General features: G+C 72.8%; 196 protein-coding genes and 2 pseudogenes. 115 read left to right on the top strand and 83 right to left on the bottom strand.

Translation table 11 applies throughout. The annotated features are described in order from the left end of the window. The 6 genes and pseudogenes from ACF07V_RS04410 to ACF07V_RS04385 form a co-directional block, all read left to right on the top strand. Window positions 1-97 (top strand): annotated as a pseudogene (locus ACF07V_RS04410) (ABC transporter permease); the annotation flags it as partial. A gap of 185 nt (window positions 98-282) precedes the next feature. Continuing rightward, window positions 283-567 carry a hypothetical protein gene (locus ACF07V_RS04405; RefSeq protein WP_392151343.1) on the top strand — a complete coding sequence of 95 codons (285 nt, stop codon included), beginning with the start codon at window positions 283-285 and terminating at the stop codon, window positions 565-567. A 43-nt stretch (window positions 568-610) separates the two neighbouring features. Next, window positions 611-922 (top strand): DUF2087 domain-containing protein, encoded by a 312-nt coding sequence (locus ACF07V_RS04400; RefSeq protein WP_392151342.1) that lies wholly within the window; start codon window positions 611-613, stop codon window positions 920-922. Continuing rightward, a complete protein-coding gene (locus tag ACF07V_RS04395; protein ID WP_392151341.1) occupies window positions 919-1,548 on the top strand; it encodes a LysE/ArgO family amino acid transporter in 630 nt (209 codons plus the stop codon). Before ACF07V_RS04400 ends, ACF07V_RS04395 begins: the two co-directional genes overlap by 4 nt. A gap of 89 nt (window positions 1,549-1,637) precedes the next feature. Beyond that, window positions 1,638-2,045 carry a hypothetical protein gene (locus ACF07V_RS04390; RefSeq protein WP_392151340.1) on the top strand — a complete coding sequence of 136 codons (408 nt, stop codon included), beginning with the start codon at window positions 1,638-1,640 and terminating at the stop codon, window positions 2,043-2,045. Window positions 2,046-2,259: 214 nt separating this feature from the next. Further along, window positions 2,260-3,549, top strand: coding sequence for an amino acid permease (locus ACF07V_RS04385; protein ID WP_392151339.1), 1,290 nt, complete (start codon window positions 2,260-2,262; stop codon window positions 3,547-3,549). Here ACF07V_RS04385 and ACF07V_RS04380 read toward each other — a convergent pair. The 3 genes from ACF07V_RS04380 to ACF07V_RS04370 are packed head-to-tail and all read right to left on the bottom strand — an operon-like array spanning window position 3,503 to window position 6,191. Further along, window positions 3,503-4,168, bottom strand: a complete 666-nt coding sequence (locus ACF07V_RS04380; protein WP_392151338.1) for a TetR/AcrR family transcriptional regulator — start codon at window positions 4,166-4,168, stop codon at window positions 3,503-3,505. The genes ACF07V_RS04385 and ACF07V_RS04380 overlap by 47 nt on opposite strands. 44 nt (window positions 4,169-4,212) lie before the next feature. Then, on the bottom strand, window positions 4,213-5,316 hold the full coding sequence (locus tag ACF07V_RS04375) for an MFS transporter (RefSeq protein ID WP_392151337.1): 1,104 nt from the start codon (window positions 5,314-5,316) through the stop codon (window positions 4,213-4,215). After that, the gene (locus ACF07V_RS04370; RefSeq protein WP_392151336.1) at window positions 5,313-6,191 is read right to left on the bottom strand and encodes a pirin family protein; all 879 of its coding nucleotides are present in this window, start codon (window positions 6,189-6,191) and stop codon (window positions 5,313-5,315) included. Before ACF07V_RS04370 ends, ACF07V_RS04375 begins: the two co-directional genes overlap by 4 nt. An 81-nt stretch (window positions 6,192-6,272) precedes the next feature. Between ACF07V_RS04370 and ACF07V_RS04365 the strand changes: the two genes are divergently transcribed. The 5 genes from ACF07V_RS04365 to ACF07V_RS04345 are packed head-to-tail and all read left to right on the top strand — an operon-like array spanning window position 6,273 to window position 8,316. Beyond that, on the top strand, window positions 6,273-6,893 hold the full coding sequence (locus ACF07V_RS04365; protein ID WP_392151335.1) for an NADPH-dependent FMN reductase: 621 nt from the start codon (window positions 6,273-6,275) through the stop codon (window positions 6,891-6,893). Then, window positions 6,890-7,834 (top strand): MBL fold metallo-hydrolase, encoded by a 945-nt coding sequence (locus ACF07V_RS04360; protein WP_392151334.1) that lies wholly within the window; start codon window positions 6,890-6,892, stop codon window positions 7,832-7,834. The genes ACF07V_RS04365 and ACF07V_RS04360 overlap by 4 nt, the downstream gene beginning before the upstream one ends. 43 nt (window positions 7,835-7,877) lie before the next feature. Then, window positions 7,878-8,018, top strand: coding sequence for a hypothetical protein (locus ACF07V_RS04355; RefSeq protein ID WP_392151333.1), 141 nt, complete (start codon window positions 7,878-7,880; stop codon window positions 8,016-8,018). Between the two features lie 14 nt (window positions 8,019-8,032). Next, a complete protein-coding gene (locus ACF07V_RS04350; RefSeq protein ID WP_392151332.1) occupies window positions 8,033-8,167 on the top strand; it encodes a hypothetical protein in 135 nt (44 codons plus the stop codon). A 14-nt stretch (window positions 8,168-8,181) separates the two neighbouring features. Continuing rightward, window positions 8,182-8,316 (top strand): hypothetical protein, encoded by a 135-nt coding sequence (locus ACF07V_RS04345; protein WP_392151331.1) that lies wholly within the window; start codon window positions 8,182-8,184, stop codon window positions 8,314-8,316. Window positions 8,317-8,377: 61 nt separating this feature from the next. Here ACF07V_RS04345 and ACF07V_RS04340 read toward each other — a convergent pair whose 3' ends face one another. Beyond that, window positions 8,378-8,680, bottom strand: a complete 303-nt coding sequence (locus tag ACF07V_RS04340; RefSeq protein WP_392151330.1) for a hypothetical protein — start codon at window positions 8,678-8,680, stop codon at window positions 8,378-8,380. Between the two features lie 137 nt (window positions 8,681-8,817). Then, entirely contained in the window at window positions 8,818-9,264 is a 447-nt protein-coding gene (locus ACF07V_RS04335) for an anthrone oxygenase family protein (RefSeq protein ID WP_392151329.1), read from the bottom strand. A gap of 91 nt (window positions 9,265-9,355) precedes the next feature. Here ACF07V_RS04335 and ACF07V_RS04330 point away from each other — a divergent pair, with 91 nt between their 5' ends. Further along, on the top strand, window positions 9,356-9,934 hold the full coding sequence (locus ACF07V_RS04330) for a TetR/AcrR family transcriptional regulator (protein WP_392151328.1): 579 nt from the start codon (window positions 9,356-9,358) through the stop codon (window positions 9,932-9,934). 111 nt (window positions 9,935-10,045) lie between these two features. On the opposite strand, the gene ACF07V_RS04325 is transcribed toward ACF07V_RS04330, so the two are convergent. Next, a complete protein-coding gene (locus ACF07V_RS04325; protein ID WP_392151327.1) occupies window positions 10,046-10,618 on the bottom strand; it encodes a dihydrofolate reductase family protein in 573 nt (190 codons plus the stop codon). A gap of 112 nt (window positions 10,619-10,730) precedes the next feature. Between ACF07V_RS04325 and ACF07V_RS04320 the strand changes: the two genes are divergently transcribed. Next, window positions 10,731-12,107, top strand: a complete 1,377-nt coding sequence (locus tag ACF07V_RS04320) for a TerD family protein (RefSeq protein WP_392151326.1) — start codon at window positions 10,731-10,733, stop codon at window positions 12,105-12,107. Window positions 12,108-12,154: 47 nt separating this feature from the next. Here the strand turns inward: ACF07V_RS04320 and ACF07V_RS04315 are convergent, their stop codons facing one another. Next, window positions 12,155-12,328 carry a hypothetical protein gene (locus ACF07V_RS04315; protein ID WP_392151325.1) on the bottom strand — a complete coding sequence of 58 codons (174 nt, stop codon included), beginning with the start codon at window positions 12,326-12,328 and terminating at the stop codon, window positions 12,155-12,157. A gap of 275 nt (window positions 12,329-12,603) precedes the next feature. On the opposite strand from ACF07V_RS04315, the gene ACF07V_RS04310 reads away from it, so the two are divergent. Beyond that, window positions 12,604-14,127 carry a glycosyl hydrolase family 18 protein gene (locus ACF07V_RS04310; RefSeq protein WP_392151324.1) on the top strand — a complete coding sequence of 508 codons (1,524 nt, stop codon included), beginning with the start codon at window positions 12,604-12,606 and terminating at the stop codon, window positions 14,125-14,127. A gap of 60 nt (window positions 14,128-14,187) precedes the next feature. Here the strand turns inward: ACF07V_RS04310 and ACF07V_RS04305 are convergent, their stop codons facing one another. The 3 genes from ACF07V_RS04305 to ACF07V_RS04295 form a co-directional block, all read right to left on the bottom strand. Continuing rightward, window positions 14,188-14,556, bottom strand: coding sequence for a hypothetical protein (locus ACF07V_RS04305; RefSeq protein ID WP_392151323.1), 369 nt, complete (start codon window positions 14,554-14,556; stop codon window positions 14,188-14,190). Between the two features lie 141 nt (window positions 14,557-14,697). Next, window positions 14,698-15,786, bottom strand: coding sequence for a hypothetical protein (locus tag ACF07V_RS04300; protein ID WP_392151322.1), 1,089 nt, complete (start codon window positions 15,784-15,786; stop codon window positions 14,698-14,700). Window positions 15,787-15,877: 91 nt separating this feature from the next. Further along, entirely contained in the window at window positions 15,878-16,603 is a 726-nt protein-coding gene (locus ACF07V_RS04295) for a PIG-L deacetylase family protein (protein ID WP_086828730.1), read from the bottom strand. 146 nt (window positions 16,604-16,749) lie between these two features. Here ACF07V_RS04295 and asnB point away from each other — a divergent pair, with 146 nt between their 5' ends. From asnB to ACF07V_RS04265, 6 genes are all read left to right on the top strand, one after another. Beyond that, entirely contained in the window at window positions 16,750-18,549 is a 1,800-nt protein-coding gene (gene asnB, locus ACF07V_RS04290) for an asparagine synthase (glutamine-hydrolyzing) (RefSeq protein WP_392151321.1), read from the top strand. 358 nt (window positions 18,550-18,907) lie between these two features. Beyond that, window positions 18,908-19,663 (top strand): hypothetical protein, encoded by a 756-nt coding sequence (locus tag ACF07V_RS04285; protein ID WP_392151320.1) that lies wholly within the window; start codon window positions 18,908-18,910, stop codon window positions 19,661-19,663. Window positions 19,664-19,762: 99 nt separating this feature from the next. Then, window positions 19,763-20,509: an SDR family oxidoreductase gene (locus ACF07V_RS04280; RefSeq protein WP_086832434.1), complete on the top strand. Its 747-nt coding sequence runs from the start codon at window positions 19,763-19,765 to the stop codon at window positions 20,507-20,509. Window positions 20,510-20,553: 44 nt separating this feature from the next. After that, a complete protein-coding gene (locus tag ACF07V_RS04275) occupies window positions 20,554-22,119 on the top strand; it encodes a class I tRNA ligase family protein (RefSeq protein WP_392151319.1) in 1,566 nt (521 codons plus the stop codon). 126 nt (window positions 22,120-22,245) lie between these two features. Further along, window positions 22,246-23,544, top strand: a complete 1,299-nt coding sequence (mshA, locus tag ACF07V_RS04270) for a D-inositol-3-phosphate glycosyltransferase (protein WP_392151318.1) — start codon at window positions 22,246-22,248, stop codon at window positions 23,542-23,544. 216 nt (window positions 23,545-23,760) lie between these two features. Then, window positions 23,761-23,967, top strand: a complete 207-nt coding sequence (locus ACF07V_RS04265; RefSeq protein ID WP_392151317.1) for a hypothetical protein — start codon at window positions 23,761-23,763, stop codon at window positions 23,965-23,967. Window positions 23,968-24,102: 135 nt separating this feature from the next. Here the strand turns inward: ACF07V_RS04265 and ACF07V_RS04260 are convergent, their stop codons facing one another. The 7 genes and pseudogenes from ACF07V_RS04260 to ACF07V_RS04230 form a co-directional block, all read right to left on the bottom strand. After that, window positions 24,103-25,155, bottom strand: a complete 1,053-nt coding sequence (locus ACF07V_RS04260; protein WP_392151316.1) for a LuxR C-terminal-related transcriptional regulator — start codon at window positions 25,153-25,155, stop codon at window positions 24,103-24,105. A gap of 142 nt (window positions 25,156-25,297) precedes the next feature. Continuing rightward, window positions 25,298-26,326, bottom strand: a complete 1,029-nt coding sequence (locus tag ACF07V_RS04255) for a LuxR C-terminal-related transcriptional regulator (RefSeq protein ID WP_392151315.1) — start codon at window positions 26,324-26,326, stop codon at window positions 25,298-25,300. Window positions 26,327-26,424: 98 nt separating this feature from the next. Continuing rightward, window positions 26,425-26,865, bottom strand: a complete 441-nt coding sequence (locus ACF07V_RS04250; protein WP_392151314.1) for a Fur family transcriptional regulator — start codon at window positions 26,863-26,865, stop codon at window positions 26,425-26,427. 82 nt (window positions 26,866-26,947) lie between these two features. Then, a complete protein-coding gene (locus ACF07V_RS04245; protein WP_392151313.1) occupies window positions 26,948-27,841 on the bottom strand; it encodes an SAM-dependent methyltransferase in 894 nt (297 codons plus the stop codon). A 157-nt stretch (window positions 27,842-27,998) separates the two neighbouring features. Further along, a complete protein-coding gene (locus ACF07V_RS04240) occupies window positions 27,999-28,481 on the bottom strand; it encodes a GNAT family N-acetyltransferase (protein WP_392151312.1) in 483 nt (160 codons plus the stop codon). Window positions 28,482-28,603: 122 nt separating this feature from the next. Then, complete coding sequence (locus ACF07V_RS04235) at window positions 28,604-29,515, bottom strand: M56 family metallopeptidase (protein ID WP_392151311.1); 912 nt, start codon at window positions 29,513-29,515, stop codon at window positions 28,604-28,606. Window positions 29,516-29,826: 311 nt separating this feature from the next. Beyond that, window positions 29,827-30,174, bottom strand: a pseudogene (locus tag ACF07V_RS04230) (BlaI/MecI/CopY family transcriptional regulator); the annotation flags it as partial. Window positions 30,175-30,270: 96 nt separating this feature from the next. Between ACF07V_RS04230 and ACF07V_RS04225 the strand changes: the two are divergent. Beyond that, on the top strand, window positions 30,271-30,426 hold the full coding sequence (locus tag ACF07V_RS04225) for a hypothetical protein (protein ID WP_392151310.1): 156 nt from the start codon (window positions 30,271-30,273) through the stop codon (window positions 30,424-30,426). A gap of 28 nt (window positions 30,427-30,454) precedes the next feature. Here ACF07V_RS04225 and ACF07V_RS04220 read toward each other — a convergent pair whose 3' ends face one another. The 3 genes from ACF07V_RS04220 to ACF07V_RS04210 form a co-directional block, all read right to left on the bottom strand. Continuing rightward, window positions 30,455-30,736: a metal-sensitive transcriptional regulator gene (locus ACF07V_RS04220; protein WP_015035316.1), complete on the bottom strand. Its 282-nt coding sequence runs from the start codon at window positions 30,734-30,736 to the stop codon at window positions 30,455-30,457. A gap of 37 nt (window positions 30,737-30,773) precedes the next feature. After that, window positions 30,774-33,041 (bottom strand): heavy metal translocating P-type ATPase, encoded by a 2,268-nt coding sequence (locus ACF07V_RS04215; RefSeq protein ID WP_392151309.1) that lies wholly within the window; start codon window positions 33,039-33,041, stop codon window positions 30,774-30,776. A gap of 198 nt (window positions 33,042-33,239) precedes the next feature. Continuing rightward, window positions 33,240-33,521 (bottom strand): heavy-metal-associated domain-containing protein, encoded by a 282-nt coding sequence (locus ACF07V_RS04210; protein WP_351192540.1) that lies wholly within the window; start codon window positions 33,519-33,521, stop codon window positions 33,240-33,242. A 210-nt stretch (window positions 33,522-33,731) separates the two neighbouring features. Here ACF07V_RS04210 and ACF07V_RS04205 point away from each other — a divergent pair, with 210 nt between their 5' ends. Together ACF07V_RS04205 and ACF07V_RS04200 are read left to right on the top strand one after the other, a co-directional pair. Then, window positions 33,732-34,718: a hypothetical protein gene (locus tag ACF07V_RS04205; RefSeq protein ID WP_392151308.1), complete on the top strand. Its 987-nt coding sequence runs from the start codon at window positions 33,732-33,734 to the stop codon at window positions 34,716-34,718. 51 nt (window positions 34,719-34,769) lie between these two features. Further along, a complete protein-coding gene (locus ACF07V_RS04200) occupies window positions 34,770-35,462 on the top strand; it encodes a copper homeostasis protein CutC (RefSeq protein WP_392151307.1) in 693 nt (230 codons plus the stop codon). Between the two features lie 290 nt (window positions 35,463-35,752). On the opposite strand, the gene ACF07V_RS04195 is transcribed toward ACF07V_RS04200, so the two are convergent. Beyond that, complete coding sequence (locus ACF07V_RS04195) at window positions 35,753-36,343, bottom strand: DUF2867 domain-containing protein (RefSeq protein WP_392151306.1); 591 nt, start codon at window positions 36,341-36,343, stop codon at window positions 35,753-35,755. A gap of 116 nt (window positions 36,344-36,459) precedes the next feature. Here ACF07V_RS04195 and ACF07V_RS04190 point away from each other — a divergent pair, with 116 nt between their 5' ends. After that, on the top strand, window positions 36,460-37,041 hold the full coding sequence (locus ACF07V_RS04190) for a TetR/AcrR family transcriptional regulator (protein ID WP_392151305.1): 582 nt from the start codon (window positions 36,460-36,462) through the stop codon (window positions 37,039-37,041). 17 nt (window positions 37,042-37,058) lie between these two features. Next, the gene (locus ACF07V_RS04185; protein ID WP_392151304.1) at window positions 37,059-37,940 is read left to right on the top strand and encodes an aminoglycoside phosphotransferase family protein; all 882 of its coding nucleotides are present in this window, start codon (window positions 37,059-37,061) and stop codon (window positions 37,938-37,940) included. Here ACF07V_RS04185 and ACF07V_RS04180 read toward each other — a convergent pair. Then, window positions 37,937-38,662, bottom strand: coding sequence for a TetR/AcrR family transcriptional regulator (locus tag ACF07V_RS04180; protein WP_392151303.1), 726 nt, complete (start codon window positions 38,660-38,662; stop codon window positions 37,937-37,939). The genes ACF07V_RS04185 and ACF07V_RS04180 overlap by 4 nt on opposite strands. Window positions 38,663-38,769: 107 nt before the next feature. Here ACF07V_RS04180 and ACF07V_RS04175 point away from each other — a divergent pair, with 107 nt between their 5' ends. Both ACF07V_RS04175 and ACF07V_RS04170 read left to right on the top strand, forming a co-directional pair. Next, window positions 38,770-39,855, top strand: coding sequence for a nitrilase-related carbon-nitrogen hydrolase (locus ACF07V_RS04175; RefSeq protein ID WP_392151302.1), 1,086 nt, complete (start codon window positions 38,770-38,772; stop codon window positions 39,853-39,855). Next, on the top strand, window positions 39,852-41,177 hold the full coding sequence (locus tag ACF07V_RS04170) for an APC family permease (protein ID WP_392151301.1): 1,326 nt from the start codon (window positions 39,852-39,854) through the stop codon (window positions 41,175-41,177). Before ACF07V_RS04175 ends, ACF07V_RS04170 begins: the two co-directional genes overlap by 4 nt. Here ACF07V_RS04170 and ACF07V_RS04165 read toward each other — a convergent pair. Beyond that, window positions 41,174-41,575 carry a VOC family protein gene (locus ACF07V_RS04165; RefSeq protein WP_392151300.1) on the bottom strand — a complete coding sequence of 134 codons (402 nt, stop codon included), beginning with the start codon at window positions 41,573-41,575 and terminating at the stop codon, window positions 41,174-41,176. The two genes, ACF07V_RS04170 and ACF07V_RS04165, sit on opposite strands and share 4 nt — an antisense overlap. Continuing rightward, window positions 41,572-43,617, bottom strand: coding sequence for a HelD family protein (locus tag ACF07V_RS04160; RefSeq protein WP_392151299.1), 2,046 nt, complete (start codon window positions 43,615-43,617; stop codon window positions 41,572-41,574). The genes ACF07V_RS04165 and ACF07V_RS04160 overlap by 4 nt, the downstream gene beginning before the upstream one ends. Before the next feature lie 229 nt (window positions 43,618-43,846). Here ACF07V_RS04160 and ACF07V_RS04155 point away from each other — a divergent pair, with 229 nt between their 5' ends. Together ACF07V_RS04155 and ACF07V_RS04150 are read left to right on the top strand one after the other, a co-directional pair. After that, window positions 43,847-44,023: a hypothetical protein gene (locus ACF07V_RS04155; RefSeq protein WP_392151298.1), complete on the top strand. Its 177-nt coding sequence runs from the start codon at window positions 43,847-43,849 to the stop codon at window positions 44,021-44,023. Window positions 44,024-44,153: 130 nt separating this feature from the next. Then, on the top strand, window positions 44,154-45,488 hold the full coding sequence (locus tag ACF07V_RS04150; RefSeq protein WP_392151297.1) for a CARDB domain-containing protein: 1,335 nt from the start codon (window positions 44,154-44,156) through the stop codon (window positions 45,486-45,488). 42 nt (window positions 45,489-45,530) lie between these two features. Here the strand turns inward: ACF07V_RS04150 and ACF07V_RS04145 are convergent, their stop codons facing one another. Further along, complete coding sequence (locus tag ACF07V_RS04145; RefSeq protein ID WP_392151296.1) at window positions 45,531-47,165, bottom strand: DNA repair helicase XPB; 1,635 nt, start codon at window positions 47,163-47,165, stop codon at window positions 45,531-45,533. Between the two features lie 27 nt (window positions 47,166-47,192). Between ACF07V_RS04145 and ACF07V_RS04140 the strand changes: the two genes are divergently transcribed. Beyond that, window positions 47,193-48,833, top strand: coding sequence for a recombinase family protein (locus ACF07V_RS04140; RefSeq protein ID WP_392151295.1), 1,641 nt, complete (start codon window positions 47,193-47,195; stop codon window positions 48,831-48,833). Window positions 48,834-49,190: 357 nt separating this feature from the next. Here ACF07V_RS04140 and ACF07V_RS04135 read toward each other — a convergent pair whose 3' ends face one another. After that, window positions 49,191-49,679 carry a DUF4265 domain-containing protein gene (locus ACF07V_RS04135; protein ID WP_392151294.1) on the bottom strand — a complete coding sequence of 163 codons (489 nt, stop codon included), beginning with the start codon at window positions 49,677-49,679 and terminating at the stop codon, window positions 49,191-49,193. Window positions 49,680-49,729: 50 nt separating this feature from the next. Next, window positions 49,730-50,200 (bottom strand): NUDIX domain-containing protein, encoded by a 471-nt coding sequence (locus ACF07V_RS04130; protein WP_392151293.1) that lies wholly within the window; start codon window positions 50,198-50,200, stop codon window positions 49,730-49,732. Between the two features lie 134 nt (window positions 50,201-50,334). On the opposite strand from ACF07V_RS04130, the gene ACF07V_RS04125 reads away from it, so the two are divergent. Further along, complete coding sequence (locus ACF07V_RS04125) at window positions 50,335-50,583, top strand: hypothetical protein (RefSeq protein ID WP_392151292.1); 249 nt, start codon at window positions 50,335-50,337, stop codon at window positions 50,581-50,583. Here the strand turns inward: ACF07V_RS04125 and ACF07V_RS04120 are convergent. Then, the gene (locus ACF07V_RS04120) at window positions 50,580-53,207 is read right to left on the bottom strand and encodes a helicase-associated domain-containing protein (RefSeq protein WP_392151291.1); all 2,628 of its coding nucleotides are present in this window, start codon (window positions 53,205-53,207) and stop codon (window positions 50,580-50,582) included. The two genes, ACF07V_RS04125 and ACF07V_RS04120, sit on opposite strands and share 4 nt — an antisense overlap. A gap of 72 nt (window positions 53,208-53,279) precedes the next feature. On the opposite strand from ACF07V_RS04120, the gene ACF07V_RS04115 reads away from it, so the two are divergent. Continuing rightward, window positions 53,280-54,281, top strand: coding sequence for a hypothetical protein (locus ACF07V_RS04115; protein ID WP_392151290.1), 1,002 nt, complete (start codon window positions 53,280-53,282; stop codon window positions 54,279-54,281). A gap of 303 nt (window positions 54,282-54,584) precedes the next feature. Here the strand turns inward: ACF07V_RS04115 and ACF07V_RS04110 are convergent, their stop codons facing one another. The 3 genes from ACF07V_RS04110 to ACF07V_RS04100 are packed head-to-tail and all read right to left on the bottom strand — an operon-like array spanning window position 54,585 to window position 57,506. After that, window positions 54,585-55,391, bottom strand: coding sequence for an ABC transporter ATP-binding protein (locus tag ACF07V_RS04110; RefSeq protein WP_392151289.1), 807 nt, complete (start codon window positions 55,389-55,391; stop codon window positions 54,585-54,587). Continuing rightward, on the bottom strand, window positions 55,388-56,446 hold the full coding sequence (locus ACF07V_RS04105) for a FecCD family ABC transporter permease (RefSeq protein WP_392151288.1): 1,059 nt from the start codon (window positions 56,444-56,446) through the stop codon (window positions 55,388-55,390). Before ACF07V_RS04105 ends, ACF07V_RS04110 begins: the two co-directional genes overlap by 4 nt. A gap of 55 nt (window positions 56,447-56,501) precedes the next feature. Continuing rightward, window positions 56,502-57,506 (bottom strand): FecCD family ABC transporter permease, encoded by a 1,005-nt coding sequence (locus tag ACF07V_RS04100; RefSeq protein WP_392151287.1) that lies wholly within the window; start codon window positions 57,504-57,506, stop codon window positions 56,502-56,504. 101 nt (window positions 57,507-57,607) lie between these two features. On the opposite strand from ACF07V_RS04100, the gene ACF07V_RS04095 reads away from it, so the two are divergent. Next, on the top strand, window positions 57,608-58,234 hold the full coding sequence (locus ACF07V_RS04095; protein WP_392151286.1) for an HAD family hydrolase: 627 nt from the start codon (window positions 57,608-57,610) through the stop codon (window positions 58,232-58,234). Window positions 58,235-58,236: 2 nt separating this feature from the next. Here the strand turns inward: ACF07V_RS04095 and ACF07V_RS04090 are convergent, their stop codons facing one another. Then, window positions 58,237-58,500 carry a hypothetical protein gene (locus ACF07V_RS04090; RefSeq protein WP_392151285.1) on the bottom strand — a complete coding sequence of 88 codons (264 nt, stop codon included), beginning with the start codon at window positions 58,498-58,500 and terminating at the stop codon, window positions 58,237-58,239. 143 nt (window positions 58,501-58,643) lie between these two features. Here ACF07V_RS04090 and ACF07V_RS04085 point away from each other — a divergent pair, with 143 nt between their 5' ends. Continuing rightward, window positions 58,644-59,027, top strand: coding sequence for a cold-shock protein (locus ACF07V_RS04085; RefSeq protein WP_030694234.1), 384 nt, complete (start codon window positions 58,644-58,646; stop codon window positions 59,025-59,027). A gap of 66 nt (window positions 59,028-59,093) precedes the next feature. Here the strand turns inward: ACF07V_RS04085 and ACF07V_RS04080 are convergent, their stop codons facing one another. The 4 genes from ACF07V_RS04080 to ACF07V_RS04065 all read right to left on the bottom strand — a co-directional run bounded on the left by ACF07V_RS04080 (window position 59,094) and on the right by ACF07V_RS04065 (window position 62,738). Further along, window positions 59,094-59,945 carry a 1,4-dihydroxy-6-naphthoate synthase gene (locus tag ACF07V_RS04080; RefSeq protein WP_392151284.1) on the bottom strand — a complete coding sequence of 284 codons (852 nt, stop codon included), beginning with the start codon at window positions 59,943-59,945 and terminating at the stop codon, window positions 59,094-59,096. Next, complete coding sequence (locus tag ACF07V_RS04075; RefSeq protein ID WP_392151283.1) at window positions 59,942-60,679, bottom strand: futalosine hydrolase; 738 nt, start codon at window positions 60,677-60,679, stop codon at window positions 59,942-59,944. Before ACF07V_RS04075 ends, ACF07V_RS04080 begins: the two co-directional genes overlap by 4 nt. Before the next feature lie 7 nt (window positions 60,680-60,686). Continuing rightward, a complete protein-coding gene (locus ACF07V_RS04070) occupies window positions 60,687-61,169 on the bottom strand; it encodes a DUF2771 domain-containing protein (protein ID WP_392151282.1) in 483 nt (160 codons plus the stop codon). A 186-nt stretch (window positions 61,170-61,355) separates the two neighbouring features. After that, window positions 61,356-62,738: an MFS transporter gene (locus ACF07V_RS04065; RefSeq protein WP_392151281.1), complete on the bottom strand. Its 1,383-nt coding sequence runs from the start codon at window positions 62,736-62,738 to the stop codon at window positions 61,356-61,358. Window positions 62,739-63,186: 448 nt separating this feature from the next. On the opposite strand from ACF07V_RS04065, the gene ACF07V_RS04060 reads away from it, so the two are divergent. From ACF07V_RS04060 to ACF07V_RS04050, 3 genes are all read left to right on the top strand, one after another. After that, window positions 63,187-64,116 (top strand): DUF3027 domain-containing protein, encoded by a 930-nt coding sequence (locus ACF07V_RS04060; protein WP_392151280.1) that lies wholly within the window; start codon window positions 63,187-63,189, stop codon window positions 64,114-64,116. Window positions 64,117-64,880: 764 nt separating this feature from the next. Beyond that, a complete protein-coding gene (locus ACF07V_RS04055) occupies window positions 64,881-68,024 on the top strand; it encodes a sacsin N-terminal ATP-binding-like domain-containing protein (protein WP_392151279.1) in 3,144 nt (1,047 codons plus the stop codon). 112 nt (window positions 68,025-68,136) lie between these two features. Continuing rightward, window positions 68,137-68,961 (top strand): alpha/beta fold hydrolase, encoded by an 825-nt coding sequence (locus ACF07V_RS04050; RefSeq protein ID WP_392151278.1) that lies wholly within the window; start codon window positions 68,137-68,139, stop codon window positions 68,959-68,961. Between the two features lie 3 nt (window positions 68,962-68,964). Here the strand turns inward: ACF07V_RS04050 and ACF07V_RS04045 are convergent, their stop codons facing one another. Both ACF07V_RS04045 and ACF07V_RS04040 read right to left on the bottom strand, forming a co-directional pair. After that, complete coding sequence (locus ACF07V_RS04045; RefSeq protein WP_392151277.1) at window positions 68,965-71,373, bottom strand: cation-translocating P-type ATPase; 2,409 nt, start codon at window positions 71,371-71,373, stop codon at window positions 68,965-68,967. 88 nt (window positions 71,374-71,461) lie between these two features. Beyond that, window positions 71,462-71,797, bottom strand: a complete 336-nt coding sequence (locus ACF07V_RS04040; protein ID WP_392151276.1) for a DUF2530 domain-containing protein — start codon at window positions 71,795-71,797, stop codon at window positions 71,462-71,464. Window positions 71,798-71,950: 153 nt separating this feature from the next. On the opposite strand from ACF07V_RS04040, the gene ACF07V_RS04035 reads away from it, so the two are divergent. Then, window positions 71,951-73,402, top strand: coding sequence for an NCS2 family permease (locus ACF07V_RS04035; protein ID WP_392151275.1), 1,452 nt, complete (start codon window positions 71,951-71,953; stop codon window positions 73,400-73,402). Here the strand turns inward: ACF07V_RS04035 and ACF07V_RS04030 are convergent. After that, entirely contained in the window at window positions 73,372-73,596 is a 225-nt protein-coding gene (locus ACF07V_RS04030; RefSeq protein WP_369145751.1) for a hypothetical protein, read from the bottom strand. The genes ACF07V_RS04035 and ACF07V_RS04030 overlap by 31 nt on opposite strands. Before the next feature lie 200 nt (window positions 73,597-73,796). Between ACF07V_RS04030 and ACF07V_RS04025 the strand changes: the two genes are divergently transcribed. Next, window positions 73,797-74,240, top strand: coding sequence for a MarR family winged helix-turn-helix transcriptional regulator (locus ACF07V_RS04025; RefSeq protein ID WP_030693586.1), 444 nt, complete (start codon window positions 73,797-73,799; stop codon window positions 74,238-74,240). A gap of 26 nt (window positions 74,241-74,266) precedes the next feature. Next, window positions 74,267-75,604, top strand: a complete 1,338-nt coding sequence (locus tag ACF07V_RS04020) for an MFS transporter (RefSeq protein ID WP_392151274.1) — start codon at window positions 74,267-74,269, stop codon at window positions 75,602-75,604. Between the two features lie 178 nt (window positions 75,605-75,782). Here ACF07V_RS04020 and ACF07V_RS04015 read toward each other — a convergent pair whose 3' ends face one another. After that, the gene (locus ACF07V_RS04015) at window positions 75,783-76,283 is read right to left on the bottom strand and encodes a GNAT family N-acetyltransferase (protein WP_392151273.1); all 501 of its coding nucleotides are present in this window, start codon (window positions 76,281-76,283) and stop codon (window positions 75,783-75,785) included. A gap of 110 nt (window positions 76,284-76,393) precedes the next feature. Between ACF07V_RS04015 and ACF07V_RS04010 the strand changes: the two genes are divergently transcribed. From ACF07V_RS04010 to ACF07V_RS03995, 4 genes are all read left to right on the top strand, one after another. Continuing rightward, window positions 76,394-78,625: a hypothetical protein gene (locus ACF07V_RS04010; protein ID WP_392151272.1), complete on the top strand. Its 2,232-nt coding sequence runs from the start codon at window positions 76,394-76,396 to the stop codon at window positions 78,623-78,625. Window positions 78,626-78,708: 83 nt separating this feature from the next. Continuing rightward, the gene (locus ACF07V_RS04005) at window positions 78,709-80,949 is read left to right on the top strand and encodes an FG-GAP repeat domain-containing protein (RefSeq protein ID WP_392151271.1); all 2,241 of its coding nucleotides are present in this window, start codon (window positions 78,709-78,711) and stop codon (window positions 80,947-80,949) included. A gap of 68 nt (window positions 80,950-81,017) precedes the next feature. Further along, window positions 81,018-81,602: an RNA 2',3'-cyclic phosphodiesterase gene (thpR, locus tag ACF07V_RS04000; RefSeq protein ID WP_392151270.1), complete on the top strand. Its 585-nt coding sequence runs from the start codon at window positions 81,018-81,020 to the stop codon at window positions 81,600-81,602. Between the two features lie 177 nt (window positions 81,603-81,779). Continuing rightward, window positions 81,780-82,769: an aldo/keto reductase gene (locus ACF07V_RS03995; RefSeq protein WP_392151377.1), complete on the top strand. Its 990-nt coding sequence runs from the start codon at window positions 81,780-81,782 to the stop codon at window positions 82,767-82,769. 99 nt (window positions 82,770-82,868) lie between these two features. Here the strand turns inward: ACF07V_RS03995 and ACF07V_RS03990 are convergent, their stop codons facing one another. Further along, window positions 82,869-83,411, bottom strand: coding sequence for a MarR family winged helix-turn-helix transcriptional regulator (locus tag ACF07V_RS03990; protein WP_392151269.1), 543 nt, complete (start codon window positions 83,409-83,411; stop codon window positions 82,869-82,871). A 38-nt stretch (window positions 83,412-83,449) separates the two neighbouring features. Here ACF07V_RS03990 and ACF07V_RS03985 point away from each other — a divergent pair, with 38 nt between their 5' ends. Beyond that, a complete protein-coding gene (locus ACF07V_RS03985; protein WP_392151376.1) occupies window positions 83,450-83,854 on the top strand; it encodes a carboxymuconolactone decarboxylase family protein in 405 nt (134 codons plus the stop codon). 4 nt (window positions 83,855-83,858) lie between these two features. On the opposite strand, the gene ACF07V_RS03980 is transcribed toward ACF07V_RS03985, so the two are convergent. Together ACF07V_RS03980 and ACF07V_RS03975 are read right to left on the bottom strand one after the other, a co-directional pair. Next, entirely contained in the window at window positions 83,859-84,539 is a 681-nt protein-coding gene (locus tag ACF07V_RS03980) for a GDSL-type esterase/lipase family protein (protein ID WP_392151268.1), read from the bottom strand. A gap of 65 nt (window positions 84,540-84,604) precedes the next feature. Then, complete coding sequence (locus tag ACF07V_RS03975; RefSeq protein ID WP_392151267.1) at window positions 84,605-85,450, bottom strand: alpha/beta fold hydrolase; 846 nt, start codon at window positions 85,448-85,450, stop codon at window positions 84,605-84,607. Window positions 85,451-85,521: 71 nt separating this feature from the next. On the opposite strand from ACF07V_RS03975, the gene ACF07V_RS03970 reads away from it, so the two are divergent. After that, window positions 85,522-86,529, top strand: a complete 1,008-nt coding sequence (locus ACF07V_RS03970) for a WD40 repeat domain-containing protein (RefSeq protein ID WP_392151266.1) — start codon at window positions 85,522-85,524, stop codon at window positions 86,527-86,529. A 57-nt stretch (window positions 86,530-86,586) separates the two neighbouring features. On the opposite strand, the gene serC is transcribed toward ACF07V_RS03970, so the two are convergent. Beyond that, complete coding sequence (gene serC / locus ACF07V_RS03965) at window positions 86,587-87,705, bottom strand: phosphoserine transaminase (protein ID WP_392151265.1); 1,119 nt, start codon at window positions 87,703-87,705, stop codon at window positions 86,587-86,589. A 51-nt stretch (window positions 87,706-87,756) separates the two neighbouring features. Between serC and ACF07V_RS03960 the strand changes: the two genes are divergently transcribed. Further along, complete coding sequence (locus ACF07V_RS03960; RefSeq protein WP_392151264.1) at window positions 87,757-90,582, top strand: FAD-binding and (Fe-S)-binding domain-containing protein; 2,826 nt, start codon at window positions 87,757-87,759, stop codon at window positions 90,580-90,582. A gap of 43 nt (window positions 90,583-90,625) precedes the next feature. On the opposite strand, the gene ACF07V_RS03955 is transcribed toward ACF07V_RS03960, so the two are convergent. Beyond that, window positions 90,626-91,054, bottom strand: a complete 429-nt coding sequence (locus tag ACF07V_RS03955) for a hypothetical protein (protein WP_392151263.1) — start codon at window positions 91,052-91,054, stop codon at window positions 90,626-90,628. Window positions 91,055-91,206: 152 nt separating this feature from the next. Beyond that, window positions 91,207-92,064 carry a LysR family transcriptional regulator gene (locus tag ACF07V_RS03950; protein ID WP_392151262.1) on the bottom strand — a complete coding sequence of 286 codons (858 nt, stop codon included), beginning with the start codon at window positions 92,062-92,064 and terminating at the stop codon, window positions 91,207-91,209. Between the two features lie 193 nt (window positions 92,065-92,257). Here ACF07V_RS03950 and ACF07V_RS03945 point away from each other — a divergent pair, with 193 nt between their 5' ends. Then, window positions 92,258-93,187, top strand: a complete 930-nt coding sequence (locus ACF07V_RS03945) for a DMT family transporter (RefSeq protein WP_392151375.1) — start codon at window positions 92,258-92,260, stop codon at window positions 93,185-93,187. 53 nt (window positions 93,188-93,240) lie between these two features. Here ACF07V_RS03945 and ACF07V_RS03940 read toward each other — a convergent pair whose 3' ends face one another. Continuing rightward, window positions 93,241-93,522 (bottom strand): hypothetical protein, encoded by a 282-nt coding sequence (locus tag ACF07V_RS03940; RefSeq protein ID WP_392151261.1) that lies wholly within the window; start codon window positions 93,520-93,522, stop codon window positions 93,241-93,243. A gap of 364 nt (window positions 93,523-93,886) precedes the next feature. On the opposite strand from ACF07V_RS03940, the gene ACF07V_RS03935 reads away from it, so the two are divergent. The 5 genes from ACF07V_RS03935 (at window position 93,887) to ACF07V_RS03915 (ending at window position 99,242) form a co-directional block, all read left to right on the top strand. After that, the gene (locus ACF07V_RS03935) at window positions 93,887-94,264 is read left to right on the top strand and encodes a VOC family protein (RefSeq protein ID WP_392151260.1); all 378 of its coding nucleotides are present in this window, start codon (window positions 93,887-93,889) and stop codon (window positions 94,262-94,264) included. Window positions 94,265-94,401: 137 nt separating this feature from the next. After that, the gene (locus ACF07V_RS03930; protein ID WP_392151259.1) at window positions 94,402-94,584 is read left to right on the top strand and encodes a DUF1272 domain-containing protein; all 183 of its coding nucleotides are present in this window, start codon (window positions 94,402-94,404) and stop codon (window positions 94,582-94,584) included. Window positions 94,585-94,687: 103 nt separating this feature from the next. Next, entirely contained in the window at window positions 94,688-96,424 is a 1,737-nt protein-coding gene (locus ACF07V_RS03925; protein WP_392151258.1) for an arginine decarboxylase, read from the top strand. A gap of 46 nt (window positions 96,425-96,470) precedes the next feature. Next, window positions 96,471-98,069: a class I adenylate-forming enzyme family protein gene (locus ACF07V_RS03920; RefSeq protein ID WP_392151257.1), complete on the top strand. Its 1,599-nt coding sequence runs from the start codon at window positions 96,471-96,473 to the stop codon at window positions 98,067-98,069. A gap of 111 nt (window positions 98,070-98,180) precedes the next feature. Continuing rightward, on the top strand, window positions 98,181-99,242 hold the full coding sequence (locus ACF07V_RS03915) for a DMT family transporter (protein ID WP_392151256.1): 1,062 nt from the start codon (window positions 98,181-98,183) through the stop codon (window positions 99,240-99,242). Between the two features lie 94 nt (window positions 99,243-99,336). On the opposite strand, the gene ACF07V_RS03910 is transcribed toward ACF07V_RS03915, so the two are convergent. Continuing rightward, window positions 99,337-99,999 (bottom strand): ScbR family autoregulator-binding transcription factor, encoded by a 663-nt coding sequence (locus tag ACF07V_RS03910; protein ID WP_392151255.1) that lies wholly within the window; start codon window positions 99,997-99,999, stop codon window positions 99,337-99,339. A 121-nt stretch (window positions 100,000-100,120) separates the two neighbouring features. On the opposite strand from ACF07V_RS03910, the gene ACF07V_RS03905 reads away from it, so the two are divergent. Genes ACF07V_RS03905 through ACF07V_RS03895 form a run of 3 tightly spaced genes read left to right on the top strand, consistent with a single transcriptional unit; the run spans window position 100,121 to window position 102,281 of the window. After that, window positions 100,121-101,110, top strand: a complete 990-nt coding sequence (locus tag ACF07V_RS03905) for a ScbA/BarX family gamma-butyrolactone biosynthesis protein (RefSeq protein ID WP_392151254.1) — start codon at window positions 100,121-100,123, stop codon at window positions 101,108-101,110. Between the two features lie 53 nt (window positions 101,111-101,163). Then, window positions 101,164-101,532, top strand: a complete 369-nt coding sequence (locus ACF07V_RS03900) for a LysR family transcriptional regulator (RefSeq protein WP_392151253.1) — start codon at window positions 101,164-101,166, stop codon at window positions 101,530-101,532. Beyond that, window positions 101,529-102,281, top strand: a complete 753-nt coding sequence (locus tag ACF07V_RS03895) for an HAD family hydrolase (protein ID WP_392151252.1) — start codon at window positions 101,529-101,531, stop codon at window positions 102,279-102,281. The genes ACF07V_RS03900 and ACF07V_RS03895 overlap by 4 nt, the downstream gene beginning before the upstream one ends. Before the next feature lie 373 nt (window positions 102,282-102,654). On the opposite strand, the gene ACF07V_RS03890 is transcribed toward ACF07V_RS03895, so the two are convergent. Beyond that, entirely contained in the window at window positions 102,655-103,233 is a 579-nt protein-coding gene (locus ACF07V_RS03890; protein WP_392151251.1) for a TetR family transcriptional regulator, read from the bottom strand. 159 nt (window positions 103,234-103,392) lie between these two features. On the opposite strand from ACF07V_RS03890, the gene ACF07V_RS03885 reads away from it, so the two are divergent. Beyond that, window positions 103,393-104,670: an acyl-CoA dehydrogenase family protein gene (locus ACF07V_RS03885; RefSeq protein ID WP_392151250.1), complete on the top strand. Its 1,278-nt coding sequence runs from the start codon at window positions 103,393-103,395 to the stop codon at window positions 104,668-104,670. Here the strand turns inward: ACF07V_RS03885 and ACF07V_RS03880 are convergent. Continuing rightward, on the bottom strand, window positions 104,637-104,861 hold the full coding sequence (locus tag ACF07V_RS03880; protein ID WP_392151249.1) for a hypothetical protein: 225 nt from the start codon (window positions 104,859-104,861) through the stop codon (window positions 104,637-104,639). The two genes, ACF07V_RS03885 and ACF07V_RS03880, sit on opposite strands and share 34 nt — an antisense overlap. Window positions 104,862-104,989: 128 nt before the next feature. Here ACF07V_RS03880 and ACF07V_RS03875 point away from each other — a divergent pair, with 128 nt between their 5' ends. Further along, entirely contained in the window at window positions 104,990-106,306 is a 1,317-nt protein-coding gene (locus tag ACF07V_RS03875; RefSeq protein ID WP_392151248.1) for a hypothetical protein, read from the top strand. Between the two features lie 29 nt (window positions 106,307-106,335). Continuing rightward, window positions 106,336-106,494 carry a hypothetical protein gene (locus ACF07V_RS03870; protein WP_392151247.1) on the top strand — a complete coding sequence of 53 codons (159 nt, stop codon included), beginning with the start codon at window positions 106,336-106,338 and terminating at the stop codon, window positions 106,492-106,494. Here ACF07V_RS03870 and ACF07V_RS03865 read toward each other — a convergent pair. Further along, window positions 106,491-108,989, bottom strand: a complete 2,499-nt coding sequence (locus tag ACF07V_RS03865; RefSeq protein WP_392151246.1) for an FtsX-like permease family protein — start codon at window positions 108,987-108,989, stop codon at window positions 106,491-106,493. The two genes, ACF07V_RS03870 and ACF07V_RS03865, sit on opposite strands and share 4 nt — an antisense overlap. 234 nt (window positions 108,990-109,223) lie before the next feature. On the opposite strand from ACF07V_RS03865, the gene ACF07V_RS03860 reads away from it, so the two are divergent. From ACF07V_RS03860 to ACF07V_RS03825, 8 genes are all read left to right on the top strand, one after another. After that, window positions 109,224-110,015 carry a TIGR03084 family metal-binding protein gene (locus ACF07V_RS03860; protein ID WP_392151245.1) on the top strand — a complete coding sequence of 264 codons (792 nt, stop codon included), beginning with the start codon at window positions 109,224-109,226 and terminating at the stop codon, window positions 110,013-110,015. Further along, window positions 110,012-111,736 (top strand): acyclic terpene utilization AtuA family protein, encoded by a 1,725-nt coding sequence (locus ACF07V_RS03855; RefSeq protein ID WP_392151244.1) that lies wholly within the window; start codon window positions 110,012-110,014, stop codon window positions 111,734-111,736. Before ACF07V_RS03860 ends, ACF07V_RS03855 begins: the two co-directional genes overlap by 4 nt. Next, on the top strand, window positions 111,733-113,331 hold the full coding sequence (locus ACF07V_RS03850; protein ID WP_392151243.1) for an acyl-CoA carboxylase subunit beta: 1,599 nt from the start codon (window positions 111,733-111,735) through the stop codon (window positions 113,329-113,331). Before ACF07V_RS03855 ends, ACF07V_RS03850 begins: the two co-directional genes overlap by 4 nt. 7 nt (window positions 113,332-113,338) lie before the next feature. After that, window positions 113,339-115,258: a biotin carboxylase N-terminal domain-containing protein gene (locus ACF07V_RS03845; RefSeq protein ID WP_392151242.1), complete on the top strand. Its 1,920-nt coding sequence runs from the start codon at window positions 113,339-113,341 to the stop codon at window positions 115,256-115,258. After that, entirely contained in the window at window positions 115,255-116,388 is a 1,134-nt protein-coding gene (locus ACF07V_RS03840) for an acyl-CoA dehydrogenase family protein (RefSeq protein WP_392151241.1), read from the top strand. Before ACF07V_RS03845 ends, ACF07V_RS03840 begins: the two co-directional genes overlap by 4 nt. A 196-nt stretch (window positions 116,389-116,584) precedes the next feature. Further along, window positions 116,585-118,162, top strand: a complete 1,578-nt coding sequence (locus tag ACF07V_RS03835; protein ID WP_392151240.1) for an AMP-binding protein — start codon at window positions 116,585-116,587, stop codon at window positions 118,160-118,162. Then, window positions 118,159-118,893, top strand: coding sequence for an enoyl-CoA hydratase family protein (locus tag ACF07V_RS03830; RefSeq protein ID WP_392151239.1), 735 nt, complete (start codon window positions 118,159-118,161; stop codon window positions 118,891-118,893). The genes ACF07V_RS03835 and ACF07V_RS03830 overlap by 4 nt, the downstream gene beginning before the upstream one ends. Further along, entirely contained in the window at window positions 118,881-119,480 is a 600-nt protein-coding gene (locus ACF07V_RS03825; protein WP_392151238.1) for a TetR/AcrR family transcriptional regulator, read from the top strand. Before ACF07V_RS03830 ends, ACF07V_RS03825 begins: the two co-directional genes overlap by 13 nt. On the opposite strand, the gene ACF07V_RS03820 is transcribed toward ACF07V_RS03825, so the two are convergent. After that, the gene (locus ACF07V_RS03820; RefSeq protein WP_392151237.1) at window positions 119,477-120,514 is read right to left on the bottom strand and encodes a M4 family metallopeptidase; all 1,038 of its coding nucleotides are present in this window, start codon (window positions 120,512-120,514) and stop codon (window positions 119,477-119,479) included. The genes ACF07V_RS03825 and ACF07V_RS03820 overlap by 4 nt on opposite strands. A gap of 371 nt (window positions 120,515-120,885) precedes the next feature. Here ACF07V_RS03820 and ACF07V_RS03815 point away from each other — a divergent pair, with 371 nt between their 5' ends. Then, window positions 120,886-121,926: an isopenicillin N synthase family dioxygenase gene (locus ACF07V_RS03815; RefSeq protein ID WP_392151236.1), complete on the top strand. Its 1,041-nt coding sequence runs from the start codon at window positions 120,886-120,888 to the stop codon at window positions 121,924-121,926. Between the two features lie 5 nt (window positions 121,927-121,931). Here the strand turns inward: ACF07V_RS03815 and ACF07V_RS03810 are convergent, their stop codons facing one another. Next, window positions 121,932-123,032, bottom strand: a complete 1,101-nt coding sequence (locus tag ACF07V_RS03810) for a citrate synthase 2 (RefSeq protein ID WP_392151235.1) — start codon at window positions 123,030-123,032, stop codon at window positions 121,932-121,934. Window positions 123,033-123,266: 234 nt separating this feature from the next. On the opposite strand from ACF07V_RS03810, the gene pdxH reads away from it, so the two are divergent. After that, the gene (gene pdxH, locus ACF07V_RS03805; RefSeq protein ID WP_392151374.1) at window positions 123,267-123,896 is read left to right on the top strand and encodes a pyridoxamine 5'-phosphate oxidase; all 630 of its coding nucleotides are present in this window, start codon (window positions 123,267-123,269) and stop codon (window positions 123,894-123,896) included. A 340-nt stretch (window positions 123,897-124,236) separates the two neighbouring features. Next, window positions 124,237-125,565 (top strand): PAS domain-containing protein, encoded by a 1,329-nt coding sequence (locus ACF07V_RS03800; RefSeq protein ID WP_392151234.1) that lies wholly within the window; start codon window positions 124,237-124,239, stop codon window positions 125,563-125,565. 97 nt (window positions 125,566-125,662) lie between these two features. Here the strand turns inward: ACF07V_RS03800 and ACF07V_RS03795 are convergent, their stop codons facing one another. Beyond that, entirely contained in the window at window positions 125,663-126,013 is a 351-nt protein-coding gene (locus tag ACF07V_RS03795; RefSeq protein WP_392151233.1) for a winged helix-turn-helix transcriptional regulator, read from the bottom strand. A gap of 61 nt (window positions 126,014-126,074) precedes the next feature. Between ACF07V_RS03795 and ACF07V_RS03790 the strand changes: the two genes are divergently transcribed. Together ACF07V_RS03790 and ACF07V_RS03785 are read left to right on the top strand one after the other, a co-directional pair. Further along, window positions 126,075-126,986 carry an NAD(P)-dependent oxidoreductase gene (locus ACF07V_RS03790; protein WP_392151232.1) on the top strand — a complete coding sequence of 304 codons (912 nt, stop codon included), beginning with the start codon at window positions 126,075-126,077 and terminating at the stop codon, window positions 126,984-126,986. Window positions 126,987-127,115: 129 nt separating this feature from the next. Next, window positions 127,116-127,412: a hypothetical protein gene (locus ACF07V_RS03785; protein ID WP_392151231.1), complete on the top strand. Its 297-nt coding sequence runs from the start codon at window positions 127,116-127,118 to the stop codon at window positions 127,410-127,412. A 69-nt stretch (window positions 127,413-127,481) separates the two neighbouring features. On the opposite strand, the gene ACF07V_RS03780 is transcribed toward ACF07V_RS03785, so the two are convergent. Next, complete coding sequence (locus ACF07V_RS03780; RefSeq protein ID WP_392151230.1) at window positions 127,482-128,237, bottom strand: SIS domain-containing protein; 756 nt, start codon at window positions 128,235-128,237, stop codon at window positions 127,482-127,484. 152 nt (window positions 128,238-128,389) lie between these two features. Between ACF07V_RS03780 and ACF07V_RS03775 the strand changes: the two genes are divergently transcribed. The 5 genes from ACF07V_RS03775 to ACF07V_RS03755 all read left to right on the top strand — a co-directional run bounded on the left by ACF07V_RS03775 (window position 128,390) and on the right by ACF07V_RS03755 (window position 133,896). Then, window positions 128,390-129,079, top strand: a complete 690-nt coding sequence (locus ACF07V_RS03775) for a metal-dependent transcriptional regulator (RefSeq protein ID WP_053644941.1) — start codon at window positions 128,390-128,392, stop codon at window positions 129,077-129,079. A gap of 43 nt (window positions 129,080-129,122) precedes the next feature. Then, a complete protein-coding gene (locus ACF07V_RS03770; RefSeq protein ID WP_392151229.1) occupies window positions 129,123-129,809 on the top strand; it encodes a hypothetical protein in 687 nt (228 codons plus the stop codon). A 493-nt stretch (window positions 129,810-130,302) separates the two neighbouring features. Further along, window positions 130,303-131,253 (top strand): alpha/beta fold hydrolase, encoded by a 951-nt coding sequence (locus ACF07V_RS03765; RefSeq protein WP_392151228.1) that lies wholly within the window; start codon window positions 130,303-130,305, stop codon window positions 131,251-131,253. Between the two features lie 128 nt (window positions 131,254-131,381). Further along, the gene (locus ACF07V_RS03760; RefSeq protein WP_392151227.1) at window positions 131,382-132,605 is read left to right on the top strand and encodes an FG-GAP-like repeat-containing protein; all 1,224 of its coding nucleotides are present in this window, start codon (window positions 131,382-131,384) and stop codon (window positions 132,603-132,605) included. Between the two features lie 85 nt (window positions 132,606-132,690). Continuing rightward, window positions 132,691-133,896 carry an FG-GAP-like repeat-containing protein gene (locus ACF07V_RS03755; protein WP_392151226.1) on the top strand — a complete coding sequence of 402 codons (1,206 nt, stop codon included), beginning with the start codon at window positions 132,691-132,693 and terminating at the stop codon, window positions 133,894-133,896. 133 nt (window positions 133,897-134,029) lie between these two features. Here ACF07V_RS03755 and ACF07V_RS03750 read toward each other — a convergent pair whose 3' ends face one another. Together ACF07V_RS03750 and ACF07V_RS03745 are read right to left on the bottom strand one after the other, a co-directional pair. Continuing rightward, the gene (locus ACF07V_RS03750) at window positions 134,030-134,542 is read right to left on the bottom strand and encodes an SMI1/KNR4 family protein (RefSeq protein WP_392151225.1); all 513 of its coding nucleotides are present in this window, start codon (window positions 134,540-134,542) and stop codon (window positions 134,030-134,032) included. A gap of 23 nt (window positions 134,543-134,565) precedes the next feature. Beyond that, entirely contained in the window at window positions 134,566-135,111 is a 546-nt protein-coding gene (locus ACF07V_RS03745) for a GNAT family N-acetyltransferase (protein ID WP_392151224.1), read from the bottom strand. Between the two features lie 164 nt (window positions 135,112-135,275). On the opposite strand from ACF07V_RS03745, the gene ACF07V_RS03740 reads away from it, so the two are divergent. Further along, entirely contained in the window at window positions 135,276-136,298 is a 1,023-nt protein-coding gene (locus ACF07V_RS03740) for an aminoglycoside phosphotransferase family protein (protein ID WP_392151223.1), read from the top strand. Here ACF07V_RS03740 and ACF07V_RS03735 read toward each other — a convergent pair. The 3 genes from ACF07V_RS03735 to ACF07V_RS03725 all read right to left on the bottom strand — a co-directional run bounded on the left by ACF07V_RS03735 (window position 136,285) and on the right by ACF07V_RS03725 (window position 139,527). Then, window positions 136,285-137,922, bottom strand: coding sequence for a transporter (locus ACF07V_RS03735; RefSeq protein WP_392151222.1), 1,638 nt, complete (start codon window positions 137,920-137,922; stop codon window positions 136,285-136,287). The two genes, ACF07V_RS03740 and ACF07V_RS03735, sit on opposite strands and share 14 nt — an antisense overlap. Then, window positions 137,919-138,785 carry an ABC transporter ATP-binding protein gene (locus tag ACF07V_RS03730; RefSeq protein ID WP_392151221.1) on the bottom strand — a complete coding sequence of 289 codons (867 nt, stop codon included), beginning with the start codon at window positions 138,783-138,785 and terminating at the stop codon, window positions 137,919-137,921. Before ACF07V_RS03730 ends, ACF07V_RS03735 begins: the two co-directional genes overlap by 4 nt. A 76-nt stretch (window positions 138,786-138,861) precedes the next feature. Further along, window positions 138,862-139,527: a bifunctional DNA primase/polymerase gene (locus tag ACF07V_RS03725; protein WP_392151220.1), complete on the bottom strand. Its 666-nt coding sequence runs from the start codon at window positions 139,525-139,527 to the stop codon at window positions 138,862-138,864. A 292-nt stretch (window positions 139,528-139,819) separates the two neighbouring features. Between ACF07V_RS03725 and ACF07V_RS03720 the strand changes: the two genes are divergently transcribed. Both ACF07V_RS03720 and ACF07V_RS03715 read left to right on the top strand, forming a co-directional pair. Continuing rightward, the gene (locus ACF07V_RS03720) at window positions 139,820-141,202 is read left to right on the top strand and encodes a transcriptional regulator (protein WP_392151219.1); all 1,383 of its coding nucleotides are present in this window, start codon (window positions 139,820-139,822) and stop codon (window positions 141,200-141,202) included. 157 nt (window positions 141,203-141,359) lie between these two features. Further along, window positions 141,360-142,796, top strand: coding sequence for a hypothetical protein (locus ACF07V_RS03715; protein ID WP_392151218.1), 1,437 nt, complete (start codon window positions 141,360-141,362; stop codon window positions 142,794-142,796). 53 nt (window positions 142,797-142,849) lie between these two features. Here the strand turns inward: ACF07V_RS03715 and ACF07V_RS03710 are convergent, their stop codons facing one another. Further along, entirely contained in the window at window positions 142,850-144,118 is a 1,269-nt protein-coding gene (locus ACF07V_RS03710) for an ABC transporter substrate-binding protein (RefSeq protein WP_392151217.1), read from the bottom strand. Between the two features lie 215 nt (window positions 144,119-144,333). Here ACF07V_RS03710 and ACF07V_RS03705 point away from each other — a divergent pair, with 215 nt between their 5' ends. Next, window positions 144,334-144,777 carry a hypothetical protein gene (locus ACF07V_RS03705; protein ID WP_392151216.1) on the top strand — a complete coding sequence of 148 codons (444 nt, stop codon included), beginning with the start codon at window positions 144,334-144,336 and terminating at the stop codon, window positions 144,775-144,777. 59 nt (window positions 144,778-144,836) lie between these two features. Next, on the top strand, window positions 144,837-145,688 hold the full coding sequence (gene purU / locus ACF07V_RS03700) for a formyltetrahydrofolate deformylase (protein WP_392151215.1): 852 nt from the start codon (window positions 144,837-144,839) through the stop codon (window positions 145,686-145,688). A gap of 139 nt (window positions 145,689-145,827) precedes the next feature. Here the strand turns inward: purU and ACF07V_RS03695 are convergent, their stop codons facing one another. After that, the gene (locus ACF07V_RS03695; protein ID WP_392151214.1) at window positions 145,828-147,090 is read right to left on the bottom strand and encodes a maleylpyruvate isomerase N-terminal domain-containing protein; all 1,263 of its coding nucleotides are present in this window, start codon (window positions 147,088-147,090) and stop codon (window positions 145,828-145,830) included. Continuing rightward, window positions 147,087-147,668 carry a sigma-70 family RNA polymerase sigma factor gene (locus tag ACF07V_RS03690; protein WP_351185086.1) on the bottom strand — a complete coding sequence of 194 codons (582 nt, stop codon included), beginning with the start codon at window positions 147,666-147,668 and terminating at the stop codon, window positions 147,087-147,089. Before ACF07V_RS03690 ends, ACF07V_RS03695 begins: the two co-directional genes overlap by 4 nt. Window positions 147,669-147,827: 159 nt before the next feature. Here ACF07V_RS03690 and ACF07V_RS03685 point away from each other — a divergent pair, with 159 nt between their 5' ends. After that, the gene (locus ACF07V_RS03685) at window positions 147,828-148,226 is read left to right on the top strand and encodes an STAS domain-containing protein (protein WP_392151213.1); all 399 of its coding nucleotides are present in this window, start codon (window positions 147,828-147,830) and stop codon (window positions 148,224-148,226) included. Here the strand turns inward: ACF07V_RS03685 and ACF07V_RS03680 are convergent. After that, complete coding sequence (locus ACF07V_RS03680; RefSeq protein WP_392151212.1) at window positions 148,195-149,712, bottom strand: class I adenylate-forming enzyme family protein; 1,518 nt, start codon at window positions 149,710-149,712, stop codon at window positions 148,195-148,197. The two genes, ACF07V_RS03685 and ACF07V_RS03680, sit on opposite strands and share 32 nt — an antisense overlap. A gap of 174 nt (window positions 149,713-149,886) precedes the next feature. On the opposite strand from ACF07V_RS03680, the gene ACF07V_RS03675 reads away from it, so the two are divergent. From ACF07V_RS03675 to ACF07V_RS03660, 4 genes are all read left to right on the top strand, one after another. After that, window positions 149,887-151,089, top strand: coding sequence for an amidohydrolase family protein (locus tag ACF07V_RS03675; RefSeq protein ID WP_392151211.1), 1,203 nt, complete (start codon window positions 149,887-149,889; stop codon window positions 151,087-151,089). After that, window positions 151,089-152,225, top strand: a complete 1,137-nt coding sequence (locus tag ACF07V_RS03670; RefSeq protein ID WP_392151210.1) for an acyl-CoA dehydrogenase family protein — start codon at window positions 151,089-151,091, stop codon at window positions 152,223-152,225. Before ACF07V_RS03675 ends, ACF07V_RS03670 begins: the two co-directional genes overlap by 1 nt. Window positions 152,226-152,232: 7 nt before the next feature. Further along, window positions 152,233-153,096 carry an acyl-CoA dehydrogenase family protein gene (locus ACF07V_RS03665; RefSeq protein ID WP_392151209.1) on the top strand — a complete coding sequence of 288 codons (864 nt, stop codon included), beginning with the start codon at window positions 152,233-152,235 and terminating at the stop codon, window positions 153,094-153,096. Between the two features lie 352 nt (window positions 153,097-153,448). Next, entirely contained in the window at window positions 153,449-153,892 is a 444-nt protein-coding gene (locus ACF07V_RS03660; protein ID WP_392151208.1) for an ATP-binding protein, read from the top strand. Window positions 153,893-154,044: 152 nt separating this feature from the next. Here the strand turns inward: ACF07V_RS03660 and ACF07V_RS03655 are convergent, their stop codons facing one another. Beyond that, a complete protein-coding gene (locus ACF07V_RS03655; protein WP_392151207.1) occupies window positions 154,045-154,971 on the bottom strand; it encodes a cyclase family protein in 927 nt (308 codons plus the stop codon). A gap of 101 nt (window positions 154,972-155,072) precedes the next feature. Between ACF07V_RS03655 and ACF07V_RS03650 the strand changes: the two genes are divergently transcribed. Genes ACF07V_RS03650 through ACF07V_RS03640 form a run of 3 tightly spaced genes read left to right on the top strand, consistent with a single transcriptional unit; the run spans window position 155,073 to window position 158,318 of the window. Beyond that, entirely contained in the window at window positions 155,073-156,005 is a 933-nt protein-coding gene (locus ACF07V_RS03650) for an SDR family NAD(P)-dependent oxidoreductase (protein WP_392151206.1), read from the top strand. Next, complete coding sequence (locus ACF07V_RS03645; RefSeq protein WP_392151205.1) at window positions 156,002-157,051, top strand: Zn-dependent alcohol dehydrogenase; 1,050 nt, start codon at window positions 156,002-156,004, stop codon at window positions 157,049-157,051. The genes ACF07V_RS03650 and ACF07V_RS03645 overlap by 4 nt, the downstream gene beginning before the upstream one ends. A gap of 40 nt (window positions 157,052-157,091) precedes the next feature. Beyond that, complete coding sequence (locus ACF07V_RS03640) at window positions 157,092-158,318, top strand: MFS transporter (RefSeq protein WP_392151204.1); 1,227 nt, start codon at window positions 157,092-157,094, stop codon at window positions 158,316-158,318. Between the two features lie 9 nt (window positions 158,319-158,327). Here the strand turns inward: ACF07V_RS03640 and ACF07V_RS03635 are convergent, their stop codons facing one another. Next, window positions 158,328-159,314, bottom strand: a complete 987-nt coding sequence (locus ACF07V_RS03635) for a GlxA family transcriptional regulator (RefSeq protein WP_392151203.1) — start codon at window positions 159,312-159,314, stop codon at window positions 158,328-158,330. A 58-nt stretch (window positions 159,315-159,372) separates the two neighbouring features. On the opposite strand from ACF07V_RS03635, the gene ACF07V_RS03630 reads away from it, so the two are divergent. From ACF07V_RS03630 to ACF07V_RS03620, 3 genes are all read left to right on the top strand, one after another. Beyond that, window positions 159,373-160,626, top strand: coding sequence for an MFS transporter (locus ACF07V_RS03630; RefSeq protein ID WP_392151202.1), 1,254 nt, complete (start codon window positions 159,373-159,375; stop codon window positions 160,624-160,626). A 106-nt stretch (window positions 160,627-160,732) separates the two neighbouring features. Continuing rightward, window positions 160,733-162,049 (top strand): MFS transporter, encoded by a 1,317-nt coding sequence (locus ACF07V_RS03625; protein ID WP_392151201.1) that lies wholly within the window; start codon window positions 160,733-160,735, stop codon window positions 162,047-162,049. Between the two features lie 23 nt (window positions 162,050-162,072). After that, window positions 162,073-162,582: a hypothetical protein gene (locus ACF07V_RS03620; protein WP_392151200.1), complete on the top strand. Its 510-nt coding sequence runs from the start codon at window positions 162,073-162,075 to the stop codon at window positions 162,580-162,582. On the opposite strand, the gene ACF07V_RS03615 is transcribed toward ACF07V_RS03620, so the two are convergent. The 6 genes from ACF07V_RS03615 to ACF07V_RS03590 all read right to left on the bottom strand — a co-directional run bounded on the left by ACF07V_RS03615 (window position 162,569) and on the right by ACF07V_RS03590 (window position 170,235). Next, the gene (locus ACF07V_RS03615; RefSeq protein WP_392151373.1) at window positions 162,569-163,153 is read right to left on the bottom strand and encodes a flavin reductase family protein; all 585 of its coding nucleotides are present in this window, start codon (window positions 163,151-163,153) and stop codon (window positions 162,569-162,571) included. The genes ACF07V_RS03620 and ACF07V_RS03615 overlap by 14 nt on opposite strands. A 79-nt stretch (window positions 163,154-163,232) precedes the next feature. Then, complete coding sequence (locus ACF07V_RS03610; protein WP_392151199.1) at window positions 163,233-163,565, bottom strand: hypothetical protein; 333 nt, start codon at window positions 163,563-163,565, stop codon at window positions 163,233-163,235. Window positions 163,566-163,673: 108 nt separating this feature from the next. Next, entirely contained in the window at window positions 163,674-165,539 is a 1,866-nt protein-coding gene (locus tag ACF07V_RS03605; protein WP_392151198.1) for an RICIN domain-containing protein, read from the bottom strand. 355 nt (window positions 165,540-165,894) lie between these two features. Continuing rightward, window positions 165,895-166,737 carry an enoyl-CoA hydratase/isomerase family protein gene (locus ACF07V_RS03600; RefSeq protein ID WP_392151372.1) on the bottom strand — a complete coding sequence of 281 codons (843 nt, stop codon included), beginning with the start codon at window positions 166,735-166,737 and terminating at the stop codon, window positions 165,895-165,897. Next, window positions 166,728-168,950, bottom strand: coding sequence for an acetate--CoA ligase family protein (locus ACF07V_RS03595; protein ID WP_392151197.1), 2,223 nt, complete (start codon window positions 168,948-168,950; stop codon window positions 166,728-166,730). Before ACF07V_RS03595 ends, ACF07V_RS03600 begins: the two co-directional genes overlap by 10 nt. A gap of 109 nt (window positions 168,951-169,059) precedes the next feature. Continuing rightward, the gene (locus tag ACF07V_RS03590) at window positions 169,060-170,235 is read right to left on the bottom strand and encodes a flavin-containing monooxygenase (protein ID WP_392151196.1); all 1,176 of its coding nucleotides are present in this window, start codon (window positions 170,233-170,235) and stop codon (window positions 169,060-169,062) included. 473 nt (window positions 170,236-170,708) lie between these two features. Between ACF07V_RS03590 and ACF07V_RS03585 the strand changes: the two genes are divergently transcribed. The 17 genes from ACF07V_RS03585 (at window position 170,709) to ACF07V_RS03505 (ending at window position 188,589) form a co-directional block, all read left to right on the top strand. Beyond that, window positions 170,709-170,894: a hypothetical protein gene (locus tag ACF07V_RS03585; protein WP_392151195.1), complete on the top strand. Its 186-nt coding sequence runs from the start codon at window positions 170,709-170,711 to the stop codon at window positions 170,892-170,894. A 137-nt stretch (window positions 170,895-171,031) separates the two neighbouring features. Then, window positions 171,032-172,195, top strand: a complete 1,164-nt coding sequence (locus ACF07V_RS03580; protein ID WP_392151194.1) for an N-acetylneuraminate synthase family protein — start codon at window positions 171,032-171,034, stop codon at window positions 172,193-172,195. Further along, a complete protein-coding gene (locus tag ACF07V_RS03575) occupies window positions 172,185-172,988 on the top strand; it encodes an SDR family oxidoreductase (protein ID WP_392151193.1) in 804 nt (267 codons plus the stop codon). The genes ACF07V_RS03580 and ACF07V_RS03575 overlap by 11 nt, the downstream gene beginning before the upstream one ends. 46 nt (window positions 172,989-173,034) lie before the next feature. Continuing rightward, a complete protein-coding gene (locus ACF07V_RS03570) occupies window positions 173,035-174,993 on the top strand; it encodes a transketolase C-terminal domain-containing protein (RefSeq protein WP_392151192.1) in 1,959 nt (652 codons plus the stop codon). A 59-nt stretch (window positions 174,994-175,052) separates the two neighbouring features. Next, entirely contained in the window at window positions 175,053-175,727 is a 675-nt protein-coding gene (locus tag ACF07V_RS03565; RefSeq protein WP_392151191.1) for an RraA family protein, read from the top strand. Further along, window positions 175,727-176,629, top strand: a complete 903-nt coding sequence (gene rfbD / locus ACF07V_RS03560) for a dTDP-4-dehydrorhamnose reductase (RefSeq protein WP_392151371.1) — start codon at window positions 175,727-175,729, stop codon at window positions 176,627-176,629. The genes ACF07V_RS03565 and rfbD overlap by 1 nt, the downstream gene beginning before the upstream one ends. Further along, window positions 176,626-177,972 carry a D-arabinono-1,4-lactone oxidase gene (locus ACF07V_RS03555; RefSeq protein WP_392151190.1) on the top strand — a complete coding sequence of 449 codons (1,347 nt, stop codon included), beginning with the start codon at window positions 176,626-176,628 and terminating at the stop codon, window positions 177,970-177,972. The genes rfbD and ACF07V_RS03555 overlap by 4 nt, the downstream gene beginning before the upstream one ends. A 1-nt stretch (window position 177,973) precedes the next feature. After that, entirely contained in the window at window positions 177,974-178,636 is a 663-nt protein-coding gene (locus tag ACF07V_RS03550; protein WP_392151189.1) for an HAD family hydrolase, read from the top strand. Further along, a complete protein-coding gene (locus tag ACF07V_RS03545) occupies window positions 178,633-179,625 on the top strand; it encodes a branched-chain amino acid transaminase (protein ID WP_392151188.1) in 993 nt (330 codons plus the stop codon). The genes ACF07V_RS03550 and ACF07V_RS03545 overlap by 4 nt, the downstream gene beginning before the upstream one ends. Before the next feature lie 51 nt (window positions 179,626-179,676). Continuing rightward, window positions 179,677-180,639, top strand: a complete 963-nt coding sequence (locus ACF07V_RS03540; RefSeq protein ID WP_392151187.1) for a quinone oxidoreductase family protein — start codon at window positions 179,677-179,679, stop codon at window positions 180,637-180,639. Between the two features lie 28 nt (window positions 180,640-180,667). After that, window positions 180,668-181,522 (top strand): aldo/keto reductase, encoded by an 855-nt coding sequence (locus tag ACF07V_RS03535; RefSeq protein WP_392151186.1) that lies wholly within the window; start codon window positions 180,668-180,670, stop codon window positions 181,520-181,522. After that, on the top strand, window positions 181,519-182,778 hold the full coding sequence (locus ACF07V_RS03530; RefSeq protein WP_392151185.1) for an ATP-grasp domain-containing protein: 1,260 nt from the start codon (window positions 181,519-181,521) through the stop codon (window positions 182,776-182,778). The genes ACF07V_RS03535 and ACF07V_RS03530 overlap by 4 nt, the downstream gene beginning before the upstream one ends. Before the next feature lie 33 nt (window positions 182,779-182,811). After that, window positions 182,812-183,771 carry a TauD/TfdA family dioxygenase gene (locus tag ACF07V_RS03525; protein ID WP_392151184.1) on the top strand — a complete coding sequence of 320 codons (960 nt, stop codon included), beginning with the start codon at window positions 182,812-182,814 and terminating at the stop codon, window positions 183,769-183,771. 142 nt (window positions 183,772-183,913) lie between these two features. Further along, window positions 183,914-185,161: an ATP-grasp domain-containing protein gene (locus ACF07V_RS03520; RefSeq protein WP_392151183.1), complete on the top strand. Its 1,248-nt coding sequence runs from the start codon at window positions 183,914-183,916 to the stop codon at window positions 185,159-185,161. 32 nt (window positions 185,162-185,193) lie between these two features. Beyond that, on the top strand, window positions 185,194-186,468 hold the full coding sequence (locus tag ACF07V_RS03515) for an MFS transporter (protein ID WP_392151182.1): 1,275 nt from the start codon (window positions 185,194-185,196) through the stop codon (window positions 186,466-186,468). A 4-nt stretch (window positions 186,469-186,472) separates the two neighbouring features. Next, window positions 186,473-187,243 carry an SDR family oxidoreductase gene (locus ACF07V_RS03510; RefSeq protein ID WP_392151181.1) on the top strand — a complete coding sequence of 257 codons (771 nt, stop codon included), beginning with the start codon at window positions 186,473-186,475 and terminating at the stop codon, window positions 187,241-187,243. Next, on the top strand, window positions 187,240-188,589 hold the full coding sequence (locus tag ACF07V_RS03505; protein ID WP_392151180.1) for a hypothetical protein: 1,350 nt from the start codon (window positions 187,240-187,242) through the stop codon (window positions 188,587-188,589). The genes ACF07V_RS03510 and ACF07V_RS03505 overlap by 4 nt, the downstream gene beginning before the upstream one ends. Here ACF07V_RS03505 and ACF07V_RS03500 read toward each other — a convergent pair. After that, window positions 188,573-189,598, bottom strand: coding sequence for a hypothetical protein (locus ACF07V_RS03500; RefSeq protein ID WP_392151179.1), 1,026 nt, complete (start codon window positions 189,596-189,598; stop codon window positions 188,573-188,575). The genes ACF07V_RS03505 and ACF07V_RS03500 overlap by 17 nt on opposite strands. A 387-nt stretch (window positions 189,599-189,985) precedes the next feature. On the opposite strand from ACF07V_RS03500, the gene ACF07V_RS03495 reads away from it, so the two are divergent. Both ACF07V_RS03495 and ACF07V_RS03490 read left to right on the top strand, forming a co-directional pair. Next, complete coding sequence (locus ACF07V_RS03495) at window positions 189,986-190,435, top strand: DoxX family protein (RefSeq protein ID WP_392151178.1); 450 nt, start codon at window positions 189,986-189,988, stop codon at window positions 190,433-190,435. Beyond that, on the top strand, window positions 190,435-190,824 hold the full coding sequence (locus ACF07V_RS03490) for a Zn-ribbon domain-containing OB-fold protein (protein WP_392151177.1): 390 nt from the start codon (window positions 190,435-190,437) through the stop codon (window positions 190,822-190,824). The genes ACF07V_RS03495 and ACF07V_RS03490 overlap by 1 nt, the downstream gene beginning before the upstream one ends. Here ACF07V_RS03490 and ACF07V_RS03485 read toward each other — a convergent pair. Then, on the bottom strand, window positions 190,821-192,776 hold the full coding sequence (locus tag ACF07V_RS03485) for a protein kinase (RefSeq protein ID WP_392151176.1): 1,956 nt from the start codon (window positions 192,774-192,776) through the stop codon (window positions 190,821-190,823). The two genes, ACF07V_RS03490 and ACF07V_RS03485, sit on opposite strands and share 4 nt — an antisense overlap. A 243-nt stretch (window positions 192,777-193,019) precedes the next feature. Here ACF07V_RS03485 and ACF07V_RS03480 point away from each other — a divergent pair, with 243 nt between their 5' ends. Continuing rightward, on the top strand, window positions 193,020-193,793 hold the full coding sequence (locus tag ACF07V_RS03480) for an alpha/beta fold hydrolase (protein WP_392151175.1): 774 nt from the start codon (window positions 193,020-193,022) through the stop codon (window positions 193,791-193,793). Between the two features lie 69 nt (window positions 193,794-193,862). Here the strand turns inward: ACF07V_RS03480 and ACF07V_RS03475 are convergent, their stop codons facing one another. Together ACF07V_RS03475 and ACF07V_RS03470 are read right to left on the bottom strand one after the other, a co-directional pair. Then, entirely contained in the window at window positions 193,863-194,420 is a 558-nt protein-coding gene (locus ACF07V_RS03475) for a nitroreductase family protein (RefSeq protein WP_392151174.1), read from the bottom strand. A gap of 45 nt (window positions 194,421-194,465) precedes the next feature. Continuing rightward, window positions 194,466-195,524 (bottom strand): LUD domain-containing protein, encoded by a 1,059-nt coding sequence (locus ACF07V_RS03470; RefSeq protein ID WP_392151173.1) that lies wholly within the window; start codon window positions 195,522-195,524, stop codon window positions 194,466-194,468. Between the two features lie 160 nt (window positions 195,525-195,684). Here ACF07V_RS03470 and sigJ point away from each other — a divergent pair, with 160 nt between their 5' ends. Beyond that, a complete protein-coding gene (gene sigJ / locus ACF07V_RS03465; RefSeq protein ID WP_392151172.1) occupies window positions 195,685-196,569 on the top strand; it encodes an RNA polymerase sigma factor SigJ in 885 nt (294 codons plus the stop codon). Window positions 196,570-197,694: 1,125 nt separating this feature from the next. On the opposite strand, the gene ACF07V_RS03460 is transcribed toward sigJ, so the two are convergent. The 4 genes from ACF07V_RS03460 to ACF07V_RS03445 are packed head-to-tail and all read right to left on the bottom strand — an operon-like array spanning window position 197,695 to window position 199,952. Beyond that, the gene (locus tag ACF07V_RS03460) at window positions 197,695-198,180 is read right to left on the bottom strand and encodes a VOC family protein (protein ID WP_392151171.1); all 486 of its coding nucleotides are present in this window, start codon (window positions 198,178-198,180) and stop codon (window positions 197,695-197,697) included. A gap of 37 nt (window positions 198,181-198,217) precedes the next feature. Then, entirely contained in the window at window positions 198,218-198,850 is a 633-nt protein-coding gene (locus ACF07V_RS03455; RefSeq protein ID WP_392151170.1) for an HAD family hydrolase, read from the bottom strand. Next, window positions 198,847-199,092 carry a DUF397 domain-containing protein gene (locus ACF07V_RS03450; RefSeq protein WP_392151169.1) on the bottom strand — a complete coding sequence of 82 codons (246 nt, stop codon included), beginning with the start codon at window positions 199,090-199,092 and terminating at the stop codon, window positions 198,847-198,849. The genes ACF07V_RS03455 and ACF07V_RS03450 overlap by 4 nt, the downstream gene beginning before the upstream one ends. After that, window positions 199,089-199,952 carry a helix-turn-helix domain-containing protein gene (locus ACF07V_RS03445; protein WP_392151168.1) on the bottom strand — a complete coding sequence of 288 codons (864 nt, stop codon included), beginning with the start codon at window positions 199,950-199,952 and terminating at the stop codon, window positions 199,089-199,091. Before ACF07V_RS03445 ends, ACF07V_RS03450 begins: the two co-directional genes overlap by 4 nt. Window positions 199,953-200,043: 91 nt before the next feature. Between ACF07V_RS03445 and ACF07V_RS03440 the strand changes: the two genes are divergently transcribed. Continuing rightward, window positions 200,044-200,451, top strand: a complete 408-nt coding sequence (locus tag ACF07V_RS03440) for an ATP-binding protein (protein WP_392151167.1) — start codon at window positions 200,044-200,046, stop codon at window positions 200,449-200,451. A gap of 4 nt (window positions 200,452-200,455) precedes the next feature. On the opposite strand, the gene ACF07V_RS03435 is transcribed toward ACF07V_RS03440, so the two are convergent. The 3 genes from ACF07V_RS03435 to ACF07V_RS03425 all read right to left on the bottom strand — a co-directional run. Beyond that, the gene (locus ACF07V_RS03435; protein WP_392151166.1) at window positions 200,456-202,684 is read right to left on the bottom strand and encodes an FG-GAP repeat domain-containing protein; all 2,229 of its coding nucleotides are present in this window, start codon (window positions 202,682-202,684) and stop codon (window positions 200,456-200,458) included. A 94-nt stretch (window positions 202,685-202,778) separates the two neighbouring features. Next, window positions 202,779-205,061 (bottom strand): FG-GAP repeat domain-containing protein, encoded by a 2,283-nt coding sequence (locus ACF07V_RS03430; RefSeq protein WP_392151165.1) that lies wholly within the window; start codon window positions 205,059-205,061, stop codon window positions 202,779-202,781. 110 nt (window positions 205,062-205,171) lie between these two features. Further along, the coding region (locus ACF07V_RS03425; protein WP_392151164.1) for an FG-GAP repeat domain-containing protein at window positions 205,172-207,363 on the bottom strand (2,192 nt) is incomplete at its 5' end.

The following is a 207,363-nucleotide window of genomic DNA, read 5'->3' as shown; positions in this document are numbered from 1 at the left end:
CGGCCACAACGGCTGGCTCGCCCTCGCCTGGTGCCTCGCCCTCGCCACCCTCGGCTACTTCTGGTCCAAGGCGGTGTTCAACCGGGACCCCAAGTGACCGAGCGGATGAACGGCCCCCAGCAAGGCCCGTCGCGACGGCGACGGGCCTTCGCCGTGCGGTACGGGGACGGCGGAGCCATGCGGTCGCGGCCCTCGCTCGAACGGGTCCCGTCGTCGTGCGGGGCACGGGGCCGGCTGGTCTGCTGGGTGGGAACCCCTTCCCGTACGTACAGGAGCAGGACCATGCGCAAGGGCGTCGTCGTCACCGTCGAGATTCCCGGCGGGACCCAGGAGCAGTACGAGGAGACCACGAGGCTGATCCAGGCCGCCGAGTGGTTTCCGCCGGCCGGGTTCATCGCGCACGCGTCCGGGCCGGACGGGCAGGGCGGGTGGCGGATCACGGACTTCTTCGACTCGGAGGAGAACTTCCTCGCCTTCGTGGCGAAGGCGAAGCCGTTCTTCGAGCGGACCGGGATGCCGCCGGTCATGCCGAGCTTCCAGCAGGCCGTGAACATCATCAGCGGCTGAAAATGCTTTGCGGGGCGGGGCGTACGCCGCCAGGCTCTCGGGCATGACCAGTCACCCCGCCGTCCGCCCCGTCGCGGACCTGTTCTCCGCCGACGGACGCCTCAAGGCGATCCCGCGCAAGCCCGCCCGCCGTGAGGCGCTGCTCGCGCATCTCGCGGCGACCCTCTTCGAGGCGGACCGGACCTACGGTGAGCCCGAGGTCAACGAGGCCCTGCTCACCGTGCACGAGGACTTCTCGGCGCTCCGCCGGTATCTGGTGATCGGCGGGTTCCTCGCCCGTACGAAGGACGGCGCGGACTACCGCCGACAGCAGCAGCCCGGCTCCCCCGGAGGCGCGATCCCCGCCGTCGCGTGACCGCCGTGGTGGTGGCCGGCCTGCTCGCCGGCTACGGCATCGCGATCCCGGTCGGCGCGGTCGGCGCCTATCTGGTGGCCGTCACGGCCCGGGCCGGGTGGCGTACGGGCGTCGGTGCGGCCCTCGGCGTCGCCACGGCCGACGGGGTCTACGCCCTGATCGCGGTGGCGGGCGGTTCCGCGCTCGTGCCCGTCCTCGCCCCGGTGATGACCCCGCTGCGGTGGGCGTCCGCCGTGGTGCTCGCCGTGCTGGCCCTGAAGGCCGCGTGGGGCGCCCTGGCCGCGTACCGCGAGGGAGGCCTCGCGTCCCGGAACGACGGTACGGCCCTGACACCCGCCCGCGCGTACGTGACGTTCCTGGGCATCACGATCCTCAACCCCATGACGGTGATCTACTTCGCCGCCCTCATCCTCGCCACGGGCCCCTCGGCGCCCGAGACGCCGGCCGACCGCACGGCCTTCGTGCTGGCCGCCGTCCTCGCCTCGGCGAGCTGGCAGCTCCTCCTCGCCCTCGGCGGCACGCTCCTCGGCCGCACCCTGACAAGTGCCCGGGGGCGGCTCGGCACGGCACTCGCGTCGAGCACGCTGATCGTCGTCCTCGCGGTACGGCTCCTGGCGCAGGGTTGACGCGTGGCCGCGCTCGGGCGTAATCCGGAGCCGTGACACTTCCCGGGGGACAGCACAGATGGATCCAACTCGGAGGAACGGGAGTCGCGTTGGCGCTCTTCGTTCTCTTCGCTTCGGCCGCCTTCGGGCAGTTCCGCGCCGGAGCGCGGATCGACGCGGCACCTGTGCGGGTGGAGGGCGTGATCGCCCGCGTCATCCCGCAGCCCAAGGGCGGTGAGTCGTACGAGATCTCGTACGTGGTCGACGGCCGTACCTACCGCACGGAAGACCTCCGCCTCGACCCGGCCCTGCTGCGACAGGCCCGGGTCGGCCTCGCCGTACCGCTGGAGGTCGCCGCCGACGACCCGGCGACGGCGCGCGCCGCGGGCGCGGACCACCCGGACGACGACGTCACCCCCGCCTTCGTCCTGGCCGCCCTGGCCTCGGCGGTGGCGGCCGTCTTCTGCCTCTGGTTCGGCCGCCGACCCACGTCGGACTTGCCCTCCCGCGCCGGCTGAACGCCCGGACGGCGGCCGTCAGGCGTCGGGCAGGACCGGGACCATCTCCGGCGTCCCGTCGCCCTCTCCCGCGTCCCGGGACGTCTCAGCGGGCGGGATTCGGTTGCCGTCCGGCGGGGACAGGCGTCAGGCTCCTGCGCTGGTCGTCTGAATTTCGGGGGGAATCGTGACAGGGCGGGTACTCGGGGCCGGGCTGCGTCAGCGGCATCTGGCCATGATCGCGTTGGGTGGGGCCATCGGTGCCGGGCTGTTCGTCGGGTCCGGGGTCGGGATCGCGGCCGCCGGGCCCGGGATCCTCGTCTCGTACGGTCTCGCCGGTGTGCTGACCGTGCTCGTCATGCGGATGCTCGGGGAGATGTCCGCCGCCCGTCCCGTGACCGGTTCCTTCGCCGAGCACGCGCGGCGGGCGTTCGGGCCGTGGGCCGGGCTGCTCGCCGGGTGGATGTACTGGGCGCTGCTGGTCGTGAGCGTCGCCGCCGAGGCCGTCGCCGCGGCGCACATCGTCGGCGGCTGGCTGCCCGCCGTGCCCGGCTGGGTGTGGGTGGCCGTCTTCATGAGCGTGTTCACCGTGAGCAACCTCGCCGGCGTACGGAACTTCGGCGAGCTGGAGTTCTGGTTCGCCGGGCTGAAGATCGCCGCGATCGTCGGGTTCCTGCTGCTCGGCGCCGTCGTGGTCCTCGGGCTGATGCCCGGGGCCCCCTCGCCCGGGGCCGGGCATCTCCTCCACGACGGCGGCTTCCTGCCGCACGGCTGGTACGGCGTCGCCGTCGGCATCGTCGCGGCCGTCTTCGCCTTCGGCGGGCTCGAGACCGTCACCATCGCGGCCGCCGAGTGCGACGACCCGGTCCGGGCCGTGCGGGCGGGCGTCCGGGCCGTGATGTGGCGGGTCGCCGTCTGCTACCTCGGCTCGATGGCCGTCATCGTGACCCTCGTCCCGTGGGACGCTCCGGCCGTTGCCGACGGGCCGTACGCCGCCGTCATGGACCGGATCGGCGTCCCCGGTGCCGGCGACGTGATGAAGGCCGTCGTCCTCGTGGCCCTGCTCTCCGCCATGAACGCCAACATCTACGGCTCCTCCCGCATGCTGTACGCCCTCGTCGGGCGCGGCGACGCGCCCCGCGCCCTGGGCGGGCTCGGTGGACGGTCGGGCGTCCCGTACGCCGCCGTCCTCGCCTCCGCCGCGTTCGGGTTCGTCTCGGTCGTGCTCAGCATGGTGTGGCCGCGCACGGTCTTCCCGTTCCTGCTCAACTCCATCGGCGCCGCGATCCTGCTCGTCTGGGCGCTGATCGCCGCCTCCCACCTGCGGCTGCACGGGCCCTCCGTGCGCGCTGCCGTCGCACTCGCCTCCATCGGCGGGGTGCTTCTCTTCATGCTGGGCGACGCCGCCAGTCGTACCCAGCTCCTCACCACCGGTGGCTGGGCCCTCGCCCTGCTGGTCCTCGCGTGGGTCCGCGGCCTCAGGCGCGCGCGTACCGCGCCAGGAACAGATCCACTCCCGAGCTGATCACCCGCGTCAGCTCCGCGTCGTCGATCTCCGCGTCCGGGGAGAAGGTACGGACGAGCTGCGGCACTCCCACCGTCGCCGCCACCAGCTGCTGCACGGCGAGCGCCGGGTCGGGCGCGTCGAGGGTGCCCCGGGCGTTCAGCTCGGTGAAGGCCTCGATCAGCGGGCCGTTGTTCATGTCGTAGCTGACCCGGTACCAGAGCTGGCCGAGCTGCGGGAAGCGGTCGATCTCGCCGATGACCAGGCGCCGCAGCGACATGATGTCCGGGCGCAGCAGGATCCGGGCCCAGTCGGTGGTGAGCCGGACGAGCGCGGCCCGCAGGTCGGGGGCGTCGGCGATGGTCGAGTTGGAGGGCTCCAGATCGGCGTACGTCTTCGGCAGGACGCCGCCGATGACGGCGAGGAACAGCCGTTCCTTGCTGCCGAAGTGCTTGTAGATCGTCGCCTTCGAGACGCCGGATCCCCGGGTGATCGCGTCCATCGAGGCCGCCGAGTACCCCTCCGCGAGGAACTCCGCGAGCGCCGCGTCGATGATCGCCTGGCGCTTGCGCGAGGCGGCGTCGGCGGGGTCCGGGATGATCGGGATGCCGTACTCGTCGATCGCGTCGGCGGCGTCCATGGCGGTGGTCCTTACGGTCGGTGCGTTCGGTGGCGGCGGCCTCACTATATGAACTGAACGGTTTGGTCTGCAAAGGCCGCGAGGGCGGGGCCCACCGCGACGCCGATCAGGAAGGCCAGGTTGAACAGGCCGATCGCCGGTCCCTGCCGGGCCGCCGGCAGGCCCCCGGTCGCCGCGCCCGTGAGCAGCCCCTGACCGCCGGCCGTGACCAGCGCGCTGGTCCCCGAGCCGACGAGGACGGCCACCGGCCAGGGCGCGGCCACGGCGAGGACCAGGGCCGCGGCCGATCCGAGCGCGAGGACGGCCTTGAGCCGGGCGGGGCCCAGCGCCGGGGCCGCGCGGACCAGTTGCCAGGACAGCAGCGCCCCCGCGAGCGCGGCGACGGACGCGAAGGCCCCGGTCTCCACCGCGCCCCAGCCGGTGAGCGCGGCGACGCGGCGCGGAGCGGCGTACAACAGGGCGAAGTTGACGGTGGACAGCGCCAGCATCAGCGCGGAGGCGGCGAGGAAACGGCGGTCGCGGAGGATGTCGAGGGGGAGCGACGGGGTGGTACGGGGGGACTCTCCGGCCTCCGGTCGTTCCCCGTCCGCCAGGCGGAGGACCGGGCGCAGGGAGAGCAGGCTCAGGAGCGGGAGGACCAGGGCTCCGCGCCAGCCCAGCGCGCCGGCGACCGCCGCCCCCGCGAACAGGCCCACGGTCCCGCCGGTCGCGCTGCCGATCGCGACCAGTCCCGGGAGGCGGCCCGAACGGTCCCGCCCGGCGAGCTGGAAGGCGGCGACGTTCAGGCCCGCCGCGCCGGCCGCCTCCAGGGCGCGGCCCGCGATCGCCAGGGGCAGGTTCGGTGCGAGGAGCACGAGGAGCGCGCCGAGGGCGACGAGGACGGCGGCGGCCTCGATGATCCCGCGGGCACCGCGCCGCCCGCCGGCGGTGGCCGAGAGCAGCGGGGTGCCGACGGCCATGCCGAGCCCGAACGCCGTCATCAGCCAGGCGGCCGACGCCGGGGCGGCTCCCAGGGCCCGCGCGGCCTCGGGCAGCACGAGGCTGGGCCCGGACACCCCCATGGCGGCGGGGGCGGCGAGCGCGGCGAGGAGGAGTCCGGTCCGGGCGGGGGCCCGCCGGTCCGCCAGGGGGGTCGACAGTGCGGTCATACCGGCATCCGCCCCATCCTGCCCTGCCTGAAGTCCCTCTCCGCCTGGCGGAGTTCGGCTGCCGTGTTCATCACGAAGGGGCCGCTGCGGGCCACCGGTTCGCCGATCGGTTCGCCCGTCAGGACGAGGACCTCGGCGGCGGCGTCCGGTGCCGCCACGGTGAACCGTTCGCCGTCGCGGGCGAGGACCGCGAGGTGGCCGTCCGGGAGGTGCTCGCCGGACACCGTGGCCTCGCCCCGCATCACGTACACCATGGCGTTGTGGCCGGCCGGGGCGCTGAACCCGGCGCTGCTCCCCGGCGCGAGCCGCCCGTGGGCGACGAGCACCGGCGTACGGGTCTCGAAGGGGCCGGTCACGCCGTGGCTGGTCCCGGCGAGGACGGTCAGTTCGGCGCCCTCGGGGGTGACCGCCACGGGCAGGTCGCCGGCCTCCACGTTCTGGCTCCGCGGCGGGACGCCCTTGAGGTGGGCGGGGAGGTTCAGCCAGATCTGGAGCATGTGCTGCCGGCCGCCCGAGGCGAGGAACTCCGGTGTGGGCAGGGCCTCGTGGACGATGCCGGAACCGGCGGTGAGCCACTGGACGCCGCCCGCGCGGACGACGGCGCGGTGGCCGCGGGAGTCGGCGTTCGCGATGTCGCCGTCGAGGACGTACTGGATCGTCTCGAAGCCCCGGTGCGGGTGCGGGGGAGCGCCCTTCGCCTCGCCGGGTGCGAGCTCGGTCGGACCGACCTGATCGATCACCAGGAAGGGGTCCACGAAGGGGAGTTCTTCGGTGGGGAACGGGCGGCGTACGGGGAATCCGGCGCCCTCGTACGTGTGGAAGGGGCGGGCTGTGCGGGCGACGGCCCGCTCTGTGGTGCGTGCGTCAGCGGCCATGTCTCGAATGAACTACACCATTCAGTTCACTGTCAAGACTGAACTGTTTCGTTGACAGAATGAACCGATCGGTTTAGCTTCATGGTCGTCGAGCCCGGCACCCGCCGGCTCACCGACGAACGGGGGACCCCCATGACCGCGTCCACGATCCTCGCCATCTCCGGCTCGCTCCGCGCCACCTCGCACAACACGCAACTGCTGCGTGCGGCCCAGAAGTTCAACCCCGGCGGCCAGGAGATCGAGATCTACGAGGACCTGCGCGAGATCCCGCCCTACGACCTGGACCTCGACACCCCCGAGAAGCGCCCGGCCGTCGTCGAAGAGCTGCGCCGCCGGGTCGCGGAGGCCGACGGACTCCTCATCGCCACCCCCGAGTTCAACTACTCCATCCCGGGCGTCCTCAAGAACGCGCTCGACTGGCTCTCCACCGACTGGACCAAGACCGAGGGCCTCCCGCTGCACCGCAAGCCCATCGCGATCCTCGGCGCCGCGCCCACCAACTTCGGCACGGTCCGGGCGCAGCTCGCCCTCCGCCAGGTCTTCGTCTGGACCGACAGCGACGTCGTCGTGAAGCCCGAGGTGCACGTCTTCCGCTCGCACGAGCGCTTCGACGAGGACGGCAACCTCACGGACGAGGTGACGATCGAGCTGCTCCAGGGCCTGCTCGGCGCGCTCCAGGCCAAGATCGAGGCCCGGTCATGAGCGGCACCGCCACGGGTCCGGGCGCGGCGCAGGCCCGGCCGGGGGCCGTCACCGCCACGGGTCCGGGCGCGGCGCAGGCCCGGCCGGAGACCGTCACCGCCACGGGTCCGGGCGCGGCGCAGGCCCCGCCGGAGACCGTCACCGCCACGGGTCCGGGCGCGGCGCAGGCCCCGCCGGGGGCCGTCACCGCCACCTACCTCGGCACGGCGACCGTCCTCCTCCGCATCGGCGACCTCACCGTCCTCACCGACCCCGCCCTGGACCCGGCCCCCGCCGACTACCCGGGCGCCCGCCCGCTCCACCGCACCGCGGGCCCCGCGCTGACCGCCGCCGAACTCCCGCCCGTCGACCTGGTGTTGCTCTCGCACGACCAGCACGCCGACAACCTGGACCCGGCCGGCCGTGAGGTCCTGGCCGGTGCGGAGCTCATCCTGACCACCCCGGAGGGCGCCGAACGCCTGGGCGGCCGGGCGGAGGGGCTCGCCACGTGGGAGAGCCGGAAGGTCACGGCGGGGACGACGACCGTCACGGTCACGTCGACCCCGGCCCGCCACGGCCCGGAGGGTACGGAGCAGGTCACCGGCCCCGTCACGGGCTTCGTCGTCGCGTACGAGGGCGGCACGCTGTACGTCTCCGGCGACACCGTCCGCCACGACGCCCTGACGGAGATCGGTGACCGATTCCGTATCGACACGGCCTTCCTCCACCTCGGCGACGCGCACTTCCCGTCCACCGGCGACCGCGCCTTCTCGATGAGCGCGACGGAGGGCGCCGCCCTCGCCCGCACCCTCGGGGCCCGCACGGTGATCCCCCTCCACTACGACTCCTGGGACCACCTCGCCGAGGATCCGGCCCGCATCACGGAGGCCTTCGAGGCCGACCCGGAGCTGTCGGGACGGCTGCGGTGGCTGCGTCCGGGAGTGGCTGAAAATATGCGATGATCATGTCAACTGTCGGCAGGGGGCCGACATTTGGGGAGTTCACATGACCATCAAGAAGCGCCTCGCGGCGACCGTCGCCGTCGCCTTCGCGGCCACCGCCCTGGCGCTCGGTGCCGCGGCCGCCCTGGAGACTCAGGGCCCGAAGTACCTGGTCCTGGCCGGCAACGTCTCCAACTGCCCGTAATTCCAGGGGGATTCATGAGCATCAAGACCCGTGTTGTCGCGGCCGTCGCCGTGGCCTTCGCCGCGACGCTCCTGGCGGTCGGTTTCGGCACGTTCGGCGAGCAGGGCCCGCAGTCCGTCGTCGCCGGCACCGTCATCAACCGCCCGTAGGAAGAGGAGCCTCCATGACGATCAAGACCCGTATCGGCGCCCTGCTCGCCACGGCGGTCGCCGCGCTCGGCCTGACGCTGGGAGCGACGACGCTCCTGTCGAACGGCTCCACCGCCGTCCTCGCCGGCAACATCTCCAACTGCCCGTGAATCCGGGGGGATTCACGAGCATCGCCTAGCAGCCCCGCGCCGCCGCCTCCGGCCCCTTCCGTCAGCGTACGGAGGGGGCCGTTCGCGTCGCCCGTACGGCCACGGCGGTCGCCAGCACCGCGACGGCCCCGGCGGCCATCACGCCCCGGCCGGAGCGGTACGAGAGCACCGACCAGCACGACCGCGCCGACAGCAGCGAGCCGACGCTCGCCCACGACCCGACGGAGAGCGCGGAGGCGGCGGAGCCGATCGACCCGACCGAGAGGAAGGACCCGACCGAACCGATCGACAGGGTCGAGCCGACCGAACCGATGGACAGGAACGAGTCCCGGGACCAGAGCGAAAGACGCGAAGAATCGGCCATGTGTCGATCGTAGGCGCTCGTACGGGGGTCGGGCGGGCTGCGGGGCGGGCCGAGTCTTCGTTCGGGCGTCGGGCGTCGGGCGTCGGGCGTCGGGCGTCGGGCGTCGGGCGTCGGGCGTCGGACGTCGGGCGTCGGGCTCAGACGAGGGCGGTGACCAGCAGGGTGAAGGCGGCGATGATGACGGCGACGCGGACGTAGTGGTACCGGTCCCAGCGGTTCATCTGCTCCTTCCAGTCCTCGGGCCGGTTCTCGGGGGTCCAGGTCTTGCCCCGGTTGTTGATCGGGACCAGCAGCAGGACCGACATGATCACGCTCACGATCAGCAGCCCGGCGGCGACGACGACGAGGGCGGTGCCCTGGTCGTGCCGGCCGGCGACGGCCCAGACCGCGCTGAGGACCAGCGAGCCGATGTACCAGAACGGCATCAGCGCGCCGAGCATCCGGCCCCCGTGGGCGCGGGCGAGCTGGTCGCTGTCCTCGGGGAGCGCGTCGAAGATCCGGTTCATGACGAACGCGACGGAGAACTCCACCCCCACCATCAGGCCGACGACCACGGTGGTGAACACCTGGAGTGCGTTGAGCATGATGACCCCTCCTGGGATCTAGCAGTGCTAGCTGATGAGTCAACGCTAGTACTGCTGCCGCTCGATTGTCTAGCGGTGCTAGGATCGAATCATGTCGGTACAGGAACGCAAGCAGCGTGAACGGGCGGAACGCGAGCGCCTCATCGTGGCGACCGCCCGCGAACTCGCCGAGCAGCAGGGCTGGGACGCGGTCACCACCCGCCGGCTCGCCGAGCGCATCGAGTACAGCCAGCCCGTCCTCTACAGCCACTTCCGCGGCAAGCGCGAGATCATCGGCGCGGTCGCCCTCCAGGGCGCCGCCGAGATGGCAGCGGCGGTGCGGGACGCGACCGCCGCCGCGGACGGCCCGCGCGCCCGGGGCGCCGCCCTCGCCCGCGCCTACCTCGACTTCGCCGCGGGCAACCCGGCGGTCTACGACGCGATGTTCCAGCTCGACGGCGGCCTGGCGTTCGCGCGGGAGGACACCCCGGAGCCGCTGAAGGACGCCTTCGCCGCGCTGCTCGAGAGCCTGGGCGAGGTTGCCGGGGACGACGTCGACCCGGGAGTGTTCACCGAGACCTTCTGGGCGTCCCTGCACGGCCTCGCGACCCTGACCCGCGCGGGACGGCTGCCGCCGGAGTACGCCGAACGGAGAACGGAACTGCTGGTGGACCGGCTGACCGTACTCTGACGCGCCGCACGGCCGGCGCCTCGGCAACGAGGTGGTCGCGCTGCGGCGCGCTGGGCCCCTGGAGCAGGGGCCGTACGGCAGGACCGTCTGGTGCGGGCTGCGCGCCGGGCGTCAGCGGACGACGTCGAAGACCTGCTTCTGGACGCCGTTGGCGTACGCCTCGTACTCGACGAGCTTCAGCTGCTGCGTGTCCTTGTCCGTGGTGCTGAAGAGACGCTTGCCGGCGCCGAGCAGGAGGGGGAAGACGAGCAGGTGGTAGCGGTCGATCAGGCCCGCGTCGGAGAGGGCCTGGTTGAGGGAGGCGCTGCCGTGGACGATGATCGGGCCGCCCTCGGTCTCCTTCAGGGCCGCGACCTCGTCGAGGGAGCGGAGGATCGTGGTGTCGCCCCAGTTGTCGACGAGGTCGTCCTCGGTGAGCGTGGTGGAGACGACGTACTTCGGCATCACCTTGTAGTCGGCGAACTCCTCCATGTCCGGCCAGACGGGGCTGAAGGCCTCGTAGCTGGTCCGGCCCAGGAGCATCGCGGCGGCTTCCTTCTGCTCGCGGCCCTTGATCTCGAAGGCCTCGGGGAGGAACTCGACGTTCTTGAAGGTCCAGCCGGAGTTGCGGTAGCCGGGCTCGCCGCCGGGGGCCTCGACGACGCCGTCGAGCGAGACGAAGGCGGTGCTGATCAGGGTGCGCATCTGAAGGTCTCCCACGGGTCTCGTGCTTGCTGTCACCCACTATGACCGGGGGCCGTTCGAAAACTCATCGGTCGGCGGGACGAAAGATCCGTGGCGCTGCCAGGATGCGGGCATGACGCAGATCATCAAGGGGGGAAACCTTCCGCTCAGCGGCGAACCGATGCGGGTCGCCGTCGTCCGCCGGTCCGGCGGGGCGGAAGCGCCGAAGGTCGACGCGGCCGCGCTGCTCGTCGACGCGGACGGCAGGGTCAGGGACCGGGCGGACCTGGTCTTCTACAACCAGCCCGAGCACGCCGGGAGCGGTGTACGGCTCCTGGGGGAGGCCCAGGGCGAGGACGGGGTCGTCGCCGACTGGCTGGAGATCGACCCCGGCCGGGTCGAGGAGTCCGTGGAGCGGGTCGTGGTGGCGGCGTCCTGCGACGGCGGGACGTTCGGCGAGGTCGAGGGCCTGTACGTACGGGCGGTGAGCGCGACGACCGGGGCGCAGCTGGCGCTGTACGCGGTCGAGGACGCGACGACGGAGACCGCGATCCTGCTGGGTGAGTTCTACCGCAGGAACGGGGGGTGGAAGTTCCGCGTGGTGGGGCAGGGGTACGACTCGGGGCTGCCGGCCCTCGCGACGGACTTCGGCTTCTCGGCGTCGGAGGAGGAAGAGGGCGAGGACGAGCCGGTGGTGGAGGAGGTGCCCGCGCGGGTCGTCGCCGAGCCTGTGCCGGGCGCAATCGCAGCCGCATCGGCAGCCCCCGCACCCGCAGCTCCCGCCCCGGCGGCCCCCGCCCCCGCCCCCGCCCCCGTCGCCGTCGCCGTCGCCGCCGAGAAGAGCGGTGCTCCCGTTCCGTACTCCGGCGCTGCCCAGCAGCCTGCCGCGCCGGCCCGCCTCAACGCCCTCCCCGCCGAATTCGGCCCGGAGTTCCCGTACGTCGAATTCCAGGGGGAGGGGAAGGAGGACGTCGAGACCGGCCTCACCCTCCCCCGTGGCTTCGTCGCCGTCGACGTGCTGAAGAAGGGCGGCGGGTACCTGGACGTCGTCACGCTGACCATCCGCAGGCGCCGGTGGCGGCAGGTCATGCGGAGCAGCATGGACGACCTGCGCGGGGTGGGCGTCCTGCACCACGACGGTCAGTCCCCCCTCAGGCTGCGGGTGGACACGCGCGGCCGGTGGATGATCAGGCTCCGGCCGGTGTCGACGCTGCGTGCCTTCGACGGGCCGGTGGAGGGGTACGGGCCGGACGTCCTGGCGTACACCGGTGACGAGACGGGTGTCAGGTTCCGGTTCGAGGGCGACGAGGACAAGGAGGGCTACTTCGGCGTCGCGGCGCACCGGAAGGGCGGCCACTGGGAGTACCGGTTCAGCCGGCGCGACCGGGGCCGCGGGAAGGGCGACCTGACGCGGGGGCCGCGGCTCCTCGTCGTCGAGGCGGACGGGGCCTGGTCCATGGAGCCCCGCCCGGGCGGCGGCGGGGGCTTCTGGAGCCGGTCCCGACGCTAGGGCCATGAATCCGGGCGGGGAGCGCGGCACGCGTGCTCCCTCGCTCCCTAGCCCGCGCAGGCCGGCAGGAACTCCAGGCCCTCCGGTGTGCCGAAGCGGATCACCGCGAGGTAGGCCTCGGGGTAGTCGCAGCCGAGGTCCGTCCACTGGAGCGCGAGGACGGTCCAGACGACGAATGCGGCCAGGAGTAACCAGCGCCAGCCCTTTGACATGTACGCCACGTACCCGGCCGGTCCGCGGAGGAACCACTTCCGGGGCGCGAGGGGCGTCGGGCCTGGCTCCCTGGACCAATCCGGCCGCCCGCGCGCATCGCTCCAGCGTCCGCCCGCACTCGCTGGATGCACCACGCATCGAACCGCGCAATTGGTCTAGTCCAAGTTTGGTCCAGGCCATTGACGTGCTCATGGTTGCGGGGGTTATTTCGTATCCCAACAGTCGTGCGTCACAACGGCGTTGACGCACGCCCCGCACCCTCCCCCACAGACATGGGATCGCCATGAGACGACGCGTACGTTCGCTCCGTTCGGCCCTCACCGCCGCCGTGACCGCCGTGGCCGCCCTCGGCCTCGGCGCCGTCGCCACCACCCCCGCCCAGGCCGCGACCCCGCTCCCCGCCCGGGTCTTCGCCCCCTACTTCGAGTCCTGGACCGGCGAGAGCCCCGCCGCCCTCAGCGCCCAGTCGGGCGCCAAGCACCTCACGATGGCGTTCCTCCAGACCGCCACCAAGGGCTCCTGCACCGCGTACTGGAACGGTGACACCGGACTCCCCGTCGCCCAGTCCTCGTTCGGTGCCGACATCGCGACCATGCGGTCCCGCGGCGGCGACGTCATCCCCTCCTTCGGCGGCTACACGGCCGACACCACCGGCACCGAGATCGCCGACAGCTGCACCGACGTCAGCCAGATCGCCGCCGTGTACGAGAAGGTCATCACGACCTACGACGTCACCCGGCTCGACATGGACATCGAGGTCGACTCCCTCGACGACACCGCCGGCATCGACCGCCGCAACAAGGCCATCAAGCTCGTCCAGGACTGGGCCGCCGCCAACGGCCGCCAGATCCAGATCTCGTACACCCTCCCGACGACCACCCACGGCCTCGCCGCCAGTGGCCTCGCCGTGCTCAAGAACGCCGTCACCAACGGCGCCCGCGTCGACGTCGTCAACCTCATGACCTTCGACTACTACGACAACGCCGCCCACGACATGGCCGCGGACACCAAGACCGCCGCCCAGGGCCTGTACGACCAGCTCGCCAAGCTCTACCCGACGAAGACGGCAGCCCAGCTCTGGGGCATGGTCGGCATCATCGAGATGATCGGCGTCGACGACTTCGGCCCGGCCGAGACCTTCACCCTCGCCAACGCCCGTACGGTCTACGACTGGGCGGTCTCCAAGGGCATCAACACCCTGTCGTTCTGGGCGCTCCAGCGCGACAACGGCAGCTGCGCCGGCGGTGCCGCCGCCGACGGCTGCTCCGGGATCCAGCAGAACACCTGGGACTTCTCGCACGTCTTCGCGCCCTTCACCAGCGGGACGACGGCCCCGGCCGACGACTTCTCGGTGACCACCACCCCGGCCGCCGTCACCGTCACCGCCGGCGCGTCCGCCTCCGCCACGGTGAAGACCGCCGTCACCGCCGGCGCGGCGCAGACGGTGAACCTCACGGTCGGCGGCCTGCCCGCCGGGGTCACGGCCACGCTCAGCCCCGCCTCGGTGACGGCCGGGGGCTCGTCGACCCTCACCCTGAACACCACCGCGGGCACGGTCTCCGGCACGTACCAGATCGTGGTCAACGGAGCGGGCCCCTCGGCGGGTCACGCCGCGGTCCTCGCCCTGACCGTCACCGGCGGCGCCACCCAGTGCACGGCGACGCCGTGGGTCTCCTCCGCCGTCTACACGGGCGGCCAGCAGGTCTCCCACAAGGGCCACACCTGGAAGGCCAAGTGGTGGACGACCGGCGAGGAGCCCGGCACCACGGGTGAGTGGGGCGTCTGGCAGGACCTCGGAGCCTGCTGAGCCCTGCCCCCGTACGCGAACCGGGGCCCGCCGCGTGGAGGCGGGCCCCGGACGGTGCGATCAGGAGACGCGCTTGAGGGTCCAGGCGTTGTTGTTGAAGCCGGAGTTCGGCCACGCGACGCAGGAGCTGCTGTAGTAGGAGCTGGTCGCGGTCCAGCCGGCGGGGTAGTACGTGGACCCGCAGGCCTGGACGACGGTGCCTATGGGCAGGCCGGTGAGCTGCTTGATCTGCTTGATGTTCGGGTCGAAGTTCTGGGTGCCGCAGCTGGCGCTGTAACCCCAGCTCACATCGACGTAGCCGTACGGGGTGGCGGTGCTCGCGCACGTGGTCGTCACGTCACCGGGGGCCGCCTGGGCCGGCGCCGTGCTGAGGGCGAACATCGCGGCGGCGCCGGCGAGGGCCATGGTGGTGGTGCGGAAGCGGGTCATGGTGGGCTCCTTGGATCCGAAACGGCCGATGGCATATGGCAGCCCTTTTTCTACGGCGTGTGCGCGCGACGTAACAGCCTGTTTCGAGTCCTGTGGGATCAGGCCAGGCCGGCAGCCGGTCCGGACCCGAGCGCTCCCCGGCTAGCCCATCCAGCCGAACCGCTTCTTGTTGTCGTCGTCCGTCCGCTCCTGGTCCTCCCCGGCGGCGCGGACCGCCTCGCGCAGAGGGCCGTTCAGGTGATGGCCGAGGGCGCGGGCCGCGAGATCGAGATCGTCGAGGAGCGGGGCGAACCCGTCCCCGACCGAGGCGCCGAGCGAGCCGCTCCTCTGGAGCTCTTCGAGGTCGTACATGGCACGGGCGAGGGACGTCGTGGTCCTGCCGGCGATCTGGTCGGCGATCTCCGCGAGGCGGTTGGCCGCCCGCTTGTGCTCCCAGAAGTCGATGCGGAAGCTCTGCGGGGTGCCGACCATCGGGCCGCCGTGCTCCATGAGCCGGTCGGGAGGCAGGTCCGGGGCGTGCTGTCCGGCGCCGATCGCACCGGCGCCGCCGGCGATGCCTCCGCCGACGACGCGGGGACCGATGCCGGAACCCCCGCCGCCGGCCACTCCCGCGCCGCCCGCGATGCCCGGGGCCACGCCGCCGCCCGCGATGCCCGGGGCCACGCCGCCGACGGCGCCGCTGCCGGACAGGTCGGCCGCGATGTTCGGAAGGCCCGCGACACCGGGGTCGGTGCGCGCGGCGGTCAGCCGAAACCCGGTTTCCGTGAAGGCCGCCTGCTCGATGGACCCCAGTTCCGCGCGGGCGGCCTGGACGACGCCCTGCTGTGCCACGTCCAGGGGCGGCCGGATGCCTCCGGGCGTGACGACGGGGGCCGGAAGGCCGGGGGCGATCCGCTCGACAACCCCCAGGGCCATGTCCTTGTGCACGGCGATCTCGTCGCCGCAGTTCAGGATTTCGGCGGCGATCTTGCCGGCGGCCTCGGCCGTGACGGTGAAGTGGCTGTTGACGCGGGCCCAGTGCTCGGCGAGTGCGGTCATCGCCTCGCCGTGTCCGCTGGACAGCAGCCGCTGTACGGCCTTCGCCGCGTCCGCCCTGTCGTCGGAGAGGTTCTCCTGGAAGGTGCGCAGGCTGGCCTGCGTCCGGGAGGCGGCGCCCTCGTCCGCCTTCGGCCAGGCCAGGCCGTGCTCGTCCATCAGGGCCTTCTGCGTGCTCGTACGCTCGATCGTCATCGAGTGAACTCCCCCCGGAGTAAAGGCAGTCGAGGCGTCACACGGTCCCACTCGCCCCATGAGGCCACAAGGGGGAAGCCCCGTCGGCGCCTCAGTCGATGTGCACGATCTGGAAGGCCTCCGCCATGCGGCCCGGGGGCAGGCCGCCGGCCGTCGCGTGTTCGCCGAGCCAGGTGCGCAGGAGGCCCGCCAGGTCGTCGAAGTGGGCCGTCTGCGAGGTGTGGATGCGCAGGGCCTCCACCTTGCGGTCGAAGACGGAGGTGACGTCGACGTACTGGTTGGGGGTCGGCCCGGTCATCAGCCACAGCTCGTGGACGGTCCACGGCTCCAGGCCCTCCTCCTTGAGGAGTTCCGCGTGCGCGAAGGGGTTGCGGGCCTCGGGGTAGACCGCGCGCAGGCAGGCGTCGCCGACCGCGCGGTGGTCGGGGTGGAGGTCGGCGACGCGGGCCCAGTTGATCTCGGGCGACGGGATGATTGCGCGCTGCGGGCGTACTTCGCGGATGACCCGGCACAGGTCGCGGCGGAGCTCCACCGAGGGCTCCACGAAGCTGTCGGGGTAGCCGAGGAAACGCACGTCGGCCACGCCGCTGAGCTTGGCGGAGTGGACCTGTTCGGCGCGGCGCAGGTCCGCCATGGCCTGGCGGGGGAGCGCTTCGTCGTAACCGCCGGCGCCGCCGTCCGTGACGATGCAGTACGTGACGCGGGTGCCGCGCTCGATCCACTGCATGACGGTGCCGCTGACGCAGAACTCGATGTCGTCCGGGTGCGCGGCCACGACCAGCAGGGACTCGGGGGCCGTCCGGTTGAAGTCCTCCATGGGGCCAGCCTGTTGGGGTGGCGGGGGCGTCGCAAGGCCAACTCGTGGCGTGAACAGGACATGGCACTTACGCGCCATTCAAAAACTTGGTAGATTCAAATCATTGGGAGAAACGGGTTTCGTGACGTGCTTGGAGGGTGACCGCAATGTGCAGGATCCTCGGCTCCTTCGCCGCCGGGGCGGACCGCCCCGAGCCGGCCCAGCTCGCGGCGGTCTCCGCCCGCCAGCGCCACGGCGGCCCCGACGAGCACCAGGTGCTCAGCGGCCCCGGCTGGTCGCTCGGCTGCGACCGGCTCGCCGTCACCGACCCCCGCGGCGGACAGCAGCCCTACCGGCTGCCCCACCTGCCCGGCATCCTCGCCGTGCTCAACGGCGAGATCTACAACCACGCCGAGCTCCGCCGCACCCTCGCCGCCCGAGGCCACCGCTTCCCCGACCGCTGCGACGGCACCGTGCTCCCCGCGCTCTACGCCGAGTACGGGCCCGCCTTCGCCGAACACCTCGACGGCATGTTCGCCGTCGCCCTCCTCGACCTGCGGCCCGGCTCCACCCAACTCGTCCTCGCCGTCGACGACATGGGCATGAAGCCGCTCCACCTGCACCACGACCCCTACGACGGGTCCACCCGCTTCGCCTCCGAGATCCCCGCGCTCCTCGCCTTCGAAGGGGTACGGATCTCCCCGCGCGAGGACGCCCTCGACACCCTCCTCGCGACCCGCACCTCCTTCTCCACGCACACCGCCCTCGACGGCGTCGACGCCCTGCCGCCCGGTGCCACCGCCCTCGTACGGCCGGGCGCCGCACCCGTCGTCCGCCGCCGGGGCCCGTACCGCGCGAAGCCCGCCGGCGACACCCAGGACGTCCTGCGGCACGAGGTGCGCCGGCTCGCCCGGGCCGAGGTGCCCGTCTGCGCCGTCACCAGCGGCGGCCTCGACTCCGGGCTCGTCACCGCCCTCGCCGCCGAGCACGCCCGCGAGACCGACGCGCCGCCGCTGCACACCTTCCACCTCACCTACCGGGGCCGGTGGCCCGACTCCGAAGCCGCGTACGCCCGCGCCGTCGCCCGCCGCGCCCGGACCGTCCACCACGAGGTCGCCGTCGACCCCGACGAACTCGGCTCGCTCCTCACCCGCACCGTCCGCCACCTCGGCCAGCCCAACGCCGACCCGATCACCCTCTCCACGTACGCCCTCTTCCGCGCCGTCCGAGAGAACGGCTTCACCGTCGCGCTCGCCGGCGACGGCGCCGACGAGCTCTTCGGCGGATACGACCGGATGCGGGCGGCGCTGACGGCGGGACCCGAATGGGCCGCCGCCTACACGGACGCGCTGTCGGCCGCGCCGAGGCTCCTGCGCGAGCACCTCTACACCGCCAACTACCGCGCGTTCATCGCCGACCAGGGCTCCGCCGCCGACCGCATCGAGCAGGAGCTCCGCTCGGCGGAGGCCGTGGGCGCCGACCGGATCACCGCGATGACCGCCTTCGAGACGCGGTGGCGGCTGCCGGCGTACCACCTGCGGCGGCTGGACCACCTGTCCATGGCGTGGGCGGTGGAGGCGCGACTGCCGTTCTGTCAGCCGTCGGTCGTCACCCACGCCAGGTCCCTGCCGGTGGGGGCGCGGACGGGGAAGCGGGCGCTGTACGAGGCGGGGGCGGAGCTGCTGCCGGCGTCGGTGCTCCGGCGCCCCAAGCAGCCCTTCACGCTGCCCGTCGCGGCGATGCTCGCCCCCGGGGGGCCCTTGCTGGAACTGGTCCGCGAGATGCTCTCGCCGGCGCGGCTCGTCCTCGGCGGCAAGATCCGGGCGGACCGGGCCGCGAAGCTCCTGGCCCGGCACCTGGAGCACCCGACGCCGCAGGCGGCCCTGACGCTGTGGTCCCTCGCCGTCCACGAACTCTGGACGGAGGTCGTGCAGGGCATGCGAATCCCGGTGGGCTGTGCGGCCTGAACCCGCCCACCCCCGTGTGGGCAATCGTCCCGCTGGGGCGGGACGGGTGGGCACACGGGACGGCGCCCCTGGCGGCGCCTCCGCGTTCCGCGCCCCGGCCCGCACCACGTGTGCGCCGCCGCCAGGGGCGCGGGTTCCGGTGCGGGAGCCTCTGGCGCCGGCAAGGGCGCCGTCCGTTGTGCCCACCCTCCCCCAAGCTCTCGGCTCCGCTCGCGCAGGGGGGACCCCCATCGCCCCTTGCGGAACGCCTGCCCACAACGGGGTGGGCACTGTTGTGCGGGCTCTTGATGCGCCCGGGCCCACCCTTGTTCTGCGCCTCGACCAACTCCCCCCGGGCGCCCTGGCGGTGGGTGCCGAGTTGAGGCCTCTGCTCCGGGCTCTCGCCCGCACCCCCTACCCCCGCCTCCGCAAGATCGCTCTCTTCGACCCCCGTACCCTCCACTACCGCTTCGTCCAGGCCCTCCCCGACGGTTCCTTCGACTTCCGGGCCGGGTGCGGGCACTCGCTGCTCGCGTGCGTCGTCGCCGACGGGCGCCCCGGGCCCGTCACCGTCCGTTCCGTGACCACCGGCGACACCGTCCTGTGCGAGCGGGAACCCGACGGCGACGCCTACACGCTCAGCTTCCTCACCGCCCCCACCGCCTCCGGCGCCCTCCCCACCGGACGTCCCGTCGACGTCCTCGACGGCGGCGTGCCCGTCTCCCTCGTGCGGTACGGAAATCCGTACGTCTTCGTCGACGAACGGCACCTGCCGGAAGGGGACGCGTACGGCCGGCTCCTCGCGCTGCGCGCGCAGGCCGCCCGGCTCCTCGGCCACCCGCCCACCTCCGCCCTCCCCAAGATCGCCGCGTTCACGGAGACCCCCGCCGGGCTCTCCGTCCGGGCCCTCACCGTCGGCGGCTGGCATCCCCGGCTCGCGCTCACCGGTGCCGCCGCCCTCGCCGCCGCCGGCGCGATCGACGGGACCGTCGTGCCTCCCGCGTGCGGGCCCGTCCGCACCCCCACGGGCACCGTCACCGTCTCCGCCGCACCCGACCGCGTCCGCGTCCACCACAAGCGCGCCGTCGTGCTCGAAAGCCTTGAGCTGCCGTGGCGTATCCACGCAACGGCGTGAATGCGCACCCCTTTCACCAGGCCCGCACCCCCCTGCCTCTGCCACGCTGAAATGGACCGGCCATCGGTATCCGTGGGGACGTGGGGAGAGCAGACACACATGAAATTCGAGAATCTGCGTGTCGTCGTGACCGGGGCGTCCCGCTATTTCGGTCGCGCGCTCGCCGTCGGATTCGCGCATCTCGGCGCCGAGGTCTACGTGTCGGCGCGGACCGTCGAGGCCGCCGAGCGGACCCGTACGGAGGTGATGGGCTCGGCCCGTGACCGCATCCACGCCTTCGGCTGCGACCTGAGCCGGCCCGCCGAGATCCGCGAGTTCGCGGCCCGGGTCGGCGAACGCACCGACCGCGTCGACCTGTTGGTCAACAACGGCGCCCGCTGGCTCGACGGCATGGACCTGGAGGCGGCCAGCGACGCCGAGATCGTGGAGACGATCGAGTCGACGGCCGGCGGCACGGTCCTCATGGTGAAGCACTTCCTGCCGCTGCTGCGCGGCTCGCTGCGGCCCGACATCGTGAACATGGTCGCCGTCCGCGACGCCGAGGGCGCCTCCGCCGCGACCGCCGGCGCCGCCCACGAGGCCTTCTGGGCGGCGAAGAGCGCGCAGGCCGGTTTCGCCGACATCCTGTCGCGCCGGCTGCGGCCCTCCGGTGTCCGCGTCTTCTCCCTCTTCCCGCCCGATTTCTCCACCTCGGACCCGCGCTTCGCGGAATGGGACGGATCGAATCCCGACGGAATAGCGCCCGACGAGAAACTCACCACGCAGGCCCTTTTCGAGTGCATCGTCTACGCCGTCGAGCAGCCCCGTGACTGCTTCATCCGGTCCTTCCACTTCGAGCCCCGCTGACCGCCCCGCCGATCACCCGAGAACCACCGCGTCAAGGAGGTCCCATGAGCACCCCTGTCTGGATCACCGCGACCCCTCCCGCCACCCACGGCGAACTCCACATCGGCCACCTCGCGGGGCCGTACGTCGCCGCCGACGTCCTCACCCGCTATCTGCGCGCCGACGGAGAGGCGGTCCGGTTCACCACCGGCACCGCCGACCACGCCAGCTCCGTCGAGGTCCGGGCGCTGCGCCACCACCGCAAGCCCGAGGAGGTCGCGGAGGGCTACCGGGCCGCGATCACCGCCGACTGGCTGCGTTCGGGCGTGGAGTTCGACCACATCGTGCGCCCGCGCCGCGACAAGGGGTACGGCCGCTGGGTGCAGGACCTCTTCGCGAAGCTGTACGCGCAGGGCGTCATCGCTCCCCGGACCCGGCTGCTGCCGTACTGCGAGCCGTGCGACCGCTGGCTGCACGGGGCGCACGCCACCGGCACCTGCCCGCACTGCGGCGCGGCCAGCGACGGCGGGATGTGCCACGAGTGCGCCCGGCCGAACGACGGCGGCGACCTGATCTCGGCGCGCTGCGCGCTCTGCGACACCCCCGCGGTCGCCCGCCGCTGCCGTCGCCTGTACGTGCCCCTGGAGCCGTTCCGGGACACGCTCGCCGACTACTGGGCCACCGCCGGCCTGCCGCCGCGGCTCGCCGCGCTGTGCGAGTCGCTCGTCGAGGACGGGCTGCCGGACATCGCGGTCGGCCACCCCGCCGAGTGGGGTCTGGACGTGCCGGTGGAGGGCTTCCCCGAGCACCGGATCGACGGCTGCTTCGAGGCGGCCGCGATGCATCTCTTCGGCCATGACCCGAAGGGCCCGCTGCCCCGCCGCGCGATCCACTTCTGCGGTTTCGGGCACGCCTTCTGCCACGCCGTGCTGCTGCCGGTGCTGCTGCTCGCGCAGGACATCAAGCTGCCGCAGGACTTCAACGTCAACGAGTCGTACGTCATCGAGGAGGGCGTCCAGGAGGGCAACGTCTGGGCGCTCGACCTGCTCACCGAGTACGGCTCCGACACCCTGCGCCGCCATGTCCTCCAGGCCCGCCCGCTGGGCCGCCGCACGGTCTTCCAGCGGGAGCGGCTCGCGGCCGCCCGGCGTGAGCTGGACGAGAACTGGAACAGCTGGCTGTCCCGGCTCTTCTCGGCCGTGCGGGAGGAGTGCGGCGGCCTCGCCCCGCAGGCGCTGCCCGGCGGCACCGGCTGGGAGATCCTGGAGCGGCGGCTGCACCGGGGCGTGGACGACCTGCGCGAGGCGTACGGCCCCGACGCCTTCGACCCGCGCCGGGCGGTCGCCGTCCTCGACGAGATGGTCCGCTCGGTGGCCGACTTCGGTCACGTCAACGCCCACGAGCGGTGCCGCCCCAGCACCTCCTGCCGTCATCTCCCGGCCCTCGCCGCCCAGTTGGCGGTGGCCTCCGGCCTGGCGGCGTGGTCGCGGCCGGTGATGCCGGAGGGAGCCGACCGGCTCGCCTCGGCGCTGCGGGTGGAGCCGGGGCGCCCGGTCGACTGGCAGGCCCTGACGGGACCGCTGCCGGGGACCAGACTGGCGCCGCCCTCGGGTCCGGTCTTCGGATTCTGACCCGCGCGTTCCCGCCCCGTACTACTAAGCAACTAAGTACTTACGTAGGAATGCCCCTGCCGCGTGACCGCGCGCGCGACGCGCAGGGACACGTGGTCCCCCACCTCCCTCTCACAGGAGCCCCACGTGTCCCTGCGCGTCGCCATGCTCAGCGTCCACACCTCCCCGCTCCACCAGCCCGGGACGGGGGACGCCGGCGGCATGAACGTCTACATGGTCGAGCTCTCCCGCGCCCTCGCCGAACAGGGCGCCGAGGTCGACCTGTTCACCCGCTGCCGGGGCGAGGGCGCGCCCCCGCTCGTCGAGCTGGCCCCGGGCGTCCGGGTGCGTCATCTCCACGCCGGGCCGCGCCGGGCGCTGCCCAAGGAGGCCATGCCCGACCTGGTGGTGCCGTTCTCGCTGGCCCTGCTCAAGGAGGAGCGGCGCTACGACCTGGTCCACTCGCACTACTGGCTCTCCGGGCAGGCGGGCCGGATCGCCTCGGTGGGCTGGCGGATACCGCTCGTGCACACCGCGCACACCCTGGCCCGGGTGAAGAACGCCTCGCTCGCCGAGGGCGACACCCCCGAGCCGGAGCTCCGGGTCCGGGGCGAGCACCAGGTGGTGGGCAGCGCGGACCGGCTGATCGCGAACACGGCCGACGAGGCGGAGGCGCTGCGTTCGCTGTACGGGGCGGAGGGGGCGCGGACCGAGGTCGTACGGCCCGGGGTCGACCTGCGCACGTTTCGTCCGGGGGACGGGCGGGCGGCGGCGCGGGCCCGGCTCGGGCTTCCGGCGGACGCGTTCGTGCCGCTGTACGCCGGCCGCATCCAGCCCCTGAAGGGTCCGGACGTGCTCGTACGGGCGGTCGCGGAGCTGCTGCGGGAGGCGCCGGAGCTGCGCCGCCGGCTCCTGGTGCCGGTGGTGGGCGGTCACTCGGGGGCGACGGAGCGGGGTTCGGCCCGGCGGCTCGCGGAGGAGCTGGGGGTCACCGATGTGCTGCGGTCCTGCCCTCCCGTGCCGCAGGAGCGGCTCGCGGACTGGTACCGGGCGGCGGACGTCCTCGTGGTGCCTTCGCGCAGCGAGTCCTTCGGTCTGGTGGCGCTGGAGGCGCAGGCCTGCGGGACGCCGGTGCTCGCGGCGGCGGTCGGCGGGCTGCCGACGGCGGTGTGGGACGGTGTGACGGGGATGCTGGTGCGGGGTCACGACCCGGTGGAGTACGCGCGCCGGCTGCGTTGGCTCGCGGCGCATCCGGAGGCCGTGGAGACGATGGGGGCGGCGGCGGTGCGTCATGCGCGCGGGATGAGCTGGCGGGCGTCGGCCGGCCGGACCATCGAGGTGTACCGGGGGGCGCTCGAACGGGAGGTGGGGCAGGGGCGGCGGCACGCCCCTGCCCCGGCGGCCCCTCTCTCCTGGAGGAATGAGAAGGCCGTGGCACAAGTCTAGCATCTCTTTTGGTTCGACCAAAGGTATGGCGAGCTCCGGATGCGTCAATTCCGTTGTGCTGATGGCGCATTGACGCATCCACGCCATGGCGGGTCCACGCAGAGAGAATCCCTGGATTCGATTCGGGGGCCGGGACAGAATGGAGATGTCTTCAGGGAACGCCCGGCGGCACGGGCCCCGGAAGGCGGAATTGATATTCCAAGTCCTGGAGGAATCATGTCCGTTCAGCAGAACTCCGGTATCCGCAACGCCGTCCGCCAGTTCGTGGTCGCGCTGGTGGCCTGTACGGCGGTCGCCGCCGGCGCCGCCTTCGCCGTCGACTCCGGCAGCGACCCGGTCACCCCCCACACCTTCGCCGGTGTCGCGGAGGACAACGGCTGGCCGGTCCCCCCGACGGACCCGACCCCCAGCCCCACCAACTGAGCCGGATCACCGGGTAGTTCCCCCAGGAATTCCGGAAACGCTCCCCGCTGGGCCCCGCAATCGCTGCCACGATCGCGGGGCCCCGCTGCTTTCCCGAAACAGCGCTTCCCGGGAGATCCCGTTCCCGAAAAGGAATCAGTCCAGCCAGCCGAGCCGCACGGCCCGCGCACCCGCCTCGAAACGGCTCGTCGCCCCCAGCTCCTGCATCAGCTCCGAAATCATCCGGCTGACCGTCCGCAGCGACACCCCGAGCGTCCGCGCGATCCGCTCGTCCTTCATCCCCGAGGCCAGCATGTGCAGCGCGGCCCGCTGCTGCTCCGACAGCCCGTCGCCGCCCGCCTCCGCCACCGTCTCGTTCCCGTACGGCGTCGCCGTGTGCCAGCAGTGCTCGTACAGGCTCAGATACGGCCGTACGAGCGCGCTGCCCCGCGCCAGGATCGCGCCCTCGCCCGGCTCCTCGGGCCGGATCGGCACCAGGGCGAACTGCTGGTCGGCGATGATCAGGTTCATCGGCACCACCGGCGCGAGCCGGATCTCCACGCCCAGCTCGGCCCGCTGCCCGAGGAACTTCTCCATCTGCGGGTCCGTGGCCTCCTGCCGGCCGTAGATGGCGCGCACCCGCACCCCGTTGGCGAGCTGCCGCCGGTCCCGGTCGAGCATCAGCTCCGGGTTCTGCCGGCCCGGCGTCCCCGGGTGCAGCGAGGCCGAACTCTCCTGCATCACATCGGTGATGTCCTCGATGGCCTGCTGGATCCTGCGGTAGTCGGTCAGCGCCTCCACGTGCGCCTCCGCCCGGGTCAGCGCCTCGGCCCGCAGATAGGAGCCCGCGAGGATCTCCAGCGTGCTGTACGCCTCGTCCGCCTCGGCCAGGTGCTCCCGCAGCCGCTCCCGCTCCCGCTCCAGGAGCCGGAGCAGCGCGATCTCCGGATCGATCGCCGCCACCGTGTCGTTCTCGGACCGCCAGCTGCCGTCCTGCACGGCGGCGATGGTGGCGTGCACCTGCCCCGTGGGCACGATCAGGCCCAGGGCGAGCAGTTCGCGGCGACATCGCTCGTACTCCTCCGGAGCGAGCCCGAGTTCCCTGCGGACCTCCTCGAAGTCCGAGACGCCCCGGCGCCGTAACTCCTGGTACACGGCCGGCAGGACGCCGCTCGTGCCGTCCCCGATGCCGTCGCCCGCGGTGACCATGGCGAAGTGACCCCCCTCGTCTTCAGAGTCGCCCCGCCCTCACCCTGTCAACCGGCTCGGCGGGAGTCCGTCGTGTACTTCCTGCGGCCCGCGCCGCCCCCGTGGGCCGCGCGTGTCCTCCATGACATCCGAACTCCTCGTACTAGGCCACGGGTTCCGGCCCCTCGCCGTCGAGCAGCCCCAGCCGGGCCGCCTTGACGCCGGCCTCGAAGCGGCTGGCCGCCCCGAGCTCCTGCATGACCTCGGAGAGCAGCCGGCTGACGGTCCGCAGCGAGACCCCGAGGCTGCGGGCGATCTGCTCGTCCTTGATGCCGGAGGCGAGCATGTGCAGCGCGGCCCGCTGCTGGTCCGAGAGCCCGTCGCCGCCGGCCTCCGCGGGCTCCTCGCCGTACGGGGAGGCGGCCTGCCAGCAGTACTCGTACAGCGCGAGGTACGAGCGGACCAGGCCCGGGCCGCGGGCGAGGATGGTGGGCGAGTCCGGGTCGTGCGGGTCCGTAGGCAACAGGGCGAAGTTCTCGTCGGCCAGGACCATGTTCATCGGGACGACGGGGGAGAAGCGCAGCTCCACGCCGAGCGCCGCCCGGTCCTCCAGGTGCTGGGTCATCTCGGGCACGGTGCCGACCCGGCGGCTGTACATGGCGCGGACCCGCACCCCGCGGGCGGCCCGGGAGCGGTCCCGGTCCAGCTCGGCGGCCATGTCCTCGCGCCGTACGGAGCCGGTGTGCATGACGTGGACGGCGGTGCGGACGGTGTCCGTCAGGTCCGACAGCTCGCGCAGCACCCGCTGCGGGTCGGTGACGATCTCCACCTCGACCTCGGAGCGGGGCGCGGCCCCGGCGCGGAGGAACGGTCCGGCGAGGGCTTCGAGGGCGGTGTGCGCGCGGCTGGTCGCGGCGAGGCGGTCCTGGAGCCGGTCGCGCTCCCGGCGCAGCAGCCGCAGCAGGGCGACATCGGGGTCGACGACCGTGTGGACGCCGGGTTCCGAGGGATCACGGAGGGCGGTCAGACCCAGGGAGGCGAGTTCGCAGCGACATCGCTCCCGCTCGTCGGCGGAGAGCTCGAAGCGGTCCGCGACCTCGTCGAAGCCGGCCTCGGGGCGGGCGCGCAGTTCCTGGTAGACGGCGAGAGCCTGATCGCTACCCGCGCGGGTCACGGCGGCGTTTCTGGACACGGCGCAGCAGACTCCCCTCGGATCCACGCGGACCCTGTTGAATCGCCCCGCTAGACCCTGCCACAAAATCGAACGACACGCACGATGTTGACCGGGCCTCAGGAGGCGGCGGCGTCCGCCCGGCAGTCGGGGCACAGACCCTTGAAGACGACCTCCGCGTCGTCCACCCGCCACTGCGGCAGGGCGCCCCGGGGCGGTTCGGGGGCGGTCGCCGAGACGTTCTCCACCCGGCCGCAGGAGGTGCACAGGGCGTGCTGGTGGGCCGGTCCCGAGATCTCGAAGACCGCGGGCAGGCCCGGCCGGTCGAACTTGCTGACCAGTCCGGTCTCCTGGAAGTGCCGCAGCATCTCGTACACGGCCTGGCTGGTCAGCGTGCCGAGCCGCTCGCGGGCGGTGGTGGTGATCGCCTCGACGTCGAGATGGCCGCCGGCGGCGAGCACCGTGAGGACCTCCAGGCGCGGGCCCGTGACCCGCAGCCCGACATCGCGCAGGCGCTGGATCACCGCCTCGCGGCCCGTCAGCTCTTCCACGACTGCCATCTTCTCCGCCCGCCACCTGGTCGGCTCAAACTTTTGTGGGCATCGTACCTCTTGCTCGTCAACCTGGGCAGGTTCGTATCGGTCAGTCGTCCGTCCTGCAGACGAGGAGGACGGACTCGGTCCGCTCGTCGATCCGGTGGCGCCGCCGGCCCTCGATGTGCAGCCCCGCCGAGTGCAGCTCGGCCGCGAGCCGCTCCGGGTCGACGATCCACTTGTCGGTGGTCAGCACCACCCGCTCCGAGGAGAGCTTGCCGGTCCTGGCCGCGTAGTACGTGATCCGCTCGCTCATCGACGGCAGGTCGAAGACCTGCCGGGCCACCACCCACTCGTCGATCCCGTCGAAGCGCGGGACCTGGAAGGCCCAGGTCCGCCGCGGCTCCGCGATCAGCCCCGGCAGCTGGTGCGCGGTGTAGTCGAGGGCGAGCGCCCCGCCCGTCTCCAGATGGGCGGCCACCTCCCGGAGCAGCTCCGGACGGCTGTCCGGCGGCACGGCGGTGACCATGGCGCCGGCGAGCAGCGCGAGCCGGTAGCTGCCTTCGAGGCGGAGGTCGGTGAGCTCCGCGCGGTGGGTGACGACGAGTCCGGCCACCTGCGGACCGATCCTGCGGGCCCAGCCTTCGAGGCGCTCCAGTGCCGAGGCGTCCCGGTCCACGGCTTCCACGGCGAAGCCGTGGCGGGCGAACGGGACGGCGAGCCGCCCGGCGCCGGAGCCGAGGTCGAGGACGGGTCCGCCGGTGGAGCGGGCGAGGCTGAGATAGCGGACGATGTCCGCGCTGTGCGGGCCGAGCAGGGCGTCGTGCAGCCAGACCGAGTTCTCGTCGGCGGGGGAGACCGATTCGAGCCCCGGGAGGGTGTCGGCGGTGACCCGGATGCCGGCGCCGGGGCCGGGCTCCTGGTCGAGGCCGTATCGGGACGGCAGGACCGGAGCGAGCGCTGCGGGCACGACGGGCAGGGAAGTGCCGATCGGTGTGTGCATCGCTCCTCCAGGGGCTCGCTCGGTCCATGCCGTCCGGACGAGGAACCCGTGCCGCCGGGCCCGCGCCGCTGAACCCATCCTGACCTGGGGAACGAACCCCGATCCACCGGATCGGGCTGCGTGAACACGCGATGGCGTGGATCTGCCACGGTGTGCTTCAGGAGAGCGGTCTGCTCCACCGTCTCTCGGAGAGGGCCGCGAAGCCCAGGCGCGCGTAGAAGGGAAGCGCCGGATCGGCCGTCGCCGGGAGTTCCACCCGCTGCTCCCGGGCGCCGTAGCCGCGCATCCGCTCGGTCGCGGCGGCGAGCAGGGCCGTACCGACCCCGGCGCGGCGGGAGCCCGGCTCCACCGCGAGCGCGTACACCTCGCCCTCGCCCGGGACGGGCACACCGCCCGCCGCGACGCCGACGACCGTGCCCTCCGCGTCCGTCGCGACCAGCCAGCCGAGCCATCCGGGCGCGCCTCCCGGAATTTCAATTTCCGCGCGTATGCGGGGGAGTGCGCATTGCGCCGAGATCAGCCGCCGCATCGGGATTTCGTCCAGTATTCCGGCATAGCTGCTCCGGATGATGTCGGCAAGCAGTCTGGATATCGTCGTCGCGTCGCCGGCCGCTGCCGTACGAACGCCAGCGAGCTGCATTGGTTTTGCACCCTTCGACGTGCCGAGTCCGAGCCCCAACGTACCCACAATAGCGGCGTATTCCGTAGTCTGTGACCGATGCGAAATCTACGAATTCGCTTAGTAAATAAGGGTGTTCACGATTACTGGGGGAACGAGCAGCAGGCGACGATCAAGGGGGCCATCGCGAGGGCGGCCGCCGCGATCGTGAGGAGCCCGCGCAGCACCGGGTGTCCCGCGCTGTGCGGGGTGAGGATGCGCCGCATGCGCAGCGCCGCCGACGGCCCGCCCGCGGCGAACGCCGACCGCGGCGCCCGCCCCGAGGCCAGCGCGTACAGCGCCGTCGCGAGCGCGTCCCGCGTGCAGCGGCGCAAGGCCCTGTCGTCCGCGGCCATTTCGAGCAGCAGGGGTACGGCGGTCCCGCCGTGGCGCGCGAGCGGGAGGCGCGGGAAGACGGCGGCGAAGGCCTCCGCCGCCGCGACCAGGAGGTGGTGCCGTCCCGCGATGTGCGCCCGCTCGTGCGCGAGGGCCGCCGCCAGCTGGGCGGGGGTGAGGGTGTGCACCGCGCCGGAGGAGACGACGACCCGGCGGGAGCGGCCCGGCAGGCAGTAGACGGCGGGCCGGTCGTCGTCGAGGACGGTGGCCCGCAGCGCGGGGTCGTACCGGCCGACGAGCCGCAGCACCCCGGCGTGCCGCGTCCGCACCCGCCGGGCCCTGGCGAGGCGGCGGGCGAACGCGGCGGTGGGCAGCGAGAGGACGAGGAGCGCGAGGGAGAAGGCGAACCGCTCGCGCCCGTCGAGGTGCAGGAGCTGGTCGAGCGTGGGCGGCCGGAGCGTGAACAGCATGTCCGCGAGGCGGTGGCCGCTTTCGGCCGTCAGGACCAGCTGGGCGGGCAGCAGTGCGGCCGCGGCCGCGAAGCCGGCGCCGCAGGCGGCCCACACGGCGAGCGCGAGCCGCGGCACCTGCTGGGCCCACCGGGCCCGGACGAGCAGCAGGGGCACGAGGAAGCCGGTGAGCAGGGCGAGCCCGAGCGGCACGAGCAGATGGTGATTCACGCGCCGGCCCCGTTCCCGGGGCGGCCCTCGCACCCGGGGCGGCCCCCGCTCCCGGGATGCGCCCCGGCCTCGGGGTGGGTCGTGCTGCCGGGGTGAGGCCCGCTTCCGGCGTACGCGCCTGCCTCGGGGTGGGCCGTGCTGCCGGGGTGAGCCTCGCTTCCGGCGTACGCCCCGGCCGCGGGGTGGGCCGTGCTGCCGTGGTGAGGACCGCTTCCGGCGTACGCGCCGGCCGCGGGGTGGGCCGTGCTGCCGTGGTGAGGACCGCCCCCGGCGTACGCCCCGCCGCCCGTCTGTGGGCCCTGGTCCGCCCTCGTGGCGCGGAGGGCCGCGTCGAGGGCGGCCATGTCCTCGTCCGAGATGACCTCGACGAAGCGGAGGAGGGCGGCCGGACGGTCCTGGCTGTCGCCGAGGGCGTCCCGCATCAGGCCCGCCGTGTACTCCTCGCGGCTGCGGACCGGCTCGTACAGCCAGGCCCGCCCGGACTTCTCGCGGCGGAGCCAGCCCTTGCGGTGCAGGATGTCCGCGACGGTCATCACCGTCGTGTAGGCGACCCGCCGTCCCCGATTGATGTCGTCGACGATCTCGCGGACCGTGGCGGGCCGCTGCCAGGCCCACAGTCGGTCCATGATCTCGGCCTCCAGCTCTCCCAGCCGGCGCACGTGCATCCCCTCCCCCGTAGGGCCTGCCCTTCGGGCGGCTCATCGTACGGGCCGCTTCCCCCGGCCAGGTATACCCCCCAGGGGTACGATGGCAGGATGTCGACCCTCATGAAGAACCGCCCTTGCGCGAAGGTCTGCGACTCCGGTCTGCCCGGAACGGTGGAGCTGGTGCTCCTCCGCCAGCTGCTCGGCCTCTGTCTTCGGCTGAGTCTCACGCTGTCCGCCGACTGCCCTTCACGCAAGAGCGGTTGACACTGCAAGGTCCTGCTTCACTGCGTCGTCACGTCCGGATCAGCCGGGCGATCGCCTTCGACGCCTCGCCCACCTTCACCTTCGCCTGGTCCCCGCCCTGGGCGATGGCCTCCGTGACGCAGCAGCTGAGGTGCTCGTCCAGGAGGGCCACCGCGCAGGACTGGAGGGCCGCGTTGATGGCGGAGACCTGGGTGAGGACGTCGATGCAGTAGACGTCCTCGTCGACCATCCGCTGCACCCCCCTGACCTGGCCCTCGATGCGCCTCAGGCGTCTGATGATGTCTTCCTTGTGCTGTCCGTAACCGGCCACGGCGGGCTCCTCGGTGATAGGCGCGGAAGGGAGTTCGTCAGCGGTCGGCGGCCTGGAAGCCCCGCAGGCGGAGGCTGTTGCCGACCACGAAGACCGAGGAGAAGGCCATGGCCGCGCCCGCGATCATCGGGTTGAGCAGTCCGGCCGCCGCGAGGGGCAGGGCGGCCACGTTGTAGGCGAAGGCCCAGAAGAGGTTCGAGCGGATGGTGCCGAGGGTCTTGCGGGAGAGCCGGATCGCGTCGGCCGCGGCCCGCAGGTCGCCCCGTACGAGGGTCAGGTCGCCGGCCTCGATCGCGGCGTCCGTGCCGGTGCCCATCGCCAGACCCAGGTCGGCCTGGGCGAGCGCGGCGGCGTCGTTGACACCGTCGCCGACCATGGCGACCGAACGCCCCTCGCCCTGAAGGCGCTTGACGACGTCGACCTTGTCCTGCGGCATGACCTCGGCGATGACCTCGTCGATGCCGACCTCGGCGGCGACGGACTCGGCGACCGCCTTGTTGTCACCGGTGAGCAGGATCGGGGTGAGACCGAGCGCGCGGAGCCGCCTGATGGCCTCGGCGCTGGTCTCCTTGATGGCGTCGGCGACCTCCAGGACCGCGCGCGCCTTGCCGTCCCAGGCGACCGCGATGGCGGTCTTGCCGGCCTGCTCGGCCTCGTCCTTCGCGGACTTGAGCCCGGCCGGGAGGGCCATGGCCCACTCCTCCAGGAGCTTCTCGCGGCCGACGAGGACGGCGTGGCCCTCGACGATGCCCTGGACACCGAGGCCGGGGACGTTCACGAAGTCCTCGGGGGTGGGCAGGGTGCCGACCTTGGCGGCGGCGCCGGTGGCGACGGCCTGGGCGATGGGGTGCTCGGAGGAGTGCTCCAGGGCGCCGGCGAGGCGCAGGACGTCGGTCTCGTCGACGCCTTCGGCGGTGTGGACCTTGATGAGGGTCATCCGGCCGGTGGTGACGGTGCCGGTCTTGTCGAGGACGATCGTGTCGACCTTGCGGGTGGTCTCCAGGACCTCGGGGCCCTTGATGAGGATGCCGAGCTGGGCGCCGCGGCCGGTGCCGACCATGAGGGCGGTCGGGGTGGCCAGGCCGAGGGCGCAGGGGCAGGCGATGATCAGGACGGCGACGGCGGCGGTGAAGGCGGCGGTGAGGCCCTGTCCCGTGCCGAGCCAGAAGCCGAGGGTGCCGAGCGCGAGGGCGATGACGATCGGCACGAACACGGCCGAGATCTTGTCGGCGAGGCGCTGGGCGGCGGCCTTGCCGTTCTGGGCGTCCTCGACGAGCTTCGCCATGCGGGCGAGCTGGGTGTCGGAGCCGACGCGGGTGGCCTCGACGACGAGGCGGCCGCCGGCGTTCAGGGTGGCGCCGGTGACGGAGTCGCCGACGGAGACCTCGACGGGCACGGACTCGCCGGTCAGCATCGAGGCGTCGACGGCGGAGGAGCCCTCGACGACGGTGCCGTCGGTGGCGATCTTCTCGCCCGGGCGGACCAGGAAGCGGTCCCCGACCTGGAGTTCGGCGGTGGGTACGGTGACCTCGCGGCCGTCCTTGAGGACGGTCACCTCCTTCGCGCCCAGCTGCATCAGCGCCTTGAGCGCGGCGCCCGCCTTGCGCTTCGAGCGGGCCTCGAAGTACCGGCCGGCCAGGATGAAGGCGGTGACGCCGGCCGCGGCCTCCAGGTAGATGTTCCCGGCGCCGTCGGTGCGGGCGATCGTGAACTCGAAGGGGTGCGTCATGCCCGGCGTACCGGCGGTCCCGAAGAACAGAGCCCACAGCGACCAGAGGAACGCGGCGATCGTGCCGACCGAGATCAGGGTGTCCATGGTGGCCGCGCCGTGCCTGGCGTTGGTCCAGGCGGCCTTGTGGAAGGGCCAGGCGGCGTAGACGACGACCGGGGCGGCGAGCGTGAGGCTCAGCCACTGCCAGTACTCGATCTGCAGCGCCGGGACCATCGCCATCGCGATGACGGGCACGGCGAGCGAGACGGCGGTGATCAGCCGCTGCTTGAGGGGCCGCAGCTCCTCGTCGGCCTTCTCCTCGTCGGAGGGGCCCTCGGACCCGCCGTCGGCGGCCGGGCGCTCGGGCTGCGGCTCCTGGGCGGTGTAGCCGGTGGCCTCGACGGTGGCGATCAGGTCGGCGACGTCGATGTCGGCGTCGAAGGTGACCTTCGCCTTCTCGGTGGCGTAGTTGACGGTGGCCTCGACCCCGTCCATGCGGTTCAGCTTCTTCTCGATGCGGGCCGCGCACGAGGCGCAGGTCATGCCGCCGATGGCGAGCTCGACCTGGGCGGTGCCCGGAGTGGTCGTGGTCATTTCCTGCTCCTCGGTGTAGCGGGGTTCGGGGGCCGGGGCCCGGGCGTGGGTGTACCCCCTGCTCGAGCGAAGCCGAGAGCTTGGGGGAGGTCGGGCCCCGGCGGCCGGGGTGGTGCGGGCGGCCGTCCGCCTGCCGGGCGGACCGTCGGGTACCGGGACGGGGGACGCCGGTGGGGTGTCGGTCTGCCCGGCGGCGGATCAGGCCCGGCCGGTCAGCTCGTAGCCCGCGTCGTCGACGGCCGCGGTGATCGCGGCGTCGTCGGGCTCGCCGCCGGTGGTCACGGTCACCAGGCCGCCGTCGACGTCGACGTCGACGGAGATGACGCCGTCGAGGGCGCTGACGGACTTGGTGATCGCGGACTTGCAGTGGCCGCAGGTCATGCCGGAGACGGCGTAGACGGTGACGGTGCTGTCGGCGACCGCGACGGCGGTGGTCTCCGTGGTCGAGCAGCTGTTGTCGGGGGTGCAGCAGGAGCCCATGGCTTCCTCCTCGATCGGTTCTTGTGGCCGATACCCTCGGGGGGTATTCGGTTGTGAGTCATGTATACCCCCCGGTGGTATCCGGCGCAAGTGTGGGACCGACTTGACTTGATACCCCCCAGGGGTATGGTGAAGTGCATCGGGTGGCCGCAAGCGCCACCCACGGGCCACCCCCATGCCACCCACGCATCCACGTACGGGAGAGCAGTCATGAACACCGGAGTGAAGATCACTGCCTTTGCCGCCGCGCTCGCCGCGACCTTCGGGACCGCGTACGGGGTCGGCAAGGGGGTCGGCCCCGTCGAGGAGCCGGCGAAGGCGGGTCACGGCGAGCACGCGGCGCAGGAACCGCAGAAGAAGGAGGAGGGCGGCCACGCGGGCCACGCGGAGGGCGCGACGACGGCCGCCTCGGCCCTCCCCGGCGGCCTCCAGATCTCCCAGGACGGCTACACCCTGGCCATGGAGACGCCCACGCCCGCCGCCGGCCGGAGCACCCTGAAGTTCTCCATCAAGGACGCGGCCGGCAAGAAGGTCACCGCCTTCAGCACCGAGCACGGCAAGCAACTGCACTTCATCGTCGCCTCGCGCGACCTCAACACCTTCCGCCACCTGCACCCCGTGAAGGCCGCGGACGGCACCTGGTCGGTGGACGCGGACCTGCCGGCGGCCGGCGGCTACAAGGCCTTCGCCGACTTCAAGCCGGCCGCGCCCGGGGCCAAGGGCATCACGCTGGGCGCGGACCTGTCGGTCCCCGGCGCGTACGCCCCGAAGCCGCTGCCGGCCGCGGCCCCGACCGCGACGGTCGACGGCTACCAGGTCCGCCTGGGCGGAGTCCTGGACCCGGGCAAGGCGGGCGAGCTCCGCCTCACGGTCACCAAGGGCGGGAAGCCGGTCACCGACCTGGAGCCGTACCTCGGCGCGTACGGCCACCTCGTCGCCCTGCGCGACGGCGACCTCGCCTACCTCCACGTGCACCCGAACGAGGGCGGCCCCGGCCCGGACGTCTCCTTCACGGCGACGGCCCCCAGTGCGGGCACGTACCGCCTGTTCCTCGACTTCCAGCACGAGGGCAAGGTCAGGACGGCGTCCTTCACGGTGACGGCGGGCGCGAACGGGAAGGCGCCGGCTCCGGCCGCGACCGAGACGGGTGAGACGGGTGAGGCGGGGCACGATGCGGGAGGTCACGCGCACGGCTAGTCTGGTCATTGGACTAGACCTGTAGTCGTCATTCATGGAGGAATGGGCGAGATGAGCAACCGTGCTGTCCTTGAGGTGATCGCCCTCGACGAGGAAGACGCGGTCGCAGCCCAGACCGGTGGCGCCGACCGGCTCGAACTCGTCACCGACATGGCCGCCGACGGCCTCACGCCCTCCACGGCGTCCTTCACCGCGATCCGGGCCGCCGTCGACATCCCGCTGCGCGTGATGCTCCGCCTCACCGACGGCTTCGCGGCCGGCGACGTCGACGCCCTGGCCGGCCGGGCGGCGGAGCTCCGCTCGGCGGGCGCCGACGAGTTCGTCCTCGGCTTCCTCACCCCGGACGGCGAGCCGGACCTGGTGGCGGTGGAGCGCCTGATCGCCGTCCTGGACGGCTGCCGCTGGACCTTCCACCGGGCGATCGACCGCGCCGCCGACCGCGACGGCCTCCGCAAGCGCCTCGCGGACCTGCCGGGCCTCGACACCTATCTGACGGCGGGCGCCGCCACGGGCGTCGACGACGGCCTCGCCACCCTGAAGGCCGAAGCGGCCCGCACCGGCGAGCCGGGCTACGAGCCCCAGATCCTCGTGGGCGGCGGCCTCCGCCTCGACCACCTCCCGACCCTCCGCGCGGCAGGTCTCACCGCCTTCCACATCGGCGGCGCGGCCCGCCCCCAGGGCTGGACCGCCCCGGTCTCGGCGGCGGCGGTCCGCACGTGGCGCGAGGCGGTCGACACCCCGTAGGGCCTGTCTGGCAATTCCCGCCGGGACAGGCCCTACCTGCTACCGGGGCAGCCGGTCCCGGTCGCGGTCAGGCTCCATCCGCTACCGGGGCAGCCGGTCCCGGTCGAGGTCAGGCTCCATCCGCTACCGGGGCAGCCGGTCCCGGTCGCGGTCAGGCTCCATCCGCTACCGGGGCGGCCGGTCCGGTAGCGGACAGGCCCCATCCGCTACCGGGGCAGCCGCTCCCGCGCGCGGTCAGGCTCCATCCGCTACCGGGGCAGCCGCTCCCGCGCGCGGTCAGGCTCCATCCGCTACCGGAGCAGCCGGTCCCGGTCGCGCCAGGCCGCTTCCCACTGGCGGGTCATCGCCGGGTAGACGATCGCGTACCGGAAGGGCGCGATCAGGGCCATGTAGAGGCGGCCCATGGGGCCGTTGGGCTTGACCAGGACCGCCATGCGGAGCTCGTGGCCGCCGTCGGCGGTCTCCACCCAGCCCAGGTGCATGACCCCGTGGACGGTCTTGTTCGCCAGCTCCCGGGCGCACTCGTCGTGCAGCTCGTACAGGGAGGAGAACGGGCCGGGGCCCGGGGTCGGGTCCGCCGTCGCCGTCAGCTCCTCCGGCATGCGCTCGCGCAGGGACCGGACCCGGGGGCCGAGGCCCTCCTTCGGCTTGTCCCAGCCGAGCAGGGCGCCCAGCTTCCAGCGCACCGCGAACAGGAACGCGGTCGGCCCGGTCTGCTTCGAGAGGCCGGCGCCGGCCGTGATCGCGTCGATCGCCGGCCGGAAGTCGTCGGGCCCCGCGCCCGGCATGCGGTAGGACCAGACGTCCAGGGTCGTGAAGTCGGGGACGTACTCGTGGATCCGCCACGGCCGACCGGTGTGCTCGCTGACGGGAAGTCTCATGACCGCTGCCGCCTTTCCCCTGCGTTCTATACGCTTGCGTATAACGACGAGGTCAACGATGCCAGACCTGATGTACGGAAGCGTATATTCGGTCGCCGAGTGAGGGAGGACACACCGTGGGCGCCGCACGCACACCGCGCGAACGATGGGTGGAGGAGGGCCTGACCGTCCTCGCCGCCAGCGGCCCCGACGCCGTCCGCGTCGAGGCCCTCGCCAAACGCCTCGGCGTCACCAAAGGCGGCTTCTACGGCTACTTCGCCGACCGCGACGCCCTCCTCGCCGCCATGCTCGACACCTGGGAGCGGGAGGCCACCGACCAGGTCATCGACCGCGTCCGCCAGGACGAGGGCGGCGACCCGAGAGCCCTCATCACGCTCGCCGGCATGCTCACCTTCTCCGGCGACCGGCTGCGCCCCATCGACCTCGCCGTCCGCGACTGGGCCCGGCGCGACGAGGCCGTCGCCGCCCGCCTGCGCCGCGTCGACAACCGGCGCATGGAGCTGCTCCGCGAGATGATCGGCACCTTCTGCCCCGACCCCGACGAGGTCGAGGCCCGTTCCCTCCTCGCCTTCTGCGTGGCCATCGGGCACCACTTCCTCGCCGCCGACCACGACGGCCGCACCCGCACCGACGTCCTCGCCCGCGCCGGCGACCTGATCCTGGACAGACCGAAATCCCGTGGCCCGGAAGGCGCTTGATCGCTAGCCTCGCGCGCATGACCAGCCCCCGCATCGACACCGCCCTCGTCGAGCGGCTCATCGCCGCCCAGTTCCCCGAGTGGGCGGGGCTTCCCGTACGGGAGGTGAACTCCGCCGGCACCGACAACGCGATGTTCCGGCTCGGGGACGACCTCGCCGTACGGCTGCCGAAGGCCGACTGGGCCGCCGGGCACGCCGAGAAGGAGCAGCGCTGGCTGCCGCACCTCGCGCCCCACCTCACCCTCCCCGTCCCCGTGCCCGTCGGTCACGGTCGGCCCGGGGAGGGGTACGAGCGGGGCTGGTCGGTGTTCGCCTGGCTCGACGGCGACGACGCGTACAACGCGCCGGTCACCGATCTCGCCCACGCCGCCGTCGAGTTGGGCCGCTTCGGCGTCGCCCTGCGCGGTGTCGACGCGACCGGCGGACCCCACGCGTCCCGCGGCGGCCCGGTCACCGACTGGGAGGAGGGCGCCATGGCGCCCGCCGTCAACGCCCTCGGCGCGGACGGCACCCTCGACGCCGAGGCCGCCACCGCCGCCTGGGAATCGGTGCTCCGGCTCCCGGCCTGGCAGGGTGACCCCGTCTGGCAGCACGGCGACCTGCTCCCCGGCAACCTCCTCACCCGCGACGGCCGCCTCCACGCCGTCATCGACTTCGGCGCGCTCGGTACGGGGGACCCGGCCGTCGACCTCATGGCCGCCTGGTCCCTGCTCACCCCCGACACCCGGCCCCTCTTCCGCGAGGCCGCCGAGGTCGACGACGCCACCTGGGCCCGCGGCCGCGGCTGGGCCCTGTGCTGGGGCGTGGTGACCGAGCACTACTACCGCGGGAAGAACCACGTCCTCGCCACCGTCGCCCACCGCACGTGGACGCAGGCGCTGCCCGAGTTCGCGCTCTAGATCGCCGCCGCCTGCGCGGTCGCCACGAGGATCGCCTCCACGGCCGTGTCGTACACCGCCTTCTGCCCCACGGCCGTCAGCGCGTCCGCGTGGGCGCGGGTCTCCGGGTAGTCCGCCTCCGGGAGCCGTGCGTACACCCGGCTCCAGGTCGTGTCGTCCTTGGCGCGGATCTCGGGGTTCAGTGCGCTGAGCGCCGCGGCGTGCGCGCAGAGTCCGAGCGCGGTGTCGACGAAGGTCCGGTAGAACAGCGCGGCCCGCGCCGGGTCGAGCCCCGAGCGCGTGAACGCGGCGAGCAGCAGCTCCACCATCCGCCGCTCGGCCGGGCCCCCGGTCGTACGGGCGAAGGTCAGCGCCGTGATCCCCGGGAAGCGGGTCTGGACCTGCCAGGTCGCCTCGGCGATCCGGCGCACGGTGTCCTGCCAGGGCTCCGCGTCGGGGATCTCGCCGATCTCGTCCAGCGCGAGCTCGATGGTGCGCTCGCACAGGGCGAGCAGCAGCTCGTCCTTGTCGCGGAAGAGCCGGTAGAGCGCGGTCACGTCGAGGTCGAGGGCCTGGGCGAGCCGCCGCATGGTGAGGCCGGCGGCCCCCTCCTGCCCGGCCAGCCGGAACGCGGCGTCCACGGCGGCCCCCTGGCGCCGGTTCCTGAGCTCCCGGCGGGTGGGCTGCCGCCCGTCGGTCGCGGTCGACTCCGCCGGATCCGTCGCCGCCGTGTTCTTTGCCATGGGTCTCCTCGGTCGGCACCGACCCTACAACGGCCCCTCCCGACCCCTCCACCAAAACTGACAACATCGTTGACAACAGTGTTGTGCATCGGGTTCCGTGTCCCCCCATGAGCCGATACCTACGCCTGGCCCTCGTCCAGGCGCCCGCGGAGTCCTTCGACCGTTTCGCCGAGGGGCTGCGGCGGCGGATGAAGTCCCCGAACGCCGCCGACCTCGTCGTCTACCCCGAGCTCCACCTCTGCTCCGAGGGCGTGGACACCCTGGACAGCGTCGAGGAGTACTACGCCGCCCACGCCGAGCCGCTCGACGGCCCGCGCGGCAAGGCCCTCTCCGCGCTCGCCCGCGAGCTGGGAATCTGGCTCGTCCCCGGCACCGTCCTCGAACGCGCCGACGACGGCCGCGTCCACAACACCGCCGTCGTGTACGACCCGCGGGGCGAGCTCGTCGCGAGCTACCGCAAGATCTTCACCTGGCGCCCCTACGAACCGGTCACCCCCGGCCGCGAGTTCGTCGTCTTCGACATGCCCGGCACCGGCCGGATCGGCCTGTCCATCTGCTACGACAGCTGGTACCCCGAGGTCACCCGGCACCTCGCCTGGATGGGCGCCGAGCTCGTCCTCAACCTCGTGCAGACCCCGACCTCCGGCCGCGCGCAGGAGATACCGGTCAACCAGGCGAACGCCGTCGTCAACCAGATCTGGGTGGCCAGCGTGAACGGCGCGGGCCCGACCGCCCAGGGCCGGAGCCTCCTCGTCGACCCCGAGGGCCACATCCAGGTCGCCGCGGCCGGCACGGAGGACACCACGCTCCTCTCCGTCGTCGACCTCGACCGCGTCCCGGCGGCCAGGAAGTACGGCACGGGCGGCGACTCCTGGCCCTGGGACCACTTCACGCCCGGCGACACCCCGCTGGAGCTCCCGCTCTACAACGGCCGCATCGACCCGGCGACCTGGCGCCCGACGACACCCCCGGAGACCCCGGCCGCCCTGCACCCCGCCGTACCGGTCTCCGCCGTACCGGTCTCCGCCGTACCGGTCTCCGCCGTACCGGTCTCCGCCGTACCGGTCTCCGCCGGACCGGTCTCCGCCGTACCGGTCTCCGCCGGACCGGTCTCCGCCGGACCGGGCTCCGCCGTACCGGTCTCCGCCGGACCGGGCTCCGCCGCTCCTGCGACGGGAGGCGAGGCGCGATGACGGAGGACGCAACCCGGCTCAGCGGCCGCCTCTCGCTCACCTCCGTGGTCGCCTTCGGCATCTCCTACATGGCGCCCAGCCTGGTGATGGTCATCTTCGGCGTGGTCGCCGCCACCAGCGCCGGCACCGCGCCGACCGCCTTCCTCCTCGCCACCGGCGCGATGCTCCTCACCGCCCTCAGCTACGCCAAGATGGCCGGGTACCACCCCGCCGCCGGCTCCGCGTACTCGTACGCCCGCCGCTCCATCGGCGCGCCGGTCGGCTTCCTCGTCGGCTGGGTGGTGCTCCTCGACTACCTGTTCCTGCCGATGGTCGCCTGGCTCGTCCAGTCGGTCTACCTCAACGCCCAGTTCCCGGCCGTCCCCGTCTGGGCCTGGATGCTGATCAACGCCGGCCTGACCACCCTCGTCAACGTCGTCGGCCTCGCCCTCACCGACCGCGTCAACAAGCTCCTGACGGGCGTGGCTGTCTTCCTCGTCGTCCTCTTCGCCGCGTACTGCCTGGTCCACCTCGGCCACCACGCCCCGGCGTCCTACACCCGCCCGCTGTGGAACGCCGACAGCGGTCTCGCCGGAGTCTCCGCCGCCGCTGCGGTCGCCGCCTACTCCTACCTCGGCTTCGACGCCGTCACCACGCTCTCCGAAGAGACCCGCGACGCCCGCAGGACGATCCCCCGCGCCGTCGTCCTGGTGATCGCCGTCGGCGGGCTGCTCTTCGCCGCAGTGGCGTACGTCATGCAACTCGTCCACCCGGGAGGGGTGTTCGACGCCCCCGAGATCGTCGGCTACACGATGTCCGTGCAGGTCGGCGGCCAGACCTTCGCGGACTGGACCAACCTGGCCGGCATCGTGGCCGGCTTCGGCTCCGGCCTCGCCGTCCAGCTCAGCACCAGCCGTCTGCTCTACACGATGGGCCGCGACGGCGTCCTGCCGAAGCGGGTCTTCGGCACCCTGAACAAGCGCACCGGGACCCCCGTGCTCTGCGTCCTCGCCACCGGGGCCATGTGCCTGCTCGGGCTCGACCTCTCGCTGGAGACGGCGACCTCGTTCATCAACTTCGGCGCGTTCCTGGCCTTCACCGCCGTCAACGTCTGCGTCATCGTCCACTTCGTCCGCAACCGCCGCACCCTCACCGGTGCCCGCAAGGTCCTCGGCCACGCCGTCGTCCCGGCACTCGGCGCCTGCGTCACGCTCTACCTGATGTCACAGCTCTCCCCGACCGCCCTCACGATCGGATGCTGCTGGCTCGCCGCGGGCCTCGGGTACCTCGTCCACCTCACCCGAGGCTTCCGCCGCCCCACCCCGGAAATGGCCGCCTCCTAGGAAGCGACCAGCTCCACCTCGAACCCGTCCTCGTTCTCCAGGTACGCCGCGTAGTGGCCCTCGCCGCCCGCGTACGGATGCCGGTCGGCGAACAGCAGCCGCCAGCCGTGCGTGGGTGCGTCGGCGGCGAGCCGGTCGACGGCGGACCGGTCGCCCGCGTGGAAGGCCAGGTGGTTGAGGCCCGGCCGGAGGCGGTCGTGCCGGTCCGGCGTGCGGGCCGGGGACTGCTCGACCACCAGGTAGCAGGAGCCGAGCGCCCAGCTGCGGCCGCCCTCCCAGGACTGGAAGGGCGTGTAGCCGAGCGCCCCGAGCAGCCAGCCGAGGCTCCGCTCGGCCCGCTGCAGGTCGTCCACCCACAGCTCGACGTGGTGCAGCGCTCCGACGCGCGGGGTGGTCACAGCGCGCCCAGCTGCTCGGGGAGCGGCGCCGAGTGAACGACCGTCAGGCCCGACACGGCACGGGTCAGCGCCACGTACAGCCGCCGCAGGCCGGTCCGCTCGTCCGGTTCGCCGTCGACGACGGCCGCCGGCTCGTCCAGGACCACGTAGTCGTACTCCAGACCCTTCGCGAGCGAGGCCGGGACGAGGGTGAGGCGCGACTCGGCCGTCGTCTCCTCGCCGGGGGAGAGATACGCCAGACCCGCCGCCGTCAGCGCCTCCGCGAGCGGCGCGATCCGCGCGTCGGCGGCGATCAGGCCGATCGAGCCCTCGTGCGTCAGCGCCTCCACACAGGCGGCGACGACGTCCTCGTCGAGCGCCTCGCCGGCGAGTACGGAGAGCGACCCCGGGTTCTCCCGGACCGACTCCACCGCCGCGAGCCCCGGCGACATGTGCGGAAGGAGCCGCGAGGCGTACGCGATCACCTCGCGCGGCACGCGGAAACCGGCGGTCAGCTCCTCCACCACCGCCTCCGGCTTCCCCAGGTGCCCGAGCGCCTGCGCCCAGCTCTCCGTCGCCCACGGCGTCGTGCCCTGCGCCAGGTCGCCCAGGACCGTCGCCGAACCGGTCGTGCAGCGCCGGCCCACCGCCCGGTACTGCATGGGGGACAGGTCCTGCGCCTCGTCGAGGACGACGTGGCCGAGCGAGTGCGTCCGCTCCACCAGGTCCCGCGCCTCGTCGATGAGGACGGCGTCCGCCGCCGACCACTTCGCCGTCTTCACGCTCCGCGCGGGCTTCGCCCACAGCAGCAGCTTCTGCTCGTCCTCGGTGAGCAGCCCCTCCGCGTGCTCGGCGAGGAAGTCGGCGTCACCGAGGAGCCGCAGCACCAGCTTCGCGGGCTCGACGAGCGGCCAGCACTCCTTCACGACGGCCTTCACCGCCGTGTTCCGCGCGACGGCGTTCTGCACCCGGTCGTCGGGGGCCTCGCCGGCCTCCTCCATCCGGACCAGGACGGCGTGCGCGATGCGCTGCGGGAGGGCCTCGCGGGCGGCGCCGTACCGGATGTCGCGGTCGAGCAACTCCCGTACCATCTCCTCCAGTTCGTACGCCGGGACCCGCCAGCGCCGGGAGCCGCGCACCACCATCAGGGACTCCGTCGGCAGCGTCACGTGCGAGCGGACCGCCCGCCGCAGCACCTCCGCCATCCGGGCGTCGCCCTTCACGACCGCCGTCGCCGCCTCGTCCGTGCCCCGCACCTCGACGTGCGCGACGAGGTCGTCGACCGTCGCCTGCTGCACCTCCAGCTCGCCGAGCGCGGGCAGGACCTGCTCGATGTAGTGGAGGAAGGAACGGTTCGGCCCGATGACCAGGGTGCCGGTGCGGGCGAGCCGCTCCCGGTGCGCGTACAGCAGATAGGCGACACGGTGCAGACCGACGGCCGTCTTTCCGGTCCCCGGGCCTCCCTGCACGCACACCGTCCCCGACAGGTCGGAGCGGACGATCCCGTCCTGCTCCGGCTGGATGGTGGCGACGATGTCCCGCATGGGGCCGACGCGGGGGCGCTCGATCTCCGCCTGGAGCAGCTTCGAGGTCTGTTCGTGCTCCGCCGGGTCGGAGAGGTGCTCGTCCTCGTACGCGGTGAGGTCACCGCCCGTGTACCCGAAGCGGCGCCGCAGCCCGACGTCCTGCGGGTCCTTCTTCGAGGCCTGGTAGTACGGCTGCGAGACCGGCGCACGCCAGTCGATGACCATGGGGTCGCCGTCGGCGTCGTGGACGTGCCGCCGCCCGATGTAGAAGCGCTGCCCCTCCTGCGTGGTGTGCAGGTAGTCGAGCCGCCCGAAGAACAGCGGGGTGTCCGCGAGGTCGGCGAGCGCCTTGATCCGGTCCTCGATCTGCCGCCCCAGCACCAGGGAGTTGACCCAGTTCGCGGTGACGTCCTTGATGTCGAGCGCCTCGACGTCCTCGCGCATCGCGCGCAGCGCGGCGCGGGAGGAGGTCAGATGGGCGCGCTCGCGCGCGAGCGGATCGGATTCGGACACGGACACGGACACGGACACGGACACGGTGCAGCCTCCGGGCAGGTGGATACGCGGACACGACAAGGTGGCCGCCGGTTTCCGACCGGGCGGCGGCGCTCCACGAACGGGAGGCGGGGAAGCCGACGAGTTTAACTCCGGGCGGTCGGCAGGGGCGAATCACTTTCCCCCTAAGGGGTGGGATCCGACGCGAGGGGGACCCGGGTTCCACCCCCAGGCCGATGTATCCGCAATGTCCGAATTCCATCATGGAGACATGACCGCGACGACCTTCACCCTCGTGACCACCGTCCGCCGCCCGCACCGCCTCACCACCGCCCTGCGCGCGATACGCGCCTTCGGCGGCGCCGTGGCCTCGGTCGCCCTCCTGGGCGACCACGGCCCGGCCGAGGCGGGCGTCCGGGACCCCCACCCGACGTACCGGAGCCACTGAATCCGTTCCGGCGTGCAACTGTTCGCCGCCCTCGACGGTCTCCTCATCGCATCGCTCCGTCCCCGAAGCGCATCGCTCCGTCCCGAAGCGCATCGCTTCGCCCCCGAAGCAGTGAGGAACACAGGAGATCATGAGGAAGTCCTCCTTCGGCCGTCTCGCGCGGCTCGCCGCGTGCGCCACCGCGGCCGGCCTGGTCACCGTCGGCGTGACCGCCGCACCGGCCGCGGCCGACAGCGACCAGCTGTGGATCGTGTCTCCCTGGGAGCTCGCGCTGCCCAAGGGCACCGACGGCGGCGAGGCCCCGACCGTCACGCTCGGCCTGGGGCTGTACCACGACAACCCCGACGTCCGCGTGACCGACGGCGAGCTCACCGTCGACGCCTCCGGACTGACCGGCGTCGCCGACCTCACCTGGCCGGACACCTGCGCCCCCGCAGGGATCACCTACGTCTGCTCCTTCCCCGAGGTGCCGCTGACCGGCGAAGCCCCCGTGGAGGTGAAGCTGCGCGCCGCCGCCGGCACCGAGGCGGGCGTCACCGGCCAGATCACGTACGCGGCCACGGCCCACACCGACACCGGCGCGATCACCGCGTTCGGAGGCTCCACCACCGTCCGCGTGGCGTCCGGCCCCGACCTCGTCGTCACCCAGGCCGCGCCCGTGACCGGCGTCGCCCCGGGCAGCACCGTCCCCGTACCGGTCTCCGTGGTGAACAGGGGCAACGAGGCGGCGAACGGCGTCCAGGTCACCCTCTACGTCACCCGCGGCCTCGACCTCGGCACGGTCGCCCCGCAGTGCACCGCCGAGCCGCTCGGCGAAGGCACGATCAAGGCACTCACCAAGATCGACTGCGCCTTCGACGACGTCGTGGCCCCGGGCGGCTCCTTCGCCCTGCCGACGGCGCTGCAGGCGACCACCGCCCCGTACGCGCTGTCCGAGCGCATCGACATCGGCGTGAACGCCCGCGGCGGCGCCGAGGACCTCGACCCGGGGAACAACGGCACGGTCGCGTCGATCGGCGTCACCAACACCGCGGACTTCGCCGTGCGCGGCGCGCGGCTCACCGCCGCCGCCGGCGAGACCGTCCGCGCGGACGTGACCTTCCGCAACCGGGGCCCGGCCTGGATCGCCAACCTCGGCTCCGGCGACCCGGTCGGCTCCGTCGACGTCACGGTCCCGCAGGGCGCGACCGCCACCACGGTGCCGGACGCCTGCGAGCCGCGCACCGCGGACGGCGGCTGGTGGGAGAGCGAGGTGCGCACCGGCGCGCCGCGCTACGTGTGCCGGCTGCCGATCTGGGTGGCCGAGAAGCAGACCGTGACGTTCCCCTTCGACCTGCGCGTCGACACGGTCGTCACCGGCGCGAAGGGCGCGATCACCCTGAAGCCGCCGTACGGCACGGGCTTCCCGTTCGACCCGAACGCGGACAACAACAAGGCGAAGCTGGTCCTGAACCCGGCGGTCTGACGACAGGCGTGGAGGGCCCCCGTGCGAGGCCCTCCAGGTGCCTCAGCCGAGCAGCTCGTCCGCGTCCACGATCCGGTACGCGTACCCCTGCTCCGCCAGGAACCGCTGGCGGTGCGCCGCGAAGTCCTGGTCGATGGTGTCGCGGGCGACCACCGAGTAGAAGTGCGCCTGATGCCCGTCGGCCTTGGGCCGCAGGACCCGGCCGAGCCGCTGGGCCTCCTCCTGCCGCGACCCGAACGTGCCGGACACCTGGATCGCGACCGTCGCCTCGGGCAGGTCGATCGAGAAGTTCGCGACCTTCGACACCACGAGCACGTTGATCTCGCCGTTGCGGAAGGCGTCGAAGAGCTTCTCCCGCTGCGCGTTCGACGTCTCGCCCTTGATGACCGGCGCGTCCAGGTGCTCGCCGAGCTCGTCCAGCTGGTCGATGTACTGCCCGATGACGAGGATCTGCTGACCCTCGAACTTCTTCACCAGGGCCTCGGTCACCTTCCGCTTCGTCGCCGTCGTCGCGCAGAAGCGGTACTTCTCCTCCGCCTCGGCCGTCGCGTACGCGAGCCGCTCCGAGTCGGTCAGGTTCACCCGGACCTCGACGCAGTCGGCGGGCGCGATGTACCCCTGCGCCTCGATCTCCTTCCACGGCGCGTCGAACCGCTTGGGCCCGATCAGCGAGAAGACGTCCGCCTCCTTGCCGTCCTCGCGCACGAGGGTCGCGGTCAGCCCGAGCCGCCGCCGGGCCTGGAGGTCGGCGGTGAACTTGAAGACCGGCGCCGGCAGCAGGTGCACCTCGTCGTAGACGATGAGGCCCCAGTCCCGGGAGTCGAAGAGCTCCAGGTGGGGATAGATCCCCTTCCGCTTCGTCGTGAGCACCTGGTAGGTGGCGATGGTGACCGGCCGGATCTCCTTGCGCGTGCCGGAGTACTCGCCGATCTCGTCCTCGGTCAGCGAGGTCCGCTTCACCAGCTCGTGCTTCCACTGCCGGGCGGAGACGGTGTTGGTCACCAGGATCAGGGTCGTCGCCTTGGCCTGGGCCATCGCTCCGGCCCCGACCAGCGTCTTCCCCGCGCCACAGGGCAGCACGACGACACCGGAGCCGCCGTGCCAGAAGCCGTCGACGGCCTGCTTCTGGTACGGCCGCAGGCTCCAGCCGTCCTCGGCCAGGTCGATCCGGTGCGCCTCGCCGTCCACGTACCCGGCGAGGTCCTCGGCCGGCCAGCCCAGCTTCAGCAGCGTCTGCTTGATCTGGCCCCGCTCGGAGGGGTGCACGGCGACGGTGTCGGGGTCGATCCGCTCCCCGACGAGCGGCTGCACCTTCCGCGAGCGCAGGATCTCCTCGAGCACCGGCCGGTCGGTCGTGGTCAGCACGAGCCCGTGCGTGGGGTGCTTGGAGAGCGTGAGCCGCCCGTACCGGGACATGGTCTCGGCGATGTCCACGAGCAGCGCGTGCGGCACGGGGTACCGCGAGTACTCGACGAGCGCGTCGACGACCTGCTCGGCGTCGTGCCCGGCGGCCCGCGCGTTCCACAGCCCCAGCGGCGTCACCCGGTACGTGTGGATGTGCTCCGGCGCCCGCTCCAGCTCCGCGAACGGCGCGATGGCCCGCCGACAGGCCTCGGCGAGCTCGTGGTCGACCTCCAGGAGCAGCGTCTTGTCGCTCTGGACGATCAGGCAGGACACACATACCTCCAGCGATAGGATCCTCGTGTGACAGACACCACATCCGCGCCTGCCACGGCCAGGGCCATGCCCCGTGCCCGTCGCCCGAAGGGCGTCCCGGCCAACGCGTCGGGAATGCGCGCTGCCATCTATGTCCGCCTTTCGCGGGAAACAGAAAACTCTACCTCGCCCGAGCGTCAGCGCGCGGCCTGTGAGGCACTGTGCGCGGCCCGTGGTTGGCAGGTCATAGCCGTGGAAGAGGACATCGACGTCTCGGGCTACTCGCGCGGCCTGGACCGCCCGGGGCTGCGACGCGTCCTGTCCCGCCTCTCCGAGTTCGACGTGATCGTGTTCTTCAAGATCGACCGCTTGGCCCGGTCCACGGTGGACTTCGCCGAGATCATGAAGGTCACCCAGGCGGAGGGTGTGGCTCTGGCGTCCGCCAGCGAGCCCCTGGACCTCACGTCGTCCATGGGCCGCGCGATGGCGAAGGTGATCGCGGTCTTCGCGGAACTGGAGTCCGACACGATCGGCATGCGCGTCTCCAGCGCCCACGAGCACCTGCGCCGGGAGGGTCGCTACACGGGCGGCAGGGTGCCCTACGGCTACCGAGTGGTCCCCAACCCCGACGGTGCCGGGAAGATCTTGGAGATCAACCCCGACGAAGCGAAGACGATCCACGAGATCGTGCAACGGGTTCTCAACCAGGACTCGCTACTCAAGATCGCAGTGGATCTCACGGAGTCCGACAAGCCGTCGCCCGGCCACTCCTCGCGGCAGACCACGGGCAAGCGCAGCGACTCCAAGCGGTGGTACCCCTCCACGCTGCGGAGCCTTCTCGGCAACCCGCAGTTGCTGGGGCAGGTGATCGAGGACGGCAAGCCGATCCTGATGACGGACGGGCTGCCGCTGGTCAACCGCACGCCGATCCTGGACATGGACACGTGGCAGGCGTTGCAGGACGAGCTGAGCAGGCGAGCCAATCCGGGCGACCGGCGCCGCGAAGGAACGGCGCTGCTGCGGGGGATCGCCTATTGCGCGGTATGCCACAACCGCATGTACACCTTCGTCGCCAAGGGTCGTATCCGCTATCGGTGCATCGGCCGCCTGAAGGCCCGGCAGGCAGGCACGGAGCTGACTTGTTACGGCGTGAGCATCGCGGGCGAGGGCATGGAACAGCACGTCACGGCGCTGTTCCTGGAGAAGTTCGGCGCGTTCCCCGTGGTGCGCATGGTGGAGCACGTGGGCGAGGACTTCCGTTTGCAGATCCGGCAGGCCAGGGAAGCGCTGGAGGACCTTGAGAAGGACCGGTACGACCGTGGCCTGTTCAAGGGCGAGGAGGGCGCCGCGAGGTACGCGACGCAGTACGCCAAGCTGGAGGAACGCCTGGCCTCGCTGAACGAGAAGCAGCGCACCGCGAAGCCTGCGGGCATGGAGGCGGTCCCGACCGGCCGGACTCACGCACAGCTCTGGAAGGACGCGGACACGGCGGGCAAGCGTGATCTGCTGCTGAACGCGGGGGCGTTCGTGGAAGTCGGCATGTCCCGGAAGGGCGGCCCGAGGCTCGACACATCCCGCCTCGCTGTGCACTTCGGGGAAGACGGGGCGATCCGCCGTGCGGACGCTGACGGCAAGGACGTCGAGGCGGTCATACAGCGCGCTACGGCTCAGGCGCTTGAGCTGTTCTGAGCCCGCCTGGGCACTGTTCTCGGCCCGTCGCTGGGGGAAACCCTGGTGGCGGGCCGACCGCGCTCCCTGGGGCAGCGTCGGCCTGCCGCTCTCTCAGCGGCAGAGCGATGACGGAGTGACGGTTCTCCCTACTTTTTTGATTGCACATAGAAAAACAAGAGAGAACCAGATCAAGGGCCTCATTCGTCATCCCGTCATCGAGAGTCCGAGAGGGGCGGGGTGTCGTCGCCGGAGGTGGCCCCAGGGAGGTGCTCCCTCCCCTCTTCCCGCCAGAGCGGCAGGGAGGGAGAACTCCCGCATGGCTCATCAGGCCCTTTGCGCGGAACCTTTGGCTGCCTGGAGTACGGGGTGCGCAGCTCAGGCGCTCCTCCACTCGTCGGTGGCGCTTCCGACTTCGTAGTGCCACCATCCCTCCTCTTCTCCTTGTGCTAGGAGTGCCTTGATGCCCGCGAAGTCCGCTCCGGCCGGCGCGGTGAAAGCGACCATGGGGAAGTCCTCGCTGAAGACTTCGCCCCCCAGCCGAAACGGTGAAAGGCGCTGGTGCACTGCCTGAGGGCTGCGCCCCAAGGGGCCATCGGGGACGGGTAGGACGCGAAGGGTGCAGTTGCCAGAGGGGCTGACCCGCTCGACTGCCCAGTGGAGCCCGTCGGAGTCGGTCCGGAAGCGTACGACATCGCCCTCGGCCACTCCGTCCTGGAGGAAGGGCACGTTCTTCACTGTGGCCGTGTCGTTGCTGAGCTTCGTTGCCCACAAGCCTTCGGTGTCCTGTGGGAACCACCCCTCGCGAGGAACGAAGCGGAACCACACCTTGATTTTCTCGCCCGTGCTCTCCATGGCGTCCATCATGCGGGCCCCTCAATGGCGCCGCGCACCAGGGTTGAGCGACAGGTGATCTCCTACCCCAGGTACGGGGCGGCGCGATGCTCCAGGAAGTGCCGGATTCGCAGCCGCTGCGTGTGGTGCATGGGAAGCGGGTCGAGTTCTTCGGGCGCCACGAAGCGGAGTTCTGTGCTCTCTTCCGAGATGGCCAGGGTGCCGCTGACGACCCGGGCGGTGAAGCAGACGTTGAACTGCCGGCGTACCTCTCCGTCGCTGTACGCGATGACGTGACGGGGGTCGGTGTACGTGCCGACGAGTCCTGTGATCTCGACGTCCAGGCCGGTTTCCTCTTTGACTTCCCGTACGGCTGTGCCGGGGAGGGAATCGGCCATGTCCATGGCCCCGCCCGGTAGCGCCCACAAGTCGTTGTCCCGGCGCCGTTGGAGGAGTACGTGGCCACGCTCGTCGGTGACGACGGCAGAGGCTGCGACCACCAGGCTGTTCGGCTGGGGGGCGTGCGGATCGTCGTAGTACTCGGTTCGGGCCACGGCGCTCAGCCTTCCACGGGGTGGGCCGTTTCCCATACGGCGTCGAAGCTCCCGGCGTAGGTGTCGAACATGCCCCCGTCGCCGTGGCGCCGCACGTGCCACACGGGCGCTCCGTAGGCGTTGACGCCCCACACGTGGTGGCGAGAGACGAGCGGCTCCGGGCGTCGTACGGACCGGCCGCTCAAGCCGCCGTACTGCGCGGGGCCGGCATCGAGCACCTCTGGCGCCTGGAACTGGAGCCCGCGCCCGCGCTGGTCGTCTCCGAACTGCGGGACGGTCGGTGCGCGGAGCGGCTCGTGGCCGAGGCCGGGCGGGAGACGGCGATCGACGCGCCGTTCCCGTTGAGGGCCGACCCGGGCGCCCTGGTGAACCCCGGGCGCTAGACCTGGTCGTCCGCCAGTTCCGCGACGCCCGTGATGCGGTGCAGGGGGTACGTGCGGACCTCGTCGGCCGTGTGGTCGTAGCCCGTCACGAAGCCGCCCTCCACGCGGACCGGGGCGATGACCCGCTGGCTCGCCGTGCCCTCCGCGTTCACGTAGCCGATCCACACCGCCGACCCCGTCATCGCCGCCGCCTGGACCGTCGCCAGGGTCTCGGCGGCCGAGGTGCGGGGGAGGCCGCCCGCCGCCGTCACAGGGGTCGCCGGCTCCTTCCGTACCGCCGTCGCCGCCCGGTCGCCCGCCCGGATCGCCTTCACCGCCGCGCCGAGGAGCGTGGTGTCGGGGGCCGGCGGGCCGTCGGGGACGGGGACCGGGGCCGTACGGGCCGGGGTGCGGTACGCGTCGGCGCGGGTGATCAGGACGTCGCCCTCCGCGGACTCGGCGGCCGGGGCGTACCCCATCGACCGCAGCCCTTCGAGCAGCGACGCCGGGTCCGTCTGCGCGGCCAGCACCGTCGGCGCGAGGCGGCGCAGGCCCAGGGCGGCAGAGCGCTTGTCGGCCAGGATCTCGCCGAGGACCGTGTCGTCGTCGCAGCGCACGTACGCGGAGGCCGCCCCGATCCGCAGATGGCCGTGCTTCCTCGCCACGTCGTCGATCAGGTACGCCAGCGGCTGCGGCACGGGCGTGCGGGAGTGCGCCGTGAGGAAGTCGTGCAGGTCGGAGGCCGACCGGCCGGAGTCCAGCGCGCGCCGTACGGAACCGGGCGTGAACCGGTAGACCGTCGCACCACCCTTCGATTCCACGTCCGCCAGGACCGCGAGCGCGTCGGCGAGCGGCCGCCGCAGCGGCCCCGGTGCGACGGCCGTCAGGTCCGCCTGGAGCAGGACGTGGTCGACGGCCTCGGGGAGCAGTGGCGCGAGCAGCGTCGCCGCCCGCCCGGCGGCCACCGACAGTTCGACCCGGCCGCCGTGGTCGGCGGGGGCCGCGGCCTCCGCGAGCGGCAGGTTGAGCAGCGCCCGGGCGGGCGCCGCGAGCGCGCCCCTGCCCGTGAGCCCGAGCAGCTCGGCCTCGGCGAGCGTCCAGCGCGCGAGCCGGGAACGGAGGTCGGTGGGGAGGCCGGGGTCGGGGACGGAGGCGTCGGGCGTGGCGGTCGGGGCGTCCTCGGAGGCGGCCGCGCCGCGCGTGGCCGTGCCCGTACCCGTCGTCGGCCGCGGGGGGCCCGCCTGTGTCGTGCCCCGCAGCGGCCGCTCCCAGCGCAGCCGTGCGAACAGCGTCTCGGGATCCGCCGCGGCGCCCGGTGGAAGGGTCGCGAGGAGTTCCAGGACCCGGTGCCGGACCTCCGGCGCCGGCGCGCGGTCCAGGTCCGGGCCGAGCGCGGCCAGCGTGCGGCCCTTCGCGTCCGCGCCGCCCACCAGGCCCGCGACCCGGGTCGCCATGAGCCAGGGCGCGACCAGCCGGGCCCAGCGCTCGGCGGGCGGCAGGTCGAGCCAGTCGTCGTACGCGGGCGTCGGCGCGTACCGCTCGTCCGCCTCGCCGTCCGAGGCGAGCAGCCCCGCCCCGAAACACAGCTCGAGCCAGAACGCGGCGAGCTGCTCCGTCACGTCCAGGGCCGTCGCGGTCCGCTTGAGGTCCCGTACGGCCATCCCGCCCGCCCGCAGGACCTGCGGCCCGCCCTGGTGCCAGGACTTCAGCAGCTCCTCGACCGTCGCGAGCGTCGCGTACGCCTGCCCGGCCGCCGTGCTGTCCACAACCTGGGGACGGTACTCGCGCGCCACCCCCACCACCGGCGCCACCGGCTCCGGCGCCCGGTGCGCCCGCCCGCCCCGCAGGTGCAGCGCCACCTCGCGCGGCAGCACCATCGTCCGCGCCGACACCGGAAGCAGCAGGCCCCGGTCGCGCAGCCACTGCACCGGAGGCGCCGGGTTCGCCGTCACCTCGCCGTACGGCGGACCCCACACCAGCCGGTCCAGGACGGACAGGGCCTCCGGCGACGCCTCGTCGAGGAGCGCGCCCATCCGCGCCCGGTCCGTGAACAGCTCGGTCAGCGCCGCGACCGCCGACACCGGATCGTGCGTCGCGGTCAGCCCCGCCGTCGCGATGATCTCCTGCACGCGGCCCGGCGACATCCCCGCCGTCGCCTCCGCGACCGTCGGCCCGAGCCCGGTCGGCGACGGGTGCTGCGCCGAGGGCGCGAGGAGCTCCCGCGCGGTCCGTACGAGCCGCAGCCGGTCGTCCTCGCCCCACACCAGCGCCTGCTCGCGCAGCGCCGCCACCGCGCCCGGCAGCGCCGCCTCGATCTCCGGACCGCCCTCGTCGCCGGTGAGCAGCGCGAGGAGCACGGGGTACGGGGCGGGGTCCGGGGCCACGGCCAGCGCTTCGGCCGTCTGGAGGGCGAAGCGGTCGAGCCGCTCCAGGGCCCGCACCACCGAACCGCGGGTGCCGGCGCGGGTCGCCAGCTGCGTCAGGTCGTTCGGTACGGGGCTCAGCAGGTCGGGGCGGGCGCGCAGCAGCGCGGCGAGCCCCTCGTCGCCCCGCGCGCGGAGCGCCTCCGCGAGCGTGCGGGGCGCCGCGCCGGCGCCAGTTACCTCGGGCACGTGCGCCTCCCGGTCGAGCTCACCGATCCCCATCCGGACCACGTTAGCCGCTGTCCAGGCGCTAACGTCGGGCCGTACCGGGCGAACCGGCCGTGGAGGGGCATCGTGGGGATCGAGAGCGACCGTCTGGTCTACGACTATCTGAGCCGGGTCGGCGATCTGGCACAGCAGCGGCAGCTGCCGGCGAGCGACCGGATGAAGCTGGTGTCCGGCCTGCGGAACGAGATCGACCGGCGGCGCGCCACGCACGGCGAGGAGGGCGAGGCGGCGGTACGGGGCATCCTCGGGTCCCTGGGGACCCCGGACGAGGTCGTGGACCGCGCGGGCCCCTCGGGCGAGCGGCCGCTGCCGAAGCCCCGCACCGGGCCGGACGGGCCACGGGTCGACCCGCGCCCGGCTTCGGGCGTGTCGGCGCCCGGGGGCTCCCGTGCGGCCGCCCCCGGCGCGGCGGGCCCCGCGATCCCGGCCCAGGACGACCGGGGCCCCGACGGCCCGGTCCGCCGCCGGTCCGGCGGCGCGGCGGACTGGTGGCGGACGGACCCCGACACGGACGACCCCGACGCCGACGACGGCTTCCCGGGCTTCGTCGGCGGCATCGAGCGCCCCGACCTGTTCACGCCGCCGCCCCCGGAGGAGGACGAGGACGACGCGGCGGAGGAGCCGTCGTCGGGGAAGCGGCGCCGCCTGGTCGGCCTCCTCCGGCGCCGCAAGGCCGAGGAGGCGGCCCCCGAGGAGGCGCCGGAGGCCGAGGAGGCCCCGTCCCGCGCCCGCCTCGCGAACCCCTTCGTCCTGCTCGCCGCGCTGCTGCTGCTCGGCGGCGCCGTCTTCGGCTCGCTGGTCGCCCTCGCGGCGGGCTGGCTGATCGCGTACGCGTCCCGCCGGCTGACCCCGGGCGAGGTCAAGGGCGCGGTCCTCGTGATCCCCGGCCTCGCGGCCGCGAGCGGGATCGTCTGGCTGTGGGGCCGGGTCCAGGGCCGCTGGGGCGAGGCGGTGGCGCCGGGGGGTGAGGCGATGGGCGCGGCGATCGGGGAGACGTGGCCGTGGGTCCTCCGCGGCGCGGCGATCGCGTCGTCCCTCTTCCTCCTCTGGCGCTCCCGCAAACACTGAGCCCGCCGTTGTGGGCAGGCGTTCCGCAAGGGGCGGAACGGGTGGGCACAACGGACCCGCGCCCTGCCGGCGCCAGAGGCTTCCGCGCCTGGACCCGCACCACGTTGTGCGCCGCCGCTGAGCTGTGGGTCCAGGCGCGGAAGGCGGGGGCGCGGCCAGGCGCGCCGTCCCGTGTGCCCACCCTCCCCCAAGCTCTCGGCTTCGCTCGAGCAGGGGGGACCCCATCGCCCCAGCGGGACGATTGCCCACACGGCGGGTGGGCGGGGGCGCCGCCCAGTCGGGCGCGGGGGCGCGCGGGTGTCGTCAGTCGGGGAGGCGCTGGTCCGCGTGCCACGGCGACCCCGGTACCACCAGGGGTGAGCCCGTCACCGGGTCCGGGACCACGACCGACGACAGGCCGAAGACGTCCCGTACGAGCTCCGCCGTGACGATCTCCGACGGCGGGCCCTCCGCGACCACCCGCCCCGCCTTCATGGCGACGAGGTGGTCGGCGTACCGGGCGGCCTGGTTCAGGTCGTGGAGGACGAGGACGACGGTCCGGCCGCGGAGCCGGTTGAGGCGGCGGACCAGGTCGAGGACCTCCACCTGGTGGGAGATGTCCAGGTAGGTGGTGGGCTCGTCGAGGAGGAGCAGGTCGGTCTCCTGGGCGAGGGCCATCGCGATCCACACCCGCTGCCGCTGCCCGCCCGAGAGCGCGTCGACGGACCGGTCGGCGAGCGCGGCGACGTCCGTGCGGTCCATGGCGTCGGCGACGGCCCGCTCGTCCTCCTCGGACCACTGCTTCCACCAGGCCTGGTGCGGCTGGCGGCCGCGGGCGACGAGGTCGGCGACGGTGATGGCCTCGGGCGCGACGGGCGTCTGCGGCAGCAGGCCGATGGAGCGGGCGATCCGCTTGGTGGGGAGCTTCGCGAGCGACTCCCCGTCGAGGAGGACCGCGCCGCCCGCCGGCTTCAGCAGCCGTCCGAGCGCCCGGAGCGTCGTGGACTTGCCGCAGGCGTTGGGGCCGACGATGACGGTGACCTTGCCGTCGGGGATCGCGAGGTCGAGTTCCTCGACGACGGTCCGGTCCTCGTACGCGAGGGAGAGTCCACGGGCCTGCAGCCTGCTCACGTTGTGCCTCCAACGGCTCGGCTCCGGACGATGAGCCAGATCAGGTACGGGGCGCCGACCGCCGCCGTGAGGACACCCACGGGCAGTTCGACGGGGGAGAGGAGCCGCCGGCCGAGGAGGTCGGCGACGACGACGATCACCGCGCCGGTGAGCGCGGAGCAGAGCAGCGGGATCTGCGCCGTCCGGGTCATGCGGCGGGCGATCTGCGGGGCGAGCAGCGCGACGAAGTCGACGGGCCCGGCGACGCCGGTCGCCACCGAGGCGAGGACGACGCCGACGGCGACGAGCCCGAGCCGGACCCCGCCGAGGCGGGCCCCGAGCGCGGTCGCGGTGTCGTCGTCGAGGGACACGGTCCGCTGCGCGCGGGCCGCCCAGAGGACGGCGGGCAGCAGCAGGAGCAGTGTCCAGCGGATCGGCGCGGACTCGTCCCAGCCGCGCCCGTTGAGGGAGCCGGTCATCCAGATCTGGGCCTGCTGGGCGACGAGGTAGTCGCCCTTCGTCATGAAGAGCGTGATGAGGGACCGCAGCGCGATCGCGATGCCGATGCCGATGAGGACGAACCGGGTCGCGTGCAGCCCGCCGCGCCAGGCGAAGGCGTACACGAGGGCGGCGGCGAGGATGCCGCCGGCGATGGAGACGTACGGCAGGACGGTGTACGAGGTGAGGCCGAAGGTCATCGCGGCGACGGTGACGGCCCCGGCGCCCTGGCTGATGCCGATGATGTCGGGGCTGGCGAGCGGGTTGCGGGCCACGGTCTGGATGAGGCCGCCCGCGATGCCGAACGCGGCGCCGACGGCGAGCGCGACGACGAGCCGCGGCTCGCGCAGCTCCTCGACGACGAACGCGGACGGCGACGGCTCTCCGAGGAGGATCCGTACGACCTCGCCCGGGGAGACGGACTTCTCGCCGACGCAGAGGTACGCGACGCAGGCCGCGGCCAGGAGCAGCAGCAGGCCCGTGGCGACGAGGGCGGAGCGGCGGTGGACGAGGAAGGAGGCCCGCCCGGCGCGGACGAGCCCGTGTCCGGCGGGGCGGACGGCCGTGGTCGTACTCATGCGCACCGCCCGGCGAGCGGAAGCCCGTGTCCGGTGGGGCGGATCTGAACGGTACTCACGCGGGCACCACCTTCCGCCGTACCAGGGTGACCAGGAACGGCACGCCGATCAGCGCGGTCATGACGCCGGCCGGCACCTCGCCGGGCGGGAACACGATCCGTCCGGCGACATCGGCGGTGAGCAGCATCACCGGTCCGATGACGGCGGCCATCGGCAGTACCCACCGGTGGTCGGAGCCGACGACGGCGCGGGCGATGTGGGGGACGGCGAGGCCGACGAAGGCGACGGGCCCGGCGGCGGCGACGGCCGCGCCGGTGAGGACGGTGGCGCCGAGCCCGCCGACGATCCGTACGGTCGCGACGCGCTGCCCGAGGCCCTTGGCGACGTCCTCGCCGAGCGCGAGCGCGTCGAGTCCGCGCGCCACGGAGAGCACGAGGACCGCGCCGAGCAGCAGGAAGGGCCAGATCTGGCCGACGATCTCGGTGTCGCGGCCGTCGAGGGAGCCGATCTGCCAGAACCGGAACTCGTCGAGCGCCGAGGCCCGGGTGGTGAGGACGCCGGTGGTGACCGAGAGCAGCAGCGCGTTGATCGCGGCTCCGCCGAGCGCCAGTTTCACGGGCGTGGCGCCGCCGCGTCCGGAGGCGGCGATCGCGTACACGGCGACCGAGGCGAGGGCGGCGCCGGCGAAGGCGAACCACACGTAGCCGCTGAGCTCGTGCACTCCGAGGAAGGCGATGGCGAGGACGACGGTGACCGAGGAGCCCTGGCTGATGCCGAGGATGCCGGGGTCGGCGATCGGGTTGCGGGTGATGCCCTGGAGGGCGGTGCCGGCGAGCGCGAGGGCGGCGCCGACCATCAGCCCGATGAGGGTCCGGGGGACGCGGAGCTGCCGGACGACCTCGGCGTCGTCGCCGGTCGCGCCGTGCAGCAGGGCGTCGAGGACGGTGGAGGGCGCGATGGGGCGGGCGCCCACGGCGAGGCTGAGGAGGACGGCGAGGAGCAGGGCGACGAGGGCCGCCGAGGTCGCGAGGACCCGTCTGGTTCGGAAAGCGGCTGGCATCGGGACCCATCGGCGGAGTGCAGGTTTGGTTAGGCTCGCCTCAGTTTAAGCAGCGCCCCTGTGCGAACACCTGTGCACCCGCGGCCCCCGACAATGGGCCCATGACCACGACACCGCCCGTGAACCCGCCCACCGTCGGCTTCGACCTCGACCTGACCCTGCTCGACACCCGCCCCGGCATCAGGGCGACCTGGGTCGCCTTCTCCGCCGAGGTCGGGGTCCCGGTCGACGCCGACCTCGTCGTGAGCCGCCTCGGGCCGCCCCTGGAGCAGGAGATGGCGCACTGGTTCCCCGCGGAGCACGTCACCGAGATGACCGCCCGCTACCGGGCGCTCTACCCCTCGTACGCGATCGAGCCCACGGTCCCGATGCCGGGCGCCCGGGACGCGATCGAGGCCGTGCGCGAGGCGGGCGGCCGCACGATCGTCGTCAGCGCGAAGAACGGGCCGCACGTCGAGCTGCACCTCGCCCACCTGGGCATCGAGCCCCACGCGGTCGCGGGCGGCCTGTGGGCCGAGGGCAAGGCGGAGGCCCTGCGCGCGCACGGCGCCACCGTGTACGTCGGGGACCACGTCGGCGACGTCCGGGGCGCCGCCACGGCGGGCGCCCTCTCGGTGGCCGTCGCGACCGGCCCCTGCCCCGCCGAGGAGCTCCGGGCGGCCGGCGCGGACGTGGTCCTGCCGGACCTGACGGACTTCCGTGCCTGGTGGGAGGGGTACCTGGCCTGAGCTCAGGCCGTCCGGCCGGAACGGGCCTGCCGCCGCTGGGCCGCGACCGACCGCAGCACCCCGGCGGCGGCGACCAGGAATCCGACGCCCATCAGCATCGACACGAGGTACGCGACGGTGGGGAACGGGTCCGTCCCGAGGAACAGCGGGGCCACCGTGACCAGCGTCGCGACCGCGCCGATGGCGAACAGCACGACACCGGCCTTGACGAGGCCGTCACCGGGCGCACGGTCGTCCGACGGCACGGCGGGGGTTTCACTACGCATCCGGCCAGGGTAGTTCCCAGGCCGGAGGAACACGTCGGCGACGTCTTGTCACCGGCTTCCTGACCATTAGCCTGGTGCCGGCGGGTCGGCCGACGACCCGCCGTTTGCCATCCCCATCGACGAGGACGAGGACGAGGACAGACGTGCCTACCGGCAAGGTCAAATGGTTCAACAGCGAGAAGGGCTTCGGCTTTCTCTCCCGCGACGACGGCGGCGACGTCTTCGTCCACTCGTCGGTGCTCCCTGCCGGAGTCGACGCACTGAAGCCTGGTCAGCGGGTGGAGTTCGGGGTCGTCGCCGGTCAGCGCGGGGACCAGGCGCTGTCCGTCACGATCCTCGACCCGACCCCGTCCGTCGCCGCGGCGCAGCGCCGTAAGCCCGACGAACTGGCGTCCATCGTGCAGGACCTGACGACGCTCCTGGAGAACATCACGCCGATGCTGGAGCGCGGCCGCTACCCGGAGAAGGCGGCCGGCAAGAAGATCGCGGGCCTGCTGCGCGCGGTCGCCGACCAGCTCGACGTCTGATCCTCCGGCCGCCCTCGCACTGCTTCGCAGGCTTCGGGCGGCTGCCGGACTCCGTCCGGCGCCCCGCTACGGAAATCGCAGCGCGTCCGGGCCGAGGGGCGGTACCAGTCCCTCGGCCGCGGCGCGCGTGAGCAGCCCGCGGACCGCCGCGTAGCCGTGCTCGCCGAGGTCGGCCGTGAACTCGTTCACGTAGAGACCGATGTGCTGGTCGGCCACCTTCGGGTCCATCTCCTGGGCGTGCTCCATGACGTACGGCCGGGAGGCCGCCGGATCGTCCCAGGCCATCCGCACCGACGCCCGGGCGGACTCGGCGAGCAGCGCGAGGGTCTCGGCGCCCAGCGAGCGGCGGGCGACGATCGCGCCCAGCGGGATCGGGAGCCCGGTCGTGGACTCCCAGTGCTCGCCCATGTCGGCGAGGCAGTGCAGCCCGTAGTTCTTGTACGTGAAGCGGGCCTCGTGGATGACGAGCCCCGCGTCGACCTTCCCGTCCCGCACGGCGGGCATGATCTCGTGGAACGGCATCACGACGACCTCGCCGACGCCTCCGGGCACCTTCTCGGCCGCCCACAGCCGGAACAGCAGGTACGCGGTCGAGCGCTCGCTCGGCACCGCGACCGTCTTCCCCGCCAGGTCGGCGCCCGTGCCCGCGTCGCGGGTGAGGACGAGCGGCCCGCAGCCCCGGCCCAGGGCGCCGCCGCAGGGCAGCAGGGCGTACTCGTCGAGGATCCACGGCAGCACCGCGTACGACACCTTCAGGACGTCGTGCGTGTCGGTGCCGCTCTCCGCCCAGCCGTTGGTGACGTCGATGTCCGCGAACGTCACGTCGAGCCGGGGCGCGCCCGGGACCCGGCCGTGCGCCCAGGCGTCGAAGACGAAGGTGTCGTTCGGGCAGGGCGAGTAGGCGATCTTGAGTTTCACGCGTGCGCCTCCACGAAGACGGTGCTGCCGAGCAGCTCGAAGGTGTGCCGGAGGGCGCCCAGGGCCTCGCCGATGCGCCAGGCGGCGCGGTCGCGGGGTCCGACGGCGTTCGACACGGCGCGGATCTCGACGACGGGCACCCCGTACGGGGCGGCGGCCTCGGCGACGCCGAAGCCCTCCATCGCCTCGGCGGCGGCCGTCGGATGCCGCTCCGCGAGCTCGGCGGCGCGGCCGGCGGTGCCGGTGACGGTGGAGACGGTGAGGACCGGAGCGAGGGCGTACGGCGGGCCTCCGGCGGCCTCCAGGGCCGCGGTGATCCGCCGGGTCAGCGCCTCGGGCACGGGATGGACGGAGCGGCCGAAGCCGAGCTCCTCGACGGCGAGGTACCCGTCCGGGGTCTCGGCCCCGAGGTCGGCGGCGACGATCGCCGACGACACGACGACGGACCCGAGCGGCGCGGCCGGCTGGAACCCGCCGGCGATCCCGGCGGAGACGACGAGCCCGTACCCGTACGGGTCCCCGGTCAGCGTCCCGTACGCGAGCGCGGTCCCGGTCGCGGCGGCGACGGCCGCGGGGCCGACCCCGCCCACGAGCACATCGAGGCGGCCGTCGTGACGGCGCAGGGTGAGCCCCCCGGGCAGCGCGAGGAGCTCGGGTTCGCCGAGGCCGAGGCCGGCGGAGACGGAGTCCGCCTCCGCCGCCACGGCCGTCACGATCAGGATCCGGTGGACCACCGGCGGATCAGGAGTCCTTCTTCAGCTGGAAGTGCCAGATACCGGTCAGCTCCTTGCCGGTGTTCTCGACGATGGTCACCTGGGTCTTGTCGGTGGCCTCGCCGGTCGGGGACTGGGAGAAGAAGGCGCTGGCCGGGATGGACCGGTACGTCTTCTTGTACGGCTCCTGCTCGGCCTGCTGGCCGCCGAGGAAGATCGTCCAGCCGTGGTCGGCGATCTCCGGGTCGACCCCGAAGCGGATCTTGTCGTCCGCGGAGACCGTGATGGTCTTCTCGGCCTTCTTGTTGAGGCACTGCTGGATCTGCGACTCCTTGATGGCGTCGCCGTCGTTGTAGCAGGCGGCCTCGGAGTGCACCGAGTCGGTCCCGACCGTCAGGGTCGCGAGCGGAGTCGGCTTGTCGCAGGCGGAGAGTACGAGGAGCCCGGCGGAGACGGCCCCGAGGGCGACGGCGGCCCGGCGGCGCGAGCCGGAGAAGAACGCAACGGTCATGAGCCGAAGGCTATCGGGCCGCCGCGTCCGCGCCACGCGGGGGTACGGCGTGCCGCCACGGCGTACCGCTTCGTACGGAGTGTCCGGGATCGCGCACGGAGGGTCCGCGGCGCCGTCCACGACGCCCCGGGGCCCGTCCCCCGGACCACGGCCGGGCCCGTGGGACACCCCCTGGGCCACCTTCCCCTAGGCCACCTTCGCCTTGGACCGGCCGCCCTTCGGGCCCGGGCGGCGGCGGGCCTCCGACAGCAGGCCGCGGACCGACAGGAGCGCGCCCAGGGCCAGGATCCCGGCGGCCACGGACATGCCGAGGGTGCCGTTCAGGGGCAGGGCGATGCCGATCCCGCCGCCCACCACCCACGCCATCTGCAGCGCCGTCTCGGAGCGGGCGAACGCCGAGGTCCGCACCAGCTCCGGCACGTCCCGCTGGATCAGCGCGTCCAGGGACAGCTTCGACAGGGCCTGGGTGAGCCCGGCGACCGCGACGAGGACGGCGACCATCAGGCCGCCGAAGAAGACGGCCGTGCAGATCGCCGTGGCGCAGACCGTGCTGATCATCGTGGCGATGATCACCTCGGGCCCGTGGCCGCGGTCCCGCAGCAGCGAGCCGGCCGCCGTACCGCAGGCGTTCCCCGTGCCGGCCGCCACGCCCACGATCCCCAGGGAGACGGCGGCGCTCTGCCCCGACAGCGGGTGCTCGCGCAGCAGGAACGCCAGGAAGAAGATCAGGAAACCGGACAGCATGCGCTGCGCGGAGTTCGCCTGCAGGCCGTGCAGCACCGCCGGTCCCACCGTCCGCAGGCTCGGCTTCTTCTCGCCGTGGGTCAGCAGGTGCGCCCGCCGCTCGCCCTTCGCGGAGTCCACCTTGGGCGGCATCCGCAGCGCCCAGAACGTGCCGAGAAGGAACAGGGCGCACGCCCCGTACAGCGGCCAGCCCGGTCCGATCAACTGGAGCCCCGCCCCGATGGGCGCGGCGATGCCGGTCGCGAGCAGCCCCGCCAGGGTGACCCGCGAGTTCGCCTTCACCAGCGAGAAGTTCGGTGGGAGGAGCCGGGGCACGACGGCACTGCGGACGACCCCGTACGCCTTCGAGGCCACGAGGACGCCGAGCGCCGCCGGATACAGCTCCAGACCGCCGGTCGCCACGGCGCCCGACATCATGATCGCGAGGACCGCGCGGGTCAGCATCGCGCCCGCCATCGCCGCGCGCCGCCCGTGCGGGATCCGGTCCAGGAGCGGTCCGATCACCGGGGCGAGGAGGGTGAACGGGGCCATCGTGACGGCGAGGTAGAGCGCGACGCGGCCGCGGGCCTCGTCGGTCGGCACGGAGAAGAACACCGTGGAGGCGAGGGCGACGGTGATCATGACGTCGCCGGCGCCGTTCACGGCGTGCAGCTCGATCAGCTTCCCGAGCCCCGACTCGCCCGCGCCGTGCGCGTGCGTCGCCTTCCGGATGCCCTTCGCGGTCCCGGTGAACGGCAGGTGCAGGGCGCGCCCGACCTTCCGGCCCGCTCGGCGGAGCGGCCCGGCGGGATCATGCGATCGTACGGGGGACCGTGCGGCTGCCACTCCGTCATAGTGCCCCACGGGCGCGCCCGGCGAACCGTGGCACGACGAGGGACCGCGTACGGGACGGGGTTGCGTACGGGTTGCGTACGGGTCGGCCACGGGTCGGGTACGGCTCGGGTTCGGGCCGTCGCACGGGGCGTACGGGCCGCCGCGTCCGGCCTGTTCGGCCACGCGGGCCGTCCGCGATACGGGCCACTTGGGACGGGCAGGTGGGCGGAGGCCCGCGAACGGGGTAGCGTGCGTAGCGCGTCACCGGCGGAATCTCTCGGCCGCGCGCCTCTTCGGCATCCCGCAGAATGGATGACGTTAGGTGTGCCCGAGACGCGCGAGACAAGTCGGGTGCGGACGTCGATGCGGCCCTCTGGTCCGCTCCGCCCGCCGCCCGTGGCTTCGCTCCCGCCCCTCGGCCGGCGCACCCGTGAGACGGCGTAGGAGAGAAGCGAGACCTGTGAGTGCTGCGACGACGCGAAGCGGTACCCCGCGTACCCCGCGAGCCACGCGTACCCCCGACCGCCTGTGCGCCGAGGCCGTAGACCTCGCGCGGGAGGCCGCCGAGGAGGCGGCCGCGCCCGGGATCGTCGGCGCACACGTCGAGGTGGTCGCGGAGGGCGACCGCGTCGTCACGCACTACTTCGAGTCCAAGGAGCCCGGCTACCGGGGCTGGCGCTGGGCGGTGACCCTCACCCGCGCCTCCCGCGCCAAGAACGTCACGCATGACGAAACCGTCCTGCTGCCGGGTACGGACGCCCTCCTCGCCCCCGAGTGGGTGCCGTGGAGCGAGCGGCTGCGGCCCGGCGACATGGGACCGGGCGACCTCCTCCCCACCGAGCAGGACGACCTCCGCCTGGAGCCCGGCTACTCCGGGGAGGACGCGCCGCCGCCGAACTCCGCCGTGTCCGAGGAGATGTCGGAGCACCTGGACGAGGAGGACGCCGAGCTGACCTCGCGCACCCCGTCGCGGGGCGCGATCGCCGCGGTCGCGGAGGAACTCGGCATGCGCCGGGCCCGGGTCCTGTCCCGGTACGGCCTCCACGTGGCGGCGGACCGCTGGGACGAGGCGTTCGGCGCGAAGACCCCGATGGCCCAGGCGGCGCCGGCCTCGTGCGAGTCCTGCGCGTTCCTGGTGCCGCTGGCGGGCTCCCTGAAGCAGGCCTTCGGCATCTGCGCGAACGAGTTCTCCCCGGCGGACGGCCGGGTCGTGTCCCTCGCGTACGGCTGCGGGGGGCACTCGGAGGCGGCCGTCATGCCGAAGCCGCCGCGGCCGGCGCCGCCGGTGCTGGACTCCATGGCGGCGGACGCGTTCCCCCTCCGCCCGGCGAAGGACTCCGGCTCCACGACGGAACCGGACGCGTCGTCGGAAGACCTGGGCCACTCGTAACACCCCCGGGCCCCGGGCCCCGGCCCCGCCCCGAGCGGCCCGCACCCGCGCGGGGCGGCGCCTGTACAGGGCGGTGCCGACCGCCCACCCGCGTGTGGCGCCGCGCCCGTGCAGGGCGGTGCCCTCCGCCCACCTCCGTGTGGCCCCGCGCCCGTCCGGGGCGGCGCCCCTCGCCCACCCCCCCCGTGTGGGCAATCGTCCCGCTGGGGCGATGGGGGTCCCCCCCTGTTCGAGCGAAGCCGAGAGCTTGGGGGAGGGCGGGCACACGGACGGTGCCCCTTGCCGGGCCTGGGCTTCCGCGCCTGGACCCGCACCCCGTGTGCGGCGCCGTCGTGGGGTTGTGCCCACCCGTTCCGCCCTGCGGAACGCCTGCCCACAACCGGTGCGGCGAGGGCGCGGCCCGCGGCGGGTGCGGGCACACAGGCCGGGCCCGCGAGGGTGCTGCCCGCCCCTTGCGGAACACCTGCCCGCAACCCGGGCCACAGAGGGCGCGACCCGCGACGGGTGCAGGCCCGCAACCCGGGCCACAGGGGGCGCGGCCCGCGGCGGGTGCGGGCCCGCAAGCCGGGTTCGCGAGGGCGCGGCCCGCGGCGGGTGCGGGGGGCCGTGGGGGTGCTGCCCGTCGTCGGCACGGCCCCGGGCGAACGACCCCGCGCGCCCCCGCCCGCCGACGCGCCCCGTCCGCCCCCGTGCCGCGCCGCACGGTACCTTCGGGCCCTGCAGCATCCCCGTACCCGGGCCCGCCAGCATCCCCGACCCGCAGAGTGGAGTCAGACGTGAGCGTCAGCGTCCGGACGACGACCGACGGAACCGATCCCTTCGGCACCGCACGGCTGCGGCGGGGCGTGCTCGACGCCTGGGGCGCGAGTCCGGCCCGCTTCCGGGAGGACGCCAACGCCGAGGAGGACCTGGCCCTCGGCGGCTACCGCGACCGCCTCGTCGTCGAGCTGGCGCAGAACGCCGCCGACGCCGCCCACCGCGCCGGCGTCACCGGCCGCCTCCGCCTGACCCTGCACCCCGCGGACCACGAGGGCCCCGCGGTCCTCGCCGCCGCGAACACCGGCGCCCCGCTGGACGCCGCGGGCGCCGAGTCGCTGTCGACCCTCCGCGCGTCCGCCAAGCGCGAGCAGACGCACGGCGCGGTGGGCCGTTTCGGCGTCGGTTTCGCCGCCGTTCTCGCCGTCTCCGACGAGCCCGCCGTCCTGGGCCGGCACGGCGGCGTCCGCTGGTCCCTCGCCGAGGCGCGCGAACTGGCCGCCGAGGCCGCCCGGTACAGCCCGGGCCTCGGCGACGAGCTGCGCCGCCGCGACGGCCACGTCCCCCTGCTCCGGCTTCCGCTGCCCGCCGAGGGCACCGCGCCCGAGGGCTACGACACCGTCGTCGTCCTCCCGCTGCGGGACACCGCCGCCGAGGACCTGGCGGAGCGGCTGCTCACGTCCGTCGACGACGCCCTGCTCCTCACCCTTCCGGGTCTCGCCGAGATCGTCGTGGAGACGGCCGGGGGCGTGCGGACCGTCCGCCGTTCCGAGGACGACGGCTATGTCCGCATCGACGACTCGGCCACGGGCAGTCACCGCTGGCGGACCGTCAGCCACGGCGGCCCCCTCGATCCGGGCCTGCTGAAGGACCGACCGGTCGAGGAGCGGCTCCGCCCGCACTGGTCGGTGACCTGGGCCGTACCCGTGGACGGGGAGGGGGCGCCGCGTTACCCCCGTACGACCCCCGTCGTGCACGCGCCGACCCCCACGGACGAGCCGCTCGGCATCCCCGCCCTCCTCATCGCGTCCCTCCCGCTGGACACGGCCCGGCGGCACCCGGCGCCCGGGCCGCTCACCGACTTCCTGGTGCAGCGGGCGGCCGACGCGTACGCCGAACTCCTCGCCGACTGGCACCCGGTGACGACCGCGACCCTCGACCTGGTCCCCGGCCCGCTCGGCAAGGGGCATGTCGACGGGGCGCTGCGCGAGGCGATCCTGGACCGGCTGCCGAGGGTCGCGTTCCTGGCCCCGGCCGCGCCGTCCGAGGAGCTGCCGGCGCTCCGCCCGATCGAGGCGGAGGTCGTGGAGGGCGCGGGCGCGGAGACCGTCGACGTCCTCGCCGAGGTCTTCCCGACGCTCCTTCCCGCCGGTCTGGAGCGCCGCCCCGAGCTCCGTACGCTCGGCGTCGGCCGTGTTCCCCTCACGGAGGCGATCGACCGTCTGGCCGGGGTGGACAGGGCGCCGACGTGGTGGTGGCGCCTGTACGACTCCCTCGCGGGCGTCGACCCGGACCGTCTGTCGGGCCTCCCGGTGCCGCTCGCGGAGACGGAGGAGGGTGCCAGGATCCGTACGACGATCGGCCCCCGCCAGGTCCTCCTCCCGCAGGACCGGACGCCCGCCGAGCTGACCCGCCTGGGCCTGAAGGTGGCGCACCCGGAGGCGGCCCACCCGCTGCTGGAGAAGCTGGGGGCGCTGCCGGCCACGCCCCGCGCGGTCCTGACGACGCCGCAGGTGCGGGCGGCGGTCGCCGCGTCCCTCGACGCGGGGGAGATCTGGGACGAGGACGCGGACTCGCTGGACGCGGAGGAGCTGGCCGACACGGTCCTCGCGCTGGTCCGCGACGCGGAGCTCGGCCCCGGCGAGGAGCCGTGGCTGGGCGCGCTCGCCCTCCCCGACGAGGACGGCGAGCTCTCCCCGGCGGGTGAACTGGTCCTTCCGGGCTCGGCGTTCGCGGCCGTGATGCGCGAGGACGAACTGGCCTTCGTGGACGCCGAGCTGGCGTCCCGCTGGGGCGAGCAGCCGCTCGCCGCCTGCGGGGTCCTGGCGAACTTCGCGCTGGTCCGCGCGACCGATCTGGTCCTCGACCCGGACGAGGTCGAGCCGCGCGAGGGCGATTTTCCGGAGCCGGACGACGCCGGGCTGCTCGACGCGGTCGACGTGTGGTGCGAGGACGTCCTGGACCGGCTGCCGATGACGGCGGTGCCGCCGGTGGCGACGGAGATCGTGGCCGTACGGGACCTGGACCTGGTCGACGACGACGCCTGGCCGCAGGCGCTCGCGCTCCTCGCGCAGCCGCCGCTCCGGGACGCCCTGACCCAGCCCGTACGGATCCTCCTCCCGGACGGCACGACGCAGACCGTCCGCTCGTACACGGCCTGGTGGCTGCGCGACCACCCCGTCCTGGACGGCCGCCGCCCGGCGGGCCTCCGCGCGGAGGGCTCGGACCCGCTGCTCTCCGGTCTCTACGACTCCGCCGACGCGACCGGCTTCGAGGACGAGCAGGTCCTCCGCGCCCTGGGCGTCCGCACCTCGGTCGCGGCGCTCCTGGACGAACCGGGCGGCGCGGCGGAGCTCCTGGCCCGTCTGGCGGACCCGTCGCGGGAGGTGACGGCGCCCCAGCTGCACGCCCTGTACACGGCCCTGGCGGACCTGGACCCCGATCAGGTGACGCTCCCCGACGACCTGCGGGCGGTCGTGGACGGCGCCCTCGTCGTGGTCGAGGCCTCGGAGGCCCTGGTGGCGGACGCCCCCGACCTCCTCCCGCTGGCCGGCGACCTCCCGCTCCTCCCGGTCTCCCCGACCCGCGCGGACGACCTGGCCGACCTCTTCCAGGTCCGGCGCCTGAGCGAGGCGGTCGAGGCCGAGGTCACGACGGTCGGCGAGGAGCACGAGGTCCCGCCGTCGGTCCATGCCCTGCTGGGTCCGGCGACCCCGTCCTCGTACATCGAGCACGAGGAGCTGCTGGCGGGCGGCGTCGAGCTCGACTGGCGCCGCACCCCCGACGGCGTCGTCCACGCCGCGACCCTGGAAGGCGTGGCGGCGGGCCTCGCCTGGGCGGCCGGCCAGTGGCCCCGCCGCTTCGAGGTGGCGGCCCTCCTGGAGGACCCGTCGAGGACGGCGGAGCTGGCGAGGGACCGCTGGTTCGACTGACCGGGGGCCGTGGCGGCGCGGCGGCGGGAGAGATGCGGAACGGTGCTGGTAGAGACCTGAGCGGTGGCGGGCGTCACGACCCGTCGCCCCACCCGCCCCGAGGAGGCACCGCATGCCCCAGGTACGCGCCAACGGCGTGGATCTCGCCTACGACTCGGTGGGCGAGGGCGAACCGCTCGTTCTCGTCCACGGTTCGTGGAGCGACCGTACGAGCTGGCAGGGGGCGATCGAGGCGGACATCCGGGCGTCCTTCACCGTGGTCGCGTACGACCGCCGGGGGCACGGCGACAGCGGGTCGGTGCCGGGCCAGGGCACGAGGCGGCAGGACGAGGACGACCTCGCCGGCCTGATCGAGGGGCTCGGCCTCGCCCCCGTGCACGTCGCCGGCAGCTCCTTCGGCGCGTCGATCGTCCTGGGCCTCGCGGCCCGCAGGCCGGAGCTGTTCCGCAGCATCACGGTGCACGAGCCCCCGCTGGTGGGTGTCGTGGCCGACGACCCGGTGGCCATGGCGGAGCTGCAGCAGACGTTCGTCTCCTTCGACGCCGTCCTCGACCACCTCCGCAAGGGGGAGGACGAGCAGGGGGCGCACGCGTTCGTGGAGGAGGTGGCCCTGGGCCCCGGCATGTGGGACCGGCTCCCGGCCTCGATGCGCGAGACGTTCGTGCGGCACGGCCAGACCTGGCTGGACGAGCAGAACGACCCGTCCTGGCCGGACCTCGACCTGGAGGGCCTGGCCGCCTGCACGGTCCCGGTCCAGCTGAGCCGCGGCACCGAGAGCCCCGCCTGGTTCGGGACGGTCCTGGACCGCCTGGCCGCGGTCCTCCCGCATGCCCGCCAACAGACCTTCGAGGGCGCGGGCCACATCCCGCACGTCACCCACCCCGAGGAGTACGCGACCGTCGTCACCCGTTTCATCCGGACGGCCGCCGACGGCTGAGCGCTACGCCGGGAACCTCCGGTCCACCCAGCGCCACGCCAGCTCCAGCAGGCCCGCGCCCGCCGCCGCGATCGCCACCGCCGTCCACGGCATCGTCACGCCCACCAGCTTCAGGGCGAAGAACTCCTGGAGCCAGGGGACGGCGAGGACGAGGAGGAAGGCGGCGGCCATGGCGGCGACCAGGGCGAGGCGCCACCAGGTGTAGGGGCGGGCGATGATCGCGAGGACCCACATGGAGACCAGGAAGAGGGTGAGGGTGGCCGCGCTGGTCTCCGCGCCCAGGGCGTCCTCGCCCGTGTAGTAGTGGCGGGCCAGCAGGTAGGTGGTGAAGGTGGCCGCCGCCGCGACGACGCCGCCGGGGATCGCGTACCGCATGACCCGTCGTACGAAGTTCGGTTTCGCGCGTTCCTTGTTGGGGGCGAGGGCGAGGAAGAAGGCCGGGACGCCGATGGTGAGGGTGGAGAGCAGGGTCAGGTGGCGGGGGAGGAAGGGGTACTCCACCTGGGAGCAGACCACCAGGACGGCCAGGAGGACCGAGTAGACCGTCTTCGTGAGGAAGAGGGTGGCCACGCGGGTGATGTTGCCGATCACCCGGCGGCCTTCCGCCACCACCGAGGGGAGCGTCGCGAAGCTGTTGTTCAGGAGGACGATCTGGGCCACCGCCCTCGTCGCCTCCGAGCCCGAGCCCATCGAGACGCCGATGTCCGCGTCCTTGAGGGCGAGGACGTCGTTGACGCCGTCGCCCGTCATGGCGACCGTGTGCCCGTGGGACTGGAGCGCCGCCACCATGTCCCGCTTCTGCTGCGGGGTGACCCGGCCGAAGACCGCGTTCTCGTCCAGGACCTTCGCCATGTCCTCCTGTGCGGTGGGCAGGTGGCGGGCGTCCACGGTGTTCTCCGCGCCCGGCATGTCGAGCTTTCCGGCCACGGCTCCCACCGAGACCGCGTTGTCGCCGGAGATGACCTTGGTGGCGACGTTCTGGTCGGCGAAGTAGGCGAGGGTGTCGGAGGCGTCGGGGCGCAGTCGCTGTTCCAGGACGACGAGGGCGGTGGGGTGGGTGCCGGCGGCCACCTCGGGGGAGTCGAGTTCGTGGGCCGTACGGGCGAGGAGGAGGACCCGCAGGCCCTGTTCGTTGAGGTGGTCGATCTCCGTGAGGGTGGTGTCGTCCGCCGCGAGGAGGACGTCCGGGGCTCCCAGGAGCCAGGTCGAGTTCTCTCCGTTCCCCTCGCTGAACGACGCCCCGCTGTACTTGCGGGCCGAGGAGAACGGGAGCGCTTCGGTGCAGCGCCACTCGACCGTGTCCGGGTAGGCGTCGATGATGGCCTGGAGGGAGGCGTTCGGGCGCGGGTCGGACTCGCCCAGGGCGCCGAGGACCTTCCGTACGTAGGTCTCGTCGCTGCCGTTCAGGGCCCGCAGCTCCGTGACGTCCATGCCCCCTTCGGTGAGCGTGCCCGTCTTGTCCAGGCAGACCACGTCCACCCGGGCCAGGCCCTCGATCGCCGGCAGCTCCTGCACGAGGCACTGTTTGCGGCCGAGGCGGATCACGCCGATCGCGAAGGCGACGGAGGTGAGGAGGACGAGGCCCTCGGGGATCATCGGGACGATGCCGCCGACCGTGCGGGCGACCGCGTCCTTGAAGTTGTTGTCCTTCACGACGAGCTGGCTGATGACGAGCCCGATCGCGGTCGGGATCATCATCCACGTCACGTACTTGAGGATCGTGGAGATGCCCGTACGCAGCTCGGAGTGGACCAGGGTGAAGCGGGACGCCTCCTCGGCCAGCTGGGCGGCGTACGCCTCGCGGCCGACCTTGGTGGCGGTGAAGGCGCCGCCGCCGGCGACCACGAACGAGCCGGACATCATGCGGTCGCCCGGCTTCTTCACCACCGGGTCCGCCTCGCCGGTGAGCAGGGACTCGTCGATCTCGAGGCTGTCGGCCTCGGCCACCTCGCCGTCGACGACGACCTTGTCGCCCGGGCCGAGCTCGATCAGGTCGCCCAGGACGATCTCGGAGGTGGACAGCTCGGCGGCGACTCCGTCGCGGCGGACGGTGGGTTTCGCCTCGCCGATGACCGCCAGACCGTCGAGGGTCTTCTTGGCGCGGAGCTCCTGGACGATGCCGATGCCGGTGTTGGCGATGATCACGAAGCCGAAGAGGCTGTCCTGGATCGGCGCGACGAAGAGCATGATCACCCACAGGACGCCGATGATCGCGTTGAAGCGGGTGAAGACGTTCGCGCGGACGATCTCCGTGGTCGAGCGGGAGCTCCGTACGGGTACGTCGTTGACCTCGCCGCGCGCGACGCGTTCGGCGACCTCGGCGGAGGTCAGTCCGGCGGGCCGGTGCACCACGGGCGGCCCGGTCGTCGCCGTCCCGCCGCCGTCCGCGTCGATCTTCGCCCGCTGAGTCATGTTCTCGACGGTACGACCGGATGCGGTCGTTCACCTGCCGAGGAGGGCGAAGATCGGACCGGAGGAGGAGAGGGATCGTCCCCTGGTGCTACGCGCTCGCGCCGGGGTGCGACTCGGGGCCCTGCGCCGCCCGGCCCGCCTGCCCTGCCTGGGCCGACCGGTCCGCCTGCCCTGCCTGCGCCGCCGCGTGGCGCTTGATCGCCGCGTCACGCTTCCGTACGTACCAGATGCCGATCAGGCCGAGCCCCGCGCCCGCCAGGCACGTCCACACCCACCAGGTGAGGTCCCGGTCGTCGAACCAGCCGTAGAACGGGACCTGGACGAGGAAGAGGACGAACCAGAGGATCGTTCCGCCGGTGATGGTGGCGACGACCGGCCCCTCGAGGGGCTCGGGTGCCTCGTGCTTCGGTGTCCACTTCGCCATGGGGCTCAGTTTAGGCCGCGTGTTTCTGTGTCTACGCGCGGAGATGGACTGCCACTCGTTCATGTGTTCATACTGAAACGGTTTGCCTCTGGCGGGTTTCCCTCGTATGAACCGCCAAAAAAGGACTTCTGAGACCTCCGAAGAGGAACCCCCATGAGTACGACGGCCACCGCCAAGGCCATGCCCCCGGAGACCCCCCAGGACCAGGGCCCCGTCTCCGGCCTCGACCGCTACTTCAAGATCTCCGAGCGCGGCTCCACCGTCGCCCGCGAGATCCGCGGCGGCTTCGCCACCTTCTTCGCGATGGCCTACATCATCGTGCTGAACCCGATCATCCTCGGCAGCGCCAAGGACATGTACGGGCACCAGCTCGACAGCGGTCAGCTCGTCACCGCCACCGTCCTCACGGCGGCGTTCACCACCCTCCTCATGGGTGTCATCGGCAACGTCCCGATCGCCCTCGCCGCCGGCCTCGGCGTCAACACGGTCGTCGCCCTCCAGCTCGCGCCGAAGATGTCCTGGCCGGACGCCATGGGCATGGTCGTCCTCGCCGGCCTCGTCGTCATGCTGCTCGTCGCCACCGGTCTGCGCGAGCGCGTCATGAACGCCGTCCCGGTCGGCCTCCGCAAGGGCATCGCGATCGGCATCGGCCTCTTCATCATGCTGATCGGCCTCGTCGACTCGGGCTTCGTCTCCCGCATCCCCGACGCCGCGCACACCACCGTCCCGCTCCAGCTCGGCGGCGACGGCCACCTCACCGGCTGGCCGGTCCTCGTCTTCATCCTGGGCACGCTGCTCACCCTCGCGCTGATCATCCGCAAGGTGCCGGGCGCGATCCTCATCTCGATCGTCGCCATGACCGTCGTCGCCATGGTGATCAACGCGGTCGCGACCGTCCCGTCCTGGGGCCTCACCACCCCGGAGTGGCCGGGCAACCCGGTCGCCTCGCCCGACTTCGGTCTCGTCGGCCAGGTCAGCCTCTTCGGCGGCTTCGGGAAGGTCGGCTTCCTGACCGGCGCCCTCTTCGTCTTCACCGTGCTGCTGTCCTGCTTCTTCGACGCCATGGGCACGATCCTCGGCGTCGGCGACGAGGCCAAGCTGATCGACCGGGACGGCAACTTCCCCGGCATCAACAAGGTGCTCCTCGTCGACGGCCTCGCCGTCGCCTCCGGCGGCGCGACCTCCTCCTCCGCCACCACCTGCTTCGTGGAGTCCACGGCAGGTGTCGGCGAAGGCGCCCGTACCGGTCTCGCCTCGGTGGTGACCGGCGGGCTGTTCTCGGTGGCGCTGTTCCTCACGCCGCTCGCGACCATGGTGCCGTCGCAGGCCGCGACCCCCGCGCTGCTCGCGGTGGGCTTCCTCATCCTGGCCGGGTCGGTCAAGGACATCGACTGGAGCGACTTCACCATCGCGGTGCCGGCGTTCCTGGCCATGGTGATGATGCCGTTCACCTACTCGATCACGAACGGCATCGGCATCGGCTTCATCGCCTTCAGCGTGCTGCGTCTCGCGACCGGCCGGGGCCGTGAGGTCCCGGTGGCCATGTACGTGGTGTCGGCGGTCTTCGTCTTCTACTACGCGATGCCTGCGCTCGGCCTGACCTGATCCCCGGGCGCGTCGGACGCCCCGTAGAACTTCTCCGTCTCGTCGACGGCGGTCTTGAACCGCTCGTCGAAGTCCTCTCGAATGAGCGTCCGGGCCACGTAGTCCTGGACGCTCATTCCTCTTTTCGCTGCGTGACTCCTGAGCCGGTCGAGCAGCTCACCGTCGATGCGCAGGCTGAGCACTGTCGATCCCATGCCGTTCAGGGTCGGGGCAGCCGGGGCCTCTTTGCGTCACTTTCCGGATCCGACTCACTCATTTGGGTGATACATGGATGCCGAAGCGTGATCTGGCGTGTGCCGTGCTGTCACCTCGCGCGGCGGTTGTGGGTGTGATGCGTGTGACGCCCGCCCGCTCCTGTTGGTATTTAGACAGAGTAATGAGTTAGGCTAACGACATGCCAGATCTGTCCCACGGCACCGCCGACGACGCCGCGGCCGTGAACGCGCTCCGCTCCTCCGTCATGCGACTGGGCCGACGCCTCAAGCACCAGCGCGTCGACGAGTCGCTGAGCCCCACCGAGATGTCGGTGCTCGGCACCCTGTCGCTCTGCGGCTCCGCCACCCCCGGTGAGCTGGCGCGCAAGGAGCACGTCCAGCCGCCGTCGATGACCCGCATCGTCGCGCTGCTCGAAGCCAAGGGACTGGTCCGGCTCGAGCCGCACCCCGACGACCGCCGGCAGAAGGTGGTCAGCCAGACCGAGCAGGCCGAAGCCATGCTCGAAGAGTCCCGCCGCAAGCGGAACGCCTGGCTGGCCTCCCTCGCCGAAGGCCTGGACGAGGACGAATGGGCGAAGCTGCGCGCGGCCGCCCCGGTCCTGGAGAAGCTCGCCCACCTTTAACCGAGGCGCCAAGGAGGCGACGCACTTTGAGTACGGGACCCGGAGCAGACTCCGCACCCGTCCATAAACCCACCCTCAAGACCCGTGGGCGGGGGGAAACCTTCTCCTCGCTCCGCATCCGCAACTACCGGCTGTTCTTCACCGGAGCCATCGTCTCCAACACCGGTACCTGGATGGCCCGGATCACCCAGGACTGGCTGGTCCTGAGCCTCACCGGCTCGGCCGCCGCCGTCGGCATCACCACGGCCCTGCAGTTCCTGCCGATGCTGCTCTTCGGCCTCTACGGCGGTGTCATCGCCGACCGCTACCCGAAGCGGCGCCTGCTCCTCGTCAGCCAGGCGGCCCTCGGCCTGTGCGGGCTCGCGCTCGCCGCCCTCACCCTGTCCGGATCCATCCAGGTCTGGCACGTCTACCTGATCGCCTTCCTCCTCGGCATGGTGACGGTCGTCGACAACCCCGCCCGGCAGACCTTCGTCTCCGAGATGGTCGGCCCCGAACAGCTCCGCAACGCCGTCTCCCTGAACTCCGCGAACTTCCAGTCCGCGCGCCTCGTCGGACCGGCCGTCGCGGGTGTCCTCATCGCCGGGGTCGGCAGCGGATGGGCCTTCCTCCTCAACGGGCTCTTCTTCCTCGGGCCCATCGTCGGCCTGCTGCTCATGCGGCCCGCCGAGTTCCACCCGGTGGAGCGCGTCCCGCGCGGCAAGGGCCAGCTGCGGGAAGGACTGCGGTACGTGGCGGGCCGACCCGACCTGATCTGGCCGATCGTCCTCGTCGGCTTCATCGGGACCTTCGGGTTCAACTTCCCGATCTGGCTCACCGCCTTCTCCGGCGACGTCTTCCACGTCGGCGCCGGGTCGTACGGCCTCCTCAACACCCTCATGGCCGCCGGCTCCCTCGTGGGCGCCCTCGCCGCCGCCCGCCGCGGTTCCACACGGCTGCGGATGCTGGTGATCGCGGCGGCCGTCTTCGGCGTCCTGGAGATCGCGGCGGCCCTCTCGCCGGCCTTCTGGGTGTTCGCGCTGCTGCTCGTGCCGATCGGCATGATCGGCCTCACCGTGAACATCACCGCGAACTCGGCCGTCCAGATGGCCACCGACCCCGCCATGCGGGGGCGGGTCATGAGCCTCTACATGATGGTCTTCGCCGGCGGTACGCCGATCGGGGCCCCGCTGCTCGGCTGGGTCACCGACACGTACGGCGCGCGCGTCGGCTTCGCCACGGGCGGCGTCATCTCGCTCGCCGCGGCGGTCGTCGTGGGCCTCGTCCTGGCACGGGTCGGCGGCCTCAAGGTCGCGATGGGCTGGCACCACGGGCACCCGCAGGTGCGGTTCGTGGCGCGGGAACGGCTCGCGACGGCGGCCTGACGGCGGCCTGACGGCGGCCTGGCGAGGGCCTGACCACAGCGCGCGGGACCGCGCGACCGCGCGCAGGGGTACGCGTCGGAGTACCTGACGGAGTACACGACGGGCGGGCCGGGGCTTGGTGGCCCCGGCCCGCCCGTCGCTACGTCACCTTCCACGGCTGATCCGTCGGAGGGTCAGGTCAGAACCGCCGCTCCAGTACCTGTCCCGGCCAGTCGCCGACCTGGAACGGTTCGGTGCGGGTGAAGCCCTGGCCCTCGTAGTACCGGATCAGACGGCCCTCGCTGCCCGCGAAGCAGTCCACCCGGAGCAGCGACACCCCCTGGCGCCGGGTCTCCGCCTCCGCGTGCGCGAGGAGGGCCGCTCCCACGCCGTGACCGTGGAAGCGGGCGTCCGTCGCCAGAAGGCGGACGTACACCTCGGGCTCGGCGGCGGGTTCGATGTACTGGCCGGGGTGCGGCGTGAGCGTCATCGTGCCCGCCGGTGCGCCGTCGATCTCGACGATCCACGGATCGCCTTCGGACATCGTCCGCTCGACCTGCTCCACCGCCTTCGGTCGCCCGGAGAACGACTCGGTGCCCCACTGGGCGGTGATCCCCTTGTCGTTGAGCCACACCACGGCGCTGTCGAGTATCGCGAGTATCGCGGGGAGGTCCTCCGCCCCGCCCTTCCGGATCTTCATGCCGGAGAGGTTAGTCGTACAACCCTTCGGCGACGGCGGCGGTCAAGGAGGACGTATCCGTTGGGGTTGGGGAGGAATACGTCTTGCGTGCTCATTTGTCTCGTCGTCGGGTGTCCTCGGTCACGGTGGGCGTCGTCGTCGCACTGGCTGCCGTGTCGTTGACCCCGGCCGCCCATGCCGTGCCCCTCTCCGCGGCTCGGACCGCGGCCACCGCGCCGATCCCGGTGCCGTTCCTGGCCACGGGCGGCAGCCTGAACGGTGCGGGGGCCACCGGATTCCTGTCCCGGGACGAGGACGGCAAGAGCCGCTGGACCCGGTACGCGGACGGCGTCTCGACGGTGATCGAGACGACCTATCTCCAGGGCGTCACCGGCTCCGTCTCGGACGAGGTGGCGGTGCTGGGGAGCAATTGGCACGAGTACGGCATCTCCTCGGTGACGTTCCGCGACATGGCCTCCGGCGCCGCGCCCTTCACCGTGGGCATGGACAACTGGTCCGAGGACCTCCGTGGCGTGGTCGGCTCGACGGCCGTCGTGGACAAGAGGGAGGAAGCCGGACCGGTGAAGCTCGCCGGCCGGACCGGCGTTCGCAACATCACCGGCCTGGACGGTGGCCTCTACGAGGACTTCTACCCGAACGACAGCCTGAAGGGCGCCATGCTCGGCCACGGCGTCACGGCCTCCGGCGGGTCCGTCATGGCGGTCGTCGACATCGCTTCCGGCCGCGTCCTCGAGGAGTACCCGGTCGCCCCGGGCGGTGGGGTGCTCGGGTCCCCCTCCTTCACGGCGACCCGTGTCGCGTGGACGGAACAGAGGGACGGCAAGCGGATGCTCGTCACGGCGGTCCGCGGCGCGAAGGACACCACGTCCACTCCGCTCGACTACGGAGCGGAGGACGAGGTCGAGGGCCATCTGGTCAGCGACTGGTACGTGTCGGGTCTCGTCGGCGGCGCCGCCATCAAGCCCCTCACGGCCCGCTCACTGACGGACGGGACCACTCTTCCCCTCCTCGCCCACGCCAGCAGCGTCACGAGGGCGGTCGACGGCACGCTGCTCGCCCTCGGCAGCACCGCCGACCGCGGCAGGGGCGTCTACCGGATCGCGCCGGGCGCGGACGGGAAGGCGACGGCCCAGCTGATTGCCTCCGACGGCCTGCCGGGCGGCGACCTCGAGCCCGTCACCTACTCCGGCAGCAACATCCCGGCGACGATCGACCTGGACGGGGTCGCCAAGACCCCCCTGAGGTGGAAGTTCTCCACGACCAGGGCGGATCTGTCGGTGACCCTCACGCACAAGGAGTCGGGGAACCAGTTCACTCGGACCCTCCGGCCGTCCTCCGGCGTCGGTGCCTACCCGGATGGCTCGCTGGGGCTCGACTGGACGGGCGACTTCGGGGCGGAGAACGGCCTGGGCGAGAAGGCCGCGTCCAACGGCGACTACACCTGGGCGGTCACGGCGAGGCCGTGGAACGGGCTGGCCCCGGTCACCGCCACCGGCAGCTTCACGGTGGTCCGCAGCCCCAAGACGCACGACTACACCGACAACGGCTCGCCGGATCTGTTCGCCCGGGACAAGACCGGCGATCTCCACCGGATCGACACGCGCTGGGACGACGCGACGGGACGACTCGTGCCCGCCTCCGACTGGGACCACTCGTCTCCCATCGACGTGAACTACGACATCTACGACCGCTTCGAGTCCATCGGGGACGTCGCCGGCTCGAACGTGCCCGACGTGGTCGGCCGTGACGCGTGGGGCGACCTCTGGCTCCATCAGGGCACCGGAAGCAGCCACGCGGCCTCTTTCCAGCCCCGGGTGCGCATCGGCTCCGGCTGGTGGCGGTACTACGAGATCGCGGGCGGCAGCGACCTGACCGGCGACGGGCGCGCCGACACCGTCGCCATCGAGGACGGGGGCGACCTGTACCTGTATCCGGGGACGGGGAACGCGACCGCGCCCTTCGCGCCCCGCAAGAAGATCGGCTTCGGCTGGAACATCTACAACCAGCTGACGGCCGTCGGGAACGTCGCCGGCGCGCCCGCCGGTGACCTGCTCGCCCGCGACAAGGCCGGCGTGCTGTGGCTCTACCTGGGCAAGGGTGACGGCACCTACGCGCCCCGGGTCAAGGTCGGCGCCGGCTGGGGTGTGTACAGCGACATCGTCGGCATCGGCGACGGCAACAAGGACGGCCGCCCCGACCTGTTCGCACGCGGCCCGCAGAACACCTCGTACTTCTACGCCGGTACGGGCGACTGGCGCGCCCCCTTCAAGCCCCGGGCGTCCACCCAGGTCGGTGTGTACCGGGAAGGCGCCTACGGCATGCCGTTCAACAAGTTCGCCTGATCCGCGCGACCCGCCGTACAACCGTTCGGCGGGGTGGCGGGTCTTGCAGTGCGTCTTCATGAGGTTTGGGGAGGGAATACACCTTGCGTACTGCTTTGTCACGCCGTGTCTCGATGTCGGTGGGGGTCGTCCTGGCGGTGGCCGCGGCCACGCCGTTCCTGGCGCCGGCGGCCACGGCCGCGCCTGCGCCCGCGCTTGCGGTGGCCGGTGCGACCGCCACCGCGCCGATTCAGGTGCCGTTCCTGGCTTCGGGCGGAGAGGTGCTCGGTGCCGGGAAGACCGGCTTCCTCACGCGGGACGCGGACGGCGTCCGGCGCTGGACGCGGTACGCGGACGGGGTCTCGAAGGTCGTCGAGGGCGCCGTAGGCTCCGCCTCGGATGTCGTGATGGTCGCCACGCCCAGGCCCCAGCGGTTCGGCACCGAGTCGGTGACGTTGTACGACATGGCGACCGGCGCGGCTCCCGTCACCTTCGGCGGGTTCTACGGTGAGGCCACGTACGCGGTGGGTGCCGCCGTCTTCGACCTCGACATCGACGGCAACGTACGGCTCGTCACGAAGGAGGCGGGGGGCCGCGCCGTGGCGGGTCTTGAGGACCCGTATCAGAACAGCTCGTTCGACGTCGTCGACAGCCTGGCGGGGACTGCCCTCGGCGTGCGCTACGACCGGACCTCGGAGAGCAGGAGGGTGGTGGTCGTCGACACCGCCGGCGCCCGCGTCACCCAGTCCTACCCCGTGAGCGCGGACGTCTCCATGGAAGCCGCGACGATCACGCAGGACCGTGTCGTGTGGGTGGAGAAGGCGAAGGCGGACGGGAAGACCGTGCTCGCCACGGCCCTGCGCGGATCGGCCGAGGTGACGCGGGTGCCGCTGTCGTTCGACGGCGGCGGGGCGGTCTCCGGTGGTCTGGTCGGCGACTGGCAGCTGGCCGACGGCGTCGCCCCGGACCAGGGACTCATGGCCCACCCCCTGACGGACGGTACTCCGGTCAAGCTCCTCGACAACGCCGAGAGCGTCCACAAGGCGGGCGACGGCACGGTGCTGGCCCTCGGGACCACCGCCGACCGAGGGCCGGGCGTCTACCGGATCGCGGCCGGCGCGGACGGGAAGCCGGCCGCCGAGCTGGTCGCCGCCACCGGCCAGCCGCCGGCGCCCACCACCCCCGTCAGCTTCACGAGCGCGGCGGTCCCGGCCGTCCTCGACCTCGACGGTGTCGCGAAGACCCCTATGAGCTGGAAGTTCTCCACCACTCAGATCGATCTCAAGATCGAGTTCAAGCGCCGGGACCCGCTGGTGGAGGCGACGGGTCCCTTCGTGACCAATCTCCGTCCCCGCACCACCGGTACGGGTGTCCTCCCCGACGGTTCGCTGGGCATCGACTGGGCCGGGGAGACCGGGCTCGACGGCGCATACGCGGAGGCCGCTCGCAACGGCACGTACGACTGGAAGGTGACGGCCCGGCCCTGGAACGGGATGCCGTCGGTGACGGCCACCGGCACCTTCGAGGTGAAGCGTTCGCCCCGGCCGCACGACATCACCGACAACGGTTCGCCCGATGTTTTCGCACGGCGGTCCGGCGGTGATGTCGATGCGATCGACACGCGGTGGGACGACGCGACAGGGCGTCTCGTTGTCGGCGAAAGATGGGGCTCGGTGATCTGGAGCGGCGACTGGAACACCTACGACCGCATCGAGGCAGCGGGTGACGTCGCCGGCACCGAGATCGGCGACACCGTTGCCCGCGACAAGTCCGGCGTCCTCTGGCTGCACCAGGGGAACAGAGCGTGGTGGGGGCACGAGCGCACGCGGATCGGCGCCGGCTGGGGTGTGTACAACCAGCTGGCCGGCGGCAGCGATCTGACCGGCGACGGCCGGGCCGACCTGGTCGCGGTGGACAAGGCCGGGGACCTCTACCTGTACAAGGGGACGGGGTCGGCGGCCGCGCCGTTCGCCCCTCGGGTGAAGACCGGCTGGGGCTGGGGGATCTACAACCAGATCACGGCCGTGGGCAATGTGGCCGGAGGCCCCGCGGGCGACCTGGTCGCGCGGGACAAGGCGGGCGTGCTGTGGCTGTACCTCGGCAAGGGGGACGGCACGTACGCCTCTCGCGTCAAGATCGGTGCCGGGTGGAACGAGTACACCGACCTGGTCGGCATCGGCGACGCGAACAAGGACGGGCGCCCCGACCTCTACGTCCGCGCGACCGCGACGAACAAGGCCTACTTCTACGCCGGTACGGGCAGCTGGCGGGCGCCCTTCGCGCCCCGGGCCGCCACCCAGGTCGGGGTTGCCCCGGCCGGGACGACGTACAACCAGGTCTTCTGACCGAACGGGCCGCCGGGCCGGGGTCGGAAAAACCGCTCCCCGGCCCCGCGGCCTGCCAGACTTTCCCCATGAGGCTTTTCGCCGCCGTCGTGCCGCCGCCGGAGCGGCTCGACGAGCTCGGAGACGTCGTCGGCCGGCTCCGCCGGATGCCCGGCGCGGACCGGGTCCGCTGGACCACGCGGCCCGGCTGGCATCTCACGCTCGCCTTCATGGGGGAGGTCGACGAGGAGCTGCTGCCCGAGCTGCGGGTGCGGCTCGGGCGGGCCGCGCACCGGACGCCGCCGTTCTCCCTGCGGCTGCACGGCGGCGGGCACTTCGGGCGGCAGACGCTGTGGGCCGGGGTCGCCGGGGATCTGGACACGCTGCGGCTCCTCGCCGAGCGGTCCGACGCCGCCGCCCGCCGGGCCGGGGTCGCGATGGACGAGCACCGTCGCTACCAGGCGCACCTGACCGTCGGCCGGGCGCGGGGGGCGGGGGTGGCGCTCGGTTCCTATGTCGACGAGCTGGGTGGTTTCGAGGGCACGCGCTGGCCCGTGACCGAGCTGGCGCTCGTCCGGTCGAACCTGCCGGGCGGTGGGGTGCCGGGCGCGCAGCCCCGGTACGAGACGGTCGGCGCCTGGCCCCTTGAGGGGCGCGAGGGGCACTCGGGTTAACCTCGTCGGGTGGACCCGAAGACCCGTAACCGGATCATGGCCGGTGTGCTCGTACTGATGTTCGCGATCATCGCGGTGGCCTCACTGGCCGGCCAGTAGCCCCCCGTACCCGCTCCCTGCCCATGCCGTGGGAAGGGCCTTGCTTCGAGTGCGCTCGAAGCAGTTGGCTTGACGACCATGGAGTACACGCAGCTCGGACGCACCGGACTCAAGGTCAGCCGACTCGTCCTCGGGACGATGAACTTCGGACCGCAGACGGACGAAGCCACCAGTCACGCCATCATGGACACCGCCCTCGACGCGGGGCTCAACTTCTTCGACACCGCCAATGTGTACGGGTGGGCGGAGAACAAGGGGCGTACGGAGTCGATCATCGGCTCCTGGTTCGCCCGGGGCGACGGGCGGCGTGACCGTACCGTCCTCGCCACCAAGGTGTACGGGAACATGGGCCCCGACGGCGAGGCCTGGCCCAACCACGACAAGCTCTCGGCGCTCAACATCCGGCGGGCCGTGGAGGCCAGCCTGAAGCGGCTGGGGACGGACTACATCGACGTCTACCAGTTCCACCACGTCGACCGGGCGACTCCTTTCGAGGAGATCTGGCAGGCCGTCGACGTGCTGATCCAGCAGGGGAAGGTGCTGTACGCCGGCTCCTCGAACTTCCCCGGCTACAAGATCGCCCAGGCCAACGAGATCGCCGCCCGGCGCGGCTCGGTCGGGCTCGTCAGCGAGCAGTGCCTCTACAACCTCTTCGAGCGGCGCGCCGAGATGGAGGTGATCCCGGCCGCGCAGGAGTACGGCCTCGGGGTCATCCCCTGGTCGCCGCTGCACGGCGGGCTGCTCGGCGGCGTCCTGAAGAAGGAGGCCGAGGGCAAGCGGCGCACGGAGGGGCGGGCGGCGGCCACGCTCGCCGACCCGGCGGCGCGGGCGCGGCTCCAGGCCTACGAGGACCTGCTCGACAAGCACGGCCTCCAGCCGGGCGAGACGGCCCTCGCCTGGCTGCTCACCCGTCCCGGTGTCACCGGTCCCATCGTCGGGCCCCGCACCCCGGAGCAGCTGGCGGGCGCGCTGCGCGCCCTGGAGCTCGAGCTGAGCGAGGAGGTTCTGGACGGGCTCGACGAGATCTTCCCGGGGCCCGGGCCGTCTCCGGAGGCCTTCGCCTGGTGATGCGGTGACCTGGTGACCGGTGACCCGGTGACCGTCCCCTGAGGGGACTCTCTCCCTGAGGGTCTCCCTGAGGGGCCCCCTCCCTGAGGGGCCCCCTCCCTAAGGGGCTCCCAGCCAGCTCGTGGCGTCCAGGCGGAACGCCGTCTCCGCGGGGACGACGTTCCGCAGGGCCGCCTCCATGTCGCGGACGCGGTCCGCGCCGAGGGTCGCGGCCCACTCCGCCCGCAGGTCGTCGAAGATCGCGGCGGAGCGGGCCAGGGCGTCGTATCCGCGCGGGGTGAGCCGGACGAGTTTGCGGCGGGCGTCGGCGGGGTCGTCGGCGCGTTCGGCGTAGCCGGCGGCGAGCAGCCGGTCGACGGTCTTGCCGGCGGCCTGCTTGGAGACGCCGAGGCGCCGTCCGATGTCGCTGGCGGTGGCGCCCCGGGTGCCGATGGCCTGCATGGCGAAGCCGTGGGCGGGGCGCATGTCGGGGTGGCCCTCGTCGGCGAGGCGGGCGTGGAGCCGGTCGATGAGCGTGCGGAAGCCGCCGAAGAGGAGCAGGGGGAGTTCGTACCCGGGGGTGTCGTTCCCGGGTACTCCCTTGCCTTTATCGACAACCTGGTTTACGTTTTCTCCAGCGACATGGTCAACCATGTTGTCCATTCTAGTCTGGGGGAACCGCCTTGTCCGCACCGCTCGACATGTCCGCCCGTACCGCCGCCACCGTCGCCCTCCTCAAGGAGACCTCCCCGGAGACCCTCGACGGCTTCCTCAAGCTCAGCGCGATCTTCGAGTCCACCACCCTCGACCCGCACTCCCGCGAGACCGTCATCCTGACCGTCGCCGAACGCAACCAGTGCCACCTGTGCGTCGACATGCACGAGGCGAAGATGGCCGCCCTCGGGCCGGCCCCCGACGCCGAACGCCTCGCCGCCGTACGGACGTTCACCCTCCGCGTCCTCGCCTCCTCCGGAGCCGTCAGCGACGAGGACCTCGCCGCCTTCGAGAAGGCCGGCTACACCCGCCGCAACGCCCTGGAGGTCTGCCTCGGCATCGGTGCGTACACGGTGTCGACCTTCGCGAACCGCCTCGTCCGCGCCGCCTGACCCCTCAGACGGCGTACGGGCCGCCCAGGCCCCACGCCTGGTGCATCGCGTCGGCGAACGCGGCGGCCAGCTTGCGCTCCCCGGTCGGGCCGGGGTGCGTGCCGTCGTACGTGTCCTCCCGGAGGTCGTACGACTCCGGGACCGTCGCGAGCAGCAGCGGCGAGGCGGCCGTGTCCAGATCGGCGACCGCCTTCGCGAGGAGCTCGTTGAAGCGGGCGCACTCGGCGGCGAAAGCGGCGTCGTACCCGGCGCGGACGTTCGGGATGACCGGCAGCAGGACGGCCCGGACGCGCGGGTTCGCGGCCCGCGCCGCCGCCACGAACGCCCGGACGTTCTCCTCCGTCTGGTCGCTGTTCGTGTAGAACCCCAGGTCGATCAGGCCCAGGGAGATCAGCAGGACGTCCGCCCCCGTCGCCGCGACCGTCTCGCCGATCAGCGGCGCCATGTGCAGCCAGCCCTCGCCCCAGCCGGCCAGATGACGCCGGGCGGCGGCGGGGAACGCCGGGTCGGGGTACGCCTCCGAGGCCGGGGCGTCGGCGGCGGGGTCGTACAGGCCGGAGCGCGGTCCGACGATCTCGTACCCGCCCGGGAGCGTCGACTCCAGGTGCTCCCACATGCGGTAACGCCAGGTCCAGTCGCCGGCGCGTCCGATGGTCATGCTGTCGCCGACGAACAGAAAACGCATGGTCACATCATCGCGGACCGTGTCCCGGAGCTGCGACGTGATCCGGGACACGGGCCCTGCGCCGGCTACGCCAGGAAACCGTCCACCGTCGACGCGACCCCCTCCGCGTCGTCGTGCCACGGGAAGTGCCCCGCCCCCGCCAGGACGGCGAGCTCCGCCTTCGGGAACAGCCCGGCGTACGCGGTGGCCGTCGGCACCGGAGTGTTCGCGTCGCCCTCCCCGGCCACGACGAGCACCGGACGGTCGAACTCCGCGAACACCGCGCGCGTGGCCGCCGGTTCGAACGCGCCCTCGCTCGCGTAGACGCCCGCGGCCTCCCCGTTCCGCTGCCGGTGGCTGTCGGCGTGCCGCTCCCGCGCGGCCTCGTCCCAGGTCCCGTGGAAGAACGGCGCGACGGCCTGGAAGGTCTCCGCCGAACCGCGTCCCGCCGCCAGCTCCTCCAGCGCCGCGTACGCCGGACCGAACCACGGCTCCTCCTCGCGCCACGCCTGCCGCGCCGCCGCGAGCCGCTCCTCACCGCTCGTGTCGAGCCCGACCGCCGCCGTGCCCGGGGTGAGGAGCACCAGCCGCGCCACCCGCTCCGGATGCCGGGTCACGTACAGCGCGGCCAGGTTCGCGCCCGCCGAGTGCCCGAGGAGGTCGATCGTGTCCAGCCCGAGGTGCGCGCGCAGCGCCTCCACGTCCTCGACGAGCCGGTCGCAGCGGTACGAGGCCGGGTCCTCCGGCGCCGCGGACCCGCCCGTGCCCCGCAGGTCGAGGCGGATCAGCGTCCGGTGGGCGTCGAGACCGCCCAGGTCACCGAGGTACACGGAGTCCTGCATGGGGCCGCCGGGCAGACAGATCAGCGGGGCGCCGGAACCGGACGCGTGGTACGCGAGCAGGGTCCCGTCGGAGGCGGAGAAGGTAGGCATGGGCGCGACCATGACAGGGCCTCCGATGCTGGTCAAGCGGGTTTCCCCGGCGTCATGGCAGGCTTGATCCCATGCGATCTGCTCTGTGCGCCCTCGGCGCGGCCGCTGCCCTGGCGCTGCTCCCGGCCGGTCACGCCCGTGCCCAAGGGCAGGAACCCGACCGGGACTTCACGATCGAGGACTCCCGGATCACCGAGTCCAGCGGCCTCGCCGCGAGCCGGGCCCACCCGGGGATCTACTGGACGCACAACGACCAGGACGCGCCCCTGATCTACGGCATCGACTCCCGTACGGGAAAGACCGTCGCGACCCTGACCATGGCCGGCGTCGGCACCCCCCGCGACATGGAGGCGATCGCCGTCGGCCCGGACGGCGACATCTACGTCGGCGACATCGGCGACAACCTCGACGGCTCCTGGGACCACGTCTGGATCTACCGCTTCCCCGAGCCGGAGACCCTGAAGGACCAGACCGTCCGCGCGCGGCAGTACGTCGTGAAGTACGCCGACGGGGCCCGCAACGCCGAGGCCCTGATGGTCCATCCGAAGACCGGCCGGGTGTACATCGCGAGCAAGAACGAGGACGGCGGCGGCCTGTACGCGGGCCCCGAGCACCTCTCCACGTCCGGCACGAACGTCTTCCGGCGCGTCGACGAGGTCCCCTGGGTGACCGACGGCGCCTTCTCCCCGGACGGCGACCGGCTCGTCCTGCGCGGCTACTTCAGCGCCAAGGAGTACGCCTGGAGGGACGGCCGCCTCGCCGACGAGGGCACGGCGGTCGGGGCCCCCTTCCAGGGCCAGGCGGAATCGGTGACGTACACGACCGACGGCTCGGCCTTCATGTTCGGCTCGGAGGGCAGGAACAGCCGGGTGGTGCGGGTGGACCGGACCTCCGGCGGGCCTTCGACGAAACCGACGGAGACACCGGGCGGCTCGCCCGACTCCCCGTCCGCGGGAGGCCAGGGAGGCCAGGGAGGCCAGGGCAGCGAGGGGGGCGGGAGCGCCACCACCGGCTTCCTCGTCCTCGCCAGCGCCACCGTCCTCGTGGTCGGCGTCAAGCGCCTGCTGAGGAAGGGATAGCCGAAGGGCCCGGCGCGGACGATGTCCGGCGCCGGGCCCTTCGTACGGGACGGGGTACTACAGCTGCCCGATGACGTAGTCGATGCAGGCCGTCAGGGCCCGCACGTCCGCCGGGTCGATCGCCGGGAACATCGCGATCCGCAGCTGGTTGCGGCCCAGCTTGCGGTACGGCTCGGTGTCCACGATGCCGTTGGCGCGCAGCACCTTCGCGACCGCCGCCGCGTCGATCTCGTCCGCGAAGTCGATCGTGCCGATGACCTGCGAGCGCTTCGCCGGGTCGGTGACGAACGGCGTCGCGTACTTCGACTCCTCGGCCCACGTGTAGAGGGCGTCCGAGGACTCCTTCGTCCGGGCCACGGCCCAGTCCAGACCGCCCTGGCCGTTGATCCACTTCAGCTGCTCGTTGAGCAGGAAGAGGGTCGACAGCGCCGGGGTGTTGTACGTCTGGTTCTTCAGCGAGTTGTCGATCGCCGTCGGCAGGGAGAAGAACTCGGGGATGTGCCGGCCCGAGGCGTGGATCTTCTGCGCCCGCTCCAGGGCGGCCGGGGAGAAGGCCGCCAGCCACAGACCGCCCTCGGCGGCGAAGGACTTCTGCGGGGCGAAGTAGTAGACGTCCGTCTCGGTGATGTCGACCGGGAGGCCGCCCGCGCCGGAGGTCGCGTCGACCAGGACGAGCGCGCCCTCGTCGGCGCCCGCGACCCGCTTCAGCGGGGCGGCGACACCGGTGGAGGTCTCGTTGTGCGTGTACGCGTAGACGTCGACGCCCGCCTCGGCCACCGGCTCCGGGTGGGTGCCCGGGTCGGAGGAGATCACGGTCGGCTCGGCAAGCCAGGGAGCCAGCTTGGCGGCCTTCGCGAACTTGGAGGAGAACTCGCCGAAGGTGAGGTGCTGCGACTTGTTCTCGATCAGACCGTGGGTCGCGACGTCCCAGAAGGCGGTGGAGCCGCCGTTGCCCAGGATCACCTCGTAGCCCTCGGGCAGCGAGAAGAGGTCGGAGATGCCGGTACGTACCTCGCCGACCAGGTTCTTGACCGGAGCCTGGCGGTGGGACGTGCCGAGGAGGGAGGTGCCGGTGGCGGCCAGGGCGTCCAGCGCCTCCGTACGCACCTTGGAGGGGCCCGCGCCGAAACGGCCGTCGGCGGGCTTGATGTCAGCGGGAATCTGGATCTCAGCCACGAGGCGGAGAGTATCGGTTCGGGGCGGGACCGGTCGCCGGATGTCCGCCCGATGAGACGAGGACTGAGACATCCTGGGCTTGTGGGAAGACACGAGGAACACGCCTCCGGACTGGCCTCCGACCTGCGCGCGGCCGTCGCCGGAGAGGTCGACTTCTCCGTCACGGCGAGGGCCCTGACGACGATGGACGCCTCCAACTACCGCCGCGTTCCGGCCGGTACGGTCGCGCCGCGCGACGCCGCCGACGTCGCCGCCGTCCTGGAGGTGTGCCGGGCGCACGGCACCACTCCGGTCGTCGCGCGGGGCGCCGGGACCTCGATCGGAGGCCAGGCGACCGGCACCGGCGTCGTGCTCGACCTCACACGGCACATGGACGGGATCGTCTCGCTGGACCCCGAGGCGCGGACGGCGGTGGTCCGGCCGGGCCTCGTCCTGGACCGGCTGCGGGCGGCGGCCCGCCCGTACGGCCTGACCTTCGGCCCCGACCCCTCCACGCACAGCCGCTGCACCCTCGGCGGCATGATCGGCAACAACGCGTGCGGGGCGCACTCGGTCGCCTGGGGGACCACGGCGGACAACGTGCGCTCACTGGAAGTGGTGACGTACGGAGGAGAGAGGTTGACGTTGGGGAGGGAGGGGCGGGGCGCCCCCGCCGGACTCCTCGACCTCGTCGACCGCCACCTCGCCCTCCTCCGGACCGGCTACCCGGCCGGACTGCCCCGCCGCATCTCCGGCTACGCCCTCGACGCGCTGCTCCCCGAACGCGGCCGGGACGTCGCCCGCTCCTTCTGCGGCAGCGAGGGCACGCTCGGCGTGGTGACGGAGGCGACGGTGTCGCTCGTCCCGCTGCCCGCCGAGCCGGTCCTCGTGGTCCTGGGGTACGCGGACGAGACGGCGGCGGCGGACGCGGCGGCGGGGCTGCTCCCATGGGGGTCCCCCCGCTCGCGCGGAGCCGAGAGTGGGGGAGGGCCGCTGACCGTGGAGGGCATGGCGGCCGATCTCGTACGGGGTGCCGCGGGACTGCCCCGGGGCGGAGCGTGGCTGTTCTGCGAGGTGGACGGCGCGGGCGCGGCGCGTGAGCTGGTCCGGGCGGCGGACGCGCTGGACGCGGTCGTGGTGCGGGAGCCGGCCGGACAGCGGGCGCTGTGGCGGATCCGGGAGGACGCGGCGGGGACGGCGACACGGATGCCGGGGGGCGGTGACGCCTGGCCGGGGTGGGAGGACTGCGCGGTGCCGCCGGCCCGGCTGGGCGCGTACCTCCGTGACTTCCGTGCGCTGCTGGCCGATTTCGGCCTCAGGGGAGTTCCGTACGGGCACTTCGGCGACGGCTGCGTGCACGTGCGGATCGACTTCGACCTGTGGACGGGGAAGGGCGTACGGGACTTCCGCCGCTTCTCGGAGGCGGTCGCCGACCTCGTGGTCGCCCACGGCGGCTCGCTCTCCGGGGAGCACGGCGACGGGCAGGCGCGGGCCGAGCTGCTGCCGAGGATGTACGGGGAGGAGCTGGTCGGCCTCTTCGGCGCCGTCAAGGACGTGTGGGACCCGGACGGGGGCCTGAACCCGGGGATGCTGGTGAGGCCGCGGCGGCTCGACGAGGGACTCCGGTTCGAGGGCCTGCCGGTGGTGGGGGTGGGAAGGGCCGCCGCGAGGTGCGTGGGTGTGGCGAAGTGCCGGGTGGCCGGGCCGAGCGAGGCCCCTTCCCCGGGGGTGATGTGTCCCTCGTACCGGGCGACGGGCGAGGAGAGGCACTCCACCCGGGGCCGGGCGCGGCTGCTGCACGAGATGGCGCTGGGCGAGGTGATCACCGACGGCTGGCGTTCGGAGGAGGTCCGGGAGGCGCTCGACCTGTGCCTGTCCTGCAAGGGGTGCCGCAGCGACTGCCCGGTGGGCGTCGACATGGCGGCGTACAAGGCGGAGTTCCTGGACCGGCACTACGCGGGCCTGACGGGGCTGTGGCGTCGCCCCCGCTCGCACTGGACCATGGGCCGGCTGCCGGGCTGGCTGGCGCACTTCGGGCGGGGACTGAACGCGGCGCTGCGGCTGCCGTTCGCGGCGTCGCTGGCGGGGGTGACGCCGGAGCGGACGATGCCGAGGGTGGCGGAGCGGTCCTTCGCGTACTGGTTCGCCCAGCGCGCCTCGACCCGGCGGCCGTCGCTCACCCTGTGGCCGGACACGTTCACGAACCACCTGGCGCCGGAGGTGGGCGAGGCCGCCGTCCGGGTCCTGGAGGACGCGGGGCTCGGGGTGGAGCTGCCGCCGGGCCGCGTCTGCTGCGGGCTGACGTACGTGTCGACGGGCCAATTGGGCGCGGCCCGCAAGGTGATGCGGCGGACGCTGGACGTGATGGGCGAGGCGGGCCGCCCCGTCGTGGTCCTGGAACCCTCCTGCGCGGCCACCCTCCGCACCGACCTGCCCGAACTGCTCCCGGACGACCCGCGCGCCGCACGCCTGGCGGCAGCGGTCCGCACCTTCGCGGAGGCCCTGGAACAGCTGGCCCCCGACTGGACCCCGCCGCGCCTCGACCGCCCGGTCACCGGCCAGACCCACTGCCACCAGCACGCCGTCCTCGGCGACGCGGCGGACCGCCGCCTCCGGGAACGGGCCGGCCTCACGGGCGACCTCGCGGGCGGCTGCTGCGGCCTGGCGGGCAACTTCGGCTTCGAACCGGGCCACTACGAGGTGTCGGTGGCGTGCGCGGAGGACCAGCTCCTGCCGGCGCTGCGAGCAGCCGGGGACGCGGTGGTCCTGGCGGACGGCTTCTCGTGCAGGACGCAGATCGGAGACCTGACGGCCTCGCGGGGGCGGCACGTGGCGGAGGTACTGGCGGACGGGGTGGAGGACCGCCGCGGATCGGCGACCGCCGAGAGGCGCCCCTAGGGGGTGTCTTGCCGATCAGGCCGGGCTCGCGGCGTGACACCCCCTAGCGGTAGAACGTCCGGCCGGCGGCACCGGAGGAGACCGACCAGACCTCGACGATCAACCCCTCGCGCACGCTGAGGACGTCGACTCCGCTCCTGGCGACCCGCGCACCGTCCTCGCCGGCGAAGCTCGCGAGGTAGGGACGCGCGACCAGTCCGGTCGGCGCGCCGTCGGCAGGCGAGAGGTCGACGACGGCGGTCCCCTCCGCCGCGAAGAGAAGCCCGGTGCGGGACTTGTGCCAGGCGGCGACGATCTCGGCGAGCTGCTGCGGGGTCCGGACCTCGTCGAAGCCTTCGGTGCCCGCCTGTGCGTACCGCAGCACGAAGGCGGGCGCCATGATCTCGTGGACGAGATCGAGGTCGCCGTTCCACATGGCCGTCCACTGATCGAACAGGCCGACACCGAACGCGCGCATGTCGTGATCGCCCACAACTACCCCCTGAGTCAAGGACCTTCGTAACACGACGACCGTAACAAGCACCTATGACAGTCACCGGTTCGCGCGCCCCCTGCGGCGGGACGTCGGGACGTCGGGACGTGGGGACGTGGGGACGTGGGGACGCCGGGACCCGGCCGAGGTGGTCAGCTTCCGCTGACGATCTCCCGGGCCATCGCCACCAGTTCCTCCGTCGCCGGGTGCGGGAAGGCGTCGCGCCAGGCCAGGACGACCGGGAGCGGAGGTGCGTCGGTGAGGGGGCGGTAGGCGACGCCCGGGTGGGGGTGGAGGGCCGCCGTGGAGGCGGAGGAGACGCCGATGCCCCGGCCGGCGGCGATCGCCGTGAGCCAGTCGTCGGTGTTGGCGACCGTCAGCGTCGCCCCCGGGCGGGCGGTGGCCGGCCAGAGGGACAGCGTGGTCGTGCCCGAGACGGTGTTGAGGACGACCGTCTCGCCCGCGAGGTCGTCGAGGGTGAGACGGGGACGGTCCGCCAGGGGGCTGTCGGCGGGGAGCGCGGTCACCCGCTCCTCGGTCGTGAGCTCCGCCGTGACCAGGCCCGGCGCCTCCACCGCCCCGCGCAGCAGCGCCGCGTCGACCTCGCCGCGGGCGAGGCCGGCGGTGCGGTCGTCGATGCGGAGGAGTTCGAGCGGGGTCTCGGGGTGGGCGCGCTGCCAGCGCCGGAGCAGGGGAGTGGTGTACGGGCCGAAGGCCGACCAGGCGTGCCCGAGGCGCAGGGGGCGGTGCCGCAGGCGCGCCGGGTCGACCGCGGCGTCGAAGGCGGCGAGGGCGGCGGCGGCCCGGTCCTGGAACGCGCGGCCTTCGGCGGTCAGCGCGAGGTGGTGGGTGGAGCGGTCGACGAGCCGGGCGCCGAGGTGCTGCTCCAGGGCGGCCAGGGTGCGGGAGACGGCGGGCTGGGTCAGGTGGAGCCGGGCGGCCGCCCTGGTGAGACTGGATTCCTCGGCGATGGCGAGGAAGCAGCGGAGGTGGCGCAGCTCGATGCTCATGCGTCCGGAGCATAACCGCAGCACAATCGGCATTTCCCGTGCCGCGCGGGGGCTCGTAGCGTGGGAGGGGAATTCCGGGTGTGGGCCTGGACGGGGGTGCATTATTCTGGACTTCAGGTTCAGTTCAGTGAACTAGCGCGTGTAGGTGAAGGAGTCGTCGGTGGACAGTCCGGTCAAGGAGGCGGCTCCGGCCGTGGCGCCCGTGGCCGCCCAGGCCGCAGCGCCGGCGCCTGCGTCGCCCGCGGCGCACCCCGGGGCGGTCCCGTCCGCCGCCGGTCACCGGCTCGGGCCCGTCGCGCTCGTCGTCGCCGGCGGGCTGTCCGTGCAGTTCGGCTCGGCCGTCGCGGTTCTTCTGATGCCGCGCGCCGGAGCGCTCGGCGTGGTCACCCTGCGGCTCGTGCTCGCCGCCGCCGTGCTGCTGATCGTGTGCCGGCCCAAGGTCCGCGGCTACGGCCGGGCCGACTGGGGGACGATCGTCGCCTTCGGCACCGCCATGGCCGGCATGAACATCCTCTTCTACCAGGCCGCCGACCGGATTCCGCTGGGCGCCGCCGTGACCCTGGAGGTCCTCGGCCCGCTGATCCTCTCGGTCGTCGCCTCGCGCCGCCTCGTCAACCTCCTCTGGGCCGGGCTCGCCCTCGGCGGCGTCGTGCTCCTCGGGGGCGGCGGCTTCGACCGCCTCGATCCGCTGGGTGCGGGCTTCGCGCTCGCGGCGGGGGCGATGTGGGCGGCGTACATCGTCTTCAGCGCCCGTACCGGCCGCCGCTTCCCGCAGGCGGACGGGCTCGCGCTCGCGATGGCCTTCGGCGCGGTCCTCAGCCTGCCGCTCGGCATCGCGGAGGCGGGCGACAAGCTCCTCGTACCGTCGACGATCGGCCTGGGCCTCGCGGTCGCGCTGATGTCCTCGGTCCTCCCGTACACGCTGGAACTCCTCGCGCTGCGCCGCCTGCCCGCGCCCACGTTCGCGATCCTGATGAGCCTGGAACCGGCCATCGCGGCGGCGGCCGGCTTCCTCGTCCTGAGCCAGGCCCTGTCCGCCACCGACGCACTGGCGATAGCCCTGGTCATCGGGGCGAGCATGGGCGCGGTGCGCACGCAGTCCCGCCGGGCCCGGGCGGAGTAGAAGCGGCCGGCCGCCTCCTCGTTCGGGCCGAGGCCGCTTCAGGGTGGGGGACGTCAGTGCGTCGAGACCTGGAAGCAGGCCACGTCGTACTGGGACACGGAGTGGGGGTTGACGGAGTTCTGCGGCTGTTCGCCGGCGTAGTGGGTCCCGGCGACGCCGTCGGGGTCGAAGGCGGAACCGGGGGCCGACGGGGACTGCCCCGGGCGGACGGGCTGCTCTTCGCAGGACTGGTTGGGCTGACCGGCGAAGGCGGGGCCCGCGGCGATGCCCGCGGTGCCCGCCGCCGCGAGGGCGACCGAGGCCACCGCGAGCGCTGCACGCTTCAGCGGATGCATGACCACTCCTCCTTCCGCGGAGTGCCTGTCTATGGGTACGTGCGCGGGGAGGGCACGGATTGCCGGGCGACCGTCGTCCGGGCGACCGCCGTCCGGGCGGGGGCGGGGCGCCGGGCCGGGTGACCTCGGTGCCGCGCATCGCGACGCGACTCCGGCCCGGTCCGGCTCTGGCCGGGTCCGGTTCCGGTTCGGGTCCGGCTCTGGCCTGGTGCGGCTCTGGTTCCGGGCCGACCCGGCTCTGGCCTACCCGGCTCTGGCCTGGTCCGGCTCCGGTCCGGTCCGGCTGGCTCTGGCCTGGTCCAGCTCTGGCTTGGTCCGGCTCCGGTTCGGTCCGGTCCGGTCCGGCCCCGCCTATGATCCGTCCATGATCGCCGACCTGCAGTGCATCGTCCTGGACTGTTCCGCGCCTCGTGAACTCGCCGTGTTCTACCGGGCCGTGCTCGGCGGGGACGTCGACCGGCCCGACCCCCGCTGGTCCCTCGGTGAGGCCTGGTCCACGCTGCACACGCCCGGCGGTCTCGTCCTCTGCTTCCAGGGCGTGCCCGACCACCGCCCGCCGACCTGGCCGGACCCGGAGCGCCCCCAGCAGTTCCACCTCGACCTCGGCGTCGCGGACCTGGACGCGGCCCAGGAGGAGGTCCTCGCGCAGGGCGCGAAGCTGCTCGACGACGGGGCGGGTACGCGGAGCTGGCGGGTGTACGCGGACCCGGCGGGCCACCCGTTCTGTCTGGTCAGGCACTGATCCGCCGTTCCGGCGGAAAACCTCCCGCACGGCCCTGGCCCGATTCCGTCGGTCTTTGGCCGCCGGCCTGTTGAGGGGCCGGCGGCCGAAGTCGATCATGGAGTCGTTCTCAGTCGTACGAGGAGGGGGAGCCGATCATGGCCCTGGAGATGCGAGACCGGTGCGAGCGCTGTGAGACGGCGACCCTGACGGCGGACGGGCCCGCGCGGATCTGTTCGTACGAGTGCAGCTACTGCGTGCCCTGCGCCGACGCGATGAACGACGTCTGTCCCAACTGCGGCGGCGAACTCGTGGCCCGTCCGCGCCGGGCCTCCGCCTAGGGCCTCCTCATCGCCGCTGGTCGGCCGGGGGGTCCTCCCGGCCGTCCATCAGCTTCACTGATGATAGTTGATACCTTCGCGAAGGTTTTTATTTCATGGGTCCATGACCGCATCCACCAGCTCCACTCCGGAGCCGGCGACACTGCCGGCTCGCTCCGGGGCCTACCCGGACGGCAGGACCCCCCTCGCCGACGCCGTGCTCGCAGTCGCCCGACGTGACATCGCCACGTTCCACGCGCTGCCGCTCTCGCACGGCCGGTCTATCCGCGACTCCCACATGCGGGAGACCTACGAGGCGCTCTTCGGCGTCGCGCAGCTCGCGGCCGACGTGTCCTACAGCGGCACGATGCTCGACTCCTTCTTCCGGCCGCGGGGACCGCTCCGCGAGGCCCAGCGCCTGGCGGCCCGCAGTTTCGGCGCCGACGCCACCTTCTTCCTCTCCGCCGGCACCAGCACCGCCAACCGGGTCGCCCTGACCGCGCTGACCCAGCCCGGCTCCCGCGTCCTCGCGGACCGCTCCTGCCACCAGTCGGTGCACTTCGCCCTCAACTCGCTCGGCGTCCAGGTCGCGTACGCCCCCATGCAGCGCTGCTGCGACGGCTGCCCCCGGACGTACGCCGACCTGCCCCGGCTCCTGGAGATGTTCCGCGCCGCCGCGGCCGAGGGCCGGCCCTTCGACACCGTCGTCCTCTCCGCCGTCTCCTACGACGGCGTCCGGTACGACCTGCCGACCGTCCTCGCCGAGCTCGCCGCCGTCCACCCCACCGTCTCCGTCCTGGTCGACGAGGCCTGGGGCGCCGCCCACCGCTTCCACCCCCGGCTGCGCCCGCTCACCGCGCTGCACGCCGTCGAGGCGCTGCGCGCCGCCGACCCCCGGCTCGCCATGAACGTGGCCGTCACCCACTCCGCGCACAAGTCGATGTCGGCGCTCCGCCAGGGCTCCTACCTGCACCTCATCGGCGACGGCGAGGCCCAGGAACGCACCGCGCAGGCCCTCTTCCAGCACCACACCACCTCGCCCAGCTGGCCCGTCCTCGCCAGCCTGGACCTGGCCCGGCTCCAGGCCGAGACCGAGGGCGAGTCGCTCCTCGGCCGCTCCCTCGGGCTCGCCCGCACCCTGCGCGTCGAACTCGCCACGGACCCGCGGCTCTCCGCGTACCGGCCGCTCGGACCCGACGGCCACCTCACCGACGCCGCGCAGCTCGTCAGCGACGACCCCACCCGGGTCCTCGTCGACATCAGCGCCCTCGGCATCACGGCCGCGGACTTCCGCCGGATGCTCTTCGACGAGTACGCGCTGTACGTGGCGCGGGAGAGCGGCGACGCCGTCCTCTTCCACATCCACATCGGTGTGGACGAGGCCACCCTGCTGCGTCTCCTCGACGCCCTGCGCACCATCCAGCGCACCTACCGGAGCGCCTCCGCGGCCCTGGCCACGGGCACCTCCGAGCACTTCATCATCGCCTACCCGCCCGGCATCCCCATCACGGTGCCCGGCGAGAAGCTCTGCGAGCGGACGCTCAGTCAGATCGACACGCTCCGCTCCAGCGGCTGCGAGATCTACACGCTGCGGAACCCGACCGTCTCCGCCCGTGAGCTCGCCGTCCAGGCCGCCGCCACCGGCTCCGTACCGGCCACGGCCGACCACCTGACGGCCGACCACCTGACGGCCGACCACCTGACGGCCGACCACCTGACGGTCGAGAGCCTCACCGCCGAGAGCCTCACCGCCGAGAGCCTCACCACCGAGCAGCTCGCCGGTGCCGCCGCCGCCGTCTCGGCCACCGGCACCACCGCGGCCACCGTCACGGCCGCCGCGACCGCCGTCGCCACCGGCTGATCCCCACCCCGATCCCGAGGCCCGACCACCCCGAGGAGAGAGATCCATGATCAAGATCGCGGACATCCGCAAGCACGCCGCCCGCTGGCCCCAGCGCGTCGCCGTCGTCGACGGCGAGACCCGCATGACCTGGGCGAGCTTCGCCGACAAGGTCAGCCGGGTGGCCTGCGCCATCCAGGACCTGCTGCCCGAGGCCCGGCCCGCCCGCGCGGTCTTCCTCGCCGAGAACAGCTGGGAGCTGGTGGTCTCCATGGCCGCCGTCAGCTCCCTCGGCATCCCCTGCGTCGGCCTCGACTACACCGCCGGGACCGTCGCCACCGCCGCCGCGCTCGACCAGCTGGAGCCGACCGTCGTCATCACCTCGAAGGCCCACCGCGGCCTGGTCGAGGAGTGCGGCTGGCCGGGCGGCCGGGACATACTCGACATATTCATCGACAGCGAGCCCGTGGGCCTGCCCGACGGCCAGACCGTCTCGGTCAGCTTCACCGACCTCCTCGTGTCGGCGCCGGGCGAACCGCAGCCGGTGGAGCAGCCCTTCGAGGCCTTCTCCTTCACCTCCGGCACCAGCGGCGTCCCCAAGATGGTCGTCCGGCGCACCTCCTTCGAGGCCCGCCGCTTCGCCGACCTCGTCGACCAGTACGCCTTCGACGAAGAGGACGTCCACCTCGTCACGGTGCCGCTCTACCACGCCTCCGGGCCGGGCTGGGCGCGGATCTTCCTCACCCTGGGCGGCACCGTCGTCCTCGGGCCGCACGACGACGCCGAGGAGCTCATCCGCATCATCCAGGACGAGGGCGTCTCCACCACCCTCATGGTGCCGCCGGTCCTGGCCCGGGTCGTCGCCCACCCGAACTCGGAGCACCTGCACAAGACCTCCCGCCTGCACTTCGTGCTCTCCGGCGGCCGGCACCTCAACCGGTGGGTCATCAACAACGCCTGGGACCGCCTCGGTCCGGTGCTCCACCTCTACTACGGGACGACCGAGACCGGCGTGAACGTCATGATCGGCCCCGAGGAGCTGCACGTGGCGCCCTGCCGCTCCGGCCGCCCGATGCCCGGCAACACCGTCGTCGTCCTCGACGCCGACAACAAGCCGCTCCCGAAGGGCAGCCGGGGCCGGGTCGCCATCGCCAGCTACCAGCTGATGGACAGTTACGCGACGAGCGAGCCCGACTTCATGACGCTGGACTACGGCGGCCGTACGCAGCGCTTCCTGCTCACCGGCGACAGCGGGCTCGTCGACGAGGCGGGCCGGCTCGAACTCACCGGCCGCAACGACGGCGTGGCGAAGGCCGAGGCGGGCAAGCCGCTCGACGTCAACATCTTCGGCCTCGAAGCCGATCTGATGGACCTGCCCTGCGTCCGCGAGACGGCCGTCCTGCGGACGAAGCTCCCCGGCGCGGGCGAGGTGCTCGTCGTGCCCTTCACCCCCGTCGCGCCCGAGCGGCAGGAGAGCGGCTACCGGGCGGTCAGCGCCGCCTGCGCCCGCCGCGTGCCCTGCCTCCCGGCGTACGTCGTCCCCGTCGACGCCATCCCGTACAGCCCGACCGGCAAGGTCCGGGCCGCCCAGCTCCTGGAGTCGGTCCTGCCGCTGCTCGACATCCGGCCCGCGGAGTCCCGCGAGCCGGAGCCGGTCGGGGTCTGATCCGCCCGTCCCCCGTCCGGGGGCCGGGTTCCCCACCCCCTCCGCAGGACCCGGCCCCTCCCCTCCCCGCACCTCCCACTCCCAGCCGGCTCAGGCCCGACAGGAAGACTCATGAACAGTCAGAACACGTACACGCGAGGCGTTCTCCTCTGCCTCCTGGCCACGGTGTCCTGGGGCGCGATGTTCCCCCTCATGGACTCCACCCTGAAGCACATCGACCCCTTCACCTTCACCGTGATGCGCTACACCATCGCCGGTGCGATGTTCCTGGTCTTCCTCCGCCTCCGCGAGGGCAGGGCAGGGCTGCGTCTCAAGGGCGAACGCATCGGTCTGGCCTGGCTGTTCGGCACGGCCGGCTTCGCGGGCTTCCAGTTCCTGGTCTTCTTCGGCCAGGACCTCATCGGGGCGCGGGGCGCGCTGAACGCCTCGATCATGATGGCGACCATGCCCATGATGGGCTTCCTGGTGAACTGGGTGCTGAAGAAGGTCGTTCCGCCGAAGTTCTCGCTCGTCTTCATCGCGATGTCCTTCGTCGGCACCATCCTCGTCGTCTCCGACGGTGACATCGGCTCGCTGATCGCCGACCCGAAGACGGCCGGCGCCGACGCCCTGCTGCTCTTCGCCGCGCTGTGCTGGGTCGTCTACACCTCGGGCGCGAGCTACTTCCCGACCTGGTCCCCGATCAAGTACACGGCCATCACCACGGTCCTCGGCCTCGCCAGCGCCGCCGTGATCACGGCGGTCATCCTGGCCACCGGCGGCGTCCCGGTCCCGACGGCGGGTGCCGTGGGCTCGATCCTTCCCCAGCTGGCCTACATGAGCGTCATCGCCGGCTTCGTCGGTGTCCTCGGCTGGAACTTCGGCAACCGCTACCTCGGCCCGCTCAACGGCGTCCTCTTCATGGACGTGGTGCCGATCACCGCGTTCGTGATCTCCGCCCTGACCGGTGTCGTCCCGGCCGGCATGCAGATCGTCGGTGCCTCGCTCACGGCGGCCGCGCTGGTCTTCAACAACCTGTACCTGCGCCGGGTGGCCGCCAGGGCCGCCGCGGCGGCACCGGCCCCCACGCCGGTCGTGGCCTCCGGTTCGGCCTCCGGTTCGGCCTCCGGTACGTCCTCCGGTACGGGCTCCGCTTCCGCTCCGGCGCCGGTCGCCTCGGGCAGCAGGTCCTGACCGGTCCCGACCCGCTGAACGCGTACGGCGTGGCCTCCCACACCCGTGGGGGGCCACGCCGTTTTCCCCTCTCTCACGGCGGGCACGCGGCTGATCAGCCGCGCAGCCCGTCGAGGAGGACGGACCGCAGCTCCTCGTGCCGCTCGGTGAGGTCCTTGCGCCGGCTGAGGACGTCCGAGATGTGCTGCATGCCGAAGAAGGCGGAGACCAGGACGCGGGCCGCCGCGCGCGGTTCCACTCCTGCCCGCAGTTGCCCCGCGTCCCGGGCCTCCGTGATCAGCCGGGTGAGGTAGTCCTCCCAGCCGACGTACGGCTCGGGCAGCTCGGCGTCGATGAGCGCCCGCTCGATCTGGAGCCGGGCGCCGGCCTGGACGACGATGTCGGTCGCGAACGCCCGGGTGACCGTGTCGAGGACGGCGGTGAGCGTGTCGAACGGCTCCTCGTGGTTGCCCTCGGCGCCCTTGAGGATCTCGGGCCAGCGCGCGTAGTGCTCCTGCACGACCGCGACGGCCAGGGCCTCCTTGTTCGTGTAGTGGAAGTACACCGCCCCCTTGGTCATCTCCGCGCGTTCGGCCACGTCCTGAAGGGTGACGGTCGCGTAGCCGCGCTCGGCGAAGAGCTCGGCGGCCGACTGGAGGATGTGCACCCTCGTGCGCCGGGCGCGCTCCTGCTTCGGTTCGCTCCGTTGCTTCGGGTCGGTGCTCCGCTGCTTCGGGTCGGTGCTCCGTTGCTTGGGTTCGCTTCGGGGTGTCGCCATGCCTGTCCGCCTCTCTCGTTTCTACGCCTTGCAATATACATTCCCGAAGGTATATTTCTTGCTGCCGAGGGGCCACCGAGGTCCCTCGTCGCCACGATGCTTCACCTTGAGGGGGATAAGGATGTCCATCGGTGTGCTGCAGACCGCGTTACCCGTCGAGCCGCTCGCGCCCGTCGAGTCCCTGGAGTCGCTGATCCGGGAGGCCAAGGAAGGGCTGAGCTTCGACCGCACGATCTCCCGCAGGTTCGTGCACCGCGCCTCGGTGACGGAGGTCTTCCTCACCGACGCGGTCGTCGCCGGGTCCGACCGCTTCCTGGTCGGCGCGCAGCTGCCCCGGAACCACGCGCTGTACCGCCCGGAGGAGACCGGGCAGGCCGACTTCATGCTCCTCGTCGAGACCGTCCGGCAGGCCGGCATCTTCCTGAGCCACCGCTACCACGACGTGCCGCTCGGCCACCACTTCATCTTCAAGGCCCTGTCGCTGCACATCAGCGACCCCGCCGCCCTCCGGGTCGGCTGCGGGCCGCTCGCGGCGGTCCTCGACGTCAAGGTCGTGACGCCCGCCGGAGCGCGGAACCCGCGCCGCTTCGACGCCCGCTTCGACATGGTGATCGAGGTCGGCGGCCGGGAGTGCGCCCGCGCCTCCGCCGGCGTCGTCGTCATCGACGGCGTGCGGTACGGGCGGCTGCGGCAGCGCGGCCGGATCACGGGGACCACCGGCCCCGACACCTCCGCGTACGGGGCACCCGAGGGCGCCGCCGACGACCGGGCCGTCCTGCGCCCCGTACCCGCAGAGGAGGCCCTGACCAGGCCGGCCGGCACGCGGGAATGGCGGCTGCACGTCGACCCCACCCACCCCGGCTACTTCGAGCACCCCTCGGACCACGTGCCCGGGATGCTGCTCCTTGAGGCCTTCAGGCAGGCGGCCCGGCAGACGGCGGGAGACACGGCGCTGACCACGCTGACCTCCCTGAACGCCGACTTCGCCGTCTTCGGCGAGCTCGTCGAGGCCGTGGCCGTCGAGGCCGCGCCGACGGAGGACGGCCGGGTGCGCCTCACCGCGACCCAGGGAGGACGCGTCCTCGCCACGGCCGTGGCCCGGTGCGCGTGACGGTACGACGGCACGGTCGAGGGAAGAACGGACGAGCGTAGAAAGGCAGAAGGATGGAACTCCAGCACTTACGGGCCTTCCGCGAAGTGGCCCGGGAACTCAGCTTCACCCGCGCGGCCCACAACCTGCACTACTCCCAGCCCGCGGTGACCGCCCAGATCAAGGGCCTCGAAGAGGACATGGGAGCCTCGCTCTTCCAGCGGCGCGGCAACCGCTCCGTGGAGCTCACGCCGGCCGGTGCCCGCCTGCGTCCGCTGGCGGAACGGATCCTCGAACTCGTCGAGACGGCGCAGTACGAGATCGCCGACCCGGCACCCTCGGTGGTGGACCGGCGGACGGCCCCGCAGACCGGCATGACCGGCCGTTTCGGTGAGGCCCGCCGCGCCGACAGCCGTCTCCTCGGCAGAGGGGGCAGAGCATGAGCCTCGCTCCCGCCCGGGCCGCGTTCTTCGACGTGGACGAGACCCTGATCACCTGCAAGAGCATGGCCTGCGTTCTCGCCCGGTACTGGGGGCGCGGCGAGGTCGCCGCCCGCAGGCTGGCCGCGGCGCGCGCCTCGCTCCAGCGCCAGATCCGTGAGGGCGTGCCCCGCGAGCAGGTGAACCGTTCCTTCTTCCGCTTCCTCGCCGGCAGTCACCTCGACGACCTGGAGGCCTCCGGCCGGGAGTGGTACGAGAAGGCCCGCGCGGGCGGGCTGTTGCACACCCCCGTGTACGAGGCGCTGCGCCGCCACCGGGACGCCGGCGACCTGATCGTCCTCGTCTCCGGAGCCTTCTCCGCCTGCCTCGACCCCCTGGCCCGGGAGGTCGGCGCCGATCTCGTCGTGTGCACCGTGCCCGAGGTGACCTCCGAAGGAGTGCTCACCGGGGAACTGTCGGGACCGCCCATGATCGGCGAGTCCAAGGCCGAGGCCGCCCGCCGCATCATGACGACCTTCGGCCTCGCCGCCGAGGAGTGTTTCGTGTACGCCGACGACGAGAGCGATCTGCCGCTGCTGCGCTCCGTCGGTCATCCGGTCCTGGTGGGCGACGGACCGATCTCCGCGCCGCCGTCGGAGACGGCGTCCTGGTCCTGGCTTCCGGGCCCGGCGCCGGTGACCCCGGCCCCCTCCCCAGCCGCTTCCCCGGCGGCCGCGCGGCCCGCGCACACGCCCGCGCCACGGGCGGCTTGAGGCTCCGGACCGGTGCGCGGACCTTTCCGCCGCCGCGGCCCGTCACGGACGCCCTGTCGATCGCCGAAGCCTCGCCCGTACGGAGACCCCGCCGCCGCGGTGGCTCCGGGGGAGCGGTACGCCTCCGCCCCGTGCGGAGCCCGCGTGGCCTGCGTGACCCGCGTGACCCGCTCGACCTGGGGGCCCTTCCGTAACCCGCGGACCCCCGCCGCGGCGCCCGTGGACCTCCCGCGACCCGCGGACCTCCCGCGACTCCCTTGATCCCACCGCGACATGCGCACCCCCACGCACGCGGCCCCACACCCCCACGCGCGCAGCCCCACATGCGCGCCCCCCACGCGCACGCCCCGCCCGGGTCTCTCCTCCCGCCGTCTCAGCCGCCGCGGGAACCCGACAACGCGGGCTCCAACAGGTCCCACACCTCGCTCACCAGCTCGGCGGGACCCGTCGTGTCCGTCGCCGTCACCACGGCGGGGGCCCCGACGAGGAGGGCCACGACGAGCCGGGCCAGCAGGTCGGCCGGGTGGGTGGTGCGGACGGAACCCTCCTCCTGGCCCCTGCGGACCAGGACTGCCACGACACGACAGAGCTCGCCGAGCGGGACGGGCGAGGTGCCGTCGGCGCGGGCCGCGTCCATGACCAGGCGCAGTCCGGCGGCGAAGGGCACGTCCTCGTGCACCCGGCGGGTGAGGTCGACGAGCAGTCTCCGCAGGGTGGGCAGTGCCGCGCCGCTCTCCTCCGCCTCGCCGGCGGCGGTGGCGAGGGCGTCGGCCCAGGCCGACTCGAAGGACCGGGTCAGTTCGCCGGCGAGATCGGCTTTCGAGGAGAAGTGCCCGTAGAGGGCTCCCTTGGTCAGTCCGGTGCGGGCCGTGATGTCGGCCAGGTTCGTCCCCGCGAATCCGTGCAGGGCGAACTCGGCGGCAGCCGCGCCGAGCACCAGGTCATAGGTCATGCGGGCCCTGTCCTGTTGCCTCACCGAGCGTCCGCCTCCTTCCGCTGTAGCGGCCCTCCATGGCGTTCATGACGGGCTCTCAGAAAATACCTTCCGGACCGAATCTTTTGCTACTCGCATCAGTACCACCACTGAACCTCCACGCAAGGAGTACTCGTCATGACCGTCGTCGACGCCGCCGCCTCCCTCGCCGCGCCCGCCTCCCTCGCCGCGCCCGCCGCCCCCGCCTCCCTCGCCGCGCCCGCCGCGCCCGCCGCGCCCGCCGCGCCCGCCGCGCCCGGCCACCTCCGGGCCGCCGCCGCGCGCCATGCCGAGGAGGCGGAGCGGACCGGCCGGCTCCACCCCGAGGTCGTCGCGGCGATGACCGCCGCCGGTCTCGCCCGGCACTTCGTGCCCCGCCGCTGGGGCGGTACGGCCGGAGGCTTCGTCGAGCTGCTCGGCACCGTCGCCGGAGCCGGCGCGGCCTGCGCCTCCACCGCCTGGTGCGCGGTGCTGCTCGCCGCCCACGGCCGCCTCGCCGCGCACCTGCCGCCCGAGGGGCAGCGCGAGCTGTGGGGCGACTCGCCCGACGTGCGCGTCGCTGCCGCGATCGTGCCCCCGGCCGGCCGGCTCGTCCGGGCGCCCGGCGGCTGGAGACTCTCGGGGGAGTGGGCCTTCGCCAGCGGGGTCGAGCACGCCGACTGGGTCCTCCTCGCCTCCCTCGACCACTCGGGAGGCGGGGCCCCCGCGTACCGGGTGCTCGCGGTGCCGCGCGAGGAGGTCGGGATCCGGGAGACCTGGGACGCGGTCGGGCTCCGCGCCACCGGCAGCCACAGCGTCACGGTCGACGGGGTGCACGTGCCCGAGCACCGCACCTTCCTCCGCGAGGTCCTGGTGAGCGGCGTCTCCGACGCCGGTGCGGCGCCCTGCCACCGGGTGCCGTACCAGCTGGTCGCCGCCCTCCTCTTCGCCCTCCCCGCGCTCGGCGCGGCACGCGGGGCCCTGGACGCCTGGACCGGGCTCGTCGGCCCGCGCCGCCTCCCCGACGGGCGGCCGCTCACCGACGACCCGACGGTCCAGCAGACCCTGGCGCGCTGCTCGGCGGAGATCGACGCGGCCGGCCTGCTCCTGGAGACGGCGGCGGCCAGAGCCGACGGCGGGGCGGCGGGGGAGCCGGGAACCGCCTTCGACCCGCGCGACACGACGCTCGCCGCCCTCGACCCGCGGGACGTGGTGGTCGCCGCCGCCCTCAACCAGCGGGACGTGGCCCTCGCCGTCGACCTCCTCACCGGTGCCGTCGAACGCCTGATGCGCACCGGCGGCGCTCGCGGCCTCCATGCGGGCGGCGGCCTGGAGCGCGCCTGGCGCGACATCCACGCGATCGCCGCCCACGCCGCCCTCCAGCCCGCCCCGGCGGCCGCCGCCTACGCGGCGACGGTCTTCCCGCCGGCCGTCTGACCGCCGCCCCCGCCGGCGGGCGGCTGCGGCGGCCCGCCGTTCCCGCGCCAGGCGGCGTAGATGCCGGAGACGGCGACGGCGATCGTCGCCAGCGACTCCGGCGCGACGCCGCGCAGGACGAGGGCCGCGCCGGTGACGAGCACGGCGAGGAAGGCGACGAGATCCTGAACTCGCTTGCTGTTCTTGGCCATTGGTGGGCTCCCGGCTCTCGGTGGATGATGTCGGGACCAGGCTCTCCGAGGGGCGGGGCGCTGCGGCAGGTGCAGCGGTGCTGCCGTACGACTGGCAGCACGCGCGGATGCGGGAACGGGGCGGTGGGATGACCGAGCTGAGGCCGATCGAGGACGCGAGCTCGCCCGAAGTCCGGGCGCTCGCCCAGGCGTTGAGGGACCTGTTCAAGGGGCTGCGGGTCTCGGCCCGCCGGTACGGGATCCGGCGCTCGTACGACTCCGGCACGGTCTCCCGCTACCTCGCCGGGCGCCGGCTGCCGCCGTGGAAGTTCGTCCTCGACCTCGTGCACGACGTGGCCGAGGAGCGGGGCGCCCTGCCGACCGAGGAGACGGTCGCGATGCTCCGGGCGCTGCACGCGGCGGCCGTGAACTCCGGCAACGGCGCCACCCACAAAGTGCAGTTGCTGGAACGCCAGCTGGCCGAGGCCGATCGGGAGGCCCGTGGTGCGGCCACCCGCGAGAGGGTCCTGGAGGAGGCCCTCCAGGACCGCGAGCACCGCATCCGTGACCTCCAGCTGCGGGAGCGCGAGCTGCGGGCGGGCGCGGCCTCGTTCGGCGCCGTCGGTGGGGGGCCCTCCCTCGATGAGTACGCCCGGCTGCGCGAGGAGATCCAGGACCTGACGGCCGAACTGAGCCGCGTCCGGGACCTCCACCGCCAGGCGGAGGAGCGGTGCGAGCGGTTGGAGCGGCGCCTCGCCGAGGCGGAGGGGCTCGCCGGGCGGGCGGGCGACGCCGCCGTGCTGCCGGGGGTGGAGGCGGGCGTCGGTGCGGTGGCGTTGGGCGACGTGCACGTGATCAACAACTACGGGAGCTGGGAGGGCGGGGGCTGGGAGGCAGACGAGGAGTACGCCTCCTCGGTGAGCGTCCGGCTCTTCGAGGGTGAGGAACACGTCGGCAACGGCCTGCTCCTCGCCCCCGACACGGTGATCACGGTCGGCCGCCTGTGGGGCGAGGGGGAGCAGGCCGACTGGGGCCCCGTCGAGGCCGGCCTCGGAGAGCGGCGGGTCCGGGTCGATCCGGAGGCGGTGCACCACTGCCCCCGGCTCTCGGAGATCGGTCTCCGGGACGGCGCCGTCTCGGTCACGGTGCTGCGCCCGGTCGAACCCCTTCCGGCTCCCGGGCGGGCGCCGGCCTTCGAGCGGCGCCTCGCGCCCGGCAGCAGGCTCTTGGTGAGCGCGCACGGGAAGCAGGGGCCGTACTCGTGCCTCGTCGACGTGAAGGGCCGCTCGGGCGACTGGCTGCGCCTGGCCGGTGAGCTGACGTACGGGCTGGTGGGAGCACCGGCGTTCTCCCGGAACGGGGCACTGGCGGGCCTGTTGATGCCTGCGGCGGGCGACCGGGAGCGGGGAATACTGCTTCCGGTCGCCACGCTCGATGCCCTCGTCGGTGACCTGCTCGGCGGGTAGCCCGGTGGGTGGCGCGGCGGGTGGGGCCGATGGTGCTCGTGGGGACGGTCGCCTGGGTCACCGCCGTCGGGGACGGCATCGATCTGATCGACGACGCCCCCGGCACCCTCCTCCCGTTCCGCTCCCTCGCCCTCGTCGTCGGCGTCACCGCCCTGGCCTCCCTGCTACGGAGGAAGAAGGGGACCTAGGCCGCATGGAGTGCGTCCACGACCACCATGCGGCGGACCCTGCGGGCCGGCAGGACCGAGGCCGCGACGCCCGTCAGGACGGTGGCCGCGAGGAGCGCCAGGATCGTCAGGGCCGTGCCGCCCGAGGAGGCCAGGGCCTCCAGGGGCGAGACGTGGCCCATCAGGACGGAGCGGGCGGCCAGCGTCCCGTAGACCAGGCCGAGGACCGTTCCGGCGAGCGCCCCGGTGAGGGCGAGCAGCACCGACTCCAGGGTCAGCATCCTGCGGAGCTGCTCGCCCGCGAGGCCGATCGCGCGGAGCATCCCGAACTCGCGGGTGCGTTCCTCCACCGTCAGCATCAGGGTCGCGGCGACGCCGAGCGCGGCGATCGCGATCGAGAAGCCGAGCAGGACGGTGACGACCAGCATCATCCGGTCGAGCATGGAGCGGATGAGGTCGGCGTCGGAGCCGGTGTCCGCGATCCGGATCTCCGGGTGCGGGGCGAGCGCCCGGTCCACGGCCGCGCGGGCCGCGTCGTGGCCGGTGTCGCCGGCCGGGTTGAGCAGCACGGTGGAGACCGTCGAGGCGCGCGGCGCGAGCCGGTCGAGGGTGGCCCCCGTGACGTACACCGTGGCCTCGGGGTAGAGGGAGACGGGGAGGGCCGCCGCGCCGGTCACGGGCGTGAGCCGGGTGCCCGAGACGGTCAGCTCCCGGCGCTGCGTGAGGGTGATCGCCTCGCCGTCCCTGAGCGCGCGGGCCGCGCCCACGCCTTCCGCTTCGGGGTTCAGGCCGGCCGGGTCCGCGGCGGCGACGACCGTCTTGCGGCCGTCGACCGTGAGGGTCGCGGTACGGACCGGGGTGACGGTCAGTCCGTGTTGTGCGCGCAGCGCGGCGATCGCGTCGGCGGGCACCCGGCCGGTGTCCGTGTCGAGGGCGAAGACGGCCGGCATGCGGTTCGCGAGCATGCTGTCCAGGCCGCCCTCGGCCGCTCCGATCGCCGTCACGGCGGAGACGGCGACGGTCACGCCGACGAGCATCGCGGAGGAGGCGGCGGCGGTCCGGCGGGCGTTGGCCCGCAGCTGCTGCACGGACAGCCTGCCGACCGTGCCGAACGGGCGGCGCAGCGCGAGCCCGAGCAGTCCGACGAGCGGCGGCAACAGGTACTGGGCGTACCGGAGTACGGCGAAGAACGTGAGGATCGCTCCGGCCGTCACGGCCGGCAGGGAGAGGGCCGAGCCGCCGAACGCCCCGAGCGCGAGCAGTCCCGTGCCGGCGACGAGCATCAGCACCGACACCGCCTCGCGGACGGCCCGGCTGCCCGGCTCCGGCAGCTGCGCCGAGCCGCTCGCGGCGAGTGCCGCGACGGGCGGCACGGCCGCCGCGGCCCGGGCGGGCTTGCGGACGGCCCACAGGGTGAGCAGCACCCCGAAGACCCCGGCCAGGCCGAAGGTCCACGGGCCCGGCACGAGGGAGACCTCGATCGGCCCGAGGTCGGCGAGGCCGTTGATCGCCGCGGTGCCGAGCGCGCAGGCCGCCCCGCCCGCCGCGAGCCCGGCCGCGGAGGCGAGCGCGCCGAGCAGGAGGCCCTGGCGGCGGATGATCCGGAGGAGCTGGTCGCGGTCGGTGCCGACGCAGCGCAACAGGGCGAGCTGGCGGGCGCGTTGGGCGAGGACGACGGAGAAGGTGTTGGTGACGACCATGCGGGCCACGGCCATCGCGATGAGGACGAAGGACAGCGCGGCGGTCATGACGACCGCGTACAGGGTCCTGGCGCCCTGGAGGGCCTGGTCGACGGCGCCGGCGTGGGTGTACGCGGACACCTTGCCGCCCACTGACCTCTTGGCCGCCTTCGCCACCGCGAGCGCGTCCGCGCCCGGTGCGACGGAGAGGTCGAGGTGGGTGGCCCGTACCCCCGTCGCGTACGTCTTCGTCTGCGCGTACGGGACGCCGATCGCGGGCTGCGAGCCGAGGGCGGCCGACGCGGAGGTGTCGAGCAGGCCGGTGAGCCGGACGTCCGCCGTGCCGCCGTCGGCCTTCGTCACCCGTACGGTGCCGCCGGGTTCGGCGCCGACGCGTTCCGCGCTCTCCCGGTCGAGGACGACCTCGCCCGGGCCCTCGGGCCAGCGGCCGGCGTCCAGGCGCTGCCAGCGGAGGGCCGGGTCGGCGGCGATCGAGGTGACCAGGGCCCGGTCGTCGAGCGGGCGTCCGGAGGGGGCGATCACGTTGGCGTGGCCGGCCAGGCGTTCCGCCACCGACGTCACCTTCGGCACCCGGGCGGCGCGCGCGGCCGCGCCGGCGGGCAGGGTTCCCTCGGTGCCGTCCGGGACGACCTGGACGGCGGCGTCGCCGACGTCGGCCGCGGCGGACTGCTCGTAGGACTGGACGAGGGCGCCCGCGCCGCCGACGGAGAGGACGAGGAAGGCCACGCCGACGGCGACGGCCGATCCGGTCAGTACGAGGCGGCGCAGCTGGGCCCGGAAGTCCTTGAGGGTGAAGGTGAACAGTGACGACGACATGCGGTCCACGCTAGGAGGGAGGGAGGGGCGAACGCGGCCCCGCCGAGCAGGATTCGGGGTCATACCGGAGGGGGCACGACGACGCCCCCGCGTACCTCTCGGGGATGACCCCTCCGCCGTGGCGGGGGCGCGGCGGAACAGAAACTAAAGCAAGCATGCTTGATTGTTTCTGGTCCCGCTGGCATGCTCCTGCGCGAAGGCCCGTGACCGCCCGTCCCCCGAGGGGAGCGCACCGTGTCCGACCCCGTCGACGTCCTCGACGACCTGCGCGACGAGAGCGAGGAACTCGACTCCCTCGTCGCGGAGTTGACCGAGGAGCAGTGGGGTGCCCCGACCCCCGCCCCCGGCTGGACGATCGCCCACCAGATCGCCCACCTCGCCTGGACCGACCGGGCCGCCCTCCTCGCCGCCACCGACGCCGACGCGTTCGCCGCCGAGACCGAGAAGGCCCTCGCCGCCCCCGACCGCTTCGTCGACGAGGGCGCCGAGGAAGGCGCGAAGCTGCCGCCCGCCGCACTCCTCGCCCGCTGGCGCACCGGCCGCGAGCAGCTCCAGGAGGCCCTGCGCGCGGTCCCGCCCGGGGTCAGGTTCCCCTGGTACGGGCCGCCCATGAGTGCCCCCGCCATGGCCACCGCCCGGCTGATGGAGACCTGGGCGCACGGCCAGGACGTCGCCGACGCCCTCGGGCTCGTCCGCACGCCCACCGCCCGGCTCCGGCACGTCGCCTGGATCGGCCACCGGGCCCGCGACTACGCCTTCCTCGTCCGGGGCATTCCGGCGCCCGCCGACCCCTTCCGCGTCGAACTCGTCGCTCCCGACGGGCAGATGTGGACGTACGGCCCCGAGGGCGCCGCCCAGAAGGTCACCGGACCGGCCCTCGACTTCTGCCTCCTCGTCACCCAGCGCCTCCACCGCGACGACACCGCCCTGATCGCCGAGGGCGCGGACGCCGAGCAGTGGCTCACCATCGCCCAGGCCTTCGCCGGCCCGGCCGGCGGCGGCCGCGCCGCCAGGGGGGATGCATGAAGAACGTCCTCCGCGTCGGCAACGCCTCCGGCTTCTACGGCGACCGCTTCGACGCCGTCCGCGAGATGCTCACCGGCGGCGAACTCGACGTCCTCACCGGCGACTACCTCGCCGAACTCACCATGCTCATCCTCGGCCGCGACCAGCTCAAGGACCCCACGGCCGGGTACGCGAAGACCTTCCTGCGCCAGATGGAGGAGGGCCTCGGCCTCGCCCACGAGCGCGGTGTCCGGATCGTCGCCAACGCCGGCGGCCTCAACCCCGCCGGACTCGCCGACGCCCTGCGCGCCCTCGCCGCGAAGCTCGGACTGCCGGCCCGGATCGCCCACGTCGAGGGCGACCGGCTGCCCGCCCGCGACGGCGCCCTCGCCGCCAACGCCTACCTCGGCGGCGCCGGCATCGCCGCCTGCCTCGCCGCGGGCGCCGACGTCGTCGTCACCGGCCGTGTCACCGACGCCGCCCTCGTCACCGGCCCCGCGCAGTGGCACTTCGGCTGGGGCCCGGAGCAGTACGACGAGCTCGCGGGCGCGGTCGTCGCCGGGCACGTCCTGGAGTGCGGCGCCCAGGCGACCGGCGGCAACTACGCCTTCTTCCGGGAGCACGACGTGCGCCGCCCCGGCTTCCCGGTCGCCGAACTCCACGCCGACGGGTCCTCCGTCATCACCAAGCACCCCGGCACCGGCGGCCTCGTCGACATCGGTACGGTCACGGCCCAGCTCCTCTACGAGACGGCCGGCGCCCGCTACGCAGGACCCGACGTGACCGCCCGCCTCGACTCCGTACGGCTCACCCAGGAGGGCCCCGACCGGGTCCGCGTCGAAGGCGTACGGGGAGAGGCTCCGCCCCCCGCCCTCAAGGTCGGGCTCAGCAGGCTCGGCGGCTTCCGCAACGAGGTCGTCTTCGTCCTCACCGGCCTCGACATCGAGGCCAAGGCGGCCCTGCTCCGGGAGCAGCTCCAGGACGCCCTCGCGAAGAACCCGCCCGCCGAGGTCCGTTGGGAACTCGCCCGCACCGACCGGCCCGACGCGGACACCGAGGAGACCGCGAGCGCCCTGCTCCGCCTCGTCGTCCGCGACCGGGACCCCGAGAAGGTCGGCCGCACCGTCACCGGGGCCGCCGTCGAACTGGCCCTCGCCAGCTACCCGGGCTTCCACGTCACCGCCCCGCCCGGCAAGGGCGCCCCCTACGGGGTCTTCGAGACCGGGTACGTGCCGGCCGGCGAGGTCCCGCACACGGCGGTCCTCCCCGACGGGAGCCGCCGCGAGCTCCCCGTACCCCCGAGGACGCTCGCCCCGGCACCCGTACCCGACCCGGACCTGCCGCCGCCGCTCCCCGAGGGGCCGACCCGGAGGGCACCCCTCGGCCGGATCGCCGGCGCCCGCAGCGGCGACAAGGGCGGCGACGCGAACGTCGGCGTATGGGTCAGGACGGACGAGGAGTGGCGCTGGCTGGCCCACACCCTCACGGTCGAGAGGCTCGCGGAACTCCTGCCCGAGACCGCCGGCCTGACCGTCACCCGGCACCTTCTGCCGAACCTCCGCGCGGTGAACTTCACGATCGCCGGGATCCTCGGCGAGGGCGTCGCCTCCCAGGCCCGCTTCGACCCCCAGGCCAAGGCCCTCGGCGAATGGCTCCGCGCCCGCCACGTAGACGTACCGGCGGCCCTGCTGTCCGACGTACCGGCCGCCCTCCTGCCCGACGTACCGGAGGAACTCCAGTGACCGTCCTCGCCTCCGCCCTCGACACCGGCGGACCCGACTACGCGTCCCACCGCTCGGCGATGCTGGACAAGCTCGCCGCCCTCGACGCCGAGCACGCCAAGGCCCTCGCCGGCGGCGGCGACAAGTACACGAGCCGGCACCGGGCGCGCGGCAAGCTCCTCGCGCGCGAGCGGATCGAGCTGCTCGTCGATCCGGACAGCCCCTTCCTCGAACTCTCCCCGCTCGCCGCCTGGGGCAGCGACTACACCGTCGGCGCCTCGCTCGTCACCGGCATCGGGGTCGTCGAGGGCGTGGAGTGCCTCATCACCGCCAACGACCCGACCGTGCGCGGCGGCGCCTCCAACCCGTGGACGCTGAAGAAGGCCCTGCGGGCCAACGAGATCGCCTACGCCAACCGGCTCCCCGTCATCTCGCTCGTCGAGTCCGGCGGCGCCGACCTGCCCTCCCAGAAGGAGATCTTCATCCCGGGCGGGGCGCTCTTCCGCGACCTCACCCGGCTCTCCGCCGCCGGCATCCCGACCGTCGCGGTCGTCTTCGGGAACTCGACGGCGGGCGGCGCGTACGTCCCCGGCATGTCCGACCACGCCGTGATGATCAGGGAGCGGTCGAAGGTGTTCCTCGGCGGTCCGCCGCTGGTGAAGATGGCGACGGGGGAGGAGAGCGACGACGAGTCCCTCGGCGGCGCCGAGATGCACGCGCGCACCTCCGGTCTCGCCGACCACTACGCCGTCGACGAGGCCGACGCGATCCGCCAGGCCCGCCGGATCGTCGCCCGCCTCCACCACCGCAAGGCCCACCCCGACCCGGCCTTCGCCGAACCCCCGAAGTACGACCCCGAGGAACTCCTCGGGATCGTCCCCGGCGACCTCAAGACCCCCTTCGACCCGCGCGAGGTGATCGCCCGGATCGTCGACGGCTCGGACTTCGACGAGTTCAAGCCGCTGTACGGCACGTCGCTGACCACGGGCTGGGCCCGGCTCCACGGCTACCCGGTCGGCATCCTCGCCAACGCGCAGGGCGTCCTCTTCTCCGCCGAGTCGCAGAAGGCCGCCCAGTTCATCCAGCTCGCCAACCAGCGCGACATCCCGCTCGTCTTCCTCCACAACACCACCGGCTACATGGTCGGCAAGGAGTACGAGCAGGGCGGCATCATCAAGCACGGCGCCATGATGATCAACGCCGTGTCGAACTCCCGCGTGCCCCATCTCTCCGTCCTCATGGGGGCGTCGTACGGCGCCGGGCACTACGGCATGTGCGGTCGCGCCTACGACCCGCGCTTCCTCTTCGCCTGGCCGAGCGCGAAGTCCGCCGTCATGGGCCCCCAGCAGCTCGCCGGCGTCCTGTCCATCGTGGCGCGCGCCTCGGCGGCCGCGAAGGGACAGCCGTACGACGACGAGGCCGACGCCGGTCTGCGCGCCCTGGTGGAGGCGCAGATCGAGTCCGAGTCGCTGCCGATGTTCCTCTCCGGCCGGCTCTACGACGACGGGGTCATCGACCCCCGCGACACCCGCACGGTCCTCGGGCTGTGCCTCTCCGCGATCCACACGGCACCGGTCGAGGGCGCGCGCGGCGGCTTCGGCGTCTTCCGAATGTGAGGCAGTGATGATTTCGACCGTACTGGTCGCGAACCGGGGCGAGATCGCCTGCCGGGTCTTCCGCACCTGCCGTGACCTGGGCATCTCCACCGTCGCCGTGTACTCCGACGCGGACGCGGGCGCCCTGCACGTCCGGGAGGCCGACGCGGCGGTACGGCTGCCGGGGGCCGCGCCCTCGGAGACGTACCTGCGCGGCGACCTCGTGGTGAAGGCGGCGCTCGCGGCGGGCGCCGACGCCGTCCACCCCGGGTACGGCTTCCTCTCCGAGAACGCCGACTTCGCGCGCGCCGTGACCGACGCGGGCCTGGTCTGGATCGGCCCGCCGCCGGCGGCGATCGAGGCGATGGCGTCGAAGACCCGCGCGAAGGAACTCCTCGGGATCGAGCCGCTCACGGACGTCACCGAGGCCGACCTGCCCGTCCTGGTGAAGGCGGCGGCGGGCGGCGGTGGCCGCGGCATGCGGATCGTCCGGGAACTCGCCGACCTCCCCGAGGAGTTGAAGGCGGCCTCGGCGGAGGCCGCGAGCGCGTTCGGCGACGGAGAGGTCTTCGTCGAGCCGTACGTGGAGAACGGCCGTCACGTCGAGGTGCAGCTCCTCTGCGACACCCACGGCACGGTCTGGGCCCTCGGCACCCGCGACTGCTCCCTCCAGCGCCGGCACCAGAAGGTCGTCGAGGAGGCCCCCGCGCCCGGCCTTCCGCCCGGCCTCGTCGAGTCGCTGTACCGGCAGTCGGTGGCGGCGGCGAAGGCCGTCGGCTACGTGGGCGCGGGCACGGTCGAGTTCCTCGTCGCGGACGGGCGGGCGCACTTCCTGGAGATGAACACCCGCCTCCAGGTCGAGCACCCGGTCACCGAGGAGGTGTACGGCGTCGACCTCGTCGCCCTCCAGCTGGCCGTCGCCGAGGGCCGTCCGCTCCCCCCGGAACCCCCGGCCCCGCGCGGCCACGCCGTCGAGGTCCGGCTCTACGCCGAGGACCCGGCACGCGGCTGGGCCCCGCAGACGGGCGTCCTGCACCGCTTCGAGGTCGCCGGGGGAGTGCGCGTCGACACCGGATACGCCTCGGGGGACACGATCGGCGTCCACTACGACCCGATGCTCGCGAAGCTGATCGTCCACGCCGAGACCCGGGAGGCGGCCCTCCGCAAGCTCACCCACGCCCTGGAGCGGGCGGTGGTCCACGGGCCGGTCACCAACAGGAACCTGCTGGTCGCCTCGCTCAGGCACCCCGAGTACGCCCGTGGCGCCGATGCCCTCGACACCGGCTTCTACGACCGGAACCTGCCCGGCCTCACGGCCCCGGCGCAGGGCGAGGAGCACGCGGCCGTGGCCGCCGCGATCGCCGACGCCTCGTCCCGCGCGGGCCGGTTCGGCGGCGGCTGGCGCAACCTCCGCTCGCAGGACGAGACACGGACGTACGGAGACCACGAGATCCGCTACCGGCCGACGAGGGACGGCGGCTACGAGGTCACGTCCCCGGAGGGCGTACGCGTGGTGGACGCGAAGCCCGACTCCGTCAGCCTCGAAGTGGCCGGAGTCGTACGGCACTTCGCGGTCGCCGTGTACGCGGACACGGTCCACGCGGGCGGCCACCGCCTCAGCGTCCGCCCCCGCTTCACCGACCCGCGCGACCAGTCGGCACCCGGCTCGCTGCTCGCCCCGATGCCCGGCACCGTCGTCCGCGTCGCGGACGGCCTGGCCGTCGGCGACCGGGTCACCGCCGGGCAGCCGCTGCTCTGGCTCGAGGCCATGAAGATGGAGCACCGGGTCGTCGCCCCCGCCTCCGGCACGCTCACCGCGCTGCACGCCGCCCCCGGCCGCCAGGTCGAGGTGGGCGCCCTGCTGGCCGTCGTACAGGAAACCGAACAGGAAACCGCCGTCGTACAGGAACACGCCCCGACCGAAGCACAGGAGGAAGACCCCGCATGAGCACCCTCGTCGATTCCCCCGAGCACACCGCACTCCGCGCCGCCGTCTCCGCGCTCGGCCACCGCCACGGACCCGGCTTCGACCGGGCCGAGCTCTGGGCCGAGGCGGGCAAGCTCGGCTACCTGGGCGTGAACCTGCCCGAGGAGTACGGCGGCGGGGGCGGCGGCATGGCCGAGCTGTCGATCGTCCTGGAGGAGGCGGGCGCGGCCGGCGCGCCGCTGCTGATGATGGTGGTCTCGCCCGCGATCTGCGGCACCGTCATCGCCCGCTTCGGGACGGAGGAGCAGAAGCGGGCCTGGCTGCCGGGGCTCGCGGACGGGTCGAAGACGATGGCGTTCGGGATCACGGAGCCCGACGCGGGCTCGAACTCGCACCGCATCACGACGACGGCCACGCGCACCGAGGAAGGCTGGGTCCTGAACGGCCGCAAGGTCTTCGTCTCGGGCGTGGACATCGCGGACGCCACGCTCATCGTGGGCCGGACGTCCGACGCCCGCACGGGGAACCTGAAGCCCTGCCTGTTCATCGTCCCGCGCGACACCCCTGGCTTCGGGCGCCGCCACATCGAGATGGAACTCGACGCGAACGAGAAGCAGTTCGAGCTGACCCTCGACGACGTGCACCTGCCCTCCGAGGCGCTGGTGGGCGACGAGGACGCGGGCCTGCTCCAGCTCTTCGCGGGCCTCAACCCGGAGCGGATCATGACGGCGGCCTTCGCCATCGGCATGGGCCGGTACGCCCTCGCGCAGGCGGTGAAGTACGCGAAGGAGCGCCAGGTCTGGAAGGCCCCGATCGGCTCCCACCAGGCCATCGCGCACCCGCTGGCCGAGGCCCACATCGAACTCGAACTGGCCCGCCTGATGATGGCGAAGGCCGCGGCCCTCTACGACGCGGGCGACGACATGGGCGCCGGCGAGGCCGCGAACATGGCGAAGTACGCGGCGGCGGAAGCCTGCGTGAAGGCCGTCGACACCTCGGTCCACACCCTCGGCGGCAACGGCCTCACCCGCGAATTCGGCCTGGCACGCCTGATCACGGCGGCCCGGGTGGCGAGGATCGCCCCCGTGAGCCGGGAGATGATCCTGAACTACGTCTCCCACCAGACACTGGGCCTGCCCAAGTCGTACTGAGCGTGCCGGGGGTCGCCGCGCCCCTCGGGCAGCGCGGTGACCCCGGTCCTGGGTACCGACAAGGTCTCCGCACCGACGAGGTTCCGTACGGACGAGGTTCCGTACGGACGAGGTTCCGTACCGACGAGGTCTCCCCAAGTACCGCCCGCAGCAGCGATCCTGGCGATCACCTTCCACCTCCCCAGGAGGCACACGCATGGTGTTCCACAGCGCGTACGAGCCCGTTCCCACCGTCTCCCTGCCCATTCACGACGCCGTCCTCGGGCGCGCCGCCGAGTTCGGCGACACCCCCGCCCTGATCGACGGGGCCGGGGAGCTGACCCTCACGTACGGGCAGGTCGACGCGTTTCACCGGAGGGTCGCCGCCGGGCTCGCCGAGGCCGGGGTGCGGAAGGGGGACGTGCTCGCCCTGCACAGCCCCAACACCGTGCTCTTCCCCATCGCCTTCTACGCCGCCACGCGCGCCGGTGCCGCCGTCACCACCGTGCACCCGCTCGCCACGCCCGAGGAGTTCGCCAAGCAGCTCCGCGACTCGTCCGCGCGCTGGATCGTCACCGTGTCCCCGCTGCTCGCCTCCGCCCGCGCGGCGGCCGAACTCGCCGGCGGGATCGAGGAGATCTTCGTCTGCGACCGGGCCGAGGAAGGGGAGGGGACGCGGTCGCTCCAGGACTTCCTCGGGTCCACCGGAGCCGTCCCCGCCGTCGACATCGACCCCGGTCAGGACGTCGCCGCCCTCCCGTACTCCTCCGGCACCACCGGCGTACCCAAGGGCGTCATGCTCACCCACGCCTCGATCGCCACCAACCTGGCGCAGCTGGAGCCCGTCATCCCCATGGGGCCGGGCGACCGGATCCTCGCCGTCCTTCCCTTCTTTCACATCTACGGGCTCACCGCCCTCATGAACGCGCCCCTCCGCTCCGGCGCCACCGTCGTCGTCCTGCCCCGCTTCGACCTCGACACCTTCCTCGGCGCCATCCAGACCCATCGCATCAACGGTCTGTACGTGGCCCCGCCGATCGTTCTCGCCCTCGCCAAGCACCCGGCCGTCGCCGACTACGACCTGTCCTCCCTGGAGTACGTCGTCAGTGCCGCCGCCCCCCTGGACGCCGCCCTCGCCGAGGCCTGCTCCGCCCGGCTCGGGCTCCCTCCGGTCAGCCAGGCGTACGGCATGACGGAGCTGTCGCCCGGCACCCACGTCGTCCCGCTCGACGCCCCGGCGCCCCCGCCCGGCACCGTCGGCAGGCTCCTGCCCTCCACCGAGATGCGGATCCTCTCCCTCGACGACCCCGCCAAGGACGCCGCACCCGGCGAGGACGGAGAGATCGCCATCCGCGGACCCCAGGTCATGAAGGGCTACCTCGGCCGGCCCGACGCCACCGCCGCCATGATCGACGCCGACGGCTGGGTCCACACCGGCGACATCGGACGCGTCGACGACGACGGCTGGCTCTTCGTCGTCGACCGCGTGAAGGAGCTGATCAAGTACAAGGGCTTCCAGGTCGCCCCCGCCGAACTCGAAGCGCTCCTCCTCACCCACGAGGGCGTCGCCGACGCCGCCGTCATCGGCGTCACCGACGCCGACGGCACCGAGATCCCCAAGGCCTTCGTCGTCCGCCAGCCCACCGCGCCCGGCCTCACCGCCGAGGAGGTCGTCGCGCACGTCGCCGCGCGCGTCTCCCCGTACAAGAAGGTCCGCGCCGTGGAGTTCATCGACACCGTCCCCCGGGCAGCGTCCGGGAAGATCCTCCGAAGGGAACTGAGGGACCGCGCATGACTCTGCCCCTGATCGACGTCACCGAGGAGCGGGGCATCACCACCCTCGCCCTGAACTCCCCGGACACCCGCAACGCGCTCTCCGCCCCGCTCGTCACCGAGCTCGCCGACGCCCTCACCGCCTGCGGCAAGGACCCGGCCGTACGGGCGGTGGTGCTCACCCACACCGGCTCCACGTTCAGCGCGGGGGCCGACCTGAAGGCACCGCCCAGCCCGTACGCCTTCGTCGACCTGCTCCGCCAGATCGTCGAGCTGCCGAAACCCGTCGTCGCCCACGTCGCCCCCGGCAGCCACACCCGCGCCGGCGGCCTCGGCCTGCTCGGCGCGGCCGACATCGTGGTGGCGGGCGAGGGCGCGGACTTCGCGCTCACCGAGGTACGGATCGGGGTCGCGCCCGCCGTCATCTCCCTCACCCTGCTCCCCAGGCTGGAGCCGCGCGCGGCCGCCCGGCACTACCTGACGGGCGAGCGCTTCGGCGTCCCCGAGGCCGTCGCCATGGGCCTCGTGACCGCCTCGGACCAGGAACTGGACCGCATCCTCGACTCCCTCCGCGCCGCGTCCCCGCAGGGCCTGCGGGAGGCGAAACGACTGGTCACCGCTAGAGTCCTGGAGACCTTCGAACGCGACGCGGAGGACCTGGTCCAGAGGTCGGCCACGCTCTTCGCCTCCGCCGAGGCGCGCGAGGGGATGACGGCCTTCCTCGAACGACGGGACCCCGCATGGCGGCTCTGACCGCACCCAAGCCCGACCGGAACCCCAAGCAGGACCGCAGCCGCGCCACCCGGCAGCGGCTGCTCGAAGCAGCCGTGTCCTGCCTCGCCGAGCACGGCTGGGCGGGCTCCACGGTCGCCGTCGTCGCCGAACGCGCCGGCGTCTCCCGGGGCGCCGCCCAGCACCACTTCCCCACCCGCGAGGACCTGTTCACCGCCGCCGTCGAGTACGTCGCGGAGGAACGCTCACAGGCCCTGCGGGCGGTCCGCACGGACGACCGCGAACGGGCCGTCGCCGCCCTCGTCGGCCTCTACACCGGGCCCCTCTTCCGCGCCGCGCTCCACTTGTGGGTCGCCGCCTCCGGAGAGGAGCAGCTCCGCGAGCGGGTCACCGAGCTGGAGGCCCGCGTCGGCCGCGAGTCCCACCGCATCGCCGTCGAGGTGCTCGGCGCCGACGAGTCCCGCCCCGGCGTCCGCGAGACCGTCCAGGGCCTCCTGGACATGGCCCGCGGCCTGGGCCTCGCCACCCTCCTGACAGACGACCGCGCCCGCCGGGAACGAGTGGTGTCCCAGTGGGCGCGGCTGGTGAGCGAGGCGCTCAGCGACTAGACGCCCGGGATCGCGCGGGCGCGGAAGGCGTCGCGAACCGCGGCCGCGGCCTGCGTCCCGTACATCTTCTGCGCGGTCGCGACCGTCGTCAGCGCCGCGTCCTTGAAGCTGGTGTCGGCGGCGAAGCCGAACTGCGCGTTCACGATGATCCGGTCGGCCGTGCGGGCCCCGAGCTTGTTCCGGATGTCGAAGAGGGCGCGGGACCAGATCTCGCCGTCCGCGTGGACCTCGCCCGCCCAGTCCGCGTAGGTCTTGGTGCCGTCGATCCGGCGCAGGCAGTGCGGGGCCGCGCTGTAGCCGGTGGAGTCCCAGTCGGCGACGCAGGCCAGGTCGGTCTTCATCGGCCAGCCGTACTTGGTGACCGCGTTCGAGCCGACCTCCACGGCCAGGTAGTCGCCGAAGGCCTCGCCGATCGCGCCGGCCTCCGCGGAGGTGCCGAAACCGGGCACCTGCGCGTTGTGCACCGCGTGGCCGTACTCGTGGACGATCACCTCGGCGTCCTCGGCGTCGTCCACACCGCCCTTGCCGAAGCGGATCTCGGCCTTCTTGTCCGTGAAGAAGGAGTTGTCGGCGCCCCACTGGTTGAGGCGGACCGGCTGCACCCGGTCGTTCGCCCCGCGCAGCTCGGTGCCGAAGCCGAGGCCCTGCAGGTACTCCTGCGCCTCGTTGACCCAGAAGTACGCCATGACCTGCTCGAACTCGTCGTCCGAGCGGTCGTACGCGGCGGCGTCGGCGGCCTTCGCGGGGTTGCCGGTCTCCGAGCGGACGGCGGCCCACTTGCCGGACAGGCCGCCGCTCGCGTCGAGGTTGCGCAGCGTCGCGAGGGCGTACGCGGAGGCGGGGACGTCGCTCGCCGCGTCCTTGTGGTCGGTGAGGGACTGGTCGCCCGAGGACTGGACCGGGTTCACCATGAAGACGCGGGCCTGCGGCGCGGTGGCGGCGGAGGCCCCCGCGGACGGGAGCAGCGCCGCGGTGGCCGTGGCCACGGTGACGGCGGCCGCGGCGGCCAGGCCACGAGAGGTGCGGCGGGTCATGGACATCCTCCTGCGATGGGATGCGGTGACGGGAAGCTTGGCGTGTACCGAACACGCAATGGCGGCGATCTTCGCGCAAGCCCGCCACTTTGAACAGACTTTGAGCCATCCCGGGACAGGACGTGACGGGGACCACAGTCGCCCGCTCGGCACCGCAGTACGCTGACTCCATGCCTCTGCTCGTACGCCGTCGCCACGTGGACTACGTCCGCGTCACGAGCATGGGCTGTCGCCGCTCCGCCTGACCTCCGGGGTACCACTCCACACCCCCGCGGTCCCTCGTCCGAGCACCAAGCCGACCGGCACCCGTGGCCCCCGCCCCACCCTTGGCGGCCGCCCCGGGCACCCGTATACCCCGCGGATGCATACACATGACGAACAGCTCGTACTCCTCGCAGCTCCCCATCGTCGACCTCTCGGCGGCCGACCGTGACCCCCAGGCCCGGAAGCTGCTCCACGCGCAGCTGCACTCGGCCGCCCACGACGTGGGTTTCTTCCAGCTCATCGGGCACGGCATCACCCCGGCCGAGACGCAGGCCCTGACCTCGGCCATGCACGCCTTCTTCGCGCTGCCCGAGGCCGAGCGGCTCGCCCTCGACAACATCAACTCTCCGCACTTCCGCGGCTACACGCGCATCGGCGACGAGCGCACCGCCGGCGCCCGCGACTGGCGCGACCAGCTCGACATCGGCGCCGAGCGGCCCGCCCGCGAACCGGCCCCCTGGGAAGCCCCGTACTGGTGGCTCGAAGGCCCCAACCAGTGGCCCGCCGCCCTTCCCGAGCTCCGCACGGCCGCCCTGCACTGGATCGACCGCCTCAGCGGCGTCGCCGAGCGCCTCCTGCACGAGCTGCTCGCCTCCATCGGCGCGCCCCAGGACTTCTACGACGACATCTTCGGCCCGCGCGCCCACCCGCACCTCAAGCTGGTGCGCTACCCGGGCAGCAGCGGCGAGGGCGACGACCAGGGCGTCGGCGCGCACAAGGACTACGGCTTCCTCACGCTGCTGCTCCAGGACCAGGTCGGCGGGCTCCAGGTGCAGCGCGAGGACGGCGAGTTCCACGACGTGCCGCCGCTGCCCGGCGCGTTCGTCGTGAACCTGGGCGAGCTCCTGGAGGTCGCCACGAACGGCTACCTGATCGCGACGAACCACCGGGTGGTGTCGCCGCCCGGGGCGACGGAACGATTCTCCGTGCCGTTCTTCTACAACCCCCGGCTCGACGCCCGGATCGCGCCGCTCCAGTTCCCGTTCGCGGACCGGGCGCCCGGCGTCACGACCGACCCGGCGAACCCGCTGTTCGCCGAGTACGGCCGCAACGAACTGAAGGGCAAGCTCCGCGCCCACCCGCTGACGACGGCCCGCCACCACGCGGACCTGCTGCTCGCGCACGAGCACCAGGCCCAGCTGGTCTGACGGCCTCAGCCGCTGATGTCGGCGTAGCCCTCGATCTCGCGCGGGTCCCGCTGGCCGGGACCCGTGTAGCGGGCCGAGGGGCGCACGAGGCGGCCGGTGCGCTTCTGCTCCAGGATGTGGGCGGACCAGCCGGCCGTACGCGCGCACGTGAACATCGACGTGAACATGTGCGCGGGGACCTCGGCGAAGTCCAGCACGATGGCCGCCCAGAACTCGACGTTCGTCGCGAGGACACGGTCGGGGCGCCGGTTGTGCAGCTCGTCCAGGGCGGCCTTCTCCAGCGCGGCGGCCACCTCGTACCGAGGGGCGTCCAGCTCCTTGGCGGTACGACGGAGCACGCGCGCGCGGGGGTCCTCGGCGCGGTAGACGCGGTGGCCGAAGCCCATGAGGCGCTCGCCCCGGTCGAGGGCCTGCTTCACGTACGCGGTGGCGTCGCCGGTCCGCTCGATCTCCTCGATCATGCCCAGGACGCGGGAGGGCGCGCCGCCGTGCAGGGGACCGGACATGGCGCCGACGGCACCGGAGAGGGAGGCGGCGACGTCGGCCCCCGTCGAGGCGATGACACGCGCGGTGAACGTGGAGGCGTTCATGCCGTGCTCGGCCGCGGAGGTCCAGTACGCGTCGACGGCCTTGACGTGCTTCGGGTCGGGCTCGCCGCGCCAGCGGATCATGAAGCGCTCGACGACGGACTCGGCCTTGTCGATCTCGCTCTGCGGAACCATCGGGAGGCCCTGGCCGCGCGCGGACTGCGCGACGTACGAGAGGGCCATGACGGCCGCGCGGGCGAGGTCGTCGCGGGCCTGCTCGGCGGAGATGTCGAGAAGCGGTTTGAGGCCCCACACGGGCGCGAGCATCGCGAGCGCGGACTGCACGTCGACGCGGATGTCACCGGAGTGGACCGGGATCGGGAAGGGCTCGGCGGCCGGCAGGCCCGGGTTGAACGCGCCGTCGACGAGGAGACCCCAGACGTTCCCGAAGGAGACGTGACCGACGAGGTCCTCGATGTCGACCCCGCGGTAGCGGAGGGCGCCGCCCTCCTTGTCGGGTTCGGCGATCTCCGTCTCGAACGCGACGACTCCCTCGAGCCCGGGTACGAAGTCGGACATCAGGCGGCTCCTCTATCGATGATCGATCAACCGTGTTGGTCGATGGTGGGGAATCAACAGTCATCCAGCGGAAGAGTCTGTACGGTTCCGATGATGCGGGGAAGCGTGACATCCGGCACACTGCGCCGATCCGGGCAGAGAGGATTAGCGCCCGCCGGTGCCGGGCAGACTGGGCCGCTGCGGCAGGATGACCCTGTGACCGATCCCGTGACCGACGCCCTGGATCCCGCCGACATGCGCGAGCAGTACCGCACCACGGAGCTGTCCGCGGCCGACCTCGCGCCCGAACCCATCGGACAGTTCGCACGCTGGTTCAAGGAGACCGCCGCGAATCCGGCGATCCACGAGCCGAACGCGATGATCGTCTCGACGGCGACCCCCGAAGGCCGCCCGTCGTCCCGCACGGTCCTCCTGAAGCACTACGACGAGGCCGGTTTCGTCTTCTTCACCAACTACGAGTCCCGCAAGGGAAGGGAACTCTCGGCGAACCCGTACGCCTCGCTCCTCTTCCCCTGGCACCCCCTGGCCCGCCAGGTCATCGTCACCGGCCGCGCGGTCCACGTCGGCCGCGACGAGACGGTCGCCTACTTCCGCACGCGCCCGCACGGCTCCCAGCTGGGCGCCTGGGCGAGCCCCCAGTCCCAGGTGATCGCCTCCCGGGCGGACCTCCTGGCCCGCTACGACGAACTGGCCACCCGCTACCCGGACCGCGAACAGGTCCCGGTCCCGCCGTCCTGGGGCGGCATCCGCGTCGTCCCCGAGACGGTCGAATTCTGGCAGGGCCACGAGAACCGCCTCCATGACCGCCTCCGCTACGTCCACGAGGACGACGGGACGTGGCGGGTGGAGCGCCTGGCGCCGTGACCGGCCCCGGGAACGCAGGCGACCCGTGAGTCTTGGCGCCGTCCGCCTAGGTTCGGACGGATGCCTGCCGGCCGGACTGCCGGCGACTCACGGGTCGGGTGACTGCGTTGGTGTTCGGCAGAAGGCCTGCCGAGGTGCACAGAGTGCGACTGGCAGGCCTTAGCCCGCAGTCACCTCACGAGTCCGAAAAGAAACCATTTTTTCGGATCACCTCCTTTCGCGTGTACCCACACCCTAGGAAGCCTCCGCGCGCACCTCAACCCATTTATTCAATTCGCGGAACAGGGGTGTGCTCCACGTCACGTTCCAGTTGAATGGTCGCAGCATGGGGGGTGCCTGGATGAGTGCATTCACGGGGGCCACGAGCGATGACGTCTCCGTCCCGGGGGCGGGGGCCGATCTGCTGGCCGCCCTGCTCGACGGGATGGACGCGGCGCTCTGCGCGTTCGACGCCGACGGGACGGTCACGCACTGGAACCGGGAGGCCGAGCGGATTCTCGGCTGGTCCGCCGGGGAGGCCGTCGGGCGGCGCGGGTTCGAGGGGTGGGCCGCGCGGAGCGCGGACGCCGAGGAGACCCTGGGCCGGCTGATGGGGGCCATGAAGGGGCCCGGGCGCCAGGTCCATGAGTTCGTGCTGCTGCGGAAGGACGGCGGGCGGGTTCTCGTGCGGAGCCAGGCCGCCGGGGTGCGGGGCGCCGACGGCACCCCCGCCGGGGTGTACTGCGCGTTCAGCGAGGTCCACGTCCAGCTCGACCTGGAGCGGTCGGTCGCCCTGAGCGAGGCGCTGTTCGAGGACGCCTCCTGGGGCGTCGTGCTCGTCGACGCCGATCTGCGGCCCGCCGTCATCAACGGTCACGCCGCCCGCGCCTTCGGGACCGGCCGTACGGCCCTGCTCGGGCGGCCCCTCGGGGACGTCGTCGTGCACGGCGCGGAGGACCTGGAGGGCGCCCTCCAGCACGTCCTGGCCGAGGGCACGCCGCCCGCGCCCGCCGAGGTGTGGGTGACGCTCAGGACCTCCTCGGGGGAGCGGCGCCGGTGCTGGCGCAGCGGCTTCCTGCGGCTCTCGTCGCCCATGGCGGAGGAGCCCGTGCCGCTGGGTGTCGCCTGGCTGTTCCAGGACGTCACGGAGGAGCGGCTCGCGGCGCGCGAGGCGGACCGGCTGCGGTTCCGGTGGAGCCAGCTGCACCGGGCGGGCACGGCGGCCGCGGAGTGCGAGGACCCGGCCGAGGCGGCGACGGTCCTGCTCGAGTTCGCCCTGGCCGGGTTCGCCGATCACGCCCTGGTCGACCGTCCGGCGGGGGAGCGGCGCCTCACCCGCGCCCTGGCCACCCCGGCGGGCGGCGCCCCCGGCCCGTCCTCGCCCGTCGTGGGCGGCGGCATCCCGCTGCGGTACGGGCCGCGGCACCCGGCGCTCCAGGCCTGGGACCGGGTGGGCACGGTGCGGGCGAGCGCGGGCCGGACCGCCGAGGTGTGGGCGGAGGCCCACCAGTGGCCGGGGGACGCGGCGCACGCCCTGTGCGTGGTCCTGCGCTCCCGGGGCCGGACCCTCGGCGTCCTGACCTTCCTGCGGGCCGCCTGCCGGGCGCCCTTCGAGCGCGAGGACGTGGTGTACGCGGAGGCGGTGGCGTCCCGGGTGGCGGCGGCCCTCGACCTCGCCGAGGCCCCCTAGCCGCGCCGTACACCCACTTTTTTGTGGGTACTTGTGGGCCGTCCCGGGTCCGGGAGAGCCTGGGCGTGGCCCGGACGGAGAGGGGATCGGCGGGGCCTCAGGAGGCGGCCCGTGCCGCCGTCAGCCGGTCGATCCGGCGATGGCCCCAGTCCGACAACGGGCCGAGCAGTACGGAGAGTTCGAGCCCGAACTCCGTCAGCGAGTAGACGGTCTTCGGCGGCAGCACGTCGTGCACCTCGCGGTGCACGAGACCGTCCGTCTCCATCTCCCGCAGCGCCTGCGTCAGCACCTTCTCGCTGATCTCGGGGAGCCTGCGGCGCAGTTCACCGGGCCGGTGCGGGCCGGATTCCAGCAGCCACAGCAGCGACGTCTTCCACTTGCCGTCGATCACGGCGATCGCGGCGGTCACGCCGCAGACGTTCGTGTCCTGGGCCCGGAGGCGTGTCATGCGCGTCCCTCTCCTTCTTCAGTCGTCTCTGTATCTCACGTATGTGCAAGGGAGTTCCGTCATGTCTTCTTCCGTGTCTTCGTCCGTGTCTTCTTCCGACGAGCGGTTTTCGGTCACCGTCCTCGGTCTAGGGCCGATGGGCCGTGCGCTGGCCGGCGCGTTCCTGGACGCCGGGGTGCGGACCACCGTGTGGAACCGCACCCCGGGCAGGGAGGGTGACCTCGGTGCGCGGGGCGCGGTCCTGGCCGCGAGCGCGGAGGAGGCGGTCGCGGCGAGTGCGCTCACGGTGATCTGCCTGGTCAACTACGACGCCACGGACTCCGTACTGCGGCAGCCGGCGGTCACGGACGCGCTCAAGGGCCGGACCGTGGTGAACCTGAGCGCCGACGTCCCGGAGCGGGCCCGGGACACCGGCCGCTGGGCGGCGGAGCACGGCGTCGGCTACCTGGACGGCGCCATCATGACGCCGACGCCGAGCATCGGGACGCCGGCCGGCGTGTTCCTGCACAGCGGCCCGGCGGCGCTGTACGAGGAGCACCGGCGCGTGCTCGATGCGCTGGGCGGTGTCCACACCCACCTCGGCGAGGACATCGGCCGGGCGGCGGCGTACGACATCGCGCTGCTCGACATCTTCTGGACGTCGATGGCGGGGTACGTGCACGCCCTCGCGGTGGCCCGCGCGGAGGGGATCTCGGCGCGGGAGGTCGCGCCGTTCGCGCAGGGCATCGGGGCGATCCTGCCGCCGCTGTTCGAGGAGTGGGCGGAGGACGTGGACGGCGGCTCGTACTCGGGCGAGGGCAATCCGCTGACCTCGGCCGTCTCGACGATGACGCACGTGGTGCACGCGGCCGAGGCGCACGGCATCGACGCGAGCGTCATGCGCGCGGCGGAGGCGCTGGCGCTCCGGGCGGTGGACCGGGGGTACGGCGCGGACGGCTTCACGCGGGTGACGCAGGTGCTCGACCGGCACTGACGGGCAACGAAGGGGGGCCGGATCCTGCCGGGTTCCGGCATGGCGGGACCGGTGCGGCGGGACGACGATGGGCCCACGTCCGGGAACTCTGTGGGGGCCGTCATGGTGGCGTGGCTGTTGGGTGTGTGCGTGCCTCTGGGCGTGCTGGCGATCGCGATGGGCGTGGCCGCGTTCCGTACGGGATGGATGATCCCCCCGGCGCGCCGGAGCGTCCGGCAGCCCCGGCTCTACGGCTTCGGCGCCGTACTGGTGGGCGTGGGCCTGCTCGCCTCGGTGGTCACGTACTACGCGCTCCACGTCGGTGCCGTGGAGCGCGACCCGTGGCTCGCCTTCATCGGGAACTTCCTGGAGCTCATCGGCATGACCCAGATCGCGGCGAGCCGGCGGAGCCCGAGGCACGCACGGGCCCCGCACCGGACGGCCTAGTTGTATTGATCACGAGCGTTGTTGACACCGGTCCGGCCCAGCGTCGGTCCGGCCCGGTGCCGGTCCGGCCTAGCGCCGGTAGAAGATCCGGTCCCCGTACTCGCTCATCACGCGCCCGTTCCACTCGTGGCCGCCGTCGACGTTGCCGGAACGCAGCAGCGGAGGCTCGATGCCGAGGCGTACGAGTTCCTCGGCGGCGGCGGCCATCGTGGCCTGCATGAGGGCACTGGTGACGACGGTGGAGGCGGGTGCGAAGGGTGCCTCGATGCCCTCGTGGGTGAGCTCGGCGTCCCCGATGGCGATCTTCGAGTCGAGGACGATGTCGCAGTGGTCCTTGAGGTACGTCCCCGAGACGTGCCGTGACTTCGTCTCCGTGGCGTACGCCACGGAGGTGACGCCGATGACGGTGAGGCCGAGCGCGCGGGCGTTCATGGCCATCTCCACGGGCAGTGCGTTGCGCCCGGAGAGGGAGATGATGATCAGGACGTCGCCGGCCTTGGCGGGGGAGGAGTCGAGGACCGCTCCGGCGAGGCCGTCGACGCGCTCCAGGGCAGAGCCGAGGGTGGCCGGCATGACGTCGACGCCGACGACCCCGGGGACGGCGAGCAGGTTCATCAGGGCGAGGCCGCCGGCCCGGTAGACGACGTCCTGGGCGGCGAGCGAGGAGTGTCCGGCGCCGAAGGCGAAGAGCCGGTTGCCGTTCGCGACGGCTCGGGCGATCGCCGCTCCGGCTTCGGCGATCTCGGCGGAGTCCCCGTCGCGCACCTGCTGGAGCAGGCCGATCGCGGCGTCGAAGAACTGTCCGGCCAGCTTGCTCTCGCCCATGGCGGCGGCTCCTTCTCGTCCTCGTGGTCGCCGATCACGGTGCGGTCTGGACCATTGCTCTGTCAATACCGCCTCACCCGGCGCGGCCCGGTTGTCGGTCCGATGCGCAAGAATTGGGGCAGGGCCAGCGCACGACTCATCGAGGGGCACGTATGTCCGGACTGATCGACACAACGGAGATGTATCTCCGCACCATCCTCGAGCTCGAGGAGGAGGGTGTGGTCCCGATGCGTGCCCGCATCGCCGAGCGGCTCGACCAGAGCGGCCCGACGGTGAGCCAGACAGTGGCCCGGATGGAGCGCGACGGCCTGGTGGCCGTGGCGAGTGACCGCCATCTGGAACTCACGGACGAGGGCCGTCGTCTCGCCACCCGGGTGATGCGCAAGCACCGTCTCGCGGAGTGTCTGCTCGTGGACGTGATCGGCCTGGAGTGGGAGCAGGTCCACGCCGAGGCCTGCCGCTGGGAGCACGTGATGAGCGAGGCCGTGGAGCGGCGGGTCCTGGAGCTGCTGCGGCACCCGACGGAGTCGCCGTACGGGAACCCGATCCCGGGTCTGGAGGAGCTGGGCGAGAAGGCGGAGGCCGAGGCCTTCCTCGACGACTCGATGGTGTCCCTCGCCGACCTGGACGCGAGCGGCGGCAAGACGGTGGTCGTGCGCCGGATCGGCGAGCCGATCCAGACGGACGCCCAGCTGATGTACACGCTGCGGAGGGCGGGCGTGCAGCCCGGCTCGGTGGTGTCGGTGTCGGAGTCGCCGGGCGGTGTCCTGGTGGGCAGCAGCGGCGAGGCGGCGGAGCTGGACGCGGAGGTCGCGGCGCACGTGTTCGTCGCGAAGCGCTGAGCTCGCGCGGTCGTCCGTACGTGACGGGGGCGCCGCCGGAGGTGTGCTTCAGGACGATCATGAAGACCGTCTCGCGGGCGGCGTGCCGGGCCGGCTTCTCCGGGTCGTAGACGACGTGGATGTTCTCCGTCACGCGGTGGGGGGCGTCCTGCTGGTACTCGTTGCCGCTGGTGTCGGTGAACGTGTAGTACCGGGTCTTCTTGCCGTTCGGGTAGTACGCGCGCTTGGCGACGACGATGATGCCGCGCCGGGCGAGGACCACCTTGTCGATGACGCTCGCGATCACGCCCCCGGTGGAGAGCAGGCCGATGAGCAGTGCGAAGAGTCCGAAGAAGGCGGCGAATCCCATGCCGCCGCCGTGCGCGGACGTGGTCCACCAGACGTAGCCGCCGTAGGCGGCGACGATCGCCGCGCCCCCGGTCCACGCCTGCCACATCTTGAGGGTGAACCCGTCCTCCTCGGTGGTGACGAGGGCGCTGCCGGCCGGGTCGCGTTCTTCGGGCAGGGCGTTGGTCAGGGCGGTGAGGAAGGCGCTGGTGGCGTACGCGTTGCCGCCCTCGATGCGGTGGGTGGCGCCGTCGGTGAGGACGACCTCGACGGCCTTGTCGCCGCGCGCGTGCACCTCCTGGACGACGGCCAGGGGGATGCGGGTGATCAGCCGGTCGCGCTTGAGGGTGAGGACGTCGGGGTCGAGGATCGCGTCGGCGTCGCCCTTCGCGAGGACCTGTGAACTGAGCATGATCAGATTGATCCACAGTCCGGGGCGTTGGTTGTACGGGGTGGGGTCACGAACCCGTATCGGCTCGGCCTCGGCGGGTCAACGAACCGTCGTGCGCCCCGTTTTACGCCGGAATCGCCACGCCCACGCCCTTGCCGTGCCACGCTGGTGGGGGCGGGGCGTTGAGCGGGTGCGGGGGTGGGGCCATGAGGGCTACGGACGGCAGGGGATCGCGGACCGCGGACGGCAGAGGGCCCCGGCGCCTTCCGGCGCCGGGGCCTGTCCTCCCCTGTGCTGACCTGGAGCCCCGAGCTCTCAAGGTCATTCCCCTCGGACCGTTTTTCCCCGAGCGGTCCGCCTCCCGTTCAAGATCTCCCCTCGGCAGCGCGCGTCAATCCTTGAGCCCTGTCACTCGAACGAGGGGTGTTGTGTGGCAGGAGCGCATTTTCGAATGCGAGTTCGATAGTCTGGCGAGGTTCGACGGAAAAGAGGGGGTGCCGGATCCATGGTGCGACGACTCGACGTCACCGGGGCCGACGGCGTCCGGCTGGCGGCCTGGGACCACACGGCCGGGCCCGGCGGGCCGGGGATCGTCCCGCAGCCCGGCCCGGACACCGCGGGGCGCCCCGGCGGCCGGCCCGTCCCCCGCCCCGCACGAGCCCCGCAGGCCCCCGGACCGCAGGCTCCCGCCCCCGGGGTGTTACTCCTCCACGGCCTGATGGGCCACGCGGGCCACTGGGCCCCCGCCGTCCGCCGCCTCACCGGCGGCCACCGGATCGTCGCCCTCGACCAGCGCGGACACGGCGCGAGCGAGAAGCCCGCCGGCGGCCCCTTCACGCGCGAGGCGTACGTGGCGGACGCCGCCGCCGTCGTCGAGCAGCTCGGACTCGGCCCCGTCACCCTCGTCGGCCACTCCATGGGCGCCCTGACCGCCTGGCAGCTGGCCGCCGAGCGTCCCGACCTCGTCCGCGCCCTCGTCATCTGCGACATGCGTGCCTCGGCCCTCGGTGCGGCCTCGCAGCGCGCCTGGCAGGACTGGTTCCGTGACTGGCCCGCGCCCTTCCCCTCCTTGGAGGCGGTCCACCGCTGGTTCGGCGACGAGGACCCCTGGGTGGAGACCCCGAACCCGGCGCGGGGCGCGTTCTTCGCCGAGGTGATGGCCGAGCACCCCGACGGCTGGCGCCCGGTCTTCGACCCGGAGCAGATGCTGACCTCCCGCGAGACCTGGGTCCACGACGCCCACTGGGACTCCCTCGCCCAGGTCCGCTGCCCCACCCTCGTCGTCCGCGGCCTCGACGGCGAACTGGGCCGCGCCGAGGCCCAGGAGATGGTCCGGGTCCTGCCCCACGGGGCGTACGCGGAGATCCCCGACGCCGGCCACCTCCTCCACTACACCCACCCGGAGGCCTGGAGCGAGGCGGTGGAGCCCTTCCTGAACGGGGTGCTGACCCCCTGACCCGGAGACCCAAGGAACGAGGCATTCCGGAAACGGGACCCCTACGGTGACGCGGGAGACCCGGCGCGGTACGGTCCCTCCCACGGCGCGTCGAGCAGCACGTCTCCGCGCCGGTGGGAGGGAACTCAATGCGCAATTCCTTGCTGCGGCGCGTGGCCACGGTGGCCACGACGCTGGGGCTCACCTCGCTCGGCCTCCTCGGCGCGGGCGTGGCGCCGGCGCAGGCCGCCGTCAGCGACTGCCCGTCCGGCTACTTCTGTGCCTGGAAGACCGACAACGGCACCGGCACGATGTACAAGACGAACGTGAACACGGCGACGCTCGGGACCTGGGACAACACGTTCCGCTCGGTCGTGAACCGCACGAGCAAGTTCGCCTGCCTGTACGACGCCCCGAACTACGACGTCAACGGCGGCACCTCCGTCTGGGCTTCGAGCCCCTCGGGCAGCGAGTGGGGCGGCCCCGGCAGCAACTCGGTCAGCTCGCTGAAGTTCGTCCCCACCGAGCGCGAGTGCGTCCTGCCCGCGTACCCGGAGTGGCACGCGTACGCCGCCCCCAAGGCGGCGGGCTTCGGCGACATGAACGCCGACAGGACGTCGGACGTCATCGTCCGCGACAAGGCAGGCCGCCTGTGGTTCCTGCCGGGTGACAACACCGGACGCCTGATCGGCAGCGGCGGCTGGAACGCCATGAACGCCCTCAGCCGCCACGGCGACTTCACCGGCGACGGCCGCGAGGACGTCATCGCCCGCGAGGCGTCCACCGGGAAGCTGTGGCTGTACCCGGGCACGGGCACCGGCGCCGTCGGCACGCGGAAGCTGATCGGCTCCGGCGGCTGGAACGGCATGAACCAGATCACCGCCTTCGGCAACCTGACCGGCGACAGCCGCTCGGACCTCCTCGCCGTCGAGAAGTCCACGGGCAAGCTGTGGCTGTACCCGGGCACGAGCACCGGCGTCGGCACGCGCAAGCTGATCGGCAGCGGCGGCTGGAACGCGATGAACGCGCTGGTCGCGCCGGGCGACATGAACGGCGACGGCCGGGCCGACCTGATCGCCCGCGAGGGCTCCACGGGCAAGCTGTGGTTCTACCCGGGCACCGCCACGGGCGGTGTCGGCTCGCGCGTCCTGATCGGCTCCGGCGGCTGGAACGTCATGGCCTCGTTCCTCGCGGTCGGCGACTTCAACGCCGACGGCCGAAACGACCTCGCCACCGTGACCAACAGCAACTACGTTGGCGAGGGATGCCGCGGAGTGGGCTGTCTGGTCCTCTACTCCGGCAAGGGCACGGGCGCGCTGAACCCGGGCGCTCCCGAGGACGCGAACTGGATGGACCTGAACGGCGCGTTCTGATGCCCGACGCGAACTGAAACCCGTGCGCGGGGGCGGACACCGTCCCCGCGCACGGCCTTGGGGAGGGAAAGTTTTGCGTACGGTGATGAAACGCGGCCTGGCGTCACTGCTGGGCCTGGCGACCCTGGGGGTCCTCGGGGCGGCGACCGCCGCCCCCGCGCAGGCGGCGAGCAGCGACTGCCCGAGGGGCTACTTCTGCGCCTGGAAGTCGGACAACGCCACGGGCACGATGTTCAAGACGAACAAGTCGCTGCCGACCCTGGGGGCGTGGAACAACACGTTCAAGTCGCAGGTCAACCGGACCTCGAAGATCGTCTGCCTCTACGACAAGGAGAACTACGCTCTCGGCACCTACTGGTCCCTGGACCCGATGGACGGCAACGGCTACGACGGCGACCCGACCCCGAGCACCAGCTCGCTGAAACTCGTCAGCACGGAACGCGAGTGCTCGGACAACGCCTACCCGTGGTGGTACGCGGAGACGTCTCCGCGTGCGGCCGGGTTCGGCGACATGAACGCCGACCGCAAGGCCGACGTCATCGTCCGTGACCTGGCGGGCCGGCTGTGGTTCCTGCCGGGCGACGGCTCCGGCCGGATGATCGGCAGCGGTGGCTGGAACGGAATGAACGCACTCGTCCGTCACGGTGACTTCAGCCGCGACGGCCGCGAGGACGTCATCGCCCGCGAGAAGTCGACGGGCAAGCTGTGGCTCTACCCCGGTACGGGCACGGGCTCGCTCGGCACCCGCAAGCTGATCGGCACCGGCGGCTGGAACGGCATGACCAGGATCACCGCCGTCGGCGACCTCTCGCGGGACGGCCGCGCCGACCTCCTGGCCGTCGAGAGGTCCACGGGCAAGCTGTGGCTGTACCCGGGCACCTCGACGGGCACCCTGGGCGCCCGCAAACTGATCGGCACTGGCGGCTGGAACAGCATGAACGCCCTGGCCGGACCCGGCGACACGAACGGCGACGGCCGCGTCGACCTGATGGCCCGCGAGGCGTCCACCGGGAAGCTGTGGCTGTACCCGGGCACCTCGACCGGCACCCTGGGCGCGCGCAAGCTGATCGGCTCCGGCGGCTGGAACGTGATGGACACGTTCATCGCCGTCGGTGACTTCAGCGGCGACGGCCGCGTCGACCTCGGGACGATCACCAACAGCGCGTACGTCATCTACGGCTACCCGGGCAACCCGGGCTGGCGGGTCTCGTACCGAGGCCTCGGCACCGGCGCACTGTCGGCGGGCGAACCCGCGGACGGCAACTGGTGGGGCCTGAACGGCGCGTTCTGACCGGTGAGCCTGATGAGGGCCTCCACCCCCGGCCGGGGGTGGAGGCCCTCGGCGTTCACAGCGCCGCGACGAAGGAGTCCCAGGCGGCGGGGGAGACCCCGAAGGAGGGGAGGGCGATGGAAACGGCGCCCCCTCAGCCCTCTCCGTCGTCGAACGACGTCGCCGCCCTCAGCCCCTCGACGAAGGTCCGGAAGTCCCGGGCCAGGGAAAGCTCGGACGCGTCGTCCGCATCGAACCACGTGACGGACGGATCCCCGTCCGTTCCGCACGCCCGGTAGTCGAGTGCGATCCACGTATGGCCGTCGCCGGAGAGCAGGACGCAGGGGGACGGCAGGTCCCACTCCTCGATCAGGTAGGTCGAGTCGAGGATCGACAGATCGTGGCCGTCCACACACCTGATGCCCATCAGCACGTCGAACGGGACGTGGTCGTCGCTCCACGAGGTCGGTACGACCGTGGGGTACGCGTTCCACGACTCCGCCACGTCTCCGCCGTTCCGCACCCGCAGGAGCTCCAGGAGCGACGCCGGCAGGCGGACGCCGAGCCGGGCCTCCGCGTCCCGGACGGCCGCGTCGGTCAGCGGTGCCTGGACCCCGTACCGGCCCTCGCCCCAGAACGCCGTCTTCACCTCGTCGAATCGCGCCACCCGCGCATCGTAGGGAACGCCGTTCAGCGGCTCAGGCGCCACACCTGGTCCTCGCCCGTCTCCGCCGGGGCCGTGGGCTCGTGCGGGCGGCGGAGGTGGGCGGTGAAGCCGAGGCGGGAGGGGACGGCGCCGCTGGCGTGGTTGGCGACGTCGTGGACGATCTCGACGGCAGTGACGCCCGGGAGGCGGAACGCCTGCTCGACGAGCGCCCGCGCGGCGCGCGTCGCGAGGCCCCGGCCGGTCGCGGCCGGGTGCAGCCAGTAGCCGAGCTCGACCGTGCCGTCCGGCGTGTCGTCGTGCCGGTGCAGCCCGCAGGAGCCGACGACCGCCCCGTCGAGCACGATCGCGTAGCTGTACGCCCCGCCGCTCGCCCACTGTTCCGCCCGGGACGCCAGGAAGCGGGCGGTCTCTCCGTTGCCGTGCTCGGCGACCCACGGCATCCACGGGCGCAGGTGCTCCACCGACTCGTCGACGACCCGGGAGAACTCCGGCAGGTCCGCCTCGCCCCGGAACGCGCGGAGCACGAGCCCGCCGTCGAGCTCGATGACCGTCTCAGGTGAAGGGTTCATGCCGGGAGGATCCTCCGCACCGGTCACCCGGGCAAAGGGATTTCGGCCGGTACGGGTGCAGGCACCGGCGTCCGAAGCCGCGCCGCACCGGCCGTCTCCGGCTCGTCGCGGGGCCCTCCATGCGTACGCTCCAAGCCGGTTGACGATCGGACGGAGAAGTCATCATGGGGGACGCCGTGGATTTCGACGAGGGGCTCGTACGGGCGCTGCTCCGCGACCAGCACCCGGACCTGGCGGAGCTGCCGCTGCAGCGCGTGCCGGGCGGCTGGGACAACCAGATGTGGCGGCTCGGCGACGAGTTGGCGGTACGGATGCCCCGTACCGAACGCGCCCCGGGCCTGCTGCGCAAGGAGCACCGCTGGCTGCCGGCCCTGGCGCCGCTGCTCCCGCTGCCCGTACCCGCCCCCGTGCGCACCGGGGAGCCGTCCGCGCGCTTCCCGGGGACCTGGACGGTCGCCCGCTGGGTCCCGGGCGAGCCGGGCGACGCCGTGCCGGTCACGCGCGGAGACCACGCGGCGGAGGCCCTCGGCGGCTTCCTGCGGGCGCTGCACCGCGAGGCGCCCGAGGACGCTCCCGCCAACCCGGACCGGGGCGTTCCCCTCGCGGGGTTCGTGGCGGGGTTCGAGGCCGGCTTCCCGCTCCTGGCGGAGTGCGCCGACCCGGCGGCCGTCCGGCGGGTGTGGGAGGACGCCCTCGCGGCCCCCGGCCCCCAGGGCCCGCCGGTCTGGCTGCACGGGGACCTGCACCCCGCGAACGTCGTCGTCGCGGACGGCACCCTCACCGGTGTCCTCGACTTCGGCGAACTCTGCGCGGGCGACCCGGCGACCGATCTCTCGGCCGCGTGGCTGCTCCTGCCGGAGGGCGCGGCGGGACGCTTCTTCCGTGCGTACGGGAGCCAGGACGGCCCCGAAGGCGGCCCCGAGGAGCCCTCCGAAAGCGCCCACGCGCGCGTGGACGCCCCCGAAGAGACCCACGCGCGCGTGGACGGCCCCGAAAATGTCCACGCGCGCGTGGACGACGCCGCCGTCCGTCGCGCCCGTGGCTGGGCCCTGCTCCGGGCGGCCGGGCTCATCGGCATCGGCCGCGCCGGCGACCGCGGCCTCCCGGGCGGGAAGCCGACCTGGGGTCCGGCCGGTCGCGCCGCCCTCGCGCGCGTGCTGGCGGGCCGAGGCGTCAGCCCTTGCTGACCGACGCCAGGATCTCCGGCAGCCGCCTCGCCGTGCGCGGGGCCGCCAGCTTGAGGCCCGCGAGGACGAGCAGCGCGCCGTAGAGCAGGCCGGCGGGGAGGAGGAGCCACAGCAGGGAATGCTGGTCGGAGACGTGGAGGTAGATCGTCGCGGCGATGAGCGGGGAGCACAGCACGCCGGCCGTGATCATGCCGCCCATGATCGACATCCAGGCCAGGCCGCCCTGCCCCGGCGCGACGTTCTTGTAGCCGCTGTCCTGGGGGATCGAGTACGGGAAGGCCGCCGAGGTCACCGCGCCCGTACCGACCATCGCGCCGAGCAGGCCGAGCGCCAGGCCGAAGGCCTGCGGGAGCTGCGACCACGCGCCGAGGACGCCGGCCGTCACCGTCGTGGTGAGCAGCGTGAACGGGACGGTGACCGAGAGCAGGGCCAGGGCCCGGGCCCGGAGTTCGGCGTACGCGTCGGCCGTGGTCGAGATGGTCTGCGCGACCATCCAGAACGCCGAGCCGTCCTGGCCGAACTGGTTGTACATCTGCATGCCGAGCATGCCGGCGGCGAAGCACGCGAAGTAGACGGAGCCCGCACCCTGGATGGCGTTGAACAGCGGCACGATCAGACCGACGGCGAGCGAGGTCACCCAGCCCGCCTTCGTCTTCGGGTCCCGCCAGACGTACCGCAGGGTGCGCTCCATGACGGTGCCGGTGCGCCCGGCCGGCAGGATCCGGGCGAGCAGCCCCGTACCGCTCTTCTTCTCGGTCTTCGCGTCGGAGGCCGCGCCGATCGTGGAGCCGTCCGGTTCGACCATCAACCGCACGAGGCTCCGCTGCCACCAGTGCACGAGGCCCGCGAGGGTGGTCGCCGTGAGCAGCAGACGGGCCGCGGCCACCGCGTAGTCGCCCCGGCTCGCGGCGTCGACCGCGCCGATCGCGGCGGCCGGCGGGAGCCAGCCGACGACGGCCGTGGCCGGTTCGAGGGACTCCAGGCCCCCGGCCTGGCCGAGCCGCTGGGCGGCGAAGTTCACGAACTGCATGCCGACCGCGATGACCAGGCCGCTCAGCAGGGCCAGGTCGCGGCCCTTGCGGGAGGTGAGGAGCCGGACGTTGGCGGCGGCGACGGCCCGGGACAGCGCCACGCACGTCACCGCCGTGAGCGGGACGGCGAGGACGGCGAGGACGGTGCCGGCGGCGCCGTGGGCGACGGCCAGGGCCGCGCCCAGGACCAGGACGAAGGTGAGGACGGGGCCGACGCCGACGAGGGAGGCCACGAGCAGTGCCCGGACCAGTGGCCGGGGCTGCAGGGGCAGCATCACGAGCCGCGAGGGGTCGAGGGTCTCGTCGCCGCTCGGGATGAACAGCGGCATGACCGTCCAGGCCAGCGCGAGGACCCCGGTGACGAGGACCGCGACGGTGTCGGCGTCCGCGCTGCCCCGCATCAGCACGAAGGCGAGGAGCAGGCCGACGGTGAGGAGGCTGCCGAAGACCATCGAGGTGATGTACGCGGCGGTCCGCCCGCCGGACTGCCGCAGCCCGTTCCGCAGCAGCGACAGCTTGAGCCGTACGAACACGGACGTGAGGGACGGTACGGGGGCGGGCGTCGCCGGTACGGAAGGGGTGGCGGCGCTCATCGCTGCGTACCGCCCGTGCCCGTGCCCGCCCCGCCGCCCAGCCAGTCCAGCGAGTCCCCGGCCGCCGCGCGGCCGTTCGCGCCGACGAGCTCCAGGAACGCCTCCTGGAGCGAGGGCGCCGAGCCCCGCACCTCGGCCAGCGGGCCCTGGGCGCGGATCCGGCCGCCGGCCATGACGGCGACCCAGTCGCAGAGCGACTCGACGAGCTCCATGACGTGGCTGGAGAAGACGACGGTCGCGCCGGAGGAGGTGTACCGCTCCAGGACGCCCCGGATGGTCTGCGCGGAGACCGGGTCGACGCCCTCGAAGGGTTCGTCGAGGAAGAGGACCTCGGGGTTGTGGAGGAGCGCGGCCGCGAGGCCGATCTTCTTCCGCATGCCGGTCGAGTAGTCGACGACCAGCTTGTTCTGCGAGCCGGTCAGGTCGAGCACGTCGAGGAGCTGCGCGGCCCGCTTGTCGACCTCGGGGCCGGGCAGCCCGCGCAGCCGGCCGCTGTAGGCGAGGAGCTCACGGCCCGAGAGGCGCTCGAAGAGCCGCAGGCCCTCCGGCAGGATCCCGATGCGGGCCTTGACCCGCGCGACCGACTCCGGGTCGGCCCACACGTCGTGGCCGGCGACGAGGATCCGTCCGTGGTCGGGCCGCAGCAGGCCGGTGATCATGGAGAGGGTCGTGGTCTTGCCGGCGCCGTTGGGCCCCACGAGCCCGATGAAACGGCCGGCGGGCAGGACGAGATCGATCCCGTTCACCGCGATCTGCTGTCCGAAACGCTTCCACAGCCCCTCGACACGCACGGCGGGCGCCGCACCGTCCCCCGGTGCGGCGCCCGCCGCGTCGAACGCTCCGTCAAATGCCTGGTCAGGCATGGTCCGTCAACCCTTCGATGGTCCCCGTAACACTTACGGGGGCCACCCTACGACCGGGCCGCGCCAGGCCACCGGGTCATTGCGCGCGGCCCCTCGCCTCGGCCGCTTCCCGGCCACACGCGTACGCGAGGGCACTGATCAGCTCTTCCGCGTCCGGCAGCCAGCGGTTCGCCGGGGTGGGGCGCCGCGCCCACTGCACCGCGCCGAAGCCGCCGATCCGGGTGGGCGGGGCCGCCACGTAGTGGCCCTCGCCGCGTGTGACGAGGTCGATGGAGGCCGGGGCCCAGCCGAGCTTGCGGACCAGGTCCGGCACCTTGGTGGCGGCGCCGGGCAGCACGAAGAAGTACATCCGGCGGTCCGGGGTGCAGGTCACGGGGCCGAGCGTCAGCTCCATGCGCTCCATGCGGGCGAGCGCCAGGAAGCCGGCGGTCTCCGGCACCTCGATCGCGTCGAAGGTGCGGCCGGTCGGCAGCAGGATCGAGGCCTTCGGGGTCTTCGACCACATCCGCCGCGCCCCGACGCCGCTGCCGGTCGCCTGGGTCGACCAGTCGGGCCTGACGGCGTGGGCGCCGGGCACGGCGCACGCGTCCGCGCCGCAGGAGCAGCGCTCCTTGCCCTCGACGACTTCCAGCCAGGTCCCGGGAAACACGTCCCAGTGCCGCTCTTCCGCGTACCGCACGGCGCTGTCCAGCAGCTGCTCGCCCCGCTGCTTGGGGATCTGTGCGGCTTCCGTGACTCCCATGGTCTCTTCCACGGTGAGCACAACTTCCCCCGCCACCTGGGGTTACGGGCGTGGCGGAGGGTGTGTTGACGCATCGATCCTGCACGCGGGGCGCATGGGTGCACTGGCGGGGGCGCGCGGAGGGCCGGGGAGCGGGGGTGGGTACGCAGAGGTGGGGGCGCCGGCGGCGGGGGGTGGTCGCATCCTCGTGGCCGACGTGTCCGGTTTCGCGTGTTCACATCTGCATTGACCGCATATTCGCCGGGCATTGATCAGTTCTCTCGTGATCACCGCACGGCCTCAGGGGGTACTCATGGCAGCCAGGCCACTCGTTCCGCGTCAGCTCAACGAACGGCTCCAGGCGCTCATCCAGGAGGCCGGCTGCTCCAACGCCGGCCTCGCCCGCAGGGTCAACATGGTCGGCGCGGAGCGCGGCCTCGACCTGCGCTACGACAAGACGTCGGTGGCGCGCTGGCTGCGCGGTCAGCAGCCGCGCGGCCGGGCGCCCGGGATCATCGCGGAGGCGCTGGGCCGCAAGCTGGGCCGTACGGTCACGATCGACGAGGTCGGCATGGCCAACGGCCGGAACCTCGCCGCCGGGGTGGGACTCCAGTTCGCGCCGACCGTGCCCGGGGCGATCGAGCAGGTCTGCGAGCTGTGGCGCAGCGACGTGGGGCGCAGGGACTTCCTGAACGGCTCGACCGTGGCGGCCTCCGCGCTCGTCGAGCCCAGCAGGGACTGGCTGATCACGGGGCCCGACGCGCACGTGGCGCGGATGGCGGGGGCCCGCGTCGGGGTCGCGGACGTGGCGGCCGTACGGGAGATGACGGCCGCGCTCGTCGACCTCGACCGGCGCTTCGGCAGCGGCCATGTGCGGCCGGTGGTCGTGCACTACCTCAACAGCGTGGTGTCGGGGATGCTGTCGGGCTCGTACCGGGAGGCGGTGGGCCGGCAGCTGTTCGCGGCGGTCGCCCGACTGACCGAGCTCGCCGGGTACATGGCGGTGGACACCGGTGAACCGGGGCTCGCGCAGCGGTACTACATCCAGGCGCTGCGGCTCGCTCAGGCGGCGGGGGACCGGGGGTACGGCGGCTATGTCCTCGCCGCCTCGATGAGCCACCTGGCCGCGCAGCTCGGCAACCCGCGGGAGATCGCCCAGTTGGCGCGGGCGGCGCAGGAGGGCGCGCGCGGGAAGGTGCCGCCGCGCGCGGAGGCGATGTTCCTCGCGGCGGAGGCGCGCGGGCACGCGCTGATGGGCGATGCGCGGGCCTTCGAGACGGCGGCGGGCCGCGCCGTACGGGCCCTCGACCTGGCCGATCCGGAGGCGGGCGACGACCCGGCGTGGATCGCCCACTTCGACGCGGCCTACCTCGCGGACGAACTGGCGCACTGCCACCGGGACCTGGGGCAGGCGGAGGCGGCGGCCCGGGCGGCCGAGGAGTCCATCGCCGGGCACCCGGAGTCGCGGGCCCGGCGGCGTGCGATCGGCCTCGCGCTGCTCGCCTCGGCGCAGGTCCAGCAGCGGGAGGTGGAGCAGGCCTGCCGGACGGGCACGCAGGCGCTCGAACTGCTCGGCACGCTGCGGTCGTCGCGGGGCGCGGAGTACCTGGACGATCTGAGGGAGCGCCTGGAGCCGTACGCGGGGGAGCCGGTGGTACGGGAGTTCGGTGCGCGGATGGAGCTGTACGCCGCCTAGGGCCCGTCCGGCCCCGATCCGCCGCACGGGCCTGGACGCTCAAGGGTGTTTCGTAAACGGGTTGTGTAACCGGTCTCACACGTGTGTGCGGAGCCCAGTCGGCACCCGGTAGCGTGAGCCGACGATTCCGTAGGTTGGTCCATCAGTGGGAGTCCCGGTGACGCAGAACGGACAGGGTCCGGAGCATGGCGGCGGTCAGCCGTGGGGCGGCGCCTGGGGTCCCGCAGGTGGTCAGCAGGGCGGGCAGCCGCTGCCGCCCGCGCAGCCGCTGCCTCCGGAGGCGCCGCAGGGCGCCGCCGACATGCAGTCCACCCAGTACCTGCCGCCGATACCGCCGCAGCAGGCCCCGGCGCAGCCCGGCTACGGCTACCCGGGGCCGGGTGCCCCGGCCGCCGGTGACATGCAGGCGACCCAGCACATGGCGCCGGTCCCCGGCGGGATGCCGCCGGTGCAGGGGATGCCGCCGCAGCCGGGCGGGATGCCGCCGGCGCAGGCCGCCCCGCAGCCGGGGTACGGCTACCCCGGCCCGGGCGCCCCCGCCGCGCCGCAGCCCGGCTACGGCTACCCGGGGCCGGCCGCCCCGGCCGCCGGCGACATGCAGGCCACGCAGCACATGGCGCCGGTGCCGCCGCAGCAGGGCGGGGGCTCCGACACCCAGTTCCTCGGCACGGGCCCGCTTGCCCACCAGGGGCCCGCCCCGGCCGGCGCCTCGGACGCGACCCAGTACATCGCCCCCGTGCCGGCGCAGACGCCCGGTGAGCGGCAGCCGCCCGCCGAGTTCGACAACCTCTTCCGCACGGAGGCCCCGCGGCCGCCCCAGCAGCCGCCCGCGCCGCAGGGCTACCAGCAGCCGGGCCCGGCCCCGTACCAGCAGCACCCCCAGCAGCACCAGCAGCCTCAGCAGCAGTACGGCTTCCAGGACGCCTACTACGACGACGACGAGCCCGCGCCGCGCCGCAAGTCGCCGCTCGCGCTGATCGCCGCCGTCGTCGTCGGCTGCGCGGTCGTCGGCCTCGGCGCCGGCGCGCTGCTCAGCGGCGGGGACGAGGAGAAGGACCCCAAGGCGGGCGGCCAGAACGTGGCGGCGAGCTCCGCCGCGCCGTCCGCCTCCGCCGAGCCCTCGGAGAAGCCGGCCGACCCGGCGGAGCCGCAGGCGCAGGAGCTCAGCAAGCTGCTCGCGACCAGCAGCAGCAGCCGTGAGACGGTGATCAGCTCGGTCGCGGCCATCGGCCAGTGCAAGAACCTCGACAAGGCCGCGAGCGATCTGAAGGGCGCCGCCGAGCAGCGTCGCGGGCTGATCACCAAGCTCGAGGCGCTGTCGGTCGACAAGATCCCGGACAACGCGGCGCTGACGGCGGCGCTCACCAAGGCCTGGCAGGCCTCGGCCGCCGCCGACGACCACTACGCGGCCTGGGCCCTCCAGATGAAGGGCAAGAAGGCCTGCAAGGGCGGCCAGGCCCGCTCGACCAGCCAGAAGGCCGCGGGCGACGCGAAGAGCGGTGAGGCCAGCGCCGCCAAGAAGACGGCGGCCGGGCTGTGGAACCCGACCGCCGTGAAGTACGGACTGGAGAAGCGGAGCTGGACGCAGCTCTGAGCAGGCCCGGTGCCCAGCGGGCCCGGGCCTGAGCGGCCTGGGCCCGAGCGGGCTCACGGGGCGCTGAGGACGGTCTCGCCGACGTCGACGAAACCGGGCTTCTGCGCCACGAGCCGCCCCTCGCGGACCACCTGGAACGTCACCTCGTGGTTGACGATCCGGGTGAAGCCGGGGGCGCCGAGCAGGTCCTCGTACTTCCAGCGCAGGCTGGGGGTGAGGCCGCCGGTGTCGATCCGCTCGCCCCGGTCGAGGGCGCGGGTGATCTGCCCGGCCGTGATCGTGTCCTCGTCGAGGGACTCGATCACCTCCTTGAGGACCGTGTACGCGATCCAGGTGGTCTGCACGCCGGTGTCGGCCGGGTCGACCCGGTTGTCGGCGAAGGCGTGCTCCTGGATGACCTTGCGCATCGGCGCCCAGCTCTTGTCGCCCGCCGCCGGGTACCAGCCGGTGACGTACGCGCCCTCGAAGGGGCTGTGGGCGCCGCCGGTGCGGTCGATGACGGGCTGGTCGACGCTGCCGAGGACCGAGGAGATCCGGACGGCATCGCGCTTCTGCGTCTCCTCCTGCTGCGCGGGGAGCCGGCGGAAGGAGTCGAAGAAGGTCTGGGTGCGCTCGCCGAGGACGGCGGTCACACAGCCCTTCTCGTCGCCGGCCCGGGTGCGGGCGCGGCCTGCCTGCTGGGTGTACTCGGCGGCGTCCTCCATGGCCGGGATGTCCACGGCGCTCCGGTGACTCGCCTTGCGCAGGCCGGAGTTGAGGAAGTCGGGGAGCTTGTCCCCGGCGGTGGTGTCGGGGCGGACGAGGGAGACCTTCTCGCAGGAGTCGGCGAGCTGCATGCCGTGCCCGGCGACGAGCGAGGCCACCCCGCCGTTGACGGGGTACGAGAGCGGGCTCGTGAACTCGTCCTCCGAGATGCCGTAGCCGCCGATGTACGGGATGTCCGCGGCCTCCAGGGGGGCCATGAAGGCGCGGCCGTTCTGGCTGTACGAGCCGACGACGGCGACCGCCTTCTCGCGGACGGCCCGGCGCGCGCAGGCGGCGGCGCCGGCGGTGCTGTTCTGCTCGTTGCAGGTGAGGACGCGCAGTTCGTGCCCGTTGATGCCGCCCTGGGAGTTGACCCATCGGGCGAAGGTCTGTGCCATTGCGGGCATTCCGGGCATGTTGGTCGCTCGGGTCTGGTCAGGGGCCCAGGTCATCACCGTGACGGGCTCCCTGGAGCCCCCCGTGGCCCCAGGGAGAACGCCGCACCCGGTGAGCAGCGACGCTCCGGTCGCCGCGGTCGTGACGTACGCGAGGAGTGAGGTCAGTCGCCTACCGGTCATGGGCATGCACATTTCCGTCCCACGGGTAACGCGGGAGTGAGCGCGGTTCAACGGTGGGTGACGTGAAGGTGAATTACGGGGGCGGCGGCCGCATGAGGAGGGGGCGAGTCCGCTTACCGGACACGGAAACGTACGATCGAACGATGTCCAGTCCAGTCCCCGGTTCGGTCTCCGGTTCGGTTAACTCTTCCCGTCGCGGCCGTCGCTCCTCCACCATGGGCGGCATGCCGCTCAACGACATGCCGTGGTGGCGCTGGCGCAGCAACGTGCGCTCGGCGCTTCACATGCTCTCCGACCCCGGATTCCACGAGACGACCTGGCTGGCCGGCCAGGACGGGTACGGCGACGTCACCGACGCCGTCTACCGCCTCGTCGAGGACACCTGGCTCGACAACTGGTCCGCCGAGAAGTACGTCGGCTCGATCTTCCGGGACTCCGGCGAGGCCGCCCTCGTCGACGTCGCCGTCCTCCGGGTGCTGCGGATCATGCACCAGGTGGGCCCGGACGCCCACTTCTCCGTCTACCTGCAGCACCCGGGCTGGCCGGAGGCCGTACGTGCCGCCCGCGAGGCCCACGTCCGCCTGGCCCAGGCCGACGGCGAGGACCCCGACACGCCCCCGCGCTCCCTCGACGTGCTCCGCATCTTGACGCGGTCCTGAGGCGTTCCGCCTGACGGACGGCGATCCGCCCGGCGGGGCGCTTGTGGCAGGCTGGCGGAATGACCGACCAGTACGTCCTCACCCTCTCCTGCCCCGACAAGCAGGGCATCGTGCACGCTGTGTCGAGCTATCTCTTCATCACCGGCTGCAATATCGAGGACAGCCAGCAGTTCGGAGACCGCGACACCGGTCTCTTCTTCATGCGGGTCCACTTCTCGGCCGAGGCCCCGGTGACGGTCGACAAGCTCCGGGCCAGCTTCGCCGCCGTCGGCGACTCCTACGCCATGGACTGGCAGATCAACCGCGCCGACCAGCCGATGCGGGTCGTGCTCATGGTCTCGAAGTTCGGCCACTGCCTGAACGACCTGCTCTTCCGGTCGCGGATCGGGGCGCTGCCGGTGGAGATCGTCGCGGTCGTCTCCAACCACCGGGACTTCGAGGAGCTGGTGGGCTCGTACGGGATCCCGTTCCGGCACATCCCGGTGACGAAGGACACGAAGGCCGACGCCGAGGCGGAACTCCTCGACCTCGTCCGCTCGGAGAACGTCGAGCTGGTCGTCCTCGCCCGCTACATGCAGGTCCTGTCGGACGACCTGTGCAAGCAGCTCTCGGGCCGGATCATCAACATCCACCACTCCTTCCTCCCCAGCTTCAAGGGCGCCAAGCCCTACCACCAGGCGCACGCGCGCGGCGTGAAGCTCATCGGCGCGACCGCGCACTATGTGACGGCCGACCTCGACGAGGGCCCGATCATCGAGCAGGAGGTCGAGCGGGTGGGGCACGAGGTGACCCCGGACCAGCTGGTGGCGATCGGGCGGGACGTGGAGTGCCAGGCGCTGGCGCGGGCGGTCAAGTGGCACGCGGAACGCCGAATCCTCCTGAACGGCCGCCGCACGGTCGTCTTCGCGTAACGCCCCCACCTCCGGGCCCGCACCCGGCGCGGGCGGTGCCCCCGCCCGTGTGGGCAATCGCCCCGGCGGAACGCATGCCCACAACGGGGTGGGAACAGCCCCGGCGGGACCGGCGCCCACAACGGGGCGGCGGCGCGGGTTACAGGCGGCTCAAGGAGGCCGCTGCCGACAGGACGTCTCTGATGGCCTCACGGTCGCCGTCCTGGCCCGCCGCCGCCTCCTCCGGCGTGATGTGCCCCGCCACCAGCTGGCAGAACTCGACCCCGTCCATCGCCACCTGCGCCACCGCCCGTTCCGGTGAGCCGAGTGCCGCCGGGGAGTCCAGGGAGATGTACCAGTGGCCGCCGCCCGCGCCCTCCACCTCCAGGTGGAGCGAGCGCCCCGGCGCGCCCGCCGCGACGAGTTCCTTGGCGGGGCCGGCCAGGCCCGTGCGGCGGCGGTTCGCGAGGGCCGCGGGGAGCTGCCGGGCCGCGAGGTCGATCATGCCGTGCAGGTGCGCCCCGCTGGGCGGCGCGTACGGGTAGGCCACCGCCGTCGCGATGTCGTCCGCGTGCAGCCAGCACTCGAAGGCCCGCTCCAGGAGGGAGTCGCGGAGGGGGAGGGCGAAGTCCTTGTAGTTCACCGTCAGGTCCGCCACGCCCCGCCCCGCGAAGGCGACCGTCCGGATCAGGGTGTGCGACTGGTCGCGCCACGGCCCCCGCAGGGACCGGTTCGGCGGCCGGTCCAGGGCCGACCAGAACGCTTCGGTCCGTTCCGTCGGGGAGAGCTCCGGGACCCCGCTGCCGAGCGGGTCGTCGAGGCCGAGCGCCGCCGACACCAGGCCGTCCACGGCCAGGAGGTGGCCGATGACCGCCGCGACGGTCGCCTTGCGGCGCACCACCTGGTCCTCCTCGTACCACTTGAGCCGTACCGGCGTGTGCCACTCGGACTCGCCGATGTCCCGGAGGAGCGCGTCGAGCCGGGCGGTCTCCGCGTCGTACGGGGTGACCCAGTCGGGGACGGGGATACGGGCGGGGCGGCGGCCCAGGCAGTTCTCCAGGACCCGGGAGCGGAGCAGCGGGTCGAGGTCGAGGTCCCGGTCCTCGTGGAGGAGCGTGACGGCGTCGCGGAGCCGGAGGGCCTCGTCGGCGCAGGGCGCGCACGCGGTGAGGTGGTTCTCGACGGCCCTGGTCTCGCCGGTGGAGCACGCCGAGAGCGCCCAGGCCCCGAGCAGGGACTTGAGCACGTTGTGGCTGAGGTCCGGTACCTCCGGCTCCTCCGCCTCGGGCTCTTCCGCCTCCGGTTCCTCCGCCTCTTCCGGCAGCCGTGCGGTCAGGTCCGCGTGGTCGTCGGCGGACCGGCGCGGTCCCGGTATCCAGGGGGCGCGTGCGACGTCGTCCGCGTCGCCGTTCGCCCCGGTCACGGTGTCCGTCCGTAGCCGGGCGGCGAGGATCCTTCGAGGGGGCGGGTGTTGGCGGAGGAGAGCAGCTGGAGTCCGAGCCGGAGGCGCCGGCGGGCCTCGTCCTCGGTGACGCCGAGGTCGGCGGCGGTCTGCCGGTAGTCGCGCCGCTGGAAGTACGCCAGTTCGAGTGCGGCCCGCAGCGGGGCGGGCATGGAGGTCACGATGTAGTCGGCGCGGGCGGCGACCGAGGCGCGGTGGACCTTCTGCTCCAGTTCCTCGGCGGAGCCGAGGCCCGTCTCCGCGTACGCCAGGGTCTCGGCCTGCCGCAGCCGGTGCACGGCCTGCCGCTGGGTCAGCTTGGCGACCCACGAGCGCATGTTGCCCTGCTTCGGGTCGTAGGAGTCGGGGTTCTCCCAGATGTAGCCGAAGACCTCGCGGGTGACCTGGTCGGCGGCCGCGTCGTCGTCGAGGACCCGGTGGGCGAGGCTGTGGACGAGGGCGGCGAACCGGTCGTAGAACTCGCCGAGGGCAGCGGCCTCCCCGCGTGCGAGGCGCTGCTGCATTCTGCGGTCCCAGCGCGGTGGGGTGTCCATCGCCATGAGGGCCTCCGTCCCGGTTCTCCTCCAAAGTAATGCGCCGCTCGGACAACGCACTCCTGTTTGCCGCAAGTGCGCCCTTGACGCGGACGCGGATGGTAAGGAAAGCGTCATCCCTCACGGCGGGGGTTTCGGCGCCTGCTCGTGGGGCAGGCGGGCGGCGTGACGACGATCGAGGTCGACGAGGACGAGCACGGCCCCTGGACGGTTTTCCGCGTCCGGGGGGAACTGGACCTGGTCACCTCCCCCCTGATACGCCGCCGCGTCCACGACGCCGTCGCGGGCGGCCGCCACGACCTGGTGATCGACCTGTCGGCCGTGCGGTTCTGCGACTCCAGCGGTGTCGGCGTGCTGATCGCGTCCCGCCGTCTGCTCCGCTCCTGCGGCGGCCGGCTCCGCCTGATCCTTCCCGTGGACGCCGTGGACGCCGTGGACCGGGACGGCGGGCACGTCGGCCGGGTGCTCTCCGCGCTGGGCGTGCGGCGCCTCTTCGACGTGTACGAGGACGTGCCGGAGGCTCTGGAGGAGGTCACCTGGGCGCCGCCCCGAAGCGCTCCCTGAGCTTGTACTTCAGCACTTTGCGCAGGGTCTCGTTACGCGGGAGGGCGTCCACCACCTCCAGCTGTTCGGGCAGCTTGTGGACGGAGAGTCCGGCCTCCCGCAGAAAGGCCGTGACCTGCGGAAGGGCGAGCGGGGTGGCACCCGGGGGCTGTTCGACGACGGCGCAGACGCGTTCGCCGCGCTCGGCGTCGGGGAGGCCGATGACGGCGGCGTCGCCCACGTCCGGGTGCGTGTGGAGGAGGTCCTCGATCTCCTTGGCCGAGATGTTCTCTCCCTTTCGGATGATGATGTCCTTGATGCGGCCCGTGAGGACGAGATGGCCGCCGGCCGTGAGGTGCCCGACGTCGCCGGTGATGAGGAAGCCGTCCTCGTCGAAGGCGGCGGCCGTCTGCGCCGGGTCGAGATAGCCCCGGCAGACGGCCTCGCCGCGGAGCCGGACCTCGCCGTCGCCGGTGATCCGGATCTCCATGCCGGCGGGCGGGCGGCCCTCGGTGCCGGCGAGGTTCTCGACGGTGTCGTCGGGGTCGCCCATCGTGATCATGGGGACCTCGGTCATGCCGTACCCGTGGGTGAGCTGGCAGCCCAGCTCCTTCCGTACCGCGTGGTAGATCTCGGGCGGCTTGGGCGCCCCTCCGCCCGCGAGCAGGCGGAGGGTGGGGATGACGGGCTTCCCGGGCTGTTTGCGCTGCTCGGTGAGGAACATCGAGTAGAAGGCGGTGGAGCCGCCGGCGACGGTGACGCCGTGCCGGTTGTACTCGTCGAGGGCCTCCGGCAGCGCGAACTGTTCGAACATCACGGCGGGGAACCCGTACAGCAGGAGCATCACCGTGTAGTCGGGCCCGGCGATGTGCGCGTACGGGAAGGCCATCGAGCCGACGTCCTCCGCCGTGAGCCGGAGGGCGTGGGCGAGGCAGGAGCCGCCGGCGAGGAGCGAGCGGTCGGTGTGCAGGACTCCCTTGGGGTCGGAGGTGGTGCCGGAGGTCCAGTAGATCCAGCGGACGTCGGTGCCGGAGGAGGGCGGCGGCGGCAGGACGGCCGGGTCGCCGTCGGGCAGGCTCTCGGGGGAGTACGCCTCGAAGATCCCGCGCGCGCCGAGCCTCCGCGCCATCTCGGCATGGTCGAATCCACGCCAGATTCCGGGGACCGCGAAGAACTCCGCCTTCGACTCGCGCAGCGCGAAGCCGACCTCCTTGTCCCGGTAGAAGGGGATCACCGGGGACTGCACGGCGCCGATGCGGGCGAGCGCGAAGGAGAGCACGGCGGTCTCGATGCGGGTGGGCAGCTGCCAGGCGACGACGGTGCCGGGACGCACGCCCATCCCGTGGAGCCCGGCGGCGCAGCGTTCGGCGCGCTCGCGGAGTCCGCCGAAGGTGAGGACGCGGTCGCCCTGGAGGAGGACGGGCCGGTCGGGGGTGAGGGCGGCGCGGCGTTCGACGAGCTCCCAGAGCGTCCGGGACCCGCCGAGCGTGTGCGCGGTCTCGTTCATGACCGTACTCCTCTCGTCCGTACTCCTCTTGGCTGACGTTCCGTCAGATCGTGCGGTGAGCGTAGAGGTCCGGCGCTTGTCGGTCCAGGGGTGCGCGGCTAGCCTGATGCCGTCAGATCTGACGGGTCATCAGAAACGGGCCGGGAACGGTCCGCCGAATCCGGGAGAGGCTCCATGACGGAACTGCCCCGCATCATCAGCGTCGACGACCACGTGATCGAGCCCGCCCACCTCTTCGAGACCTGGCTCCCGAAGAAGTACCGCGACCGCGGGCCCCGGCCCCTCACGGCCGGCATCGGCGAGCTCGCCTACGTCGCCGGCAAGTACCAGATCACGATGGACCCCGAAGGCCCGCCCACCGACTGGTGGATCTACGAGGACCTCAAGTTCCCGTACAAGCGCAACATCGCCGCCGTCGGCTTCGACCGGGACGACATGACCCTGGAGGGGATCACGCGGGAGGAGATGCGCCGCGGCTGCTGGGACCCGAAGGCCCGCCTCGCCGACATGGACCTCAACCACGTCGAGGCCTCCCTCTGCTTCCCCACCTTCCCCCGCTTCTGCGGGCAGACCTTCGCCGAGGCCCACGACAAGGAGGTCGCCCTCGCCTGCGTGCGCGCCTACAACGACTGGATGGTCGAGGAGTGGTGCGGCGACAGCGGCGGCCGGCTCATCCCGCTCTGCATCATCCCGCTCTGGGACATCGACCTCGCCGTCGCCGAGATCCGGCGCAACGCCGCGCGGGGGGTGAAGGCCGTGACCTTCTCCGAGATCCCCACCCACCTCGGACTGCCGTCGATCCACTCCGGCTACTGGGACCCCTTCTTCGCCGTCTGCCAGGAGACCGGGACGGTGGTGAACATGCACATCGGATCCAGCAGCCAGATGCCGGCCGCGTCCCCCGACGCCCCGCCCGCCGTCCAGGCCTCGCTGAGCTTCAACAACGCCATGGCCTCGATGATGGACTTCCTCTTCTCCGGCGTCCTCGTGAAGTTCCCCCGGCTCAAGCTCGCCTACAGCGAGGGCCAGATGGGCTGGATCCCGTACGCCCTCGAACGCGCCGACGACGTCTGGGAGGAGCACCGGGCCTGGGGCGGGGTACGCGACCTGATCCCCGAGCCCCCGTCCACGTACTACTACCGGCAGATCTTCTGCTGCTTCTTCCGCGACAAGCACGGCATCGCCTCGCTGGACGTGGTGGGCCGCGACAACGCCACCTTCGAGACCGACTACCCGCACGTCGACTCGACCTTCCCCCACACCAAGGACGTCGCCCTCGACCACGTCCAGGGCCTCGACGACGAGACGATCTACAAACTCATGCGCGGCAACGCCATCCGCATGCTGGACCTCGACCTCGACCGGGGCACCGTCTGATGGACCTCTCCTGCACCGACGAAGAAGAGGAGTACCGCGCCCGCCTGAGGGAATGGCTCGCCGCCACCCTGCCGGGCCTCCCCGAGCGCCCCGACCCCCTCGACTGGCCGGCGCGCCGCGCCTACGACTGCGGCTGGCAGCGACGGCTGTACGACGCGGGGTACGCCGACACCCACTGGGACGCCTCCCCCACCCAGCGCCTCATCTTCCTGGAGGAGACCGAACTCGCCGGCGCGCCCTACGTCGGCGCCAACTTCGTCGGCCTCCTCCACGCCGGACCCACCATCGCCGCCGAGGGCACCGAAGCCCAGCGCGCCCGATGGCTGCCGCCGATCCTGCGCGGCGACGAGGTCTGGTGCCAGGGCTTCAGCGAACCCGACGCCGGATCGGACCTCGCCTCGCTCCGCACCCGGGCCGTACGGGACGGAGACGCGTACGTCGTCACCGGTCAGAAGATCTGGACCTCGCACGCCGAGGTCGCCGACTGGTGCGAGCTGCTCGTACGGACCGACCCCGAGGCCGGGTCGAAGCACCGGGGCATCACCTGGCTCGCCCTGCCCATGGACGCCCCCGGCATCACCGTACGGCCGCTGCGCACCCTCGCCGGGTCCACCGAGTTCGCCGAGGTCTTCCTCGACGAGGTGCGGGTGCCGGCGGCCAACCGGGTGGGGGAGGAGAACGACGGCTGGCGGGTCACCATGGTGACCCTGTCCTTCGAGCGCGGCACCGCCTTCGTCGGCGAGGTCGTCGCCTGCCGCCGCCTCCTCGGCGAACTCGCCCGCACGGCCCGCAAGAACGGCACCTGGGACGACCCCTTCCTGCGGCGCCGGCTCGGCAGGCTCTCCGCCGAGTTCCGGGCGCTGTGGCGGCTCACCCAGGCCAACGTCAGCGAGGCCCAGGCGACGGGCGGAGTGCCGGGGGCGGGCGGCTCCGTCTTCAAGCTCCACTACTCGCACGCCCGGCAGGAGCTGTACGACGCGGCCGCCGCCGTCCTCGGTCCCGACGCGCTCGACCTCGGCCGCGACTGGACCCTCGACCGGCTGTCCTCGCTCTCGTACACCATCGCGGCCGGCACCTCCCAGATCCAGCGCAACATCGTCGCCGAGCGCATCCTCGGCCTGCCGAAGGGGCGGTGACTCTGTCGTGGACTTCCGACTCACGGAGGACCAGCGGGCGCTGCGGCGCGGGGTACGGGAACTGCTCGCGCGGCGCTTCGACCGGGAGGCGCTGCGGGAGGCCGTCGCCGAGCCCTGCGTCGACCGGGGGCTGTGGCGGGAGCTCGGCGACGCCGGGTTCTTCGCGCTGTGCCTTCCGGAGGCGGAGGGGGGTGTCGGGCTCGGGCTGCCCGAGGCCGTCCTCGTCTTCGAGGAGGCGGGGAGGGTGCTGCTGCCGGGGCCGTTGGTCGCCACGCATCGGGCGGCGGGGTCCGTGCCGGGGGCGGCGGAGGGGGCCGTTGTCGTGACCTCTGTGGACGAGGGGCTGGTCCCTTGGCTGGACGAGGCCGATGTGGTGCTCGGGGACGTGGGCGGTGCCGTGCCGGTGCGGTCGGTCGATCCGCTGACGCCGCTGCATCGGGTGCCCACGACGGTGGAGCGCCTGCCCGCGGCGGACGGGGTCCTCCTGCTTGCCGCCGAGCAGGTCGGCAGCGCGCGGGCCACCACCGACATGGCCGTCTCCTACGCCCGGCAGCGGGAGCAGTTCGGGCAGGTCATCGGGGGGTTTCAGGCCGTCAAGCATCTCTGTGCCGGGATGCTCGTGCGGGTCGAGCTCGCGCGGGCCGCCGTGTGGGCCGCCGCCGTCACCGGCGACCCCGTCGAGATCGCCGGGGCCAAGCTGCTCGCCGACGACGCCGCCGTGCGCAACGCGCGGGACTGTCTTCAGGTGCACGGCGGGATGGGGTTCACCTGGGAGGCCGATGTCCATCTGCATCTGAAGCGCGCCTGGGTGCGGGCCGAGCTGGGGATGACCGCCGCTCGGGCCGAGGAGACCGTGGCCGCCGGGCTGTAGCTCTGCGCGTGCGGCACGTCACGGAATGTCGATATCGGGTTGTGTCCTTCGGCGGGGCCGTCACGGCCCGGAGTCGGCCTCCGCCTCCGGTACGCTCCGTGGGATGCGAGTGCTCGTTGGCCCGGATCGTCCCGGTGTCGCCCCTGCGGCGGCTCCGCGGCCGGGAATGCCCGCCGCTCGCGCCCGGCGTTCGACTACCCGCAGCGTGCGTCGCACAGTATGGACCATGCGTACTCCTTCGCGCTGGAATATGCCCGAAGCGCTTGTTGCGGTGACTGTACGTCAACCATGCTGTCCCACAAGGGAATCACGTTCCGTAAAGGTGTGTCCGCCGGTTCGGATGGTGTGAGCGGTGCAGGTGCTTCAGGTTCAGTTGGAGGTCGGGCCGGACCCGGCAGAGGTGGGACGAGCCCGGAGGTGGGCCCGGTCGCGGCTCGCCGGGTCGGGCATAGGGGATGACGAGCCGCTCGCCGAGACGCTGGTGCTGCTCATCTCCGAGCTCGTGACCAACGCCGTGGTGCACACGGGCTGCCCGGCCGTGCTGCGGATGCTCTTCGCCGCGGAGGGCAGCGGGGTGCGGGTCGAGGTCGCCGACGCGAGCGACCGCCCGCCGCGGCCCCGGCACGCGGAGGGCGACGACACCAACGGGCGCGGCCTGGAGCTGGTGGACGGTCTCGCGGACCGGTGGGGCTGGCAGCCGGAGGGCGCCGGCAAGAGCATCTGGTGCGAGGTGGACCGGGTCGCGCCGGTGTCGACGACCGTGTCGACGCTGTCGCCCGGTCGGGTGCACTGTTGACGATTCGTTCCGTTTTGCCCACCCTGGGGTGAGCGATTCGTGGCGAGGGGAGCCGAGGGCCGTGGCCCTCGGCGTGTGCGGGTCGCGTCCGGGTGGCGGCGGGCCGTGCCGTGCTCGGGGCGCGTGCGAGCGCGCCGCCGCCCGCGGGACTTTCAGAGGATGGCCACCGGAGCGACCGGCGTGCCCGTGCCGCCGACGAAGGGTTCCGGCATCGCGGAGAGCAGGAAGGCGTAGCGCCCTTCTTGTGCACAGGCTGTGGACAAGGCCTCCAGATTCCAGTTCTGCCCCTGGAGCATGCCCATCTCGACGAGGTCGAGGGCGTGCACGGGCAGCCAGAGGTCCTCGATCTCGGGCGGGAAGATCTCGAAGGTGAGCGTGTCGTTGGCGACGGCCGCGACGTCGTGGGCGTGGAACCACTCCGGCGTACGGACCGAGAGGCCCGGTGACGGGAACGCGTAGCCGTGCTTGTCCCCGGCCAGGTACGCCTGGATCTGCCCGGTCCGTACGAGGACGATGTCCCCGGACCGCACGGTCACCCCGCCGAATTCCGCCGCCTCGTCGAGGTCTTCGGGGGTGACGGCGTGGTCCCCCGGCAGCCGGTCCACCCCCTTCGCGGCGGCCACGTCCAGGAGCACCCCGCGGCTGACGATGTGGCGGGCCGTGTGGATGCCGCTGAACTCGGAGCGGCCGTGCGGGGTGATGGTGGCGGCGGGGCGGCCGTTGTAGATGCGGCCCGAGTGGGAGACGTGCGTCAGGGCGTCCCAGTGGGTGCCGGCCTGCAGGCCGAGGGTCACGGCGTCGTCGCTGGTGGCGACCGTGCCGGGGCCGAAGAGCTCCTGGTTGACCTGGACCATGACGTGGAGCGGATTGACCCGGCCGGGGATCATGCCGGTCTGCACGCCGTCCTGCTGGAGGTCGACGGCGAGCGGGACGCGCAGGCCGGTGCGGACGGTGGCGACGGCTTCCCGCACGACCTCGTCGGTGACCAGGTTGAGCGTGCCGATCTCGTCGTCCTGGCCCCAACGGCCCCAGTTGTTGACGCGCTTGGCGATCTCGTGGAAGGCGGCGGGGAGAGACATCGGGGCCTCCGGGGTCTTGTTTTCCGGTATCTGACGGACCGTAGAATCCTGACGACGAACGAATCTAACGGACCGTCAGAAAGCGCGGGAAGGGGCCGGGCGTGGGGAACTTCTTGGCTGGCAAGGTCGTCGCCGTGACGGGGGCGGGGCGCGGCATCGGCCGCGCCGTCGCCCTCGCGTGCGCGGCGGAGGGCGCGAAGGTCGTCGTCAACGACTACGGGGTGTCCATCGAGGGCGGCGAGCCGACCTCGGAGGTCGCGGAGTCCGTCGTGAAGGAGATCGAGGCGGCGGGCGGGGCGGCGGTCGCCGTAGCCGACGACATCTCCACCATGGCGGGCGGACAGCGGATCGTCGATGTCGCCCTCGCCGAGTACGGGCGGATCGACGGCGTCGTCTGCGTCGCCGGCATCCTGCGCGAGCGGATGCTCTTCAACATGTCCGAGGAGGAGTGGGACCCCGTCGTCGCCACCCACCTGAAGGGCACCTTCACCGTCTTCCGGGCCGCGTCGGCCGTCATGCGCAAGCAGGGCACGGGCACGCTCATCGGCTTCACCAGCGGCAACCACCAGGGCTCCGTCGCCCAGGCCAACTACTCGGCGGCGAAGGGCGGGATCATCTCGCTCGTACGGAGCGCGGCCCTCGGCCTCCACAAGTACGGCGTCACCGCGAACGCCGTCGCGCCGGTGGCCCGCACCCGGATGTCCGCGAACGTCCCCATGGAGCTCAAGGAGATCGGGGAGCCGGAGGACGTGGCGGCGCTCGTCGTCTACCTCCTGAGCGAGCGGGCCCGCGAGGAGAGGATCACCGGCCAGGTGTACACGATCGCCGGGCCCAAGATCGCGGTCTGGGCGCAGCCGAGGGAGCTGCGCGCCGGGTACGCGGAGGGCGGCGGCTGGACCCCCGAACGCATCGCGGACTTCCTGCCCGGGACGGTCGGGACGGACCCGATGCCGATGCTGGCGCAGCTGGAGGAGATGGCCAGGGCGGCGGCCGCGGGGCAGCGCCCCAACGCCGGGAAGGAGAACGGGTCATGAGAGGCGTCGTCTTCGACGGGAAGCAGGTCCAGGTCGTCGACGACCTGGAGGTCCGGGACCCCGGTCCCGGCGAGGTGCTCGTGGCGATCGCCGCCGCCGGGCTCTGCCACAGCGACCTCTCCGTCATCGACGGGACCATCCCGTTCCCGCCGCCCGTCGTCCTCGGCCACGAGGGCGCCGGAGTCGTCGAGGCCGTGGGCCCGGGTGTCACCCATGTCGTCCCCGGCGACCACGTCGCCCTGTCGACGCTCGCGAACTGCGGCGCCTGCGCCGACTGCGACCGGGGCCGGCCGACCATGTGCCGGAAGGCCATCGGGATGCCGGGGCAGCCGTTCTCGCGCGACGGGCAGCCGCTGTTCCAGTTCGCCTCGAACTCCTCCTTCGCCGAGCGGACCGTCGTCAAGGCGGTCCAGGCCGTGAAGATCCCGCAGGACATCCCGCTGACCTCCGCCGCCCTCATGGGCTGCGGAGTCCTCACCGGCGTCGGAGCCGTACTCAACCGGGCTAAGGTCGGCCGCGGCGACACCGTCGTCGTCATCGGCACCGGCGGCATCGGCCTCAACGTCCTCCAGGGCGCCCGGATCGCGGGCGCCCTGACGATCGTCGCCGTGGACACGAACCCGGAGAAGGAGGCGGTGGCCCGGCGGTTCGGGGCGACGCACTTCCTCGCCTCCGCCGACGGCGTGCGGGACATCCTGCCCACCGGCGCCGACCACGTCTTCGAGTGCGTCGGCCACACGGGCCTCGTCCGGACCGCGATCGACCTCCTCGACCGTCACGGCCAGGCGGTCCTGCTCGGCATGACCGCGCCGAAGGCGGAGGCGAGCTTCCTGCCGGCCGCGATGTTCCTGGACAAGTCGATCCTGGGCTGCCGGTACGGCTCCTCGCGGCCGCAGAAGGACATCGCCCTGTACGCCGAGCTCTACCGCTCGGGGGCCCTGCTCCTCGACGAGCTGGTGACGGCGACGTATCCGGTGGAGGAGTTCGCGCGGGCGGCGGAGGACGCGGAGCGGGGGAAGGTGGCGCGGGGGGTGCTGACGTTCTGACCGTCCGGGTGCGGGGCGGCGGCGGGCTACGGTCGTGTCCATGTCCTACCGCGAGCTCGCCACCCGCCCCGTCCTCGCCTGGTCCGCCGTCATGGTCACCGGCCGGCTGCCCGTCGCCATGGCACCGCTCGCACTCGTCTTCCTCGTACGGGAGCGTCCCGGGGGCTACACGCTCGGGGCGGTCCTCGCCGCCGCGTACGTCCTCGGGGAGATCCTCGCCGCGCCCGTCCTCGGCATGCGGCTGAACGCCGAACGGGCCCGGCCGCAGCTCGTCGCCGGGCTCGCGGTCGGGGCCGCCGGGTTCACCGGGCTCGGGCTCGCGCCCGGCGCCCACCCCGTCGTCCTCGCCGCCCTCGCGCTGCTCGCGGGCACCGGCCCCGCCGCCGTGCCCGGCGCGCTGCGGGCCCTGCTCACCAGCCTCGTCCCGGAGCGGGCCGTGACCCAGGCGATGAGCATGGAGTCGATGCTGACCTTCGCCCTGTGGGCGGCCGCGCCCGCGCTCACCACCGGTCTCGCCCTCGGTGTCGCCCCCGCCGTGCCGCTGCTGCTCCAGGGCGCCCTGATGGCGGTCTCGGTGGCCGGGATGTGGCTGCTGCCGGCCGGCTGGTCCGCCGGGGCGCGGGAGAAGGGGGCCTCGATGCGGCGGGCGCTGCTGCGGGCCTGGCCCGTGTACGTCCTGGGGGCCGCCGGCCTCACGCTGCTCGCGCTCGCCGAACTGATCCTGCCCGCCCTCCTCGAACAGCGCGGGATCGGCATCGGCTGGGCGGGCCCGCTGCTCGCGGGGTTCTCGATCGGCTCGGCGGTCGGCGCCTTCGTGTACGGCCTCCGGGGGAGCTGGCCCGGCCCGCTGGCCCTCCAGTCCCTGGTGCTCGTCCTCGCGGTCGCCGCGGGTGTCGCGCTGGTCGCCGTCCTGCCCTGGACGGCGGCGATCGCCGTCGCCCTGGTGGCCGCCGGGCTGCTCCAGGCCCCCGCGAGCCTCACCCGGAACCTGGCGCTCCGGCAGGTTCTGCCGCCGGGCGCGCTCGCCGCCGGGTACTCGGTCATGTACGCGGCGGTGGGAGCGGGTTACGCGGCGAGCGGCACGCTCGCGGGCGGGCTGCTCAAGGTCGTGTCCCCGTCGACGGCGATTCTCTGGGGGGTGGTCCTGACGGTGCTGCTCACCGCGATCGGCGCGGCGGGCGAGCGGCGGCTGACCCGGCGTTCGCCCGCGGTGGCGGAGGGCCGGGACGCTCGGACCGAGGCCGCCCCGGTGGGGGGCGGCGGCTGACGCGGATGGTCAGGCCGGGGTCGCCGCGCCCGTGCGGAAGGTTCGCCGGTAGGACGTCGGGGTCACGCCGATCGCCGTCATCAGGTGCACCCGCAGCGACTGGGCCGTGCCGAAGCCCGCGTCCTGGGCGACCCGGTCGACCGGCAGGCCGGTGGACTCCAGGAGGTGCCGGGCGCGTTCGACGCGCTGCTGGGTGAGCCACTGGCCGGGGCTGATGCCGACCTCGTCGCGGAAGCGGCGCGTGAACGTCCGTACGCTCATCGCCTCCTTCTCCGCCAGGTCCCGCAGCTGGATCGGCTCGTGGAGGTGGGCGAGCGCCCAGGCCCGCGCGGCGGTCGTGGTGTGGGTGCCGGCCTCCGGCAGGGGCCGCTCGATGTACTGGGCCTGGCCGCCGTCCCGGTGGGGCGGTACGACGGTCTTGCGGGCGACGTCGTTGGCGACGGCCGTCCCGTGGTCGCGGCGCACGATGTGCAGGCACAGGTCGATCCCGGCGGCCACACCGGCCGAGGTGAGGACGTCGCCGTCGTCGATGAAGAGGACGTCCGCGTCGACGCGGATGCCCGGGAAGAGGCGCTGGAAGTGCTCGGCGTGCGCCCAGTGCGTGGTGGCCGGGCGCCCGTCGAGGAAGCCGGCCGCGGCCAGCACGTACCCGCCGGTGCAGATGGAGACGAGACGGGTGCCCGGCCGGATGTGCGCGAGCGCCGCCGCCAGCTCCTCGGGGAGCCTGCCCTCGTCGTAGACCGGTCCGAGCTCGTACGAGGCGGGCACGACGACCGTGTCGGCGGTGGCGAGCGCCTCCGGGCCGTGTTCGACGTGGATCGAGAAGTCGGCGTCCGTCCGCACGGGACCGGCGACCGGGGCGCACGTCACGATCTCGTACAACGGGCGTCCCCCGGGATCCTTCGCGCGGCCGAAGATGCGGTGCGGGATGCCCAGCTCGAAGGGGAGGATGCCGGGCAGGGCGAGAACGGCGACGCGGTGCGGCGACGACGGCACGGGCGGTGCTCCCTCCGTAATTCGGTGGTGGTCCAGACCATAGGGCTGGTACGAGTACGTGTCCGTGACGGACAACACGTACAAGTCTGAGGCCGCCGAGCGGATTCCCGCCCCGGTCGGGCCGCCCGCGCTGTGGAACCGTAACTTCCGGCTCTTCTTCGTCGCCCGGGGCGTCGCCGTCTTCGGCGAGGGCATGGTCCCGGTCGCCTTCGCCGCCGGACTCCTCGGAGCCGGCCACCCCGGCTCCACCGTCGGCTACGCGCTCGGCGGCTGGACCGCCGCCTTCGCGCTCTTCGTGCTGTTCGGCGGCGTCCTCGCCGACCGGTTCACCGCCCGCCGCATGATGATCGTCGCCGATCTGCTCCGGCTGCCCGGGGCGGCCGTCCTCGCCGTCTCCTTCACGCTCGGCGGCCCGCCGCTCTGGACCGTGTACTCCCTGTCCGTGCTCAGCGGGTTCGGCGCCGCGCTCTTCCAGCCGGGCGTCGCCTCCACCATCCCGCGCATCGCCCCCGACGTACAGCGCGCCAACGCCGTCCTGCGGGTCGTCGAGGCCCTCATGACCATGGCGGGACCGGCCGCCGCGGGCCTGCTCGTCGCCGTGTGGAGCGCGGGCGCGGCCTTCGCCGTCAACGGCGTCACCTTCGCCGTCAGCGCCGTCTGCTTCCTGCTGATACGCCTCACCCCGATCCCGTCCGACACCGCCCGGCGCGACTCCTTCGCCGCCGAACTCGCCGGCGGCTGGAGGGAGTTCCGCTCCCGGAACTGGCTGTGGGGCGTCATCTCCATCTGGACGGTGTACGGGCTGACCGTCGCCGGACCGATGGTGCCGCTCACGGCGAGCCTGGTCACCGAGGACCACGGCTCGGCGGCGTACGGCGTGCTCATGGCCGTCAACGGCGCCGGCAGCGCCGTCGGCGGCCTCCTCGCGATCCGGCTGCGCCCGCGCCGCCCCCTCGCGGCGGGCGCGGTGGCGCTCCTGGGCCTCCCCGTGAACCTGTTCCTGCTCGGCACCGGCGCACCGGTGGCGGTCCTCGGCGCGGGCCAGTTCATCGGCGGGGCGGCCTTCGCCTTCTGGCTGGTGATGTGGTCCACCTCGGTCCAGACGCACGTGCCGCAGGAGGCCCTGAACCGGATGCACGCGTACGACGTGGCCGGCTCGCTCCTGATGATGGGCGTGGGCCGCACGCTGTCGGGGCCGGTGGCGGCGGTGGTCGGCACGGAGGAGGTGCTGCTGACGGGGGCGGGGATCGCGGTGCTCGTGGTGGCGGCGCTGCTGCTGGTGAAGCCGATCAGGACACTGCCTCGGGCGTAGGGCTCGCGCGGGGAGAGCCTGGCCCGATCCGTGTGTCCCGATCCTTTGGAAACTTGTCATTCGGGCCAATGGTGAGGGGGGCGGGCGGGCCGGGATGCTCGATGGCATGGCCCAGACAACCGAGCCCCCAGCCCGTACGCCCGAGACCCGTACGCCCGAGAAGTCACCCCGCCGTCGCGTCCACCGGGCGTGGTTCGTCGCGGCGGTCACCTTCGTCACCATCATCGGCGCCGCGGCCTTCGCCTCCCTGCCGGGCCTGCTGATCGAGCCGCTGCACGAGGAGTTCCACTGGTCGCGGGGCACGATCGGCTTCGCCGTCTCGGTGAACCTCGCCCTGTACGGCCTGACGGCGCCGTTCGCCGCCGCGCTGATGGACCGCTTCGGCATCCGCAGGGTCGTCGCGGTCGCCCTCACGATCATCTCGGCGGGCTCCCTCCTCACCGTCTGGATGACGGCGGCCTGGCAGCTCGTCCTCTACTGGGGCCTCCTCGTCGGCCTCGGCAGCGGCTCCATGGCCCTCGCCTTCGCCGCGACGGTCACGAACCGCTGGTTCGTGGCGCGGCGGGGCCTGGTCACCGGCATCCTCACGGCGGCCGGCGCCTCGGGCCAGCTGATCTTCCTGCCGCTGCTGTCCTGGCTGGTGGAACAGCACGGCTGGCGCCCGGCCGCCGTCACGGTCGCCCTGGCGGCCCTCGCGGTGGTCCCCTTCGTCTGGCTGCTGCTCCGGGACCACCCGGCGGACATCGGTCTCGCCCCGTACGGCGGGGAGTACGCGGCGAAGCCGGCCCCGGTCACGGGCGCGGCGCGGCGCGCGGTCACGGTCCTCCTGCGCGCGGCGCGCACGGGCCCCTTCTGGCTCCTGGCCGGCTCGTTCGCGATCTGCGGAGCGTCGACGAACGGCCTGGTCAAGACGCACTTCGTCCCCGCGGCGCACGACCACGGCATGCCGGTCACGGCGGCGGCGGGCCTCCTGGCGGTGATCGGGGTCTTCGACGTCGTCGGCACGGTCGCGTCGGGCTGGTTCACGGACCGCTTCTCGCCGCGGCGCCTGCTGGCGGTCTACTACGCGCTGAGGGGGGTCTCGCTGCTGTTCCTCCCCATGCTGCTCGCGCCTTCGGTGCACCCGCCGATGCTCTTCTTCATCGTCTTCTACGGCCTGGACTGGGTGGCCACGGTTCCGCCGACGATCGCCCTGTGCCGCGAGCACTACGGCGAGGACTCGGCGATCGTCTTCGGCTGGGTCCTCGCCTCCCACCAGGTCGGCGCGGCGGCCGTCGCCTTCGCGGGCGGTGTGGCCCGCGACGTCTTCGGCACGTACGACGTCGTCTGGTACGCCTCGGGCGCGCTGTGCGCGGCGGCGGCCCTGATGGCCCTGGTCATCAGCCGACCCCGGACGGAGCCGGTGTCCCTCGCGGGAGCATGATGATCCGCAGGGGGTGATCGCCGATGAGCGGTCCTGACGACGGGCGGAGCTTCGCCCGGATGCTGCGGGTCTCGGCCCTGGTGCTGTTGCTGGAGGCGGCCGCGGCGCTGGTGGTGGGCATGGTGCTCGGCGACACCAGGCAGCCGGGCCCGGACGAGGAGTACATGAGCGCGCTGACCTTCCTGGCGCTGCCGTTCCTCGGGGTGCTCGTGCTGGTCGCCGCGGTCGTGGTGTCCCTGGCGTTCGTCCTGCCGACGGTGTGGCTGGGAGAGGGCCTCGGGCGTCGGGTCGGAGGCCGCCCGGGCGGCTGGCAGCTGCTCCTGGCGGGTGTCGCCGCGACCCTCCTGGTGGCGTACGAGGGGATCTGGCCGTGGTGGCCGGCGGTCTGGGGAGCGATGACGGCGGCGGCCCTCATCACGCGTCACGCGCGCCGGGGCTCCTTCGTCACGGTGCTCGTGTGGGGCACGCTCGCCGTCCTGACGGTGTTCATGCTGGGCGGCATCGGTGTCTACACGGGCCTCATCGAGGCCTGAAGGCCCCGAAGCGCCCCCGGTGGAACAGCAGGGGAGACCCGTCCTCCTCCGCCCCCAGGGACTCCACCCGCCCCACCACGATCAGATGGTCGCCGCCCGTGTGCACGGCAGTGATCGCGCAGTCGATCCAGGCGGGCGCGCCCGCCAGGCGCGGGGAGCCCGTGGCGGGGGCCGGGGCCCACTCCACGCCCGCGAACTTGTCGGCGCCGCTCACCGCGAAGGACCGGCACAGTTCGCCCTGTCCCGCCCCGAGGACGTTGACGCAGAACGTCCCGGCCGCCGCGATCCGGGGCCAGGTGGTCGACGTCCGGGCGACCATGAAGGCGACCAGGGGCGGCTCGAGGGAGAGGGAGGCGAAGGACTGGCAGGCGAAGCCCGCCGGCCCGTCCGCGTCGAGGGCCGTCACGATCGTGACGCCGCTGGCGAAGTGCCCGAGGACGCGGCGGAACTCGCCCGCGTCGACGGGCGGCCGCTCGTCCTCCCGTACCGCGCGCAGTACCGGCCGGGGCAGTGGTTCCACGGCCGTCGGCGAACCGGCCGCTCTCAGGTGTCGGACGGCGGTGGCCGCCATCCCCGCGTGTCCCATCACACCGTCCATTGAAGCTGACGGTCCGTCAGATGGGAAGGGTCCGGGGACGACGAGCGGCGACCTACCGCGGCCGGTCGGGAGGGATGCGGCCGGGGGCGTCCCAGGGCAGATGGTCGCCGGGGCGCTGCTTCGGGGTGCGCCGGGCTCTCCAGGCGTTCACGAACAGCTTCTCCTGATCGGAGAGACGGTCGTACGCCCCGGGCGGCACGTCGTCCGCGTACCACGCGGTTCCCGGCAGCTCGGGAGTCTCCCCGCGGGAATCCGCGGGCAGGGCGACCAGAGCCAGTCGCGGCGGCAGCAGCTGGGTGACCGGACCGAGCGCGCGCAGCGCGACGACCACGGTCTCCCAGTCACCGTCCTCGACCAGCACGAGTACCTCGCGCTTCTCGTCCATACCGTCCTGCTCCATCCGGGTGCGGTCGTTGCGGTGTGCCCGTCCGCGGGGCTCGGCGCGGGGCCGGGCCCCGCGGACGGTCGTCACGTACGGCGGGACCGGACGTGGTCAGAGACGCCACCGCTGGTTGTCGCCGCCCCACCAGTCCCACTGGATGAGCTGCGCGCCGTTGTCCAGGGAGATGCCCGAGACGTCGACCACCTTGCCACTGTGCTTCGCCGTCAGCTTGAAGTAGCCGTCCTCGACGGGCTCCACCCGGAACCGCTGGTTGTCGCCGCCCCACCAGTCCCACTGGATGAGCCGGGCGCCGTTGTCCGTCGAGGCGCCCTCGACGTCGAGCACCTTGCCGCTGTGCTTCGCGATGATGCGCACATAGCCGTCACCGACGGGTTCCAGCCGCCAGTTCTGGTTGTCGCCGCCCCAGTAGTCCCACTGGATGACGGCCGCGCCGCTCGTCGTGTCGATGCCGGACACGTCCATCGCCCGGCCGCTGTGCTTGGCGAAGAGCGGCTGGAACTGGAACTGCCAGCGCTGGTTGTCGCCGCCCCAGTAGTCCCACTGGATGAGCCGGGCGCCGTTGTCCTTGGAGATGCCCTCGACGTCGAGCGCCTTGCCGCTGTGCTTCGCGATCAGCACATGGACTCCGTCGGCGATCGTGTCGAAGCGCCAGCGCTGGTTGTCGCCGCCCCACCAGTCCCACTGGATCAAGGGTGCGCCGTTGTCCGGAGAGATGCCGGAGACGTCCAGTACCTTCCCGCTGTGCTGGGCGACCGCCCGGACGTAGCCGTCTCCGACCGCCTCCAGCCGCCAGCGCTGGTTGTTGCCGCCCCAGTAGTCCCACTGGATGACCGGCGCGCCGTTGTCCGGAGAGATGCCCGAGACGTCGAGCGCCTTGCCGCTGTGCCGGGCGAAGAGCGGGGTCACCACCGACCAGCCGAGGTGGCTCGCCGTGTAGTCGCAGAAGCTGAAGTCGTTCTGCTTCATCAGGCAGGCCGACCCGCCGCCCGAGGCGCAGCTGGCACAGTTGCCGTTGTTGACGCCGAAACGGCCCCACCGTCCGCCGCAGTCGCACCCGCTGGCGGCGTACTCGTCCGGGCAGCCGAAGATGTGCCCGGACTCGTGCGCGAAGACCCGGTCGATGTTGTCGGGGCCCCACCCGTCGTTGTTGTAGTCCATCACCACACGGGGTCCGCCGATGCTGGCGTACGCGAAGTGGCCGACGGGGTACTTGGTGAAGAAGCCGCAGTACGTCCACCGGGTGCCCAGCCGGCTCCGGATGGCCTCCACGTAGGACAGGACGCCGTTCCAGTCGGCGCTGTAGCCGAGCGCGCCCATGGCGGGGTCCCGCCAGACGGCCTCGAGGTCGGTCGCCGAGGGGTCGGGCTGGGTCGACAGCGACACGGTCTGGATGTCGTAGCTGAAGCTGACTCCGGCGAGCGGGTTGGCGGCCGCCAGCCACCCGAGCCCGTTCTGGACCTCCGCGACGACCTTCGTCCGCTCGTCGTCGGTGAACTGCAGTGCGGCGGTGGGGCCCTGGACGATGATGATCCCGACCGCGACGCTGCCTTCGAGGTAGGCGCTCGTGGGCGGGGCGAACGACGCCGCCCCGGGATGCGTGGCCGCGGTGGGGGTGGGGACCACGGTGGTGCAGCCGGGCATGTCCCAGCGCTCGCCGGCCCTCGGCCGGTCGGCCTTGGCGGCGATGAAGCCCTCCGACTGCCGCAGGCGGAGGGCCGCGAGCCCGAGCTTCTCGACGTCCTTCAGGCCGTTCCTGGCGTCCTCGAAATCCGACGCCTTCGGTACGGCCGTGGACGCTGCGTGGTCCACGTCGGAGACGATGTTGAGTCGTCCGTACCGGTGGATCGTGCGTCCGGGCGCGTCCTCCCCGTTCTGCTGTCGCGTGGTCGACGGTTGCTCGGACGGCCTCGGTTCGGCCGTCGTCTCCATCACGTAGAGATCGTCATATCGAGCCATGGAAACTCCAGTTGTCGCGCGGGTGCTTCCCGCCGCGAGGCCTGGAGCCTGCTCGTCACGCCGAACCACGCCCACCGGATGCCGCGTTCAGGGAAGCGACCGATACATGTCTCGGCTGAACGCCGAACGTGAGACGGATCCCCGCGCGACTCGACGAGCGCGCACTCTGAGGTGGGACCGTCATGACATGTCCGCTGTCGCTCTTCGAACGGTCCGGGCCGGACGCGGCCGCGGACCGGCGAAGAGGTTTCACTCCCAGAGTGACATCTGTCGGCGGGAGTCGCGACCCGGTACGCACAGTGACGAAAACGGTGAACGTGCCACGCACGGCACACATATGAGGAGACGGCCTCCGCTACCGCCCCTCGTACCGTGCCTCCCGCCGCTCCACGAAGCTCGCCACCCCCTCCTGCGCGTCCCTCGTCGTCATGTTGATCTCCTGGGCCGTCGCCTCCGCCGCGAAGGCGACCGAACGGTCCACGTCGAGCGACGCGTTCACGAGCTGCTTCGTCAGGGCCAGGGCCCGGGTCGGCCCCTGGGCGAGGCGCTCGGCCCAGTCACGGGCCGTCTTCTCCAGCGCCTCGGCGGGTACCACCCGGTTCACCAGGCCCATCCCGAGCGCCTCCGCCGCCGGCACCGCGTCGCCGAAGAACATCAGCTCCTTCGCCCGCTGCGGCCCGACCAGCCGGGGCAGCAGATACGCCCCGCCGCCGTCGGGGACCAGACCCCGTCGTACGAACACCTCGATGAAGCGCGCCGAGTCGGCCGCGAGCACCAGGTCGCAGGCGAACGCCAGGTGCGCCCCGATCCCGGCCGCCGTCCCGTTCACCGCCGCGATCACCGGCTTCTCGCAGTCCAGTACGGCCCCGATGAAGCGCTGCGCGCCGAGGCGGATCATCCGGGCCACGTCCCCCGCCACCCTCCCCCGGCCTTCGGCCGGGGGGACCCCCATCTCGCTTCGCTCGCCGGCGGACGGCGCGCCCCGCAGGTCCGCGCCCGCGCAGAAGCCGCGACCGGTGGCCGTCACCACCACACAGCGCACCTCCGGGTCGGCCGAGGCCTCGGCGAGGAGGGCGATGATCTGTTCACGCTGGTCCCAGGTGACCGCGTTCATGGCCTCCGGGCGGTTGAGGGTGATCCACGAGACACCGTTCTCGACGGTGTGCAGCACATCCGGCACGGGCTCTCCTATCGGCAGACCGCCAGCGCGTCCAGGGCCACCGCCCCCTGCCCGCGCGGCAGCACCATCAGCGGGTTGATGTCCAGTTCGGCGAGGTCGCCGTCGAGTTCGAGGGCCATCCGCTGGACCCGGAGCACGACCTCGACGAGCGCGTCGACATCGGCCGGCGGGGCGCCCCGTACGCCGTCGAGCAGGGCCCGGCCGCGCAGGTCGCCGAGCATCGAGCGGGCCTCGCGCTCCCCGAAGGGCGGGACGCGGACGGCGGTGTCGTTCAGGACCTCCACCAGGACCCCGCCCAGGCCCACCGTGACCGTCGGGCCGAAGAGTGCGTCGTGGGTCACGCCCACCACCATCTCGACCCCGCGCCCGACCATCTGGCAGACGAGGATGCCGTCGAGGTCGATCTCCTCGAAGCGGGCGATGTCGGTGAGCTCGCGGTAGGCGTCCCGTACCTGGCTGGCCGAGGTCAGGCCGACCTTCACCAGGCCCAGTTCCGTCTTGTGCGCGAGCTGGGCGCCGGAGGCCTTCATCACCACCGGGTAGCCGACGAGCCCCGCTGCCCGCACGGCCGCCGCCGCACTCGTCACGAGTTGCTCGCGCGGCACCCGTATCCCGTACGCCCGGAGCAGCTGCTTCGCCGCGTGCTCGCTGAGCCGCCGGCCGGGCCGCATGAGGGCCTGGGCCTTGCGGAGGGACGGGGAGGGGGTGCGGGGGGCCTCGTCGAAGGGGGAGCGGTAGGCGGCGGTGAAGCGGTGGTGGTCGAGGTAGGCCTTCACGGCCCCGATGCAGTTGGAGAACGTACGGAAGGTGGCGACGCGCGAGGAGCCGAGGAGGGTCGTGCGATAGGCGTCCTCCGTCCCGACGGGGGACCCCCAGACCACACACACCAGCTTGTCGCTGGCCTCGGCGGCGTCGACCAGGTCCTGGGCGAGCTTGTCGCTCATCGGGGGGAAGGGCCCGGTGATGGGACAGATCAGCACCCCCACCGACGGGTCGGCGAGGATCGCGTCGATGATCTTCCGGCCGCGCCAGTCGCCGACCGGGTGTCCGCCGTTGTCGACGGGGTTGGCGACGTTCAGGTACTCCGGGATCCACTGGTGGAGTTCGTCCTGCTTGGTCTGGTGGAGGGTGGGGAGTTCGAGTCCCGCCGCCGTGGCCAGGTCGGCGAAGTGGGCCCCCGTACCGCCGGAGATGGAGTAGACGACGACGCCGTCGGCGAGCGGCCGTCGCGCGCGGGCGAGGAGGGCCGAGGTGTCCTGGAGCTGGTCGAGCCCGTCGACCCGGATCACCCCGTACTGCCGCATCGCCGCGTCGACGACGCGGTCGGCGCCGGTGAGCTTGCCGGTGTGGGAGGCGGCGGTCCTGGCCCCGGTCTCGGTCCGCCCCACCTTCACGGCGACCACGGGCACGCCCTGCCGCGCGGCCCGGTCCGCGGCGAGGAGGAAGGACCGTCCGTCCTTCAGCCCCTCCACGTAGCAGGCGATGGCCCCGACCTCGGGCCGTCCGGCGAAGTACGAGAGGAAGTCGGCGGTCTCCAGGTCGGCCTCGTTGCCGGTGGGCGCCCAGTGGGAGAGGCGGACGCCGAGCTCCTGGAGGGTGAAGACGGGCCGCCCCTGGTGGCCGGACTGGGTGATGAGGGCGACGGCGGGGCCTTCGAGGTCCTCGCGGAAGCGCTCGAAGGCGTTGAGGTTGGTGTTGGGGCCGAGGAGCCGGAGCCCGGAGCGGCGCACGGCGGCGGCGAGGCGTTCCTGCGCGGCGGCGCCGGCCTCCCCGGTCTCGGCGAAGCCGGAGGCGAAGGCGACGGCGAACCGCACCTTGGTCTCGGCGAGTTCCTCGATGACGGGCAGCGGGTCGGCGACCAGGAGGACGGCGAGGTCGACGGGTTCGGTGAGCGCGCCGACGGACGGTACGCAGTCGATCCCGAACACGCTCGTACGGGCCGGGTGCACGGGGACCAGCCGGGCGCCGACCCGCTCGGCCCAGGCGAGCAGCTGTCGGGTGATGCCGGTGTTGGGCCGCCCCTCGGCGTCGGAGGCGCCGATCACCGCGACGGACTCGGGCCGGAAGAACCGGTCGAGGTCGGGCACGGGCAGGTGCAGCGGCCGCCCGCTGACGTCCACGTCGCCGGCGACGGCGGTGACGCCGTGCACGGCACCCCCGGGCGTCTCTCCGCAGGCGACCACGCGGGCGCGGAGATCGGTGGTGAAGGTGCCGTGAGTCGATCCAAGCATGTGTGTCGCCCGCCCTTCACCCATCCGTATACACCTGACGCTCAGTCAGATTACAGAACTGACGCCCAGTCAGGAATGGGTGTGCCGAAGGTAGTGCGACCCGTGCAGGTCAACCGTCCTGATGCGCCCCTCGCCTCGCCGCCGCCCGCGCGATCCGCCGCGCGATCCGCTCCGCGTCCAGCGCCAGCTCCCGGAACATCCCGCTGATCGGGTTCGTGAAGCCCGTGAAGTACAGGCCGGGCGTCTCGCGCGGGCTCCGGGCCCCGTGCGTCACCGGCAGCCCCCGGCCGTCGAGCACGTCCAGGTGGCCGAGGAGCGGTTCCAGGGCGCGGCGGTAGCCGGTCGCCGCGATCACCGTGTCCGGGGTGATCCGGCTGCCGTCCGCGAGGATCACCTCGCCGTCCTCGAAGGCCTCCACGGCGGCGACGATCTCGACCTTCCCGGCCCGTACGGCGTCGATCAGGCCGACGTCCTGGACCGGGATCGCGCCCTCCCGCTGCCGGGTGGCGAGGCCCTTGTCGGGTCGGGGCAGTCCGTACGCCGTGAGGTCCGGCACGGCGAACCGCGAGGACAGCGCGCCCAGCCGGTCGACCAGCGCCACCGGCAGCCGCCGCACCAGGATGCCGTTGCGCTGGGCGGGCCAGCCGAGGGTCGTGCGGCGCACGATGTGCGGGACCGTCCGCACCGCGAGCCGCACCCGGGCCGCGCCGCCGCCGGCGAGGTCGGCGGCTATCTCGGCGCCGGTGTTGCCGATCCCCACGACGAGGACGTCCTTCCCGGCGTACGGCTCCGGGTTGCGGTAGGTCCGGGCGTGGCTCAGCTCGCCCCCGTACGTGTCGCGGCCGGGCCACTCGGGCAGGTGCGGGGTGTGGTTGTACCCGGTGGCCACCACGACCGCGCGCCCGGTGAGCCGGCGCCCGCCGGTGGCGTGCAGGACCCAGTCCGCGCCCGCCCGCTCGACGCGGTGGACCTCGACCCCGGTCACGACCTCCAGCTCGTGCTTCTCCGCGTACGTCTCCAGGTACCGGACGACGTCCGCGCGGGCGACCCAGCGGCCGAAGGAGCGGGGGATCTTCAGGCCCGGGAGCGCGGAGAGCCGCCGGGTGGTGTGCAGGCGCAGCCGGTCGTAGTGCGCGCGCCAGGAGGCTCCGACGGCGTCGGACTTCTCCAGGACGACGACCCGGACGCCCCGCGCGCGCAGGGCGGCGGCGACGGCGAGCCCGCCGGGTCCGCCGCCGATGACGTACACGGGGTGGACGGGAGGTGCGGGGGGTGTGAGGGACATGACTGCTGAGCGTAATGACGTGTACACGCAGTGGGTCTCGGACGAGAGGGGATTTCGGTTGCGAATCGGTCACGCGCGCACGGGTGTTGCGTGCGCGGGGGCCGCACCCCGGGGCCGCATCCCGGGGCCGCATCCCGGGGCCGCATCCCGGGGCCGCACCCCGGGCGGCTCGGTGGTCACACCCCCGAGCGGCCCCGTGGCCGCGCCCGGGCGCCTCGGTGCCCCCTGGGCGGCCCCTCGCCCGCGCCCGCGAACGGCCCCGCGCCCGCGCTTCGTTGTCGTGGGGCGCGGCCCGGCGGCTCGGACGTCCCGCTATGTCCAGGTTCGCGGCTATCTCCTTGTTGCCAGGTCAAATGAGGACACCGGCCGCGCGCCCCGCACCCGCACCCTCGGCTGCCAAGGTTGGGTCATCGCCCCGGCGAGAGCCCGGGGTCACCGAAGGGGGAGACGTGAAGGCACTTCGTTCCAGAGCAATGACCACCCTGGCGGGTTCTGTACTCGCCGGCGCAATCCTGGCGGCCGGTTCGGCGCTCGCCGTCGACGCGACCGGCTCGCCCGCCGCGGTGGCGCACCTGGAGGCTTCCACCACCCCCCGGGATCCGGGCTGGGACAGCATGCCCATCGATCCGGGCTGGGACAGCGCGACCGCCAAGGCCTGACCTCTCCGGCGCCCCGCGCGCCAGGCCGTAGCCCTCCGTGACGCCGTACGGCGGCGGGGGGCCACGGCCGCCCATCGGTGCCCTTTTTGTAATGGAATGTCCGCCCCCAATTGACCGTCAAGGGATGGTGCCCAACCATGCGTGAATTCCAGATAGCCGGCCGCCGTGTCGGTGACGACACCGGCTCCTACGTCATCGCCGAGATCGGCCACAACCACGGTGGCAGCCTGGAGAAGGCCGAAGAGCTGTTCCGCGCGGCCGCCGCGGCCGGCGCCCACGCGGCCAAGCTGCAGAAGCGGGACAACAAGTCCCTGTTCACCAAGGCCATGTACGACCAGCCGTACACCGGCCGCAACAGCTACGGCCCCACCTACGGCACGCACCGCGAGGCCCTGGAGTTCGGCCGCGCCGAGTACGTCCACCTCGCCAAGGTGGCCGCCGAGGTCGGCATCGACTTCTTCTCCACCGCCTTCGACCGCCCGAGCGTCGACTTCCTCGTCGAGCTGGACCTCCCCGCCATCAAGATCGCGTCCGCGGACGTGACGAACACCCCGCTCCTCGAGTACGCCGCCAAGACCGGCAAGCCGCTGATCGTCAGCACCGGTGGCGCCACCATGGACGAGGTGCGCCGCGCGGTGGAGACCATCCTCCCCCTGAACCCGCAGCTCGCCCTGCTGCAGTGCACCGCCGTCTACCCGGCCGCGCCCGGCGACCTCAACCTCTCCGTCATCGAGACCTTCCGCCGCGAGTTCCCGGACGTCGTGATCGGCTTCTCCGGCCACGACCTCGGCCCGGAGGCCGCCTTCCTGGCCCACGCCGTCGGTGCGCGCGTCGTCGAGAAGCACTTCACGATGGACCGCACCCTCCCCGGCACCGACCACCAGTTCTCCCTCGACCCGGTGCAGCTCGCCGAGCTCGTCACCGGCCTGGAGCGCACCCGTGAGTCGCTGGGTTCCCCGGTCAAGCAGTGCAGCGCCACCGAGGCGCCGGCCGTCCGCAAGATGGGCAAGAAGATCGTCGCGGCCCGTGACCTGCCCGTCGGCCACGTGCTGACGGAGGACGATCTCGCGTACCGCTCGCCGGGCGACGGCATGAAGCCGTACCTCTCCGGTCTCGTGGTGGGCCGCGCCCTGCTGATGCCGCTGCGCGCCGACGACACCGTCCGCATCCAGGACCTGGCGGACGCGGCCGACTTCCGCCCGCTGGACGAGATCCCCACGGCGGACCCGCTCCCCGCGGCGGCCGGTACGCCCGGACAGGAGGCGCCGGCCCTGGCGACGGAGGGAGTCGTTGTCCACTGACCTGCGCGGTGAGGTGGCCGTCGTCACCGGTGCCGCGGGCAAGCTGGGCCGGCTGTGGAGCCAGACCCTGCTGGCCGCGGGGGCGCACGTGGTCGGCCTGGACCTCGACGAGACGCCGCCGAAGGACGTGCAGGAGGTCGCGGACCGGGAAGGCAGCGGGGACTACGCCGCCGTCTGGGCGGACGTGACCCACCGGCCGTCGCTGGAACAGTCCCTGCGGTGGTGCCAGGAGCGGTTCGGCACGCCCACCATCCTGATCAACAACGCCGGCATCGACCAGCCGCCCTCCTCCCGGGTGGGCAACTTCCTCTTCGAGGACGTCCCCGAAGAGCTGTCGGCCATGACCCTCGACGTCAACGCCCTCGGTGCGCTGCGCGTCTGCCAGGTCTTCGGCTCGGTGATGGCGGCCCAGGGCCACGGCGCCATCGTCAACATCGGTTCGCTGTACGGAAACGTCGCACCGTTTCCGCCGCTCTACGACCACCTGGCCGGCGACCCGCCGTTCCTCAAGCCGCCCGCGTACGGCATGTCCAAGGCCGGAATCGGCGCGCTGAGCCGCTACCTCGCGGCCCTGTGGGGTCCGCGCGGGGTCCGGGTGAACACCCTTTCCCCCGGCGGTGTGCTGGGCGACCAGGACCCGCAGTTCCGGGCGAAGTTCACCGACCGCGTACCGATGGGCCGGATGGCGCAGCCCGAGGACCTCTCCGGTCCCCTGCTCTTCCTCGTCTCGGCCCAGAGCAGCTACGTCACCGGCCAGGAACTGCTCGTCGACGGCGGCTACACCTGCTGGTGATCCCCGGCCGCGAAGTCCCGGTGGCCCTCCTCCTACGGAGTCATACATGAACCTGCCCCTGAGCCGGGTTCCGCTCGCGGAGTTCGACCGCGTGCGCACCGGCATCGAAGACCCCTACGAGCGCACGCGGGCATTCTCCGCGCTGTGCCGGATCAACACCCTCTACATGGTGATGCGCGCCGGCTCGGGCCACCTCGGTTCGAGCTTCAGCGCCGCCGACGTCCTCAGCCACCTGCTGCTGAACGAGATGACCGACCCCTGCACCGACGGCGGTGACGTCTACTTCTCCTCCAAGGGGCACGACGCCCCCGGCCTGTACTCGGCCCTGATCGGCTTCGGCGCGCTGCCCGAGGACCTGGTGCACCGGCTGCGCCGGATCGACGGACTGCCCGGACACCCGGACGTGCACACCCCGTTCATGCCGTTCAACACCGGCTCGCTCGGGATGGGCATCTCCAAGGCCAAGGGCCTCATCCTGGCCGACCGGCAGCTCGGCCGCCGGCGCCGCGTGTACGTCATGACCGGCGACGGGGAGCTGCAGGAGGGCCAGAACTGGGAGGCCCTGGGCAGCACCGCCCACCACGCGATGGGCGAGCTGACGGTCGTCGTCGACCACAACAAGATCCAGTCGGACACCTGGGTCGCCGACGTCAACGACCTCGGCGACCTGATCGCGAAGTTCGAGGCGTTCGGCTGGGGCGCGCTGCGCGTCGACGGGCACGACCAGCAGGCTCTGGAGGCGGCCTTCCGCAAGCGGGCCGAGGCGTTCCCGGACCGTCCGGTCGTGATCGTCGCCGACACGATCAAGGGCGGCGGCTGCGCGACCTTCGCCGCGACCTCCATGCCGGCCGACGAGTGGATGTACCAGTACCACAGCGGCGCCCCGAGCGACGAGGACCACCGGTCGGCCCACGCCGAACTGGTCACCGCCGCCGACGAGATCCTGCGCCGCTCGGGCCTGGAGCCGCTGCGCCTCGTGCAGGAGGCGCCGCGCGTCCCGCCCGCGCCGCCGTCCCTGCGGCTGTTCCAGGCGTACGGCGACGAGCTGGCGGCCCAGGCCGAGCAGCGGACGGACATCGTGGCCCTGGACGCGGACCTGGTGCTCGACACCGGTCTGATCCCGTTCTCGGAGCGCCACCCCGACCGCTTCTTCGAGTTCGGGATCGCCGAGCAGGACATGGTCTCGGCGGCCGGCGGGATGGCCGCGGGCGGACTGCTGCCGTTCGTGCACTCCTTCTCCTGCTTCCTGCACTCCCGGCCCAACGAGCAGATCTACAACAACGCGACCGAGGGCCGGAAGGTCGTGTACGCCGGCGCACTGGCCGGACTGCTCCCGGCCCAGCCGGGCCACTCGCACCAGGCGGTGCGCGACGTCAGCGCGATCGGCGCCATGCCGGGCACGGTCGTGCTGCAGCCGGCGAACGCCGCCGGGGCGCGGGCCGCCGTGCGGTACTGCCTGGACACGCCGCACAGCGTCTACCTGCGGATCGCCAGCGTGGCCGTACCGGCGGAGGTCGACGCGCTCGGTGCGGAGGAACTGCGCACCGGCGTCGGCCGGATCGTCCGGGCCGGCGGGCGCACCGTCGCCGTCGGCGCGGGACCGGTGGTCCTGGGCCAGCTGCTGAAGGCCGCCCAGCTGCTCGAAGCCGAAGGCATCGACCTCACGGTCGTGGAACTGCCCTGGCTGAACCGGGTCGACGCCGACTGGCTGACCACCCTCGTGGCCGGCGCGGACCGCCTGATCGTGGTGGAGGACCACTACGTCAAGGGCGGCCAGGCGGACCGGATCGCCCGGACCCTGCTGGAGATCGCCCCCGCCGCGCTGCCGTCCTTCCGGGGCGTCGGTCTCACCGAGGTCCCGCGCTGCGGCACCGACGAGGAGGCCCTCAAGGCCCACGGCCTGCACGCGGAGCAGCTCGCGCGGACCATCCGCGCGGAGGCCTCGGGCACCGGAACCCCCGGCCCGCTGGACCTCGCCTCCCGAGGGGCCACCCCCCGGGTCTGAGCCCGGCCCCGCCCCCGGCAACACCCCCTCTGACACCCGAAACCCGAGGAGTACATCCCGTGAAGACCGTCTACAACGACGTCACCCGCCCCCCGGAGGAGCTCGTCCAGGCCTTCCGCGAGGTGACCGACGAGTACAGCCCGAGCTGCCTCGTCACCGACGCCCGCGCCCGGGTGGGCGGCATCGGCGGCCTGCTGCCCGTCAAGCCGCACCACAAGATCGCCGGCCCCGCGCTCACCGTCGCGCTGTCCATCGACGACCTGGTCGACTGCATGCCGCTGCTCAGCCGCGCCAAGCCCGGTGACGTCATCGTCGTCGCCTGCCACGAGACCAAGCGCACCGCCATGTGGGGCGGGCTGATGTCGACCCTGTCGATGAAGGCGGGCATCGCCGGCGGCATCGTCGACGGCGCGATCCGCGACGTGGACGAGATCCGCGACCTGGACTTCCCGGTCTGGTACCGCAGCACCGTCCCGCGCCCCTCGCCCAGCGCGGTGCACGACCGCACCGAGCCCGTGCAGTTCAACGTCCCCGTGGTCATCGACGGCCAGGTGATCGAGCCGGGCGACATCGTCGTCGCGGACGAGAACGGCATCGCCGTCGTGCCGAAGGACAGCGCCGAGGAGGTCCTGGAGGGCACCCGCTTCCAGATCGGGAAGGAGAAGACGATCCGCGAGAAGATCAACTCCGGTGCCACCCTCGCTCAGCTGCTCGCGGAGTTCGGACACCTGTGATGCGACCCACGCGGATCCTTCTGACCGGTGCCGACGGCATGCTCGGCCGGGCTCTGACGGCTGCTCTCGCCGCGAGCCCGGCCACCCGGGACTGGCCGCTCCTCGGGGTGTCCCTCGCCGACTTCGACATCGCGGACCGGGAGGCGCTGGACTCCTGCGTCGACGCCTTCCGCCCGGACGTGGTGATCCACACGGCCGCGCTGGCCGTCGTCGACACCTGCGAGACCTCCCCGAAGACGGCCCTGCGGGTCAACATCGAGGGCCTGCGCAACATCGCCGCCGCCTGCCGGCGGCACGGGGCCCGGCTGATGTCGCTCTCCAGCGACTACGTCTTCGACGGACTCGGCGCCCCGGCCGGCGGCTACCGGGAGGAGGACCTGCCCAACCCGCTCAGCGTCTACGGACTGACCAAGGTCGCGGGGGAGCGGATCTGCTCCCTCGTCCCCGGCCACCTCAACATCCGCACCTCCTGGCTCTTCGGCGGTGCGGACGAGAAGGTGGACGTGGTCCTGGCGGCGGTGCGGCAGCTGCGCCGGGGCGAGGCCCCGCGGCTGATCCACGACCAGTTCAGCCTGCCGACGTACACCGCCGACCTGGCCGACGCGCTGGTCTTCCTGCTGACCCGCGAGACCCCGGTCACCGGCACGGTGCACATCGCCAACAGCGGCACCGCCAGCTGGTACGAGGTGGGCCAGGAGATCCGCGCCGTGCTCGGCACCGGACCGCAGCCGCTGCCGCTGCCCATGGCGGAGTGCGGGTTCATCGGCGGCCGGCCCGTCGACTCGACCCTCGGCACGGAGCGGCTGGCCGGGCTCGGCCTGGTCCTGCCGCACTGGCGTGACGCCCTGCACCGCTTCCTTGCCGACCTCCCCGCCGACGCCCCCGAGGACGCCGTGAGATGAACACCCGACACCGCTGGCGCACCTGGTCCCACGCGGCCGAGTGCTCCCCGCTGCAGCTGAGCAGGCCGAAGACGGAGGACGGCATAGCCGAGGCCGTGGCACGGGCCGCCCGCGAGGACCTGGTCCTCCGGGCAGCCGGCACCGGCCACTCCTTCAACGCCCTGGCGGCCACCGACGACGCGCTGCTGGACCTCACCCGCTACCGGGGTGTCGTGGCCGTCGACCACGACACCCCCTCGGTCACCGTCCGGGCCGGTACCCGGCTCGGCGAACTGGCCGCCGCCCTGCACCGGGAGGGGCTGGCCCTGCCCAACATCGGCACCCTCGCCGAGCAGACGGTGGCCGGCGCGATCTCCACCGGCAACCACGGCACCGGGCTCGCCCACCCGCCGCTGGCGGCGGAGGTCCTGGCCGTACGCCTGGTGGACGCCGAGGGCGAGGTGCGGCAGCTGACCCGGGAGGACCCCGAACTCCTGGACTGCGCCCGCGTCTCCCTCGGCGCCCTGGGGGTGCTGTCCACGATCACCCTGCGCTGCGTACCGGCGTACAACCTGCGCGCGGTCTCGGGAAGCGAACCGCTGGACGCCGTCCTGGAGCGGTTCGGGCAGTGGGCGGGCAGCGCCGACCACGTGACCCTGTCGTGGCAGCCCTGGGGCGACACGGCGGGCACCCTGGCCTGCCACCGCACGACCGAGCCGGTCACCGCCGGTGGCGACCGGCGGCGCTACCGGACCACGGCCGGCGAGCTGTGGGCCGGCGCGCTGGGACTCGCCGGAGCGGGCGTCCCCGCGGCGGTACCGAGGCTCACGGGCTGGTTCCCCGGCGGCGACACCGACCCGTACACCGGGACCGGGCACCGGGTCCACACCTTCCCGCAGCCGGTGCGCTTCCACGCCCTGGAGCACGCGCTGCCGTTGGAGCGGGTGCCCGAGGCGATGCGCGCCCTGCGGCCGGCGCTGCGCGGCCGCGGCATCCACTCCCCCTACTCGGTGCTGGTGCGCGTCGGCGCCGGCGACGACGCCCCGCTCAGCCCCGCGTACGGCGGACCCACCGGCTATGTGAACCTCACCGTTCCCAGGAGCGCCCGCTACCGGGTGCTGCTGCGCACGGTCGAGGCGGTCATGCGCGAGCACGGCGGCCGGCCGCACTGGGGCAAGGCGCACACCGCGGACGCGGCGGTCCTCGCCGAACGCTACCCGCGCTGGGACGACTTCCAGCGGGTACGGGCACAGCTGGACCCGAAGGGCCGCTTCACCAGCGACTACATCCGCCGCGTCCTGGGTCCGGTACGGGCCCCGGCCCCGGCCGTCGCGCCGGCCGCCGCAGCGGAAGGGGTCCGGTGACATGGCCGTGCGAGCGATCCTCCTCGACTTCGACGGGCTGATCTGCGACACCGAGCAGGCCGCCCGCGACTCCTGGACGACGCTGTTCGCCTCCCACGGGCTCGACTTCCCCGACAGCCTGTGGCGGCGGATGGCAGGCCGGCACGACGGCGAGGAGCTGGCGCTGGCCCGGCTGGCGACCGAGCTGGGCGCCCCGGTGCCCCCGGAGGAGCGGGAGTGGCGGCTCGCGCTGAAGACCGAGCTCTGCCGCGCGCAGGGACTGCGGCCGGGCGTCACCGCCCTCCTTGACGAGGCCGAGCGGCGCGGCGTCGCCGCCCACGTCGTGTCCAGCTCGTCCGCCGACTGGGTGGAGCCGCACCTGCTGCGGCTCGGCGTCCGCGACCGCTTCGCCTCACTGGTGACCGGCGACCTCGTGGAGCGGCGCAAACCCGCACCGGACCTGTACCTGCTCGCCCTGCGCCGGGCCGGCCTGTCCCCACGGGAGGCGTACGCCTTCGAGGACTCCCCGGTCGGTCTGCGCGCCGCGCGTGCCGCCGGACTGCGCTGCGTCCTGGTGCCGTCGGCAGCCGCCGAAGGCGCCGCCCTGGACGGGGCGTTCGCCGTACTCGACTCGCTCGACGAGTTCCATTTCGACCAGCAGACGGAAGGAAGCCTCTCCCGATGAGCGACACCCCTGCCCAGCACCCCGCGGCGCCCGTCCGCGCGGCGGGCGCCCTCGCCAGCCCCGGTGCCGGGCACCCGGACTGGATCTGGCGCAGCGGTGAACTGCTGCCCTGGGAGGAGGCCCGGATCCACGTCAACGCCGTCGGCCACGCCTCGGCCGCCGCCGTCTTCGAGGGCATCAAGGCGTACCGGGCCGCGGACGGCGAGCGCCTGCTGCTGTTCCGGCTGCGCGAGCACCTGGACCGGCTGCGGCTCTCCGCCCGCATCTGCCGTCTCGACCTGCCGTACAGCACCGACGAGATGATCGACGCGGTGGTGCGCACCATCCGGGCCAACGGCTACCGCGACGACGCCTACATCCGCCCCTGGGCCTTCCCCGAAGGCATCATCCGGGAGCAGATGGTGCCCGCCGGCGCCCGCTGCGAACTGGTCGTCGACACCTGGCCGTTCGACAGCGGACTCAAGCGGACGCAAGGCTGCCGCGCGGCCGTCAGCTCCTGGCTGCGCATCGGCGACGCCTCCATGCCGCCCCGGGTCAAGGCGTTCTCCAACTACCACAACGGCCGCCTGGCGCTGATGGAGGCGCGGGAGAACGGCCACGACTGGCCGATCCTGCTCAACGAGCGTCACAAGGTCACCGAGGGCGCCGCCGCCTGCCTCGCGCTGGTCCGCGACGGCGTGGTGATCACCCCCTCGCTGACCAGTGGCGTGCTGGACAGCATCACCCGCTCCACCGCCCTCACCCTGCTGCGCGAGCTCGGCGTGCCCGTCGAGGAGCGCGAGGTGGACCGCAGCGAGCTGTACCTGGCCGACGAGCTGTTCTTCATGGGCACCGCCTGGGAGATCCTCCCGGTCACCTCGATCGACGGCCTGCCGGTCGGCACGGGCCAGCCCGGGCCGGTCACCGCGCGGTTGGAGGCCGCGTACACCCGGCTGGTGCGCGGCGAGAGCGACGAGCACCGCGACTGGTTCACCGAACTGCCCCTCTGAGAAGCGGCTTCGCGGTGCCGCATCGAGCAGCGATTCCAGGAAGGACACGTGATGAGAGCCATCGTGGTGACCGAGCCGGGAGGCCCGGAGGTACTGCGGTACGTGACGGCCGCCGACCCCCGCCCGGGACCGGGCGAGGTACTGGTCGCCGTGGAGGCGGCAGGCGTCAACTTCATCGACGTGCAGCTGCGCTCCGGCCGCTACCCGGCCCGCTACCCGCTGATCCCCGGCCAGGAGGCCGCGGGCCGGGTGGTGGAGACGGGGCCCGGCGTGGACGGCCTGCGCCCCGGTGACCGCGTCGGCTGGGTCAACCTGCCCGGCGCGTACGCCGAACTGGCCGTGATCCCCGCCGACCGGGCGGTGCCGCTGCCCGACGAGGTGGACGCCGCGACGGCGGCGACGGTGCTGCTGCAGGGCATGACGGCGCACTACCTGGTGCACGACAGCCACAACGTGCGCCCCGGGGAGACGGTGCTGGTGCAGGCGGCGGCCGGCGGACTCGGCCAGCTGCTCGTGCGGTGGGTGAAACTGCTCGGCGGGCGCGTGATCGGCACCGTCTCCTCGGCCGAGAAGGCGGAGGCGGCACGGCACGCGGGCGCGGACGAGGTCATCGGCTACGAGGACGTGCCCGCCCAGGTCCGCCGGCTGACCGGCGGCGAGGGCGTGGCGGCGGTGTACGACGGCGTGGGCGGGCCCACCTTCGAAGGCTCCCTGGGCGCCCTGCGGCCCCGGGGCACGCTCGTGATGCACGGCAGGGCGGGCGGGGCGGTGCCGCCGCTGGACCTGGAGCGGCTCAACGCGGGCGGCTCGCTGAGCGTGACCCGCCCCAACCTCGACCACTTCATCGCGGGCCCCGCCGAACTGCGCACCCGGGCCGCGGAAGTACTGGACCGGGTGGCCACCGGAGAGCTGTCCGTCTCCTGCGGCGCCGTCCACCCCCTGGAGCGGGCGGCGGACGCGCACGCCCGGCTGGAGAGCCGCCACTCCACGGGCAAGCTCCTGCTCACGACGTGAGCGCGGACCACACACGAAAGGAAAGACGTTGACCCACCCCACCATCACCATCGGAGGCGACCTCACGGTCGGCCGCCTCGGGTTCGGCGCCATGCGGATCACCGGTCCGCAGGTCTGGGGGCCGCCCGCCGACGTGCCGGGCGCCCTCAAGCTGGTCCGCCGGGCCGTCGAGCTGGGCATCACCTTCATCGACACCGCCGACTCCTACGGCCCCGGGGTCAGCGAGGAGCTGCTGGCCGAGGCGCTGCACCCGTACCCCGAGGGCCTGGTCATCGCGACCAAGGCCGGCCAGAGCCGCCCCTCGGCGGCCGAGTGGCAGCCCCTGGGCCGACCCGAATACCTGCGCCAGCAGGCGGAGCTGAGCCTGCGCAGGCTGCGCCTCGAACGCATCGACCTGTTCCAGCTGCACCGCATCGACCCGCAGGTCCCGCTGGCCGACCAGCTGGGCGCGCTCAAGCAGCTCCAGGACGAGGGCAAGATCCGCCACATCGGCCTCTCCCAGGTCTCGGTCGCCCAGCTGGAGGAGGCCCGGCGTCACGTCGAGGTCGTCAGCGTGCAGAACCTCTACAACCTCACCCGGCGCGAGGACGACGACGTGCTGGACTACTGCGAGCGCGAGGGCCTGGCGTTCATCCCCTGGCTGCCCATCGCCCGCGGCGCACACGCCGTCGCCGACGGCCCGCTGGCCGAGGTCGCCGCCGAGCTGGGCGCCACCCCCGCCCAGGTCTCCCTGGCCTGGCTGCTGCACCGCTCGCCGGCCGTGCTGCCCATCCCGGGCACGTCCTCCCCCGCCCACCTGGAGGAGAACACCGCCGCCGCCCGGCTGGAGCTCACCGCCGAGCAGTTCGCGCGTCTCGCGGCCACCGAGGGGGAGACGGCGTGAGCATCCTGATCCTGCAGAGGAAGAACCTCAGCCGCCGCCGCCACCTGGAGCGGGCGAGGAGCTACGCCACGCAGCACGGCGAGCGGTTGCTGCTGATGATGAAGGACCCCACCTGGGAGGCCGAGTACGTCGACCGGGTGGTCGTCGCGGACACCTCCGACCTGACGGAGACCGAGGCCGCCGTCAAGCAGCTGGTGGACGACGAGGACGAGCCGGTCCGCGCCGTGGTGACCTTCACCGACAGCGGGGTGCCCATGGCGGCCCGGGTGGCGGCCGTGCTGGGCCTGCCCGCGGTGAGCGAGCGCACCGCCTATCTGGCCCGCGACAAGTTCGCCATGCGGCAGGCGGCGGCCGAGGGCGGTGTCGCCCAGCCGGCCTTCGACCTGGCGCGGACCGTGGACGAGGCGAAGGAGAAGGCCGCCCGGATCGGCTACCCGCTGATCCTCAAGCCCTTCATCGGCTACGGAAGCATGTACGTCCGCAGGATCGACGACGAGCAGGACCTCGAGGAGCACTTCGAGGAGCTGCGGACCGGGGCCTGGGAGGGCTTCGACTGGGATCCGCTGTACGCCGAGGCGCTCCGGCTCTACGAAGGGGCGCTGCTCCTGGAGGAGTTCGTGCCCGGCGCCGAGGTCAGCGTCGAGTCGCTGATCGTCGACGGCGAGACCCGGGTGGTCGCGGTCCACGACAAGCCGCTGCCCACCGGACCCACCTTCGAGGAGGTCTACGCCTGCACCCCCACCCGGCTGCCCGCCCATGTGGTGCGGCGGCTGGAGGAGGCCACCGCCCGGGTGCACGAGGCGCTGGGCATCAGCACCGGCGGCAGCCACGTGGAGTTCCGGCTGCGCGGTGAGGAGCCCGTGCTCCTCGAAGCCGCCGCCCGGCTCGGCGGAGGTCCGATCTGCCGCTCCGTGCAGCTCAGCACGGGCGTCGACATGGTCGGCGCGGTCCTCGACCTGGCCTGCGGCCGGACGCCGCGGATCGAGCCGGCCGAGCGCACGACACACGTGGGCTTCTGGAACATCTTCCCCGCCGAGCCCGGCTTCCTCACGGAGGTCGAAGGCCGGGACCGGGCCGTCGAGGACCCCCGGGTGGACGAGATCCAGATCTACCGCGAGCCCGGCGAGTACCTCGACGTCCCGCCGCGCACCTTCCAGAGCCACGGACACCTGATCTTCAAGGTCGACGGGGCCGAAGACCTGGACGGCACCTTCGAGGAACTGGTCCGCACCGTGCGGCTGCGGACGCGTCCCTGAAGTGTCTCCGTCCCCGCAATCATGGAGGAGTACGTGACCATACCCCTGCAGCTGTCCGAGCACTCCGTGGACGACCACACGCGGGACGTGCTGGCGAAGGAGATCGGCGACCGCCTCGCGGACGCCGAGTTCGACCCGGACCGGGAGACGGCGATCCTCGCCAGGATCGGCGCGCACGTCCTGCGCGGCAGACTGCCCGCGGACGTCCTGGACGCCGTCACCTCCTTCACCGGATCCGGCTGCCACGCCCTGCTGGTCGACAACCTGGTGGTGCCGAAGGCCCCGCCGACCCCGGTGAACGGCTTCTGCGACGAGGCGCCGCTGGCGGTGGTGAACGCCATCCAGTTCGGCATGATCCAGCTGCTCGGCCTGACCCCGTTCGCCGTCCCGTACGAGAACGAGGGCCGGCTCATCCGCAACGTCGTGCCCAACCCCGCCGCCGCCGGGCAGACCAGCTCCTGGGGCTCCGACGCGGAGTTCTTCTGGCACACGGACAACCCCCATCTGCCCTTCGGGGAGGAGGGGTACGACCCCAGGCCGTACGTGCCGCGCTATCTGACCTTCTGCACCCTGCGCAACCTGGAGGAGGTCCCCACCGAGCTGATGTCCGTCGAGTCGGCGACCCGCAGGCTGGACCAGGAGCTCGGGCGACTGCTGGCCTCCGCCTCGTACGAGATCAGCGCCCCCGACTCCAACGACGCCTCCGACGAAGGCGACCGTCTCGCGCTGCGCGACGCTCCCGTCCTGGAACACTCGGAGACGGGCCTGCGCGTCCGCTTCGACCTCGGCACCACCAGCTCCCGCCGCAGCGAGGCGACGACCGCCCTCGCCTCCTGGGCCGACGCCCTCACCGACGGCCCCGCCTGGGAGCCGGTGCTGCGGGCGGGACAGTTCCTGGCCTTCGACAACTACCGCGTCCTGCACCGGCGCAAGGCGTTCACCGCCCGGTGCGACGACAACGCGCGATGGCTGCGCCGCTGCTACGCGAGCTGAGCCACCCGCACCCCGGTGTCCGCAAGTCGCCAGTCCGCTAGCGGTCACCGCCCGGTCGACGGCGCGCCCCCGCCCGCCGTGCCACCGTTTCAGCGGCTCCCCCCGCTTCACCGACCCCGAAACCCCGAAAGGCAGGACAGCCATGCCCAGAATCGCCCTGATAGGCGGTAACGCCCGGCCGATCACCACCGCCCACGAGCTGGGGGTGGACGTCGTGCTCGTCCACGAGGAGGGACGGTACGAGCCGGACTTCGCCGACTACTGCTCGCAGATCCTCCACGCCCCGATCGGCGACAGCGCCGCCATCCTGAAGGTGCTCGGCCCCCTGCACGCCGAGGAGCCCTTCGACGCCGTCCTGTCGGCCACCGAGTACGCGGCCATCGCGGCCGGCGAGGTCGCCGACGCGCTCGGCGTGCCCGGCACCACCGCCCGTACCGCGCGCGCCCTCAAGGACAAGGCCGAGACCCGGCGGCTGCTCGACGAGCACGACCTGTCCCCGATCCGCCACGCCATGGTCGCCAGCGAGCAGGAGACGGCGGACTTCGCCGAGTCCGTCGGCGGCCGGATCGTCGTCAAGCCCGCGGACGGCGTCGCCAGCCTGCACGTCCACGTCGTGGAGTCCCGCGAGGACGCGGCGACCGCCTTCAAGCACCTGAGGGAGGCCGGTTACACGCGTGCCATCGCCGAGGAGTACCTCGAAGGACCGGTCGTGAGCGTCGACACCTTCTCCCACCGGGGCAGGCACGTCGTCTTCGGCATGTCCGAGTACCAGATGAACGACCGCTTCGTGGAGTGGGAGGTCAGCACGCCCAGCCGGGTCGCCGCCCCCCACCGGGCCGAGCTGACCGAGCTCGTCGGCCGGCTCCTCGACGTCGTCGGTCTCACCGACGGCCCCGCGCACAGCGAGTTCGTCCTCACCCCCAACGGCCCGAAGGTGCTGGAGTCCCACGACCGCTTCGCCGGCAGCGGGGCCCCCGAACTCGTCCGCCGCGCCTGCGGCGTCGACCTGTACCGGATGTTCCTCGCCGTGCAGCTGGGCTTCGAGGAGCTTCCGCAGACCTCGCCCGTCAACGACCACGGGGCCGCGATCCGCTTCTTCACCCCCCAGCCCGGCACCCTCAAGGAGATCACCGGCCTCGACACCGTGGACGCCCTCGTCCTCACCGTCCCCCCGGGCGAGGCCAAGGGCAACATCGTGCCGCTGCTCTCCCGGACCCGGGAGGCCGAGGTCGTCGTCGTCATCACCCGTCACCCCGGCGACACCCTGCCCGAGCTGCGGTCGGTGAAGGACTGCAGCTCCGGCTACGTGATCGCCACGGGCAAGGACGCCGACGAGGCCACCGCCATCTGCGAGCGCGTCGTCAGCCAGATCTCCTTCCACGTCGAATAGGCCGACGCGCCCCAGCAGAGGAGAACCCGGAGATGACCACCCTCCAGCCCGCCACGCAGGCGGCGCCCCCCGCACCACCGTCGGTGATGCGCCACCCCGGCTTCCGCCGGCTGTTCACCGCCGCCGCCGCGGGGAAGCTCGGCACCCAGATCGGCTACGTGGCGATCCCGCTCCTGGCCGTCACCACCCTGCACGCCGGCGCCGGCCAGGTCGGACTGCTCGCCACCCTCAGCACCCTGTCGTTCCTGCTGATCGGCCTGCCCGCCGGAGCCTGGGTGGACCGGATGCGCCGCCGTCGCGTCATGATCGCCGCCGATCTGTCACGGGGTCTGCTGCTCGGCTCCGTCCCGGTGGCCTGGCTCATGGACTCCCTCACCATGAACCAGCTGTACGCCGTCGTCCTGCTCTCCGGAGTGGCGACCGTCTTCGCCGAGGTCGGCCAGCAGAGCTACCTGCCGCAGCTCGTCGACCGCGACCAGCTGCCCGCCGCCAACTCCGCCCTGGTCAGCGTGGACGCACTCAACCAGCTCGCGGGGCGCAGCGTCGGCGGCTTCCTCGTCCAGCTGGTGGCCGCGCCCGCCGCGATCGCGGTGAACGCGCTCACCGACCTGTGGTCGGCGGCGTGGATCGCCACGATCCGCCAGCCGGACGTACGCCCCGAGCGCACCGCGCAGCGCAACCTCGTCAAGGAGGTCAACGAGGGACTGCGGTTCGTCCTCAAGCAGCCGGTGCTGCGCGCCGTCGCCGCGGCCGGCGCGATGAACAACCTCTCCATCCAGGTCAGCGTCACCATGCTGCCGGTGGTCTTCGTCAACGAACTCGGGCTCTCCGAGGGCGCCGTCGGCCTCTACCTCGCCGTCGGCGGCATCGGAGTCTTCCTGGGCGCGCGGTCCTCCCGCCGCATCGGCGAGTGGCTCGGCCAGGGCCGCACCCTGTGGATCCTCGGGCTCGCGGTGGCCCCCTTCGCCCTCCTCGTGCCGCTCGTCGACCGCGGTACGGGGCTGTGGCTGGCCGGGCTGTCCTGGCTGCTGACGACCTTCCGGGTCGGCGTGAACAACGTCATCCAGGTCAGCTTCCGCCAGCGCTGCACCCCCGGGGAGCTGCTCGGCCGGATGAACGCCACGATGCGTTTCCTGCTGACCGGCGCCCTGGCCGTCGGAGCGGCGCTGGCCGGCTCCCTCGGTGCCGCCGCCGGACCGCGCGCCGCGCTGTGGGCCGGTGCCATCGGCATGGCCCTGGTCTGGATCCCGATCTTCCTTTCCCCGCTGCGCACGATGCGCACCTGGCCCGACGACCTGGAGAACTGAACCGATGTCCCCTACCGCGGTCATCACCGGAGCGAGCGGCGGCATCGGCGCCGCCACCGCAGAGGCGCTGGTCAAGGCGGGCTACGACGTGGTCGTGGTCGCCCGCCGTGCCGACCGTCTTGCGGACCTCGCCGCCCGCACGGGCGGCCGGGCCCACCAGCTCGACGTCACCGACGCCTCGGCCGTCGCCGACTTCGCCGCCACCCTCGACCGCTGCGACGTGCTGGTGAACATCGCCGGCGGCGCCTTCGACGCCTCACCCGTGGCGACGGGAGACCCGGCGTCCTGGCTCACGACGTACGAGGTCAACGTCCTCGGCACACTGCACATGACGCAGGCCCTGCTGCCCCTGCTGGGGGCCGACGGGGGCGGCACGATCGTGAACCTCACCTCCACGGCGGCGTCCGTCAACTACGAGAGCGGCGGCAGCTACAGCGCCGCCAAGCACGCGGCGCACGCCCTTTCCGAGACCCTCCGGCTGGAGCTGGCGGGGCAGCCGGTGCGCGTCGTCGAGATCGCGCCCGGCATGGTGCACACCGAGGAGTTCGCCCTCAACCGCTTCCACGGCGACCGCGCCAAGGCCGACGCGGTCTACGCCGGCGTCGACGGTCCCCTGCGCGCCGAGGACGTCGCCGAATGCGTGCGGTGGGCGGTGACGCTGCCCGCGCACGTCAACATCGACCGGCTCGTCGTGCGCCCGCTCGCCCAGGCGGCGCAGCACAAGGTGCACCGGGGGCCGATCTTCGCCACCACCACCGAGGAGAAGCAGCCGTGACCGACCGCGTCACCGAGGCGTACCTGGCGGCAGTCGCCTCCTCCGGGGAACTGGCGCACGCCATGGAGCAGACGGCGTTCCCGCCCGCGTTCGCCGCCTCCTGCGCCCACCGCCTGCTCCCGCGCCCCTGCTTCATCCCGGAGCGGGAGATACGGGGCTTCGCCGACGAACTCGCCCGGCTGTTCGACCTGCTGGTCTCCCTGCCGGGCCGGCTCTTCGACGGCGACCTGCGCCGGTACTGCGCGGCCCTGGGCATCGACGAGCGCAAGACCGCGCTGATGACCCGCCTCGGCGGGCACACCCCGCCGATGCACGGGCGCGCCGACCTCTATCACGACGGCGAGTCGTTCAAGGTCCTGGAGTTCAACCTGGGCACCCAGCTCGGCGGCACCGACCGCGCCGAGATCAGCAGGGCGCTCCTGGAGGTTCCTGCCTTCCGGTCCTTCGCGGAGGAGCACCGGCTGGACTACGTGCACACCGGCCGGGTGCTCGCCGGGCTGCTGCGCGAGGTCGCGGAGCCGGTCGCCCGCGGCGAGGAGCCGGTCGTCGCCTTCCTGGAGGCGGACGGCGGACTCGCCCCGTACCGCCACCTCGTCGACTCCTTCGCGGAGATGATGAAGGGCCTGGGCATCGACCTGCGCGTCGGTGAGGTCGGCCAGACCCGCGAGCGCGGCGGGAAGCTGTACCTGGACGGCGCTCCGATCGACGTCGTGCTGCGCTACTTCTCCGTCGACCAGCTCTGCCAGGGCACCGGAGGGGAGGAGGCCGCCGAGGCGGTGTTCCGGGCGCACGAGGCCGGCGGAACGATCCTCTACACGCCGCTGGAGAGCTTCCTCTACGGCAACAAGGGCACCATGGCGATGCTCTCCGACCCGCGCTGGCGCGAGGCGTTCGACGCGGACGAGGCGGCGCTGATCGACCGCGTACTGCCGTGGACCCGCACGCTCACCCCCGGCCTCGTGGAGGCCGAGGGGACGAGCGTGGACCTGCTCGACTACTGCCGCACCCGCAAGGACGAGCTGATCCTCAAGCCGCGCGGCGACTTCGGCGGGGCGGGCATCGTGCCGGGCTGGGAGCTCTCCGAGCAGGACTGGAAGGAGCGGCTGCGCGAGTGCCTCGACGCGAGTTACGTCGTGCAGCGGCGCGTCCTGCCGCGCGCGGAGCCGATGTACGACCCGGCGACCGGCACCCTCACGGACTGGGCGGCGACCTGGGACGCCTTCATCACTCCGCACGGATACGCCGGCTCGCACATCAGGGCGCTGCCCCGCGAGCAGGTCGGCGTCGTCGGCATGGGCGCGAACCCGGCCTGCCGGACGAGCGGGGTGTTCAGCTTCCCGGAGTGAGGGGCCCCACTTCCTCCTCGTCCTGCAGAAGTCCCAGGCGGGCGGCCTTCACGCCCGCCTGGAAGCGGCTGACCGCGCCGATCTCCTCCGTGATCCCCGTGATGTACCGACGGCAGGTGCGGGTGGCCATGCCGAGCCGGCGGGCGATGACGTCGTCCTTCAGCCCGGCGGCCATCAGCAGCAGGATCCGGCCGCGCAGCTCCTCCGCCGCCTGCTGGTAGTCGTGGCGGCTCGCCTCGAAGTCCTGAGCCGACTGCCAGATGCTCTCGAAGGTGCGGTACATGAAGTTCACGACCGTCGGATCGGTGACGATCGCCGCACCGGGGACCTGCCGGCCGGACCGGGCCGCCGGTACGAACACGGTTTCGGCGTCGAAGATGATCAGGCGCTCGAAGGGCTCACCGGTGGTGCGGATCTGCGCGCCCTCTTCGGCGACCTGGCGCACGTAGTTGCGGGTGGTGAGGCTGGCGCGGGCGGTGTGCTGGTAGAGCGTGCGCATCTGCACCCCGCGGTTGAGCAGGTCCAGCGTGGGGGGCAGGACCGCCCGGATGGTCTCCGCGCTGCGCCCGCCGCCGGGCTGCATGGTCACCATCTCCTTGACGCAGCGGCGCATCATGAGCGCGACTTCCTGCTGGACGTCGGCGGGGTCGGTCAGTACCCGTATGGTCTCCTGGGTGCGCTGGGCGCGGGTGTGTTCCCGGTAGGGCCCGGTGAACTGGTCGAGTACGTGGTGGAGTCTGGCGAGTTCCTGCTGGCCGCTCTGGATCCGCTGCTCCAGCGGCAGCCGTAGTTCCACTTCGGCGACTTCCGGGTCGACGGGACGCCAGCCCTCGTCTGGGTTTCCTTCGGCGAGCAGTCTCAGCTTGCTGAGGTAGACCCTTATCCGGTGGGCCGTGGCTTCGTCACAGCCGACGTCCCGGGCTATTTCCGTGGTGTGGAATTCCCCGTGTTCGAGCGCCGCGGAGTACGCGCGCAAGGACAGGACCGCGAGTTCGGAGCGAGTGGTCAACAAAGCTCCCCCGTGCATGGTGTTGGCCGAATGCTTACTTGTCGAGAGCCTAGGTTAGGTGTTCTTCCTTTGAGGCTTGTGAAGGAGTGATGGAGGTCTCGGCGGAGAGATCTTGAAATGGTCGAAGGCCGTCTGACCTGGCATGGATGACGACATCTGCACCGATGCCGGATAGCCCCGACGGCTGTTGTGCCTGCCCCCGGCGACTCCGCTCGGGAGGGGGAGGGGGCCGAGGGGGACCGTGGATGCGCCGACGTTTTCTGATTCCGGCCATCTCGTCATGCGAGAAACCGGCGCGGCTCGTCCGGGGCTCCCGCCCCTTGCGTTCTCCTGTCGCCCTGCGCTGAACTGACGTACCGTCAGATTCAGTCCACGGGGAGGGTCCGCATGCAGACCGTCTGGCTCACCGGCGCCGAATGGCTCGCCGTCCTCCGCATCGGCCTCGGCCTGTGGTGGCTGGAGAGCTGGCGCCACAAGGACAAGAGGGGCTGGTTCGAGCGCGGCACCGGCATCGCCTGGGCGGCGGACGTGGCCGGCAAGCACAAGTGGCCTGCCGTGAGGAGCGGCTTCGACACCGTCGTCGCCCCCCGCCCCAAGCTCATGGCGTACGTCGTCGTCTACGCCGAACTCGCCCTCGGCCTCGGCCTGATCGCCGGCTTCCTCACCCCGATAGCCCTCGTCGGCGGCCTCCTCCTCAACCTGCTCTACCTGGTCCTGATGATCCACGACTGGGCCGAACAGGGGCAGAACGCGATGATGGCGCTCATCTCCCTCGTCGCGCTCCTCGCCGTCTCCTGGCAGACCTGGTCCCTCGACTCCGCGATCGGACTCTTCTGATGACCGCGACGCCCGACATCGACGCCTTCACCCGCCCCTACTGGGACGCCGCCGCCGACGGCCGGCTGCTGCTGCGCCACTGCGCCGCCTGCGACCGCGCCCACCACTACCCGCGCGAGTTCTGCCCGTACTGCTGGAGCGAGGACGTCCGCTGGGCGCCGGCGAGCGGCCGCGCCACCCTCTACACCTGGTCGGTGGTCCACCGGAACGACCTCCCGCCCTTCGGCGACCGCGTCCCGTACGTCGCGGCCGTCGTCGACCTCGCCGAGGGGCCGCGCATGATGACGGAGGTCGTGGGCGTGGCGGAGGGCGACCTGCGGATCGGGATGGAGCTGCGGGTCGCCTTCCGCCGGGACGGGGACGTCACCGTCCCCGTCTTCGGCACCTAGCTGATGGCCGACACGTTGCGCCAGAGCTGATTGGTGCTGCCGGGGTCGCAGTCGTACGTCATCAGGAACGGCGGACCGGCGATCATGCACTGGCCGGAGTTCATGTTCTTGAGGGTGAAGCCGGAGGACATCTTGGATCCGATCTTCCACGACTGGAGGCTGGATCCATTGCAGGCGGTGGCGGTGTAGCCGGGGTTCCCGTTCGGCTGCAGGCAGTGGCCGGTCTTCTTGTTGACCAGCCGGAACGTGCCGTTCGCGCCGGGCGTGTACGTCCACGCGTACGAGATCGTGCCGCTGCTGGGCGCGGAACCGCACTCGGCGGTGTTGACGAAGATGCCGTACCCCGGGTTGCTCTCCGCCACGCACTGGCCGTTGGAGACGCTCTCCAGGGAGTACGTCCCCGACGGCGTCGAGCTGGTGGGAGGCGGGGGCGCGGGCGCGTTCGTCGTCGGCTTCGGAGCCGGCTGGGTCGTCGACCCGCCGGAGGACCCGGAACCGGAACCGGAACCGGACCCGGAGCCGGACCCGGAGCCGGAGGACCCGGAACCGGAGCCGCCGGAGGTCGAGCCTCCGGAGGTGGTGGTGCTGGACCCGCCGCCGGTGACGGACCCGCCGCCCGTGACGGAGGCACCGCCTCCGACGGACCCGCCGCCACCCGTGGTGGCCGGCGGCGGGGCACCGGGGGACGGCTTCCCCGAGGGCTTGGCGGACGGCTTGGCCGAGGGGTGCGCCGACGGCGTCCCCGTCCCCGTCCCCGGCGGTACGGAAGCGGGCTGCGAGGCCACCGTGGACGGCGACGCCTCCGGGGTCGCGCCCAGCCGGCCGACGTACGGGCTGAGGGCGACGGTCAGCGTGGTGCCGGTCGCCACGACGACGGGCACCGCGAACACGACGAACTTGTTGCGCCGCCACCGAGGCGTGCCCTGGGCGGCCTGACCGGTCTCGGCCAGCGGGTCGGGCGAGGCGGTCGCGGGCTCCTTCGCGCCCCGGGGGACCTGCGGGGTCAGCGAGGCCGTCGCCACGTCCCGCGTCGGGTCGGTCCGCTCCAGCTCCTCCAGCTGCTCGGCGGTGGGCGCCCCGGACGCGAAGACCGCCCGCTCGGCGATCCGCTCGGCGACGGCCGCAGGCCAGGCGGCGCCCGCCGCGCCCTCCTCGGTGAGCGTCACCAGCTCCTCGGCCGTCGGCCGGTCCGCCGGATCCTTGGCGAGACACGTCCGTACGAGCTCCGCCAGCTCGGGGTCGCCCTCGGTGAGGCGCCCGAAGTCGGGCTCGCCGTGGACGACCCGGTAGAGCAGGTCGGGCCCGGAGCCGTCCCCGAACGGAGGCCGTCCGTTCGCCGCGTACAGCAGCAGACTGCCCAGGGCGAACACATCGGCGGCACCGGTCAGCCGCCGGTCGGCGACGGCCTGCTCGGGCGCCATGTAGGCGGGGGTGCCGATGACCATGCCGGTCTTCGTCAGCCGGCTCTGGTCGGCCGCGCGGGCCACGCCGAAGTCGATGAGCGAGAGGCCCTCGCCGGTCAGCATCACGTTCGACGGCTTGAGGTCGCGGTGCACCATGTCGGCGCCGTGCACCACCCGCAGCCCGGCCGCCGCCTCCCGCAGCAGCCGCCACAGGGCCCCGCCGGCCAGCGGGCCGCCGTTGAGCCGGATGGCCTCGTTGAGGGTGATCCCGGGGATGAACTCGGTCGCGAACCACGGCGGCTTCGCCGTGCGGTCGCTCGCGAGGAGCTTGGTGTTGGCGCCGGCGGGCAGCCGGGCCAGGTTGTCGAGCTCGTGCCCGAAGTGGCTGAGGAAGTCGGCGTCCTCGGCGAGCACGGGAAGGACCCGCTTCACCGCCGCGAACTTCCCGGGCACGGCGCCGAGATACACCCGCCCCATCCCGCCGGACCCGAGCACACCGAGCAGCCTGAACGCCCCGATCTGCCGCGGGTCGCCCGTTTCAAGCGGCATCGCCCCACTGCCGCTCAAACCGTCCAAAGTGGATTGGTCTTCCGCTTCCCCCTGCATGGGCCACACAGTAGCCGAGCGGGTTTACAACCTGAATGGAGCTCAAGTTCTTGTTGTGTAACTGTGGTTGAGGGTGCCGGGGGAGGGAGGCGACCGTCCCTTCCGGCGGCCGACGACCCGCACGGCGGCCCCGCCTCCGATGACCACCGCCGCGACAGCGCCCGCGGGCGCGCCTACCCTGAAGTCATGGCGACGGTGCAGGTAGACGGGCTGGAAGTCGCCTACGAGCGCGTGGGCGAAGGGCCGCCCGTGGTGTTCCTCCACGGTGCGGCGCAGGACGGCCGTGTCTGGCGGCCACAGCTCGACGCGCTGGCGGACGCGTTCACGGCCGTGGCCTGGGACGAGCCGGGAGCGGGCCGCTCCTCCGACCTGCCCGAGTCCTTCGGCCTCGCGGACTACGCCCACTGTCTCGCCGCGGTCGTGGAGTCGCTGGGCCTCGGTCCGGCCCACATCGCCGGCCTCTCCTGGGGCGGCACCGTCGCCCTGGACTTCTACCGCCACCACGCCGGCCTCGTCAGGACGCTGATCCTCGTCGACACCTACGCGGGCTGGAAGGGCTCCCTGCCGGCGGAGGAGGTACGGGCCCGGGTCGAGGGTGCGCGCCGGATGCTGGCCGCGCCGCGCAGTGCGTTCGATCCGACCCTGCCGGGACTGTTCGCCGGCGAGCCGCCCGCCGCGTACGTCCCCCTGCTGGACGCGATGGGCGCCGACGTACGCCCGGAGACCATGCGGACACAGCTGACCCTCGTCGCCGAGACGGACCAGCGGGATCTCCTGCCCACCCTCCTGCTCTGGGGAGAGCGGGACGTGCGCTCGCCCCTGGCCGTCGCACGCCGGTTCCGGGAAGCGATCCCGCACGCCGAGCTGGTCGTGATCCCCGGCGCGGGGCACGTCAGCAACCTGGAACGACCCGAGGAGTTCAACCGGGCCGTGCGCCGCTTCTGCGCCGCCCACTCCTGAGCGCGCGGACCACCCCGCGGCCACCCACGGCGGGGCTCCCGGCCGGCCGGTCCGGGCCGACAGGGCCCGTCACAGGGCCCAGGGAGCAGCCAGGAGATCCGCCACACTGCGCCGGTCCCGGCCCTCCGGGGCCGGGCCGGCGGCCTTCCCCACGGCGATCATGGAGACGATCGACCATCCCGGGTTCGGGCTCAGCTCCTTCGTGAGGCCCTCCATGTCGAAGGCCCGGAACTGGTGCGAGGCGAGTCCCAGCGCCTCCGCCTGGAGGGCCAAGTGGGCGATGGCCTGGCCGAGGTCGTAGTCCGCGAACTCGGAGTAGAGCAGCTCCGTGTCGTCGACGTACCGGCGCGTCGAGGTGACCACGAGCAGTCCCGCGTCCACCGCCCACCGGGCCGAGCTGGGCGCGAGGTGCCGGACCACCCGCTCGTGGTCCGGCTCGCCCGGCCGGCTCGCGAAGAAGCCCCACGGCTGGGAGTTCCCGGCGGACGGCGCCCACCGCGCCGCTTCGAGCAGCAGCCGCAGGGACGCGTCGTCGACGACGGCCGACGGCTCGAACCGGTAGGGGCTGAACCGTCCGGCCAGCAGGGGATGTATGCCGCCGTCGGACGGTTCCGGATCACGTCGCATGTCCCGCTGCAACCGGCCGCCGTACGGGCCTATTCCAGCGCCGTACTAGTACCCGACGGCCTCCCGGAGGAGCAGGACCGTGCCGCGCCCCGGGTGCGGTTCGGCGTTGAGGACGAGCAGGCGGTTGACCGCGCTGTCGCACCCGTACACCGCCTGGCAACGGGAGTTCTCCAGCGGGAGTACGTACTCCTCGACCCGGCGCAGGGCCGCGCCCAGGTCCGGCACCACCTTCTGCGCGCCCACGATCCACACCGCGTGCGCGGCGCCGCCCGCGTTGGCGGGGAGCTGGCTGCCGCTGCCCGAGGCGAGAACGAGCGAGCCGGTCTCGGTGACGGCGGCGACGCTGTTGACGACGAAGTCGGGGCAGGCGGCCAGCCTGCGGATCTCGTCGGCGCCGGACGCACGGTCCATCGACTGGATGCGCGGCCGGACGGCGTCGTACCGGCCGCTGGCGTTGAGGTCCTCGTCGATGCCGGAGAGCCGGAGGGTCTCACTGGCGCCGGTGAGCACGCTGGAACCTTCGGGGATCAGCTCCTTGACGCGGGTACGCGCCTCCGCGACGCCGTCGAGGATCTCGACGGCGAAGCCGTGGGCGCGCAGAGCGGCGGCCACCTGCTCCAGCCGCTCGCCGGACGCGGGGCCGGCGGAGGACGCGGCCGCAGCGGAGGCCCCCGGTGCCGCGCCCGTCAGCGGCGAGGTGTCCAGGTACCGCACCTCGTACACCCGCTCCTCGAACCGCCAGCCTTCCTCCGTACGCCGGTACCGGTCGTGGTAGACCGCGTAGTTCAGCCCCTGGCGCCCGTCGAGGGCACGCGCGATCTCCTGGATGTACGCGCGGCCGGTCGCCGTGTCGCCGTCGAGGACGATCGTGCCGGGGTGGGTGTTCTGCACGAAGAAGTCCCACTGGGCCTGCAGCCGCTCGCCCCCGGCGAGGATCTCCTCGCGGCCGATCTGCTCGACGGGGATGTTCGGCATGCGCAGGGCACCGTCCGGCGTGAACAGCGCGGCCAGTCGGCGCCGGTCACGCATCATCGCCGCGTCGGTGAACTCGCCGCGCAGCGCCTCGATCTCGACGCGGTCCGCGACGGCCTGGAAGTCGTTCATCGGGGTTCCCTCCCGGTCCGGTGGTCGCCCCCACCGGGGCGACACAGGGAAGACAACGCAGCCCGCCGGAATGTGAGGCGGTACGGCGGCCTCACAATCCGGTGCGCTGTGTTGTCGTACCGGGGAGAGGCACACACACGAGCGAGGGAGACGCCGGACCATGACCACGGGAGCCGAGATCATGAGCGAGCGGCGTCGGCTGATCAACCTCGGCTATCGGCTCCTCGGCTCCCTCGCGGACGCCGAGGACGTCGTACAGGAGACGTACGCCCGCTGGTACGCCCTGTCCGCCCGGGAGCAGCAGGCCATCGAGCAGCCCGGCGCCTGGCTGATGACCGTCGCCGGCCGGATCTGCCTGAACCTGCTCGGCTCGGCGCGGGCCAGGCGCGAGACGTACGTGGGCGACTGGATCCCCGAACCGCTGCCCGAACCGACGGAAGGCGCCGGTGGGGCCGACCCCGCCGACCGGGTCACCCTCGACGAGTCCGTGACGATGGCCTTCCTCGTCATCCTGGACGCGATGACCCCGGCCGAGCGCGTCGCGTTCGTCCTCCACGACGTCTTCCGCTACCCCTTCGGCGAGGTCGCCGAGATCGTCGGCCGCACCCCGGCGGCCTGCCGCCAGCTGGCCTCCTCCGCCCGCCGCCGCGTCCGTACGGCACAGAGCCCGGCGGGCCCGAGCGCCGGACAGGCGGGCGTCGTACGGCGGTTCAGGACGGCGTGGGAGGCCAAGGACATCGAGGCCCTCGTCGGCCTGCTCGACCCCGCAGCCGTCGCGACCGCCGACGGCGGCGGTCTTGCCGTCACCCACCCGCGCCCGATCGTCGGCGGCGAGAGGATCGCCCGCGCCTACGCCGAGATCGCCCGTCTGTGGGACGGCCGTACGACGTTCCAGGAGCGCACGGTCAACGGGGTGCCCGGCCTGGTGGCGTGGCAGGACGGCGACCTCGTGACCGTGTTCGCGTTCGAGATCGCGGACGACCGGATCAGGCGCATCTGGGCGGTGCGGAACCCGGAGAAGCTCCGCCCGTGGCGGGTCGGCTGAGGGCGGGTGCTTGGGGTGCGGGTCTTGGGGCCCTCGGGGTGATCCGGCATCGAGGGTGCGGGTCTTGGGGCCCTCGGGTGATCCGGCTTCGTGGGCTTCTGGTGCGGCCGCCCTCTTTCCGAGTGTGGCGGCCTCCACCACCGCGTCAAGGGCGCTCCTTCGTCGCGTCGGCTTCGCCGATTCCGCTGCGCTCCACCCTTGACCCGGCGGCGGAGGCCGCCTTTTCACACTCGGAGGGCGGCCGGGGGCGGGGCCGCGCGGAGGCCCGGGCAGTGTCCGGGGCCGGAGGGCGGGTGGAAGGCCGGTGGGGTGGGGCTGGGTTCGCGGCGGGGGCGGGTGGGACCGCTTGCCTCGTCCGTGGGTGCGCGGCCGTTGAATGGGGCGGCCGGGCGGTGCTCAGCGGCTGACGGCCGTCTCGCGGTCGGGATTCAAGCCCCGCTAGTCATTCCCGGTGGTGGGAAAGGGCGCCGGCGGCCGCCCGTCATGAGACGGACCCCGCTCCAGAGGAGGAGCTAGATGGACGCGGCCGCCGGTCTGTCCCCCAAGCTTGTCAGCACCCGAGGTAGGGGGAGCGTAGTCGGGGGTGGAGGGGGTTGGCGCGTGGATAACCTCTGTCTACTCGCGGTAACCAGAAGGGTATAAGTGGCATATAGGGCATCCCGGCTCCCTTGGTGGGAGTTGTTGGGCGTTTCCTCGCCCGAGACCCGCCCAACCCCCTCCCAGCCCCCACCGGCGGTGACCAGCGGGGCTTGAATCCCGGCCGCGAGACGGCCGTTGGCCGCTGAGCCGGGCCGGGCCGCCCCATTCAACGGCCGCGCACCGAGAGCCGAGGGAAACGGTCCCAGCCGCCCCCGCCGCGAACCCAGCCCCACCCCACCGGCCCGGCGGTCGGGCACCGGCCCCGGACACTGCCCGGGCCTCTCCGGGGACCCCGGCCCCCGGACCGCCCTCCGAGAGGTCTTTCGCTCCTGGAGGTGGCGGGTCAAGGGTGGGCGCAGCCCATCGGCGAAGCCGACTTGCCCTTGACGCGCCGCCGGAAGGAGCGACTCTCGGAAAGAGGGCGGTCCCACCCGAGGCCCACGAAGCAGGCCCACCCCGAGAACCCGACCCGCACCGCACATGGCCCTACGCCGATAGCGCCCCCGACACGTACTCCATGGCGCGGGTGAACACGGGGTCCGTCATCCGCCGGCCCATCTCCTCCTCGTCGACGTCCTCGATGTGGGTCTGGATCCACCACAGATTGCCGAAGGGGTCGCGCACGCGCCCGACCTTGTCACCGAAGAACAAGTGAGTGACCTCCGTGACGGAGGTCCCGCCGGCCTCGACCGCACGCCGGTGGACGGCCTCCGCGTCCTCCACGTACAGCCGGATGAAGGCGGGCGTCGGTGCCCAGCCGGGCGGGCTGTCGAAGGCCATCAGCCGTCCGTTCCCGATCCTCAGCTCGGCGTGGCCGATGGTGCCGTCCTCCAGGACGAACCGTCCCAGGTCCTCGGCGCCGAAGGCCCGTTCGACGTAGTCGATGAGCCCGGCGGTGTCGTTTCCGATGATCCAGGGGGTGACGGTGGTGTAGCCGTCCGGGACGGCCTTGACCGGTTCGTTGGCGCTCATGGAGTGAAGCTAGGGGGCGTGTAGGTCAGGTCCCGACCTACACGCCCTGGGCGAGGGCGCCGGCGATGTGCGGCGCCGCCTCCGCGAGGGTCGGGAAGTGGCGGTGGGCGTCCGGGTGCGGCGCCGGGGTGTTGACGGTCCAGACCGTCATCCCGGCGTCGAGCCCCGACCGGACCCCGGACGGTGCGTCCTCGATCACCAGGCACTCCGCCGGGTCCGCGCCCAGCTTCTCGGCGGCGGTGAGGTACGGGACGGGGGACGGCTTCCCCTCGGCGACGGAGGCCGCGTCGATGATGAGCCCCGGGAAGCGGAGACCGGTCCGCTCGAACCGCCCCCGCACCCGGTGCTCGTAGTTCGACGTCACGAGCGCCCACCGGTCGGCGGGGAGGCCGGCGAGCAGTTCCGCCGCCCCCTCGAAGGCCGTGTACGAACCCGTACGGACGTCCTCGTCCTCCAGCGCGTGCAGGAGGGCGAGGCACTCGTCCGGGTCCTCGCCCGGCACGACGGCCGCGAAGGTCTCCACGGGCCGCGTCCGCAGCGCCGTGGCGTACACCTCGGCGCCGTCGAGCCCGTACCGCGCGGCCCACTCGTGCCAGACGCGCCGCTGGTTCTCGACGGCGTCCATGAGGGTGCCGTCGACGTCGAAGAGAACGAACTTTATGGAGGTCACGCCCCGGATGCTACGTCCAGGAACGCGGCCCAGGAGGCGGGGGAGACGGCGAGCTGGGGGCCGTGGGGGTTCTTGGAGTCGCGGATGTGGACGAGGGCGGGGTGGGCGGCGACCTCGACGCACTCGCCGCCTTCGCCGCTGCTGTAGCTGGACTTCCGCCAGTCGTAGGCGACTTCGATGCAGTTGCCGCCTTCACCACTGCTGTAGCTGCTTTTGAACCAGGCCAGATCCGCGGTGCTCATAGCTCTCCCAGCATCTTCTCGATCAACTCCAGGGACTCGTGGGGCGAGAGTGCCTGTGACCGCAGGATCCCATAGCGCTCGGTGTACACGCGCACCTCTTCTGGGTCGGTGATCAGCCGAGGATGCCCGTAGATCTCGGTATACGCGACCTCCCGCCGCCCCTTGGGCGTCAGGAGCGTGAAGGCGCCGTCGAGGGACGGGTGGTCATCCTTCGCCAGCGGCATCACCTGGAGATGGACCGTGCGGCGGCCCGCGACTTCAGCGATGTGCCGGAGCTGTTGGCGGTGGATCCGCAGGCCCCCGGTGGGGCGACGCAGGACAGCCTCCTCAAGGACGAAGCTGACCGTCGTCGGCGGCCACTTGTCGAGGAGCGTCTGCCGAGCCATGCGGTCGGCCACCCATTTGTCGATCGTCTCCTCGTCCCAGACAGGTCGACGGTGTCGCATGACGGCCCGCGCGTACGCGTGCGTCTGCAACAAGCCCGGCACGGCCTGCACTCCGTAATAGTGCAAGGCCACCGCCTCCGCCTCCGCCTTCGCGAAGCTCCGGAACCAGTCCGGGTGCCGTACCCGCGCCCGCGCCAGCGCCTCCCGCACGTCGTCCGCCGCAGCCGCCAGTACCCCGCCGGCCCCCACCACCGGGTCGACCAGGATCAGAAAGTCCGGCTGTGGAACCCGTACACCCCTCTCGATCGACGAGATCAGGTCCTCGCTGCAATGCGTGATCGCGGCCAGCTCCGCCTGGCTCAGGCCCGCGTTCCTGCGCAGCGCCTTCATCTGTTTGCCCAGCGCCCGGAAAAGGTGCGCCGTACCGTCCACCTCGGAGGGCCGTTCCGGCCGCTCCTCCTCGTTCCCCGACATCCGTACCGCCCTCTTGGCGTACCCGTACAGTTACCCAGCGTCGTGGCGTCGCTGCTGGTCAGCGTACGGCCGGGGGGCCAGGCTCGGGGGCATGAAATCCGAAACCGGCACCCCAACCGGTGAGTTCACGCTCCGGCTCTCGGCAACGCGCCGGGGCGCACGCCTGGCGCGGTTACTCGCCGTGCAGCAGCTCCACGACTGGGGCGTCACCGGGAGCGCCGCCGATGCCACCGCCCTGGTCGTCGCCGAGCTCGCCAACAACGCCGTCCAGCACGGGTGGGTGCCCGGGCGGGACTTCGAGGTGCGGATGGAGCGGGACGACGACCACGTACGGGTCGAGCTGTCCGACGCGCGCGGCGAGCGGCGGCCCGTACCGGCCCGGGAACCGGACGAGGGCGGCTACGGGCTGCTGCTCGTCGCCGCCCTCGCCACGGCGTGGGGCGTGAGGGACCGGTCCGTCGGCAAGACGGTCTGGGCGACCGTGCCGACGGACCGGTGACCGGTCAGAACAGGGTCACGGCACCCGTGCCGAGGTCCTCCGGGTTGTAGACGTTCAGCCGCGCCTTGAAGGGCCAGCGCCATTCGCCCGTGCCGCGGTAGACGGCGAGGGTGTTGTACGTGCCGCCCGTGGCGCCCTGGACGACGAGGTCGGGCCGGCCGTCGCGGTCGGTGTCGCCGACTCCGACGATGTCGATGTACTGGTTCCAGCCGGAGCCGATCTTGATGCGGGGGGCGAAGGTGCCGTCGCCCTTGCCGAGGTAGAGCCAGAGGACGCCGGCGCTGTCGCGGGCGACGAGGTCTCCGCCCTTGCCGCCGGCGATGTTTCCGGTGCCGGTGATGCGGTTGTAGATGCCCCAGTTGGTGCCGACCTTCTTGCGGGCCTTGTAGGGGGTGTTGCTGTTGCCGGTGCCCTCGTAGAGCCACAGGGCGCCGGCGTTGTCGGTGGTGAGGAGGTCGATCCGCCCGTCGTTGGTGAGGTCGCTTCCGCCGGTGATGTGGCGGTAGATGCCCCAGCCGGTGCCGATCTGCTTGCGGGGGGCGAGGGCCTGGCCGGTGCCCGAGTACAGCCACAGGCGGCCGTCGCGGTCCCGGGCGATGACGTCGGCCTGCGGGGAGGCGTCGAAGTTGCCGGGGGCGAGGACGCGGTCGTAGATCTGCCAGCCGGTGCCCATGACGACGGTGGACCGCTTGGCGGGGTCGCCGTGCTGCCCGGTCTCGTAGAGGGTCTGGCGGGCGTCGTAGTTGATGATCCTGCCGGCGCTGTCCCGGACGAGCAGGTCGGGGGCGCCGCTGTCGGAGAAGTCGTGCGGGATGAGCTTGGACGAGAAGGCCTTCAACGTGCCCGTCCGCTCCACCGAGGGCCCGATGCCGTTGGCGGGCGCGGCCGTCAGCTTCCAGGTGTAGTCGCCGAGCGGGGCGGAGGTCTTGTCGTCGAGCATCCCGTAGAAGAACGCCGAGCTGTTCGTGGGGGACCAGATGTCCGAGGTGTAGCTCTTGCCGGTGGCGTTGTGGGTCCAGACGACGGACACCTTCGCCGGCTTGCTGAGCGTCCAGTCGACGGACGTGTCCGCGCTGCCCCCGAAGTCGACGGTCGTGGGGACCCGGAGCATCTTCACGTCGAGCGCAGTGGGCACACCCGTGCTCGCCACCATCGTGGCGGCCGGGACGCCGTCGGCCCCGGGGGCGATCCGGTAGATGCCCTCGCCCTGCTCGACCGTGCCGCCGGAGGCGAGCAGTCCGCCGTCGGGGCCCGTGGTGGCGTACGAGACGTCGTCGAGGAGCTTGACCGTGCGCTGCGGGTCGGTGAGGGAGCGGGCCGTGAGGGTGTGGAGCGGGTTGGGGGATTCGGCCGTCGCGCCGCCGAGCTGGGCGTACGTGACCCAGTCGCCGACGAGCTTGACGGTCACGGACTGCGTCGCCGAGCCCAGCGGGGTGCGCGTGACCTCCGTGGCGCCCCGGCGGGCCACCGCGAGCGTCACCGTGCTGGAGGTGGGCCATTCGAGCCAGGCCAGGTGTGTCGCCGACACGGCGGAGACGGTCAAGGAGTTCGTCATCTGCGAGTCGTACGTCTCGACCACCTGGGCGGTGGCGACGTCCACGAGCGCGATGTGGCTGCTGTACACCCCGTCCGCCTGGGTGCGGTATTGGACGACGAGGGTGTCCGGGCCGCTGTTCTCGAACCGCGTGTAGGTGGCACCGGCCGGTATGCCGGTGAGCTTGCGGTCGACCGTGACCCCCTGCTCCTTGCTGAACAGATGCACCTCGCGGGCGTTGTTCACGGAAGTCCACGCGACGAACGTGGTTCCCACGTAGCGGAGCGGGCTGAAGGTCCCGGAGCCCAGCGTGCTGGTGTCGTAGGACGCCACCTCGGTGCCCGTGGACATGTCGACGTACGTGTAGGTGGTCCCCTCGATCCGGACGATGATGTCCGTACCGGGGCTGCCCCCGTACCGCTGGCCGGGCAGCCTGGTCTGGGCGCCGTCCTCGTGTCGCGTCCAGGTGTAGACGCGTGTCTCGCCCTCCATGCGGAACGTCAGATAACCGGTGGGGCCACTGGTGACGACGCTCGTGCCGGCCGGGACGGTGAGGACGTCCTGCTGCTCGGCGGCCACGGCGGCGGGGGCGTTCGAGGGTGCCGCGAAGGCGGGGGCCGTCAGCCCGGCGGTGGTGACGGCGAGCGCGGCGGCGACGGCTGCGGCGAGGCGCAGCCGGGACGTGCGGGCGGTGCTCAAGGTGTGACCCTCCTCGGAGGTACGGGCACGGCGAATGACCCGCCGTGCCCGTACCTGACCCGTGGGGGGCCCGAATGGTTGTACGGAGGGTGCGTCAGAGGATGTTGGTGTACTTGATGCTGGTGTTGATCAGGGCGTCGGTGGGGACGCGGGTGGCGAAGGGTGCGCTCCAGCCACCGGTGCCGTTGTAGACGTACGAGGTGTTGTCGGGGCCGAAGACGTACAGGTCGTTGCGGCCGTCCATGTTCGCGTCGCCGACGCCGACGATCTGGCTGTACTGGTTCCAGCCGGCGCCGATCTTCACGCGGGAGGCGAAGGTGCCGTCGCCCTTGCCGAGGTAGAGCCACAGGACGCCGGCGGAGTCGCGGGCGACCAGGTCTCCGGCCGCACCTCCGGCGAGGTTTCCGGTGGCGGTGAGCTGGTTGTAGATGCCCCAGCCGAAGCCGATCTTCTTCCGCGGGGCGAAGGGGGCGGCGGTGTTGCCCGTGCCCTGGTAGAGGTACAGGTCGCCGGCCTTGTCGGTGGCGACGAGGTCCGCGCGGCCGTCGCCGGTCAGGTCGGAGCCGCCGGCGAGCTTGTTGTAGATCTGCCAGCCGCCGCCGACCTTGACGCGGGTGCCGAGCGGGTTCCGCCAGTCGCCCGTGCCCGGGTGCAGCCAGAGCACGCCGGCCGAGTCCACGCCGACGACGTCGGGGGCGTTGGTGCCCGCGACGTCTCCCACGGACTCCAACTGCGGGTAGTTCCAGCCGGAGCCGATGTAGGTCGGGTCCTCGGCGGGGGCGACCTTGGCCTTCCACGCGTCGTAGACGGTGTCGAGGCGCCGCAGGATGCCGGAGGAGTCGCGGGCCAGGAGGTCCGGCGAGCCGTTGTTCGTGTAGTCGTGGACCTTGGGGGAGCGGGTGACGGTGAAGTCGCCGGTCTCGTGGAGGTCGCCGCCGATGCCGTTCGTCGGCTTGGCGTTGAGCTCCCAGCGGTACTCGCCGTTGTAGGCGTTCTCGCCGGGGTCGCCCTCCGAGTAGGCGAAGTTCCCGCGCCAGAGGAAGTTGAAGTCCTTGGCGTAGCTCGACTCCATGCTGTAGCGGTACCGCTTGCCGGTCGCCTTGTGGATCAGGCTCACGTCGTACGTGTAGCCCTTGTGCGAGAGCTCCCAGGACAGCCGGACCCGGTTGTTCATCGGGTCGAGGTCGACGACGGGGCCGACGTCGGTCTTCTTGAACGTGAGCGCGGTGTCCTCGCCGGTGGAGGAGACGAGCGTGGCGGTCGGCCTGCCGTCGGCGCCCGGGGCGATCTTGTAGATGCCCTCGCCGTGTTCGACGGTCCCGCCGCGTGCCAGCAGGCTGCCGTTCGGGCCCGCGACGACGGTCGACAGACGGTCGAGGAGCTTCACCGGATCGCCGCCGGCGATCGGGCGCGCGGTGAGCGGCAGCATCGCGTCGCCGGCCGTGCCGCCGCCGACGCCGGTCGCCGTGCCGTAGGCGACCCAGTCGCCGAGGAGGCCGACGGCCGGGGCGTCGGCCCGGTCGAGGGCGATCGGCTTCGGGGAGCCGCCGGTGGTGTCGGCGACCACGAGGGTGGTGTTGTCCTGCCACCAGGCCGTGTGCGTCGCGTCGACGACGGCGACCGAGTTGTTCCAGCCGGACGGGACCGCCGTGTGGGCGGTACCGGCGGTGGCCGTCGCCAGGTCGACGGTGACGACGCCGTACGTGCCGCTGGTGGTGCTCCGGTAGGGGAGGAGCGCGGTGCCGCCGGTGGCGCGCACGTTGTCGACGGTGTCGATGTCGGCGGGCAGGCCGGTGATCTTCGTGCCGGTCTCACCGGGCTTGGTGAGGAGGCGGAACTCCTTCGGGCCGCTCGTGGGCGTCACCTGGACGAGGAGCGTGGAGCCGATCGTGGCGACGTACGTGTACCGGGCGGTCGGCGTGCTCAGCGCGTTCAGGTCGAAGGCGACGGGGGTGCTCCCGGGCGCGGACATGTCCCGGAGCCGGATGATGCGGTTGTCGTAGTTCTGAGGGATCGGCACGATGTCGGACACGGCGGCGTTCGGCAGTGCGGCCCGGTTTTCCGAGGCGGCCACCACGAGCGTGGAGGTGCCGTCCGGACGGCGCCAGTAGTAGTCGTACGAGACATAGCCCTCGGAGTCGTACCGCTCGGTGGACGTGAGATAGCCGCCCGGTCCCGCGCTCGTGATCTCCGACCCGACCGGCAGCTCGGCCACGGCCTCCGCGTTCGCCGTGTCCCCGGCCGCTCTGACGGCGGCCGGAGCGACCGCCGTGGCCGCGGCTGCGGAGGGGGCGGCCACGAGCGCCGAACCCGCCGTGAGGGCGAGGACTGCGGTGATCGCGGTGGAGAGCCGGCGCCGTGCCGTGGGTGAAGTCACGTGTGTTTCTCCTCAGCATCGAACGGCACGCACATGCGTGCGTACCGTTCTGTGAGACACGCGAGTCGGCCGAAGGGTTGCACTACCTCTGGTTCACCCAGGGATGTCTGTCAGGACACCTGGTTGTACGTGGTGGTGCCGGCGTTCACGAGCAGGGTGGACGTCCGGCGGGCCTGGAGGGGCCTGCTCCAGTCGCCCGTGCCGGTGTAGAAGTACGCGGTCTTGTTCGGTCCGTAGGCGTACAGGTCGGGGCGGCCGTCCTTGTCGGCGTCTCCGATGCCGACGATGTCCTGGTACGCGTTCCAGCCCGCGCCGACCTTCACGCGGCTCGCGAAGGTGCCGTCGCCCTTGCCGAGGTAGAGCCAGAGGACGCCGTCCCTGTCACGGGCGAGCAGGTCTCCGGCGGGTCCGCCGGCGAGGTTGCCCGTGGCGGTGAGCTGGTTGTAGATGCCCCAGCCGTAGCCGATCTTCTTGCGGGGCGCGAAGGGCGTGGCCGCGTTGCCGGTGCCCTTGTAGAGGTACAGGTCGCCGGCCTTGTCGGTGGCGACGAGGTCCGCGCGGCCGTCGCCGGTCAGGTCGCTGCCGCCCGCGAGCTGGTTGTAGATCTGCCAGCCGCCGCCGACCTTCACCCGGTCGCGGAAGGGCTTCGACGCGTTGCCGGTGCCCTGGTGGAGCCAGAGGACGCCCGTCTTGTCGCGGGCGATCGTGTCGGGCTCGACCGTGCCCGCGACGTCGCCGACGGACTCGATCCGGTCGTAGACGTGCCAGCCCGTGCCGACGGCCACGGGCCGGCCGGTCGGCAAGGGCTCGTACCCCAGAGTGGACTGGATCCAGAGCTGGCTGTCGGCGCGCCACAGGTTGCCCGCGGAGTCCCGCGCGAACAGGTCCGGCGTGCCGTTCGAGCTGTAGTCATGAGGCCGGTGGACATAGCCGAGGGTGAAGTCGCCCGTGGCGTGCACGTTCGGGCCGATGCCGTCGGAGGGGGAGGCGTCGAGCTCCCAGGTGTACGCGCCGGGGGTCCAGGCGCCGTCCTCGGAGGGGTCGAAGTTCCCATACCAGATGATCTTGAGGGCTTCGAGTCCCCACGTGCCCCGGAAGACCTTCTTCCGGCCGCTCGTCTTGTTCGTGAGCGTCACGGCATAGCCGAAGTTCGGATGCGAGAACGTCCAGCTGAACTGGGGGCCGTCCTCCAACGGGTCGATCACGACGGACGAGCCGAACCCGGTCTTGGTGAGGGTGAGGGCGGTCGACCGGCTGCTGTCGAACGCCTGCCGGACCGAGGGGACACCGTCGGGCCCGACCGTGATCCGGTAGAGCCCCTCGCCGTGCTCGACGGTCCCGCCCTGCACGTACAGCGCGCCGTCGGGCCCGGTCACGGGGGCGCTCGTCACGCGGTCGAGGAGCTTGACGGTCTCCCCGCCCTTCAGGGACCGCCCGGTGAGCGGCGCCAGCCGGTCGGACGGGGAACTGGATCCCGGCGCGTTGTAGGTGCCGTAGAGGACCCAGTCACCGAGGGGCGCCGACAGCGTGGTCCTCCGCGGCTGGTCGGGGAAGTCGAAGCGCTGTGTCTCCTTCGTCGCGCGGTCGGCGACGACGAGGGTCGAGGTGGTGGCGGTGTGCTCCCACCAGGAGACGTGCGTGGCGGAGAAGAAGGGATCGTCGTAGGCGTTCTGGCCGGTCGGCCGGGTGTAGGTCTCGGTCACGGCTGCGGTGCGGGTGTCCACCAGGGCCAGGCCGCTGCCCGCGGCGGACGTGTAGGAGATGAGCGCGATGCCGTCCTTGTCGGCGGTCTCCACGCGGAAATCGGTCAGCCCCGTCGGAAGGCCGTTGATCGTCCGGGCGGTCTGCGTGCCGCCGGTCCTGCTCACGAGGAGCGGGGTCTGCTTCCCGTCGCCGTCATGGCGCCGGGCGACGACGGTGGCGCCGACCGCGGCGACCGCGGTGAGGGACGTGGGCTGGATGGCGGTCAGGTCGATCTGAACCGTGGGAGTGCCCGCGGGCGCGGCCATGTCGCGCAGCGTGACCTGCCCTCTGTCGTACCGGTACGTCGGGACGATGTCGGACGGGGCCGCCGCGTCGAGCACGGTGTCGTAGCCCGACCTGCTCTGAACGACCGTGCTGCCGCCGGAGTACCCGTACCAGACCTTTTCGTACCACGGTCCGGACTCCGCCTCGACATCGTGCTCCGTGACCGCCAGGTATCCGGTGGCCCCGAGCTGCGTCACCTCGGCACCCGGGGTGAGGACGATCGGATCACCGGCCTCCGACGCGGCGGCGACGGTCGCGACGGTCTGCGGTGCGG

This window comes from Streptomyces sp. NPDC015661, assembly GCF_043077765.1.
In the GTDB taxonomy this organism is placed as follows: Bacteria; Actinomycetota; Actinomycetes; order Streptomycetales; family Streptomycetaceae; genus Streptomyces.
Note: the sequence above shows the minus strand (reverse complement) of the source record. Positions and strands in the feature narration are given on the sequence as shown.

Excerpts from the sequence above, each read along its gene's own strand:
- ACF07V_RS04170 (WP_392151301.1), top strand. The coding sequence starts at position 39,852 with ATGACGGAGGACGCAACCCGGCTCAGCGGCCGCCTCTCGCTCACCTCC.
- ACF07V_RS03470 (WP_392151173.1), bottom strand. The coding sequence starts at position 195,524 with ATGAACGACTTCCAGGCCGTCGCGGACCGCGTCGAGATCGAGGCGCTG.
- sigJ (WP_392151172.1), top strand. The coding sequence starts at position 195,685 with ATGACCACGGGAGCCGAGATCATGAGCGAGCGGCGTCGGCTGATCAAC.
- ACF07V_RS03670 (WP_392151210.1), top strand. The coding sequence starts at position 151,089 with ATGGACCTCTCCTGCACCGACGAAGAAGAGGAGTACCGCGCCCGCCTG.
- ACF07V_RS03835 (WP_392151240.1), top strand. The coding sequence starts at position 116,585 with ATGGTGTTCCACAGCGCGTACGAGCCCGTTCCCACCGTCTCCCTGCCC.
- ACF07V_RS04360 (WP_392151334.1), top strand. The coding sequence starts at position 6,890 with ATGAGCGGCACCGCCACGGGTCCGGGCGCGGCGCAGGCCCGGCCGGGG.
- ACF07V_RS04105 (WP_392151288.1), bottom strand. The coding sequence starts at position 56,446 with ATGAGTACGACCACGGCCGTCCGCCCCGCCGGACACGGGCTCGTCCGC.
- ACF07V_RS03675 (WP_392151211.1), top strand. The coding sequence starts at position 149,887 with ATGACGGAACTGCCCCGCATCATCAGCGTCGACGACCACGTGATCGAG.
- ACF07V_RS04150 (WP_392151297.1), top strand. The coding sequence starts at position 44,154 with ATGAGGAAGTCCTCCTTCGGCCGTCTCGCGCGGCTCGCCGCGTGCGCC.
- rfbD (WP_392151371.1), top strand. The coding sequence starts at position 175,727 with ATGCGACCCACGCGGATCCTTCTGACCGGTGCCGACGGCATGCTCGGC.
- ACF07V_RS03915 (WP_392151256.1), top strand. The coding sequence starts at position 98,181 with ATGAACAGTCAGAACACGTACACGCGAGGCGTTCTCCTCTGCCTCCTG.
- ACF07V_RS04195 (WP_392151306.1), bottom strand. The coding sequence starts at position 36,343 with ATGAGACTTCCCGTCAGCGAGCACACCGGTCGGCCGTGGCGGATCCAC.
- ACF07V_RS03765 (WP_392151228.1), top strand. The coding sequence starts at position 130,303 with ATGGTGCGACGACTCGACGTCACCGGGGCCGACGGCGTCCGGCTGGCG.
- ACF07V_RS03985 (WP_392151376.1), top strand. The coding sequence starts at position 83,450 with ATGTCCGCCCGTACCGCCGCCACCGTCGCCCTCCTCAAGGAGACCTCC.
- ACF07V_RS03820 (WP_392151237.1), bottom strand. The coding sequence starts at position 120,514 with ATGACCCGCCGCACCTCTCGTGGCCTGGCCGCCGCGGCCGCCGTCACC.
- ACF07V_RS03905 (WP_392151254.1), top strand. The coding sequence starts at position 100,121 with ATGTCCATCGGTGTGCTGCAGACCGCGTTACCCGTCGAGCCGCTCGCG.
- ACF07V_RS03605 (WP_392151198.1), bottom strand. The coding sequence starts at position 165,539 with ATGGCTCGATATGACGATCTCTACGTGATGGAGACGACGGCCGAACCG.
- ACF07V_RS04205 (WP_392151308.1), top strand. The coding sequence starts at position 33,732 with ATGAACACCGGAGTGAAGATCACTGCCTTTGCCGCCGCGCTCGCCGCG.
- ACF07V_RS03845 (WP_392151242.1), top strand. The coding sequence starts at position 113,339 with ATGATTTCGACCGTACTGGTCGCGAACCGGGGCGAGATCGCCTGCCGG.
- ACF07V_RS04405 (WP_392151343.1), top strand. The coding sequence starts at position 283 with ATGCGCAAGGGCGTCGTCGTCACCGTCGAGATTCCCGGCGGGACCCAG.
- pdxH (WP_392151374.1), top strand. The coding sequence starts at position 123,267 with ATGCGCGAGCAGTACCGCACCACGGAGCTGTCCGCGGCCGACCTCGCG.
- ACF07V_RS03975 (WP_392151267.1), bottom strand. The coding sequence starts at position 85,450 with ATGCCTACCTTCTCCGCCTCCGACGGGACCCTGCTCGCGTACCACGCG.
- ACF07V_RS03890 (WP_392151251.1), bottom strand. The coding sequence starts at position 103,233 with ATGACCTATGACCTGGTGCTCGGCGCGGCTGCCGCCGAGTTCGCCCTG.
- ACF07V_RS03925 (WP_392151258.1), top strand. The coding sequence starts at position 94,688 with ATGACCGCATCCACCAGCTCCACTCCGGAGCCGGCGACACTGCCGGCT.
- ACF07V_RS04155 (WP_392151298.1), top strand. The coding sequence starts at position 43,847 with ATGACCGCGACGACCTTCACCCTCGTGACCACCGTCCGCCGCCCGCAC.
- ACF07V_RS03570 (WP_392151192.1), top strand. The coding sequence starts at position 173,035 with ATGAACCTGCCCCTGAGCCGGGTTCCGCTCGCGGAGTTCGACCGCGTG.
- ACF07V_RS04045 (WP_392151277.1), bottom strand. The coding sequence starts at position 71,373 with ATGACTCAGCGGGCGAAGATCGACGCGGACGGCGGCGGGACGGCGACG.
- ACF07V_RS04305 (WP_392151323.1), bottom strand. The coding sequence starts at position 14,556 with ATGACCCGCTTCCGCACCACCACCATGGCCCTCGCCGGCGCCGCCGCG.
- ACF07V_RS04295 (WP_086828730.1), bottom strand. The coding sequence starts at position 16,603 with ATGGAGGACTTCAACCGGACGGCCCCCGAGTCCCTGCTGGTCGTGGCC.
- ACF07V_RS04370 (WP_392151336.1), bottom strand. The coding sequence starts at position 6,191 with ATGGCCGCTGACGCACGCACCACAGAGCGGGCCGTCGCCCGCACAGCC.
- ACF07V_RS04050 (WP_392151278.1), top strand. The coding sequence starts at position 68,137 with ATGCCCCAGGTACGCGCCAACGGCGTGGATCTCGCCTACGACTCGGTG.
- ACF07V_RS04385 (WP_392151339.1), top strand. The coding sequence starts at position 2,260 with ATGATCGCGTTGGGTGGGGCCATCGGTGCCGGGCTGTTCGTCGGGTCC.
- ACF07V_RS03580 (WP_392151194.1), top strand. The coding sequence starts at position 171,032 with ATGCGTGAATTCCAGATAGCCGGCCGCCGTGTCGGTGACGACACCGGC.
- ACF07V_RS03720 (WP_392151219.1), top strand. The coding sequence starts at position 139,820 with ATGGCAGCCAGGCCACTCGTTCCGCGTCAGCTCAACGAACGGCTCCAG.
- ACF07V_RS04375 (WP_392151337.1), bottom strand. The coding sequence starts at position 5,316 with ATGACCGCACTGTCGACCCCCCTGGCGGACCGGCGGGCCCCCGCCCGG.
- ACF07V_RS03880 (WP_392151249.1), bottom strand. The coding sequence starts at position 104,861 with ATGGCCAAGAACAGCAAGCGAGTTCAGGATCTCGTCGCCTTCCTCGCC.
- ACF07V_RS04100 (WP_392151287.1), bottom strand. The coding sequence starts at position 57,506 with ATGCCAGCCGCTTTCCGAACCAGACGGGTCCTCGCGACCTCGGCGGCC.
- ACF07V_RS03440 (WP_392151167.1), top strand. The coding sequence starts at position 200,044 with ATGAAATCCGAAACCGGCACCCCAACCGGTGAGTTCACGCTCCGGCTC.
- ACF07V_RS03830 (WP_392151239.1), top strand. The coding sequence starts at position 118,159 with ATGACTCTGCCCCTGATCGACGTCACCGAGGAGCGGGGCATCACCACC.
- ACF07V_RS04095 (WP_392151286.1), top strand. The coding sequence starts at position 57,608 with ATGACCACGACACCGCCCGTGAACCCGCCCACCGTCGGCTTCGACCTC.
- ACF07V_RS04365 (WP_392151335.1), top strand. The coding sequence starts at position 6,273 with ATGGTCGTCGAGCCCGGCACCCGCCGGCTCACCGACGAACGGGGGACC.
- ACF07V_RS03875 (WP_392151248.1), top strand. The coding sequence starts at position 104,990 with ATGACCGAGCTGAGGCCGATCGAGGACGCGAGCTCGCCCGAAGTCCGG.
- ACF07V_RS03540 (WP_392151187.1), top strand. The coding sequence starts at position 179,677 with ATGAGAGCCATCGTGGTGACCGAGCCGGGAGGCCCGGAGGTACTGCGG.
- asnB (WP_392151321.1), top strand. The coding sequence starts at position 16,750 with ATGTGCAGGATCCTCGGCTCCTTCGCCGCCGGGGCGGACCGCCCCGAG.
- ACF07V_RS03910 (WP_392151255.1), bottom strand. The coding sequence starts at position 99,999 with ATGGCGACACCCCGAAGCGAACCCAAGCAACGGAGCACCGACCCGAAG.
- ACF07V_RS03825 (WP_392151238.1), top strand. The coding sequence starts at position 118,881 with ATGGCGGCTCTGACCGCACCCAAGCCCGACCGGAACCCCAAGCAGGAC.
- ACF07V_RS03495 (WP_392151178.1), top strand. The coding sequence starts at position 189,986 with ATGCAGACCGTCTGGCTCACCGGCGCCGAATGGCTCGCCGTCCTCCGC.
- ACF07V_RS03795 (WP_392151233.1), bottom strand. The coding sequence starts at position 126,013 with ATGACACGCCTCCGGGCCCAGGACACGAACGTCTGCGGCGTGACCGCC.
- ACF07V_RS03990 (WP_392151269.1), bottom strand. The coding sequence starts at position 83,411 with ATGGACAACATGGTTGACCATGTCGCTGGAGAAAACGTAAACCAGGTT.
- ACF07V_RS03930 (WP_392151259.1), top strand. The coding sequence starts at position 94,402 with ATGGCCCTGGAGATGCGAGACCGGTGCGAGCGCTGTGAGACGGCGACC.
- ACF07V_RS03960 (WP_392151264.1), top strand. The coding sequence starts at position 87,757 with ATGAGACGAGGACTGAGACATCCTGGGCTTGTGGGAAGACACGAGGAA.
- ACF07V_RS04400 (WP_392151342.1), top strand. The coding sequence starts at position 611 with ATGACCAGTCACCCCGCCGTCCGCCCCGTCGCGGACCTGTTCTCCGCC.
- ACF07V_RS04030 (WP_369145751.1), bottom strand. The coding sequence starts at position 73,596 with ATGGGATCGACAGTGCTCAGCCTGCGCATCGACGGTGAGCTGCTCGAC.
- ACF07V_RS04275 (WP_392151319.1), top strand. The coding sequence starts at position 20,554 with ATGAGCACCCCTGTCTGGATCACCGCGACCCCTCCCGCCACCCACGGC.
- ACF07V_RS03940 (WP_392151261.1), bottom strand. The coding sequence starts at position 93,522 with ATGCATCCGCTGAAGCGTGCAGCGCTCGCGGTGGCCTCGGTCGCCCTC.
- ACF07V_RS04340 (WP_392151330.1), bottom strand. The coding sequence starts at position 8,680 with ATGGCCGATTCTTCGCGTCTTTCGCTCTGGTCCCGGGACTCGTTCCTG.
- ACF07V_RS03970 (WP_392151266.1), top strand. The coding sequence starts at position 85,522 with ATGCGATCTGCTCTGTGCGCCCTCGGCGCGGCCGCTGCCCTGGCGCTG.
- ACF07V_RS04015 (WP_392151273.1), bottom strand. The coding sequence starts at position 76,283 with ATGAAGATCCGGAAGGGCGGGGCGGAGGACCTCCCCGCGATACTCGCG.
- ACF07V_RS03790 (WP_392151232.1), top strand. The coding sequence starts at position 126,075 with ATGTCTTCTTCCGTGTCTTCGTCCGTGTCTTCTTCCGACGAGCGGTTT.
- ACF07V_RS03900 (WP_392151253.1), top strand. The coding sequence starts at position 101,164 with ATGGAACTCCAGCACTTACGGGCCTTCCGCGAAGTGGCCCGGGAACTC.
- ACF07V_RS03865 (WP_392151246.1), bottom strand. The coding sequence starts at position 108,989 with ATGTCGTCGTCACTGTTCACCTTCACCCTCAAGGACTTCCGGGCCCAG.
- ACF07V_RS03640 (WP_392151204.1), top strand. The coding sequence starts at position 157,092 with ATGTCCTACCGCGAGCTCGCCACCCGCCCCGTCCTCGCCTGGTCCGCC.
- ACF07V_RS03545 (WP_392151188.1), top strand. The coding sequence starts at position 178,633 with ATGAGCGACACCCCTGCCCAGCACCCCGCGGCGCCCGTCCGCGCGGCG.
- ACF07V_RS03935 (WP_392151260.1), top strand. The coding sequence starts at position 93,887 with ATGATCGCCGACCTGCAGTGCATCGTCCTGGACTGTTCCGCGCCTCGT.
- ACF07V_RS04280 (WP_086832434.1), top strand. The coding sequence starts at position 19,763 with ATGAAATTCGAGAATCTGCGTGTCGTCGTGACCGGGGCGTCCCGCTAT.
- ACF07V_RS03995 (WP_392151377.1), top strand. The coding sequence starts at position 81,780 with ATGGAGTACACGCAGCTCGGACGCACCGGACTCAAGGTCAGCCGACTC.
- ACF07V_RS03755 (WP_392151226.1), top strand. The coding sequence starts at position 132,691 with ATGAAACGCGGCCTGGCGTCACTGCTGGGCCTGGCGACCCTGGGGGTC.
- ACF07V_RS03735 (WP_392151222.1), bottom strand. The coding sequence starts at position 137,922 with ATGAGCGCCGCCACCCCTTCCGTACCGGCGACGCCCGCCCCCGTACCG.
- ACF07V_RS04320 (WP_392151326.1), top strand. The coding sequence starts at position 10,731 with ATGACGCAGATCATCAAGGGGGGAAACCTTCCGCTCAGCGGCGAACCG.
- ACF07V_RS03590 (WP_392151196.1), bottom strand. The coding sequence starts at position 170,235 with ATGTCCCTCACACCCCCCGCACCTCCCGTCCACCCCGTGTACGTCATC.
- ACF07V_RS03725 (WP_392151220.1), bottom strand. The coding sequence starts at position 139,527 with ATGGGAGTCACGGAAGCCGCACAGATCCCCAAGCAGCGGGGCGAGCAG.
- ACF07V_RS04180 (WP_392151303.1), bottom strand. The coding sequence starts at position 38,662 with ATGGCAAAGAACACGGCGGCGACGGATCCGGCGGAGTCGACCGCGACC.
- ACF07V_RS03625 (WP_392151201.1), top strand. The coding sequence starts at position 160,733 with ATGGCCCAGACAACCGAGCCCCCAGCCCGTACGCCCGAGACCCGTACG.
- ACF07V_RS04025 (WP_030693586.1), top strand. The coding sequence starts at position 73,797 with ATGCCAGATCTGTCCCACGGCACCGCCGACGACGCCGCGGCCGTGAAC.
- ACF07V_RS03870 (WP_392151247.1), top strand. The coding sequence starts at position 106,336 with ATGGTGCTCGTGGGGACGGTCGCCTGGGTCACCGCCGTCGGGGACGGC.
- ACF07V_RS04175 (WP_392151302.1), top strand. The coding sequence starts at position 38,770 with ATGAGCCGATACCTACGCCTGGCCCTCGTCCAGGCGCCCGCGGAGTCC.
- ACF07V_RS03550 (WP_392151189.1), top strand. The coding sequence starts at position 177,974 with ATGGCCGTGCGAGCGATCCTCCTCGACTTCGACGGGCTGATCTGCGAC.
- ACF07V_RS03775 (WP_053644941.1), top strand. The coding sequence starts at position 128,390 with ATGTCCGGACTGATCGACACAACGGAGATGTATCTCCGCACCATCCTC.
- ACF07V_RS04040 (WP_392151276.1), bottom strand. The coding sequence starts at position 71,797 with ATGGCGAAGTGGACACCGAAGCACGAGGCACCCGAGCCCCTCGAGGGG.
- ACF07V_RS03475 (WP_392151174.1), bottom strand. The coding sequence starts at position 194,420 with ATGCGACGTGATCCGGAACCGTCCGACGGCGGCATACATCCCCTGCTG.
- ACF07V_RS04335 (WP_392151329.1), bottom strand. The coding sequence starts at position 9,264 with ATGCTCAACGCACTCCAGGTGTTCACCACCGTGGTCGTCGGCCTGATG.
- ACF07V_RS04345 (WP_392151331.1), top strand. The coding sequence starts at position 8,182 with ATGACGATCAAGACCCGTATCGGCGCCCTGCTCGCCACGGCGGTCGCC.
- ACF07V_RS04260 (WP_392151316.1), bottom strand. The coding sequence starts at position 25,155 with ATGGTCACCGCGGGCGACGGCATCGGGGACGGCACGAGCGGCGTCCTG.
- ACF07V_RS03855 (WP_392151244.1), top strand. The coding sequence starts at position 110,012 with ATGAAGAACGTCCTCCGCGTCGGCAACGCCTCCGGCTTCTACGGCGAC.
- ACF07V_RS03460 (WP_392151171.1), bottom strand. The coding sequence starts at position 198,180 with ATGAGCGCCAACGAACCGGTCAAGGCCGTCCCGGACGGCTACACCACC.
- ACF07V_RS04090 (WP_392151285.1), bottom strand. The coding sequence starts at position 58,500 with ATGCGTAGTGAAACCCCCGCCGTGCCGTCGGACGACCGTGCGCCCGGT.
- ACF07V_RS03840 (WP_392151241.1), top strand. The coding sequence starts at position 115,255 with ATGAGCACCCTCGTCGATTCCCCCGAGCACACCGCACTCCGCGCCGCC.
- ACF07V_RS03690 (WP_351185086.1), bottom strand. The coding sequence starts at position 147,668 with ATGGCGATGGACACCCCACCGCGCTGGGACCGCAGAATGCAGCAGCGC.
- ACF07V_RS04225 (WP_392151310.1), top strand. The coding sequence starts at position 30,271 with ATGTCGACCCTCATGAAGAACCGCCCTTGCGCGAAGGTCTGCGACTCC.
- ACF07V_RS03885 (WP_392151250.1), top strand. The coding sequence starts at position 103,393 with ATGACCGTCGTCGACGCCGCCGCCTCCCTCGCCGCGCCCGCCTCCCTC.
- ACF07V_RS03645 (WP_392151205.1), top strand. The coding sequence starts at position 156,002 with ATGAGAGGCGTCGTCTTCGACGGGAAGCAGGTCCAGGTCGTCGACGAC.
- ACF07V_RS03480 (WP_392151175.1), top strand. The coding sequence starts at position 193,020 with ATGGCGACGGTGCAGGTAGACGGGCTGGAAGTCGCCTACGAGCGCGTG.
- ACF07V_RS03585 (WP_392151195.1), top strand. The coding sequence starts at position 170,709 with ATGACCACCCTGGCGGGTTCTGTACTCGCCGGCGCAATCCTGGCGGCC.
- purU (WP_392151215.1), top strand. The coding sequence starts at position 144,837 with ATGACCGACCAGTACGTCCTCACCCTCTCCTGCCCCGACAAGCAGGGC.
- ACF07V_RS03950 (WP_392151262.1), bottom strand. The coding sequence starts at position 92,064 with ATGAGCATCGAGCTGCGCCACCTCCGCTGCTTCCTCGCCATCGCCGAG.
- ACF07V_RS03595 (WP_392151197.1), bottom strand. The coding sequence starts at position 168,950 with ATGCTTGGATCGACTCACGGCACCTTCACCACCGATCTCCGCGCCCGC.
- ACF07V_RS04200 (WP_392151307.1), top strand. The coding sequence starts at position 34,770 with ATGAGCAACCGTGCTGTCCTTGAGGTGATCGCCCTCGACGAGGAAGAC.
- ACF07V_RS04120 (WP_392151291.1), bottom strand. The coding sequence starts at position 53,207 with ATGGGGATCGGTGAGCTCGACCGGGAGGCGCACGTGCCCGAGGTAACT.
- ACF07V_RS03510 (WP_392151181.1), top strand. The coding sequence starts at position 186,473 with ATGTCCCCTACCGCGGTCATCACCGGAGCGAGCGGCGGCATCGGCGCC.
- ACF07V_RS03730 (WP_392151221.1), bottom strand. The coding sequence starts at position 138,785 with ATGCCTGACCAGGCATTTGACGGAGCGTTCGACGCGGCGGGCGCCGCA.
- ACF07V_RS03610 (WP_392151199.1), bottom strand. The coding sequence starts at position 163,565 with ATGGACGAGAAGCGCGAGGTACTCGTGCTGGTCGAGGACGGTGACTGG.
- ACF07V_RS03555 (WP_392151190.1), top strand. The coding sequence starts at position 176,626 with ATGAACACCCGACACCGCTGGCGCACCTGGTCCCACGCGGCCGAGTGC.
- ACF07V_RS04210 (WP_351192540.1), bottom strand. The coding sequence starts at position 33,521 with ATGGGCTCCTGCTGCACCCCCGACAACAGCTGCTCGACCACGGAGACC.
- ACF07V_RS04035 (WP_392151275.1), top strand. The coding sequence starts at position 71,951 with ATGAGTACGACGGCCACCGCCAAGGCCATGCCCCCGGAGACCCCCCAG.
- ACF07V_RS03745 (WP_392151224.1), bottom strand. The coding sequence starts at position 135,111 with ATGAACCCTTCACCTGAGACGGTCATCGAGCTCGACGGCGGGCTCGTG.
- ACF07V_RS04215 (WP_392151309.1), bottom strand. The coding sequence starts at position 33,041 with ATGACCACGACCACTCCGGGCACCGCCCAGGTCGAGCTCGCCATCGGC.
- ACF07V_RS03515 (WP_392151182.1), top strand. The coding sequence starts at position 185,194 with ATGACCACCCTCCAGCCCGCCACGCAGGCGGCGCCCCCCGCACCACCG.
- ACF07V_RS03445 (WP_392151168.1), bottom strand. The coding sequence starts at position 199,952 with ATGTCGGGGAACGAGGAGGAGCGGCCGGAACGGCCCTCCGAGGTGGAC.
- ACF07V_RS04380 (WP_392151338.1), bottom strand. The coding sequence starts at position 4,168 with ATGGACGCCGCCGACGCGATCGACGAGTACGGCATCCCGATCATCCCG.
- ACF07V_RS04135 (WP_392151294.1), bottom strand. The coding sequence starts at position 49,679 with ATGATGGACGCCATGGAGAGCACGGGCGAGAAAATCAAGGTGTGGTTC.
- ACF07V_RS04355 (WP_392151333.1), top strand. The coding sequence starts at position 7,878 with ATGACCATCAAGAAGCGCCTCGCGGCGACCGTCGCCGTCGCCTTCGCG.
- ACF07V_RS03800 (WP_392151234.1), top strand. The coding sequence starts at position 124,237 with ATGAGTGCATTCACGGGGGCCACGAGCGATGACGTCTCCGTCCCGGGG.
- ACF07V_RS03895 (WP_392151252.1), top strand. The coding sequence starts at position 101,529 with ATGAGCCTCGCTCCCGCCCGGGCCGCGTTCTTCGACGTGGACGAGACC.
- ACF07V_RS03450 (WP_392151169.1), bottom strand. The coding sequence starts at position 199,092 with ATGAGCACCGCGGATCTGGCCTGGTTCAAAAGCAGCTACAGCAGTGGT.
- ACF07V_RS03710 (WP_392151217.1), bottom strand. The coding sequence starts at position 144,118 with ATGACCGGTAGGCGACTGACCTCACTCCTCGCGTACGTCACGACCGCG.
- ACF07V_RS03615 (WP_392151373.1), bottom strand. The coding sequence starts at position 163,153 with ATGGCGGCCACCGCCGTCCGACACCTGAGAGCGGCCGGTTCGCCGACG.
- ACF07V_RS03485 (WP_392151176.1), bottom strand. The coding sequence starts at position 192,776 with ATGCCGCTTGAAACGGGCGACCCGCGGCAGATCGGGGCGTTCAGGCTG.
- thpR (WP_392151270.1), top strand. The coding sequence starts at position 81,018 with ATGAGGCTTTTCGCCGCCGTCGTGCCGCCGCCGGAGCGGCTCGACGAG.
- ACF07V_RS03740 (WP_392151223.1), top strand. The coding sequence starts at position 135,276 with ATGGGGGACGCCGTGGATTTCGACGAGGGGCTCGTACGGGCGCTGCTC.
- ACF07V_RS04250 (WP_392151314.1), bottom strand. The coding sequence starts at position 26,865 with ATGGCAGTCGTGGAAGAGCTGACGGGCCGCGAGGCGGTGATCCAGCGC.
- ACF07V_RS03980 (WP_392151268.1), bottom strand. The coding sequence starts at position 84,539 with ATGCGTTTTCTGTTCGTCGGCGACAGCATGACCATCGGACGCGCCGGC.
- ACF07V_RS03490 (WP_392151177.1), top strand. The coding sequence starts at position 190,435 with ATGACCGCGACGCCCGACATCGACGCCTTCACCCGCCCCTACTGGGAC.
- ACF07V_RS03810 (WP_392151235.1), bottom strand. The coding sequence starts at position 123,032 with ATGTCCGACTTCGTACCCGGGCTCGAGGGAGTCGTCGCGTTCGAGACG.
- ACF07V_RS04325 (WP_392151327.1), bottom strand. The coding sequence starts at position 10,618 with ATGCGCACCCTGATCAGCACCGCCTTCGTCTCGCTCGACGGCGTCGTC.
- ACF07V_RS03680 (WP_392151212.1), bottom strand. The coding sequence starts at position 149,712 with ATGAACGAGACCGCGCACACGCTCGGCGGGTCCCGGACGCTCTGGGAG.
- ACF07V_RS04330 (WP_392151328.1), top strand. The coding sequence starts at position 9,356 with ATGTCGGTACAGGAACGCAAGCAGCGTGAACGGGCGGAACGCGAGCGC.
- ACF07V_RS03815 (WP_392151236.1), top strand. The coding sequence starts at position 120,886 with ATGACGAACAGCTCGTACTCCTCGCAGCTCCCCATCGTCGACCTCTCG.
- ACF07V_RS04350 (WP_392151332.1), top strand. The coding sequence starts at position 8,033 with ATGAGCATCAAGACCCGTGTTGTCGCGGCCGTCGCCGTGGCCTTCGCC.
- ACF07V_RS04245 (WP_392151313.1), bottom strand. The coding sequence starts at position 27,841 with ATGCACACACCGATCGGCACTTCCCTGCCCGTCGTGCCCGCAGCGCTC.
- ACF07V_RS03655 (WP_392151207.1), bottom strand. The coding sequence starts at position 154,971 with ATGTCTCTCCCCGCCGCCTTCCACGAGATCGCCAAGCGCGTCAACAAC.
- ACF07V_RS04300 (WP_392151322.1), bottom strand. The coding sequence starts at position 15,786 with ATGACGATCGAGCGTACGAGCACGCAGAAGGCCCTGATGGACGAGCAC.
- ACF07V_RS03920 (WP_392151257.1), top strand. The coding sequence starts at position 96,471 with ATGATCAAGATCGCGGACATCCGCAAGCACGCCGCCCGCTGGCCCCAG.
- ACF07V_RS03520 (WP_392151183.1), top strand. The coding sequence starts at position 183,914 with ATGCCCAGAATCGCCCTGATAGGCGGTAACGCCCGGCCGATCACCACC.
- ACF07V_RS04265 (WP_392151317.1), top strand. The coding sequence starts at position 23,761 with ATGTCCGTTCAGCAGAACTCCGGTATCCGCAACGCCGTCCGCCAGTTC.
- ACF07V_RS04070 (WP_392151282.1), bottom strand. The coding sequence starts at position 61,169 with ATGACCGTTGCGTTCTTCTCCGGCTCGCGCCGCCGGGCCGCCGTCGCC.
- ACF07V_RS03760 (WP_392151227.1), top strand. The coding sequence starts at position 131,382 with ATGCGCAATTCCTTGCTGCGGCGCGTGGCCACGGTGGCCACGACGCTG.
- ACF07V_RS04185 (WP_392151304.1), top strand. The coding sequence starts at position 37,059 with ATGACCAGCCCCCGCATCGACACCGCCCTCGTCGAGCGGCTCATCGCC.
- ACF07V_RS03705 (WP_392151216.1), top strand. The coding sequence starts at position 144,334 with ATGGGCGGCATGCCGCTCAACGACATGCCGTGGTGGCGCTGGCGCAGC.
- ACF07V_RS03620 (WP_392151200.1), top strand. The coding sequence starts at position 162,073 with ATGAGCGGTCCTGACGACGGGCGGAGCTTCGCCCGGATGCTGCGGGTC.
- ACF07V_RS04240 (WP_392151312.1), bottom strand. The coding sequence starts at position 28,481 with ATGCAGCTCGCTGGCGTTCGTACGGCAGCGGCCGGCGACGCGACGACG.
- ACF07V_RS03780 (WP_392151230.1), bottom strand. The coding sequence starts at position 128,237 with ATGGGCGAGAGCAAGCTGGCCGGACAGTTCTTCGACGCCGCGATCGGC.
- ACF07V_RS04310 (WP_392151324.1), top strand. The coding sequence starts at position 12,604 with ATGAGACGACGCGTACGTTCGCTCCGTTCGGCCCTCACCGCCGCCGTG.